The organism is Paenibacillus sp. 01T47 (genome assembly GCF_056398245.1).
The window spans coordinates 173,015-403,700 of sequence record NZ_JBFTPA010000004.1 but is presented as its reverse complement, the minus strand read 5'-3'; the positions used below and the strand labels follow the sequence as shown (position 1 = coordinate 403,700).

General features: G+C 44.8%; 180 protein-coding genes, 2 pseudogenes and 1 riboswitch (2 of these 183 cut by a window edge). Of the genes and pseudogenes, 38 read left to right on the top strand and 144 right to left on the bottom strand.

Annotated elements, in window-relative coordinates:
• The 8 genes from AC1DOV_RS11645 to AC1DOV_RS11610 all read right to left on the bottom strand — a co-directional run.
• On the bottom strand, nt 1-861 hold the 5' portion of the coding sequence (locus tag AC1DOV_RS11645) for a response regulator (protein WP_477550006.1). It extends 351 nt beyond the left edge of the window; only the first 861 of its 1,212 coding nucleotides appear in the window; the start codon lies at nt 859-861; the stop codon falls past the left edge of the window.
• 24 nt (nt 862-885) lie between these two features.
• On the bottom strand, nt 886-2,658 hold the full coding sequence (locus tag AC1DOV_RS11640; RefSeq protein WP_477511322.1) for a cache domain-containing sensor histidine kinase: 1,773 nt from the start codon (nt 2,656-2,658) through the stop codon (nt 886-888).
• A 117-nt stretch (nt 2,659-2,775) separates the two neighbouring features.
• Nucleotides 2,776-3,825, bottom strand: a complete 1,050-nt coding sequence (locus tag AC1DOV_RS11635) for an ABC transporter substrate-binding protein (protein ID WP_441881490.1) — start codon at nt 3,823-3,825, stop codon at nt 2,776-2,778.
• Between the two features lie 70 nt (nt 3,826-3,895).
• Entirely contained in the window at nt 3,896-4,924 is a 1,029-nt protein-coding gene (yjfF, locus tag AC1DOV_RS11630; protein WP_076266740.1) for a galactofuranose ABC transporter, permease protein YjfF, read from the bottom strand.
• A complete protein-coding gene (locus tag AC1DOV_RS11625) occupies nt 4,924-5,931 on the bottom strand; it encodes an ABC transporter permease (RefSeq protein ID WP_441881494.1) in 1,008 nt (335 codons plus the stop codon). Before AC1DOV_RS11625 ends, yjfF begins: the two co-directional genes overlap by 1 nt.
• Nucleotides 5,903-7,438 carry a sugar ABC transporter ATP-binding protein gene (locus AC1DOV_RS11620; RefSeq protein WP_477550005.1) on the bottom strand — a complete coding sequence of 512 codons (1,536 nt, stop codon included), beginning with the start codon at nt 7,436-7,438 and terminating at the stop codon, nt 5,903-5,905. The genes AC1DOV_RS11625 and AC1DOV_RS11620 overlap by 29 nt, the downstream gene beginning before the upstream one ends.
• Before the next feature lie 165 nt (nt 7,439-7,603).
• The gene (locus AC1DOV_RS11615; protein ID WP_477550004.1) at nt 7,604-8,656 is read right to left on the bottom strand and encodes a Gfo/Idh/MocA family protein; all 1,053 of its coding nucleotides are present in this window, start codon (nt 8,654-8,656) and stop codon (nt 7,604-7,606) included.
• Nucleotides 8,657-8,689: 33 nt separating this feature from the next.
• Nucleotides 8,690-9,577, bottom strand: a complete 888-nt coding sequence (locus AC1DOV_RS11610; protein WP_339203663.1) for a sugar phosphate isomerase/epimerase family protein — start codon at nt 9,575-9,577, stop codon at nt 8,690-8,692.
• A 126-nt stretch (nt 9,578-9,703) separates the two neighbouring features.
• Here AC1DOV_RS11610 and AC1DOV_RS11605 point away from each other — a divergent pair, with 126 nt between their 5' ends.
• Entirely contained in the window at nt 9,704-10,594 is an 891-nt protein-coding gene (locus AC1DOV_RS11605; protein WP_076266735.1) for a helix-turn-helix transcriptional regulator, read from the top strand.
• Between the two features lie 76 nt (nt 10,595-10,670).
• Nucleotides 10,671-11,588, top strand: a complete 918-nt coding sequence (locus AC1DOV_RS11600; protein WP_477550003.1) for a DUF4358 domain-containing protein — start codon at nt 10,671-10,673, stop codon at nt 11,586-11,588.
• A gap of 101 nt (nt 11,589-11,689) precedes the next feature.
• Here the strand turns inward: AC1DOV_RS11600 and AC1DOV_RS11595 are convergent, their stop codons facing one another.
• Nucleotides 11,690-13,576 carry a beta-L-arabinofuranosidase domain-containing protein gene (locus AC1DOV_RS11595; RefSeq protein ID WP_477550002.1) on the bottom strand — a complete coding sequence of 629 codons (1,887 nt, stop codon included), beginning with the start codon at nt 13,574-13,576 and terminating at the stop codon, nt 11,690-11,692.
• Between the two features lie 190 nt (nt 13,577-13,766).
• On the opposite strand from AC1DOV_RS11595, the gene AC1DOV_RS11590 reads away from it, so the two are divergent.
• Together AC1DOV_RS11590 and AC1DOV_RS11585 are read left to right on the top strand one after the other, a co-directional pair.
• Complete coding sequence (locus AC1DOV_RS11590) at nt 13,767-14,624, top strand: helix-turn-helix transcriptional regulator (RefSeq protein ID WP_477550001.1); 858 nt, start codon at nt 13,767-13,769, stop codon at nt 14,622-14,624.
• A gap of 73 nt (nt 14,625-14,697) precedes the next feature.
• Nucleotides 14,698-15,234: a GNAT family N-acetyltransferase gene (locus AC1DOV_RS11585; protein ID WP_477550000.1), complete on the top strand. Its 537-nt coding sequence runs from the start codon at nt 14,698-14,700 to the stop codon at nt 15,232-15,234.
• Between the two features lie 83 nt (nt 15,235-15,317).
• Here AC1DOV_RS11585 and AC1DOV_RS11580 read toward each other — a convergent pair whose 3' ends face one another.
• The 10 genes from AC1DOV_RS11580 to AC1DOV_RS11535 all read right to left on the bottom strand — a co-directional run bounded on the left by AC1DOV_RS11580 (nt 15,318) and on the right by AC1DOV_RS11535 (nt 27,961).
• The gene (locus tag AC1DOV_RS11580) at nt 15,318-16,490 is read right to left on the bottom strand and encodes a sugar ABC transporter permease (RefSeq protein ID WP_076267045.1); all 1,173 of its coding nucleotides are present in this window, start codon (nt 16,488-16,490) and stop codon (nt 15,318-15,320) included.
• Between the two features lie 2 nt (nt 16,491-16,492).
• On the bottom strand, nt 16,493-18,016 hold the full coding sequence (locus tag AC1DOV_RS11575) for a xylose ABC transporter ATP-binding protein (protein ID WP_477549999.1): 1,524 nt from the start codon (nt 18,014-18,016) through the stop codon (nt 16,493-16,495).
• Between the two features lie 80 nt (nt 18,017-18,096).
• Nucleotides 18,097-19,197 (bottom strand): D-xylose ABC transporter substrate-binding protein, encoded by a 1,101-nt coding sequence (gene xylF, locus AC1DOV_RS11570; protein WP_339203670.1) that lies wholly within the window; start codon nt 19,195-19,197, stop codon nt 18,097-18,099.
• Nucleotides 19,198-19,330: 133 nt separating this feature from the next.
• Nucleotides 19,331-20,878, bottom strand: coding sequence for a response regulator (locus AC1DOV_RS11565; protein WP_477549998.1), 1,548 nt, complete (start codon nt 20,876-20,878; stop codon nt 19,331-19,333).
• Entirely contained in the window at nt 20,856-22,322 is a 1,467-nt protein-coding gene (locus AC1DOV_RS11560) for a sensor histidine kinase (RefSeq protein WP_477549997.1), read from the bottom strand. Before AC1DOV_RS11560 ends, AC1DOV_RS11565 begins: the two co-directional genes overlap by 23 nt.
• Nucleotides 22,319-23,296: a substrate-binding domain-containing protein gene (locus tag AC1DOV_RS11555; RefSeq protein WP_477549996.1), complete on the bottom strand. Its 978-nt coding sequence runs from the start codon at nt 23,294-23,296 to the stop codon at nt 22,319-22,321. Before AC1DOV_RS11555 ends, AC1DOV_RS11560 begins: the two co-directional genes overlap by 4 nt.
• A 182-nt stretch (nt 23,297-23,478) precedes the next feature.
• A complete protein-coding gene (gene fucU / locus AC1DOV_RS11550) occupies nt 23,479-23,904 on the bottom strand; it encodes an L-fucose mutarotase (protein WP_477549995.1) in 426 nt (141 codons plus the stop codon).
• Nucleotides 23,905-23,943: 39 nt separating this feature from the next.
• A complete protein-coding gene (locus AC1DOV_RS11545) occupies nt 23,944-25,446 on the bottom strand; it encodes a rhamnulokinase (RefSeq protein ID WP_477549994.1) in 1,503 nt (500 codons plus the stop codon).
• Between the two features lie 49 nt (nt 25,447-25,495).
• Nucleotides 25,496-26,155, bottom strand: a complete 660-nt coding sequence (locus AC1DOV_RS11540; protein ID WP_076266723.1) for a class II aldolase/adducin family protein — start codon at nt 26,153-26,155, stop codon at nt 25,496-25,498.
• Nucleotides 26,156-26,170: 15 nt separating this feature from the next.
• Nucleotides 26,171-27,961 (bottom strand): L-fucose isomerase, encoded by a 1,791-nt coding sequence (locus tag AC1DOV_RS11535; RefSeq protein WP_477549993.1) that lies wholly within the window; start codon nt 27,959-27,961, stop codon nt 26,171-26,173.
• Nucleotides 27,962-28,087: 126 nt separating this feature from the next.
• On the opposite strand from AC1DOV_RS11535, the gene AC1DOV_RS11530 reads away from it, so the two are divergent.
• Nucleotides 28,088-29,107, top strand: a complete 1,020-nt coding sequence (locus tag AC1DOV_RS11530) for a LacI family DNA-binding transcriptional regulator (RefSeq protein WP_477549992.1) — start codon at nt 28,088-28,090, stop codon at nt 29,105-29,107.
• A gap of 45 nt (nt 29,108-29,152) precedes the next feature.
• Here the strand turns inward: AC1DOV_RS11530 and AC1DOV_RS11525 are convergent, their stop codons facing one another.
• The 7 genes from AC1DOV_RS11525 to AC1DOV_RS11495 all read right to left on the bottom strand — a co-directional run bounded on the left by AC1DOV_RS11525 (nt 29,153) and on the right by AC1DOV_RS11495 (nt 34,938).
• Nucleotides 29,153-29,674 (bottom strand): complement C1q domain-containing protein, encoded by a 522-nt coding sequence (locus tag AC1DOV_RS11525; RefSeq protein WP_477549991.1) that lies wholly within the window; start codon nt 29,672-29,674, stop codon nt 29,153-29,155.
• A 166-nt stretch (nt 29,675-29,840) separates the two neighbouring features.
• The gene (locus AC1DOV_RS11520) at nt 29,841-30,929 is read right to left on the bottom strand and encodes a tetratricopeptide repeat-containing glycosyltransferase family 2 protein (RefSeq protein ID WP_477549990.1); all 1,089 of its coding nucleotides are present in this window, start codon (nt 30,927-30,929) and stop codon (nt 29,841-29,843) included.
• A 150-nt stretch (nt 30,930-31,079) separates the two neighbouring features.
• Nucleotides 31,080-31,286, bottom strand: a complete 207-nt coding sequence (locus tag AC1DOV_RS11515) for a hypothetical protein (RefSeq protein ID WP_339203681.1) — start codon at nt 31,284-31,286, stop codon at nt 31,080-31,082.
• A 97-nt stretch (nt 31,287-31,383) separates the two neighbouring features.
• A complete protein-coding gene (locus AC1DOV_RS11510; protein ID WP_477549989.1) occupies nt 31,384-32,232 on the bottom strand; it encodes an NAD-dependent epimerase/dehydratase family protein in 849 nt (282 codons plus the stop codon).
• 15 nt (nt 32,233-32,247) lie between these two features.
• Nucleotides 32,248-33,189 (bottom strand): aldo/keto reductase family protein, encoded by a 942-nt coding sequence (locus AC1DOV_RS11505; RefSeq protein ID WP_339203683.1) that lies wholly within the window; start codon nt 33,187-33,189, stop codon nt 32,248-32,250.
• Between the two features lie 212 nt (nt 33,190-33,401).
• Nucleotides 33,402-33,959, bottom strand: coding sequence for a hypothetical protein (locus AC1DOV_RS11500; RefSeq protein WP_477549988.1), 558 nt, complete (start codon nt 33,957-33,959; stop codon nt 33,402-33,404).
• A gap of 124 nt (nt 33,960-34,083) precedes the next feature.
• Nucleotides 34,084-34,938: an AraC family transcriptional regulator gene (locus AC1DOV_RS11495; RefSeq protein WP_477549987.1), complete on the bottom strand. Its 855-nt coding sequence runs from the start codon at nt 34,936-34,938 to the stop codon at nt 34,084-34,086.
• A gap of 148 nt (nt 34,939-35,086) precedes the next feature.
• On the opposite strand from AC1DOV_RS11495, the gene melA reads away from it, so the two are divergent.
• Both melA and AC1DOV_RS11485 read left to right on the top strand, forming a co-directional pair.
• Nucleotides 35,087-36,385 carry an alpha-galactosidase gene (gene melA, locus AC1DOV_RS11490; protein ID WP_477549986.1) on the top strand — a complete coding sequence of 433 codons (1,299 nt, stop codon included), beginning with the start codon at nt 35,087-35,089 and terminating at the stop codon, nt 36,383-36,385.
• A 142-nt stretch (nt 36,386-36,527) separates the two neighbouring features.
• Nucleotides 36,528-37,301 (top strand): cupin domain-containing protein, encoded by a 774-nt coding sequence (locus AC1DOV_RS11485; protein ID WP_441881790.1) that lies wholly within the window; start codon nt 36,528-36,530, stop codon nt 37,299-37,301.
• 100 nt (nt 37,302-37,401) lie between these two features.
• On the opposite strand, the gene AC1DOV_RS11480 is transcribed toward AC1DOV_RS11485, so the two are convergent.
• From AC1DOV_RS11480 to AC1DOV_RS11450, 7 genes are all read right to left on the bottom strand, one after another.
• On the bottom strand, nt 37,402-41,904 hold the full coding sequence (locus AC1DOV_RS11480; protein WP_477549985.1) for a PA14 domain-containing protein: 4,503 nt from the start codon (nt 41,902-41,904) through the stop codon (nt 37,402-37,404).
• 78 nt (nt 41,905-41,982) lie between these two features.
• Nucleotides 41,983-46,365, bottom strand: coding sequence for a beta-L-arabinofuranosidase domain-containing protein (locus AC1DOV_RS11475; RefSeq protein ID WP_477549984.1), 4,383 nt, complete (start codon nt 46,363-46,365; stop codon nt 41,983-41,985).
• A gap of 88 nt (nt 46,366-46,453) precedes the next feature.
• Nucleotides 46,454-47,050: a TlpA family protein disulfide reductase gene (locus AC1DOV_RS11470; RefSeq protein ID WP_477512908.1), complete on the bottom strand. Its 597-nt coding sequence runs from the start codon at nt 47,048-47,050 to the stop codon at nt 46,454-46,456.
• Nucleotides 47,047-48,060 (bottom strand): S-layer homology domain-containing protein, encoded by a 1,014-nt coding sequence (locus tag AC1DOV_RS11465; protein ID WP_477549983.1) that lies wholly within the window; start codon nt 48,058-48,060, stop codon nt 47,047-47,049. Before AC1DOV_RS11465 ends, AC1DOV_RS11470 begins: the two co-directional genes overlap by 4 nt.
• Before the next feature lie 215 nt (nt 48,061-48,275).
• On the bottom strand, nt 48,276-48,548 hold the full coding sequence (locus tag AC1DOV_RS11460; RefSeq protein WP_441881577.1) for a DUF6171 family protein: 273 nt from the start codon (nt 48,546-48,548) through the stop codon (nt 48,276-48,278).
• 14 nt (nt 48,549-48,562) lie between these two features.
• Nucleotides 48,563-50,056 (bottom strand): alpha-N-arabinofuranosidase, encoded by a 1,494-nt coding sequence (locus tag AC1DOV_RS11455; protein WP_477549982.1) that lies wholly within the window; start codon nt 50,054-50,056, stop codon nt 48,563-48,565.
• A gap of 181 nt (nt 50,057-50,237) precedes the next feature.
• Nucleotides 50,238-51,026, bottom strand: coding sequence for an alpha/beta hydrolase (locus AC1DOV_RS11450; RefSeq protein WP_076266708.1), 789 nt, complete (start codon nt 51,024-51,026; stop codon nt 50,238-50,240).
• 243 nt (nt 51,027-51,269) lie between these two features.
• Between AC1DOV_RS11450 and AC1DOV_RS11445 the strand changes: the two genes are divergently transcribed.
• A complete protein-coding gene (locus AC1DOV_RS11445; protein WP_441881586.1) occupies nt 51,270-52,250 on the top strand; it encodes an aldo/keto reductase in 981 nt (326 codons plus the stop codon).
• 165 nt (nt 52,251-52,415) lie between these two features.
• A complete protein-coding gene (locus tag AC1DOV_RS11440; protein WP_076266706.1) occupies nt 52,416-52,901 on the top strand; it encodes a C40 family peptidase in 486 nt (161 codons plus the stop codon).
• A gap of 212 nt (nt 52,902-53,113) precedes the next feature.
• Here the strand turns inward: AC1DOV_RS11440 and AC1DOV_RS11435 are convergent, their stop codons facing one another.
• A complete protein-coding gene (locus AC1DOV_RS11435) occupies nt 53,114-57,679 on the bottom strand; it encodes a LamG-like jellyroll fold domain-containing protein (RefSeq protein WP_477549981.1) in 4,566 nt (1,521 codons plus the stop codon).
• Nucleotides 57,680-58,062: 383 nt separating this feature from the next.
• Nucleotides 58,063-58,704: an ATP-dependent DNA ligase gene (locus AC1DOV_RS11430; RefSeq protein WP_477549980.1), complete on the bottom strand. Its 642-nt coding sequence runs from the start codon at nt 58,702-58,704 to the stop codon at nt 58,063-58,065.
• A gap of 133 nt (nt 58,705-58,837) precedes the next feature.
• Here AC1DOV_RS11430 and AC1DOV_RS11425 point away from each other — a divergent pair, with 133 nt between their 5' ends.
• A complete protein-coding gene (locus AC1DOV_RS11425; RefSeq protein ID WP_076266703.1) occupies nt 58,838-59,047 on the top strand; it encodes an alpha/beta-type small acid-soluble spore protein in 210 nt (69 codons plus the stop codon).
• 204 nt (nt 59,048-59,251) lie between these two features.
• Complete coding sequence (gene fabV, locus AC1DOV_RS11420; RefSeq protein WP_477549979.1) at nt 59,252-60,442, top strand: enoyl-ACP reductase FabV; 1,191 nt, start codon at nt 59,252-59,254, stop codon at nt 60,440-60,442.
• Nucleotides 60,443-60,475: 33 nt separating this feature from the next.
• On the opposite strand, the pseudogene AC1DOV_RS11415 reads toward fabV, so the two are convergent.
• Both AC1DOV_RS11415 and AC1DOV_RS11410 read right to left on the bottom strand, forming a co-directional pair.
• Nucleotides 60,476-60,667: pseudogene (locus AC1DOV_RS11415) on the bottom strand (hypothetical protein); the annotation flags it as partial.
• 124 nt (nt 60,668-60,791) lie between these two features.
• Nucleotides 60,792-60,992, bottom strand: a complete 201-nt coding sequence (locus AC1DOV_RS11410) for a cold-shock protein (RefSeq protein WP_054024035.1) — start codon at nt 60,990-60,992, stop codon at nt 60,792-60,794.
• Nucleotides 60,993-61,271: 279 nt separating this feature from the next.
• Between AC1DOV_RS11410 and AC1DOV_RS11405 the strand changes: the two genes are divergently transcribed.
• Complete coding sequence (locus tag AC1DOV_RS11405) at nt 61,272-62,036, top strand: CAP domain-containing protein (protein WP_441881603.1); 765 nt, start codon at nt 61,272-61,274, stop codon at nt 62,034-62,036.
• Nucleotides 62,037-62,122: 86 nt separating this feature from the next.
• Here AC1DOV_RS11405 and hisC read toward each other — a convergent pair whose 3' ends face one another.
• The 14 genes from hisC to AC1DOV_RS11335 form a co-directional block, all read right to left on the bottom strand.
• Entirely contained in the window at nt 62,123-63,232 is a 1,110-nt protein-coding gene (gene hisC, locus AC1DOV_RS11400) for a histidinol-phosphate transaminase (protein WP_441881606.1), read from the bottom strand.
• A gap of 198 nt (nt 63,233-63,430) precedes the next feature.
• Nucleotides 63,431-65,980 (bottom strand): beta-mannosidase, encoded by a 2,550-nt coding sequence (locus tag AC1DOV_RS11395; protein WP_477549978.1) that lies wholly within the window; start codon nt 65,978-65,980, stop codon nt 63,431-63,433.
• 37 nt (nt 65,981-66,017) lie between these two features.
• Nucleotides 66,018-67,496, bottom strand: a complete 1,479-nt coding sequence (locus AC1DOV_RS11390; RefSeq protein WP_477549977.1) for a glycosyl hydrolase — start codon at nt 67,494-67,496, stop codon at nt 66,018-66,020.
• On the bottom strand, nt 67,493-68,593 hold the full coding sequence (locus tag AC1DOV_RS11385; protein WP_477527803.1) for an SGNH/GDSL hydrolase family protein: 1,101 nt from the start codon (nt 68,591-68,593) through the stop codon (nt 67,493-67,495). Before AC1DOV_RS11385 ends, AC1DOV_RS11390 begins: the two co-directional genes overlap by 4 nt.
• A 55-nt stretch (nt 68,594-68,648) precedes the next feature.
• Nucleotides 68,649-69,683, bottom strand: coding sequence for a glycosyl hydrolase (locus AC1DOV_RS11380; protein ID WP_441881618.1), 1,035 nt, complete (start codon nt 69,681-69,683; stop codon nt 68,649-68,651).
• A 61-nt stretch (nt 69,684-69,744) separates the two neighbouring features.
• Nucleotides 69,745-70,749 (bottom strand): carbohydrate ABC transporter permease, encoded by a 1,005-nt coding sequence (locus tag AC1DOV_RS11375; RefSeq protein ID WP_441881620.1) that lies wholly within the window; start codon nt 70,747-70,749, stop codon nt 69,745-69,747.
• A gap of 26 nt (nt 70,750-70,775) precedes the next feature.
• Nucleotides 70,776-71,675: a carbohydrate ABC transporter permease gene (locus AC1DOV_RS11370; protein WP_441881623.1), complete on the bottom strand. Its 900-nt coding sequence runs from the start codon at nt 71,673-71,675 to the stop codon at nt 70,776-70,778.
• A complete protein-coding gene (locus AC1DOV_RS11365) occupies nt 71,675-74,251 on the bottom strand; it encodes a DUF5696 domain-containing protein (protein WP_477549976.1) in 2,577 nt (858 codons plus the stop codon). The genes AC1DOV_RS11370 and AC1DOV_RS11365 overlap by 1 nt, the downstream gene beginning before the upstream one ends.
• 14 nt (nt 74,252-74,265) lie before the next feature.
• Nucleotides 74,266-74,886, bottom strand: a complete 621-nt coding sequence (locus tag AC1DOV_RS11360; RefSeq protein WP_339203708.1) for a Yip1 family protein — start codon at nt 74,884-74,886, stop codon at nt 74,266-74,268.
• Entirely contained in the window at nt 74,883-76,382 is a 1,500-nt protein-coding gene (locus AC1DOV_RS11355) for an NHL repeat-containing protein (RefSeq protein WP_477549975.1), read from the bottom strand. Before AC1DOV_RS11355 ends, AC1DOV_RS11360 begins: the two co-directional genes overlap by 4 nt.
• A gap of 10 nt (nt 76,383-76,392) precedes the next feature.
• Nucleotides 76,393-77,259, bottom strand: a complete 867-nt coding sequence (locus tag AC1DOV_RS11350) for a carbohydrate ABC transporter permease (protein ID WP_076266688.1) — start codon at nt 77,257-77,259, stop codon at nt 76,393-76,395.
• Between the two features lie 4 nt (nt 77,260-77,263).
• Complete coding sequence (locus tag AC1DOV_RS11345; protein ID WP_076266687.1) at nt 77,264-78,187, bottom strand: carbohydrate ABC transporter permease; 924 nt, start codon at nt 78,185-78,187, stop codon at nt 77,264-77,266.
• On the bottom strand, nt 78,187-81,090 hold the full coding sequence (locus AC1DOV_RS11340) for an extracellular solute-binding protein (RefSeq protein ID WP_477550051.1): 2,904 nt from the start codon (nt 81,088-81,090) through the stop codon (nt 78,187-78,189). The genes AC1DOV_RS11345 and AC1DOV_RS11340 overlap by 1 nt, the downstream gene beginning before the upstream one ends.
• Nucleotides 81,091-81,292: 202 nt before the next feature.
• Entirely contained in the window at nt 81,293-82,654 is a 1,362-nt protein-coding gene (locus AC1DOV_RS11335; protein ID WP_477549974.1) for an ABC transporter substrate-binding protein, read from the bottom strand.
• 517 nt (nt 82,655-83,171) lie between these two features.
• Here AC1DOV_RS11335 and AC1DOV_RS11330 point away from each other — a divergent pair.
• Entirely contained in the window at nt 83,172-84,176 is a 1,005-nt protein-coding gene (locus AC1DOV_RS11330; RefSeq protein ID WP_339203713.1) for a LacI family DNA-binding transcriptional regulator, read from the top strand.
• 138 nt (nt 84,177-84,314) lie between these two features.
• On the opposite strand, the gene AC1DOV_RS11325 is transcribed toward AC1DOV_RS11330, so the two are convergent.
• Both AC1DOV_RS11325 and AC1DOV_RS11320 read right to left on the bottom strand, forming a co-directional pair.
• Nucleotides 84,315-85,769 (bottom strand): cellulase family glycosylhydrolase, encoded by a 1,455-nt coding sequence (locus AC1DOV_RS11325; RefSeq protein ID WP_477549973.1) that lies wholly within the window; start codon nt 85,767-85,769, stop codon nt 84,315-84,317.
• Between the two features lie 144 nt (nt 85,770-85,913).
• Entirely contained in the window at nt 85,914-89,138 is a 3,225-nt protein-coding gene (locus tag AC1DOV_RS11320; protein ID WP_477549972.1) for a glycosyl hydrolase, read from the bottom strand.
• Nucleotides 89,139-89,621: 483 nt separating this feature from the next.
• Between AC1DOV_RS11320 and AC1DOV_RS11315 the strand changes: the two genes are divergently transcribed.
• Entirely contained in the window at nt 89,622-91,640 is a 2,019-nt protein-coding gene (locus AC1DOV_RS11315) for a serine hydrolase (protein ID WP_477549971.1), read from the top strand.
• A gap of 122 nt (nt 91,641-91,762) precedes the next feature.
• Here AC1DOV_RS11315 and AC1DOV_RS11310 read toward each other — a convergent pair whose 3' ends face one another.
• The 12 genes from AC1DOV_RS11310 to AC1DOV_RS11255 form a co-directional block, all read right to left on the bottom strand.
• On the bottom strand, nt 91,763-92,407 hold the full coding sequence (locus AC1DOV_RS11310; protein ID WP_477511735.1) for an HNH endonuclease: 645 nt from the start codon (nt 92,405-92,407) through the stop codon (nt 91,763-91,765).
• Between the two features lie 102 nt (nt 92,408-92,509).
• On the bottom strand, nt 92,510-93,196 hold the full coding sequence (locus AC1DOV_RS11305; RefSeq protein WP_441881654.1) for an ECF transporter S component: 687 nt from the start codon (nt 93,194-93,196) through the stop codon (nt 92,510-92,512).
• On the bottom strand, nt 93,184-94,833 hold the full coding sequence (locus tag AC1DOV_RS11300; RefSeq protein WP_441881657.1) for an ABC transporter ATP-binding protein: 1,650 nt from the start codon (nt 94,831-94,833) through the stop codon (nt 93,184-93,186). Before AC1DOV_RS11300 ends, AC1DOV_RS11305 begins: the two co-directional genes overlap by 13 nt.
• Nucleotides 94,824-95,693 (bottom strand): energy-coupling factor transporter transmembrane component T, encoded by an 870-nt coding sequence (locus tag AC1DOV_RS11295; protein ID WP_430054306.1) that lies wholly within the window; start codon nt 95,691-95,693, stop codon nt 94,824-94,826. The genes AC1DOV_RS11300 and AC1DOV_RS11295 overlap by 10 nt, the downstream gene beginning before the upstream one ends.
• Nucleotides 95,686-96,459: a DUF4430 domain-containing protein gene (locus AC1DOV_RS11290; RefSeq protein ID WP_477511732.1), complete on the bottom strand. Its 774-nt coding sequence runs from the start codon at nt 96,457-96,459 to the stop codon at nt 95,686-95,688. Before AC1DOV_RS11290 ends, AC1DOV_RS11295 begins: the two co-directional genes overlap by 8 nt.
• A 176-nt stretch (nt 96,460-96,635) precedes the next feature.
• A riboswitch (cobalamin riboswitch) is annotated at nt 96,636-96,836 on the bottom strand.
• Between the two features lie 14 nt (nt 96,837-96,850).
• Nucleotides 96,851-97,516, bottom strand: a complete 666-nt coding sequence (locus tag AC1DOV_RS11285) for an ABC transporter ATP-binding protein (RefSeq protein WP_441881663.1) — start codon at nt 97,514-97,516, stop codon at nt 96,851-96,853.
• On the bottom strand, nt 97,513-99,168 hold the full coding sequence (locus AC1DOV_RS11280; protein WP_477511731.1) for an ABC transporter permease: 1,656 nt from the start codon (nt 99,166-99,168) through the stop codon (nt 97,513-97,515). Before AC1DOV_RS11280 ends, AC1DOV_RS11285 begins: the two co-directional genes overlap by 4 nt.
• A gap of 2 nt (nt 99,169-99,170) precedes the next feature.
• Nucleotides 99,171-100,310, bottom strand: coding sequence for a Fe(3+) ABC transporter substrate-binding protein (locus tag AC1DOV_RS11275; RefSeq protein WP_441881669.1), 1,140 nt, complete (start codon nt 100,308-100,310; stop codon nt 99,171-99,173).
• A gap of 127 nt (nt 100,311-100,437) precedes the next feature.
• Nucleotides 100,438-101,853, bottom strand: coding sequence for an ATP-binding protein (locus AC1DOV_RS11270; protein WP_441881672.1), 1,416 nt, complete (start codon nt 101,851-101,853; stop codon nt 100,438-100,440).
• Entirely contained in the window at nt 101,850-102,527 is a 678-nt protein-coding gene (locus AC1DOV_RS11265) for a response regulator transcription factor (RefSeq protein WP_477511729.1), read from the bottom strand. The genes AC1DOV_RS11270 and AC1DOV_RS11265 overlap by 4 nt, the downstream gene beginning before the upstream one ends.
• 144 nt (nt 102,528-102,671) lie before the next feature.
• Entirely contained in the window at nt 102,672-104,114 is a 1,443-nt protein-coding gene (locus tag AC1DOV_RS11260; protein ID WP_441881798.1) for a DHA2 family efflux MFS transporter permease subunit, read from the bottom strand.
• A gap of 57 nt (nt 104,115-104,171) precedes the next feature.
• A complete protein-coding gene (locus AC1DOV_RS11255; RefSeq protein WP_430054319.1) occupies nt 104,172-104,756 on the bottom strand; it encodes a TetR/AcrR family transcriptional regulator in 585 nt (194 codons plus the stop codon).
• Between the two features lie 212 nt (nt 104,757-104,968).
• Here AC1DOV_RS11255 and AC1DOV_RS11250 point away from each other — a divergent pair, with 212 nt between their 5' ends.
• Nucleotides 104,969-105,958 carry an aldo/keto reductase family protein gene (locus AC1DOV_RS11250; RefSeq protein ID WP_441963682.1) on the top strand — a complete coding sequence of 330 codons (990 nt, stop codon included), beginning with the start codon at nt 104,969-104,971 and terminating at the stop codon, nt 105,956-105,958.
• A 14-nt stretch (nt 105,959-105,972) separates the two neighbouring features.
• On the opposite strand, the gene AC1DOV_RS11245 is transcribed toward AC1DOV_RS11250, so the two are convergent.
• From AC1DOV_RS11245 to AC1DOV_RS11220, 6 genes and pseudogenes are all read right to left on the bottom strand, one after another.
• Nucleotides 105,973-106,866, bottom strand: a complete 894-nt coding sequence (locus tag AC1DOV_RS11245; RefSeq protein ID WP_477549970.1) for a LysR family transcriptional regulator — start codon at nt 106,864-106,866, stop codon at nt 105,973-105,975.
• Nucleotides 106,867-107,043: 177 nt separating this feature from the next.
• Nucleotides 107,044-107,670, bottom strand: coding sequence for an FMN-dependent NADH-azoreductase (locus AC1DOV_RS11240; RefSeq protein WP_076266669.1), 627 nt, complete (start codon nt 107,668-107,670; stop codon nt 107,044-107,046).
• A 159-nt stretch (nt 107,671-107,829) separates the two neighbouring features.
• Nucleotides 107,830-108,489 (bottom strand): response regulator, encoded by a 660-nt coding sequence (locus tag AC1DOV_RS11235; protein WP_477549969.1) that lies wholly within the window; start codon nt 108,487-108,489, stop codon nt 107,830-107,832.
• Between the two features lie 9 nt (nt 108,490-108,498).
• Entirely contained in the window at nt 108,499-110,151 is a 1,653-nt protein-coding gene (locus AC1DOV_RS11230) for a GAF domain-containing sensor histidine kinase (RefSeq protein WP_477549968.1), read from the bottom strand.
• A 107-nt stretch (nt 110,152-110,258) separates the two neighbouring features.
• Nucleotides 110,259-110,588: pseudogene (locus AC1DOV_RS11225) on the bottom strand (MFS transporter); the annotation flags it as partial.
• Entirely contained in the window at nt 110,558-110,761 is a 204-nt protein-coding gene (locus tag AC1DOV_RS11220) for a hypothetical protein (RefSeq protein ID WP_477549967.1), read from the bottom strand. The pseudogene AC1DOV_RS11225 and the gene AC1DOV_RS11220, both read right to left, overlap by 31 nt.
• Nucleotides 110,762-110,937: 176 nt before the next feature.
• On the opposite strand from AC1DOV_RS11220, the gene AC1DOV_RS11215 reads away from it, so the two are divergent.
• The 4 genes from AC1DOV_RS11215 to AC1DOV_RS11200 all read left to right on the top strand — a co-directional run bounded on the left by AC1DOV_RS11215 (nt 110,938) and on the right by AC1DOV_RS11200 (nt 115,728).
• A complete protein-coding gene (locus AC1DOV_RS11215; RefSeq protein ID WP_076266664.1) occupies nt 110,938-111,879 on the top strand; it encodes a ribose-phosphate diphosphokinase in 942 nt (313 codons plus the stop codon).
• A gap of 152 nt (nt 111,880-112,031) precedes the next feature.
• Entirely contained in the window at nt 112,032-113,501 is a 1,470-nt protein-coding gene (locus tag AC1DOV_RS11210) for a spore germination protein (protein ID WP_477511723.1), read from the top strand.
• A 5-nt stretch (nt 113,502-113,506) separates the two neighbouring features.
• Nucleotides 113,507-114,607, top strand: coding sequence for a GerAB/ArcD/ProY family transporter (locus AC1DOV_RS11205; RefSeq protein ID WP_477549966.1), 1,101 nt, complete (start codon nt 113,507-113,509; stop codon nt 114,605-114,607).
• Complete coding sequence (locus tag AC1DOV_RS11200) at nt 114,604-115,728, top strand: Ger(x)C family spore germination protein (protein WP_477549965.1); 1,125 nt, start codon at nt 114,604-114,606, stop codon at nt 115,726-115,728. The genes AC1DOV_RS11205 and AC1DOV_RS11200 overlap by 4 nt, the downstream gene beginning before the upstream one ends.
• A 69-nt stretch (nt 115,729-115,797) precedes the next feature.
• Here the strand turns inward: AC1DOV_RS11200 and AC1DOV_RS11195 are convergent, their stop codons facing one another.
• From AC1DOV_RS11195 to AC1DOV_RS11185, 3 genes are all read right to left on the bottom strand, one after another.
• A complete protein-coding gene (locus AC1DOV_RS11195; protein ID WP_477549964.1) occupies nt 115,798-116,556 on the bottom strand; it encodes a DUF3891 family protein in 759 nt (252 codons plus the stop codon).
• A gap of 58 nt (nt 116,557-116,614) precedes the next feature.
• Nucleotides 116,615-116,917 carry a chorismate mutase gene (locus tag AC1DOV_RS11190; protein ID WP_477549963.1) on the bottom strand — a complete coding sequence of 101 codons (303 nt, stop codon included), beginning with the start codon at nt 116,915-116,917 and terminating at the stop codon, nt 116,615-116,617.
• 171 nt (nt 116,918-117,088) lie between these two features.
• Nucleotides 117,089-118,396, bottom strand: a complete 1,308-nt coding sequence (locus AC1DOV_RS11185) for a family 4 glycosyl hydrolase (RefSeq protein ID WP_477549962.1) — start codon at nt 118,394-118,396, stop codon at nt 117,089-117,091.
• A gap of 67 nt (nt 118,397-118,463) precedes the next feature.
• Here AC1DOV_RS11185 and AC1DOV_RS11180 point away from each other — a divergent pair, with 67 nt between their 5' ends.
• Nucleotides 118,464-119,444 (top strand): helix-turn-helix domain-containing protein, encoded by a 981-nt coding sequence (locus AC1DOV_RS11180; protein WP_441881714.1) that lies wholly within the window; start codon nt 118,464-118,466, stop codon nt 119,442-119,444.
• Here AC1DOV_RS11180 and AC1DOV_RS11175 read toward each other — a convergent pair.
• From AC1DOV_RS11175 to AC1DOV_RS11135, 9 genes are all read right to left on the bottom strand, one after another.
• Nucleotides 119,431-121,047 carry an alpha-amylase family protein gene (locus AC1DOV_RS11175; protein ID WP_477549961.1) on the bottom strand — a complete coding sequence of 539 codons (1,617 nt, stop codon included), beginning with the start codon at nt 121,045-121,047 and terminating at the stop codon, nt 119,431-119,433. The genes AC1DOV_RS11180 and AC1DOV_RS11175 overlap by 14 nt on opposite strands.
• Before the next feature lie 204 nt (nt 121,048-121,251).
• On the bottom strand, nt 121,252-122,343 hold the full coding sequence (locus AC1DOV_RS11170; protein WP_477550050.1) for an LLM class flavin-dependent oxidoreductase: 1,092 nt from the start codon (nt 122,341-122,343) through the stop codon (nt 121,252-121,254).
• Between the two features lie 199 nt (nt 122,344-122,542).
• Nucleotides 122,543-124,540, bottom strand: a complete 1,998-nt coding sequence (locus AC1DOV_RS11165) for a beta-galactosidase (RefSeq protein WP_477549960.1) — start codon at nt 124,538-124,540, stop codon at nt 122,543-122,545.
• Complete coding sequence (locus AC1DOV_RS11160) at nt 124,537-125,364, bottom strand: carbohydrate ABC transporter permease (protein ID WP_076266656.1); 828 nt, start codon at nt 125,362-125,364, stop codon at nt 124,537-124,539. Before AC1DOV_RS11160 ends, AC1DOV_RS11165 begins: the two co-directional genes overlap by 4 nt.
• Nucleotides 125,361-126,245, bottom strand: a complete 885-nt coding sequence (locus AC1DOV_RS11155) for a carbohydrate ABC transporter permease (RefSeq protein ID WP_339203747.1) — start codon at nt 126,243-126,245, stop codon at nt 125,361-125,363. The genes AC1DOV_RS11160 and AC1DOV_RS11155 overlap by 4 nt, the downstream gene beginning before the upstream one ends.
• Nucleotides 126,246-126,432: 187 nt before the next feature.
• Nucleotides 126,433-127,728, bottom strand: a complete 1,296-nt coding sequence (locus AC1DOV_RS11150) for an ABC transporter substrate-binding protein (RefSeq protein WP_477549959.1) — start codon at nt 127,726-127,728, stop codon at nt 126,433-126,435.
• 101 nt (nt 127,729-127,829) lie between these two features.
• Complete coding sequence (locus tag AC1DOV_RS11145) at nt 127,830-128,891, bottom strand: response regulator transcription factor (RefSeq protein ID WP_477549958.1); 1,062 nt, start codon at nt 128,889-128,891, stop codon at nt 127,830-127,832.
• Nucleotides 128,884-130,662 carry a sensor histidine kinase gene (locus tag AC1DOV_RS11140; RefSeq protein ID WP_477549957.1) on the bottom strand — a complete coding sequence of 593 codons (1,779 nt, stop codon included), beginning with the start codon at nt 130,660-130,662 and terminating at the stop codon, nt 128,884-128,886. The genes AC1DOV_RS11145 and AC1DOV_RS11140 overlap by 8 nt, the downstream gene beginning before the upstream one ends.
• An 89-nt stretch (nt 130,663-130,751) precedes the next feature.
• Nucleotides 130,752-132,095, bottom strand: a complete 1,344-nt coding sequence (locus AC1DOV_RS11135; protein ID WP_477549956.1) for a glycoside hydrolase family 30 protein — start codon at nt 132,093-132,095, stop codon at nt 130,752-130,754.
• Nucleotides 132,096-132,310: 215 nt separating this feature from the next.
• Here AC1DOV_RS11135 and AC1DOV_RS11130 point away from each other — a divergent pair, with 215 nt between their 5' ends.
• The gene (locus tag AC1DOV_RS11130) at nt 132,311-139,018 is read left to right on the top strand and encodes a DUF7507 domain-containing protein (protein WP_477549955.1); all 6,708 of its coding nucleotides are present in this window, start codon (nt 132,311-132,313) and stop codon (nt 139,016-139,018) included.
• Between the two features lie 23 nt (nt 139,019-139,041).
• On the top strand, nt 139,042-140,694 hold the full coding sequence (locus AC1DOV_RS11125) for a hypothetical protein (protein ID WP_477549954.1): 1,653 nt from the start codon (nt 139,042-139,044) through the stop codon (nt 140,692-140,694).
• 57 nt (nt 140,695-140,751) lie between these two features.
• Here the strand turns inward: AC1DOV_RS11125 and AC1DOV_RS11120 are convergent, their stop codons facing one another.
• Both AC1DOV_RS11120 and AC1DOV_RS11115 read right to left on the bottom strand, forming a co-directional pair.
• Nucleotides 140,752-141,567: a sugar phosphate isomerase/epimerase family protein gene (locus tag AC1DOV_RS11120; protein WP_477549953.1), complete on the bottom strand. Its 816-nt coding sequence runs from the start codon at nt 141,565-141,567 to the stop codon at nt 140,752-140,754.
• Nucleotides 141,568-141,618: 51 nt separating this feature from the next.
• The gene (locus AC1DOV_RS11115) at nt 141,619-142,428 is read right to left on the bottom strand and encodes a phytanoyl-CoA dioxygenase family protein (protein ID WP_477549952.1); all 810 of its coding nucleotides are present in this window, start codon (nt 142,426-142,428) and stop codon (nt 141,619-141,621) included.
• Nucleotides 142,429-142,562: 134 nt separating this feature from the next.
• Between AC1DOV_RS11115 and AC1DOV_RS11110 the strand changes: the two genes are divergently transcribed.
• Nucleotides 142,563-143,375 (top strand): helix-turn-helix domain-containing protein, encoded by an 813-nt coding sequence (locus tag AC1DOV_RS11110; RefSeq protein WP_477549951.1) that lies wholly within the window; start codon nt 142,563-142,565, stop codon nt 143,373-143,375.
• Between the two features lie 42 nt (nt 143,376-143,417).
• Here AC1DOV_RS11110 and AC1DOV_RS11105 read toward each other — a convergent pair whose 3' ends face one another.
• Together AC1DOV_RS11105 and AC1DOV_RS11100 are read right to left on the bottom strand one after the other, a co-directional pair.
• On the bottom strand, nt 143,418-144,356 hold the full coding sequence (locus AC1DOV_RS11105) for an aldo/keto reductase (RefSeq protein ID WP_076270879.1): 939 nt from the start codon (nt 144,354-144,356) through the stop codon (nt 143,418-143,420).
• A gap of 30 nt (nt 144,357-144,386) precedes the next feature.
• Nucleotides 144,387-145,358 (bottom strand): Gfo/Idh/MocA family protein, encoded by a 972-nt coding sequence (locus AC1DOV_RS11100; RefSeq protein WP_477550049.1) that lies wholly within the window; start codon nt 145,356-145,358, stop codon nt 144,387-144,389.
• Nucleotides 145,359-145,605: 247 nt separating this feature from the next.
• Here AC1DOV_RS11100 and AC1DOV_RS11095 point away from each other — a divergent pair, with 247 nt between their 5' ends.
• Nucleotides 145,606-146,442 (top strand): helix-turn-helix transcriptional regulator, encoded by an 837-nt coding sequence (locus AC1DOV_RS11095; protein WP_477549950.1) that lies wholly within the window; start codon nt 145,606-145,608, stop codon nt 146,440-146,442.
• A 1,088-nt stretch (nt 146,443-147,530) separates the two neighbouring features.
• Here the strand turns inward: AC1DOV_RS11095 and AC1DOV_RS11090 are convergent.
• The 6 genes from AC1DOV_RS11090 to isdC all read right to left on the bottom strand — a co-directional run bounded on the left by AC1DOV_RS11090 (nt 147,531) and on the right by isdC (nt 155,280).
• The gene (locus AC1DOV_RS11090) at nt 147,531-148,301 is read right to left on the bottom strand and encodes an ABC transporter ATP-binding protein (RefSeq protein WP_477549949.1); all 771 of its coding nucleotides are present in this window, start codon (nt 148,299-148,301) and stop codon (nt 147,531-147,533) included.
• Nucleotides 148,291-149,274 carry a FecCD family ABC transporter permease gene (locus AC1DOV_RS11085; RefSeq protein ID WP_430054374.1) on the bottom strand — a complete coding sequence of 328 codons (984 nt, stop codon included), beginning with the start codon at nt 149,272-149,274 and terminating at the stop codon, nt 148,291-148,293. The genes AC1DOV_RS11090 and AC1DOV_RS11085 overlap by 11 nt, the downstream gene beginning before the upstream one ends.
• Before the next feature lie 12 nt (nt 149,275-149,286).
• Complete coding sequence (gene isdE / locus AC1DOV_RS11080) at nt 149,287-150,234, bottom strand: heme ABC transporter substrate-binding protein IsdE (RefSeq protein ID WP_477511062.1); 948 nt, start codon at nt 150,232-150,234, stop codon at nt 149,287-149,289.
• Between the two features lie 115 nt (nt 150,235-150,349).
• Entirely contained in the window at nt 150,350-153,682 is a 3,333-nt protein-coding gene (locus tag AC1DOV_RS11075; protein ID WP_477549948.1) for an NEAT domain-containing protein, read from the bottom strand.
• Nucleotides 153,683-153,818: 136 nt separating this feature from the next.
• Nucleotides 153,819-154,244, bottom strand: coding sequence for a hypothetical protein (locus AC1DOV_RS11070; protein WP_477549947.1), 426 nt, complete (start codon nt 154,242-154,244; stop codon nt 153,819-153,821).
• Between the two features lie 13 nt (nt 154,245-154,257).
• Nucleotides 154,258-155,280, bottom strand: a complete 1,023-nt coding sequence (gene isdC, locus AC1DOV_RS11065) for a heme uptake protein IsdC (RefSeq protein ID WP_477549946.1) — start codon at nt 155,278-155,280, stop codon at nt 154,258-154,260.
• 340 nt (nt 155,281-155,620) lie between these two features.
• Here isdC and AC1DOV_RS11060 point away from each other — a divergent pair, with 340 nt between their 5' ends.
• From AC1DOV_RS11060 to isdG, 3 genes are read left to right on the top strand one after another with little or no spacing between them, the layout of a single operon-like run.
• Entirely contained in the window at nt 155,621-156,562 is a 942-nt protein-coding gene (locus AC1DOV_RS11060; RefSeq protein WP_477549945.1) for an ABC transporter substrate-binding protein, read from the top strand.
• Between the two features lie 20 nt (nt 156,563-156,582).
• Nucleotides 156,583-157,578 (top strand): FecCD family ABC transporter permease, encoded by a 996-nt coding sequence (locus AC1DOV_RS11055; protein WP_441881775.1) that lies wholly within the window; start codon nt 156,583-156,585, stop codon nt 157,576-157,578.
• Complete coding sequence (isdG, locus tag AC1DOV_RS11050; RefSeq protein WP_477549944.1) at nt 157,575-158,711, top strand: heme oxygenase; 1,137 nt, start codon at nt 157,575-157,577, stop codon at nt 158,709-158,711. Before AC1DOV_RS11055 ends, isdG begins: the two co-directional genes overlap by 4 nt.
• Nucleotides 158,712-158,830: 119 nt before the next feature.
• Here isdG and AC1DOV_RS11045 read toward each other — a convergent pair whose 3' ends face one another.
• The 3 genes from AC1DOV_RS11045 to AC1DOV_RS11035 are packed head-to-tail and all read right to left on the bottom strand — an operon-like array spanning nt 158,831 to nt 161,384.
• Nucleotides 158,831-159,841, bottom strand: a complete 1,011-nt coding sequence (locus AC1DOV_RS11045) for a Gfo/Idh/MocA family protein (RefSeq protein ID WP_477549943.1) — start codon at nt 159,839-159,841, stop codon at nt 158,831-158,833.
• Nucleotides 159,842-159,878: 37 nt separating this feature from the next.
• Nucleotides 159,879-160,718 (bottom strand): sugar phosphate isomerase/epimerase family protein, encoded by an 840-nt coding sequence (locus AC1DOV_RS11040; RefSeq protein WP_477549942.1) that lies wholly within the window; start codon nt 160,716-160,718, stop codon nt 159,879-159,881.
• A 24-nt stretch (nt 160,719-160,742) separates the two neighbouring features.
• Nucleotides 160,743-161,384 carry a carbohydrate-binding family 9-like protein gene (locus tag AC1DOV_RS11035; RefSeq protein ID WP_477549941.1) on the bottom strand — a complete coding sequence of 214 codons (642 nt, stop codon included), beginning with the start codon at nt 161,382-161,384 and terminating at the stop codon, nt 160,743-160,745.
• A 168-nt stretch (nt 161,385-161,552) separates the two neighbouring features.
• On the opposite strand from AC1DOV_RS11035, the gene AC1DOV_RS11030 reads away from it, so the two are divergent.
• From AC1DOV_RS11030 to AC1DOV_RS11020, 3 genes are all read left to right on the top strand, one after another.
• Nucleotides 161,553-162,458 (top strand): AraC family transcriptional regulator, encoded by a 906-nt coding sequence (locus tag AC1DOV_RS11030; RefSeq protein ID WP_441881784.1) that lies wholly within the window; start codon nt 161,553-161,555, stop codon nt 162,456-162,458.
• A gap of 190 nt (nt 162,459-162,648) precedes the next feature.
• On the top strand, nt 162,649-163,641 hold the full coding sequence (locus AC1DOV_RS11025; RefSeq protein WP_477549940.1) for an ABC transporter substrate-binding protein: 993 nt from the start codon (nt 162,649-162,651) through the stop codon (nt 163,639-163,641).
• Between the two features lie 121 nt (nt 163,642-163,762).
• Entirely contained in the window at nt 163,763-165,379 is a 1,617-nt protein-coding gene (locus AC1DOV_RS11020) for an ABC transporter substrate-binding protein (protein ID WP_477549939.1), read from the top strand.
• A 7-nt stretch (nt 165,380-165,386) separates the two neighbouring features.
• On the opposite strand, the gene AC1DOV_RS11015 is transcribed toward AC1DOV_RS11020, so the two are convergent.
• Nucleotides 165,387-167,102, bottom strand: coding sequence for an ABC transporter ATP-binding protein (locus AC1DOV_RS11015; protein ID WP_076270895.1), 1,716 nt, complete (start codon nt 167,100-167,102; stop codon nt 165,387-165,389).
• A gap of 253 nt (nt 167,103-167,355) precedes the next feature.
• Between AC1DOV_RS11015 and AC1DOV_RS11010 the strand changes: the two genes are divergently transcribed.
• Both AC1DOV_RS11010 and AC1DOV_RS11005 read left to right on the top strand, forming a co-directional pair.
• Nucleotides 167,356-168,438 carry a Gfo/Idh/MocA family protein gene (locus tag AC1DOV_RS11010; RefSeq protein ID WP_076270896.1) on the top strand — a complete coding sequence of 361 codons (1,083 nt, stop codon included), beginning with the start codon at nt 167,356-167,358 and terminating at the stop codon, nt 168,436-168,438.
• 158 nt (nt 168,439-168,596) lie between these two features.
• Nucleotides 168,597-169,265 (top strand): SIMPL domain-containing protein, encoded by a 669-nt coding sequence (locus AC1DOV_RS11005; protein WP_477549938.1) that lies wholly within the window; start codon nt 168,597-168,599, stop codon nt 169,263-169,265.
• 44 nt (nt 169,266-169,309) lie between these two features.
• Here AC1DOV_RS11005 and AC1DOV_RS11000 read toward each other — a convergent pair whose 3' ends face one another.
• The 4 genes from AC1DOV_RS11000 to AC1DOV_RS10985 form a co-directional block, all read right to left on the bottom strand.
• Entirely contained in the window at nt 169,310-169,486 is a 177-nt protein-coding gene (locus tag AC1DOV_RS11000) for a hypothetical protein (RefSeq protein WP_161807520.1), read from the bottom strand.
• A 196-nt stretch (nt 169,487-169,682) separates the two neighbouring features.
• The gene (locus AC1DOV_RS10995; protein WP_144376882.1) at nt 169,683-170,240 is read right to left on the bottom strand and encodes a hypothetical protein; all 558 of its coding nucleotides are present in this window, start codon (nt 170,238-170,240) and stop codon (nt 169,683-169,685) included.
• A gap of 12 nt (nt 170,241-170,252) precedes the next feature.
• Complete coding sequence (locus AC1DOV_RS10990; protein WP_076270899.1) at nt 170,253-170,999, bottom strand: GTP pyrophosphokinase; 747 nt, start codon at nt 170,997-170,999, stop codon at nt 170,253-170,255.
• A gap of 54 nt (nt 171,000-171,053) precedes the next feature.
• Nucleotides 171,054-171,470, bottom strand: coding sequence for a MarR family winged helix-turn-helix transcriptional regulator (locus tag AC1DOV_RS10985; protein ID WP_076270900.1), 417 nt, complete (start codon nt 171,468-171,470; stop codon nt 171,054-171,056).
• A gap of 106 nt (nt 171,471-171,576) precedes the next feature.
• Here AC1DOV_RS10985 and AC1DOV_RS10980 point away from each other — a divergent pair, with 106 nt between their 5' ends.
• Nucleotides 171,577-172,041 (top strand): MarR family winged helix-turn-helix transcriptional regulator, encoded by a 465-nt coding sequence (locus AC1DOV_RS10980; RefSeq protein ID WP_441885387.1) that lies wholly within the window; start codon nt 171,577-171,579, stop codon nt 172,039-172,041.
• 67 nt (nt 172,042-172,108) lie between these two features.
• On the opposite strand, the gene AC1DOV_RS10975 is transcribed toward AC1DOV_RS10980, so the two are convergent.
• From AC1DOV_RS10975 to AC1DOV_RS10955, 5 genes are all read right to left on the bottom strand, one after another.
• Nucleotides 172,109-173,731 (bottom strand): MDR family MFS transporter, encoded by a 1,623-nt coding sequence (locus AC1DOV_RS10975; protein WP_441885385.1) that lies wholly within the window; start codon nt 173,729-173,731, stop codon nt 172,109-172,111.
• 226 nt (nt 173,732-173,957) lie between these two features.
• Nucleotides 173,958-175,082, bottom strand: a complete 1,125-nt coding sequence (locus AC1DOV_RS10970) for an NADH-dependent flavin oxidoreductase (protein ID WP_477549937.1) — start codon at nt 175,080-175,082, stop codon at nt 173,958-173,960.
• Nucleotides 175,083-175,233: 151 nt separating this feature from the next.
• The gene (locus AC1DOV_RS10965; protein ID WP_477549936.1) at nt 175,234-175,890 is read right to left on the bottom strand and encodes an SDR family NAD(P)-dependent oxidoreductase; all 657 of its coding nucleotides are present in this window, start codon (nt 175,888-175,890) and stop codon (nt 175,234-175,236) included.
• 225 nt (nt 175,891-176,115) lie between these two features.
• Nucleotides 176,116-177,528: an MFS transporter gene (locus AC1DOV_RS10960; protein ID WP_477549935.1), complete on the bottom strand. Its 1,413-nt coding sequence runs from the start codon at nt 177,526-177,528 to the stop codon at nt 176,116-176,118.
• 80 nt (nt 177,529-177,608) lie between these two features.
• Nucleotides 177,609-178,061 (bottom strand): MarR family winged helix-turn-helix transcriptional regulator, encoded by a 453-nt coding sequence (locus tag AC1DOV_RS10955; protein ID WP_477549934.1) that lies wholly within the window; start codon nt 178,059-178,061, stop codon nt 177,609-177,611.
• Between the two features lie 216 nt (nt 178,062-178,277).
• Between AC1DOV_RS10955 and AC1DOV_RS10950 the strand changes: the two genes are divergently transcribed.
• Together AC1DOV_RS10950 and mprF are read left to right on the top strand one after the other, a co-directional pair.
• Nucleotides 178,278-178,496, top strand: a complete 219-nt coding sequence (locus tag AC1DOV_RS10950; RefSeq protein ID WP_477549933.1) for a hypothetical protein — start codon at nt 178,278-178,280, stop codon at nt 178,494-178,496.
• A gap of 238 nt (nt 178,497-178,734) precedes the next feature.
• A complete protein-coding gene (gene mprF / locus AC1DOV_RS10945) occupies nt 178,735-181,383 on the top strand; it encodes a bifunctional lysylphosphatidylglycerol flippase/synthetase MprF (protein ID WP_441885373.1) in 2,649 nt (882 codons plus the stop codon).
• A 52-nt stretch (nt 181,384-181,435) separates the two neighbouring features.
• Here the strand turns inward: mprF and AC1DOV_RS10940 are convergent, their stop codons facing one another.
• The 13 genes from AC1DOV_RS10940 to AC1DOV_RS10880 all read right to left on the bottom strand — a co-directional run bounded on the left by AC1DOV_RS10940 (nt 181,436) and on the right by AC1DOV_RS10880 (nt 198,076).
• Entirely contained in the window at nt 181,436-182,215 is a 780-nt protein-coding gene (locus AC1DOV_RS10940) for a squalene/phytoene synthase family protein (RefSeq protein ID WP_076270964.1), read from the bottom strand.
• Nucleotides 182,216-182,590: 375 nt separating this feature from the next.
• Nucleotides 182,591-183,187: a YdcF family protein gene (locus AC1DOV_RS10935; RefSeq protein ID WP_441885371.1), complete on the bottom strand. Its 597-nt coding sequence runs from the start codon at nt 183,185-183,187 to the stop codon at nt 182,591-182,593.
• 43 nt (nt 183,188-183,230) lie between these two features.
• On the bottom strand, nt 183,231-184,085 hold the full coding sequence (locus AC1DOV_RS10930) for a helix-turn-helix transcriptional regulator (RefSeq protein ID WP_441885369.1): 855 nt from the start codon (nt 184,083-184,085) through the stop codon (nt 183,231-183,233).
• Nucleotides 184,086-184,108: 23 nt separating this feature from the next.
• Nucleotides 184,109-184,915, bottom strand: coding sequence for a sugar phosphate isomerase/epimerase family protein (locus tag AC1DOV_RS10925; RefSeq protein WP_477549932.1), 807 nt, complete (start codon nt 184,913-184,915; stop codon nt 184,109-184,111).
• Between the two features lie 27 nt (nt 184,916-184,942).
• A complete protein-coding gene (locus AC1DOV_RS10920) occupies nt 184,943-185,680 on the bottom strand; it encodes a phytanoyl-CoA dioxygenase family protein (protein ID WP_083682577.1) in 738 nt (245 codons plus the stop codon).
• Between the two features lie 182 nt (nt 185,681-185,862).
• Nucleotides 185,863-187,707 (bottom strand): sensor histidine kinase, encoded by a 1,845-nt coding sequence (locus tag AC1DOV_RS10915; protein WP_339203793.1) that lies wholly within the window; start codon nt 187,705-187,707, stop codon nt 185,863-185,865.
• Nucleotides 187,708-187,728: 21 nt separating this feature from the next.
• Nucleotides 187,729-189,306, bottom strand: coding sequence for a response regulator (locus tag AC1DOV_RS10910; protein WP_441885363.1), 1,578 nt, complete (start codon nt 189,304-189,306; stop codon nt 187,729-187,731).
• A 32-nt stretch (nt 189,307-189,338) separates the two neighbouring features.
• Nucleotides 189,339-190,976: an extracellular solute-binding protein gene (locus AC1DOV_RS10905; RefSeq protein WP_477550048.1), complete on the bottom strand. Its 1,638-nt coding sequence runs from the start codon at nt 190,974-190,976 to the stop codon at nt 189,339-189,341.
• Between the two features lie 202 nt (nt 190,977-191,178).
• Complete coding sequence (locus AC1DOV_RS10900) at nt 191,179-192,867, bottom strand: type 2 periplasmic-binding domain-containing protein (RefSeq protein ID WP_477549931.1); 1,689 nt, start codon at nt 192,865-192,867, stop codon at nt 191,179-191,181.
• Between the two features lie 72 nt (nt 192,868-192,939).
• Complete coding sequence (locus tag AC1DOV_RS10895) at nt 192,940-193,800, bottom strand: carbohydrate ABC transporter permease (RefSeq protein WP_076270966.1); 861 nt, start codon at nt 193,798-193,800, stop codon at nt 192,940-192,942.
• A 67-nt stretch (nt 193,801-193,867) separates the two neighbouring features.
• The gene (locus AC1DOV_RS10890) at nt 193,868-194,845 is read right to left on the bottom strand and encodes an ABC transporter permease (protein ID WP_441885359.1); all 978 of its coding nucleotides are present in this window, start codon (nt 194,843-194,845) and stop codon (nt 193,868-193,870) included.
• Nucleotides 194,846-195,129: 284 nt separating this feature from the next.
• Nucleotides 195,130-196,962, bottom strand: coding sequence for a UbiD family decarboxylase (locus tag AC1DOV_RS10885; RefSeq protein ID WP_477549930.1), 1,833 nt, complete (start codon nt 196,960-196,962; stop codon nt 195,130-195,132).
• A 256-nt stretch (nt 196,963-197,218) separates the two neighbouring features.
• Nucleotides 197,219-198,076, bottom strand: coding sequence for a phytanoyl-CoA dioxygenase family protein (locus AC1DOV_RS10880; RefSeq protein ID WP_477549929.1), 858 nt, complete (start codon nt 198,074-198,076; stop codon nt 197,219-197,221).
• 180 nt (nt 198,077-198,256) lie between these two features.
• On the opposite strand from AC1DOV_RS10880, the gene AC1DOV_RS10875 reads away from it, so the two are divergent.
• The gene (locus AC1DOV_RS10875) at nt 198,257-199,150 is read left to right on the top strand and encodes an AraC family transcriptional regulator (protein ID WP_477549928.1); all 894 of its coding nucleotides are present in this window, start codon (nt 198,257-198,259) and stop codon (nt 199,148-199,150) included.
• Nucleotides 199,151-199,252: 102 nt separating this feature from the next.
• On the opposite strand, the gene AC1DOV_RS10870 is transcribed toward AC1DOV_RS10875, so the two are convergent.
• The 15 genes from AC1DOV_RS10870 to AC1DOV_RS10800 all read right to left on the bottom strand — a co-directional run bounded on the left by AC1DOV_RS10870 (nt 199,253) and on the right by AC1DOV_RS10800 (nt 220,163).
• Entirely contained in the window at nt 199,253-200,287 is a 1,035-nt protein-coding gene (locus tag AC1DOV_RS10870) for a DUF1835 domain-containing protein (protein ID WP_477550047.1), read from the bottom strand.
• A 1-nt stretch (nt 200,288) separates the two neighbouring features.
• Complete coding sequence (locus tag AC1DOV_RS10865; RefSeq protein ID WP_477549927.1) at nt 200,289-201,089, bottom strand: GNAT family N-acetyltransferase; 801 nt, start codon at nt 201,087-201,089, stop codon at nt 200,289-200,291.
• A gap of 209 nt (nt 201,090-201,298) precedes the next feature.
• Nucleotides 201,299-203,326 (bottom strand): glycoside hydrolase family 2 protein, encoded by a 2,028-nt coding sequence (locus AC1DOV_RS10860; protein WP_477549926.1) that lies wholly within the window; start codon nt 203,324-203,326, stop codon nt 201,299-201,301.
• A 31-nt stretch (nt 203,327-203,357) separates the two neighbouring features.
• Nucleotides 203,358-204,164, bottom strand: coding sequence for a glycoside hydrolase family 16 protein (locus AC1DOV_RS10855; protein ID WP_477549925.1), 807 nt, complete (start codon nt 204,162-204,164; stop codon nt 203,358-203,360).
• 80 nt (nt 204,165-204,244) lie between these two features.
• Nucleotides 204,245-205,180, bottom strand: coding sequence for a carbohydrate ABC transporter permease (locus AC1DOV_RS10850; protein ID WP_076270923.1), 936 nt, complete (start codon nt 205,178-205,180; stop codon nt 204,245-204,247).
• 13 nt (nt 205,181-205,193) lie between these two features.
• Nucleotides 205,194-206,054, bottom strand: coding sequence for a carbohydrate ABC transporter permease (locus AC1DOV_RS10845; protein WP_477549924.1), 861 nt, complete (start codon nt 206,052-206,054; stop codon nt 205,194-205,196).
• Nucleotides 206,054-208,309: a DUF5696 domain-containing protein gene (locus AC1DOV_RS10840; RefSeq protein ID WP_477549923.1), complete on the bottom strand. Its 2,256-nt coding sequence runs from the start codon at nt 208,307-208,309 to the stop codon at nt 206,054-206,056. The genes AC1DOV_RS10845 and AC1DOV_RS10840 overlap by 1 nt, the downstream gene beginning before the upstream one ends.
• Entirely contained in the window at nt 208,296-210,335 is a 2,040-nt protein-coding gene (locus AC1DOV_RS10835) for a YIP1 family protein (protein ID WP_477549922.1), read from the bottom strand. The genes AC1DOV_RS10840 and AC1DOV_RS10835 overlap by 14 nt, the downstream gene beginning before the upstream one ends.
• 11 nt (nt 210,336-210,346) lie before the next feature.
• Nucleotides 210,347-211,228, bottom strand: a complete 882-nt coding sequence (locus AC1DOV_RS10830; protein ID WP_477549921.1) for a carbohydrate ABC transporter permease — start codon at nt 211,226-211,228, stop codon at nt 210,347-210,349.
• A 3-nt stretch (nt 211,229-211,231) separates the two neighbouring features.
• Entirely contained in the window at nt 211,232-212,119 is an 888-nt protein-coding gene (locus AC1DOV_RS10825; protein ID WP_477549920.1) for a carbohydrate ABC transporter permease, read from the bottom strand.
• Nucleotides 212,116-215,088 carry an extracellular solute-binding protein gene (locus AC1DOV_RS10820; RefSeq protein WP_477549919.1) on the bottom strand — a complete coding sequence of 991 codons (2,973 nt, stop codon included), beginning with the start codon at nt 215,086-215,088 and terminating at the stop codon, nt 212,116-212,118. The genes AC1DOV_RS10825 and AC1DOV_RS10820 overlap by 4 nt, the downstream gene beginning before the upstream one ends.
• An 82-nt stretch (nt 215,089-215,170) precedes the next feature.
• On the bottom strand, nt 215,171-216,586 hold the full coding sequence (locus AC1DOV_RS10815) for an ABC transporter substrate-binding protein (protein WP_477549918.1): 1,416 nt from the start codon (nt 216,584-216,586) through the stop codon (nt 215,171-215,173).
• A 201-nt stretch (nt 216,587-216,787) separates the two neighbouring features.
• The gene (locus AC1DOV_RS10810) at nt 216,788-217,807 is read right to left on the bottom strand and encodes a LacI family DNA-binding transcriptional regulator (RefSeq protein WP_477549917.1); all 1,020 of its coding nucleotides are present in this window, start codon (nt 217,805-217,807) and stop codon (nt 216,788-216,790) included.
• Between the two features lie 224 nt (nt 217,808-218,031).
• A complete protein-coding gene (locus tag AC1DOV_RS10805; protein WP_477549916.1) occupies nt 218,032-219,288 on the bottom strand; it encodes a glucuronate isomerase in 1,257 nt (418 codons plus the stop codon).
• Between the two features lie 113 nt (nt 219,289-219,401).
• Complete coding sequence (locus AC1DOV_RS10800; protein ID WP_477549915.1) at nt 219,402-220,163, bottom strand: SDR family oxidoreductase; 762 nt, start codon at nt 220,161-220,163, stop codon at nt 219,402-219,404.
• A 169-nt stretch (nt 220,164-220,332) separates the two neighbouring features.
• Here AC1DOV_RS10800 and AC1DOV_RS10795 point away from each other — a divergent pair, with 169 nt between their 5' ends.
• A complete protein-coding gene (locus tag AC1DOV_RS10795) occupies nt 220,333-221,331 on the top strand; it encodes a LacI family DNA-binding transcriptional regulator (RefSeq protein WP_477549914.1) in 999 nt (332 codons plus the stop codon).
• 70 nt (nt 221,332-221,401) lie between these two features.
• On the opposite strand, the gene AC1DOV_RS10790 is transcribed toward AC1DOV_RS10795, so the two are convergent.
• The 4 genes from AC1DOV_RS10790 to AC1DOV_RS10775 form a co-directional block, all read right to left on the bottom strand.
• Complete coding sequence (locus AC1DOV_RS10790) at nt 221,402-222,262, bottom strand: DNA alkylation repair protein (RefSeq protein WP_477549913.1); 861 nt, start codon at nt 222,260-222,262, stop codon at nt 221,402-221,404.
• A 106-nt stretch (nt 222,263-222,368) separates the two neighbouring features.
• Nucleotides 222,369-223,049, bottom strand: a complete 681-nt coding sequence (locus tag AC1DOV_RS10785; protein ID WP_477549912.1) for a Crp/Fnr family transcriptional regulator — start codon at nt 223,047-223,049, stop codon at nt 222,369-222,371.
• A 40-nt stretch (nt 223,050-223,089) separates the two neighbouring features.
• Nucleotides 223,090-223,998 carry an alpha/beta hydrolase gene (locus tag AC1DOV_RS10780; RefSeq protein WP_477549911.1) on the bottom strand — a complete coding sequence of 303 codons (909 nt, stop codon included), beginning with the start codon at nt 223,996-223,998 and terminating at the stop codon, nt 223,090-223,092.
• 64 nt (nt 223,999-224,062) lie between these two features.
• Nucleotides 224,063-224,470, bottom strand: a complete 408-nt coding sequence (locus AC1DOV_RS10775; protein ID WP_477549910.1) for a MerR family transcriptional regulator — start codon at nt 224,468-224,470, stop codon at nt 224,063-224,065.
• A gap of 185 nt (nt 224,471-224,655) precedes the next feature.
• Between AC1DOV_RS10775 and AC1DOV_RS10770 the strand changes: the two genes are divergently transcribed.
• Nucleotides 224,656-225,624, top strand: a complete 969-nt coding sequence (locus AC1DOV_RS10770; protein ID WP_477549909.1) for an alpha/beta fold hydrolase — start codon at nt 224,656-224,658, stop codon at nt 225,622-225,624.
• Nucleotides 225,625-225,670: 46 nt separating this feature from the next.
• Here the strand turns inward: AC1DOV_RS10770 and AC1DOV_RS10765 are convergent, their stop codons facing one another.
• The 6 genes from AC1DOV_RS10765 to AC1DOV_RS10740 form a co-directional block, all read right to left on the bottom strand.
• Nucleotides 225,671-226,405 carry an ABC transporter ATP-binding protein gene (locus tag AC1DOV_RS10765; protein WP_477549908.1) on the bottom strand — a complete coding sequence of 245 codons (735 nt, stop codon included), beginning with the start codon at nt 226,403-226,405 and terminating at the stop codon, nt 225,671-225,673.
• A 26-nt stretch (nt 226,406-226,431) separates the two neighbouring features.
• On the bottom strand, nt 226,432-227,760 hold the full coding sequence (locus tag AC1DOV_RS10760) for a hypothetical protein (RefSeq protein ID WP_477549907.1): 1,329 nt from the start codon (nt 227,758-227,760) through the stop codon (nt 226,432-226,434).
• Between the two features lie 18 nt (nt 227,761-227,778).
• Nucleotides 227,779-228,552: a hypothetical protein gene (locus AC1DOV_RS10755; protein WP_477549906.1), complete on the bottom strand. Its 774-nt coding sequence runs from the start codon at nt 228,550-228,552 to the stop codon at nt 227,779-227,781.
• A 50-nt stretch (nt 228,553-228,602) separates the two neighbouring features.
• Nucleotides 228,603-228,974, bottom strand: coding sequence for a GntR family transcriptional regulator (locus AC1DOV_RS10750; protein WP_477549905.1), 372 nt, complete (start codon nt 228,972-228,974; stop codon nt 228,603-228,605).
• 139 nt (nt 228,975-229,113) lie between these two features.
• Complete coding sequence (locus tag AC1DOV_RS10745) at nt 229,114-229,788, bottom strand: DUF6320 domain-containing protein (RefSeq protein WP_477549904.1); 675 nt, start codon at nt 229,786-229,788, stop codon at nt 229,114-229,116.
• Nucleotides 229,785-230,686, bottom strand: partial view of an alcohol acetyltransferase gene (locus AC1DOV_RS10740; protein WP_477549903.1) — the 3' portion only. 370 nt of this gene lie beyond the right edge of the window; the window shows 902 of its 1,272 coding nt (coding positions 371-1,272); the start codon falls outside the window, past its right edge — the gene reads right to left on this strand; its stop codon occupies nt 229,785-229,787. The genes AC1DOV_RS10745 and AC1DOV_RS10740 overlap by 4 nt, the downstream gene beginning before the upstream one ends.

The window sequence follows — 230,686 nt, the reverse complement described above, 5'->3', positions numbered from 1 at the left end:
TGACAATGTACGGTACAGCTTCGGAAACTCTTCGATACTCTCCACTGCCTGCTGCTCAAAAATAATCGTTTTTTCAAGAAGCGCTTCCATTTTATCTTGAATTTTCTGTCCTAACTTGAGCCATTCGTTATAGCTTTCTATACAGCCCATGACGATGATTTGACCTTTCTTATCGTTAAGCACAACATGATTGCCCGCTCCATTGCCAGCAAGCAGGTCCTCTGTAATGTTTTTCAAAGCAAACTCCAGAAGGTCGCGGTCCCACACGCGCATCGCCTTGCCGGATTCCACGTTTTGAATCACTTTAAAGGCGATCATGCCGACAACATCTACCCAGCCTAGTCTTAAGAAGGCGGTCTGATTATGAATTTCCTCAGGCGCAATAATACCTTCCAGCCATTTCAACAAAAACGCATCCCGAATCGCGACGGAATTGGTTTTGAGCTGCTGATCCATCCATTCCAGCTTTTGCTCCTTGTCTCGTTTCTGCTCAAGCTCGCTTATTGCTTTGCGCACAACAGTCTCCAGCTTGCTTTTCATTACAGGCTTGAGCATATATTCAAATACATGCAGCTTTACGGCCTGCTGTGCGTAACGAAACTCATCATGTCCTGAAATAACTATGACAATGCTGCGTTCCAGCGTTTGCCGCAGCCGCTCAATGAACTCCAGCCCGTCAACAAATGGCATGCAAATATCAACAAACAAAATATCAGGCTTACGCTCTTCCGCAAGCTCAAGCGCTTGCAAGCCGTTCTCGGCTTCGCCTACCAGTTCTATGCCAAGCTCCTCCCAAGGAAGCACCTTGGCTAATCCTCTGCGAATCTTCGGCTCATCATCCGCAATAAGCAGCTTCCACATCTCCATACCCCCAGCCATTTCAAGTTATCCAACCATTAACGGTAGTTTTACCACGATTTTGGAGCCTTGTCCCCGCTCGCTCTCAATGGTAAGACCATAACCAGAGCCATATGACAGCTTGATTCGTTCATTCACATTGTACAATCCATAACCTCGATCCTCGCCGCTTTGCCGGATAGCATGAAACGATTCATTCATCTGAATCAGCCGCTCTGCTTCAAACCCAACGCCGTCATCTTCAACGACGAGAACCAGCTTATTGTCTTCTGTAAAGCCATGTATACGAATCGTGCCTTTAGCCAGCTTTTCTTTGATGCCATGATAAATCGCGTTCTCGACGAGCGGCTGCAAAATGATTTTGAGCACGCTTAGCGTCTGCAGCTCCTGCGGAATGTCGATCTCGAAGGATAACTTATCCTCATATCTGGCCATTTGAATAATCAAATAGCTCTCCACATGCTGAATCTCGTCGCTAAGCGGAATAACCTCTCGTCCTTTGCTAAGGCTGATTCGGAAGAGATGAGTTAAGGCAACAACGATATCGACGATATCATCGGCATCCCGGTCCTGAGCCATCCACTGAATCGTATCCAGCGTGTTATAGAGGAAATGGGGTTTAATTTGTGCTTGCAATATTTTCAGCTCAGCCTCACGTTTCTCCCTTTGCTCCAAATATACGAGATGAATCAAATTGTCAATTTCCTGCACCATATGGTTAAAGCTATTGCCCAGCTGTCCGATCTCATCTTTCGTTTTACTAGGAAAGCGCAGATGAAGCTCTCCTTCTTCTACCTTCTTCATTAAACTGCGCAGCTTCCCAACGGGACGAACGATCGCATTCGTAAAATACCAGGATGCCATAAAGGCAAGCAGCAGCGTGACCAGCGCAATAATAACGGTATAAAATTGAATGTCCGCAACGACCTGAAGCGACTCCTTAAGCGGAAACACGCCGACGATTCGCCAATCAAACTCTGGAAAGGTATTATAGATCATCTGGTATTCAAGCTCATTGACTTGGCGAATGACTTTGCCAGAGCGCCCCTCCATCCAATCGCCCGAAATGCGGTACACAATCGGATTGACTGGCGAATACACGACACCGCCATTCTCATCCATAATAAAAATAAAGCCGCTTTTCCCTAGCGATACCGATTCTACGATCGCCTGAATAATGTCTAATTTCATATCGATCAAAATAACGCCAAGCACTTGGCCGGTCAACGGGTCCTTTACGGCCCGCACGAACGACAGCACCTGATCGGCGCTTAAATTTTGCTCTGCTCTAATATTTCTCCCAATCGGATGGCTGAACAAATGAATATGCTCCGGCTGAAGAGCTGCCTTCTTATACCACTGCTCTTCCGTCATAAAATCTCTCGTAATCGGCTCTAAGCCGCTGCTTGCGAATTGGTTGTTGCGGCTCACAATCATTGCTCCCGCAATTTCTACATGCTTCTCTATATAGACCCTCTGAAGTTTCCTCACCTTAGAATCCAGCAGCTTCAGCTGCCCTGATTCGTTATTCGACCTTCTCATAAATTCGATGACCGACGCGTCCTGCGACAAATAATAAATAATGTTATCCATTTCTTTTATGTATACTTCAATGTGGTTTTTAACCTGATCCATCATTTGCACCGTATGTGCGTTCGTTTCCTCTTCAATAGCATTTTTGTATAAGGTGCTGCCCAGAATGCTGAGCGCAGCGATTGAAAATAAAATAATGATGACGAAATAAAATAAAAGCTTGAAACGGATACTACGATTCGCAAATAAACCGCTTAGCATAAACATTCAATCCGTCCTCATCAAATAATGATCATTTCCTTTGAAATGCGAAAAACGAAACTGCATAAGAGATTTTTCTCTTCTGCAGTCTCGTAATTTACCTATCTTCAATTGCCATAACGATTAATATTTGCGATTTGGCAGCGCATCGATTGCTTTTTGGCCGAAATAAACGTCCTCATCCGATTTAATCCATTTTTCGAGCGTAGTGCCAGCTTTGTAATCGAGAATCGCTTGCTTCAGCTGTGGTCCCAGCAATGGATTACATTCTACAGTAACATTCATTTTACCTTCTGCAATCGCTTCAAATGCTGCTTTAATGCCGTCAACGCCTATAATTTTAATATCTGTACCTGGCTTCAAGCCCGCTTCTTCAATCGCTTGAATCGCTCCTAGCGCCATATCGTCATTATGTGCGTAGACTACTTGGATGTTTTTATCCTTTTTCAAATAAGCTTCCATGACCTCTTTGCCTTTGGCGCGAGTGAAATCGCCTGTTTGGGAATAAACGATTTTGTAGCCGGCTTCGCCAGCAATCGCATCCTCGAATCCTTTTTTACGGTCATTCGCTGCGCTTGCACCTACTGTGCCTTCCAATTGAACGATGTTGACCTGAGCGCCAGCGCCAAACTCATCGATCATCCATTTCGCTGCGTTTTGACCCTCGAGAATAAAGTCGGAACCGATAAACGATACATACAAGTCCTCATTGCCTTTTGTAATGCCGCGGTCTAGCAAAAACACTGGAATATTCGCATCTTTAGCTTCCTTCAATACCGTTTCCCAGCCTGATTCTACGACTGGCGCAAGTCCAATGGCATCTACTTTTTGGGCGATAAACGTACGGATCGCTTTAATTTGGTTTTCTTGCTTTTGCTGTGCGTCAGAGAATTTCAGCTCGAAGTTCGGATCTTCGCTAAAAGTTGCTTTAACCGAATCGGTCTCAGCATCACGCCAGCCGCTTTCCGCACCGATTTGCGCGAATCCTACAACCAGCTTCTTGTTCGCTTCCGGTGGTGCTTCCGTTGCCGCATTCTCTGTTGGCTTGTTTGTTGCATTTCCGCTTGCTGGTTTGTTGCCCCCATTATTGCTGTTGTTGCCACAACCGGCGATCAAGCCTACCAGCATAATCGCAGCTAGCATCGTGACGATAAACGGTTTCTTTCTGTTCATTCTTATTTCCTCCCTATCGAACTTGTATTGGCTACACTCTCAATATACAAATGTTGCAAATGTTCTGTATTTACAAATTAACGACTTTATTTTCAAATTTCGGTTTATTTTTGGAAGCTGGCAAGGCGTTTTTTTCTTTTCTCATCACAATAATTCGTTGAAAAGCCATGAAAAGAAACAATAAAAATCCAATAGTAATCTTTGTCCACCAAGAGCTGAGCGTCCCTTGAAACATAATGATCGTTTGTATAATGCCTGTACAAAGCACGCCGAGCGTTGGCCCGATCAAATAACCAAATCCGCCAGTGAGCAAAATACCGCCAATAACGCACGACGCAATGGCATCCATTTCCATACCCATCAAATGCAGCGAATAGCCTGACAGCATATAGAGTGTAAACACGATGCCCCCAATTGCAGAAAACAAACCGCTTAAGGTGTATACAAGAATCGTCGTTCGAGCAACAGGCAACCCCATCAAAACAGCGGACTTTTCACTGCCGCCAATCGCATACACCGCCCTGCCAAAGGAGGAATACCGCCCGATCAGGAGAGCAGCGATAACAACGGCAATCGCAATGACGACACTAATCGTTATAAAATGATCGCCCCACAAATAAATTTTGTATTGGGAGAGCTTCACATAAACTGAATTGCTAATAACGATACTCTCCGTGCTGATGAGGAAGCTAATCCCTCTAGCGAGGAACATTCCCGCCAGCGTGACAATCCAAGGATGCAGCTGAAAGCGCTGAATCAAATACCCTTGCCCTGCCCCAAACAGCGTACCAATGACGAGAGCAACGATTGTTACAACAAGCGCGTTTGCCCCATGCTGGAAGAGTGACGCCGACACCATGCTGATCAGCGCAACGACCGAAGCTACGGATAAATCGATGCCGCCTTTAATAATGACGAACGCCATGCCTGTGGCCACAATGATGAGATAGGCATTGTCTATAAATAGATTCAAAAATACTTGCATGGAGAAAAAGCCCTTGTAAAGCGCAGCACCTGATCCGTACAAAATAAACAAAAGAAGCAGCGTAGCCAAAACAATAATATTGTTATGGCTAATTTTCAGAGAAATCAGCTTCATTATGCCGCCACCTTCTTTTTCACCAATTTGAATGACTGCCGGAATAAGTCGGATTGAATCAAGCAGACGATAATAACAACAACCGCTTTAACGAGCAAAATGCTGGAAGGCTCAACACCCAAAGAATATATCGTCGTCGTCAAACTTTGGATGAACAAGGCTCCAAATATCGTTCCGCCAAGGTAGAATCGTCCGCCACGCATCGAGGTTCCGCCAATTACGACAGCTAAAATAGCATCCAGCTCTATCCACAGTCCGGCATTGTTCGCATCGGCACTTGCTACGTTTGCGCTAATAATAATACCGGCAATACCTGCGCAAATGCCCGTAATCGTATAAGCGGTCATGAAAATTACTTTAGGACGTATACCCGCATAGCTGCTCGCTGTCTTATTGCCGCCAGCAGCCTCTAGAAAAAGTCCGAACGCGGTACGCGTTTTGAATAGATATACGAGTAAAAATACAGCCATCGCAATGAACAGCGGAAATGGCAGCCCTAGCAAATGCCCTTTTCCAATAAACTGATACGCCTTATCGTTAGTCGTAAGCACTTGCCCGCTCGTAATTAGTTGAGCGATTCCTCGGCCAATCGTCAGCAAAATTAAGGTAGCCACCATCGGCTGAATGCCAATCATCGCAACCAGCATCCCATTCCATAAGCCGCATAATAATCCTGCAAATACCCCCGCTAGAATGACAAGCCAAAGTGGATACCCATCGAGCATAAATACCGCGATAGCCCCCGAGATAGCGAGAACTGATCCTACGGATATATCAATTCCCTCTTTAGCAATGACTAGAGTCATGCCAATAGCAATGATGATGAGCGGCGATCCATTTTTCAAAATATCAATCAAATTGCCGAATAAATGACCGTCCTTCCATTCCATTCGAAAAAAATCAGGTATGACGATCAAATTGAAAAGAAACAATACAGCGAGTGCCAGAATCGGCCAAATGATTTTCTGCTTGCTTAAACTACGCGCCAATCCCGTCAGACCCGCCATACATTTCCGCTCCCTTCGCAATCATTTCCATAATAATGTTCTCGCGCATGTTTGCGCCGGCGACCTCGCCGATCTTGATCCGATCGCGTAAAACGATAATCCGGTTGCAGCATTGAACGATTTCCTCAAGCTCCGCCGATATGATGAGGATCGATATGCCTGTTGCCGCCAAATCAAGAATGAGCTTGCGGATTTCCATCTTGGAACCCACATCGATTCCGCGTGTCGGCTCATCCAGAATAAGCAGCTTCGGCTGCGTAGCAAGCCACCTCGCCAAAATAACCTTTTGCTGATTTCCGCCGCTTAGATTTTCAATCTTCTGCTCCGCACTTGGCGTTTTGATCTTTAGCAACTCAATGTAATGATTGGCGATTTCCTTCTGCTTGCGCAGCGGTATGAATGAGAAGAGGCCTTTACGGGCTTGCAGCGCCAAAACGATATTTTCACGAATGGTAAGCTCTCCTATAATGCCTGCTACTTTGCGATCCTCTGGCGTGAATCCAAGCCCTTTCTGAATAGCTTTCTGCGGGTACATGGAAGAAATAAGCTCGCCGTCAATGGTCAAGCTGCCTTCATCCGCTTTGTCGATGCCAAAGATGAGCTTAGCGATTTCTGTTCGGCCAGAGCCAAGAAGTCCTGCAAGACCAAGCACCTCCCCTTTCCCGATCTGAAGATCGATAGGATTAATGCTGCCTCGTTTGCCAAGCGAGCTGGCCTCCAAAAAGTTTTCGCCAGCCGTTCGCTCTACTGCTTTTTTCCCTGTTGCTTCTTCTACGCTCCATTCCCTGCCGATCATATGGGACACAAGCTCTGTTTTGGTCAGATCCTTCGTTAAGTATTCGCCGACGAGCATCCCATTGCGCAGCACCGTAATCCGGTCGGTTACTTCATATACCTGGTCTAGGAAATGAGTAACAAATACGATGCCCATGCCCTCTTGCTTCAGAATGCGCATAACTTTGAACAGCTGTTTAACCTCATTCGCATCAAGGCTTGACGTAGGCTCATCCAATATAAGAATACCGTTCGAAATATCAACAGCTCTCGCAATGGCTACCATTTGCTGAATAGCGACCGAATAATGCGATAATGTTTGCTTAACATCAATCGCAAGGTCTAGACGCTCCAGCAGCCGCTCGCTGTCGTTGTACATTTTGTCCCAGTCTATTAATCCGCGTTTTCTTGGATGACGACCAATATAAATGTTCTCAGCCACGCTAAGATTTGGGCATAAATTGACCTCTTGATATACCGTGCTTATGCCAATCCGCTGTGCTTCCAGCGGAGATTTTGGAACTATCGTCCTGCCAGCAAGCAGCACCTCTCCAGCATCCCATTTGTACACGCCGGTCGCTACTTTAATCAACGTCGATTTTCCTGCGCCGTTCTCTCCCATGAGCGCATGGATCTCGCCTTTCCTGAGACCAAAATCAACATTTGAAAGCGCCTTGACTCCAGGAAACGATTTGCTAATTCCTTTCATATGCAGCACATAATCGGTGCCCATGGTCCTTCACCTCTTTCCGTTTTCACCTCCAATTGTAGAAAAAGCGACCATCGTTCGTATTTAGAAATATAGGTCTTTTTTTAATGAATTCGGACATTTATGCAAAATAAAAGAGCGCCCCCGCAGCTGCATCAGCTAGGAGTCACTCTTTTGTTTACCTATGATTTATTTGCCTGCGGCTGCTTCCATAAAACCAGCAATTTGTACCTTTTGACCGGTTTTTGCACTCTCAAGTGAGGCCAGAACCATCGCCATACTATAAATATTGTCGCTGCAATCCGTTTCCGGCTTGCTGCCTGCCTCAAGCGAAGCGAACATATTGTCCAAACAGCCTTTATGATGCGTATTTTCCATCTCTGGAAGCTGGGATTCTACTCGTTTATAGTCACGTATGAATTTCCCGCTCTGATCGCCGCTAACCACGATCTCCGCATACGGGTTGTTATCTCCTTCCCAAATCGCTGTACCATGCTCGCCAGTTACTCTCCAAGAAGACTCCCATGTTGTGGATGCCCCCTCCGCGCACCATGATCCGCGATAATTAAATACGGAGCCGTCGGACATCTCAAAGATACAGATCGCATTGGCATTTCCTGCATACCAAGAGCCTGGAGGGTTAAACTCATGACAGTAGACAGATACAGGATCAGCACCAATAATAAATCTCGCCTGATCGAAGGTATGAATTGCCATATCCAGCAGCAATGGGCTGTCCATCGCATCGCGGAACCCGCCAAAATGCGCGCCTAAAAAAAAGTCTGCGCCGACAAAACCTGGTTTGCCGATCGTGCCATCCTCAAGCAATTGCCGAAATGCACGAATGCGCGGGTCAAATCTGCGATTTTGCATTACGGCATGTGTTCTGTCCGACGTGGCAGCAATACGTACGATTGCATTGCAATCTGCCATCGATTCTGCAAGCGGCTTTTCTCCGAAGACATGACAGCCCATCTCTAGAGCCGTCGTGCTGATTGTATAATGGCTTGCAGGAATGGTCACATCGAATACGATGGTAGCATCTGTCTCCGCGATCGCTTTTTTGATGTCGGTAAAAGTTGGACAATTAAGCCCCTTGCGTTCAGCCATCGCTTGCGCAAACTCTTCCTTAATATCAACAAGCCCGACAATTTCAGTGTCTTCCCGTTCTTTGGCGTAGTCTACCCAAGTGTTCGCCATGCCTCCGCAGCCGGCAATAACTACACGATGCTTAATCGACATTGTATTCTCTCCTTTTTTGAACTCTATTATTTTCTATACCGGATTAGGTACAAAATCGCCGCCGCGGCAGTTTTTCAAATAATTAAGCGCATGTACTTGTCCCGTCATTTCCAGCTCGTCCTTATAAACAGGATCATGCCAGCCCTCAATATCAATCGTGCCTTTATAATCGTTCTGTCTCAAAATCGTAATAATATCTTTCCAGTTGGTATCGCCAAAACCAGGTGTACGGTGCCATACAAACTGCTGTTTGCTGTGTACCCCGTGCTCCTTCACGATATCCCATGCAATTGTTGCATCTTTGCCATGCACATGGAACACCTTATTCGCCCATTTGCGCAGCTGCGGAATCGGATCGATTAAGCTGACCATTTGGTGGCAAGGCTCCCATTCCAATCCGATGTTGTCCAGCGGCACCGCATTAAACATAAGTTCCCAGGCTGCCGGGTTATGGGCAATATTCCAATCGCCTGTCGCCCAGGTTCCGCCCATATCGCAGTTTTCAAAAGCAATCCGTACACCTTTATCCGCTGCTCTGCGTGTGAGCTCCCCGAAAACTTCCTTGAATTTCGGAATGGACTCGTCAATCGGTTGATTCGTCAAGCGGCCTGTGAACCCAGATACAATATCAGCTCCAAACAGATGCGCATGATCAATCAGACGCTCCCAGCTCGCAAGCGTATCTGCGTTGTTTCCTTCTCCCGTTAGCGGGTTTCCGAAAACGCTTACAGCTGGAACCACAAAGTCATGTTCATCTGCGAGCGCTCTTACCCGTTTAGCCATCTCCACAAGATCTGTTTCACCAGTCGTTTGCCAGAAAGTTAAGTTAAACGATTCAAATCCGTGCTTTACGATTTGTGGAATGATCTGATCCGCATTCCCTCCGCCGACAAGCGTTCCAATTCTCAATTTGTTATTCATCCTTGTATATCACTCCAATATTGGCTTATAGTATTCTCAACAACTTCATTATAACTAGGAGTTTTGCATATTTCTCTATACAATCTTGCGCAATACTAGTCGAATCTTGTGTTGGAGGTGCTGTAGATGAGCTATCCGAAAGAGCTATGGGAAAATACGCGTCTAGAGCAAAAAGCGTATCCATTTCAGCTCTTCCAAAACCGTGCCTATAATGTAACGCCAAATGAATGTTTCCTTTATTTACACTGGCATGAGCATTTCGAGATTATCATCATGAGAGAAGGCAATGCTCTCTTCCATATCGACAGCCGTCCATTTGTCGTCAAGCCAGGAGAAGTGCTGCTCATCCCAGGCGGCGGGCTTCATGTCGGCTATGCACTGGGTTACGACAATATTTATTATGATTGTATCGTCTTCAACGCTTCCCTCTTCAATGATTGGGTGCATGATCCGCTGCATGCGCAGTTTGTTGCGCCTTACTTGGAGGGTAGGCTTCGTTATCCCGTAAAGCCGGCCGAGCAGGATGAGTCCTGTCTTCAGCATTACTCGCTGCTGGAAGAAGCAATTACCGAGCTGATTGCCAAACCGCCAGCCTATCAGCTTATCGTCAAATCAAAGCTGTATGCTCTATTTACGCTTCTTTCCCGCACTTTCATCGAGCGTCAGCTGGTAGGCATGCCGGCGGAACCATACTTTGTCAATCGTGACCGCTTCAAGCTGCTCATTCAGCGTATTGAATCTGATTTTCGCGAAAAAATGTCGATTGAACAGGCCGCGAAGCAAGTCAGCCTCAATCCCTATCATTTTTGCAAGCTGTTCAAAAAGCTGACAGGACGCACCTTCGTCGAATATGTCAATGTCAATCGCATGAACGAAGCCGAGCGGCTGCTGCGCGAAAGCAATGATACGATTACTGAAATTGCAGCAAAGGTAGGCTGTGAGAATCCGAACTATTTTACGAAGCTATACAAGCAGTACAAAGGGATTACCCCCTCGCAGGCACGTAAGCTGCAATAGCGGCAGATGAGCGTACAGCAACCTTTTGGCCTTTCCCTGCGTCTTACTTACAACGATGATTAAAGGAGATAATTGGATGTTTATGCTTAAAACGAAATACTTCTCCGTCATATCCATGGTTATACTCATAACGGTCATTACAGCTGCCTGCAGCAGCGCCGGCAAACCATTAAATAATGATGAGAGCAGTTCTTCAATATCAGGTGGAAATACCGCAACGGACAAGCCTACCGAGGCACCACTCCCTACTGCGACTGAGGATATAACTACTGAAGCGCCGACAGCCACCACAGCTCCAACGGATGCTGTAGAGACGGCCACACCTGCACCAACTAAACAACCAGCAAAGACTGATGAACCTGCTGCGACTGCGAAACCAACGAAGAAACCTGCAGCCTCAGCTAAACCTATGCCAACCATAAAGCCGACCAAGAAACCAGCCTCTCCAGTACCGACTGAGAAGCCAAACACTGAGACACCAACCGAGAAGCCGATCATTAAACCAACGGTTACATCGAAGCCATCCACCCTGCCGATTGCTACGCCGTCTCCTACACCGAAGCCGACGACGAAACCAGATCCAGGCAATCCATCTGGTGCGGTCACCGTTGCTGATATCGCAGCCAAAATAAAAGCCGATGCAGGGCTTGGGTCGCTTTCGGAAGTTGAGGGCGAACGAATAAAAGACAGCTATGGCATAGACCCGGAAACGATGCTGATTGACGGCATTTTCTATCAACCGATGATAATGATTCAAGCTGGAGAGTTTTCCGTCGTTCAGCTCAAGTCAGAGAAAGACTTTTCCGACATTGAAGCTCTGTTCAAGAAACGTGCGGAGGCTGTGCAAAAAGTATTCGAAACCTATGTGCAAGATCAATACGAACAAGCTTTAAACTATCAAATCCTGCGCAACGGAGATTTTGTTCTCTTCTCGATCTCGCCTGACCAGAAAAAAACAGCTGAACTTTTCAATGCGTTTTTCAAGAAAAAATAATGATGGAGAAATAAGTATAAAATATAGCCTTAATAGAAAAATGGCGGTGCAGAAACAACTCCTGCACCGCCATTTTGTTGTAAAGCTCGATCTCACTTTGCTTATCTCCGAATAACCGGCTTTCGCTCTCCAAGCAGCGGGAATTCACCGATTCGCAGCTTCGCGCTGCCATATGGCACCAGCTCCAGCTCAGTCACCGGCTGACCCTCTGTATCCGGATTAAGAGGCGGAGTTCCCGCGTTGTTGCCTTCCATCCGCCATTCTGCAACAAGCTTGCCGCTTGCTTTCAAGCGGATTGGCGCAACAGCCGCATCAAACGGCTGATAGGGAATCGCATCTTCGCTCACCATTACCTCAAAGCTGGTGTCCGCAAGAAGGCCATACTTCCATGGAGAACCCGGGTATATTTCCCAGTCATGAAACCGTTCACGCGGCCTAAGCAGCTGCCAGTTTTCCACCAGCGGCAGAGCGTAGACTAGAGGTCCACGTTCTACGCTTACTGCGTACAAATTGCGCGAAACGGTACGAACCTCCATAGGCAGCTTCAGCAGCAGCTTATCTCCGTCTTGCCATTCACGTTCAATTCGCGCGTAACCTTTTACTGGGTTTAAAACAATAGTTTCACCGTTCACAAGCAGGCTCGAATTGACGGACCATTCCGGCACACGCAGCGAAATAGCAAAAGTAGCGGAACGTTCAAGCACTAGCTCTATCGTCACTTCATCACGGAACGGATATTGTCCGCTTACTCGCACCTCAGCTGCAACGCCGTCTGCAACTGACGTCTGGACATGGCATGGAGCATACGATACCGCTGCCAAACCTCCGGCTGCATCCGTCATCCACAGATGAGAAGCAAACTTAGGCCATCCCTGATGCATATTTGATGTACAGCAGCCAAAATTAGGCTCTAAGCCAAATAGGTTGGCATCTGGCCCATTGCTCCAATTTCTAGGCGCTACATTGCAAACAATTTGATTCACCTGCTGATCATATTGATGCGCGCTCCAATCCTTGGAAATCGTAGCTGGCAGCGCGTTGAACGCCACCTTCTCCAAAATATCACCGAATCGCCCTTCGCCAAAAATCCGAGTAAGCTGCTCCATCGAATACATATACTCAACGACTGCGCAAAGCTCAACCCCTTGGCTCGGATGTGTACCCGACAGCCATTCGTCGCCGGAGAACATGCCATGCGCTTGCCCATGATGAGTCATTAAGCTGTCTATGCCGCGATGAACCGCATCACGCTGAACACTCTCACCATACAGCTCATATAAGATGCCTGGCATCTTGATACCCATCGCCACATTTACAACATGTGTTCGAAAATCCCATTGCTCTACTTTTCTCCAGAACGGGAAGTCATGGAAAATATCTGTCCAATCCAGTGTTTGACTGGCAACAATATCAGCCAGCTTGAGCAGCTCGGCATCTTCCGTCTTCTTATATAACCATAAAATACACAACAGCATTTCGGAGCCGCGCGACTTCGCCCAGCCGCGCAAAGGCTGCTCTTCGATAATCGAGCTTACATAACCGAAAAATTTGCTAAGGAATGGAACGATTCGTTCATCGCTCGTTGCCTCCTCATATTGCATCATCACCTTAAGCATAATCATGAAATGCCACCAGTCCTGCTTCTTATCCAGGTCATTATTAACCGTCGTAATATGTGCAGGCCCAAAAAAACCATTCTCCTGCTGGCTGGCGAGCGACCATTCTATCCAACGGTTCGCTTTCGCGATCAGCTTCTCATCGCCCAGTATATACGCAAGCGGCAGCAGCCCGTCCAAATAATAGGGACCGCGCTCCCAGCTTTCTCCTCCCCCTCCTATCCAACCATTGTTCGGGCCTACATCCGCCCAATGCTCCTCCAGATGACCCGTAAGTCCATCCGCTTGTATTCGAAGCTGATTATACAGCCAGCCTTCCGCCTTAATGCTGCCAAGCGGCAGCGCCCCAAATGCTTCATGTAATTGTCCCATGCTTCTGTACCACTCCTTCATGCCATGATGAATGCATACCGAATATACCATGTTGGACTTGCCCCATTGGATAGCTGATCTCAACCACTTTTTATCCAATCACAACATCTTTGTTTTATCGTATCTTTACTCAAACTGCAATCATCGCATATGATTATCCCGTAATGACCAAGCAAGGAGTGAAGCCTGAATGTTACAATTCATTTGTCCCCCCATGCCTCATTTCATTCATGGCGGCGAGGACACTTATCCTATACTTGGCAGACATGCTGATCGTTCAAACATTGGCGTATTCGATCTTATATACGTAACACGCGGTAGTTTATATATGGAGGAAGAAGGACAGAAGTTCAATATTTCGGCAGGCCATTATGCTATTTTTCGACCTGACCGTTCTCATCGAACGACTATGCCCTGCACGGAGGAAACCCATTTTTATTGGCTGCACTTTCAAACGGTCGGTGATTGGAGTGAATCTCATGAACGGCTGCCTTTCTCCATTTCACAGGAGGGGCAGCCCTTTGCTCCGATCGAGTATTTCCCTTTCCAGCTTCCAAAGCAGAAGCGTCTGCTTGTCCCTCATGCCATTGAAGAGAAAATACGCGAGCTGCTGAAACTGCAGGAGCAGCCCTCTGCCCAATCGCGGTGGACCCAGCAGCAAATTTTTCACATCCTCCTCCAGCTGCTTCAGGATCAAAATCAATCGGCGGTGGATAGTCCTTATTTGCAAATTGCCGAAGCAACCGCTCTGTTCCTCCGGCGCAGCTATCAAGACCCGCTTAGTTATAAGAAAATGGCAGAGGAGCTGCATTTTCACCCCAATTATATTGCGATTTGTATGAAAAAAACATTTGGGTGTACTCCCCTTGAGTACGTCACGCGCCACCGTATTGAGCAAGCGAAGCGGCTGCTTATCCACACGAATGAACCTATCGGCAAAATAGCTGAAGAAACAGGCTTCGGCTCCTTTCCTTATTTTGTTCGCTGCTTCACGAAACACACGAGCACGAAACCAAAAGCCTTTCGAATGCTGTATCGCTCTAAATAATCAATAAAAAACCCTTGCAACTTCCATATTTTTCTTTATACTTAATTAAATTTACAATTTGGAGGTGCATGCTATGACTGTATTTCATACCGACAGATTAATACTCAGACCATTTGAGACTGGAGATGCCGAGGAATTACAGCAGCTAATAAACGATTTTGATGTTGCAAGCACCACTCTAAATATTCCTTATCCTTATCCAGAAGGCGGAGCTGCTGCCTTTATTGCCCGTCGCGCTGAGATTGATCAAGAAGGGACAAGCTACACATTTGCTCTGATCGATAAAGGAAACCATACGTTTATGGGAAGCATCGGCATGACAATAAATAATAATCATAAAAGAGCTGAGCTTGGTTATTGGTTAGGCAAACGGTACTGGAATCAGGGGTATGTTACGGAAGGCGTCAAACGAGTTTTACAGTTTGGGTTCGAGGAGCTTGCACTTAATAAAATTGTTGCAGCTGCCATGACAAAAAATCCTGCCTCATCAAGCGTTATGAAAAAAAATGGCATGCAATACGAAGGCACTTTCCGCCAGCATTTTCTAAAGTGGGATGTGTATGAGGACATCGCTTATTACAGTCTTTTGCGCGAGGAATATTTCAAATGATAGATTAGCAGGACATCAGGGAGAAACGGTTTCCCAGCAAAACTCCCTGATGCTCAAGCTTAGCTCATTACCTGAATTCACACTTAAACCTTCTTGCGCTGCCGCGTGTAAATATCGACGTACACCGCAAGAATCAGTATGCCGCCCTTTACGATATACTGCCAGAAGGATTCAAGATTCATTAAGCTCATCCCGTTATCCAAGCTGGCCATTACGAGAGCTCCGATAATCGCGCCAACGATGGTGCCCGTGCCGCCCATCAAACTCGTTCCGCCGATTACACAAGCCGCAATGGCGTCCAGCTCATAGTTCTGACCTGCACTCATTGTTGCTGCATTTAAGCGAGCAGTCAGCACTAGTGCAGCTATGGCTGCTAGCGTATTGCAGAGAACAAACACAAGCAATATGCGGCGCTTAATATTAATGCCTGATAATCGCGCAGCCTCCGGATTGCCGCCAATCGCATATACTTGACGGCCAAAGGTCGTATTTTTTGATATAAACGTAAAAATAAGCGCCAGCACAATAACCATAACAAATGGAACAGGAATACCTTTGTAGCTGTTCATTAAATAAACGAAACCAATAACAATGGCACCAATGACGCCTAATCGCAGCACGCTGACGGCAAACGGCTCAACATCAAAGCCAAATTTAGCTCTTGCTGCTCGCTTCCGCATGACAAGGTATCCCGCAACAGCTAAAGCAGTAATGCCAAATATCCATCCGATAATATCCCCCACATAAGATTGACCAATCGCTTTCACCGATGGCGTTAGCGGAGCAATCGTAACGCTGCCGGTTGTACCAAACAAAATACCCCGAAAAATGAGCATCCCGCCGAGTGTCACAATAAACGCCGGCACTGCCCGATAAGCGATAATCCAGCCTTGAATAAAACCGATCGCCGCTCCCACACCTAAGGTAGCTAAAATAACTGGTATCGTATTCCACTCGTACCACACGTTGAGAATTGCTGCGATACCACCCGTCAAGCCGACAAGGGATCCAACCGACAAGTCAATTTGCCCTGCGACAATGACGAGCACCATTCCGATAGCCAGTATAGAAGTAACCGACATTTGTAGAAACAAGTTTGATATATTCGTCGGCGATAGAAACCGGTCATGCAGCAGCGAGAATAAAACCCAAATCGATATTAATGCCCCGATCATCGTGTATGCGCGTGCGTCAAATTTCAGCCATTGCGGCCGCTGCTTCGTTTTTGTCTGGCTTATCACCGTTTCTTGATTCATGCTCATCGTCCTTTTCCTCCCGTAGCAGCCGTCATAATCATCTCTTGCGTTGCTTCCTCTGCCTTAAACTCACCCGTTTGCTTTCCTTCTGCGATGACGATAATTCTGTGGCTCATGCCTAGCAGCTCTGGGAGTTCGGACGATATCATAATGATGGACACGCCCTGCATAAGCAATTCGTTCATAATATTATAAATTTCAAATTTGGCGCCAACATCGATGCCCCGCGTCGGTTCGTCCAAAATTAAAATTTTCGGATTCGTCATCAGCCATTTGCCGAGTACGACCTTCTGCTGATTGCCGCCGCTTAAAGTTCCTACAATCGTCTCCACTGAATTCGCTTTCACTCGTAAAGAGTTCAAGTATTGATTGCCTGCCGCAATCTCCTCATTAGGGCGAAGCACCCCGCCTGAGGATATAGCTGCAAGGCTTGCTAGACTGACATTGCTTTTAATATCCATGCCAAGAACAAGCCCATACTTTTTTCGATCCTCCGAAACGAGCGCCAGTCCAGCTTTTATAGCATGCCGCGTATGCTTAATCTTTACAGGTTTCCCGTCAATCTCAACCAATCCGTTGCTTTGACCTGGATAAGAGCCGAATAAGCTCATGACCAGCTCCGTTCGCCCCGCTCCCATCAAACCGGCAATGCCTAAAATTTCACCTTTACGCACCTCAAAGCTTAAATGATCGATCACTTTTTTGCCTTGCCGCTCTGGATTCATAACCGTATAATCCGTCACCTTGAGCATGACTTCGCCGGGTTTTGCTTCCACGCGCGGGAATCGCTCCTTGAGCTCGCGTCCAACCATCAGTGAAATGACTTTATCCTCATTCACATCAGACACGTCGTATGTGCCAACCGCCAGACCATCCCGCAGTACCGTAACGGTATCTGCAATCGCAAACACCTCGTTAAGCTTATGTGAAATGTAAATACAAGTAACGCCGCGTTTTTTAAACTCACGCAAAATATTAAGCAATATATCAACTTCCTGCTCCGTTAAAGCAGCTGTAGGTTCATCGAGAATAAGAATATTCGCCTTCTTGGACAATGCCTTTGCAATTTCGATTTGCTGCTGCTTGCCGATGCCAAGGCCGCCGATCAATTGCTCTGGATTCACATCCAGAAGGCCGACTTCCTTCAGCCACCGCTCGCTCTCCTTGAATACGCGCTCCCAGTTAATAATTCCGAATACCGCTGGTTCTTTGCCGAGAAATAAATTTTCGCCAATCGATAAATCCTTTACTAGAGCAAGCTCCTGATAAATGATTGCAATGCCCGCTTCTTCCGCGTCCTTTATTTTATCGAAGCGCTTCTCTTCACCGTTAATGAGTATTTGCCCATCGTAGGTGCCGTGCGGGTATAGACCGCTCAATACCTTCATGAGCGTCGACTTGCCTGCTCCGTTCTCACCGCACAGTGCATGCACCTCTCCTTTTTTCACCGAAAAGGTCACGTCGTTCAGCGCTTTAACGCCAGGAAATTGCTTCGTAATATTACGCATTTCTAATGCCGCCGTCATTCCTTCCTCACCTCCGTAAATGGCAAAGAGGGGAAGAGCGTCTTGGCACCCCGCTTCTTCCCCTTTACCTGGTCAAGCAGCTACTTCACGTTTTTGTAAACATCGTCCTTGGAATGGAAGCCGTCTGCAATGACGGTAGCATCCATGTTCGTTTTGTCTACAGCTACCGGATTAAGCAACACGGACGGCACATCGATTTTACCATTGTTAACTGTTTTATCAGCGCCTACATCCTCGCCTTTGGCCATCTTCACTGCAAGGTCGGCCGCTTTCTCAGCCAAATCTTTAATTGGTTTGTATACCGTCATCGTTTGTGTTCCTTCAACAATACGCTGTGCTGCCGCAAGCTCGGCATCTTGGCCAGAAACAGGAATTTTTCCATCAAGCCCTTGCGCTGCAAGCGCTTGAATAACACCGCCTGCTGTACCATCATTCGCTGCGACTACAGCATCGATTTTATTATCATTAGCAGTTAACGCATTCTCCATATTAGCCAGCGCGTTAGCTGGGTTCCAATCCTTTGTCCATTGATCGAATACGATTTGGATGTCACCGCTGTCGATGAGCGGCTGCAAAATATTAAATGCGCCTTTTTTAAATAAATGGGCGTTATTATCCGTCTCGGCACCGCCGATGTATACGAATTTCCCTTTTGGAGCCAATTTAATAATCGCCTCAGCCTGCATTTCGCCTACCTTTTCATTATCGAAGGAGATGTATAAATCCAAATCAGAGTTTTTGATTAAACGATCATAAGCAAGCACTTTAATACCGGCCGCATGAGCCTTTTCTACAATCGCTGCCGTTGCTTCTGCATTATGAGGGACGACGACCAGCACATCTACACCTTGGCTTATTAAGTTTTCTGCCTGAGAAATTTGCTTCGCGTCATCGCTGTTTGCTGCTTGCACCTCTACCTTAGCGCCAAGCGCCTCGGCTGCTGCGATGAACAAATCACGGTCGCGCTGCCAGCGTTCCTCTTGCAGCGTATCGAGTGAAAGGCCGATTACAATTTTGTCGTCGCCTGATTTTACGTTGTTCGTTTTTGTTGTTGCTTCTTTATCGGTTGACTTGGACCCCGCGTTCCCATTGTTTCCATTACCGCTAGAGCATGCCGAAATTACGATGACTAGAGCTAGTACAAGCGATACAACCCCGCCTCTTGTAAACCGTTTCCCCATTTTCTTCGCTCCCTTTTATAAAAAAATGTAAATGCTTACATTTCTAATATAACATCGCGCTGGAAGCAGAGAGCCGCCATCTTCCAGTACTCTTTTGCTATCGTCTGCATTTTTTTAAGGCGAACAGCCCTGCTTAGGCTCTTTTGCCAAGGATGGCTCTGCGGTAATCGGTCGGCGATACTCCGCATACCTTTTTGAACACCTTGCTGAAATAATTAGGATCGTTATAGCCAATCTCATAAGTAATTTCCTTTAAGCTTCGATCGGGATCAGCCATCAGCTTCTTGCCCTTCTCGATTCTGCATTCGGTTAAAAAATCGATATAATTCATGCCTTCCTGATCCTTGAACATTTTGCTCATATAAAAAGGGCTTAAGCCAAATCGCTGCGCCATCAGCTCCAGCGATATATCCTTCTCTGAATGCTCAATGATATACTGCTTCATTTGCAAAGCCGCATCGGGCTGTACTCTGCTCTGATGAGTGACGATACCTTCGATCAGCTTAGTAAGCAAGCTTTCCGTTTCTGTACGCAGCTGCTGATACTGCGTCACTTGGAACGAAAATAACGGCTTCTCCACTTCGATCCCCATCTCCTCTGCGACACGGGAAATGACCCATAAGCGCTCCAGCACCCATTGGGCAGATTGCTCCAAGGAAGCATGATGCTGATCATGGACGACGATTAGCTCCATCACCATCTTGCGTACAATATCCCACTTCCCTAATCGAATGTGATCGACGAATTGTTTTTCCGTTTGTTTATCTTGATACCCTCCCGCAAAGGGACTGCGCGATTCGATTTCACTATAAAATTGATGTTTCGCCGGCAGCGAGGCGTTGGCCGTTGCAAGCAAAGCCTCTTGATATGACAACTTCACGTTTTCTAACCCCTTATAGGAATCTCCGATTCCAACAAATAAATCTCCGCCAACTTCGCGCTGCCGCAGCAGTAAAAACTGCTGGACAAGCGAGGCTGCTTGAGCACGATAGGTTTTACCGGCATCTCGAAAAATGACAATTGGAATTTGCCGCGCAGACATCGCGCCTACCCAGCCGCTTCCAGCTTGTCTCACCCTTGCTTTAATCTGGCCATAGAGCACTTCTGACGTTGCATTGATTGGCAGCATGACGAGCATAACAAATGCCTCGCTTGTCCGCTCTCTGCCAAGCAGCCTCAGCATATCGTCGATATGGACATCATGCACATGGTCGAAGAGCAGCTGTGTCACGACATCTGATTCGACAATAGGCATCACTTTCCTCAGCGCTTCCTCCTCGTATTGCCTAATCGCAATCTCGCTTTTTTCACGCATAATCTCCTCTATGACCTTGCCAATCGTTGTTGTGATTTCACTTGCCTTGCTTGGCTTTAGCAAATAATCCTTAACCCCAAGCTTAATAGCCTGCCTTGCATAGTCAAACGTGTCATACGCAGTGACCATAATAAATTTGGCCGAAGGCAGAAAAACCGAGATTTTCTCGATTGCTTCGATGCCGTTAACGCCGGGCATTTTGATATCCATCAATATAAGATCAGGCTGCCACTCGCTTGCCGTCTCGATGGCTCTAGCCCCATTTCTTGCTTGCATAAATTGACAAGAAGGAAAACCTTTTTGCAAAATAGCCTGCAAGCCTTCCCGTTCTACTTGCTCATCGTCAACGATTAACAATTTCAGCATGCTCAGCTGCACTCCCTACGATTGGCATTTTTATCGTTACTTTCGTGCCCTCTTGCGGCGCACTTCTTATTTCAATAACGTCGTCGTCACCAACAAACAACCGCAGCCGTTTCACTACGTTGCTGAAGCCGATCCCCGTTGAATGGCCTACACCATCCGCATTTCCGCCTTCTGTCAAAATATGATTGGCCTTCTCCGCCGTCATGCCTGTGCCGTCATCCTCAATTTCAATAAGAACAAGATTATCCTTCTCATAGATGCGAAGTGAAATCGTTCCTCCATCCTCAAGCGGCTCAACTGCATGGATGACTGCATTTTCGATAATGGGCTGAAGCGTCAAGCAAGGCAGCAGCAGCTGCAGGCAGCTCTCATCCACCTCCAGTACAAATCTAAGCCGATCTGTAAAACGCGCGCTTTGAATTTCGATGTATTTCAATATGACAGACAGCTCTTCCTCAAGTGTGACTGCCCGGTCTAGCCGGCGCAAATTATAACGAAGCAAGCCTGCAACGTTGGCAATCAGATCGCTCGTTTCCTCCGAGCCGTCTAGGTATGCTTTTTTGGATAAAATATCTAAGGTGTTGAATAAGAAGTGAGGGTTAATCTGGCTTTGAAGGCTAATAAGCTGGCTTTCCTTCAGGAGCAGCTTATTCTGCTGAAGCTCGCTTTCGAGCTGTGCCTTCTGCTGAATCTCGGAGATGAGATTGTTAATATTGATCCGCATGCGATCAAAGGTTTTGGCGAGGAATGAAATTTCATCATTGGAGTGTACTGCTATAGGCTTATCGAATCTGCCGCGCGATAATTCCTTTGCAGCTATAGTCAGCTTCTGGATAGGTCTTGTAATGCTAAGTGAAAACCAATAAGTAAACAACAGCAGCATAATTGTGATCAGAGAAAGCAGCCATATGCCAAGCCGCTTCAGCTCCGCGCTTTGTTCGATAATGCCGCGGTAAAAAGCATCGTACGTCCGTACTTCCTTGTCGATGAGCGTTACTGTGGTCTCTGCTATGTATTTGTCGATGCGGGTCGCTTCCTCAAATTTTTCAGCTGATTGCTCCCCATTGCCTTGCTCCAAAAACATGACTGACAAATCCGCCGACGCTACCAAGCTATCAATCATATTGATGAAGCTCGTCAACGTAAACGTATTATCCTTATTTCGAAGGCTTATCGTTTGCTGCTTTGCCATCATTATGTTTTCCTTGCTTTGATTCAGCGTCTGCTGCTTGAGTGCTGTTGGCTTCTGCAAATAATCATTTAATGCCGTAATCGTCTGATGACTGCGATCAGTCACCTCATTCATGCGCAAATAACGCTGCAAAATATCATTGTATTGCTCCTGCGTCTTCTGATTATAGTAGGTGAGCACCATCCAAATCGTAACCATTATAAACAGCACAATTAACGACATCGTCAATATTTTACGCTGAATGCTGTTCATTTGGCATCCTCCGCCCGCATGACCCGAATATCTGTGAAGTATCCGTCAGGGTTTAGTGGAACCTGCTCGCCTGTCAGCCATTTGATCATGAGTGCGACGCTTTCCTCGCCCATCGCCTCTGGGGATTGCGCAATTAAGGCATCTATCTTTCCTTGCTGCATCAACGTAAGCGTCTCCGGTGAATCATCGAACGAATAGATAAAAAAGTTGTCCACTCGCATTCGCTTGCTGATCTCCTGAATAATCGAACCCGCATGGTTCGCCGAAACGGCGATGAACGCATCCGCATCCGGCTCCTCATTAAGCAGTTCATTTGTTGCCGCCGCTACATCCTCACGGGAATCTCCTGCAGCTACAATCTTCGTTATAATCTTCGGGTAGGCGTTCAGTACATTCAATATGCCTGTTAAGCGCGTTCTTTGGAAGTATTCCTGACGATCCGATACCATCAAAACCACCTTGCCCACAAAGCCCATATCCGACACCATCTGCCGCGCGATCATGCTCCCCGCTTCCAAATGATCCGAGCCTACATACGTTCTGCGCAAACTCTCGTTCATCGGCACATCGTTCGCTACGGTTATGACGGGGATACCTCTACTTGCCGCCTTCACCTTTGTTAAGCTTTTAAATTCGTCTGTATCAAGCCCCTGCACGATGATTCCATCTACTTTAGAAGCAATCGCAACCTCAATATTTTTCAGAAAATCATCCCGATTTGTGCCATATGTCCCCCACACCTCAAGACTTGCACCATTTTGCTCTGCTGCAGCTTTAGCGCCCCGTTCCACCTTCGCCCAAAAAGGGGTATCCAGCTCTCTCGTAATGAGGACAAGGCGGTAGCTATTGTGCTGCTCTGCCGTCAATGCCGGTTCAATCAATTGGGAGGAGAACACTTTGACCATGGAGGTCAGCGTAAAAAACAAGATGACCAAGCACACTGCAAACAAGCTAACAATTATCGATTTGCGCAACCTATTTTCCTCCTGCCGACAAAATAGGATATTTTTATGAGAGCGGTTTCATATACAAATCATAGTAGATGGCTGGCTTGCTGTCTAGCTGTAGAGATAGAAAGAGGCTGCCCTCGGTATGAACCGTGAAGGCAGCCTCCAAATATGAAGCCATAATATGATGCATAATTAGTCGGCTATTTTTAAATAACGCCCTTTTTCAAAATAAGATTGGCATAAAGCGCGCTCTCGCCTGTAGCGATTACCGCATAAGCCTGCTTCGCACGCTCGTAAAATGCAAAACGTTCGACCTGCTCAAATGGCTCCGATAGACCGGTACGCTGCTCGATAATCGAGCGGTATTGCTCCCAAATCGGTGTTTCAACCGTATCACCCGGAACCACCTGCATAAGCGCAGCAGGCTTCTCAACATATTGATCTAAAGGGAACAGCTGCAAAATAGCGTCAAGCAGCGCTGGTACATCATGCCCGTCCGCACGAATGAGCCGCTTGGCATGACTTGCCGCGGGAAAGTTCCCGTCGGCAATCACGATTTCGTCGCTATGTCCCATTTCGCTGAGTACCTTCAGCAGCTCTGGAGAAATCAATTTCGATATCCCAATCAGCATGCTAACCTCCTCCTCCCGGTATCGATTTATTCATATGAGTTATTTAACTCTAGCAACACGCTCATAAGCCTCGAACGCATGATCCCACTCATTCTGCTGCTCAGGAGCAAATTCCTCTATCGAAAACGATGCAGCTACAAGCTTCCTTGCTTCTTGAAGATTGCCGCATTCGCCCAGCGCGACGAGCTGCATGAGCATATTGCCAATCGCACTTGCTTCTACTGGTCCCGTCCAAACCGGACGGGCAATCGCATTAGCCGTTAGGCGGCAAAGCAGCCTATTCTGAATGCCGCCGCCAACCATATGCAAGCCATCAAAATGCTGCTTCGTCAATTCTTCCATTTGAGCCAGCGCCTGCCGATACCTTAATGCCAAGCTCTCCAAAATGCAGCGTGTAATTTCCCCTATAGACTGAGGAACCTTCTGGGACGTTTGTTCGCAATAAGCTTGTATGCGCCCGATCATGCCGGAAGGTGCAAAAAACATCGGATCGTCAGGATGGATAAAGCTGCGGAAAGGCTCCGCCGCTTCAGCTTGCGTCACGATTTCTGCAAATGTCCAATGGTTCCCCTGCTCCTCCCATTCCCGTTTGCACTCTTGCAATATCCAAAGTCCCATAATATTTTTGAGCAGCTGATAGGTTCCCTGAGCGCCTCCTTCATTAGAGAAATCAAGATCTTGCGCTTCTCTTGAGACGTTTGGACCTGCAAGCTCAGTCCCCAGCAGCGACCATGTTCCGCAAACTAGATAAGCGAAGCCCGATTCACTATCCGCAGGAACAGCTGCAACCGCAGATTCGGTATCATGCGTTCCAACAGCAACCGCTGTAATCGGAGGGACATCCAGCTCGGCGCAAACTTCTGCCGTTAATTGCCCAATCTTCGTACCTGGATGAATCGGATCAAGAAACAACCTATTCGGAATGCCCAGCTCATCCATTAACTCTAAATTCCATTGCTGTTCCTTTGGCTTGTATAGCTGCGTAGTCGTCGCCATCGTAAACTCGCACACCTTCACGCCTGTTAAGAAATAAGCAAGCAAATCAGGCGTAAGCAGCAGCGTTCTAGCTGCTGCAAGCTTCGGCGATGCCGCTTTCTTCATCGCATACAGCTGGTTTATCGTATTAAAGGGCATAAACTGCAAGCCGCCCTGCTCATATAATCGGTCTTTGCCAAACCGTTCGAGCAGCTCTTCTACTATTCCATCTGTTTGCGAATCACGGTAATGATATGGATTGCCAAGCAGCTCGCCATGATCATCGAGCAGCCCAAAGTCTACGCCCCATGTATCAATGCCGAACGTTTGCGGAGCATAGCCTTCTTGAAAGGCTTTGCGAATGGCAAACTTCAGCTCCTGCAGCAGGCGCAATATATCCCAATGCAAATGACCGTGTACAGCCACCGGCTGATTTGGAAAACGATGAATTTCCGTCACCTTCAGCAAGCGCTGACCGCTTGCCTTATCAAGCAGCAGCTCGCCGATTAACGCCCTGCCGCTGCTTGCGCCCAAATCAAACGCGAGCACAGTCGCAAGCTTCGTCATGCTTAAAGCCTCCTTTAACTAAAGCTGGCGCTTCACGAATGGGCATCGATCATTTCATCTTTTGCAGTAATTCGATGCGGTAAGCTTCGCTCTCCAGCGATGCGATCTCTTCGAACTCTTCTTTCGTCAGCACCTTAGGCTCGCGAATCGCCTTGGCAATCAAATAAATTTTTGTGCTTTCCTCAACGACCTCCGTACGATAGTACGCCTCGCGTAAATTGCGACCAGACGTTACTAAGCCATGGTTGCCAAGCAGTACCGAGCTTGCTTCATTTACTTTCGCTACGTATGCATCAGCGAGCTTATCCGTCGTCGGAAGCACATAGGGAACGTACACCGTCTTGCCAACGAGCGCTGCTTGATCTGGAAACATAATTGGAAGCTCCTGCTCAACTAAAGTGAATGCAATGCAATATGGCGGATGGGTATGGACGATTGCTCCAATATCCGGATTAGCACGATAGGCATATAGATGCATCAGCACCTCAGATGATGGACGAAGACCGATATCCGTTATTTCCCCAGTCTCAATATCTACCTCGACCCATTGATGCGGCTCAACCTCATCAAGAGCAAATCCGCTTGGCGAAAGATACATTTTGCCTTCAAACTTCGCGCTAATATTGCCGCCTGGCCCTACAACCAGCTTGTTCGTTACTGTTTTGCGAGCATATTTGCATAGCTCGTTGCGAATGTCCGTGCTGCTCATTGTAAAACCTCCGATTTATTTGTAGATAGGCCCAAAATTTTGACAAGCTAGGTAATCGGCATTCTCTGGATTCGCCGTACCGAACAATCCCCATGCTCTTGGGCGGAATACACGTTCTCTCGAAACATTATGCATATTAACCGGAATCCGCAGCATCGAAGCGAGCGTAATTAAATCAGCGCCGATGTGTCCATAGCTGATAGAGCCGTGATTTGCACCCCAATTATCCATTACCTCATAAACGGAACCGAAAGCCCCTTCACCCGTCAAGATTGGTGCAAACCATGTTGTCGGCCAAGTCGAATCGGTACGTTTGTCGAGTGTGTCATGGACATCCTGCGGCAATTCTACCGAAAAACCTTCTGCAATTTGTAGTACAGGGCCAATGCCCTTCACCAAATTAATGCGAGACATTGTCATCGGCATGCCCCCGCGCGTTAAGAAATCAGAGGAGTAACCACCTCCGCGGAAATATTCGACCGAAGCTGGCCGCCATGACGTAGCATCCAAACATTTTTGCGCTTCTTCCTCCGATATTTCCCAGAACGGCTTCATGACCGGTTCGCCATCCTTTGTCTGCTCTCCTGTACCGTCAAGCGTTGCTGAACCGGAGTTGATCAGATGGAGCAAACCGTTCTCAGCTGCACCCGCCAGCTTGTGTCCCGTGACTCGCTCCACAGATTCTGGGCTCCAATACGTACGGACATCGGCAAAAATTTGAGCGGTATTCGTAAGCAAATATCCGAAGAGCATAACCACGCCATTCAAGCTATCATTTTCCGTAGCTACCATATAAGGCGCCCTTATGCCGTTCCAATCGAAGGATGAATTAAGTATGGATTCCATGAAATCACCGTTTGGAAAATGATCCGTCCACTGCCGCTGCCCTTGGAATCCAGCTACGATCGCGTTATGGCCGCCAGCTTCCTCGCCGAAGCCAAGTTTGGCAAGCTCAGGGTTGCCAATCATCAGATCGCGGGCGATTTGCGTCATTTTCACAACTGTTTCCCAGTCCTCATCTTTACGCTCTCTTGACGTCTGGATATCCGCAGCATTGTTATCCGCTCCTTCGATACAGTTCTCCTTCACCCAGGTAAGCGCTTTCTCGAACTCCGCTGTATCATATATGTTCTCTTCCATACGGCGTACAAATTCAGTCATATCGATGTACTCGGTACGCATGCCAAGATATTCTTGGAAGAAAGCGTCATTTACGATTGAACCGGCGATACCCATAGATACAGAGCCCATCGACAAATACGATTTACCGCGCATATAAGCAACCGCCAGGCCTGCTTTTGCAAATCCAATCAGTTTGTCTTTAACATCAAACGGAACGGAAGTATCGCCAGAATCTTGAACATGCTCACCATAGATACCGAAAGCCGGAAGCCCTTTTTGCGCGTAACCCGATAGTACAGCTGCCAGATACACCGCGCCTGGGCGTTCTGTCCCATTAAAGCCCCATACCGCCTTCGGAATGCTTGCATCCATATCCATCGTTTCCGTGCCGTAGCACCAGCAAGGCGTTACCGTTATCGATACCCCTACGCCAGAGGTTGCAAATTTTTGCGCACATGCTGCTGCTTCAGCTACTCCGCCAATACAGCTGTCAGCGATGACACATTCGACCGGTTCGCCGTTTGGATAACGCAAATTGTCCGATAAAAGCTTAGCAGTCGCGATTGCCATGTTCATGGTTTGTTCTTCCAATGATTCGCGAACGCCTTTTCTTCTTCCGTCAATTGTTGGTCGAATACCTATCTTTGGAAACCCTGATTGAAAACGAAAGCTAGTATCTGTCATATTAAAACCTCCATTATGTTATAATAATGTTACCGATAACATTAAAATAACAACAATAAGGCTTGCTGTCAATGACTACTTTTTTGTATGATAGAATCTACGATTTATCCATAAGGGGATTACGAAATGGTAACGATATATGATGTAGCCGCTAAGGCAGGCGTCTCCGCTATGACCGTCTCCAGAGTTATCAATAACACTGGTAAAATAAGCGAAAAAACGAGAACGAAGGTAACTCGTGTTATGGAGGAGCTGGGTTATGTTCCGAATCAAACGGCGCGAAGCCTCGTACTCCAGCAAACGAAGCTGCTATTCCTGCTTATAACGGATATTATGAACCCTTTCTATACGACGCTCGCACGCGGCGCGGAAGATGCTGCCAAACGTTCGGGTTATCGTCTGCTGTTTGGGAACAGCGACGAAAATCTGGAAAAAGAAGCCGATTATGTGACGACCATCTTGACGACACGCGTTGACGGCGTTCTTGTCGCTCCCGCTGGCGATCCTTCTCTTCCTCATTTGAATTCGCTGCGCAAGCATAATGTGCCATTTGTGCTGCTTGACCGTGAGGTGCCGGGCATTGATTGCGATATCGTGCTTGGTGACAGCAGAGACGGTGCAAGAAGGCTTGTTGAGCATCTAGCTTCACAAGGGCATCGCGCCATAGCGATGGTGAACGGTTCTTCCTCCATATCCAGTGCGAGATTAAGGCTGCAAGGCTATCAAGACGGCATGAAGCTCAATGACCTTGACTATAACGAGAAATATGTATTTGAGACCAGCTTTGGTCCTTTAAACGATTTGACCGAAATGGGCCAGTGGTTCGATCAGCTATCCCCTTCTCCAACTGCTATCGTTGCGGGCAACAATGTGCTTGCGGTAGAAATTTTACGACTGTTCCGTGAACGGGGAATGAGCGTTCCTGACCATATGTCCATCGTTTGCTTTGACGATCTGGGACCTTATTCAGAAGTAGAACCATTCCTTACCGTAGCCGCTCAGCAGGCTTACCAGTTTGGCTACATGGGCATGCAAATGCTAGTTGACCGCATACAAGAGCGCGAAGCCGCGCTGCCGTGGAAAAAAATCGTTTTGCCGGCGGAACTAATTATTCGTCGATCCGTGAAGGAAATCACTTCACTCTAGCTAAGATTGTAAAAAAGTGCCTAGAGGAAACCTCCAGGCACTTTTTTAGTTTATTCTTGCTCCTTCAAAACGAGTAGCTAAACCGCTCTGGATTTGAACATTCTTATTCAAAACGGTGGCAAAAACCTGTACTCGATCACGAGCCTGCAATTGTACAAGACCACTGGCCTCAATAATGCCGCTTGTATTTGTAAAATCTTCTTGATCTGAAATTCTTGGCACGCCGTTTACTCTTATCTCCAAATCAAGCGTATAGGTTGTGACCGTAACCGTTTGAAAGAAGACACTTGCAAAAAGAGCGTAAACGCCTTTTTGTTTTGGACGGAAAGTTGAGTTTGCCGGGTTGTATTCATTGTTGAGATCCAGCTCTTCCACTTGATAAAGAACTTTAGCAGTTGTACCATCAAGAAGATTCTGATCGATTCCAGAAACAGCTCTGAACGCAGATTTGCGTCTTCTCACTGGCCTACAAATCAATTTCTTGCTGACAGGTCGCTTGCAAACAACTTCTTTGCAGATAAGTCTTTTGCTGCTCTGTTTTACCTTCCTTGCTCTTGTAACAGTCATGCTTTTCCCTCCTTCTAACCCTATTTATTTAGCTGGTTACAAAACTAGTTGTTCTAGCAATACATTATTATATGGATCGATTCGCTTAATAGAGACGGTACTTGTCTAGCAAAGATGAAACAGGCTGTTTTATTAAAAAACAAAGAGTAGAATTCATATGATCCTGCTAGCTTCCAGCCTTTCTTTTACCCAGTCGTTTCTCTAGCAATTGTTTGTTGTCTAATAGGTTTGTATCCGTGGGAGCATACGAAAGAGCAATCTCATTATGCTTATACGCATGCTCTAGTTTTCCTAACTTGCCGTAACAGGCCACTAGCTGCAAATGGGGAAACCATGTCCAAGCCATGTGATTAATGCCAAGCAGACGTTTTTCTGGTTTTTCCAGCTTCAGTGCCAATTGGTACCAGTTAATCGCTTTCTCATAATCATGGTTTTCCTGAAAATAATAAGCGATACGGCATACGTAATCAGCACGCGGGATATCATAGTTGAATGTTTTTATAAGAGAAAGCAGCTCCTGCTCTTTATTGCCAAGCTCATGATGACAATGAGCCATTCGATCACAAGCTAGCAATTGATCTTCAAAGTAGCTTGCGCGATCAGAAATAATAGCTTCATAAATCTCAATTGCCTTTTCAAAATCATCATTAGCGGTTAACTCCATTGCATAATGCAGCAATTGCCGATTGGAGAGAACGGCTCCCTTCGCAAGCATTCTTTCATAAATACGCAAATTTCGTTCCGAGTTTGTATGGACGCGCCCGTGACTCACAGCAATATCAGAGTAGATAACATGCCCCTCAACTGCCAAATATTCATGTACGGGATCATGCCACTGAAATTGCTTGGAACGCTTCACCAGCCGGTTTCTTTGAATGACAGCTGTAGGCTGTCCAATAGGATCGAATCCAACATAATAATCCATGCTGACGGAGTCCACAGTTGGATCTATCGTTTGTTTAAGCAAGCTGAGCTTCGTTATATCGTTTTCTTGAAGCCAATCGTCTGCATCCAGCCATAAAATATAATCTTGAGTAGCATGGCTGAAAGAAAAATTTCTCGCGGCCGAAAAATCGTCATTCCAATCCATATGAAAGATTCGACTTGTGTAGTTAGCTGCAATTTCCTTTGTCTTATCTGTTGATCCCGTATCTACAATTATGATCTCTTCAACTAGGTCTTTGACGGAGCTTAAGCATTTTGCCAGTACTTGCTCCTCGTTTTTTACAATCATGCATAAACTAATCGTAATCATTGCTTCACACCTCCATAACCTATTCTCTAAGCAGTATATGGAGCCATAACTTGTGATGTTTGGACAAATATACAAACAAAAAAAGGCCGGGAGCTCCTCCTTTTACGGAGAAATCCGGCCTTAATTGTTGATTGCATATGAACGTTAACTCTAGTATTGCTTTGGTGGAACCTCAGGCGGAATGTCCGGCTTGATCTCAGGTTCAACCTCCGGTTTAATTTCCGGGATCGTCTGCGGCTCAATTTCCGGAATAGGCTGGTCGGGCTTAATTACCGGCGAATCCGGGGGGATAATTTCCGGCTCCTGTCCTGGATTTGTCTCAGGAACCTCCTGCGGCTTGTTTTCATTATCTAACATGCTTCATCAGCTCCTTTCGCTTATAAGCATGTTTACCCCAAAACAGTCCTAAAATAACGTTCTTCGTATAATTTTTTTCTTGGACTCGACTTTCCTTTTATCCGTTGACGTAATCACGCCATTGATGTTTTGGCTTCCAGTTGAGCAGCCGTTTAGCCTTCTCATTGCAGAGCAATGTTTCGTGCCCCTCCAGCGGCTTGCGGAAATCATTGACCTCCGGAAAACGAGCGGCCATTAGCGCACGGCTTGGCAGCGCCATGCTGCTATCATCCGCTGCAAGATTAAGCGCCACGCTTCCGAGCCCCTCTGCTTCAATAGCGAGCTGACAAGCTTCCGCCGCATCTCTCGTATCAATGTAGCTCCATAGAATACGCTCGCGCTGCTCGGGATCACGGATAAATGACTCGAATCGCTCATACGCTTCTGGTGCAATAACATTGCCAAGGCGGAATGAAACAACCTGCATGCCTGTTCTACGGTTTATCATATCCGCTGTTTGTTCATTTACGATTTTGGACAAGCCATAGCTGTCCTCAGGAAGCTGCGGATGCTCTTCATCGATGGGAACATACTTAGGCCCGAACTTCTCTTTGGCAAATACGAGGCCATAAGAGGATTCACTCGAAGCAATAACTGCCTTGCGGATGCCAAGACCCGCTGCAGCTTCCAATATGTTGTAGGTAGACATCACATTGTTGTGAAAGGTAACCTCATTCGGATGCGAATACGCAACTGGAATGGCAGCCAAATGCACAACGGCATCCGCCCCAGCCAATACGCCGTACACTTCACCCAAATGGTTCAAATCAACGATTACGGTGCGGCATAGCGGTTCGGCTGGATGTTTCACATCCGCATTCACAACCTCGTATCCCTGCTCAACAAAATGCTTAACTACCCATTTCCCCAGCATGCCGCTGCCGCCTGTAACAACTACTTTCGGCACTTCATTCACTCCTTCTTATGCTCCTAATATTTGTTCAATCCGCTCCGTAATATCAGCGCTTAGCACGACACCCGATGCCTTCACGTTCTCTTCCACCTGTGCAGGATTGCTAGCTCCAACGAGTGCACTAGATACATTCGGCTGGCGCAAAATCCAAGCAAGCGCCAGCTGACCAACCGTTAATTCCAGCTCTGCTGCCACCACGCTCAGCTCGCGCACTTTATTGATTTTCTCTTCCGTCACACCTTTGCGCATGCCATCAAGCTTCGCTGCACGGCTGTCCGCAGGCACATCATTCACGGAACTGTATTTGCCCGTCAGCAGTCCTTGAGCGAGAGGTGAGAACACGACTTGTCCAATACCGCCGCGCTCTCCGTAAGGAATGACTTCCTTCTCGATATAACGGTTAAACATATTATAAATCGGTTGGTTAACTACGATTCGGTCGAGCAAGTAACGATCAGCAATTGCATGCGCTTCCACCATTTGCGCGGTTGTCCACTCGCTAACGCCAACGTACAGCACTTTGCCTTGGCGTACCAGATCGTCAAGCGCACGAAGCGTCTCTTCCATAGGCGTACTTGGATCATGGCGGTGGCAGTAATATAGATCCACATAATCTGCTCCAAGCCGTTTCAGGCTGGCATTGCACTGCTCCATAATATGTTTGCGGGATAGTCCCCGATCATTTGGACCATCACCCATCTGTCCAAACACTTTGGTTGCGAGCACATAGGATTCCCGTGGAAAAGCACGAAGCGCTTCTCCCATCAGCTTCTCTGCTTCCCCTCTCTCATATACATTCGCTGTATCAAAAAAATTAATGCCAAGCCCGTAGGCTGTTTGAATCGCTTTCACCGCATTTTCACGTTCTACGTAACCGCCGTATGTCAACCAGCTTCCTAGACTGATTTCACTAACCTTCAATCCACTTTTCCCTAAATGACGAAATTGCATCTCTACTCATCTCCTCATGAATTGTAAAATAGCAATCGAAATGCTGCCTTAAGCACGCTCGCATCTCTATTCTAGAGAAGTTTGTATCATTATGTAAGTAGTGAAAAAAAGGTCACTATATTATATGAGATATACATACTATACTTAAAGTAACTGCTAGTTTCTTGATTTTTATCTTAAAATAAACCCGTTGGTACGGGTGATTCGCAGTACTATTCGTCCAACCATTGCTGTACTTTGCTATCCATTTCTTTTTGCAAAATCTCTAAAATGCCGCTTTTATTATGCATTATATCCAAATACTTTTTGGGAAACATTTTTTTCAACGAAGATTGATAAAGACTGCCGTCTTTCGGTTCAGTATATTCGGTTACAACATATCCCGCTGCTTTTTTCTTCAAACGAATGACCGCAGGCATGGAATGCCCTGCTTGAATTTCTAGACCCGAAAATTTATTAAATCCGCCAAAATAGGAATGCATATACACCGTAATGATGCCCGATGATTCGCTTGTGCCATAAACCTCATGCACCTCAAACTGTTTTTCCGTTTGAGAGGAGACGGAATCATATTTTTGAATAATATAATTTGAAATTACCTCGTTCATATCATCTGATAACTGTTTTTCTTGATAAGAGGCTTGCATTTCCTCTGATTCGCTAGAGACCACTTTCCAACTGCTATCCGTTGTTCCATTATTCTCTTCCTTTTCGCAAGCACTAAGAATGCAAACCGCTGCTAGCAAAACAAACCAAATCTTTAACCTCACCAAAAATCCCTCCTCTTCATCCTCATCATCATAGACTCTTTAATGATTACTTAGGTTGCATTTATGGAGAAATTATCCACTGCATTCGAATGCCCACCTATCTATTTTCCGCTCGTTTATCGTTCTATTGCTTATTCAAGCTTTTCCGAAATTCCGTAGGCGATTGTCCGCTCCATTTGTGAAATTGCTTCGTAAAAAAGAGCGGGTCATTAAATCCAACAGATGAGGCAATCTGGGCGATCGTAAGCTCGCCTTCAAGCAGTTCCTCTGCTTTCTTCATTCGTACCTTTTGTAAATATTGCATGGGCGGCAGCCCCGTCGCATCCTTGAACAGCCTCGTTAAATGCGCGCGATGATAGCCGAGTGTTTGAGCGATTCCTTCAATAGAAAGCTGCTGTCCATATTGGAGCGATATGAGGCGAATTGCCTGATCAATTTGGCGGTAAGAACGAGATTCTGGTACGATCTCTTCGGTTATTCTCGTAGGGTTCATTCGTCCAAGCTCATGAAATATTAATCTCAGCCAACCCGAAGCCTCCATATTGCCAAGCGCTGGGGCATTCGTTTTCTCCATACCTTTGCGTATTTTCCGAAACATCCGATAAATCGTCGGTAGCGAAAATCCACGTATAACAGCGAGGTCTGGCGTAATCCCAATCGAACTAAGAGAAGCTTCCACGATATCTCCCGAGAAGGCTACCCATGTATATTTCCAAGGATTGTGCAGGCTTGCCTCGTATTTGACCAGAATATCCGGAAAAATGATGAAGGCATCCCCCGCGCTGCAAGAGTACGTCTTCCCCAGCGTTTCAAATGTGCCTTCCCCATCCAGTACAATGTGAATTAAATAATAATCATGAACAGCCGGTCCTATAAAATGGCCCGCGACCGGTTCGCCGATTCCGCTGAACAAGACCGACATTTCGCCTTTCAGGGGAGCTGTATTAATACTCATGGTTATACGATGATGCGTTTCCATCTATGCACCTCCAATAAGCTGACTTCTCTAAGCATACTAAATGATGCAACATTTCTCCATATAATGCTTCGTTCCTTCCATATTCATTTGCAGTTGTTCTCCTTATACTAAAGGAGTCAGCAATCATCCAATAGGAGGCTATTGTCTAATGTCTAAAATTACTTTTATCGGCGCAGGAAGCAGTGTTTTTGCCAAAAACATTCTTGGAGATGTCATGCAGACACCTGCATTGCAAGGTTTTGAAATCGCTTTATTTGACATTGATGCGGAGCGTCTTCTCGATTCCGAGCAAATGCTGCTTAATATTAAAAAAACAAGTGAAAGCACTTGCGAGATTAAAGCTTATACCGACCGGAAAGAAGCGCTTCGCGGTGCCAAATACATCGTAAACGCCATTCAAGTAGGCGGCTATGATCCGTGTACGATTACCGATTTTGAGATTCCAAAAAAATACGGCTTGCGCCAAACGATTGCCGATACCGTAGGCATTGGCGGCATTTTCCGTAATCTGCGCACGATTCCTGTGATGCTGGATTTCGCTAACGATATTAACGAGGTTTGTCCAGATGCGCTGTTCCTTAACTACACCAACCCAATGGCCGTGCTCACGAATGTCATGAACACCTATGGCGGCGTGAAAACGGTTGGCTTATGCCACAGTGTACAAGTTTGTGTGCCTCATTTATTTGATCATTTGGGTATGGACACAACGGGCGTTAAGTACAAGATTGCAGGCATCAACCATATGGCATGGCTGCTTGAAGCAAGCAAAGACGGAGTTGATCTGTACCCGGAAATCAAACGCCGTGCAGCAGAGAAGCAATTGGAGAAACATCATGATATGGTTCGTTACGAGCTCATGCTGAAATTCGGCTACTACATCACCGAATCTTCCGAGCACAATGCGGAATACCATCCATACTTCATCAAACGGAACTATCCAGAGCTGATCGAGCGTTTCAACATTCCTCTCGATGAGTATCCGCGCCGCTGTGTTAGTCAAATTGAAGGCTGGAAATCCATGCGCGATTCACTTATTAATGACAGCAAGCTGGAGCACTGCCGCAGCAATGAATATGCTTCGTACATTCTCGAAGCAATTGAAACGAACAATCCGTTCAAAATTGGCGGCAACGTGATGAATACTGGGCTTATTACGAATCTTCCGAAGGAAGCTTGCGTAGAAGTACCATGCCTCGTTGATGCGAATGGCGTTACACCAACCTATGTTGGCGACCTTCCGCCACAGCTTGCAGCATTAAACCGTACGAACATCAACACGCAGCTATTAACGATTGAAGCGGCAATTACTGGCAAGCGAGATCATATTTATCACGCAGCAATGCTTGATCCGCATACCTCAGCAGAATTGTCTATGGATGACATTGTATCGCTTTGTGATGAGCTCATCGAAGCGCATGGCAGCTGGCTTCCAAGCTATAAATAAACGAATAGGCAGACGAGTGCATCGTTATTCATGCACTTGTCTGCCTTGTTTTTTTCCAGTAACCTTCACCATCATATGGGCAAACACATATCCTATCCCAGTAAACATTTACCAGCTAATGGAAGAGGGGCAGGATTTACAAATGACTTCTTATATGGACTATACGTCTCCACAGACGGAATTTGCTTATGATTTGAACAATAGTACTTTTTTCAAAAAAGATCCATACAACTACATCAACTTGCTTTCAGTGAAGCAATTGAATACGTTAGGCAATTCGTCGCTTCTTGATATATACCTTAGCAAAAGCAATGTCGTTGAGCCTCATTACCATCAGAATGCCTCCGAGCTCGTATATTGCATATCAGGATCAGCAGAAATTGCGCTTATGAACCCTTTTACGAACGAGTTCCTTCATTACTTGGTACAGCCTGCTCAAGTCGTCAACATTCCGCAAGGCTGGTGGCACTATGAAATGGCGACCGTCGATAATACTCATCTGCTAGCCATCTTTGATGCGCCAATCCCAGAAGTTATTTTTGGCTCCGATATTTTAAGATTAACTCCAACCAATATCCTTGCGTATACCTACTGCTTAGATCAAGAAAAATTAGAAAATGCATTAGCACCTTTAAAAGACACCGTTATTCTGGGACCTCCGAGCAATTGCAGCTATAATCCCGTACAAGGCCAAAGCAAAAATATGCAAAAGCCTAATCAAGCTCCAATGCAGCAGCAAGCTCCAGTGCAATCGAATCAAGTATTGCAATCCAATCAAGTATTGCAGCCAAACCAAACGTTGCCGTCCAATAAAGCATATCAGCCTAATCAAGCTATTCAGTCGAACCAAGCTAAACCTAACCAAGGCTATTACAATCAAATGTATGGCCAGCAATATTATCAGCATCCATATTAATAACTTAAACCCACAGAAACCGACAAAAAAAGAGGGAACCCAAGCAGTCCGTTGCTTCGGGTCACCCTCTTCTTTATTGTAAGCAAAATCTAACGAAATGTTACCCCAGAATCCATCTTGCAAGCATCGCGATATCCACAATATCAATTTTGCCATCCGCATTTAGATCGGATTTCTTATATTGCGACCAATTCGGATCTGCGCTTGTTTTGCCATATGCAGCTGCTACGATGCCGAGGTCGCCAATTGATACCTTATTGTCGTTATTAATATCGCCTGACAATTTAGAAGCTTGGAACGTCGTCACTGCCGCACTTAGCTGAGCAATAGCTGCGCTCACTTGCGCTTCGCTTGCATTCGGGTTAACGGCAACGGCTTTCGCTGCGGCAATGGCTTCACCGAACGCTGCTTTTGCTGCTGCCGGATATTGACCAGGCTGTGTGCCGACTACCGCTCCATCATAAATGGCTTCCGCTGCGGCTATCGCCTGATTTAAGCCCGTCACATCAACAACGGTACTAATTTGCAGCGTATGGGATGTTGATTTTGCTTCAAGTTCTTCTCCCAAGCTATTAGCAACTATAAAGTCGCTAATTTGAATGGCTGTATTTCCTGTGCTCCCCGTAACAGCTGCCAAGAAGCTCAGCTTCAGCCATTCCGAATTGGCATCAATGCCTTTGCCTTGACCTGCCGCTACAATCCTCACCTTGCCTGGCTCGATAACCTTTTGCTCAAGGATGCTGAAATCCTGCTGCAAGGAGGCTGCGCCAGTCAGCGTTAATTTCGCAGCATCGAAGCTAACTGTTAAAATTTGCGCATACAGCTTTGAATATTTCTCCTCCGTTACGGCTGACAATCCAACCGTTGCATCGAAGGATTGACCCGCTTTCACCAGTGCCGCTCCGGCAATCGTAGCCGTCGCGTCTTTCACAGCAGGAGGTACAACAGAAGCTGCGAAATCAGCAACCGATTTGCTGAGTGCTGCCAACGCTGCATCTACTGCCGCTTGGTCTGCAGCTGCAAGAGCCAATACGTCTTTAGCTGTTGCGATTGAAGCAGCAAATGCATCTTTTGCAGACTGCGGATATTGACCGGGTTCTGTGCCTGCAACAGCGGAGTTAAGTTTGGCTTCAGCAGATACAACTGCCGCTTGAAGCGCTGTTTTATCCGACAATTGAACAGGACCAACCGAGAAATAATCAAAATTTGCTTGGACAGACGTTTTATCACCCGAAGATAGACCATAGAAACCGATTTTCAAATTGCTTAAATTAACGGTCATCGGGTCTGCCGCAGGTTTCCATGCACTGCCATCCCAATAGAAAGTAGAAACGACATTGCCTACCTTTTTGATTTGCAAATAGGACGTATCGTAACCTGGATGGCTGACCATGTTTGTCGCTTTAACATAAACCGCATTTTTCTCATATGCGGTTTCGAGGCTTTTGCCAGTTGTTGCTTCCGTATCCCAAACATGGCCAAGCTTGACGTAATTGTCCTCATTTTGCCAAATGAACAGGCCTGCTTGCTGGAAGTTTTTGCGTACTGGAGCTTCCACTTTTGTTGTAATGACGAAGTCGCCTGCTGGCGCATCCTTTAAAAAGATGTTCGGCAAGTTATTTGAATTTCCGAACGTGTCGCCTGGTGAAGTGTCCAAGCTTAAAAAGCCTGGTTTACGCGTCAGCGACCATTTGGAGTTGTCTGCCTTAAAGACTGACCAAGCACTGTCTAGCGACGCCTCATTAAACGGATCAACGGAAGAACCCGCTGGAATTGGATCGTTCACCGATACAAAAAATTGCTCACGTGCGCTTTGGAGAGATTTAAGAGCTGTTTGAATATGTGCAGGCATTGCAGCATCATTCTGAGCTGTTTCGCGGGCTGAATCAATGACAGCCTTAAAGGAATCAGCAGTCGATTGCTCATATTCGCCGGCTCCTGCACCCATTTTCGCGAGATTCAGCATGCCTTCTGCTCTGGCAATTTCAGCGAGCAAATCCCCTTTGGTTGCTGTGCCGATGAGCTCACGGTGCGCGGTCGCAATCCGATCAAAATCCATTTTTTCAACTTTGCGATCGTAAGACAATAGGCCGTTGATTTCATATTCCACATCTGTAATTTGTGTGTATATGGCTGCGCTCAGGCCTGATTCCTTCAGCTGCTTCAACCTGTTGATATAGGCAATATAAGTAGAAGTCAGCTGTTCCTTGCTATTCATTAATTGATAGGAAAATACGAGCGGACTCCATTCATGCCCCGGGACATGCAAGCCTAAACCGCCATATTCGCCAAGCACAGCTGCCCTTGTATCGCTGTAATTCGGAGCGCCGGGATCAGGATAGCGATGAATATCATTCAAATCGCCGACGCCCGCATCCCACCAGCCGCTTGTGCTGTTAACGAGCCTAGTCGAATCAAGGCTTTTTACATAGCTGGTAGCATCCTTCGTCATTTGCCCGCCTTGATCAAATTGTCCCCAGCCTTCATTAAACACCGTCCACACAATGATCGATGTCACGCTGCGCAATTGATCGACCATCTCTTTGTATTCTTTAAACCACTGCGTCTTCGTTGCTTGTGTAATATCTGACCCTTTATTTCCTTGACGATCCTCAAGGCTCGGCATATCCTGCCATACCAGTACGCCTAGCTTATCAGCCCAATAATACCAGCGAGCGGGCTCCACCTTAATATGCTTGCGGATCGTATTCATGCCGACGCGTTTGACCGCCTCAATATCAAATTTCAAGGCTTCGTCCGTAGGTGCCGTGTAAATGCCGTCCGGCCAAAAACCTTGATCGAGCGGCCCCATTTGGAAGACGAATTTCCCATTTACTAGCGGCCTTGTTATACCGTCTACCTTGCCGAGCGTAATCTCTCTCATGCCAAAATAGCTTGAAACCTCGTCTACCGTTTGTGCTCCATCCTTCAGATACACATTTAAATCATATAGATAAGGATCATCTGGGGACCAAAGCCGTGCATTTGGAACTGCCACAGCAATCTCAGCTCCAGCTGCTCCTGTTGCGGTTCCCACCACTTTTCCATTTTCCAAAACAACCGCTTCAATCGTTTGCCCTTCAACGCCGATAGCAGCTGCCTTCAGCTTCAAGATGCCGTTTTGAATATCTGTTGCCATGTCGAGTTTATCGATATGTGCAGCAGCTACAGGCTCAAGCCACACCGTTTGCCATATACCCGATACGGAGGTATACCAAATGCCGCCGAGTTTTTTGACCGTTTGCTTGCCAACCGCTTGGTCTGCTCCCATATCCGTCTCATCCAGAACATGCACGATAAGCTCATTGTCCCCAGGCACAAGATAATCCGTAATATCAAAGCTAAATGAGGTATAACCTCCCTTATGGCTGCCTACCGATTGTCCATTCACATACACCGTTGCCAAGTAATCAACCGCTCCAAAATTCAGCTTCACTCGCTTACCATCCCAGTTCTCAGGAACGTTAAAGGAGCGCTTATACCACATGAGATCCTCCACGCGGTTAATGCCCGAAAGCTTTGCTTCTGCTGCAAACGGAACAAGAATTTTCTCCTTCAGCACTTGACCTACAGGAACAGCTTCACCCTTCTGGGCTGCTTGGAACTCCCATTCCCCATTCAAATTCATCCATTTTTCACGCGCTAATTGTGGTCTTGGGTATTCAGGCAGTACGTTTTCTTTGTCTACATCCTCCGCCCAAGGGGACATGATCTGATATTTTGAACCATTGTAGACAGGTTTATCGAAGCTAGCTACAGCAGCTCCCGCCACCGTTTCCAGTCCGCCTTTGCCATCGTAGATTACTTTAACATTGCCTACATCCTTAGAGTACATTGGATCTTTCAGCAGTACGGTGACGACTTTATCGTCCCCATCCTTCAAAGCTGCCGACAGAATAGGCAAATCGCCCGTCACGATACGCAATTTCAGATGCTTAACAAATTCAGCAGTGATTGGCTTCAAAGATTCTTGGAATGGCAGCTCAACTTGCAAACCATCCTCGGACACGATACCTCCAAGCGCGAAACCGTCTGGCAAATAAAACGCTTCTGTTGGAACTGCCTCCTTCGCTAAGCTCTTGCTAGACCAGCGCAGGTGAACATTCGAGCCGCCCGTGTCTTCGAACAACTCCAGCTTAATGCTGTATTTCTGACCTGCAACCAAAGTGACAGGCTTTGAAGTTTGCTCTTTGTCCCAGTCCGCTATCCAGTGGTCGATCGTAAGCTTATTATCAACCCAAAGGCGGAAGCCATTATCACCAGTAATGTAAAAGGTATAGTCCTCAGAGAGCTTAGGCTGAATGAAACCCGTCCATCTGATGCCGACGCGATCTTCTTGTCCTGTAAACATTTTGATGGCCGGCTCTAAATTGGAAATATCCAAATTCGAATCGTAGCCAGCTCCTTTAAAGGTTCCAAAAGCAAAATTGGGCGGCCCTCCCGCAGTGAAATATTCAGCCATCAGCCCATGCTGCTGCGAAGCTGCCATTCCCCCTGCATCTGCTGCCGCAGCCCGGGGTGCAAAGGAGATTGCGGAAGCTACTATACTAAATATCATAGATAATGCCACAAGCGTACTCATTGTTTTTCTTATATTCAACATGAACGGAACCTCCAAAGATTCATAGTATCGATACCGAAATCTAGTGGAGGAAGTGATGCGCCTTCCCCCTTGTACCGTTTAGCCAAGAATCAACCGAGCGAGTAATGCAAGATCCTCAATATCCACTTTGCCATCATGATTCAAATCTGCTTTTTTGAACTGCTGCCAATTCGGATCGCTGCTGGATTTGCCATACGAATAAGCTACAATCGCCAAATCGCCAACTGTAATTTTATTATCATAATTCACGTCACCGTTACTTGGCTTAATGACACCGGCAAGGAAATCTTCTACTGCAGCATTCAGCTTCGTAATCGCGGCTGCAATTTCAGCTTTCGTTGCCTTCTCGTCATCAGCAACCAGCTTCGCTTTGTTGATAACCGATTGCAGCTGCTGCTTCATCGCAGGAGGATATTGTCCCGGTTCTGTTCCTGTTTCCGCTCCATCATACAAAGCTTGCGCTTGCGATAATGCCGCCAGCAGTGCAGACTTATCACCCGGAGCTGCCTGTATCTGAAGATGATGCTGAGCTTCAAGCAGAAGCAGCTCCTGCCCTTCTGCGTTTGCAAGCTTAACGCCTGTTACCGTTATAGAGGTATTTACCGTTTCATCTGCTATGCCAGCTCGGAAAGTCAACTTCAGCCAGTCTTCGTTTGGCGAAAGGGCTGCCCCCTCTCCAAAGGCTAATATCCGAATTTTGCCCGGCTCAAGCTCTTTAGGCTCAAGCACTTGCAGCCCTTCCCGTAGTGGTGCCGCACCCGAGAAGCTGAGCTTGCTTGGATCAAAGGTTACCGTAACGTCCTGTGCATAAACACTCTGATATACGCTGTCCGTAACATTTCGAACCGCTAAGGTAAGATTCAGATCATCACCGCTCGGTACGTTTGCAGCACCTGTCAGTACAGCTGTCCCTTGATCCGAAGGCTCAACAGCTTCTTTACTGACTGCTGACAATGCGATGTAGTCTAGCTCATAAAAGCCTGGATTTGGTCCAGAACCCCGCATAAACTTGATCGAGTTAACCCCTTCCTTCAGCTCAACGTTGACGCTTGAAGCCATAAATCGACCCCAATTAATCGTCCCTGCGAGCTGCAAGGACTGCTCTTCGCCTTCATTAACCATAATTTTTGCAGCAGCTGGCTGGTAATTCCCCGTATTCTGCGCGTACCAAATAAACATTTTGTACGTCCCTGCTGCTGGAACCTCAACCTGATTAAAGTTAACGTAGCTGTCGGCATAGTCGATGCCGCCAACGTAGCTTGAGCCTGATGCATGCACATTACTGCTGCGAGCCGTCGCCTTGAACAGCTGGGCGTTTTCCGCCTCGTATTTATAAGGTTGAATGCCCGTTTCCTCAGTCACCTCAGGGAAATAAGTAACCCGCAGGTTTTCAGCTCCAAACGGAACAAGCGTAATTTCCTCCGTAGGCTCTGCGGAATATACAGGACCCACCGGCGGCTCTGCGGCTGATACCCCGTTAGCTGCTTTGCCCCATGACGGGATTCTCTTCCCTTTCGCAATTAGCTTAATCGGTGTAGTCTCCTGTATGAACGGATTTTCCGGCATATCGGATACGACGACCTGAATCGAGTCTGCTGGGTTGTCGCGATCAAGCAGCAAACCATAATTCCAAGGGGACTGCGCATTGATGCTGAATTCCTTGAAGCCAGGCGCCTTCACTTGTGGCGCTGGATTAGACTGCTCTACCCAGTTCTCATCGATTTTCAGAGAGAATACGAGTGGTCCTCGTTCGATGCCAATCGAATTATTGACCCAAGTCGACGTTTTGAGCTCCATTGGCAGCGTCAATACAACGGTATCGCCTTTTGTCCATTGCCGATCAATCGTAAAATATTGCCCGGATATTACGGCCTCTTGCGGCTGCCCATTCACCGTGATAACTGCTTTGTCCGTCCATTCCGGAATACGCAGCTTCAGCGGGAAATTCACACTCTTGGACGCTTCCTCAATCGTAAACCGAATTTGATCCTCGAACGGATAGTTCGTCGTTTCCTTAACGGTTACATTCGCCCCATTGATTTTGGCTGATACACGGCTCGGTCCATAGGCAATAACGCCAAGCCCGCCATCCGAAGTACCCGCCCACATGTCCTTCACAAAATAAGGCCAGCCCATATGCATATTGAAACGACAGCAAGGATAACCCGAATAAGGCGACTGTACGGTGCCATTTCCGTAATTTTGCTTAAAGCCATGATCGGTTACGCCGCTTTGTACTTGATTCGGCAGCGAATAGTATTGATGGGTTTTAATATCCTTGCTCATAGCACCCGGAAGCGAATTAAAAGTAATTTTCTCCAGCGCATCTCCGATTGCCGGATCACCGGTAATCATGGCGGCAACCGCGTTGCTGTGTACCCGCTCCACAATGGCACAAAGCTCAACCCCTTGCGTTGAAGCTAACCCTGCGAGCATCTCTGTTCCTGAATTCATGCCGGTAATTTGATTGTGTGATTGATTCAGATGCTCTACGCCTGCTTGAAATGCAAGCTTATCTGCTTCATTGTTCGATAGTTGATAATAAATAGAGGGGGTTTTAATCGATTGATTGACGTTGACTGTATGCTGCGAGTAAAAGTTATCAGGATTAATCTTAGCGGCTGTTAAAAAATGGTCGTTCGTAAAAATGTCAGTCTCATCACCGCCTTGCTTATGCAGCTTCTCAGCGAGCTGCAGCAGAAACTCATCTCCTGTACGGTTGTACAGCCAGAGCACGACATTCATATTGTCGCCGCTGCGGATTTGTCCCCAATCCTTAAGCGGACGCTGGTCTAGATTGTTCAGCTGGTAATGAAAATAATTCGTAAGAAAGGAGATCACTCGCTTATCATTTGTCGCCTCGTAATAATCCTTGAGCACATAAATAGCAACCATGCGCGGCCACCAATCATTGTCGCTGGCAGGACCGAAGAAGCCGTCATCACGCTGGCTATTCAACATCCAATTGACCCATTTTTGCGATTTTGCAATCAGCTCCGGATCGTCAAGCGTATAAGCGAGCGCGACCAATCCCTTCACATAATAGATAGGGCGTTCCCAGTTCGATTCTGGCGCTGTTCCACCCAGCCACTCCGAATTTGTGCTGAGCTCTCCGTATAAATCTTCTGCGTAGCCGGTTGCACCATCCTTCATTAGCTCTAATTGCTTAAGCAGCCAACCATCAGCTTTGACCGATCCAAGCGGAAGCGGCACAAACGGTGTTTGTACAAGCGGATCTTTATTTTTGACCAGCTCTTGGAACGACTCCGCCGGTACGGCATAGTCTGTTGCAATAAAATTGTCAAATAGCGGCTCAGACTCATCCGCCCATACCCCAATGCCGCCTGAGGTAAACTTTTGTTCACTGTCATCGGTGTATTCCAGAATGGAATTGTGCATATCGTCCACATATATTTTGATGCCATTCCCATAGGTTACAACCTTCAATTGATAAAACTTGTTCGCAGTGACCGTATCCAGCGCCTTAACGACTTTAAGATCGGTCCACTTATCCGTTAGCCGGCGAAGAACCAAGTTTCCATCATTTCGCAGTCCTGCAAAATAACCTTGGGGCACCTTTCCCTCACCGCTTAGCTTAGTTCGAAACAAAAGTCCTGCCGTACCCGCAGCTAGCGGCAGCTTAATATCGGTCTCCACTGTAAAATCGGTGAACACCGTATCTTTTACGAGTAAAGCCTGATTTGCGCCAGCGTTTACGGTTATCCCACCCGATTGCAATTTCCACTCGCCTTGAGCAGCATGCCAACTCGGCAATGTGAGCCCATCCACTGGGGCATCAAATGAATCCGTAAATGCGAGCTCCCCCTTATCATTTGAAAGTTTGAGATTGTCATAGGTCGGCTGGGATTGGTAAAGCCTTACGCCGACCTGACCTTTCGTATAGGTCGTATCCGATTGTTCCAATACCAGCTTATCATCGACATAAAACTTAATTTGCGATCCGGCAACGCTAACTTTAAAGTGATAAACTACATTAGGATTAATCGCTATCGAAGTCCGCTTCAACTCAGTCCATTTGTTGTCCATACGGCCTAGAAATACGCTGCCCGTTCCTTGCGCGGAAATGCCTGCGTAATAACCTTTCACATTGTCCGCCCCTGGCGCTGCGCTAACCGTTCGGAAAAGCAATCCCGCATCACCACTTCGACTGGCAAGGCTTATATCTGCCTCAATGGTGCCATCTTGTATTTCGGTTTGCTTAACCAAAGCTTTAGATCCCGATCCGCTTTCTCCGGTCATTTTGCCATTTGCCGTTGACCAAATTCCATCGATGACCGTCCAATTTTCATTAATGATGGAACGATTGAAATGATCCTCGAAAAAAACCGGCTCTGCTCCAGTCGCAGCTTCTACATGAACTGCTGGAAAAAAAATGCTTACATACATTGAAAAAATGAGCGGTAAAACAATCATTGATTTCAGCCTGGCACTGAACCGCATCCAGCTTCACTCCTCAATCATAGTTCTTGCAATCGCAAGCTCATGCTAAGCTTGCGTTTCAATTCAGCTGCTAGCAGATGATGCAAGCTCACCTCCCCTCCGTTAACATTTCCAGCTTGCTCTCAAACTCCATCGGATCTATCAAATGAAACGTATCCAGTACCGTGCCGTCCGTATCGATAATAAATGTTGTTGGCAGCGCATGCAGCTCGTATAAGTAAGAGGCACGTTTATTGGCATCCAGTAAATTCGTAAACCGCCATTCATTTTCCTCGATGAACGTTTCAATTGCGCTTGCTTGTTTTTCTTCTGATGATAGATTCACGCCATAGAAATCGACCTTATCTTCGTATTTCTCATGCAGCTTCTTTAAGGTGGGAGCTTCAACACTGCATGCCTCGCACCAGCTCGCCCAAAACTGCAATACAATCGGTTTATCTTCTGCACCCGCTACGGTGTGGGTTGTTCCGTTCAGATCCTTGAGCGTAAAGGCAGGCGCCTTCACTCCTGAAGTCGCTTTGCGGTGCAAAGCAGCTTCCTGATTCACGCTTAATACGCTCTCCAGCGCGGATGCATCCAGCTTATCGCCTGCATTGCCGCTCGTTTGATCCGAATTTAATATGAAAAACAAACCCAATACCGTAGCTGACAAAAAAACGGAAATCACTAGAATCGTTTTTTTCATTGCTTTGAGTCAATCAAAGCAAGCAAGAGAGTAACGGCTTCAGCCCGAGTCGCATTAGCGCTTGGTTCAAACTTATTTTCGCCTCTGCCTTTGATGATGCCCGCTTCAGCAGCCATCGCTACAGAAGGCTCCGCCCAAGCTGGAATTTGGCTCCGATCTGCAAACGACGATTTTTTCGCCTGATCAACCTTCCATTCGAGCGCTCTAACGACCATTACCGCAATCTCCGCACGATTAATTGGCTTGCTAGGGCGGAATGTATTGTCCTCGTACCCTGTTATAATGCCAGCTTTTACTGCAGTTCCAACGAAAGCGGAAGCCCAGCTTGGTATGCTGCCTGCATCTTTAAACGATATATCTGCTGCAAGATCAGCCTTCAAATCTAGTGCTCGGACGAGCATCGCTGCAAATTCCGCTCGGGTAACCTGTGCATTTGGTTTGAAGGTTCCGTCCGTATAACCATTAACAAAACCTAGCTGAACAGCCCGCTCAATGGATGCGATTGCCCAGTGTCCCGTAATATCTTTGAATGACGCCGCTGAATTTCCAAGGTTAGCGGTAAGCTTCACATTAGGCTTCAGATTACTGGAATCGAGGGTGCTTTTTACAAGCTTCGCATCCGTGAGCTTTACCTCGGTATCTCCATTTCCTATTGGCTCGAATAGAAAGCTGGATAATACGCTTTTACCATTCTCGCCTGCTTTGTTCCCTATCTTCGTCGCAGCAAACACAATTTGATTGCCTTCGACGATCGGCGATATCGAGAATCCTGCAATGCTGCTGCTGGCACTTTTAAAACGAAGCTTCTTTGCATCAAATGACAGCTTTACCTCATAAGCGTACATATCGGTTAGCTTATCCGCAGTAACGACGATTTTAATATCTTTATCCGATTTCTCCTGGGTAAGTGCGAACACCGGCGTATCCGCTGCAAACGCAAAGCTTGGGAGTGCCATAGCAAGCAATAAAACGATCAAACCAGCCGACATAAAACGCTTACATTTCTTCAATGAAATCGTCCCTTTCATCTACATAGAATAGTAATGAGAGATGTGCATAACCATTTAGCAATCCAATCGATAGTTTTATTGTACAAAGATGAATTTGGAATGTATTTGCAATATCAGGTTAAAAGTTATGAATTTCCGCCGTTCCTTTTTAAAAATAAATAGAGCTGCTCTCTATATAGACAGAGAGCAGCTCTAAGATCCTTATTCATATATTTTCATGCATATTTCGACCAGCGGCTATCCCCAGGATTCGGACAAGCACGTTCTTTATATTTGGCGGCAATACGTACGAAACACCCGCATACGATACATGTCGTACCATATTGAAACTTCGGGCAGTTTCTACATTGCTTTAAGCGCTGCTCGTACACATCATCCGGCACACTAATTTCGGACTGGAACATCGGCGCCGCCAAAATCCGATCGATCTGCTCATCAGTGACAAGGTAATCATCACGACAGCCTTTGCACGCATTTTTGCTGCTCATTGCTGGTGGTATCCCTATTCCGAGATCAGCTCTAGCACCGTTACCGACATTGGCGAGAGCTTCGCGCTAATTTTTGATCCATTAACAGTGAAAGCTTGAAATGCGGTTGGCGCAACAGCTTCCGGATTTTCAAACGTGTTGTGCGCGTCCTTAGCGGAAGCTGAAAGCTCTGTACCCGAAACCTTAAGCCCTGCACCTGCTAGGCCGCGAAGATCAATCTCCACATCCGCTCCGGACTGATTGTCCAAATTACACAAACTTACATGGATGCGGCCACTCGCGTCCTTTGAAGCAGATACGGATACTTGCGGAATCTTCTGGTCATTGTGCGCATAATCCTGACTGTCAATTGACGTGGTAAGAAGCGTTGCATCCTGATGCACCTTATACATATCAAAAACGTGATACGTTGGCGTCAGCACCATTTTCTCTCCCTCAGTCAAAATGACCGATTGCAGCACATTGATCACCTGAGCAATGTTAGCCATTTGTACCCGGTCACAATGATCGTGGAAGATATGAAGCGTAATTCCAGCAACCAACGCATCACGAATCGTGTTTTGCTGATACAGGAACCCTGGATTTGTACCCGGCTCCACATCGTACCACGTACCCCATTCATCAACCATAAGGCCAACTCGCTTCTTCGGATCATAACGATCCATAATAGCCGAATGACGTGTAATCAGCTCGTCCATATAAAATGTTTTCTTTAATGTACCGTACCATTCATCCTCGGAGAAGCCTGTTGCTGGACCTTTTTGTGTCCAAAACTCACCCGGAATGGTGTAATAATGCAGCGATATCGCGTCCATCATCCCATGCGCTTCCCGCATGACAACGTCCATCCAGCGGTAATCATCTACGTTTGGACCGCAAGCGATCTTATGAATTTTGTTATCGCCATAATTGCGCACATAGGTTTGATATCTACGATACAGATCCGCATAATATTCAGGACGCATGTTGCCGCCGCAGCCCCAGTTCTCGTTGCCGACGCCAAAATATTTCACGTTCCACGGCTTTTCCCTGCCGTTTTCTGAACGCAATTCTGCCATTGGCGATACGCCGTCAAATGTCATGTACTCTACCCACTCCGACATTTCCTGAACGGTGCCGCTGCCCACGTTTCCTGAGATGTAAGGCTCGCATTCCAGCATTTCACACAGCATCAAAAACTCATGCGTGCCAAAATGATTGTTCTCAACAACACCGCCCCAGTGGGTGTTGATCATCCGCTTTCGCGACTCGCGCGGTCCAATGCCATCCTTCCAATGATATTCGTCCGCGAAGCAGCCGCCCGGCCAACGAAGAACTGGAATTTTCAGCTGCTTAAGCGCTGCGACTACATCATTGCGAATCCCGTTTGTGTTCGGAATAGGAGAATCCTCGCCTACCCATATCCCTTCATAAATACAACGTCCCAAATGCTCAGAGAAATGTCCATAAATATTGCGATTAATCGTACCTGCAGCCAAATCAGCGTTAATGGTTATACGGTTTGCCAAATAAATCGACCTCGCTTCAATATAATAGAATAAATAGACTTTGATAAATAGTTGGATTAATACATTTATTCATCCATATACTCATACATTAATCCTAACCAAATCATAATGGTAGCGGATACATTTTGCAACCCTTCGAATAAAAAAAAGCTACCAGCCTCTCGGCATGATAGCTTCCTTCTTATTCGTTTTGTTTTGGCAGCCATTCTAAGAACTGCTGGATATGCGTGTCCCAATAGCTCCATTCATGATTGCCTGGGCCTTCAACATAAGTTAAAGGATAATTCGCCTGCTCGCTCGCATTACGGAAGGCGATATTATCATTGTATAGAAAATCCTCCGTACCACAGCATTGATAGAGCAGAGGCTTAGCCGCCGAATCCAGCTTGGCACTCCCCGCTACAAGATGCAGTAAATCATCATCCGTGCCTTTAATTTCTTTATCACCATATATGAGATGGAACAGACGCTTCAGATCAGTCATTTCGCTCCGTTTCACCATATCCGCCATATCCAGTGCACCGGATAAGCTGCCAGCTGCGGCAAAACGATCCGGATGCCTTAATGCCCATTTGAAAGCTCCATAACCGCCCATAGATAAGCCAGCGACAAAATTATCTTCACGGGCATCAGATAGAGGGAAGAAAGAACGAGCAACGGCCGGAAGCTCTTCGGTTAGAAACGTCCAATATTTATTGCCATAGGCCATATCCGTATAAAAGCTTTGATGCACATTCGGCATGACAACCGCAAAACCTTGCTCGGCTACATAACGTTCGATAGAAGTTCTGCGCATCCAAATCGTATCATCATCAGACAAGCCATGCAGTAAATATAACGTTTTATGAAGCTTCTGACTGCTGCGATTATTCATACCAATTTGCGATGTCGTCTGCTGCGGCAAAATAACGGTCATCGATGTACTGAGGCCCAGTGCCTCAGAAAAAAAGTTGCAAGTAATGAGTGCCAAACGATATTCCTCCTATTAATAGATATGCTTTTTTTATCAACTTGCTCTAATGATCTGTAATACTAGTAATGTAGCATCTATATGAAGCGCTTGCAATCTATCATATGAAACGGTGATGCTTCCATGTCCTATACGCCCTAAGGTTAGTTAGTGAACTTTTTTTCAGTGCTTATATGTACAGAAATAGAAAGGTATAATAGAAATCGTCACAGAGTGAATATAAATTTTGGAGGTTGATTACGAATGAAAATGATGCCAATAGAGCGTCGTGGAATATCCGACAGCCGTCTCGTGTTAGGCTGTATGGGGTTTGGCGGAAGCTGGGATCTTGCAGACCCGATTACACCTGATCATATCAAGCAAGCAGAGGAAGCGATAGAAGCCGCGCTATCAATCGGCATTACGATGTATGATCATGCGGACATTTACACAAGAGGCAAAGCAGAATCCGTATTCGGTCAAATTCTTAAAAAGCAGCCCAAGCTTCGTGAGCAGCTCGTTATTCAATCTAAAGTAGGCATTCAGCTATCCGATGGCATTTTACCTGGACGCTTCAATTTCTCGCAAGAGCATATCTTATCGTCTGTCGATGGCATATTGGAGAGGCTTGGCACAGAATACTTAGATGTTTTGCTGCTTCATCGCCCTGATCCGCTTATGGAGCCGGATGAAATTGCAGAAGCTTTTACGAAGCTGAAATTATCCGGCAAGGTTCGCAACTTTGGCGTATCCAATATGAGCCCGGGACAAATTCGTTTCCTGCAGCGCTCGCTGCCTGATCCTATTGTCGTAAATCAGCTGGAAATGAGTCTACTCCGTCATGATTTCATCGATCAAGGTGTGCATGTCAATCAAAAGGCAGGTTTAAAAGACAACTTTGCTGAAGGTCTTATGGAATTGATGCAAATGGAAAATATACAAATTCAAGCATGGGGGCCTCTGGCACAGGGGAAATTTTCTGGAAGAGTATCCGAGAACGCAACGGAGTCAGAATTGAAAACAGCTGCTCTCGTACAACAAATAGCTGAAGAAAATGAAACGACACCGGAAGCCATCGTACTAGCTTGGTTAATGAAGCATCCCGCTCGCATTCAGCCTGTAATCGGCACTGTTAATCCTAAGCGGATAGCAGCCTGCAAGGATGCGGTGAAGCAATCGGAACTTATGACGAGAGAGCAATGGTACACGCTTCTAGTAAGCGCAAGAGGCATAAATATGCCTTAATTCGCGGGAATACGCGGATTATTAATATTTTTTCATTTAATTCTCATAATCGCTCATAATCCTTATAATACCTGCCCTTTTGTTCTCATGAGTGAAAATAGCCCTTTTGCGGATGTGTTATAGTCATAATACATAAAACGAAACGCGGAGGGACAACCTGACAGCATGAGAAAATTACACCTACTGAAATCGATTGCCAAAGCAGGCATTTGCAGCGCTATCGTCATATCGGCATTCACAATCGGAACTTTTGCTCCAAAGGCACATGCAGCTACACCTGAAACACTTAATCTTGTTTCTACAGGAAAAGAATTTATCGGCACTCCATATAAATTCGGTGCACCGGCAGGCGTTACATACGCATTTGACTGTTCATCTTTTACTCAATTTTTGTTCAAAGGACTTGATGTTTCTCTTCCACGCACATCTGTAGCACAAGCTACGGTTGGCGAGAAGGTTCCTAAGGGTTCACTCAGCATGGGCGATCTTGTCTTCTTTAAAACGAATGGCAAGACGATCAGCCATGTCGCTATTTATGCAGGCAACAACAAAATTATCCACAGCGCTACAAGCACTGGTGTTACCGTGTCGGACATGACCTCCAGCTACTGGTCCAAGAGTTATGTTACAGCAAGACGCGTCACAAATTAATTTTATAATATAGTACTTGGCTGTTATCGCCCTTTGCGATAGCAGCTTTTTTTCTGTTTATCGTGAATCAATCGCTAGCTTCTATAACATTCTTAACCATATAGAAGGCATATGAAACAATAAGATTATATTCTTTCTATTATGGATGAAATGAATAAAAAAATAGACATGCAGTACCTTCATTAGGTCTGCATGTCTATTTCATTATTTTTTTAACGGCTGCCGAGTGCAAATTCAGCCGCTATTTGCTCTGCCGTCAGCGCTTTACTATAAATTTTCAACTCATCTACTGCGCCTTTAAACGGAGTATCCCAATAGTTTACCCCCACGCCAAATACACCGCTATTATTAGTAAACACATTTGGGAAGCCGGAGCCTGTAAACTTTTCTTTTCCATTAATATACACCTTGGCTGTGCCATTATTAACGGTAAACGCAATATGCGTCCATTGTCCGATGTTGATTTCCAGCCCTGTACTCGCATCATACCAAGCAGTGCCAGACCAAAGCATCGTGTTGCTGTTGACTGGGCCTCTTGGCACGAAGCTGATCCAGCTTTCATTCGTTCTTGATCCAAAAAATGCTGTCGCAAAGTTGGTCGCCTCCGCAGGATTAAGCCACATGGATACCGAATAAACATTGCCTTCTATTATACCGTCTGGCAGACGAATGCCTGAAGCGCCGTCTAATACAGCCGCCGACCCCAAAATGCCTGTTCCAAACGTAATGCTGCCTCCCGTATTATCTACTCTATTGCCTGTAATCGTACCCGCAGATACACGCCCTAATGAATCCATTAGATTCGATTCAAAAGCATAATAAGCATTTTCACCATCCGTCACATGTACAATATAGGTCGCTGTTCTATGTCCGGCATCATCAGCTGTTGCAGTGATTGTAGTTGTTCCTAGTGCAACCGCTGTTACTTGCCCCGTATCTGCATTCACAGCAGCGATGTTGGAATCGGCTGAAGACCAAGTAATCGACTTATTAGCTGCATTCACTGGTAAAACATTGACTTCAGGCAAATAAGCTGTGCCAATGGATAACGACTTCTCCGCAGCACCAAGCTGAATTTGTGCAACTAGAACAGAGGCATCAGGCTCGCCAAAAGCCAACCACCCTATTTTCTCTGCATTTAAAGCCAAATCGTAAATACGAACCTCATCGATGAGACCTTTATAAGGTGTGTCCCAATAGTTGACCCCTAGTGCAAACAGACCGTGCTTGTCTGTGAACACGTTTGGCATTCCTGTACCGGAATATTTCTTAATGCCGTTGATGAATATTTGTGTCTCGCCGTTTTTCACTGTAAATGCAATATGTGTCCACTCATTCAGCTTGATTTGAATACCTGTAGATGCATCATACCAAGCTTCACCTGACCAGAGCATCGTATTATTTTTCGCAAAATCATGCCCTCTTGGCATAAAGCTGATCCAGCTTTGCGGCGTTTGTGCACCGAAGAAAGCTGGAGCAATGTTTGCTGCCTCGGAAGGGTTCAGCCACATCGATACTGTATATTCATTTGTTGAAATTAAGCCTTCCGGCAAAAGAACACCTGACGCGCCGTTAAAGCTAGCTGCCTTTCCTTTACCCGTCGTTCCATCTACAAACGAAATTTCTCCGCCTGTACGATCAATTCGGTCGCCCGTGATCGTTCCTGCCGCCATGATGCCCGTCATCTCTTCAAGATTATTCTCAAAATTGTACTGAGCAACTAATCCATCGGCTAGCGGACTTACATTATGCTGTTGAACTATAAGTGTGAACGTTTTGGATGCGGTTGCGCTGCCTAACGTTATCGTTGCTGTTAATTGCACCGCTGCATCACCGGAACCTGCGCTAGGCCTTGTTACAGCTCCACTTGCCGTTACGACTGATTCATTAGATGACTCCCATGTAATCGGCCAATGGTTTGCAGCTTTCACGGGAAGGCTGACATCATTATATATGCGGCTTGTATCGCCTAGCGTTAACCTATTAACTGCATTCGCAGCGAGTTCTTGATCAGTTAACGCTTCCAATTGACTTCCCCAAACAGCAGCGCCTTTGCCTGACAAAGCGCTAAAAGCCATGACGTATGCGTTCGAAGTAGGGTCCCATTGGCGAACGAATACTCCTTTGTATGTCGTCTGAACAGAAACGTCATTTACAAGCTCATCAACTTTCAGGTTCGCATAATAGTCGCCATCTAGTTCCCAAGTTCCGGTCACAGCCCCTGCAATTTTGCCGTCCTGTTCCAGCTTAATGTAAACAGAAGGTTTAATCTCCTTCGTAATCTCTTTGCCGTGGTTAATATAATGATAAGCGCCAACGACATCGCTTTCGGAAATTTTGCCAATCGTCTCACCTGTGTAACGATGCGGAGCGACCACTGGCCAGCCATCTTCGTTCATAAACATCTGATGCACACGAACCTCATGGCCTTCCCCGCGGTAAGGGAACCGACTGTGAAAAATGTTGAACAGCTTACCATTTGATTCATCGTAGTAAGTCGAGTTATGACCTGCTGATACATAACCATAGGTAGGAAAGTTCGCTTGTCCGTTTAAGTTGCTGAAAATAAAATTACCAAAGCTCTTCACGCCATATGGTTCAATTGCCGCATCTTTAAAGAATGAACCCTCTGGACCGTGAGCCTGAATCATATCCTGACCTTCATAATCCACATAAGGTCCATCCGGCTTTAAGGAGCGAGATATTCTCATATTGTAGCCGCCAACCGAATCTAATCCTCCAAATGTCACAAACAAATAATAGTAGCCGCTATTCGGATGATATTGGATGTAAGGCGCTTCAATACGACTGTGATTTTGACCCATCAAGCGTTTGCCATAACCTTGATTTTCTAATGGAAAACCGGTTTCGGCATTCATCTCTAAAATAAAAATTCCGCCTGAGTATGAGCCATAAACCATCCATAATCGGCCATCCTTATCAAAAAACGTATCGGGATCAACAACATTCGGATGTTTTGTACCGTCATAAGCAGTACCCTCAGCGCCTATTCCTTTGCCTGATTTCAGGAAGATGCCTTTATTCACATATGGCCCTTCGATATTATCCGCAACTGCAACCCCGAGTGCTGAGAGCGGTTGATCTCCTTTGCATGCATTGTAATACATGTAAAACTTGCCATCTGCAAGTTGAATGACATCAGCAGCCCATAGCGTATCCGTTTCTGCCCAGCCGAGCGCCTCAGCCAATTCCTTTTTCACATTGCTTTCAGCACTCTTGAACAGTTTATTCGTTTCCGTCACGCCTGAATCAATTAACGACCAGCTCATGAGATCATTCGATTTGGCAGCCGCCAAATGCGAGCCGAATACGTAATACGTTTCGTCAACTTTAATAACGGATGGATCGTGAACCGATACATTTTCAAAAGTCGGCGTCGGCGTCGGCATCGGTGTCGAAGTAGGAGTAGGAGTTGTTGATGGTGCAGGTGTTTCATTTCCACCACTATTACCACCAGAAGCAGGAAATGTCGCTGCCTCTCGCTCAAGCTTAGCCTCATTCTCACTATTGCTTGTCACTTTGCCTTTGCCTGTAACTTTGAGCTTACCCTCAAACAGAATGATAATCTCTTTAATTTCCGCGGCCTCATTCACATGCAAGGCTGCTTTTTGCTCCACTATCATTTTACTTATGATACCTTTCAGCAATTTAATAGCAGGTAAAGATAATGCAGAAATCTCAACCTTATCGAAGTTTCCATCGAGCTCAATGGTTGCATCCGCTGCTATATCCTTGTCAATCAATACATTTATGAAGCCATCACCAGTTAAACCGGCAGCCTCTTCAAGCTTAACGCCTGAAATGGTGAATACTTGACCAACGGTTGTTGTTCCTTGGATTACCATTCGCAGCTTGCCATTCTTTTTATCAACAAAAATTTGCGCGATATCCGAATCCTTTATTTTAATGCTGTTTTGGCCTCCTCCAAATACCTTCACTACTCCTTTTACTTTGACATTGTCGAGTATGACATCCCCTTCGGCGATGCCTTCGGTTAAATATAGATCTCCTTCAATAATTGTATTTTTTAACGTAATATTCGCTGTATTAATGATTATGTTTTTGCTAGAAACATCCGTATATGTGCCCGCTTGATTCAATATCTCTCCAGAAATATTGTTTATTAGCCGAAGCGCCTCAGCTCTTGTAATCTTGTTAGTTGGTTTAAATGTTTGATCTTTATATCCTGTTGCGTACCCTTCCATAACGAGCGCATTCACGGCTTCCTTACTCCATGAAGGCAATGAGCCTAGATCCGTAAGAGCGCTTTCATTTTTAGCCGCACTACTCAATCGAAATACTCTAACTAAGATAACGGCAGCCTCTTGACGAGAAATGGAATCGCCCGGACGGATCGTTCCGTCGCTGTAACCGGAAATATATCCTGCCGCAACCGCCTTTTTCATTTCACTGTAAAAAGAACTCGATGCAGATACATCAGAGAAAACAATCTCTTCCTCATCAACAAAACGAAACACCCGATTCATCAGAGTCATAAATTCCACTCGACTAATCGCTTGATCTGGTTTAAATTTCCCATCTCCATAACCCTGAATAAGCTGTTTCTCGTACCAGGCTGTAAAATCCTTTTCCGCCCAGTGACCTTTCACATCGGATTTGATTTTGCTTTGGTTTGCACGATCCAAGGTACTCTGAACGGGTTCTGTATTACCTTCAGCGGCCATAATTAATGGTGCAGGTACAAGTAATAAACAAACAAGAACCAATGCAATCCGTTTGCTAAAATATTTGAGCATCGCATAACTCCCCTTTCGATTGAAAATCATGTTTCATTCATCATGATGGCATCATCAGTAAATCGAACGATACGCTCCCATTCACCTCACATTCCTTATTCCTGCATTACTTTTGACCAACGAATAATAATTAAACTAATCGATTACTATTTTTGTTAACGTTTACATTGTAACGACAAACGCTGTAAATCGTCAATAGAAAATATATAAATGATGTAAGTTAGTTTCACTCCCACACCCCTCTAGTACGGCAGTATTCCATTCCTTCGTTTTAGAAATAAACGCAAAAAATGCCATCAGCTTTTGCCGACAGCATTCATCTCACGCAATATAAAATCATTTACGCATATTCGTTGTTATTAATAAAAATATTAATAATACCTTTACTCAGCAATTGAGGTTTTTTTCTGATCTGAAGCCATCGATAACGATTTATAATTATCATTTATCACCTTTAGCCAGCTCTCCTGACGACCCTCAGCGTAGGTGCTATCCTTGCGCTTGCAGACAATGCCCTCCAAATCCGATCTTCTTACAAGATCAAAAATAGCTGCACCCTCTCGCTCCACGTACAGCATCTTTTTGAAATAGGCATTATCCTCCAAAATATATTCCAGCAGCCGCTTTCGCTCAAGCAGCGGTTTTTGCCTTAAATCAAGCCCGTTGTAATAAAGAATATCAAATACAAAAAACTGGACCGGCTTCGTCCTTTTGGCTTCACGGATACTCGGTTCCTTCTTCAGCCTGTAACGTTCCTGCAGCGACTCGAACTCAATCGCTCCTGTAAACGGGTTTACATAGGTTACCTCGCCATCTAACAGAACATCCGCAGGCTCCCTCAGCGGAACATTATGTAATTCGGGATACTGCCGCGTAACTTCATTGAAATGCCGAGTATATAAAGCAGCCTTGCTTCCCATAAAGGAGAGCTGCAGGCGGTGTCCATCCAATAGGGGTTCAAATATAAAATCATCATCATCAAAAGGTTTTTCATATTCCGTTAATAACATGGGTTCCACAAACATTACGGCGCCCCCTTTCCGTTTAACCATTTTAGCATGATTTCACTTCAAAAATAGGAGGTAAATTTAGGTGAATGATATGAATAAACTCTCACTCGTATCCACATAATAGGTTCAAGAAGGAGGCTGAGAAAAGATGGCAAATCGTACGAATCAACTTCTTATACCGCAAGCCCGTGCAGCTCTAGAGCAGCTTAAATATGAAGTGGCCCAAGAGCTTGGCATTCAACTTCCGCAAGACGGATATTATGGCAACATGACCACTCGCGATATGGGCTCTATCGGCGGATTAATTACACGCCGGCTCGTTCAAATGGCTGAACAGCAGCTGTCAGGACGTCGTTAATTTCTACATAAATAAGCGCCAAGAATGCAGAGATGCTTTCTTGGCGCTTATTTATTTGAGAAAAAATAAGAAATTGTGCAAATAAATGCTTTTGTCACGAATGGAGAACTTCCCTTCTTCAATAAAAATAGGTAAAATGGGAGAGAGTTGTCCCGTTACATAACGCATACAAACAAATTCCATTATGGAAAGGAATATTCTAATATGATTATTCAACCAAAAACACGTGGCTTTATTTGTACGACAGCACATCCTGAGGGCTGCGCACAACAAGTACAACGTCAAATCGATTACGTAAACGCTCAACCAAGCATTGAAGGCCCGCGCAACGTGCTCGTCATTGGAGCTTCAACAGGTTATGGTCTTGCTTCACGTATCGTTTCTTCTTTCGCTGCTGGCGCTAATACAATTGGCGTTTATTTTGACAAAGCTGCTGAAGGCGCACGCACAGCATCCGCTGGCTGGTACAATTCCGCTGCTTTCGAGGAAGCTGCTGCAGCTGCTGGACGCAAATCTTTCAGCATCGTTGGAGATGCTTTCTCTGATGAAATTAAAGCAAAAACAATCGACTTGATCCGTACGGAACTAGGTCAAATTGATCTTGTTGTCTACAGCGTTGCTTCCCCGCGCCGTACGCATCCAAAAACAGGCGAAACGTTCTCTTCCGTTATCAAGCCGCTTGGCGGCACGTATTCGAACAAAACCGTTAACTTCCATAACGGCGATGTAACGCAAGTTACAATCGAGCCGGCAACAGAAGACGAGCTTCGTCAAACAATTGCTGTTATGGGCGGCGAGGACTGGCAGATGTGGATTGACGCGCTTGAGAAAGCTGGAGCACTTGCTGAAGGCGCAACTACAGTTGCTTACTCTTACATTGGACCTGAAATTACACATGCAGTTTATCGTGAAGGTACAATTGGCGCTGCTAAAAATGATCTGGAAGCTACGGCTCACCGCCTTAATGAACAGCTCAGCACAAATGGCGGTCGCGCATTCGTTTCCGTTAACAAAGCGCTCGTAACGCAATCAAGCTCCGCGATTCCAGTTGTGCCACTTTATATTTCCGCCCTTTATAAAGTGATGAAAGAAAAAGGCATTCATGAGGGCTGCATTGAGCAAATGTATCGTTTATTCTCAGAACGTCTATACGGTAAAGGTGAAACGCTGGTTGATGAAAAAGGCCTTATCCGCGTTGATGATTGGGAGATGAGACCAGAAATCCAAGCTGAGGTTGCCGATGTTTGGGCTAAGCTCTCTACAGAAAATGTTTATGATCTTTCTGATCTTGAAGGTTATCGTCGTGAATTTTTCCAGCTTTTCGGTTTCGAGACAGATGGCATCGATTATGAAGCAGACGTTAATCCAGAAGTAAACATTCCAAATCTTCGCTAATATTTCCACTGTAAAACCAATTCGAGCGTTTATTCACTCGAGTTGGTTTTTTTGTGTTTGCTGGTGCAAATACATTACTGGTATGGCCACTGCTATAAGGATCATACCCATAAAAGCGGGTGCGGCATGACCAAATGATACATAGATTTGACCTCCAATGATTGGCCCAATCATTCTGGCTAAGGCTTGAATAGATTGGCTGCCTCCTTGGATTCTCCCTTCGTCTACATACCTCTACCTTACCAAAAACAAAAACAGAGTGGTAGTCCTGCTCCCACTCCGAAAATTTATAACTTGATTAATGTATAAAAAAACCCCTTAACCGAAGTTAAGGGGTTTTGATTTAATACTATAGTTTTACAACGTTTTCTGCTTGTGGTCCACGGTTGCCTTGAGTTACGTTGAACTCAACGCGTTGACCTTCGTCAAGTGATTTGAAACCGTCGCCTTGGATTGCGGAGAAATGTACGAATACGTCATTGCCGCCTTCTACTTCGATAAAACCGAAGCCTTTCTCTGCGTTAAACCATTTTACTGTACCTTGTTCCATAATTGATTACCTCCAAAAGTATATTAACATGTTTTTTCCAGAAAAACTAAAAATCACACATTGAAAAAGATATCATCATACAAATGACAACCTTTTCAATGAGTGAATTCAAGGTTAAATTTGTTGTTTGTATTGATAATATACCATAGGCATTTGTAATAAGCAAGTCTTCATTTTAAAAAAGATCAAATCCCTTTTTTCTCCGGGATAACAACCGCTTGGTCAGGAAATTATATATCGGGTAGCAAGCACACTATTCTAACGTTGAGGAGTATGTACATGCGGAAATTTTTCATTTTAGCTTTACTTATTTTAGCTGTAGGCTGTTCGTCAAATCCAAGGATGTCAACCAATAAGCACTCTGCTCTTGGCTACACATCAACCAAAACACCTATTATTACGTCAACGCCACACACAACCCAGGCCTCTTCAATCTCTACACCGATGATGAAGAATCCTACTGTTTCAATGAAGGGCTCACAGTATAACAACATTCCAGATTGGCTGTTGGGCGATGGAGCAAATGGACTCGTTAATAAGTACCCTTATCCATTTCCGTCTCAATACCCTGGTCAAAACCCAGCTCAACAACCAACGACACAGAATCCAACAACTCAAAACCCGACCACTCAGAATCCAACGACTCAAAATCCAGCGGAGAAAGCTCCTTCTTCCTCTGGACAATATGAACAACAGGTGCTCCAACTGGTCAATTCTGAACGATCAAAATCAGGGTTGCCTGCACTCAGCATGGATGGCTCTTTATCCAAAATGGCTTTGGTCAAAGCACAGGATATGATTAACAACAACTACTTTGATCATAATTCACCAACTTATGGTTCTCCCTTCGACATGATGAAACAATTCAATATTACGTACAGTTCTGCTGGTGAAAATATTGCTAAAGGCCAGCCTACTCCTGATCAAGTAATGAAGGATTGGATGAACAGCCCTGGGCACCGCGCAAATATTTTGAAATCCAGTTTCACTAAAATTGGAGTAGGGTATTACCAAGGTGCATGGGTTCAAGAATTTACTGGTTAATCGCATCGATCAAAAAAAGAGCAGCCGACGAATTTCCACTCGTTGGCTGCTCTTACTAAAATCGCAGCATAATTATTTACTAAAGATTAAACCGAACCAAGTATTTCGCTTAATGCGGCAATAAACTGATCATTTTCTTCGGGCATACCTATTGAGATACGCACATGGAGCGGCAAGCCCCACGTTTTTCCGTGGCGAACGATAATCCCTTTAGCCATTAAACGCATGTAGATGGACTCCGATTCTGGCCCAAGCTCAGCAAGTACAAAGTTAGTCATACTTTGCGTATATTTGATTCCAAGCTGGTCAAATGAAGCGTACATGCGCTCACGTTCCTTGGCAACCAGTGCTTGCGAACTTAAAACATGCTCTTCATCACCGATCGCTGCAGCTGCAGCTGTCTGGGCAAGTGCATTAACATTAAACGGCTCCTTCACTTGAAGAATGCTCTGAATAATTTGCTGAGGAGCAGCCCCATAACCTACTCGAATACCTGCAAGACCGTAAATTTTCGAAAAGGTTTTTAGCACGATGAGCGGGTAGCCTGCTCTTACAAATGCCATTCCATCCGAATACAGCTCCTCCGAAACGTAGTGGCTGTAAGCTGTATCGAGCATAACCATGATACGTTTTGGGATTGAATCGAGTATATATTTCAAATCTTTTTGAGCTACATAAGTACCTGTTGGATTATTTGGAGAACATAGATATATAATTTTGGTACGATCAGTCACTGCAGCAACAATAGCTTCTGCATCATATTGAAAAGCATCATTGAGCGGGACAACGATTGTTTTAGCTCCCATCAGCTGAGCACCAAACTCATATTCACTAAATGTAGGTCCCGGCACAATAATTTCATCACCCGCATCCAAAAAAGCTTCTGCTACAAGCGTGATGAGCTCATCTCCGCCGTTAGTAACAATGACTTGATCTGCATGGAGGTCGTAATAATCGGCAATGGTTTTCTTCAATAATTGAGACTGGTTGTCAGGATAACGATGAAGATCAGTCAAGGCGGTTTGGATGGCTTCAATCGCTTTTGGAGAAGGTCCTAATGGATTTTCATTTGAGGCCAGCTTAATTACATGCTGCAGGCCATATTCGCTCTGAACCTCCCAAATCGGTTTACCTGGCGAGTAGGGCTTCATCACTTCCAAAGCCTTTCGTGGTTTAACTTCAATTTTCTCGTTCATACATTTCACCCTTACTAAACAAAGTCAAAACCTTTAATACGATAATACATTAATCCTTTCTCGCAGTAAAGAGTTAATGCGAGATAAGATTGTCGAAATAATGACTATATTCCCGCTCCAGCAGTATCGTATTGAACATTAAGAAAAGGAGGCACCCCTTATAGGCGCCTCCTTTTTATCTGTTTTTTTCACTTCGTTTTATTTGTCCTCAGCCAAAAAATCGATCATTGAACGAGCTTGTACCTTGCCCGCTGTAGCTGGCTTACTTGCTGCTTCTCCACTTTCGCGCAAGCGGAACTCTACGATTTTAGCTACACCTGGTACTAAATCAAAGAAATTGTCCGTGAACATGCCCTCGTGCTCTGCGGTAATCCATACCTGCTTAGCAAGCACATCCGTTTCCAGCGCGAACGACGTACCGTTGCTGCCTTCAACCTCTGAAATTCGAATAACCGCTGAAGCAAGCTTCTGTTCTTTCGCTTTCACGAAATAATGTTCCTTGCTGTCTATCAGCTTACCGCCTTGGGTCAGCTCTGCATACAATACAACACGGTTTGCTTTGCAGCCTGTCAGCCATTCCAGCTCGTTTATCGAGCTTACAATTGCTGCACTATTTCCTGCTATGGACACTTGAGTCGTTTCCTGCTTAATTAACACGCCTGCAAAATCGTATAGCGATAATTTGAGCTCGCCTTTCAACGATTCCAGCAAATCCGTTACCGCATGAATATGGATGACGCCGTCATCTGTCTTGTCAAAGGACAGCATTGTATCGGCGAAGCTTCTTTTCGCATAATACTGCATAGCTTTCCATTTCCCGTAATAATCCATGCCTGCCCAAGAAGCTACTGGCCAGCAATCATTCATTTGCCAGTATAACGTTCCCATGCAATATGGCATGTTGCGACGATGCGCCTCAATCGCCATCTTCATCGCTTCTGCTTGCAGCACCTGACTCATATAGAGGAAAGCAGGGAAGTCCTTAGGCTCGCTCATATAAATATCCATGTATTCTTTAATGAGACGGTTGCCGTCGCCATTCTTCTGATGCGCGCGCATTACCTTAGAATCCAGAGCCAAATCCTGCTCCGTTGCGAATTTCATCACCGTATCATACTCAGGGAATGACTGGAAGCCGTATTCACTCATAAAACGGCCGATTTTCAGGTTGTAGTTCTCAAATGGCTCAACTGCGTGCCATACTCCCCAGTAATGAACATCTCCCTCTGTAGATAGCGGATGCGCATGCTGGTTAATGTCCCCCGACAGCGATATAAGCGGTGAGGATGGCCAATATTGTGTTCCTGGCGCATAGGCTTCAACCGCATCAGGTAAAATGTCATGGAAAACCGCCTCGTAGTCCGCCCAAATGACAGCGCGCTGCTCCGATGTATATTCTTTTTTCCAGCCCCAGCCGCCCTTCTCATCAAATTGCGCCCAAGCTGAATCAATCTCGTTATTGCCGCACCACAATACGATGGAAGGATGATTGCGCAGCCGCTTCACATTCTCTTCTGCTTCCAAGCGAACATTTTCTAGAAAGGCCTCATCGCCAGGATACATGCTGCATGCGAACATAAAGTCCTGCCACACCAAGATGCCGTACTCATCACAAAGCTCATAGAACACCGACTGCTCATATATACCGCCGCCCCATACACGAAGCATGTTCATATTCGATTCCGCAGCAGAAACAATTTCATGTCTATATCGCTCATCTGTTACTTCTGTAATGAAGCTGTCATTAGGGATATGGTTTGCACCTTTCGCAAACACAGGAACGCCGTTAAGCTCAAAATAAAACGAGGCTCCTACCTCATCCTTGTCTCGCACCAATTGAATGGAGCGAAGACCAGTACGAACGGACTTTGCAGCTATCAACTCTCCATCCTTGCAAAGCTCTGCTGTAAATGTATATAAATGAGCATCGCCAAGTCCTCTGCTCCACCAAAGCTTTGGATTCTCGATATCAACAGGCAGTTGAATCACATTGATCCCTTGCTTTAAGTGCGCAGCCTGCTCCCAAGTTTGTCCCCCAGCACTTAACTTCACCAAGCCGTTCCATTCATGCTCCGACTCAATTTCCACATCTACCGTTAAGCTAGCTTTCGAAGCATTTACCTGATCCTGCTTCACATATACATCCGTAATTTTACTGTCGGACCAGCCCTCTAGTCTAGCTTCACGCCAAATACCGCTCGTAACGAATCGTGGACCCCAGTCCCAGCCATAATGATAAGGCGCTTTTCTTGCAAAAATACTTATCTTCTGAGCACCCAGTCCGCCAAGCTCTGATTGATCATTACTAGCTGGTAGATTATAGCCAAGCTTCTCGATCTTCGGCAAATCCTCTTGCACAGGGGAGCGGAATTTAATCAACAATACATTATCTTTGGCATTCACCATAGACGCTACATTTGCTTTCCATGTTCTGAACATATTGTCTGCTGACAATACATGATGGCCATTTACATAAACGTCTGCATACGTATCTAACCCATCGAATACGAGTTCAATAGTTGAAGCATTAAACAATTGATCATTTACGTCGAAATGAGTCTCGTATTCCCAATCTATTTTGTCAATCCATTGCAAATCATGTTCATTTGTTTTATAGAAAGGATCTTTGATGATGCCATTGCGCAGCAAATCCGTATGAACGCAGCCAGGCACGATGGCTTCCATCCATTCTTGCTCCTGACAAGCTTTGAATTTCCAATTACTTAGCACTAGTTGTGTTTCTCTCATTTTGTCCTCCTAAGAATATGTGTCTTCCTATCGCTTGTCATTTTTCTTTATCTACAGCTTTTTTCATGCTAAACAAGTCTGGAAGTTCATCCAGTGTCGTCACATTTGAATGATTGTAGATTTTTTTCAAAATCTCTTGGCTGTTATGTTTTCCATCGTTTAAATAATCGCCTTCCCAGGTGACAAACCAGCTCCAATTCGCACCATACGCTTTCATTAAGTCCGGATCAGGAATGGAACCATTTTCGGTCATTGCAACAAGTTTTTTATTGCTTACTAGAGCGACGAGATTATCAAAATAATTAATGGCGGGAGAATGATCTCCAGGGGCTGGATAACTATCTACACTAACGATATCCACTACGTCATCTCCTGGATACCATTCGGGCTGGACCGAATTCCAGATCCATATGAGATTGTTTAATTCATGCTTATTGACCAGTCGATCGTATACTATTCGGTAAAGCTGCTTTGCCGGTTCAGGACCCTTTGCTCCCCACCAGAACCACCCGCCTTCCGCTTCATGAAGCGGTCTAAATAACACGGGCACATGGGCATCCTTTAATCTTTGAAGCTGCACGGCAATCGTATCGATATCAGCTAGCAGCAGCTTGTACTCCTCCGATTCAGTGTCACTCAAAGCTTTCTCCAAATCAAAGGTTACCGAATCAGCATAAAACCCCCGCCACCATTCTTTTCCCGGCTCGTCAATTATGCCGGTGGGAGCGTTCCAATGCCATAAGAAGGTTGTAATGCCGCCTTGCTTATGCCAGCCAATTGCTTTTTCCACTTCATACGAGATAGCTCCGTGCTCTGCTCTTGTTTTGGAATAATCGATTAAATCAAACCCGACCATCGCTGGTTCTTTACCGGTAATCTTCTCAATCCAAGAAACATTATCCAGTCCGGTTTGACCCGACAACATCGACTCGCCATAGTTTTCCACCAAATAATTCATTAGTTTTTTGGCTTCTGCAGAAGCATTCCCATTCACTAATTCACCAGAAACCTGATGTTTCGTTTCAGGCTGCGTCTTTTGCAGCTTAATATAGTCGATATCGTAATAACCCCAGCCTCGAGTCAGGCTAATCGTATTCGTGCCCTCTTGTAAAAGCAGCTTCCCTGCCTTGAGCTCCGTAAATTGATCATTTGGCTGTAAAACCAAATCGCCGTGGGGCTCATTATTCAATGAAATGCCAGCTACTTTATTGCCATTTGGCGCCCGGTAGCTGACCCAAACATTGTATAATATTGCCTTTGGAGCAACAACCTCAAACGATAACTGGTCCTGCTCATCCGTAAAATCAGTAACGAAGCCTGAGCCAGAGAAGCCCTCCGCTTCTTTGGAAACCATAGTACCTTGAAGCAGCCCGGACTCCGCTTCGTATTTCAAAAATGGTTCTACCTTGTTTGAGCTTGGCAGAACAGCCAATATAACGACTAAAGCGGCGCCTAGAAGCGCTAAGCTGACAGCCAACGCACTAATGACAACTCGCCTGCTCCTAAGGGCGGTCACCTGATAATCCCCACTTTCGCGAGACGGAAATTAGTGCCTGTGCATTCTGGTCGATTGCCATGAATGACTTCAAGCTCGAAGCGGTGACGGCCGCTCACCCAATCATCTCCGAAACAGCTTAAGCGATACCACCCATCATCCTGGACCCATGATGGCCTCTCCCGCTCCATCACTTGCCACTCCCCATCATCTATTCGGTATCGAAACTCAGCTGAGCTTCTCCCGAAGTCAAAGCCAAGAACGAGTCCTCTTCCCTCGAAGGAGAAGGACAACTCTGCTCCAATGGCCGATGTCTCGAGCACTTGATCGATCCACTCCAGGTGAGGCCATCTCCTTATGGCCCAAGAACCTCTCGTATGAATGTGATGAAAAGATAAGTCGAATACATCATCCCAGCATTGTGTATCCAGCGGCTTTGGTATCAAGTATGAAACCTGATCAGCCTCCACCGCGTGATCCGCGTACGGTAATTCCTTCTGGAGATAAGCAATTACGCTTTGCCCATAGCTCAAGCTTCCTCTGCTTGTCGGATGAAGACCATCTGGCAGCCATTCTTCAAAGCGCAGCTTGCCTTTCTTGACTTCCTCAAAAGCATACAAACCCATCCATACCGAGCTAAGATCATAATGCTCTGCTATCCGCTCAAATTCATTAATCGTATCCGGTACCAAGCCCTGTGTAATAGCGCTGTACATATTTTGCGAATACGTGTATACGATGACGATATCGCGCTGGCCATCAGCGAGCAATTGCCTTATTAATCCTTCGCGCGAGCGATTGCGCTTCAAGGTTGGCTCGCCTTCATCATTAACTGCATATTCAATAAAAACCAAATCGCAATTCGTATCGATTAAATCGCGTTTGGCGCGGAAAGCAGCTAAATCGCTGCCCGTTGCTCCAATCGCTGCATTTTCAACCGCGATACGCAGTTCCGGGTATTGCTCCGTGAACCAGGCAATGACTGCCTCCGGCCAGTTATGGCGCGGCCTTGCATCGGTAATCGAGCCTCCAATAAAGCCAACCGTCAAGCGTCCTTCTTGGATTCCGCGCCGCGTTCGATGCAGATTGCTTCGGTGATTCCAAATCGACAAAGTCATAAATGGCGTGCTCCTTGCACAAGTATTAGTCCTTGCGATGAATGGCATCCACCCGCTATTCTCGCAGCTGATAATTTTTCAAATCAGGCAGCTCATCCTTCGTTAACGAGAAAGGGTGATTATAAAATTTGATAAGCTGTTCCCTATCTGTAAACTTCTCGGCATATACACGGTGTCCATCCACAGTATTGTAGACAAAATTGCCATACCACGTGCAATTCCATGCCCAGAGTGCACGATCCTGCAGCATAAGATCTGGATCAGGAATCGGTCCATTTTCAGACAAAGCAATAATTTTGTTCATGCTTGTGTAAGCGAGTGCCTTCTCGAAACGATCAAGCTGCGACTCGTAATTTTGCTCAGGAGGATAAATATCTTCTCCAATAATATCGACGTACTCATCGCCCGGATACCAATCCGCATGCTGTCCATTCCATACCCAAATCAAATGGTTCAACTTATGCACGTTCGTCATTCGGTCATACATCAGCTTCCACAATTGAACGCAGGGCTCAGCCCCTTTGCTGCCCCACCAGAACCAGCCTCCCGAAGCCTCGTGCAGTGGTCTCCATAATACAGGCACCCCTGCATCCTGCAGCCGTTTCAGCTCGGAGGAAATCGCATCAATATCTCTGATCAGCAGCTTATAATCCTCTGACTCTTGATCACTCAACGCCTTCTGCACATCAAACGTCGTTGCTTTTGTATAGAAGCCGCTGCCCCACGTTCGGTCAGGGGCCAAATCAATTAAATCCTTAGGCGCATTCCAATGCCAGCAAAAAGTTACGATGCCGCCGCTTTGCCACCAATCAATCGCAATATCCGTATCGGAGCATGTGGCCCCGCGCTCTGTGCGCGAGGGTGAATAATTCATGAAATCAAAGCCATAAACAGCTGGGTATTTCCCAGTCACTTCATGCAATATTTCAAGCTCAGGTGTTGATACTACACCGATTTGCTGACCGGTCAATATGCGAGTTCCATAAATGTCGCATAAATAGGTCATCAGCCTTTTCGCCTGATCGTCTGCATTCGGGTTTATGAGCTTAGGTTCCACTATGAAACGGGATTGCTGCTTCACATTCAACATTTATGGTTTCTCTCCTTCTTTGACATTTCTTTTTGTATATCCTTACTTAACCTACTGCCTGCTACCCGATAATACCGCTCCGCTCCACACTTTCAACGAAATAACGCTGAACGACTAAGTACAAAATGATTAGCGGTATGATAGCAAGCAAAATACCCGTATCAATAATCATTGCCACATGGTTCGGATCAGCCTTAACGTTACCGCCTCCGGCCGCTACCCCCAGCAAACCTGGAAGCAACGCATTGGCTTGAGCTGACAATGTCGAAATCTTAATCGGCATAAGTGCGGATTCACTCATGAACAGCGAAGTGAAAAAGGTATCGTTATACTGCCAAACAAAGCAGAACAGCACAACAGTAATGATTGGCGGAATGGCGTTCGGCAGCATGATTTTCAAAAATGTTTTCACTCCGCCAGCACCATCAATCAATGCTGCTTCCTCTATCTCTTTAGGCATTCCTTTAAAAAACTGGCGGAAAATATAAATGAACAGGCCCGCTTTTAATCCGATTGCCGTCGCAGACGTTATAATAGAAGGCCAATACGTATTGAGCAGATTAACGCCTTCCTTACCCGTCACGAGATGAATGACTCCGAGTATGTCAAAGCTTCTAAAATGAAGATACATCGGAACCATCAACGTGCTTGTCGGAACTAGAATCGTTAATATGACCAGAGCGAACAGCACATTGCTGCCTGGGAAGTTAAAACGGGCGAAGCCGTACCCAGCAAGCGCGCAGGAAGCTGTCGTTAGTAGCGTAGTCACAATAACAAAGACAAGCGTATTCCCTAGGAGAGGAAAGTAGTGTAAAATATCCATCGCCATTTTGATGTTGTCGAGCGTAAAGTGGACAGGCACCATATAAATCGTCGGATTGTAAATATCGACTTTGTCTTTGAAAGCAACAGAAAACTTCATAAGCAGCGGATAAATGATGATGTACGAGATGCCAATAACAAGCGCGTAACGAAAAATGGCGTACAACGTATCGATCGTCTTATTTTTCATTTTCTGCAGCCGATATTTATTGTCCTCGTTGCGAACAGCCTGTGAAGCCTCCATATGCAGCTTCCTCCTTTGTTAATCACTCAGTTGTAATGTACTTTTCTCGATAGCAGCACTCCGATAATGACCAAAACAACGCTTATAATCAACGTGTAAACCCAAGACATCGCTGCGCTTAGCCCAAAGTTTTGCGTGGTGAATGCCGTCGAGAAAATCATATCCGTAACTGCGCTGCCCGAGAATGAATCAATAATCGTATAGATGACATTGGTCAAAATGAGCGGGCTAACTAATGGAAATGTGATTTTCCAGAACGATTCATAGGCTGTAGCGCCTTCCATCTTAGCCACCTCATACATGGCACCTGGAACGGACTGCAAAGCAGCTAGAAAAATAAGAATTTGCACGCCAGAGCTTGTAATAATCTCATAGATTCTAGTAATCGCCTGAACGATGTAGTCTACGAACGATAGCGGCAATCCTATTTCACTAAGTATCATGACCATTGACATAATATTATAGGTGGAAGAAGCTTCACCCATTTCACTTACGACCGATGAATCGCCTACTAGATTAATAAGCCCCGCTGTTTCTGCAGCTGAAATCGCATTGGAAGCGAGTATGACAGGCAGGAAAAATATCGCTCTCGCGAGTATTCTGCCACGAAACTTCTGATTAAGCAGCGTAGCAGAGAAAAGGCTGAAAAATAATATCATCGGTACATTCAAAACCATTTCAGAAACGGATTGGGTCAAAATCCGATTGAAGGTAGCATCCACGAACAACGCTTCTTTAAAATTCGCCCAGCCAACCGATTCCAAAATAAACCCAGTCGGTTCCACCGTTAGCTTGCTGAAGCTGAATTTAATGGATTGGATAAGCGGGGTCGCAAACATAAATATGAAGCCCAGCAGCCATGGGAAAATAAATGCTACGCCAAGAAGTGAGCGCTTGTGGCGCAAAGCTAACTTATATCCATTCATTAACGCTCACCTCCTACCCAATAGTTTTGAGCTTCAACTTTGTTTCCGTTAATGCTGACTTGCTTATCTGTGTAATTGACAATAATTGATTTCCCATTGCTGTATTGCATCTCTACGACACCGTCTTGATGGCGAATATGCTTCACCATTTGAGCGTTTCTCACACCGGAGAGCACATCGTTTGCTTCCTTATACATCGACAGCGCTTGATCATACCAGTCTTTGTAATGGGTAGAGAACAGCTTGTCAAAATGAGTGAATTTCAGTTTAGACGATGGTTCATAGCTCCATGAAAAATGCGGCGCTGAGCCAAGCTCTACCGAACGAAGCAGCTGCTGCTGAATATCCTGCTCATCCTCTAAGTTAATCGCACCGCCGGCATAATCGACATATCCATGAATAACCATTTGATAAAATGGAACTTCCTCATCCGTTAGCACGAAGCCGCTGGATGACGTTGGCACATTTATAAGATGATCTGCGAATGGCCATACATAAGCATTTCCGCCCGTAAGCATCGTTTGATCGACGCGCTCATCCACCTTGCTCAGCTCATCCTCAACGATTTTTTTAGCCGTTTCGCGTTGAATGACTCTGCTCGTACGGAAGTCCGAGCTCAGCACGCTGCCAAGGTCCCGCAGCGATATTCCCCTCATGCCAAGCGAATCATACTTCTTCATAAACGTATCAACGAAGTAGGGAAGCTTTGCCGGTGACAACAAATAATACGAGCCTAACAGCATATCCATTCGATTAAGCGCTCGGTTATAAGGATAAAGCTCTGCTTCCTCCCGTGTAACGAACCGCGATGCATCAGAGGATGGAACAAAACCTCCATCATCATGATAAATTTGCTGAAAGGCTACATCTGGGAACAACATCCCGCCGGATTGCTCCAGCTGATTCGCTAGCTTAATAAAGCTGGACTTGCTTCCGAGCTCGCTGTCCACTTTCAGCTTTACTGGTGTCTGATGATTGACGCCGTTGCCGAACCAGCCCGTGTAACGAATGAGCAATCGATTAATCCCATCCGACTTCAGTTGTCCAGCCATTTGTGAGGCTTGCTCAAAGGATGTCATGGCAACGACGGAGCTGTACGGTACACCAAGGAATGATTTCCGCTTGTCGACCGTTCCTAGAATATCCAAATAAAATGGAAGCTTTTCATCATCTTTTAATGGCTGAAGCTTGTTTTCAGCTACAAGCCTGTCACGATAAAGCTCCGCCATTCCTGAATAGCTCGCCTTATCTCCTGAGAGAAAGCTGTACCGAATTTGAATGTCGCCTTTATAAATCTCTTCACTCAACAGCTGGATTTCTTGAATCTTTGAACCAGTGTAAAGCTCAAGCTCATCCTCTCCACGCAATGAGTAGCTGCTGTGAATATAATTGTAGGAATTTTTTTTACCGCTGATATCAGCAGCGATGCTGGCAACAGCATCACCTTCTTCAATCACCGCAAACCACGCTGCGCTTCCTGCCTTCATCCCAAATACCGGCATTCTAGCACTCTCGCTTACTTGACCGCGGCGGTAGCTGTTATCGTTCGGATCAAGGCCATATACTCTTTGTACGTATTGCTCTTCCTTTACCTTGCCGTTGTTTAGATGGATCAAGCTTCCGGTTCCATCCGGCACGAACATATATCCTTCGTTTTCCTTATCTGCAGCGCCAAAGAAATTAAGCATCTCGATGCTGCGAATTTGATAGCCTCCGCTTTCTTTGACCTGATTGACTGGAACGGATGCAACCAGTGAACCGCCATCAATGCGGTATTCCAAAGGAATAACGAAGTTTGGTTTGCTCGATTCGCCGCCGCCTGCAACGCCATTTTCCTCATTGTCGAAAGCGAGATCCTCATCGGAATAACCAGCCTTGACGAATGCCGCCGTCATTTTGCTCAATACAAGCGGCTTGGAAACCTGCGCATCTAGTCTCTCTAATACTTCCTTATTGTCCGCTTTCGGATAATAGCGCAATCCCACATACTTGGCCGTCGGTGCATCCAGCTTGGAGAGCACCTTCTCTTCCAATCGCACTTTGCTTATATACCTTGGCAAGGCATCCACGCCGATTGACGTATCGCCAATCGTATAGGTGATACGAATGCCGTTCTCAATGCTTTCAGCTGTAAACTGCTTATTTGCGATACTTTCCGTGAAGTTGGTGAATGTATCCAGCGTACCGATTGAATCCCGGAACAGTACCGTCAACTGAGAAGACAATATTTCCTTCTCGAAGCCCGATGCGATAGCATCCTCACTCCGATTGGGCGGATTGCTGTACCAGATTTGGCCTTGCCGTTTATCCCTCACAGCGACCTCTGTCGTTTCGGCGCTGTAGTATAACGATAATTCGGAATTGTCCGCTACAAGCTGCATGCCTGGCACACCTTTTGAAGAATCAGGCATTGCCTTAATTGCGGCTCCAGCTTCCAGCTCAGTTGTCATTTTCATATAAGCGGCTGCTTTAACGGCTTTAGCTCCACGACTGGTGAATAGCAATACGGAGCAGACCAAGATACAAATTGCTGCGGTACAGGCCAGCACCGCAACCAGCTTTTTACGATTTTTCACGGGTGCGGCCTCCTTTACGTACGGAAAATGATTTCACGATAAATATTGATAATAAAATCGATAATTTGCTGCATCATACTCAGCACGAGCGTCCCAAGAAATACGATAATGCCCATTACGATTACCGTCAGCAGCATCGTAATAATCGTTTTAAACGCCGAATATTGATGAACCGTCATCGTACCGACAAATAGAAGCGCTAGAAACCAAATGGTGGATATAGACATAACTAAATAATAAAAAGCCGTTTCTTCCTGTACCATAAACCGGCTCGCAATGGTCATGGGCACATAAAGAATGACCATAGGAACAAGCGCATAACCCGTCGCCATAACAATTTCTTTGAATTTACCTTCGCCATCCATTAAGGTTGTAATCGCCCAATTGGATATACACCAAAGAAAGAAAGGAAATACAATCGTAACGAGCTGAGTCAGGCTGTTCAAATGACGTGGATCATTATAGTTCACCAGAAAACCTGCAAACTGATTTTGTAAAATAACAGAAACGATGACAAGCAGCAAAATAGCTAATGCGACCTTTACTTTTCCTTTGCCGTCATACTTCATATCCCAGAAGCCGTCAAAAGGATGAACGATTAAATGCAGCGGAAACTTAATGAAATCCTGTTTCATAGCGATCTGCCCTCCTTAGCGGTTTGCGATGCAAAGTCTGACATCGTAAGCTTCCTCTTTTTCATACGAGAGCTTACCAGCTTGAACGCAAGCCATGCAGCTGCTAGGACGATCAGCATTGTTAGAAAGGTTCCTGAATGTTCCTTCATTACTTCCCTGCGGTACCTTTTGTAAGCTACGGAATAACTATCGCGGTCCATGCCCAGCTTGAAATACTCGAGCGCTTCCCCGTTCTTCCGCTCCATCAGCAATGATTTGCCAATGCCTATATACGCAATATCGTAGTTGCTGTTTAACCGAAGCACTTCTTGCCAAATCGGTACCGCCAGCTTATCCTCACCGGTGTAATGCAGCTTCACCGCCTCGTTTACGCTGGCACCAAACTTCGTTGGCTCAAATACGACAATATTGCTTTTCCCACGATCAAGCACCAGTTGTTTTTCACCCAAATGCTCGACGGCGACCGGTATTTTAAACGTACCGATCTGATTTCCCTTACCGCCATACACATAGAGCAAATCGCCTTCATCATTGTAGGTAAATACTTTGCCTTGATTTCCGTCAAGCACGCTGTACATTCCGTTTTCGAGCACCTTCACATCAATCAGCTTGGAAGGACCAACAGCGCGCCTGAACAAAATATCCCCTAACACATCGAAGTAACCGAAGCGCTTCAGCACATCCTCACCTGATGGATTAAGTCTTTTTACTGGTTCCTTAGAGTCAGGATCGATGTTCGTTGCATAGACAAATCCTTTGGCATCGATATCGATATTCGAAAACTCGGTTGGTATAAACAGCACCATTTGCGCTTTCTGTGCTTTGGTTGAAAGCAAGCGCCATATGACTTCCGTATAGTCCCGCTGCACTTTGTTTGTCCCTACATATCCGATAAACTGGCCTTTCTCATCAAACTGCATGATGCCTTCGTAGATGCCTTGCGCTACGACATAAACCCGTTTGGCTTTATCTACCGTTACCTTTAACGGAATAAATTTAAAATCACTTGCCAAAACATCAGATTTGGGCTGCTCGATTATTCGAAGCATTTCACCGTCGCTCGATAACACGACAACTCGCCCGTTGTCCGTATCCGCAACATAAAGCTGCTCCTCCTCATCAACGAATAGTCCCGACGGATTTTTAAAACCGATCTTTTCTCCGTCCTTCTCGTATTCGTTAATGATGTTTTTCACTTTCCACTGATCATCTAAAATAACGATTCGGCCATTGCCGCTGTCCACAATGTATATGAGCCCGCTTGCAGACACGACCATATCCTTTGGCTCTAAAAAGTCACCGATGCCAATATCAGCTCCGGATATGGAGCGTTTGGGTACATAAGCCGCCGGTGCTGGAACTGCTTCTTCCCAATAGTTATAGTTGTAGCTCTCATATGGCGTCGACGCTGCAGCCGCCGGTGCAGGCGCTGCGGTAATAAACAATAGGGAAGCCGCCGCGATGACGAGAAACCATTTTTTCGCTGACAAGTGCATTCCCCCCCTTTTAATCTTTCATTCCTGAAGTCGCCATCGTTTCAATAATTCGGCTTTGCGAGAAAACGAACAGCGTAATCGGAACGCTCATCAGAATGAGTGCTACTGCTGCCGCCGCTCCTGCGCGAGCAATACCGCCTGCCACAACTTGATTCGCTGCAAAATGCAGCGATTTAAGCTGTTCGCTGTAAATGAAGCCATTCCCATCGCTGCCCCAAAGAATTTGGAAAAGCAAAATAATTAGCGTCAGCCATGCCGGTTTTACATTGGGCATTACGATGGTCCAGAAAATACGATATTCGCTTGCTCCATCAATTTTCGCCGCCTCTAACAGCACATCAGGAATCTGCTCCATAAATTGCTTCATTAAATAGAGACCAAGCGAATAAGCAAAAGCAGGAATGATGACTGCCCAATACGTATCGATCAAGCCTAACCATGACATGATCATATAGTTTGGAATAGCTGTTACGGCTGGCGTAAACATCAAGGATAAAACGACAATGCTGAACATGAAGCTTTTACCTGGAAACTTATGCTTGGCTAGCGGATAAGCAGCTGCCGACGCTAACAGTACATGCCCAATGATTCCCATGCCGGTAATGAAAACCGTGTTGAAAATATACCTTGAAAAAGGAACCCATGAATTGCCTAACAATGCAAATAAATCGATAAAGTTGTTCATGGTCGGGTTTCGAACAAATAATGTCGGAGGAAACATAAATATTTCATCCAACGGTTTAAAGGCATTATTGATCGCATAGATTAGCGGCACGATCATGAACGCACCAAACGCCGTAAGCAAAACAAAAAGCGAGAAGCTGCCCCAGAACGATCGATTTACCCGTTTCCTCGGGATTCGAAAGGAGAAGTTCATGAACTTATTCACCTACCCTGCGAAGAAGTTTTTGAACGATGAGATTCGATCCCACCATAATCATGAATAACACAGAAGCAATGGCAGAAGCGTAACCCATCTCAAAACGGGTAGTACCGAAATCGATTAAGTGAGTAACTATCGTCTCAGCTGCATAGTTGACGCTTGGGAACCCTGCGAGGGCGATTGAAACATCAGCCACTGCAAATGCCGTCGTAATCTGAATGACTGCCCCGAACATCAGCTGCGGCCGCATCGAAGGCAATGTAATGTACCAAAGCTCCTGCCATCGATTCTTCACGCCATCGACTGCGCCAGCCTCATATAATGTCCGGTCAACGGTTTGCAAACCTGCAATAAAAGCAAGGAAACCCGTTCCAAGACTAAGCCAAAGCTGAACAAGAATGATGATCGGCAAAATGTATTCCTCTTTTTTCAACCATTGAAGCGGCTCCAAGATGATGCCCAGCTTCAATAAAAAACCGTTGGCAATACCATAACGATCGCCGGAGAAAATCATCAGCCATATAAAATACACGTTTCCGGATATCGATGGCGCATAAAATACGAGAGTCATTATCGCTCTCAGCTTTGGAGACAGCTCATTAATAATCCATGCAAAAACAAAACATGCGATATAACTAATCGGTCCCGTTATTACAGCGAACAACAGCGTGTTCTTTACGGCAATGAGGAAAACATCATCATCTAGAAATAAGCGCGTATAGTTCTGCCAGCCGACAAACTTTGGAAACTCCAGCATATTGAAGTACGTAAAGCTAAGCACCACCGACACCAAAACCGGCAGTACTGTAAACACGGCGAACAAAACCATGTAAGGCGCCAGCAATATGTAGGAGTGTTTGTTTGCTTTCACTTCCCGCAGCTTCAGGTTCCACCAATTTTGCACGCTTGACCCTCCCTCCATTATTGCGGCAACCCGAACTCTTTTCGTTTCGTCGTAATTTCATCCTGCATATATTGGACATAGTCCATAATCGATTCGCGCGCCTGCACTTGACCAACAACCGTCTTATAGAAGGCATTAAACAAATGCCGGCCTGTGAAATATCCGCCTGGCACTTCCGGCACCCCTTGTACCCATTCAAATTGCGCCTTCAAGTTTTCGTAATCGGCAACCGGCCATGGCAAGCTGTCGAGTGCCTTAATATTGGCAGTTGGATAACGGGCTGCTGCGCCCATCAAACCTTCCATTTCACGACCAAACACCGTTTGTGTCGCTTCGCTGGTCCACCATTTCATGAACTCCCATGATGCTTCCTTGTCCTTCGCCTTCTTCATCATTACGACAGCGCTGCCTCCGCTTGGCACCTCACGATTAATGGAGCCATCCTTCTGGATGGTTCCCGGAACAGGAGCGAAGCCCCACATGCCGCGAATTTCTGGCGCAAATACAGAAAGCTGGTTATAGGTTGTATAATCTGCAATGCCGATTGGCATCTGCCCCGTACGGAAGCGATTGGAGAAATCATATTCCCGTTCTAATTTATAGTCGGTATAAAACTCCGTCCATTGCTTAAATGTTTCAATGCCGATGCGTGAATCCAGATCGGATTCTTTGCCATCATTGCGGTATAGCTGTCCGCCATTCTGAAATAATAGTGCCGCATACATCGAGTTTGGCGGTATGTTTTGCCCTTGAACAGCAGCTTGTGCCACAACTGGCAAACCGAATTGCATATGATTTTTACTTAGAACGGCTAGTAAATTAGAAACTTCATCCCAAGTTTGCGGAATTTCCAGATCCAGCTGATCAAGCACATCCTTACGGTAAAAGAGCATGTTGAACGTTTGTGTTTCCGGCAACGCATAAACCCCGCCATCATAGCTGTATGGAACAACTGCGCTTGGACGGAAACGTTCCCTCACCTCTTCGAAATCAGCAAACTGTGTCAAATCAGTTGAAGCGTTGCGCATCGCAAAGTTAACAGGCAAATCATTTTCAATCTGCATGGCGATGTCGGGACCTTGGCCCGCCAGCGTTGCAGGCAGCAGTGTTCCCATGTTTACCAGCTTCAAGTTGACATTAATGCCGGTAACGGATGTAAAGGTTTCGTCAATCATCGCCTTCATCGTGTTGGCTTGATCCCGTCCGCTTCCGATCCATACGGTAATCGACCTTTGGTCGGCGTCCTCAGAAATATTTCCGATCTGATTGTAATCCGTAAAGAAAGAAGAAATAAAAGTTGCAGATTGATGCTTAAGATTCGCAGCGAAACCCATCCCTTTTTTAGGGAATTTCTTATCTGGTGAAGCGACATACAGCGCATCGATCTCAAGCGGCTGCTGCCTTGCTTGCTGAACCCAAGTTCCTAGTCCGCCCGTGTTTGTCTTGTAGGCTCCAAGCCTTCTTGGAATGGTATCCGGCTTCTCAACCATCTCATCCAATTGCAGTGACATCGTCTTTAGAAGAGCCTCTTGGTCACTGGATTGTCCTGATAATTTGACGAGCTGCGCGGCAATGGTTTTAAGACGTTCACTTTCTTCTTCAAAAACGTTAAGTATGTTGGGAACTTTTTTCTCAATCTGATAATCACGGTATTCATCAGGCTTCGTTCCCGTAATCATCAATATTTTGCGATACATTTCATTCAAATTATAAAGACTGCTTTCAACCTCTCGAATGAGCGGGGCAAACTCGCCTAAACTTACCTCAAGCCTGAGTGTATGCTTTCCTTTTTCCAAGCGGTATAAATAAGGAGACTTTCCACCCATCACATCAAGCCGATAGGAGCTCTTATAACGAAACGCAACCTTTTCCATTTCCTTAAAAGGAACTTCACCGTCAATGGTTAATGTACGAGTTGAATAAATGCCTCTAACGAAGTTTTGCTGCGTTTTAAAGGCAATTTGGTAAAGCCCCGTTTCAGGGACATCAATTTCCCATTCCATCCATTGACCAGGAAGACGCCAATTCAAGCCGCCAATCGTATTAATTTTTATTTTTGAAGAGCTGTAAGGATATACTGCAGCACTTGAACGCTCGCTTAGCGGATACAAGGTAGGTGAAGACTTTGCTGTGGAAGCCTCGCCTTCAATCGTAATCAATTGGCCGCTCGTCGCCTTCATACCATCTGCTTCATACTGCTTAAGCAACTGTTCATAGGGTAGTGGAGCAGGCTGTTGAAATAGTTTCAATTGTTTAACGACCATCGGTTCCCGTGTAGATTCAAGCGTAATCGTATGTTTGCCCTCCGAAAAATAAAATAAGAAAGGTTCATTCTCGTAACCATCGGAATCTTGAAATGTTTTCTCGCTCCATCTCGGCTTCTCCACTTGCTTTGGTCTGAGATCATTGCCTTGATTGTCCTGAACAACTTGAGCTGCTTGATTATCCCAAACACGGTCAAACTGCAGGAAAGCAGCTTCTCTGAACGGACGTTTTCCGTCAATGAATAAATCCCGTTCAATCGCTGAGCTTTTTCCTTCAATGGGATAATAGAGCAAAGAAAGATTATAAAGACCCGCATCAGTCACATCAAATGACCATTCCACTTTGCCCGATTCGCCTGTTAACAAGGAAGATCCGTCCATGCCCTCGTAGTTGTTAAGCTTCTCGAACTCAGCACCCTCTATATGGCTGTAATTGATTGCTTCTAATACGATTTCCCGCTCTGGACGGGCAGCCGCCTCATATTGCGAGACATAATCATGATATTTTTGTTCATTATAAGCCGAGATCTTCGTCGATCCGGATTGAACGGACTCCTCCGTCAGCGCATTATCCGAACTGCCGACTGCATGCGCCTTAGGCACTGACGGAAGCACCATTAAAACTGCCAAAACAAAAGGGACTAGCTTCCTTGCCATATTGGTTAGCCGCAAATTGCTTATCACCAGAGGTCCTCCTTACATGCATAAACGGTTTCTCCGTCCATAGGCGGGGAAGCTCACGTTTGATGGTGAAATATAAGCCCATATATCTTCTAGCATTTATTTTCCTCGTTCTCATACAATCGGGGGAAGTCATGAAAGACGTCCCCCGACCTATACATTAAACCGCTGCCTTCAATTACTTAGAAAGCTTGGCTATGGACGCTTCTGCTTCCGGCTTATACTTCTCTGCAGTCGCAGTCACTGATTGATTATTTACGATAATATCTGTAACGAACTTTCCAGTCGGGAATTCAGGATAAGCATCATCTAGCAAGATTTGGCCTGTGTTCGTAATATGATCACGCTGCATAGCTACATCTTCCTCGTGATTGTAGAGACCTTCCAGCCACTCTTGGCTAGGGAACTCTTCCGTTTGAGTAATATCAAATGTTTCTTCGTAAATTTGGTAAACCAATTGCGCGTCTTTTACGCCTTTTGGAATAAATTTAGCCGCTTGTGCTGGGTTCGCATAAGTAACCTCAGGACTTCCTTGAGGGCCGTTCGGAATAGGCACTACGCCGATATCGAACGTTAAATCACCAATGTTCCATACCGGTGCTTGGAACATCGCTACATCGCCGTCTTTGAACGTGTTGAACTCTTCATAATTCATTCTGTCGCCTGTTTTAATTTTCATAACGTTCTCAACGTTGTATAAACGGTTCATAAACTCTGCCGCTTCAATCGTTTTTGGATCGGTTAAGCCTTGAACGCCTGTTCCTTCGTCAACGATTTTGCCGCCGTTTGCAGCCGTAAAGTTGCGGAAAATATCAATGGACCAGCCAGAGAAGCCATAAACGTCAATTTTTCCGTCATTGTCTGTATCCTTCGTTGCTAGCTTTGCAATTTCCAAAAACTTGTCCCAGTTCCATTGGCCGCCTGTGTAAAGCTCTTGAAGATCCGGAAGGCCAAGCTTTTTGAACAAATCGCGATTGTAGTGCATGGCTGTACCGCCTGAGCCTGGATTGTCAAATGCATATTCGCCGCCAGCTATAGCAGGCGCTTTGGCCATCAAGTTTGCATCGTTGTTGATGTTATTAGCTGAAGTTGTAAACTCGCTGATCGGAAGCAGCTGGCCTTTCAATACAGCCGGCAATGCTGCTTTATATTCCATTTGAACGATGTCTGCGAAAGGCTCACCTGTCAGGACAGTAGCCGTAAACTTCGGCATGTATTCTTCAAAAGGAACGTTTATGAATTCGATTTTCACATTATATTTTTTTTCAACTTCTTCAATTTTAGCGAGACGCTCTTTCTCGGAAGCCGTTGCACCTGCTGGTGTCAAATCCCACCATGCAGCTACTTTAATAACGCGTCCACCCATATCGACAGGTTCTGGTGTTGCTGTGGATTCCTCAGGTGCTGCAGTCGGATCAGTGACAGCGCTTTCTTTTGGAGCGTTATTCGTTCCTTTATTTCCGCCGTTCCCGCCGCTGCAAGCTGTAAGTATGAGCATGAAACATAACACCAAAATGGACAAACCTTGTATTTTTCTCATGACCGAACCTCCCATTTTTACATTCATCAGTTGGTATAAAGTAAAAATCCCCATTTAAAAGCGCTTTCATTCCTAAACTTTGAAAAACCCAACAGCTAACCTCACCGCCTTTTCGTTATTTGATTTCCGTAATTTGTTATTTCTTTTTGCATAACGAATATAACACCAAAAACAAAACTGGTCAATTGTTTTTTATTTGTTATCCAAACGCGCTAATATTTTTAAAAAAATAAGTTAAATTCCGTTTTATCGCTTGTATACCCTTGAAAAAACAGCTATATTTATCTACATAACAAAATAACAAAAAGACAATAATAAAGCATTGAGGTGAATGAACTTCCTAAATAAAACTCTAAATAAAATAATAATGTTTAATGTTTTTTAGCAATAAAAAAACAAGTTTAATTGTTAGTAACAATACGGTAAAATAATGACTAGCATTTCTTCACATATAATAATGGACTTCTTTACATATAGATGGCTTGGCAAACTAACTAATTAAGGTAGGATGAAATTTATGCGCCGGAAGGTAACGATTCAATCAATTGCCGATTACACAGGGTTGTCAAAATTCGCAGTCTCACGAGGGTTATCCGGGAAATCGGGGGTTAGTCCACAAACAAGAGAAGTGATATTAAGAGCTGCAGGACAGCTTGGTTATTTTAAGGACGCGCAGACGCCTCCTGTTTCAAGCGAACTGATGGATACAGAATCACGAAGCTGGTCCGGAACCATTCTAGTGCTTTTCCCAAATGTTCGTTATCAAAATACTGATTCCTTATATTGGGGTCCAATATTTAACGGCATATCTACAAGGCTGAACCAAAAGGGCATTAACATCCTTACATTAACTGAGCCTACTAACGACTCCATGTTCTCACTTTTAAACCCTGAAGCTATTATGGGCATTATTACTGTAGGCTCTATTTCTACCTCTGTGTTGCTTGATATTAAACGGCTCGGCATTCCTGTCGTAATGGTCGATCATTACGATCCAAACTTTCACTGCGACTCGATTTTTACAGACAACTTGTCCAGCATGAGAGAAATAATGAATGCCGTCATTACAAAAGGCTACAAAAACTATCAATTTTTAGGGAATATTAGAGATGCGCAAAGCTTCTATGAACGATTCCTTGGTTTCCGTTCAGCTCTCGAGGACAATGATATTGAACTAAAGCAAATTCCTTCCCTAATGGGACCGGAAATTGAAAACTTTCACGATACATTCAAAGCTGCTATTGAGGAGCATGGTTTACCTGAAGTATTTGTTTGCGCCAATGATATATTTGCCTCTTTTGCGTTAGATACATTAAAAAATATCGGCATGTATATTCCAGAAACGCTCGTTTTCACCGGCTTCGACAATACCCATCCTCAGATTCCTTTTTTGGCTACTGTTAATGTAGATAAGGAGCTGCTCGGCAAACGTGCTGTTGATCAGATGCTTTGGAGAATACTCAACGCAACAACGAGCTACGAGAGGACCCTTATCCAAGCTGAGATTATTTTCAGAAATTAAACATAAAAAGAGGATGACCATCGCGGTCATCCTCTTTTCGCAGTAGTGCTTCGTTTAAAAATCCGTTCGAAATGACGATGCGGGAAGCCCTGCTTTATTATACAAATTAATCGTCGGTGAATCGCTCCAGCCATTTCGTTATTGCAGCACAACACTGTCTACATAAACCGAAGTTGATCCGCTTGAGTTAGTAGGTGAAATGAACTGAACGCCTACTTCACGCACATCACCCAAATTGGCTACTCCAGATAAGCTCATTGAAATCGTAGATGCCCCCGATGAATTGATGTTTACCGTTCCTGAGTCATACCAAGTGTAAGCGGAGCCCGTCTTAATAAACAGCTTCGCCTGCAGGCCGCTGCCAAAGCTTCCCCATGCAGCATGCTTTACTTTAACAGAAACAGAAGATTTTCCGCTGAAATTATTAGCACCCGCATATTGCAAATAAAATTGACCGCCGCCTAACGTAATGTCTGCTTTGAGCGAGCTGCTGCCGCTTGCCGCCCATTCCGTTACAGACCAAGGTCCGCCAGCAACGTTTGATGCCGTCCAGCCTTGTGCATTTCCGCCTTCAAAATCGTACAACGTAGAGCTGCTGCTGCTATTAAACACAGAAGCTTTTGTAGAAGTAGCCCAAATGCCATTTGTTCCGTTAATGACAAGATTGCCCCATGAAGTAAGCGTCTGCCAATCACTTGTCGTCATATCCAGCCACGAATTGGCCGAATCATTTCCTGTCCATGACCATGCCATATAACCAATGCCTTTCGCCTGACTTTGGTTCATCACCTCTTGTGCATTAACTTGACTTCCCAAGTTATTATTGCCGTTGTTGTAGTTATAGCCAAACTCGCCAACCATAACAGCCAACCCTAAATTTTTAATCGCTTGCAGCTCCGTGCCAATCCGAGAAGAATCATTCCATGAGCCGTACATATGAATGGAGAACATGACATTATGATCCGGATCATGAGTGAGGAGCGCGTTGCCGTATGCTTTGATTGGTGAAGAATTTTGTCCCCAGCCTGAGGCGTCAACAATAATCGTATTATGAATTCCAGCATTTCGAATGGTTGAAATAGCCGTCTTGTACGCATCGCGCCAAGCGGTATCCGCAAGATTCCCATCGCCCCATTCATTAGCGATATTAACGAGCACATACTTTTCATTGTTCGTCAAAATCGTTTTAACCGCGCTGCTGGCAAAATAACTAGCCATATTATTTAAAGCAGTTGCGCTGTTAGAGCCTGTTGCATCATGCAGTTCAACAATGGCAACCATGCCGAGCTGTTTGCAACGATCGATAATTTGCTGCAACCGCGATGCCGAACCGCTTGTCGTCCAGACGATTCTAACAGCGTTCACTTTTTTCGAGCTAATCGTGCTCAGAGCATCATACGCCTGCGTATCAAACCATGCGTGAGCGTTATTGACTCCTCGAATGACAAAGTTATTTCCGTTTGCATCCTTCAAATTGTTGCCGCTTACATAAAAACCGTTAGCCGCATGGGTTTGTTCAGTTGCAATAAAAGGCACAACCAAAGCTAGCATAAGCACAAGCATAAACGTCATTTTCAATCTCCTGATCATCATAATAACTAAATCCCTCCAACTGTTTTTTTGTTTTGCAGTCTCGGTTCTTAGTGTTTGATCTGGCTGCCTGTTACTTTAAAGAGGCTGACATATTTATGAGAGCCTATCACCCCCTTTCATCATCTGCTGCTTTCTTCGTTTTCCTTAATCGAGAAACCGCATCAAATTCGAAACCATTTCAGCCGCTTGCTCACGGTTCACAACTGACTTTGCTAAAATGGAATCATTACTTTTAAATGCTGGACTTCCAATAAGCTTGGCGACGCGTTCCAACACTACTGCCGCATCCTGTTTAGTCATGGCTTCGCGCGGACCAAAACTTCCGTTTTCTTTTCCTTTAATAAGCCCGAGCTGTTGAGCTGTTGAAACAGCCTTGGTATACCAGCCATCAATCGGAACGTCGTTAAATGTGTTGCTGGCGGTATCGTCATTCAAATCAAACGCTTGAATAATGATTTGAACAAACTCCGCTCTTGTCACAAGGTCAAGAGGCTTAAATAAACCATTGCCTTTTCCCTGTACGATGCCTCTTGCAGCCAAATAATCGATCGCGTCCTGTCTTGCTGAGGATGAGCCTTTATCCTTGAATGAAACATCTACTGCCGCAGCTGCATATTGACTGAAATGAGTGGGATGAAAAATAACTTTTTTTGTTGTTGCATCGTAATAGCTGTTTTTTACAACCTCAAGCTCACCGTTTTCTTTGATGTGGTATGTCACGATCGTGTTTGGATTTGCGCCTGAGGCTAGTGAATAATCCAAAGCAACTTTTACAGATGCTGCTCTGAATGTAGTTATTCTCTTTCCGTCAATGTCAAGATTCAAATCATAAACCTGCGCGCCACCAAGCTTAGCTTTGGCAAGATCGCTCATTTGGGATGGATCGACAATAGAGAATGTGAACGTAATCGTTGCAGATGTTCCGCTTAAATGGCTTGATATTTCGGATAGTGAAATTGTAATCGCAGCATAACCGATATTCACTTCTATCCGCTCAAGACCTTTGTCTATAGCCTTAGCTATTTGCTCAGCTGGAATATTGACCTTTACCTCCTTAGCTCCTGCTGCTGGAGTCCCGATAACAAGGATTGTACCCTTTTGAGCTTTGGCGACAGCTGCCTCAAACTCCGCGCTATTAAGCTGAATCGTTTGTTTGCCGCTCGATCCCGCTGCAGGCGGCTGGCTTGTGTCTGGATTAGACGGCGTAACGATGGGCTCAGACAAAGTGGTTACTTCAATCTGAGGACCGCCAACGCTCCAAACTCCATCTCGTGTAGCCGCTTCTACTTTAAACGTATATTTTGTACCAGCTGCTAGTCCGCTCACCTCATAGCTGCTGCTGGAGCCATTCACCGCAGCCAGTTGAATACCGTCTTTATAGATCAAATAATTTATGATTTCCTGCTCGCTTGATGCACCGCTCCATGACAAGGTGGCGCTCGTTTGATTGACATTTGCTGCTTGTAACTCAGCATTGATCCACTCTGGCGCTTTCAAGCCATAGGTTGACAAGTTGCTCGGCAGCTCATCGAGCGTAATGACATATTCATGGTTGAAGACATGAGTAAGATGCTCGGCCGTATTATAAATACCGTTTCTAATAAAATCACCCGTCCATGTGCTGAACCAGCTCCAGTCTGCACCATATAAAGGCAGCAAATCAGGATCTGGAATCGTTCCGGTCTCCGGAAGCGAAACAAGCTTGCGATCCTTGACGACCTCTACTAGACGATCATATTTATTAATATTTGGGCTATAATCGCCTGCTTGGTTGTAAATGTCGGTGCTAATAATATCAACCACATCATCTCCTGGATACCAGTCGGATGACACGGAGTTCCACACCCAAATCAAATTGTTCAATTGATGCTCGTTTGTTAACCGCTCATACATCAATCGATATAGCTGCTTGGCGGACTCTGGTCCTTTGGCGCCCCACCAGAACCAGCCTCCCTCTGCCTCATGCAGCGGTCTCCATAGAACAGGAATATTCGCATCCTGAAGCCTCTTCAACTGAATGGCAATCACATCGATGTCACTGAGCAGCAGCTTATACTCCTCTGAATCCGGATGACTAAGCGCATACTCAACATCAAACGTTGTGGAGTCGGTGTAGAAGGCTCTCCACCATTCTTTGCCCGGCACATCGATTAAACCGTTTGGCGAATTCCAATGCCAGCAAAGGGATACGATCCCGCCTCTTTCCGCCCACTGCATCATTTTTTCTGTTTCCTCTGACTTCGTTCCATGAGCTACCCGAGTAGGTGAATAGTCGATAAGGTCGAAGGAAACCATCGCTGGATGCTTACCGGTTTTTTCATAAATCCACTCCGCATCAGATAATTCCTGCTGGCCGGAAATGATGTTTTTGCCGTAGTTATCAACTAAATAATTCATGAGCGCACGCGCTTCCCTTGTTGCATTTGGGTTGATTAACGACTTTGGAACCTGATGCTCTTTATTCTCGATAGGCATTGGAGTGAGCTTTATATAATCAATGTCATACCAACTCCAATTGGCATCAAAGGTTATCGTGTTGTTTCCTGCATTCAAAAAAACCTTACCTGCCGATATTTCAACAAATCCAGCTGATTCATTAAGATCAACTTCAAACCCTGAAGCCCCGGCTTCATTTTTATTAACGGTTATTAGCGTTTTTTTGAAGCCGTAAGAAGCTCTGTAACCAAAATCCAGCGTATAAAAGCCTTCAGCAGGAGCCGATACATTTAACTCAACAGATCCTCCAGGAATAAAAACATAACCGTCGCCGGAATAGCCGTTTCCAGTTGAGCGTATTTCTGCTCCACCCGCCAAAATCCCCGCTTCCGCTTCATATTGGCTAGTATCTGGCACAATAACGGTATCCGCGGATTCAAGCGAAATGTATTCGATGCCATAATAACCCCAGCCTCTTTCAAAGCGAATCGTATTGTCACCTTGCTTGAGCATTATTTTCCCCGCGGAAGCTTCTGATGAAACAGAGCCTGCTTCCGCAATCGCAGGCAGCTCAATCTCACCGTTGCTCTGACCGTTTACGAGCAGCGACGTTACCTTCCGTCCATAAGGCGAGAAATAACCAATGTTCAGCTTATATAAGCCAGTTACTGCTGCTTGAACATGAAAGGTGGCAGCTCCCGAATCACCAGTGAAAAATGAAATGTAACCGTTTCCAACATATTGAATGTCACCACCTGCAGTTGTAGTTAAAAATTGTGCAGCGCCCTCTACTTCTGCACTTGCTGCTTCATATTTAAAATCAGATGCAGTCGCGTTTACATAAGGGTAGAGAGGAATGGCCCCCATAACAAACGTTAGGATCAAAGCATAAAACAAAACCTTCCGTGTTCCCCATCGATAATTAAAATCCATTTCATTCGTCACCTCTAATTCATAATGATGAAGCTATGCTTTTGGGACGTGCCGCCTTGCGATAGTATAATCAGCCCCGCCGGAAAACGCTTTCAAAAATGAATCACCTCCTTTCTACATTTAGTAGACGTAAGTAGCTAAGTTACATGAACAGGAGCATCTTGCTGCATGGGTAAATTTACAAGCAGCGTTTCGTTATTGAGAAGATAACATAAATAACATTATTTTTGCAATACAAATAATAAATAACTTTATAATAACAATTTATATTTTTGTTATTGTCGAATTTAGCCGTATAAATGCTGCACTTTGTCTCATTTGCTAGCTCAAACGAATAACAATTTTCATAAACCTTGCAAACAAAACCTACCCTTTCGACTAAAGTCTAGGTAACAATTAGACCAATGACTGATTTGATGAAATGGCGATTCCATTAAAGTTAAGAGGAAATAAATTACATATTACTTGAAAGGATGGAAATCAATGATGTTGATGTTTCAACAAAGAAGGAAAAGTAGAAAAGCTTGGGCACCCGCCCTGCTCGCAGCGACGATCGCCTTTTCTGCCATCTCATTTCCTGCAAAGAGCGTTGAGGCAGCAGGTGCAACTGGCCCCAAGGATGCTAAGGAAGTTGAGGCGTTTGTCGATGAGTTCTTTAAACGTCCAGAGGTTGCGAGCTCGCTAGCTGGAAGTGCAGTGGTAGTGGTGGGCAATGATAAAGTACTGCTGAACAAAGGTTATGGTTATGCCGATGTGGAGAGCAAGAAACCTGTTGATCCTGATAAAACCATGTTCAGAATAGCTTCCATATCCAAAGTATTTACAGCAACAGCCGTCATGCAGCTCGTAGAAGAAGGCAAAATAGACTTGGATCAGGATGTGAGCCCCTATTTGAAAGGTGTGACGATTCCCAATAAGACCGGCAGCAAACTAACGATGCGACATTTATTGACTCACACAACAGGTTTCGACAAAACAGATGTGTTGACTGCTCCAGATGCGACCCGCAAAGACTATCCTCTCGAACAATATATTAAAGAGAATTTACCTACCATCGTGCGCAAGCCGGGAGCGGCTTATCGCTATGATAATTTAGCTTTCAATTATCAAGGATTAATCGTGCAAAATGTGACAGGCAAGCCATTCGAACAAGTCATTAATGAACAAATATTCCATCCGCTGCAAATGACAAACAGTGATTTCCGGATGACGGATAAAGTGCTGGAAAACCTTGCTACCGGCTATAACCAATTAAAGGAGCCTTGGCCGCAATACCAGCTCACGCCTACAATAGCGCCAGACGGGGGCATGTTCGCAACAGGCACGGATATGAGCAAATTTATGCTCGCTCAATTAAATGGCGGCAAGCTTGGCGAAAATCGTATTTTACAGGAAAATACAGTTAAGGAGATGCAGCGGGTACAGGTTGGCATTCATTCAGAAATTCCGAACATGGCTTTAGGTTTTGAGATGTTTTTCCAAGAACATTTCAATGGCGAGACTGTCATTGGAAAGGGCGGAGATTTGGAGGGCTATCATTCGTGGATGTGGCTGCTGCCTGAACAAAAGGTAGGCGGATTTGTTGTAACGAACAGCGATGCCAGCGATATACGTGAGCAGCTGTTCGCCGCGTTTATGGATCATTATTACCCTAAAACTGAGAAAGAGCGGCCAGCCATTGCACTAACCAAGGCACAATTAGCACGCTTTGAAGGCAGCTACCAGTATTTGCGCGCCCCGCTCGTTTATTACAAAGTAAAGGCGGAAGATGGTTATTTATCCGTTGCCGGACCCAATAGCACCAGGAAACTAAAACCCGTTGGCGAGCTGCTGTTCCAAGATGAAGATGGAAAACTTGGCGCATTTAAAAGAGATGAAGCTGGCAATATCTCATACTTTTATTATTTACTTATTGATGCTTGGTGTGAACGTATAACCCCATCACCTAACTATTCTGATGTACCGCGCAATCATCCGTATGCCGATGACATTTATACTTTACGTGATTTGGGCGGGGTTTTAAATCAAACGTCTACCCTTTTCGAACCAGAAGGAAACACGACTCGTGCACAATTCGCAGCTCAGATTGTACGACTAGCTGGTATTACCAAATCACACCAATCCTCTAAATTCACGGATCTAAAGGCTCATCCATATGAATCAGAAATTCAAACACTGCTAGAGATTCACGTATTAAGTGGTACTTCAGCCCAGAGGTTTGAACCAGACCGAACGATCACAAGGGAAGAAGCTGCTGTCATTATCTATCGATTATCACGTTTTCTTGGTTTCCCTCCCATTCCAGCGAAACTGAGCGGCAAGACTTCAGCTTGGGCCGAAGAAGCGGTTCAATTCATTGTTGGAGCTCGCTTATATGGACCAGAAATAAAAACGACAGATAAAGGTACTGATTTCCGTTCGAGAGATCCGCTGCTCAATAAGGAAGCTGCTGTGATTTTAAACCGTTTCGCTAAATTATTTGCGTCAAGTGCAGGCATCTAATACAAAAAAAGACTGCGTAGTCGCCCTTCATCAAGGCGGACTATGCAGTCTTTTTTTGTATAAACGTTAGTTGTAACGAAAGCAGTACAACATACGGATCACTCAATCATTCATTAATGCTTCTAAGGAATAAGCTCATCACCGTTCATAAACGTTTGCAAGTCTTGATCCGCCTTCGATTGGTTGCAAGCATTGCAAGCACAGACACAATTAACCGGCGTTGTATGCCCGCCCTTAGCGCGCGGCAGCATATGATCGATCGTATCACCCTGCTCCCCGCAAAAATAACAAATGTGATGGTCACGCTCCAAGATGTAGCGCCGGAATTCCTTATTGCTGAACAATCGGCGTATCGTATAGCGATTGACGATAACCGCAGCATGCTCCTTTACCAGCGTTATCGCAAGCTCTGGCTCAATTTCTTGATACCATCGCCGTCCTTTATCCGTCTTGCCTCTCATCCAAATCGTACCTTGACGCGTAGGTTTTAGTGCTGCCGGATCATTCTGCAGCGTTATGGATGTCATCGGTGGAACCGGGAATGGTTTGCTGGGATGAGCTTTTCTTCGTATTGCTTTATAATCATTAAGTTGAACATCAGGCAATGGAGCTAAAGCCGCTTTCGCCTGCCTGCAAGCTCGGCATGCACCGCGCCTTGCACCAGCGCCGGCTCGTTTGCCCGTTCGCCGCAGAAACTCAGAGAGCGGTTTCGTTTCCTTGCAAATGGCGCATGGTTTGGTAGCAAGAGGTTCTGTATCATCCATCATTTTTTCCGGAGCATATGATTAGCTACGCAGCCGAATTCGTCCCCTCGTGTTTTTATACTATTGTAGCATTAATATAGGTTCGAGGGGAAAATAGCACATAACCTATGATTCCAATAAACCGTATTTCCTCTTGAAGCGCTGCAAAATGGCAATCCAGCTGCTCCCAAACACGGCGAGGAAAAAAACATTGGACAGCGCATGCGCAAGATCAAAATAAAAGCTTTGAATGTAGGCAACAAAAATCAAATTCCAGCTCAGCGCGTCCGGCAATCCGATGATAAACCAAATATTCATAATCCAGCCAAACAAGAAGCCCCATCCAAAACCAAATACGAGCAAGCCGGTCTTTGTTTTGATGAGCCAAGTATTTCGCAGCCACCCCGCGCTAGCCCCGATCATCCCCCAGCAAAACATTTGCCATGGCGTCCACGGGCCCTGACCTAGAAAGATATTCGATACGACTGCAGCTATTGCGCCGATAATGAAGCCCGATTCAGCTCCAAACACAATCGCAGCAATAATGATCACGAAGGATGTGGGCTGAACGCTCGGCAGCGGCGCAAACGGTACGCGGCTAATGGCCGCAATGGCCGCCAGCACAGCAAGGATAACAATCTCGCGCGCTTCGATCTTCCGTCTCTCAAACCTTGCAAAAAAAGGAATCATCGTGACAAATAGCAGCACGATACTTAGCATTAAATAATGATCATCGGAAATGGCAGAGGATAAGGCCATAGCTGCGATGAACAGTCCAATGCTGGCAATGAACCAGAGCTTTATTTTGCCCACGTTGCAATCACATCCTCTGTCGTCAGCGCTTCTGGCAGCCATTCACGCACCGTTCGATTGATGGCTGTTGTGTAAAAATAATTAGTACCAAAAAATTGCGCCGGCTCCGACTCAGCAGATATTGCTCCATCAAACAGCATCGCGCAGCGCGTTGCATGCTCGGCAGCAAATTCAATATCATGTGTGACCATGACTATGGTTTTGCCTGCATGGCATAACTGCTGCAGCAGCTCCGCTGTTCGCTGCTTGGCTATGGGATCAAGCCCCTTTGTCGGCTCATCCAAGCATAGAACATCCGGCTCACCAAGCAGCACTAAGGCTAACGCCGCTCTCTGCTGCTCTCCTCCGCTCAAATCATAAGGATGCTTCGGCAAAATAGAGGAAATCTGCAGGGAATCGACAACCTGAGCTATTTTCCGATCCCGATCATCGAGTTTGGCGTAATCCGCCATTCGCTGAAGCTCCTCTTCAACTGTATCGTAGCTAAAATAAAGCAGTGGATTTTGCGCCAAATAACCAACTTTAATCGATTTATCCCGCTTCAGCTTGCCTCGCTGCGGCTTTAATAATCCGGCCATCATTTGCAGCATCGTTGTTTTTCCAGCCCCGTTGCCGCCAAGCACCGCCAAAAACTCATACTTGTACACGTTAAGCGACAGCTTCTTCAACACCTCTGCACTCGCTTTTTCGTATTTAAACGTTATTTCATCACAAGCAAGCAGCCATTCCTTTTTTTCGAGCTCGCTGCTTTCGTTGATTACTGAATGATTTGCGCCTATTGTATGTACGCCGAAAACATTGGAGAGCCACTTCTTCCCTTCACGCACGGTAAGCGGAATTTGATTTGCTTCTGGTAGGCTGCCAGCCTTCTGGGCAGATAGAAACAGCTTCGTAACGGAAGGCAGGTATGGCATTTCTTTCTGCGCTGCATCAACACCAACGAGCCGGCATAGCTCTCTCGGCGGCGCGTCGTATTTCACTTTGCCTTCCTCCAGCAGAATGATTCGATCTGCAAGTGGAATAACATCCTCCAGCCGATGCTCGCTTATAATAACCGTCATCGACATTTCCTGATTCAGCCGATAAATAAACTGCAGAAAATCTCGCGCCGCTACCGGATCAAGCTGAGAGGTGGGCTCATCTAATAGAAGCAGCTTTGGCTGCAGCAGCAATACTGAAGCAAGATTGATCAGCTGCTTCTGTCCCCCCGATATTTCATGAACGGATTTGTTAATCAGCTCATCCAGCCCAAAGAAATGGCTCATTTCGGCTAGTCGTTTACGCATAACCGCTTGCCCATAGCCGACATTTTCCATGGAAAAAGCCAGCTCATGCCATACCTGATCCATCACAATTTGATTTTCAGGGTTTTGAAACACCATGCCGATCTGTTCAGCCGCCTCGACCGCAGGCAGTTCCTCTAGCAATACACGATTATACTTAATGGTGCCTGAGCGTTTCCCCGTAGGCTGCGTTTCTTTTTTCAAGTGCCGAAGCAGCGTCGTTTTGCCGCAGCCGGATGCCCCACAAAGGACGACAAAATCGCCTGGCTTGATATTTAAAGTAATGTTATCGAGTGCTGCAACCGTTGATTCCGGATAATGGAACGTCAATTGATCAACCTGAATTACTTCCATGACCTTCTCTCCATTTCTTCAAGTACGACTGGTGTTAACAGAAAGGCGCAATAGCAAGCGTATGCAATGCCTTCCCCCCTATGAAACTGCATTGTTTCCAGACGCGGGTAAATAGTAAGCACACCAAAACCTTGCATCCAGCCCCAAATGCATACTAGTGCCATTGCTCCAAGAAACAATAGAACATACCAATCTCTACGATCCATACGATAGATGACATAAGAGCTTCGTTTAGCTGCGCCATACCCTCTAGCTTTCATAGAATCAGCGGTCTGAAGCGCCTCCTCCAAGGACCAGGTCAACAGCACACGAACGAGCAGCATGCCATCCTTGCTCCGTTTTTTCAAGCTGCCTTCGAGAATCGAAACCCCTTTTATTCGTTGAACCGTAGTAATTTGATCCAGTCTCCGCAAGAAAAGCGGTACGAACCGAATCGACATCGAGGTTAGCAGTGCAGTTCGCGGAGCGACTCGTGAAAATAAATACATCCATTTCTCCGTCGTAACAATCTGCTGAAACGATACAAAGGCTAGTAAAATGCACAATAAAGAGAGCATCATCGTCACACCATATAAAATAGCTTCCAACGTGATCGGCTGATCCATAAAATAAAATAAAATATGCCGCCCGCGATGAGAAAACAGCGGGTTAAGAACAGCAACTAAACCGCCCATTAGAACATAATAAGGAAGCAGCTTAAGCAGCCGCTTCCCTTCGCCATGAATGACAATAATTACCGTAATCGCAGCAAGTGACGTCAATAAGAAAACAGGATGAAATAAGAGCATGCCGAATGTAATGACTCCTGCATAATAACTGAAGCTCGTAACCGGATGTACCGAACCGAACGCACTATTCATCGAATTTTGCTCCTATATCCTCGCCAAGATCAGTCGTGTACAACCATTCAATAACATCACCTTCATTAACCTTGTAAACCCCGGCGCCCTTGTTAGGAAACTCACCGTTTACTCGGTACATCCAGCCGCTCTTCGCACCCAGATCGAATTCGTAAATATTATCGATGCCTTCGATATAAGCACCGCCTTTAACACCTCTGTATTCCATTTGTATTTTGTTTTTTCTCGTAATTTTCTTCAATACATCTAGAACGGTATCGTCCTTCTTGAACTCTACGGCTGTTGGTGCAAGCACCGTTCCCGTATCTTTGTCCGCGACAATTGAAATCGTAACCGTCTGCATAGGATTCGGCGTTGCAACAGGCGTGACGGGCTTCGCAGTAGCCGCACTGTCTGTTTTGGTTGGTTTCGCAGAAGTAGTAGGCTTCGTTTTTGGATCATCCAGTTTTGGCTCATTTGTCTGCTTCGGCTTCGGGGAAGGCGTTGCTTGCTTACCGCCAGCGTTGTCGGTTGCCTTCGCGTTATCTTGATCTTTATCTTCGCTAGGCAACTGCGTTGCCTCTGCCGTTTCTGATGCTGAAGTACTCGTTGGCTGCTCATCAGCGGCTTTCTCCGCTTCTTTTCCCACTTGTCCTTCGTTGCTGGTTTGCACTTGATTGGTATTGGAATTAACGCTTTGTGCCGGACTGGCACAGCCAGCTAATAAACCAATAAACAGCCATAGGATGATTAAGCTTGGTAACCATTTCTTGTAGATCTTTGCCATCGTCTCTTTTCTGCTCCTTTTTGTCTCATTCACACAAACCTTAACAATAAAAAAAAGACCCCCTTCTATTAGGGGATCTGCATGCCGAATGTAAGAATAGCAACCGTATATAACTAAAATATATGATGCGTCCTGCAAAACGATTACGCCTCCACATTCTTTACCCCCGAAGAATGAGAAACAAAATAAAAAAGGCAGGTTTCCTGGCTTGTGCGTCAACGCGATTCTCACACCTTCCCATCCTTGAATCGGACAGTGGCATTTGCAGAGAATCACTCTTCACATACAGTGGCGGGACCGCGCCGGCATTGAACCGGACTTCCCTATTAAGCAAACAAAAGCATGCTTTTGTTTGCACCTTCTCTATTCAATTATGCGATTATTTAATCAATCATATCGGGATTGCTGGGGTTTGTCTATATGGGATTTGAATGATTCGATCGCAAATAGCAGCTGCATCCTCTTGATCATGGGTGACGAACATACACGTAATTTGGGCTTTGTGAAGCAATCGCTTCAGCTCCTCCCGAATGCTTTGCTTTAAGTGTGAATCCAAACTGCTAAATGGCTCATCCATCAACAGCATCAAGGGAGACGGGGCAAGCGCACGAGCAAAAGCAACACGCTGCTGCTGACCGCCGCTAAGCTCATGCGGATAACGCTTGACGAAATCATTTAACTGTATCAGCTCCAGCATTTCATCCAGCCGTTTGAATCTGTCTTTTCTTGATAATCGATGTAAACCAAATAATATATTTTGACCGACAGTCAGATGAGGAAACAACGCATAATCCTGAAACACCATGCCTATGCCGCGCTGCTCAGGCTGAATAAACTGCTGATCATCTACTAAAACCCTGCCGCCAGCGGCAATACGTCCCGAGGCAGGAATCTCAAGCCCGGCAATAATCCGCAACAGCGTGCTTTTCCCGCAACCGCTTTGACCAAGCACTCCAACAACTTCACCCTTCTGCATTTGCATCGTAAAGTTTTCCAATACACTCTTTTTCCCATTATCATAGCTAAAAGAAACGTTAGTCAGCTCAAAAAAGTTCATCTGGATTTCTTCTCTCCCAACCGATGATAAACAAAAACAGTTGCCATTCCCACCGTGATTATGAATAAAGACGGTACCGAAGCTTGATGAATTTGCTCATCGCTTGCATATTGATAGGCTTTTGTCGCTAGCGTCTCAAAATTAAACGGGCGCAGCAGCAGCGTCAGCGGCAGCTCCTTCATAATTTCCATAAAGGTAAGCAGGAAGCCTGCTAATATGGATCCTTTTATTAAAGGCAAGTCAACTTTGAAGAAGGTAGCAGTCATACCGATGCCGAGCGTTCTGGAAGCTTCAGAATAACGATTGCCTATTTTATCAAATCCCGCTTCCACCGCATTAAATCCTACACCAAGGAAGCGGATTACATAGGCGAAAATAAGCATTACGAGCGACATGCTGAGCACGAGCTTGCTCGATCCAAAACCTAACCATGAATAGACGCCGCTTAATTGATGGTCTAGGGAAATAAACAAAGCAAGCACGCCAATGGACAAAACAGCACCCGGGATAGAGTAGCCCATTAAAATTAGCTTTGTTGCTGCAAGCGACAAAAGCGATCGATTCAGGCTCCGGCTTACATTGGCGACAATAACTGCAAGCAGCATCAACACGGTAATCGCAACAATGGAAACCAAAAGCGTGTTTGAGACGAGCTGCGCAAATTTGCTGTTCAATACATCTTGATATGTCCATGTCGCCCAAACGAGGAGCTGAACTACTGGAATAGCGAACGAAAGGGCAAATATAACCGTGCTCACAAAAATAGCAGCAGCTGTCCCTAAATAGGATAACTTCCTTCGTTTAAGCGGATTAAGCTTGCTTGTCGCGGAATGATACATTTTTCGCCTGCGAAGCAGTCTCTCCATAATAAACAATCCAATAATAGCGCTCATTAGGAGCGCAGATAATCTCAGGGCAGAATCAACGTCATACATACCAAACCATGTTTTGAAAATCGTTGCAGTAAACGAAGCAATGCCAAAATGTTTTGTTACTCCAAAATCATTCAGTACCTCAAATGCGACGAGGCTGGCTCCGCCGATAATTGCAGCCTGCGACAAAGGCAATACGATTCGGAAAAAGATATGAAGCTGCCCTTTGCCGAGCAATCTTGCGTTTTCTATGAAAGCTGCGCTTTGCTTCTCCATAAAGGTTTTGGTCATCAAATAAATGTAAGGAAATAAAAACATTGAAAATATGAAAATAGCGCCTTTCATGGACAATATATCAAAATAAGCTTGGTTAGGGGTTACGCCGAGCGTATTTCGCATAAAAACTTGTATGCTGCCCGTATAGCTCAGCATAGAACCGTAAGTATAAGCTGCAATATATGGTGGAATAGCCAGTGGCAGCAAAAATGCAAAGTGAAAGAACTTCCGCATCGGGAAATCATAGGCTGCAACAAGCCATGCAAGCGACACGCCGATGATAACGGAGAAAAACACCGATCCTACTACAAGATATAAAGATTGAACGACAGATTCAAACAGCATATACTCTTTGATTTGCTGCCAGTTTTCATTCGGTTTGTCAAACAAACCGAAAAAAATATAAAGAGACGGAATAAGGGCCATGATGGCCCCTATTACGCTCAATATAACCCAGCCGTTCAATATTCTCTTTAAATTTCGCAAAGAGATGGAAGCCATCATTTTTATTTCCAACCTGCCTTAGCCAGAAGCTCGACTGCTTTTTTGTTATGATCGCCCAGCTTGGAGAAATCCAGCTTCTGTGTTTTAAAGTCACCCCAGCCCTTTAACAACTCAGGCTTTTCTGCAGCAGCATTTACAGGAAATTCGAAGCTTCCTTGCGTTAACAGCGTTTGCCCATCTTTGCCTGTCATGAATTCGATCAGTTTAACAGCGTTATCTTTATTCTTAGCATGCTTAGTAAGGCCTACACCGCTGATGTTAAGATGTGTGCCTGTCGTTTCTTGGTTCGGGAAGAATACGCCAATTTTCTCTGCAACCTTAACTTCTTCCGTATCCTTCGAATTCAACATCTGCCCAACGTAATAAGTGTTCATAATCGCAACATCACCTAGACCAGCAACGACCGCTTTCGCTTGGTCGCGATCTCCGCCTTCAGGATCACGAGCAAAGTTTGCTACAATCCCCTTCGCCCATTCTTCAGCCTTTTGCTCTCCATTTAGTTCGATGAATGAAGCAAGCAGCGACTGATTATAAAGGCTGGCAGACGAGCGCGCCAATACTTTCCCTTTCCATGCGGCATTTGCAAGATCTTCATAGGTGGACAGCTGCTCCGGCTTCACACGATCTTTGGCATAGACGATAACGCGTGCACGGGTTGCAATGCCAACCCAATTGTTTTCGTTATCCCGCAGCTCTGCGGGTACATTACTATCAACCGTTGTGGATTGAATCGGTTGAAGCACTTCATTTTGCTTCGCATAATTTAGAACGCCGCCATCTACTGTAATGAACAGATCTGCTTCTGAGCTTTCTCCTTCTCGCTTCAAACGTTCAACGAGCTCTTCTGCTGTACCTTTAATTTCATTGACTTTAATGCCTGTTTCTTTCGTAAAGGCATCAAACAACTGGCTGTCAACATCATAGTGTCTTGCTGTAAACACGTTTACGACTTGCTCTTTGTTGTTATTCTTACTCGTATCATTACTTCCACCAGCTGCTTCAGTCGTTACTGGGCTCGCCTCTGGCGATGGCGAAGAAGCATTCGTCTTATCGTTTCCTGCATTATTCGCTCCACAACCTGCTAATACGAGCACTGTTAGCATCGTTAACAATACGACACTTACGATATAATTCTTTTTCATCTTTGTCATACCTCTCGTTCCCACTTTTAATTTGATAATGAAAATCATTACCACCAATTCAACAGTTCCTATTGTAACCTACTAAAATGAGAAAATGCTGTGAAAATAAAAAAAAGCTACCCGACATTCATTTTCGGGTAACTCGTTTAAAAACAGCTGAAACGGTGGTACCTTGATGAAGTTTACTTTCAATGAGCAAACTACCGTCATATCGTTGCACCAAACGGTTCGCAATCGCCAGCCCGAGTCCATGACCGCCGCTTGTGCCGCTCCTCGAACGGTCTGCGCGGTAAAAACGATTCATAACGAGCGGTAAGTCCTGATCAGATATGCCAACGCCAAAATCTGTGACTTGAATGACAGCATCCGTTTCTCCTAGCAAGCAGCAAAGCTCTATTCTTCGGCTTTCTCCCGAATAGTTGACTGCATTATCAAGTAAGATGAGCATAATTTGCTCCAAATGCTGCTCAGACACAAATAGATCTACGTCTGACAAATGACTCAAATCAGCATGAAAAGTGAACTCCGGATGAAGCACCTCTATATTTCTAATAAGCTGTTCCATGTTCTGCTTCGAATGGCTGCTCATCTCATTCCCGTAAGCGGGCTCTTTCTCCGCACGAGACAATGCGAGCAGCTCCTGTACAAGTCCTTTCAGCCGAGCTATTTCCTGCGACGAAGCTTGCAAAGACTCTTCCAGAACTGCAGGGTCATCCTTTCCCCAGCGCTGCAGCAGTGCGAGATGCCCTTCAATGATGGCAATTGGTGTTCTTAGCTCATGAGAAGCATCCTCTACAAATTGTTTCTGTTGCCCGAACGAGCGCTCAAGCTGATCCATCATTTCATTAAACAGCTTCATGAGCGTTGCAATTTCATCATTTTTATTTTCGTTTAGCTGAACCCTTTCTTGTAAGCCTTTCTGCTTTACGCCGGTCATGGCAACATTCATCGCTTGAAGCGGCTTAAGCAGCTGACGCGCCAGCAATCCTCCGCCGATGCCGCTTATAACAATGGCACCGACACAGCAAATTAACATAATTCGAAAAAAAGCTGAACTAAGCTTCTCAAAATCCTCGATGTTTTTCACAATTTCGATTGTTCCGTTAAACGAGAAGATCGTTAAAGGGCTCCGCATAAGCAGCAGGTTTTGGTCAAGGAACCACGACCCTTTGGCAGCTAAACTCGAAGATGGATAAGCATCTAACCACTGCTCTGTTAGATTATCAGAGACAATCATAATCGGTGCTCCATCTTCATCAAGCACGCGTATTAGCTGATTTTTACCATTTACTTTTTCAAGAAAGCTTCGTATTGAATTCAACTCCGATTGCTCGAAAGTGAACTCCTTTTCCAATAAATAGTTCAATATTTCCCGCATGTCTTCCTGTGTGTTCGTCTCTGCTTGTTTATTCATCCACTTCTCTACAAACATATATTGAACGGCATTGTATGCAGCAAATAAAAGAAATAACAGCAGCGCCGACCATAATGTCAGCTTCCACTTGATCGGTATTCGTGAGAAACTTACGCGCAAATTATTCATTTTTTCATCACATACCCAATACCGCGCAGCGTTTGAATGCAGCTCGTTCCTCCGGGGACATCAATCTTATTGCGCAAATATCTCACATATACATCAACAACATTCGTATCGACAGCCGCATCGTAACCCCATACGGTATCAAGCAGCGTTTCCCGTGAGAAGACACGGTTCGGATTTTGCATGAAAGCAAGCAGCAATCCGTATTCCCGCTTAGTCAACTCTATGATTTGTTCGCCTCTGCTAACGATTCTAGCGTCTAAATCTACAGTTAACTCACCAGAAGACAAAATAGAACGATGATCAGATGCAATCATATCCTGTCGCCTAAATACAACGCGTAGACGTGCAAGCAGCTCTTCAATCGCAAACGGTTTCGGGATATAATCGTCCGCCCCGCTGTCAAGGCCAGATACTCGGTCTGTAACGCTGTCCCTCGCTGTCAGCATAAGAATAGGTGTTGCTTTTGATTCCCGAATACGCCTGCAAACCTCAAGTCCGTCCATGCCAGGCAGCATTAGATCCAATAAAATAACATCCCATTCTTCTCGCAAGGCGCGCTCTAGACCACTATTGCCATCATAAGAAACAACTGTCTCAAACGACTCATGACGCAGTTCAAGCTCAATAAAACGCGCTAAATTTCTTTCATCCTCAATAAGTAAAATCTTTTTCATGGATTGACCCGCCTTTAGTATTGCAAATGCTTGTCTACAGCATATTTTCAATCATTGTAATTGATAATTGTTCTCACAGTCAATCGTTCTATCAAAAAAGAGACAGTCCATGTTCCCATAGACTGTCTCTAGTATTCAAATCTATTAATGCTGTTTGCTCACATGAACCCGTTTAATGAAGAAAGCAACGATCAAACCGATAATGGCAACAATCATAGCGAAAATAAATGCGTTCTGAATTCCTGCTGTCAACGCAAGCGGAGCATTGGCCGGATCTGTAGGATCAGCCACATCCTTCATAAAGCCGGTCATTCCTGCGGTCATAATACTTACTGCAACTGCGGTACCGATAGCGCCAGCGACCTGCTGCAGTGTATTCATAATCGCCGTACCATCCGGGTACAGCTCGCGTGGCAGCTGGTTGAGCCCGTTTGTTTGTGCAGGCATCCATACCATCGAAATACCGATCATCAAGCATGAATGAAGAACAATAATTAATGTAATCGTTGATGCTGTCGTTATGCCTGAGAAGAACCATAGCGCAGCGGCAACGATGACAAGACCTGGAATAACGAGCCACTTAGGACCAAACTTATCGAACAGGCTGCCCATAATGGGAGACATAATTCCGTTAATAAGTCCCCCTGGCAGCATAATGAGGCCAGCTGTCAGTGCACTAAGACCAAGTCCACTGATCAAATACATAGGCAGAACGAGCATAGAAGATAAAATAACCATCATACAAATAAATACCATTAACGTTCCTACAACAAACATCGGATGCTTAAACGCCCGTAAGTTCATCATCGGCTGCTTCATCGTCAATTGACGAACAGCGAAAATCGCAAGGGACAATATACCAACGATCATGGTCGCAATCACTTTTGTACTGCCCCAGCCGCCTTCACCTTCACCCGCGCTGCTAAAGGCAAACACAATACCGCCGAACCCTAGCGTTGAGAATACGAGAGAAAAAATATCAATTTTCGGTTTTGTTATGGTAGATACATTTTGCATATACATAATCCCGAATAATAGTGCAATGACTAGGAACGGAAGCGACAACCAGAAAATCCAGTGCCAGCTTAAGTTTTCAATCAAGAGTCCTGCAATCGTCGGGCCTACAGCAGGCGCAACCATAATAACAAGCCCAATTACACCCATTGCCGCTCCCCGCTTCTCAGCCGGGAAAATAATAAGAATTGTGTTAAACATAAGCGGCAGCAAAAGCGCCGTTCCAACTGCTTGGATAACACGCGCAGCCATAAGAACTTCAAAGCTTGGTGCGAGCGCCGCTACCAATGTTCCTAGTACGGAGAAACTAAGTGCTGCTATGAATAGCTGCCTTGTCGAGAACCATTGAAGCAGCAGCCCCGATACAGGAACCAATATGCCCAGCGTCAGCAAGTATCCCGTTGTCAACCACTGTACCGTTGGCGCCGTGATATCAAAGACGCGAATTAAATCGCTTAGTGCTACATTTAATGCCGTTTCACTAAACATTCCGATAAAGCCGCTTAATAATAATGAAATCATAATGGGGATTACTTTATATTTTTGCCCCGTATTTTGTTGCGATTCTGTCATTGTTGCTTGCAAGCCTTCCACTCTCCTATTATCTATCTAGCATTTATTCATGACTTCTCATAGAGAAGGACATTTATTAATGATATACGGCAAACATTTCGCTGCGGATAACAACGGCTGCTTGTCCCGATTCGTCAGCGTTAGAATAAGCGCACCTTCCAATAAGGAAACGGTGACGACGCCAACCTCAACTGCTCTAGTCTCTTCCATTCCAAGCTGAACCAGCCTCTCGGAAATCACGTTCTGCCATGCTGCAAATACACCTTGTCCAGCTGCTCTCAGCTTCTCGCTAATCGATGAGGTTTCGACTGCCATCCAGAAGCTAAACGGCATATAACCCTTATAATCAAACTTCTCTGCATCATCGGCCATATCAAATACAAAAGCCTGAACGGCTTCAGCAGGGTCCTCATAATCAGCAAATTTCTTTCTCCATTTCTCAATAACAAGCTCCTTCGTGCAGTTAATGCATTCCAGCGCAAGCTCTTCCTTGCCGTTTGGGAAATAATAATAAAGAGATCCCTTCGGACAATCACTTTCTTTAATAATTTGGCTTAATCCCGTCGCATGATAGCCCTGCGTAAAAAAAAGCCTAGCTGCCGTATCAAGTATGGCATGCCTTGTATTATGTTTTTCCGACATTGATTCACTCCTCGATTATAACGATCGGTCTATATAATAAAAACATTGATCCGCTTATCAAGTCAACCTTTTTTTATATCCAGTAACAATAGAACCATTCGTCCTTCGATCCTATTAATACATAAATCAACTTAATAATTCGTTTATTATATATTTTTAATATTAAATATAGGTTGCTATAATCAGATTTACATTGAAAGGAGGAATGAAACATGAATTATAGGAAACTAGGTAAAAGCGGCTTATTAGTAAGCGAAGTGGCTCTCGGAAACTGGATAACCCACGGTGCACAAGTGGATGACAACACCGCACAAGCATGCGTAAATGCTGCACTAAACGCTGGAATTTCAACTTTCGATACAGCTGATGCTTATTCGGAGACGAGGGCGGAATCGGTCTTAGGTCATTGTTTAAAGGGAATACGTCGTGAAAGTATTGAATTGTGCACGAAGGTTTTTCATCCAACAGGGAACGGGCATAACGATAGAGGGTTATCACGCAAGCATATTATGGAATCCTGCCATGCTTCACTTCGCAGATTACAGACGGACTATATTGATATTTATTACGCTCACCGATTTGATACGACCGTATCGCTTGAAGAGACATTTGTGGCGTTTTCCGATTTGGTTCGACAAGGAAAAGTTTTGTATATCGGCGTAAGTGAGTGGACAGCAGATCAGATAACGCAAGGATCGGCTTTGGCAAGGGAGCTGAAAGTTCCTTTTGTTGCGAGTCAACCCCAATATTCTATGCTTTGGCGGGTTATTGAAGCCGAGGTTATTCCCGCTTGCGAGCGTGAAGGAATTGGTCAGATTGTCTGGTCACCACTTGCGCAAGGTATTCTTTCCGGTAAGTATGCTCCTGACAAGCCTATACCAGAAGGCTCGCGCGCTTCTACGGCCGCTGGTTCGCCGTTTTTCAAACGTTTGGCAGGACAATGGTTGAATAAAGAAGTCCTTCAGGCAATAGAACAACTAGGGCCGATTGCACAAAAATGCAGCTTAACGCTGCCACAGCTCGCGGTAGCGTGGGTTTTGCAAAACCCGCAGGTGTCCTCCGTTATCATTGGCGCCTCGAAGCCGGAGCAGGTATTGGAAAACGTAAAAGCGGCAGGAGTTAGTCTAGATGCTGAGATTATAATGCAAATAAATAACGTATTAAAAGACGTTGCTCAATTTGATGCTAGTAAAACAGGTTAGAGCGTTCTCACAAGTCAGCTAGTCTGGCTAGCGGCTGTTTCCTCCACTGCTTTTAGAAAATGAGTCAGAACCGTTTCACTCTTCTCTGTTTTCCAGGCTGCATAAAGAGGAACACGCGGTGTATCCTCATCAAATGATCGAAATACGACATCACTGCGTTGAAATACGGAAACCGAAGAGGGAACAATTGAGATGCCTATGCCTGCAGCTGCCAGATTTACAATCGTGTACATTTGAACAGCTTCCTGCACGATGCGGGGCTGAAATCCATGCTGCCTGCAAAAATCTACAATCAGGTCATGAAATGAAGCCCCCATATGATGTGGTGACAAGATAAAAGGTTCTTCCCTCAAAGAATGCAGTGAAACGGTTGGTTGATCGGCTAACGGATGTGTTTTGGGCAATACAGCAACAAGTGATTCGTTCGTGAACAGTCTGGTTGTGATATGTTTTGAAGGGTCCAGCAACCGATGAAATCCAACATCAATTTCCCCATCATGCAGCGCTTTCAGTTGCTCAGCAGATGTCATTTCAGATAATGTAACCTGTACATCTGGGAAACGTTCTCGATATTTCTTTATAACATTGACCATCATACCGCCTGCTGCTGAATCCACAAACCCGATGGATAAATTGCCTATTTTCCCTTCACTTGCAAGTTGTGTCATCTTTATCGATCGTTCCAAATGAGCAACTATGTTTCTCGATTCCTCCAAAAATATCGCACCGGCTGTCGTAAGTCGAACCTGTCTCTTGGTTCGTTCCAGAAGTTTCACACCAAGCTCATCCTCAAGAACTTGAATTTGTTGGCTTAGTGGAGGCTGAGTCATATTCAGTTTTTGGGCAGCACGGTTAAAATGCAGCTCTTCTGCTACTGCGATAAAATAACGCAGCTTTTTCAAGTCCATAGACATCATACCTCTTCCTATTTTAGCTCTGATTTATCAACTTTTCGTCCATGCTTTCCTATCGCCATCGTACCCGATCACGTATCACACCGCAAATTTTTATTAACGGTTTGAATTTATCCACATACAAAAAGGCAGCCGAAATTATTCGGCTGCCTTCGCATTTAAACGGTTGATTTAGAAACGAGCAGCTGATGCTGCTGCTTCCTCAAGACCTTTTGCTACAATAGCTTCTGCTTGGTCAGGAAGTTGGTTGTGACCTTCAATGATGATGCTCTCTAGGTTAGTCACACCATAGAAGCCCATTACTGTGCGGATAAAGTTATGTGCCATTTCAACCGAAGCTGCAGGGCCTTCGGAATAAATGCCGCCGCGAGCAGTAAGCAATACGACTTTTTTATCAGTGATCAGACCAACTGGGCCTTCAGCTGTATATTTGAACGTTTTGCCAGCTTGTGAAAGGTAGTCGATATAAGTGTGCAATACTGCAGGAACAGTGAAGTTCCAAAGCGGGAATGCAAATACCACTTTATCCGCTGCAAGAAATTGATTCATATATTTGTCCGAAACAGCTACAGCTGCTTGCTCTTCAGGTGTAAGGTCATAACCGCGAGCTGCTTTGAAGTTACCGTTAATCATATCAGCGTTCATGTAAGGCAAGTTTTCATTGAACAAATCAAGCTCAACCACTGTGTCTTCTGGATGGCTAGCTTTAAAGCTGTCTAGAAAAGATTGATATAGCTTAACGCTGACTGCCTGTTCGATTCCGCGATCGTTTGCTTTAATAAATAATACTGTACTCATTGTATATTTCCCTCCAAGATGTTTGTTTACTTTTTGTAAGTACCTTAATTGTATATAGTTTTAGAGCAACAATCATCGGTAAATAGACCGAAAAATCGACATAAAAAAACCGCCAAAGGCGGAGAGCTAGTCTTACGACTATAGTCTTACGTTAGCGTGTTATTCAGGTTCTCGCATTAACTGCACCGCGTATAACGCAGCTTGCGTTCGGTCCGTTAAATCCAATTTGCTTAAAATGCTGCTCACATGCGTTTTGACTGTTTTCTCCGCTACAGTGAGCGAGTGCGCAATATCTTTGTTGCTCATTCCTTTGGTAAGCAATTGCAGCACCTCAAGCTCTCTCGGAGTTAATAGTTCACTTAACTCACGAATAGGCAGCCCTTTCACCGAACTAATCTGCGGCGATACTTGAGCGAGTAACGCACTCGCTATATCCGGATGCAGCTGAATATTTCCTTTATAGGCGCTGCGAATCGCTTCTGCAAGCTGATCAGGTTCTACATCCTTCAGCATATACCCAGCAGCTCCGGATTGTAGAGCAGGCACGATATGACTGCGATCCGAGAAGCTGGTGAGCACAAGCACTTTAATATCCGGATTTTGCCTAGCGATTAAATTGCTCGCCTCGATCCCGTCCATAACCGGCATGTTCAGATCCATCAGTATGATATCAGGCTTAAGTTCAGCAGCTTTTTCTACCGCCTCCTTGCCGTTATTCGCTTCACCCACCAGCTCAAAATCAGGCTGCATGCTTAGAAAAAAAGAAATTCCCTTCAACACAATTTGATGATCATCAACGAGCAATATTTTTATCGTCAAAACAGTTCCTCATTCCTCTTCCCACATTTCCATTTCCGTTGCAATCGGTATAACAGCTGTAACCATTGTAGGTTGCCCTTTTCCGCCCGTTATCGTTAGCTCTCCGCCAAGCGTTTCTGCACGTTCCCGCATCGTTAGCATTCCCATGGTCAGTTTTCCTTTACGCTTCTCTTGCGAAAACCCGCGGCCTCGATCCAAAATTTCCAAGCAGGCGCGAGACTCTGTTTTGATGAGCCGCACATAAACGGTATTCGTATCTGCATGTTTCCTTACATTATTAAGCGCCTCTTGCCCGATTCTCCAAAGGGCTTCTTCAATCGCACGCGGAAGCTCACGAACGCCCTCCACCTTTTCATACACGGTTAAATCCATGCTCTTGCCATATTGCTTAAGCGCAGTAATTAGCCCATGCTCAAGACCTGCCGGCCGCAGCTGCCATATCAGCGTTCTCATTTCCTTCAGCGCTTCCTGTGACAGCTGTCTTATTTCTTGTAATGATCGTTCCACGACAGGTTCTTTGCCTGCCAGCACCGTCTCGGCTCCCTTCGCTAGAAAGGATAAAGAGAAAACCTTTTGAATAACCGAATCATGCAAATCTCTAGCCATTCGATTTCGCTCTTCCATGCGCGCGAGCTCGCGCCGCTGCTCATATACCCGCAAATTTTCTACGCTTAACGTGAAATGATCCCCAAGCGAATACATGAAGTCCTCTAAGTAATCATCAAACTGCTTGCCTAACTGACTGCTTACAAACAGAACGCCAATCGGGCGGCTGCGAATGCGAAGCGGTATTGCGACTGCTGATGAGAACGGTGGTATCCCTATGGATGATAAGGAAGAGCAGGAATTGCTGTCGCATTCGGACTGTTTGACAAGACGATTCTCATGAAACGCTTTGCTAACCATCCCGCCTTGATCGATGGCAAGCGAAAGCCACTCTTTTCGGACGTGATTGTCTGTATAATGTGCGCGAAGCGATAATTGCTCTTGTTCATACATAAATAACGATACATGCTGCCAGTTGAACGTATCGCCTATATGGCTCACCGCTTGCAGCGGAAGATGATTTATATCTTGTATGGCGTTTATTTTCTGAATAACATCACCAAGCTTCGCATAATGAATCGCGTGCTGCTCCTGCACCTGATACAGGCGGATTCGCTTAATTGCCGTTCCGATCTGATAAGCGACGGCTTGCAGAAGTGCAAGCTCCTCCTCAGTAAAACGATCCTTGCCAGCTTCAGCAACATTTAACAACCCGAATTGATCCGTTCCTGCTCTTAGCGGAACCGTCGCATGATGAGTAACACCTTCATTATCACCAAGCTTGTTCGTGATGGCATATGTAATTCTTGAGCATTCTATAATATTTACCGCTTGATCCAGCTTGTTTTGCTTAAAGCTTTCAATGCACCAGCAAACCTCGCCGCACATGACCGCCTGATTGTTTGCCGCTAAACCTTGAGGCAAATTATGTGTAGCCGTGCAAAGATTTTCACTTTTATTGTCAATCATAAATATCCAGCCCGTAGTAAAACCTGTAACCTGAAGCAGCTTGGCAAGCACATCATTCAGCATTTGATCCATGTCGTTTGTGCTGTTAAGTGTCTCTGCTATCTCCTTCAATGCGACCAGCTCATAAGCTCTTTTTTCTCTGGACATGCTTCCACTTCCTTCTAAGCACACATTATACACCTTCCTGAACAGCAAAAAAAAGAGCCGATCCAAAGCAGCTTGTACTGCTTAAGCTGGATGGCAGGCTCTTTGGATTAGCTCTTTCGAAACGGCTTTTTGATCAAAAGAACATAACAGGCTACAGCACCCAGCTCTGCAATGGCTATCCAAATCCCCATAGGGAGCGCATTTGCGCTGCCTCCAAGACCTACGAGCGGTGAAATCATGCCCCCAAATGTAAAGGATAATAACCCGAGCAATGCAGATGCGCTGCCTGCAGCATAGCCATGCTTTTGCATCGCTAAGGAGAAGCCGGTCGTCGAAATAATACCAACGCTTGCTACAACAAAAAACAATGGCACAAGAATCGCAGCGAGCGGCGCGTCAATTAATATCATGATAAGCAATATTCCGCCAGCTGATGCCTAACAAGGGACGAGCTTGTAACGAAATCATCCGTTAGCTGCGGCAGCGCCGGCAAATACATGTCAAGGGACAACGGCCCAAACGCGGAGAGCGATCCAAGCAAGAGGATCAGCCAAAGCCGTTTAATGCCAGTGGATTGATTTTGAGTTTGGATTTTTTTCTGAGCAAGCAAGTAAGGCATCTCCTTCTGTGGTACTTTTTCCTCGATCCACTTTATCACCTTTCATTATTTGTTCCAATAGAAAAGTCGTTTCATCAAATATTTGTCCTCTTTTGTTTTGTTTGTTATGATTGAGCTAATAATGTCGTTTAACGTAGCATCTTGTAGCTACCATTTAGGAGGATCACATGCAAAAGATTAAAATTTTCTCCGGCACTTCGAACCAGAAGTTGGCTGAGGAGTTATGTAAAGAACTTGAGCTCCCGCTAGGCAATGTTGCAATATCAAGGCATCAAAGCGGTGAGATTCATGTTTCATACGGAGAACCTATTCGTACTTGTGACGTATTCATCGTCCAATCACTTTCCCATCCCGTTAATGAGCATTTAATCGAAACACTCGTCATGATAGACGCTGCCAAACGAGCATCAGCGAAAACCATTAATATCGTTATGCCATACTATGGTTATGCACGTCAGGAAAGAAAATCGGCACCGCGGGAGCCCATCTCCGCTAAGATGGTAGCCGATGTATTGACTACTGTTGGAGCAAACCGAATCATTACCGTCGATTTGCATGCTGATCCGATTCAAGGCTTCTTCGATATTCCAGTCGATCATTTAACGGCGCTTGATTTGATCATTGATTATTTGCGAAGCAAAAACATCAAAAATCCTGTTGTCGTATCGCCAGATGCGGGCCGTGCTACAACAGCCGAGAAACTTGCCGGCTTGCTTGACTGTCCATTTGCGATCATGATCAAAAATCGTCCCGCTCATAATCAGTCTGAAATCACGCATATCATCGGTGATGTTGAAGACATGACACCAATTATTATTGAAGACTTAATTGATACAGGCAGCACAATTGTAAACGTCGTAGAGGCGCTTAAGAAAAAAGGTGCGCATGATTCCTACATATGCGCAACACATGGACTGTTCTCAGCCAATGCGCTTGAGAAGCTGGATCATCCGAACATCCGTGAGGTCGTTATTACAGATACGATCAGTATCGGTCAAGAGCATTCGAGTAAATTTGTCGTACTGCCGATGTCCCCGCTCCTTGCAACCGCCATTAAAATCATTACCGAAGGCGGCTCGATTGCAACGTTGTTTAAATCAGGCTCATAGGCCGTCAGTAAAGCAAAATAACATATAACATCAATTATACCCCCTTGCTCTTTCGCAAGGGGGTATTTATTTTGCATGCGTATAGCTATGGTAAACCGTGGCAAAATAGGTGTATCAATCAAGACGGCAGCGAGGATGGGAGGACGCAAACAATGGATCAAACAGAACCTATCAGCTCAGACCTGAAAGTAAATATAGAACGTATAAAAGAGATTTTTTCGGATACAAGCGATTTAGTCATAAGGAATCTAACGATCAAGCAAACAACTGAGCAAGCAGCGCTCATCTACATCGATGGGCTGACAGATGGAGCAGCAATTAATAGTGACGTCCTTCGTCCCTTGCAGCTAGATTCGAGCGGGGGAAAACCCGGTGATGAGTTAATGATGACCATTGGACAAATCGTACCCGAAACGGATTGGTACCAAATTGAGATCGCAATACTGCACGGTAAATCCATATTATTCGTGAGCGGCAGAGAGACAGCCTATGTGCTTGGCACAAGCGGCTGGCCGCAGCGGGCAATCGAAGATCCACAAATGGAAGCCTCCTTAAAAGGCGCCCATCAAGGCTTTGTCGAAACCAGCGGCCAAAATATCGCTATGATCAGACGTTATATCCCGAATCGCGAATTAAAAATGAAACGGCTGATTGTCGGCCGGCGCGGCCAGACCTCCGTAACGATTATTTACCTGGAGGATGTAATGAATCCTCAATTGTTAAACGATCTTAAGGATCGCATTCAAAAGATTGACGTAGATGTCATTTTAAACACGGGAGAGCTGGCAGAGCTGATCGAGGATAATCCCTACTCACTCTTCCCGCAATTCGTTCTTACTGAGCGGCCAGATTCTGCAGCATCGCAAATTTTGCAAGGAAGATGTGTCGTTGTCGTTGATCGCTCGCCAAGCGTACTCGTTGCTCCAGTCAGCTTCTACTCTTATTTCCAAAGTATCGACGATTATAGTACTCGTTGGTCCATTGCAACCTTTTTGAGGCTGCTGCGAATGTTTGCATTTATTACAGCTACATTTTTGCCTGCCTTTTATATCGCAGTTGTTTCCTTCCATATCGAGATCATTCCAATGAAGCTGCTGCTCACCCTAGGTGAATCACGTGGACAAGTACCGTTTCCACCTTTTGTGGAGGCCATTATAATGGAAATCACATTGGAAATGCTCCGTGAAGCTGGCGTCCGGCTGCCTGCCCCCGTTGGCCAAACTGTTGGCATCGTTGGAGGTATTGTGATTGGACAAGCTGTCGTTCAAGCTGGCTTAATAAGCAATGTTATGGTTATCGTTGTAGCATTTACAGCCATTTCTTCATTTATTTTGCCAAACTACGATATGGTTGCAGCCGTTCGTTTAATCCGTTTCATGCTCATGATTTTATCTTCACTGTTTGGGTTTGTTGGGATCATTATTGGTTTGATGACGATGATCGCTCATTTATTAACGCTTAAATCGCTAGGCATGCCATATGGAAGCCCACTGGCTCCGCTCCGCTTCTCAGATTTGAAGGACACCCTAATTCGAGCACCATTATGGCTGATGGAAAAGAGACCAAAAAACGCGCTCCCGCTTCAAGAAAAACGTCAAACAAACACTCGGAAGGAGGATTGAGCATATTGACGAACACCGAAGGTAATACGATAACTTCGATGCAATTTATTTTTATTATTTCCGGTATTCAGATTAGTGTTGCCGTCCTTTCCTTGCCGAGGAAATTAGCAGAAATAGCAGGAACGGATGGCTGGATTTCCATTCTAATTGGTTATGTCATCAGTCTTCTATGCGGGTATATCATTATTATGGTGATGAGACATTGTTCTGATCAAACATTAATTGATGCGCTGCCTGCAATGATGGGGAAATGGCTTGCCAAAGGATTTACCCTATTGTTGGCCTTTTTTTTCCTTACCCTTATGTATGACGGTCTTGTGCGCACCATCCTGATTATTAAAATTTGGCTCCTGCCAAACACACAGTCCTACATACTCATGATTCTGCTGTTAATACCCGCTTATAAAATCGCTATAAACGGTCCTCGCATCTTAGGACGATACGCTGAGCTAGTAGCTGTCATATCATGCTGGTTGCCCTTTGTTTATCTATTTACACTGAAATATGCTCATTGGCTCAATTTACTGCCTATATTAAAAGTAGGTTGGCTGCCCGTCTTGTCGGCGGTGAAAGCAACGATTTATCCGAACCTGGGGCTGGCTGCCGTTTTTATATTTTATCCTTATTTAGTTAAGAAGGATAAAGCTGCTTCTTCACTTTTTATATCCAATACAATTACCCTTTCTGTACATCTATTTATTACAATCATATGCTTCATTTACTTCAGTCCCCATGAAATCACACTTTATAATGATCCAATCATCAGTATTCTCAAAACAATTGAATTTCGCTTTATTGAACGGATTGAGGTGCCTTTCATCGCGTTTTATTTGTTCGTCTTCTCACTCGTTTGGATTCCGTCTATGTATATCGTCTCTTTTTGCATAAGCAAGGTTTTCGGGCTAAGCAGCCATCGTATCCCATTACGTATTTTGTGCATTATTCTTGCGATAGCTACTTTTATTCACATCCCCTCATTCAAGCAAAGCGATCAAATTGAATTATGGCTTACTTGGTTTGGTTTTGGGATGGAATATATACTCCCTAGTCTACTGCTGATATACATGGTCATTTACAAACGAATACACCGGAGGGCTGATCTATGAAGCTGCGCCTCTTTTTTGTATGTTGCTTGTTCATTACGATTTGCCTTACTGCATCCGCCTGCGGGGATCAGCTGTATTTAGAAAATGCGGCAACACCGCTTGCTCTTGGCATGGACCTAGATAAAAATGAGAAATTTCATTTTTATTCTTCCGCTCCTGTTTTCAGCAAAAACATAAAGAAAAAGAGTCAAGAAACGTCAGGAAGCGCGAATTCGCTTCGGCAATCCAAAGCGATTCAAGACTCGCAATCAAGCGGCTCCATCCAAGGTCGAAATTACCAAGTGATTCTCCTTGGCAGACAATTTCTGAGTTACGAGGATTGGTTTCCAATGCTTGATGTGTTGTTTCGTGATGCAAGAAACACAGTAACCGACAGAGTTATTGCTGTTGATGGCTCTTTAGATGAGGTATTTTCACTAAATCCTCCTGATCAGCCGCTGCTTCCTATTCTGCTCAGAGGCATGGTGGACACCAAATCGATAAAATCGGAAACGTATGCGACGACCGCCCAAGAATTTCACAGGCAGTTTTATGATAAAGGCTTAACGCCTTACATTGCAGAAGTGAAGATCGTCAATAATCAGGTTAGGCTGAAAGGTTCCGCTTTGCTGAATCCGAAAGGCAAATATGAGCTTTCATTGGGCCCCCAAGAAACGATCCTGCTAAGCATTTTGCAGAAACAAGCGGCACCAGGCTTCAGCTTGTCCTATCCCATTCCCGGTGAGCCTGTTAACGGGCCATTCGAAACGAATATTTTGAGCCTAACTGGCGCCAAAGTAAAAACAAAAATCAAAACTACCTATGAAAACAATAAATTCAAGTTTGATATCCACGTGAAGACAAGGGTCGGTCTCTCCGAGCATCTATTCCCTTTCAATGTAGAGAAGGATGATAAAAAGCTGGAAAAACAGGTTGCCGTTCTCATGCAGGAGCAATTTACGAGCATTATCGAGAAACTGCAAAAACATAAAATCGATCCCATAGGGCTTGGAGTGTATGCAAGAGCAAAGGAATACGAGAAATTTTGCAAGGTAGAGGATCATTGGGGTGAAGTATTTGCGAATGCAGAAGTGCGTGTAAAGGTAGATTTAGAAATCACTTCAATGGGGCCTGTTAAGTAAGTATCGAGGGATTAAAAAAGAAGGATACCGGCAAGTATGCGGTATCCTTCTTTCTAGCGATGACTATTCCTATAGCGCTTGCTGAAAACGAATCTTATGCTCAAGCAGCTCTGCACGCTGATAAGCTTCTGCGATCCCATAAACAGCTATGTCCGCCTTGCTTACTTCTTTATAAGATAATGAAGTCTCCACCTCATGTTCGAAAGGAAATGGATTCAATTGGATAGTCGTTTCATCCTTCCAATCCGCTATCAATGAGGTTTGTCCCGTACGATCGAACCAATAGGGAAACCCATTAGCAAACCATTCATATTGATTTCGAGGCGTTCCCGGCTGCTCCATACATACAAACAGCGACAGCTCATCACAAAGCAGCAGCGCTTTCGCATGAAGCTGAAGCAAACTAACATCCAGCTGCAGTCGCTCGATGATCGCGCTTTGTCTTGCAAATTCACGTTCTACAAACGTAATCGTATCCTCATTTCTGAACCGTTCAGCAAGCGTCGTATACAAAATACTGCCAAGCAAAGCGGCATATTCGCTCGTTTTCTGAACATGATCCAAACCTTTAGAATAGAAGAAAAAGCGAATGTTGCCTGGAAAATCGCGGAACGAAAACGGCATATTTGCTGCATCATTCCAAAGCGGGATACGGTCCAAATCAATCCAGCTGCTGTCATGCTCATATGCAGCGTAAGCTAATTCATCTTTTCGTTTCTCACTATGGAATAACTGGCTCTGCCAGGCAGAAACAAGATCTCCGGATATTCTCGCATGATCATGTTGTGCAATCAATATGAATGCGTCTTCCTTCTCATATAAAATCATCGTTTCCATCCCTTTCTTCGTCACACAGTAGTTGATTACTATTGTATTTCTATATCAGCTAATCACGATTGTTCAGCGCGTAAACCTGCTCAATTTCCTTATGCCGCGAAATAACAACATCCATTAAGCATCTATAAATAGAAGCTGCTTTCTCTGGATTTAAATCATGGCTGCTCGCAAGTTTCTTTATTTTATCAAATTGTTTGGCTTCACGGCTCAGGTCTTGTGCAGCGAGATGATTTGCTGCTTTGTACATACCCACTTCTTCCGTTAATTGAAACCGCCTTGCAAGCAAGGAAATGATGTCGTGATCGATTTGATCGATCGCTTGTCTTAATTCATCTAGTCTAGAAACTTCCATGCGTCTCTCCCTTAAATCTTTTTCCTATAATTGTACCATCTCCATCACCCAGCGGCTATGTGCATTCGCATTTATCGGATGTAAGTTCCAGAACAATAAAAAGAAGAGCCGCCTTCTTTCTAAGAAGCAGCTCTCCTTTGAACATTTCTATCGTTTTATTTCGCGAAGACATTACGAATGAAACTGTGGCAGTAAATCAGCATGGCTTTCGAGCATCTGCTCCAAAGCTCGATATGCAGCCTCTTTATTTTCAATAGCCGGATCAGCGTCTATCGCTTTCTTCGCAATAGAGACATTGCCCGTCACTGCTGCTTCAACGACAAGCTCATGAACATCCGAAATAACACGGCACAATTGAAGCAGCGGCTCTGGGAAAGCTGGAACCTCTACCGGATGAATCATGCCGCCTGATACGGTTACTGGTATTTCTACGATTCGATCCGAAGGAAAACCCGGTATTGCGCCATCATTCTTAACGTTCAAAATATCAATCTGAAGGTCGCTGCCTGTATATAACGCGTGAGCAAGCGCTACTGGATGCTCCCAGCTGCCATGGTCAAATAAACGATCATAATGCATTTTGCCTGCACCAATCTGCTTCAGCTCTTCCAAGCGTCTGCTGCGTTCTTCGAGCGATCCATGATATGGAGGTGCTGTCGTATAATGAATGTCCTCTTGATAAGGAAGATATTCCGCATGATGATCGACGTGGCCAGCCGCGACTGCCCCATACTCGCGCAGCCATCGCTTAGTGATACGAAGCTCGCGCTGCGTCTCTTCATCTTGATCAGACCAGTTCTCCTCTTCAATATATTGGATAAGCTTAGGCAGAAGGTCCTCACCCGTGCGGCTATCTTTTATTTCCATCACCCATGCAAAGTGATTAAGTCCAGCAGTTACGATAGATACCTCAGAGGCCGATTTGCCGAGCAGCTTTGGCAAAAATGTGTAGCCCTCAACACCCCGATACGCAATATTGCAAAATCCAGCTATGCGAATCGATGAATAACGTGCTGCTGCCGTTACGACACGAGGCATTGGATTCGTTACATCCAGAATCCACGCCTGCGGACACAACTCCTCCATATCACGGCAAATATCCATGATCAGCGTAATGGACCGGAAAGCATTCATCAAGCCCCCCATACCTCCACATTCCCTTGCTTGATCGGCCATCCCTAATGCATGTAATATATCAAAATCGATTTGCCAACGGCGTGCACCTTGAACCGAGGCGGATACGATAACAAAGTCCGCACCTAATAGCGCTTCTCGTCTGTTTACCGTTGCAGTCACAAGCATGTCTACCTGTAGCTGCCTTGCTATTTCTCTTGCAGCTGCTGCCATCCCTTCAGCGGCATCCAGATTTGGATCAACAAGGACAAGCTCACAGCCTGCAAGCCTCTCTTTTACGATAATATCTTCGAGTACTGTTGGCGCAAATACGAAGCTTCCTCCGCCTATCAATACGATTTTCACGATAGTCTCATTCCTCTCGGTTGTCTTTGGATTGCTATTGTTGAGCGGTAAGAGAGATAATAAAGGTATGAATAATTCCGTTTACAAAGGAGCTATGATGAGCAATCTTAATCCTGCCCTCAACCAATCATTTCCTAATTATAAAGAACAGCTTATCCTATACGGCATGCGTACGTTCGAAGCCGGCCAAGGCCCTGTATGCGATTTACATCTGCATCATCGGATGCTGGAGATCAATATTGTCCTAACAGGCGATCAAATCGCTCGTATTGGAAACGAGAGCTTCACGCAGCATGAAGGTGATATTATTCTCATTCCTCCCATGAAGCTGCATGACTTTATTGTTCCCGATCAGCAGACGATGCACGGTTTTGTCCTTCATTTGCAAAATGTGGACAGCAAGCTGCTCTACGCCTTTCGAGCTTGCGGAGAGTATTTATTTGCGAGAGATCATCCGCTCAATGAACGTCTTAATCCGCTGCTAAAAGCACTTATTTCCTGCTTGCAGCAGAATCCTTCTGCTCACCGCGTCTTTATGCTTTGTAATGAAATGCTGGTGCATTTGGAGGAGTTCGTGCAGAGCGAAGCCTTACTCTCCATCAATGAACCAAATGAGCAGCCGCTTGCTGATCGGATCGCGAGGGAAATTGAGGCGCTCATCAGCACCTTCAATGAGCTCGGTACAGATTCCTCAACGAGCAACTGGCTTGAAACCATCGCAGCCAAGACAGGCATTAGCCGCAGACATGCCGGCCGTTTGTTTCAACAAGCGTACGGCATGTCGCCTCGTCAATATTTATCGATCATTAGACAGCAGGAGGCGATGCATATGCTTGTCATGCGAAACATACCTCTTGAAGAAATCGCATTCCGAATCGGATTCGAGAATGTGCAAAGCTTTATTAGGCAGTTCGCCAAATGGACAGGATTAACCCCTGGCGCCTATCGGAGACAGCATAAATCAACGATAAGCTATTTAACGCCGCTTGAGGTGGAGCCTCATGCTGGTCATTTATCCAGCTCCGTTCCCTCTGCTACCTCAGAATAACTTCAGGACGCTCATTCAATTGTACGCCGCGTTCAGCATACCAATTGAAATGCCGCTCCTCTCCGGCTATCTGCCAACGGGACGGACAGCGATCATCAAGCCAGTCCAGCGGTTCAGCCGGCGGCAGCGGTTTAGACGCTCGTTCGAACGCTTTGCGAATCGCTGCTTCCTGTTCCGCGCCAACCGCCTTTGGATCTGCGGAAATGAACAGCGGTGTTCCGCTTTCGGACAATAGCTCCAGCCACTGCTTGTTCAAATGCCAAGGGATATCGGCGGTCAAGCCAACACAATCCGCATCAGCCGCAAAGAAAGTGTCATGCTGCGGCATGCGGAAAGCAAGCGTGTTGACACCCATTTTACGTGTACGCTCCCACTCCTTACCGCTAGTATCGTCACCGGTCCGCTGAATTTCAACCAAGCCCGCTGCTAAGTGCCCTACTGTATTACAGCCAATAATTAAACTGTCCGCTGAAGCTTCTGCAATCTTCTTATACAAAGCGACAATAATTTCCGCCGTCGTCTTCGTGCGATCAGCAAAAGCTAAACCATGATTACTCATTGATGCGCCCATTTCAAAGCCCCATTTGGCAAAAATATCGAAAGTGGAAAAATCATGCTTAATCAGTTCATAACCCCAATCATGCAGCTTGCGAATTTCATTGCCTACATAGTCAAGCACATCAGGAACGCTTGGGTCCAAATAGATGCTGCCCACATTGTGGCCACCATATCTTCTCCAATGATTTGGCACACTGTTTGCGACTAATAGCGGTCTGCACCATATGCCGGGACGAACCCCGATTCCTTTCATATCGCTGGCCAGCTTCTGCATATCAGAAAACTGATAATTGGGTTCCCAAGGCCCACCATTGCAGCTGCCCCCGCCGCTGCAGAGCTGCCAACCGTCATCAATGACCATAAACGGACGGTTATCGACCGAAGAAGACCAATCTGACACGCGCTCTGAATCTGCGATTATCTCAGCTGTCGAGCTATTCCCATAGGCATAATACCAGTTGTTTCCCCCATACACAGGCTGTGAAGGCAGAATCGGCTGCTTGCACATCATTCTGCAAAAAGCCGTTGCCGCACCGAATGCCGATTCGCCTTCCGCACCTTCTCTCGTTACAATAACCGCAGCCTCGAGCGTTCGATCACCAAGCAGCACTCCCGCTTCACCGCAGCGAATATCAAGCGTCAGGCTAATTCCGCCTGCATCCGCTTGCCAATAAGAAAAGGAGCTTGTACCGGTCTCTACGCCATAACCATGCGTGCGTCCCCCTTTTGACAACAGGAAATACCAAGGCATTTCACGCTCAGCAACTAACCCCCGCCATTCCAAATCACCGTAACCTCGTTCCCATTGGTCACCCAGAACACGAATGCCCCCGCTGTCCAGTTCTCGCTGCCATCTCAGATGAAGCCGCCTAACTGGCGTCTGGCCTGCACTTAATCGAACGGCCATACGATTAGCCATCGTTTCAAATGAAATGACGGTTTCGCCTGCATACCATTCTCGTGAACGGAATGACGCGCGAACCCATCCCTCTTCCCACTCCATTTCAACATTGTCCGGATTGGTTAATAGATCTAAAAACTCCATCGTGAGCGCCTCCCGTATTTGAACATCGTTCTATAAAACCGAGTATAGTATTCGCTGCCAGCAATTTGAATAACGAAATGAGTCGTACCACGAATAAATAATGAACCAAATGGGACATCCAATAACATTAAAAAAAGACTGCCACCGCCACTTCATGGCATTGAACAGTCTTCATATTCACTATTAATCTGACTTAGCAATCTTTTATTTGCTTAGTTCTCTACGCACAATTGGCGCAACCTTCGTCGCCAGTAGCTCAATGGAAGCCGCTACCTTCGAGAACGGAATGCCGCCGATATCAAACTGAGCCATGTAGCGCTGATGACCAAAGAGCTCATGCTGCGCTAATATTTTCTCAACAAGAAGATCCGGGCTGCCTACAGCCAGCGCATTGATTGGACTTGCCAATTGTTCGAATTGCTCGCGTGCCATCGACTCGCCCCTCTGCTTGCCTCCCATGAACTGGCTTACATAATGAGCATAATAAGGATAATATTCATCCTTCGCTTGCTCAGTCGAGTTGGCAATATAACCATGGCTTGTGATCGCTACTTTTAGCTCTTCTTGTTTATAGCCTGCGCGAACACCAGCAGCACGATATACGTCTACAAGCGGTTTAAATCGAGCTGGATCTCCGCCAAGGATGGCAAGGGCCATTCCTAGGCCATGACTTCCTGCGAGCTCCGCACTCTGAGGTGTACCGCCGACACCGACCCATACAGGCAGCTTCGCCTGATCTGGACGAGGTGCAATCTCAGCATTCAGCAGCGGCGTTCTATATTTTCCATTCCAAGTGATATGCTCGGTTTCATTTAATGCAAGCAGCAGATTAAGCTTCTCCTGAAAGAGCTCCTTATAGCTCTCAAGCTCATACCCAAACAATGGAAATGATTCTATATACGCTCCTCGTCCCGCAATAATTTCCGCGCGTCCATCCGAGAGCAAATCAAGTGTGGCGAAATCCTCGAATACTCGAACTGGATCTGAGGTTCCAAGCACCGTCGTTGCGCTAGTTAACCGAATCCGCTTCGTCGCTTGCGCGATTGCAGTAAGCAGAACAGGTGGAGATGTAACAGCGAAGTCCAAGCGATGATGCTCACCCACTCCAAATACATCAATGCCCGCCTCATCTGCAATCTTGGCAGCTGCGACGATTTCCTTCAAACGCTCTCTCGCATTCGGCGATACTCTACTGATAGGATCAGTACTTATATCACCTAATGTGTAAATGCCAAACTCGAACACATCTGCTCGTTCCTTTGAAGGCTGAGCAACTTGTTGTTTTTTCTCGTTGATGTCAAACACCGCTTTCCTATATTTATATCCAAGGCAAGAGTACATATTTTGTTCGCCGACCTAGTTACTTTACGTAAGTAATGATACATAAGTTATTAAGTCGCGTCAAGATCAAGAGCATGAAGCCCGCCTAAATCTCTTACAAAGTACAAAAGAACCTTCAAAATCACAGTAAAAGTGATCGGAAGGTTCCTACTATTTAGGCTGATATGATGAGAAAGCCCCATGGTGCGAGCTCCAGCTGTTGTCCACTTGTAACTTTACTACCATTCAACAGCTCAGTACCGTCCTGATGCTTGTAGTCAAATGTAACGGCATCATTTGAGTAGTTGAAATAATATCGTATATGCTTTCCGCTAGTATTCAAGCCCGATTTCACGATGATTGGAAAAACAAGCTCTTGCTCTGCGCCCCAAAGACCTGCATTCTGCAAAGCCCCGCATAGCACACGTCTTACAACAGCAGGGCTAGGCAAGCATCCTATATAGGTAGCCGTTCCTTTTCCAAAGTTATTTCTTGTAATCGCTGCATATTCACCCCACTGCGCATGATCATAATAAGCCAGCACTTCAGCGGTTGTTGGCGTGATAAGCTCCATCCACGCTTCAACCTCTTTCGTCTCGTTACTCTGATCGATCAGTGCCCCTTTTAACCCGACATGATTTGGCGTTACGAACATGCTATAGGATATGCCGCAAGCTGCTTGTATGATACCGGGCTGCTGTGAAGTACGTACCTTAACGACCTCGTCGGCGAATCCGCTTTTGAACGTATAAACCACATGTCCCCCGCTTCGTACGAATTCATTTAATCGCTCCAAAGTCTCTGAAGGGGCAGCGTAAAGCGCTGGTACGACAATCATATTGTATTTATCCAAATGGGTGCAGGTTGGCTGAATAAAATCGACCTCGACGTTAAGCTTGTACAATTCGTCATAAAGTGCGCGAACAACATCATTGTAGGTTTTTCCATCTGGAAGCTTAAACCATTCCATTGCAGATAAAGCCTCGTTGCTGACCATTACAGCCACTTGATTGTTTTTGCGGAGGCTGGCAAGCTCCTCGCTCAGCCTAGCAAAATCCGCACCGATCGTTTTGGCTTCGTTATAAACAGGATTAGGCTGAAAATCATGACTGAGCAGCCCCTTCCAATACGTTTCGAACGAATTGTGAATCGAATGCCAGTGCCAATACGCAACCATGTTCGCACCGGAAGCAAGGTGGCTAAACGCCTGCAAGCGCAATTGCCCGGGATACGGCGTCCAATGCGGGAAGGCTTGTGCCTGCGTTTCGAGCACTAAGTAATTATCGTTTTTGAGCGATCGTGTCATGTCCCCGCCAAACGAGATTTCGATGCCGGTTAAATCATCCTGCGAAGGATGATAAATATCGACGCCTGCAATATCAAAAGGCTCCGAAGCAGCGAAGTGATCAACGGAAGGCTGAACACCAAATGAGTAGCCTCTCCATTCAAAATCAAAGTTTTGAGTTACAAATTGTCCCGGCTGCTTATATTCGTTCACGAGAGAGACCTGCCATGCCAAAAACTCATTTACTAGCTTCCGCTGGAATTTCGCGAACTCCGCGCCTAAGCTACCATTGATTGTGCCGACAACGGAAGGGAACTCCTCCCAGCTGTTGATGCGATTGCTCCAATAATCAAGCCCAAACAGCTGATTAACGATGTCAAGCGTTTCATAAGTATCCCTCATATATTTGACGAACTGCAGCTGAACATTTGGCCCCGCCGTGTCATAATGTTTCGTTTCATTATCCGTCTGATAGCCAATCACGGCTGGATGTTTACTTACACGGCTAATGAGCTTGCGGATGATTCGCTCTGAATAGAAACGATAAGCAGCATTTGTAATATCCATAATTTGGCGAGCGCCGTATTTACCTGGTCCGCGAGGGGTTACGGCAAGTACATCCGGATGTTCCTTGACCATCCAAGCAGGCACAGCATAGGTTGGTGTGCCAACAATGACGGCGATACCGGCTTTATGCATCGCATCCAGCACTCTGTCTACGGAAGTGAAGTCGAATACACCGTTTTGCGGCTCATGTGTGCTCCATGTCGATTCCGCGATACGAACCACGTTAATGCCTGCTTCCTTCATCATCCGAATATCCTCATCTAATCGCTCATAAGGCATATATTCGTCATAATAAGCGACGCCATATAACAGCTTATTCATCCTTTAACAGCCCCCTCGGCAATCCCATGCATAATAAACTTTTGGAAGAACGAGTAAATAATAATGACTGGAATCGCGGTCAGTACGAGCGCCGCCAAAATAAGCGACCATTCTTTGTTATACTCACCAAAGAGCGTGTTTGTCGATAAGATAAGCGTGTAATTGCTTACGTCCGTCAGCATGAGCAGCGGCAGCAGGAAATCATTCCAGATCCAGAGGAAATCTAAAATCGCTATCGTCACCGTAATCGGCACAAGCAGCGGGAAAATAATTTTAAAGAACGTTTGATATTCATTGCAGCCATCAATTTGCGCCGCCTCCTCCAGCTCCTTAGGTATAGACTTCACGAAGCCATGATACAGAAAGATCGCCATATTGACGCCGAGTCCAATATATATGATTGCAAGCCCATACGTACTGCCTTGAACAGACAAGGCTTTGGCCATTCTAGTCAATGGAATCATAATCGAATGAAACGGCACAAGCATGGAAGCGATAAACAGGAAAAAAATCAAATTGCTTATCTTTCCGCTCGTACGTGACAGCTTATAGCCAGCAAGCGAAGCACAAAAGACGATGCCGCCGATGCCAAGCACCGAAATAATGATCGAGTTGAGTGTGCTGCCCAGCAGATTGATTTGATGAAAAGCATTTACATAATTATCGAATTGAATCTTCGATGGCAGCGAGACGAACGACTTGAACATCTCACCTTGTGTCTTAAATGAGTTAATAACCGCCAAGTAAATCGGAAAAAAAGAGATTGCAGCCCCGATCGACAGGAAAATGGTAATAAGGAGGGAGGTTGATTTATTCTGTCTCATGCTTCCACCTCTCTTTTTTTCATGACACGAATTTGGATAAATGTGAAGATGAGAATAATCACGAATAGAATGACCGATTTTGCGCTGGCATAACCATATCGGAAGTTGTTTGAGAAGGCTTCCTCGTAAATGTTCATCGTAATAACCTGCGTGCTTCGTCCTGGTCCTCCGCCTGTCAAGCCATATACAACCTCGAACACTTTAAACGCGCCGTTTAGCGTAAGGAAGAAACAGATTGTAATCGCATGTGAAATCATCGGCAGCGTCACATTGCGAAACGTTTGGAAAGCGGTAGCTCCATCGATAACAGCTGCTTCCTTCAAGCTTTGAGGCACACCTTGCAGTCCAGCCAAATAAATGATCATCATATAGCCGACGCCGTTCCAGAGGGAAACGGTCAGAATCGAGAAGAAGCTTACTTTTGGATCACCGATCCAAGCTTGGTCCAGAAACGTAAGCGCTGTCTTTTCTGCCAGCTGAGGAAGCACCTGCGCGAATACAAATGTCCACATAAATGCGCTGATAATCGTGCTTATCATGTTGGGCATGAAGAAAATGGTACGGAAGAAACCTTTGCTTTTGCGGCGTGATTCAATAAATACAGCCAGCAGCAGCGCAAATACATTTTGCAGCACAACCATGAACAGCACATACTTCAAGGTGAACAATAACGAACCGACAAAATCGGGATCGTCTCTGAGCGCTTCAATAAAGTTGCCCATTCCAATAAAGTCATAGTCACGATTCAAGCCATTCCAATCCGTGAAGCTGTAAAACATTCCGCCGAGCGTTGGAATCAGCAGGAAGATCGCGTACAAAATAAAAGCGGGCGCGACAAACGTAAATAACGAGATGTATTTTTTGTAGCTCTTGATCGGCACAGTATCCGCCCCTCTCCTATGTGTCTTTACTGAGCAAAGATGTCTTCGGCGTCCTTTAGACGCTGAGTAGCTTTGACGGTGAAATATAAGATAAGTATGAGAAAAAGATATACTTTCTTATTTTTTAAAATCGGGATGAAGCGAAGCAGAATCTCCTTGTCTCCCCTTCATCCCGAGCATGTGTGGTTTATTTATTTACCTTGTTGTACGATTTCCAAGCTTTATCGAGTGCTTTGAGTACATCATCCTGCGATAATTGACCGGCATAATACGCTTGCAGCCCTTTGCCCACTTCATCCTTCACGGATTGAGGAATAGCTGGGTCTTGATAAGATTTGCCTTCTTTCACATAAGCTGTTGCATCATTTACCCATGGATAGCTCTCATACGTATGCACGGTGGAGATTGGGTTGAATTTAAGCGCTTGGAAGAAAGCATTTGAAGCCGTGTCATCCAGAATATAGTTGATGAAATCCAGCGCGACTTCCTTGTTCTTTGTGCTCTTAGAAACAGCTAGAGAAGTCGAAGCGCTAAGGTTAATAAGTGTCGCATCTGGATTGTCATTGATTGGCAGCGGTGCTACACCAAAATCAAGATCCGGATTGGATTTAAGAATCGTTTCTGCATACCACGGCCCTTGCAGCCACATTGCGCCTTTGCCTGCCGCAAACGCTGCTGCGCCATCATCGCCGCCCACTTCTGTCGCTTTTTCCGTTCCGTTCGCATTGATAAGATCAAAGATGTCGAACATTGCTTTTAGCTCTGTGAAGGAGCCTTCATCCTTATTCATCCGTTCGATGAAGTCAGCGTCCTCCGTATTGATAAGTGCGCCTGCAGCAAGCGGCAGCACGAGCTGTGGAATCCAAGCTTCCTTATATGAAAGCACAAAAGGCGTTACCTTATTCGCTTTAAGCTTCTCGACAACCGCTTTCATTTCTGTCAACGTTTTTGGAGGCGTAATGCCGAGATCCGTAAAGATCTTTTTGTTGTACAAGTAGCCCCATGACAATGTTTCCAGCGGAACGGCTACGACTTTACCATCTGTCGTTGTAACCGAAGGTTTAACGCTCTCCAGCAGCTTGCCGACAAAAGGCTGATCGGATAAATCCTCTAAGTAACCTGCTTTGTAGTAAGAAGGAATTTCGTTAATGGCATGAAGCGCGAAAATATCAGGTGCATCATTGGATGCAAGGCGCGTCTTCAAAATTTGCGCCGCATTATCGGCTGTCGGCATTTCGAGCTGTACCGACACGTCGATGTTTTTCTCTGCTTTTTCTTTCGCTACGAAGTCAGCAATATATTTATCGTAATGCTCTTTAAAACGAGGCTGAGCAATGAACATTTTCAGCTTTACGCTCTTAGCTTCACCGCCGCCGCTTGCTGCCCCATCTGTGCTGCCAGCATTATTTGTATTGCTGCCGCAGCCAGCTAACAGTGTTGTCGCGAGCATCGTAACGAGTAAGCCTTTAACTATTTTTTTCATCTCATTTGACCTCCCAGAAGCTTGTTTTGTTTACGCTTTCATTGTATCTAAAAAATGAAAGCGTTTAATTGGACAGAATTAGACTCTTTCGTTGGACATTTTTAAACCTCGCTGCTCTTCCTCATCTCACCTGGCGCGATGCCAAAATGCTTCTTGAACACACGATAAAAATAGGTGATATCCTCGTAGCCCGCCATTTCCGCAATCGCTTTAATGGGAATGCTCTCATCCATCAGCCACTCTTTCGCCTTCACCATGCGCAGGTGCAGCATATAATCCGTGACATTGCGTCCATATTCCTGCTTGAACACTTTGCTCAAATATTCCTTGCTCACAAAAAAAGCTCTAGCGAGCTGCTCCAGCGTAACCGGCTCCGTATAATGTTTCTCCATATACAGCCTGACTTCATCCAGATTCAATTTGTTTTTGAACTTCCGCTGCTGAATAAGCTGCTCTAGTGTAGTCACATAATGATGGGTAAGAAAAGCAGCTGTATTCTCGCCTGACTGGGTGATCTCATGCCCATACGGCGCATGCAGCGAGTCGCTGTCTTGTGAATTAGCATTCATTAATTCCTTAAGCAGCAGTAGCAGCTCTTGTACGACCTGCTCCAGCATGACCGCTTTCGTAATACCGCTCTGTTCAAGCTCCTTCATCATTTGATCTAGTGTTGTCTTAACGCCATCTGTATTCAGCTCATTGAAACGCAGCTTTAAAAGCTTCTTATACGATGCCAATGTATACGAAATATCAAGATCAAGTGATAATGTTCCACGCTCCATTTGAGCAGCTTCAAGCCCGCTTTTGCAATTTTGCAGCGCCGTATTAAGCTCTTTCGGATCAACTGGCTTAAGCAGATAATCCATCGCCTTGAAGCGAAGCGCATGTTTGGCATATTGAAAATCATCATACCCACTGACGACAATTGTCTTGATTGCTGGAAATTGATCATTAAGCTGCTGCAGCAGCGCAGCGCCATCTGTTCCGGGCATCCGCATGTCAGTAATGACAATATGAGGCTGCAAAACCTCCATCATTCGAAGCGCTTCCGTACCGTCCTCTGCTTCTCCTACAATTTCCATGCCGAGGCACTCCCATTCTCCGAACGCTTTTATGATGTCTCTTGCCCAGCTCTCATCATCCACAATGAATACTTTAAGCATGCTGATCTCCCCCTGCTATTGGAATAGAGACGGTGACCGTCGTTCCCGCTCCTAACTCGCTTTCAATCGTAATCCCATAGTCTGGGCCAAAATGCATTTGTATGCGGGACGCTACATTTTGAATGCCGATACGATTGCCGTGCGTCCAAACCTGTCCGCTATGTTGGTGAAGCCGCTTTTGCAGGTCGGCAAGCTTATCCTCGCGTATGCCGACGCCATTGTCACGGATTCGAATTCGAACTTTATCATGCTCACGCACAACGCTCACGCTAAGCTCCCAATGACCTGATTTATTTTCTAGTCCATGGAAAAAAGCATTTTCAACAATCGGCTGAAGCGTCAGCTTCGGAATGGGAGAAAGCATCATAGACTCGTCCATTTCCGTGTGATAGGTAAGCTTGGAGTAAAAACGCTGCTTCTGGATAAGCATATAATTGTTTAGATGATCGATTTCTGCTTTTAAGTAGGCGAGATCGTTCGGATCGCGAATGACATATCGAAACATATCGCTAAGCGATCGAATGATTTCGTAGCTCTCCGCAGGTTTTTTCGTAAAGAGCATACTGCCGATCATTTGAAGTGTATTTTGCAAAAAATGCGGATTGATTTGCGCTTGGAGCGCTTTAAGCTCGGCGGTTTTTTTCTCCAGATTGATGCTGTATTCCGTTTTAATATGCTCTCTAATGCGGTATGACATGTTGTAAAGCTTCGTTTCAAGCAAGCCGATCTCATCTACGCGGTTGCTTTGAGGCAGCTCCGTTTCCTTGATGATGCCAAGGCCCTGCATCGATCTTGCGAGCGTAACAATTGGCGTAGCCGTCCGCCAAGCTAACAAAATAGCAATCACAATCGACAGCACGATAGAAATTGCGCCTACGATAAGGCCAAATCGCATCGTCGATTGCGCGCTCTTATTAATAAAGCTGGTCGGGATAATCGTAATCAGCCTCAAGCCTACGGGATCAATCGTGTTATAGAAGACGTACGCCTTCGACATGCGGAAATAACCTTGATCCGCTGTTGTTTCCTTGATCCGCAGCATAATGTTATCCGAGGGGCGCTCTCCGAAACGTTGATAAAGCACATTTCCATCTTCGCTCGCGATCAGAACCTGATGATCCTTGCCGCGGCCTATCAAATCAAGCGTCTGATCAAGCATCGACCAGCGAATTTTAAGCGAGATACCGCCTAGCTTCTCCCGATTCTCAAAACGGTTAATGCTCCGAATCAATTGAAAGTGACCTTCATCCCCATTATTGGATTGAATAAGAAAATCTTTATTTTCCTCAAATAGCTGCTTATAAGGAGAAGGGATAGCAGGCGAAGTTTCCAAATCATATTGATTTCCGCTTATGGTAAACAATTTTCGCGGCTCTTTCAAAAACAGCTCGACGCCGATGACATGATTTCCTGCGGAATAAAACAAATTGCTCAGTGTATCCATAATATTTTTTTGAGCGGCAAATTGGTTAATGAGCAGTGAACCCTCTGTGCTTGCCAAATAATCACTAAGATGAGGGCTGATGAGTACGGAATATACGAGATTGTTCAATTGCGAGAACTGCTCGCCCAAGTAGACGCCAGTCCACTTCATATTGGATAAATTCGTTCCGATTACTTCCGCTTCCATCGACTTTCGGTTGTTTTCGGCTGCTAAGGCAGTAACCGCTATAATCGGAATGACGGATAAAAAAATCATCGTAAAAATCAATTTATTCCGAATACTACGACGGAAGGGTTCTGTCAGTAAACGGATTAGCTTGGCCAACATTTGCTCTCTCGCCTCCCGCTTCTCTTCTAGCTATTGTGTGCAAAAAACTAACGCCCCATCGATTGCTGGCGTTAGTTTATATGCTTTCATCATCCACATGGAATGACAATTGTATGAAAGGATTCGGGTTCCAGCTCAAGCAGCTGGTGTTTGGAGCCGATGGACAAACGCAGCTCCCTTTTTTCATTGAATGGATTCGTTAAGACGATGATGCGTGTGCCGTCCGGCTTCTCGAAAGCAATTGCATTGCCTGACCATGGACCTTTCAGCCCTATTCTTCGATCATCAGGCGAAGTGAAGTGGGCAAAATGCTTCATCACATAATACTCGGGATTACGAATGGCAAGCTGCTTTTCCTTGTCTACGGTCAGCATCGCATTTTGCTCCCAGCCCCATGTGCTGCGGCCTTTTGGTTCCAGCACCATGTTCCAGTAAATATAAGCGTTCACGCCATTCGTAAAATAATGATGATAGAGATTAAACACATATCTTGCATAGAACCAACTGTTTTCACCGTCACCGCATTCATTTTCCGTTTGCATATAACGAAGCTCAGGATAGCTTTGAACGGTACGCTGCAAAGCATGCTTGCCTGCCCATTGATAGCCTACGCCCTTCACATATTTATAAGCTTCAGGGTCGCTTAGCACCGTATTGGCATACGCATCAAAATCAGTTGCCTTCTTCTTCAGCCATTCATCCCATGCCTCCGGCGCATTAATTGTGCCCAGCCATATTTCTGTATCGAGTCCGTGCCTCTCGAAGGCAGGTCCCAAATAATCACGTATAAATTCACGAAGCTGCTCGCCCGTCCATACGTAGGAAGGAAACTTCTGATCCGCAACCACCTCATTTTGAACATGAACCTGGTGAATCGTAATGCCTTCTGCCTTGTATGCCTCAACAAATTTTACGAAATAGAGCGCATACGCTTCTAAAATTTCTTTCTCCCAGCGCAGTGTGCCGTAATTGTACGCCTTCGGAAATTTCATCCAGGTCGGAGGGCTCCACGGAGAGGCAAACAGTTTCAATTCAGGATTGAGTTTTAGCGCTTCCTTAATATAAGGAATCAAATGTTGTTGATCACGGGCAATGGAGAAATGCTCCATACTTAAGTCTCCGTCTGTTTCGTTTAAGCTATACCATTCCAGTGCATAATCGCTAGCGCCAATCGGAAGCCTGCAAATACTGAATTTATGCTCGCCTTCGGGATGAAAGAGCGCATGCATCACTTGACTGCGTTCTTCCTCCGGCAGATGCTGCAGAGCAGCATAACCAAGCTCGTTAAAGCAGCCTCCAAACCCTTCTAACCGTTGAAAGCTCTCACCTGAGAATGTCAGATTAGTGTTTCCATTACCGGCTTCCTCTATCGTTTTATTGAACCATCGCTTGGTTTCCGTGCTTGCAAACCATTGTATCTGTTTCTCTCTCATCACCGCAAACCTCACTTTTTGAAAGCGTTTTTATCATTATATCTTGTAAATGAAAGCGTTTAATTGGACGAAATTAGACTCTATTCTTGGACGATATTAAACCAACGCAACAAAGCGCAAAAACTATATTTTAAGAAGACAAACAAAATAGTGGCTAAAGTCTCATAAACTAAGCAATACATTCATATTTACAAGAAAATTAGCTTTTGAAGGGGGTGAATACGATACCTCTGGTCGTCCGATCAACATTAAACGCAACCGGCGCCATTACATTTACGGGGAATACGCTGGGTCTCAGCCGCTCAGAAGTAGCTGGAACCCCTGGTACTTCCGATAGTATAGGCGCTTTCAGCACAACGAATACAGCAGCTCGGTACGGCACGTACCCGCTTGGAACGACGAGCAACTATTTGGAAAATAGTTCTGCCGCCGCTCTCGTTCTCCCCACTGGAAGCACTGTTCTTTATGCAGAGCTTATTTGGGGCGGCACTTATGTCAATGGAACCGTTAATCTAACCGCAGCCATTAACAATCCCGTTACGTTCATTGCACCGCTCGGAACCTCAAGCATCACTCCTGATGCAGCAACAAGCAATACGTTCGATTTGGGAGGAGGCGCACTTGGCTATACTCGTTCAGCCAATGTCACCTCGCTTGTGCTGGCGGCAGGTGCGGGTACCTATATAACAGGCGGCGTAGTCGGAACGATTGTTATTCCCGGCGATTCAACTGCTAACCATGCTGGCTGGACCCTCGCCGTCATTTATCAGAACCCTTCACTTCCGTTTCGCAACATGTCGCTGCGGGTTGGGGCTATTTTGGTTCAAAGCACTTCGGCAGCGGTCAATACGACAATAACCGGATTTGCCACGCCGATCTCAGGAGCCTTAGGCGGCAGGGCGTTGTTTAGCGCTCAGGAAGGTGATGCAAACCGAACAGGTGATCAGGCGTTGTTCGGCCCGACGACAGCTAGCTTAGTAGCTCTATCTGGCACGAACAATTTCGCTAACAATTTTTTCGCTTCACAAATTAACAATGATTCCGGTGCATTAAACACAACCGGAACTTTCGGGGACCGCAATCAAATAAATGGCACACCCGGCACGAACATCATTGGCGGTCGACAGGGCTGGGATATTACGAATGTTGATATTTCCGCTAGGCTGACGAACAACCAGAGCTCAGCCGTTTTGTCGCTTACAACCTCCGGGGATGCTTATGTATTAAACGCAAATGCCATCCAAGTCAATATTAATGCGCCCGTTATCAATGTAACGCTAAGCGAGAATGCAACAGGGCCTACCATCGGCGACATCATCACCTTTACGGTCACGGTCAGCAACTCAGGGACAGCAAACGCAGCCAGTATCGTCTTAACCGATACATTGCCTGCTGGCGTTACGTTCGTACCAGGCAGCGTCGTTGTAGGCGGCGTCTCGAAACCGACATTCGACATAAGAACCGGAGCTCCGCTAGGCTCATTAAACCTGGCAACCTCCATCACCGTTACCTATCAAGCTACTGTAACCTCCTTGCCAAGCACCGCTCAGCTTTCAAGCACCGCCAATGCGGCCTTTACGTTTCAAAGCATAGCAGGCGGTCCCATTATTACAGGCGTTATTCCATCCAATACTGTCACTATCCCTGTTTATGCCCCTAATTTATCTATTGTAAAAAGTGCGAACACACAGAACGCAACGGTTGGTAATCAAGTAGTCTACACACTGCTCGTTGCGAATACCGGCAGTTCAGCAGCCATTGTCAACCTGACGGACAATATACCTGCGGGAACATCTTTTATACCGAATAGCTTCCGTGTCAATGGAGTCGTTGTAGCAGGTGCGAATCCATCAGCGGGAGTAGCCATAGGAACAATTGCAGCTGGGGGATCGTCAACGATCACGTTTCAAGTGCAAGTAAATGTTTTGCCATCTCCACCTCAGCTTGTGAATCAGGCATCAGCCACCTATACGTATCAAATACCTGATGGAAGAATCTTTCCCGGCTCATTAGCTTCAAATACGGTTACAGTTCCTGTAAGACTTCCAAATGTTGTGGTCACGAAGAGCGCTAACTTAACCGACATCGCTGTAGGTGAAACATTAACCTATTCCTTAGTCGTCACGAACAGCGGCATCGAATCCGTCACCAATGTCACATTGGGAGACACCATTCCTGTTGGAGCGGAATTCACCTCTGGAAGCGTAATTGTAGCTGGCGTATCCAAACCAACAGCAAATCCAGCGAGCGGCATCAGTTTAGGAACCATTGCGCCAAGCAACTCTGTCACCGTTACTTTTGCAATTCGCGCGACTGCTATTCCAAGCTCAGGTACATTGGTTAATCAGGCTTCCGTATCCTACAGCTCTGGCGTTTTCACAGGTCTCTCACTGTCTGGCAGCGTGACAACGCCTGTATATCAACCCATCATCAGCATTACAAAAAACGGTACGCCTACGAACGCTACTGTTGGAGGTACAATAACCTATTCATTCAGCGTAAAAAACAGTGGAAATATTGCTGCCCAAGTGACCTTAACGGATAATATCCCAACCGGCTCATCCTTTGTGCCAAACAGTGTCATCGTTAATGGAACAGCACTTCCCGGCAGCAGTCCCGTTACAGGCATTTCACTTGGCGCTTTGCCAGCTTCCGGCGTATCCAGCGTTTCATTTCAGATCTTGTTAAGCTCGCTTCCGTCGCCGCCAACTTTAGTCAATCAAGCCTCAGGCTTATATACCTATCAGTTGCCTAGTGGCAGAAACTTAAGTGGAAGCAGCAGCTCCAATACGATCACGCTCACTGCCCAAGCACCAAATGTCACAATTAACAAAGCTGTCAACGCCACCGCAGCTGCTGTAGGTGACATTTTGACGTTTACCATTATCGCTGTGAATAACAGTGTCGTACCCGTTACAAATGTCAACATCTCCGACACGTTGACCAGCAGCGCAGCTTTCATTGCTGGAAGCGCAACAATTAACGGGGTCGCAACAACTGCAAACCCGAATGTCGGCATTTCTATCGGTACCATTAATCCATCTGCCAGCGTTACTATCGTATTTCAGGCACAGGTAACATCGCTGCCCGATCCCGCTGTCATATCTAATCGCGCGGCCATCAGCTATACATCAGGTTCATTTACAGGATCATCGTTATCCGAAACGATTCAAATTCCGGTGTACCAGCCCATCATTTCTATAGTTAAGTTTGCAAGCACTCAAAATGCAACGATAGGCGACACTTATACTTATACATTAAGAGTCCAAAACAGCGGTAATATTGGCGCTACAGTAAACGTAACGGATAATATCCCAGCCGGCGCTGTTTTCGATATAAACAGCGTGCTCATAAATTCCGTACCCTTTCCCGGATTAAATCCTGTAACCGGGATACCCATCGGAAATGTACTGCCTGGGAGCATGACAGAAATCAGCTTTGTCGTGACGGTTGCAACACTGCCTTCACCTCAATTTCTCGTCAACCAAGCAAGTGCACCCTACAATTACTCACTGCCGGACGGCCGTCAATTAAATGGTGCATCGGCTTCTAATATCGTATCAATACCTGTGTCACTGCCAAACGTAACTTTAGTGAAATCTGCAGCACCAACTTCCGTCGTTGTAGGCGATACCTTTACCTATACCTCCATTGTAACCAACAACGGTATTGCTCCTGTAAACCATGTCGTAGTTAACGATCCTTTAGCCGATAATATTGCCTTTATTAGCAATAGCGTGTTCATTAACGGCACTCCCCGGGCGGATTCATCTCCATCCACCGGTATCCCAATCGGTACCCTCGCCCCTGGCGGTTCGGCTACCGTAACTTTTGAGGTGAGAGTAACGATGGCAGTCCCAACGCAAATAACGAATCAATCAACTGTTAGTTTTACATCAGGTGCATTCTCAGCTTCATCCTCGTCTAATACGACAACAACTCCTGTAACACAGCCGCAAATTTCTTTGCAATTAAGCGCGAATACAAGCAATGCTACGCTTGGAGACACCGTTACTTATACTGTACTTGTAAGCAATACTGGGAATCTTGAGGGAATACTCACGTTAACTGATGCACTTCCGACTGGAACAACGTTTGCGCCAAACAGCGTCGTCGTTGGCGGAGTTCCTCATCCTGGAGAATCGCCTGTAACCGGCATTAGTGTGGGAAGCGTTTTGCCTGGTGTGCCGATAACCGTTACCTATTCGACAGTAATTACAATACTTCCAAACCCGCAGGTACTTGTGAATCAAGCCATAGGAGCTTATACATTTACACCGCCAGATGGCAGGCTTCTGAATGGCTCCACACAATCAAACGTATTATCTGTTCCCGTTTCTGCTCCTAACGTTGCGGTCGTCAAAAGCACAACGACGGTCGATGCCGCGCTTGGAGACATCATTACTTATTCAGTAGCCGTAACAAACAGCGGCATTGAATCGATCAATAATGTTGTACTTACGGATCCTGTGCCGGACGGAGCAACATTCGTTGCTGGCAGCTTGACGATAAATGGCAATCCTGCACCTGGTGTGCCTGCATCGGGAATTGCCCTTGGATTAATTCCTTCTTCCAATACGGTAACCGTGTCGTTCAAGTTGAGCGTTACTTCTATTCCAGTCTCCGGTCAAATCGGAAACCAAGCAAATATTACCTTTACATCCGGTGTATTCTCGGGCATGACGATGTCCAACGTCGTTAATACCCCTGTCTATCAGCCCGTAATCTCACTCGTTAAAAGTGCAAATTCTATTAACGCCACACTTGGGGACACCGTTAGCTATCGAATCGACGTCAGCAATACAGGAAATTATGCTGGGAATGTAACATTGACTGACAATATCCCGCTCGGTGCAATCTTCGAGCCCAACAGTGTCCTAGTGGGAGGGCAGCCTCAGCCAGGTGCTGACCCTGTAACAGGCATCAACATTGGTGCTGTTGCTCCTAATGCAACAGTGTCCGTTACCTTCTCTGTCATCATTGATTCCCTGCCGAATCCGCAGCAGCTATCAAACCAAGCTCTTGCGAACTTTGCATTTGTTCTGCCAAGCGGCCGCCCGCTTAGCGGCAGCGCAAGCTCCAACACCGTCCTAATTTCTGTATCTGCACCTAATGTCAGTGTTGTCAAAAGCACAACTTCAACAGCCGTAGCAATTGGCGATATCGTCACCTATTCTATAAACATTCTCAATAGCGGCATCGCAGCGGTAAATAATATTATTTTTACAGACCCATTGCCGGTCGGAAGTGCTTTAGTTTCAGGCAGCGTATTGGTAGACGGAGTTCCAAGACCAACGGCCAACCCCGCAACCGGTGTAGCTATAGGGACGATCGTGCAAGGCAATACCGTTGTAGTATCCTTCAACGTATCCGTCATTTCTTTACCTGCTTCTGGACAGCTTAGCAATCGTTCATCTGTCAGCTTTACATCAGGTGTATTCTCGGGCGTCACTTTCTCGAACACAGTGATCATTCCTGTCTATCAGCCGATACTAACGGGAACCAAAAGTGGAAACACCAGCAATGCGACGATTGGCGACACCGTTGTCTACACGATTGCAATTCAAAATACCGGCAATTATCCCGGTGACGTTACCTTAACGGATACGATTCCAGCTGGCACAAGTCTTGTCCAGAACAGCGTCATCGTTAATGGCCAGCTCGTGCCAGGTGCAGATCCGGCAGCAGGCATATCGCTTGGCAGTATCACAACTACGGCAAGTGTCACTTTTTCGGTAGTCATCAATGCGCTTCCGCAAAATCAGCAGCTTGTGAACCAAGCGTCCGCTACCTACAGCTTCTTGCTGCCTGATGGCCGCACCTTAGGCGGCTCATTTAGTACAAACGCATTGTCTATTCCTGTATCTGCACCTAATGTTGCCGTTGTGAAGAGCACCACTGTTACCGATGCGGTCGTAGGCGACACGATAACCTATCGAATTGCAGTTACGAACAACGGCATTGAGAATATTAATAATGTGCTGGTGGTCGATCCCTTGTCCCCTGGATCATCCTTTCAGGCTGGAAGCGTCTTAATTGATGGCGTTCCTAGACCAGCAGCTAACCCGTCCCTTGGCATCTTAGTCGGGTTGATCGCGCCTAGCGTTACCGTGTTAGTTGATTTCAGCGTACTAATAACGTCACTTTCAGATTCCGGCACGCTCAGCAATAGAGCTACCGTAAGCTTTACTTCGGGTGCTTTTTCAGGAAATACATTTTCCAATACGCTCGTTACACCGATTTATCAGCCTATTCTTGCACTTGGCAAATCTGCCGATACCGCCAATGCGACTGTCGGAGACACAGTAACTTATTCACTAACCATCACGAATACGGGCAATATTGCCGTGCAGGCTTCCGTATTTGATACGATTCCAATTGGCGCCGCCTTTGTACCAAATAGTGTGTTAATCAATGGTGTTCCGCAGCCTGGCGCTAATCCGGCGACTGGTGTTCCCGTTGGCACCGTTTCGCCTGGCGCATCCATTAGCATCCTGATTTCACTGCAGGTAACGGTAGATGCACTTCCTTCACCGCAGCTGCTCGTGAACCAAGCAACAGCTAACTTCTCCTACGTACCGCCGGATGGCCGTGTGCTGACCGGAACTATTTTATCGAATGTATTGTCCATTCCTGTGTCTTCTCCAAATGTGTCTGTCGTGAAGAGCGCATCATCCATTGATGCTGTTGTAGGCGATACCATTACCTATACCATAACGGTGTCCAACAATGGCATTGAATCCGTCAATAACGTCATACTCATCGACCCTACCCCAGCAGGAACAACGTTTACGACGGGCAGTGTCACTGTAGATGGTTCACCGCGGCCAACAGCTAATCCTAATAATGGCATTACCATTGGCACCATTGCTGCTGGAGGCAGCTCAACCGTTACATTCAATGTGCTGGTTGTTACACTATGAGCCCGCTTCCTGGCGGTAATCCAATGGTTCAAAATCAATCGCTTGTTCAGTTTGCCTCAGGAAGCGCAGAGCTGGTGACCTACTCCAACACGGTCAATACCGCTTTAATAGGGACTCGTATCGTACTCGAGAAAAAAGCCTATGAAAGCGAGGTTACTCTTGGCAGTACGATAACCTACAATATCACGGCAACGAACACGGGAAACACAGCCGGCAGCGTCACACTTACCGACAAGCTGCCGGAAGGAACTTCATTTGTCGCGAACAGCGTAATATTGAACGGAACACCCATGCCTGGCGCTAACCCAAGCAACGGTATTGCAATTGGAAATATGATGCCGCAAACGCAAGCTCAAATCATATTTCAACTCATTGTCGTTTCCATTCCAAGCAGCCTTCAGCTAGTTAACCAAGCGCAGGCAGATGCCGAATTTCGAACAGCAGAAGGGCGAATTGTCACGAGTATTACCAACTCTAACACGCTCGTTACACCTGTTAATGCGGTATCGCTATCTGCTCGACTTAGCGCAAGCACCGAACAAACCTTCGTCTCAGAGCATGTAACCTATGAACTTACGATTGTTAATGACGGCAACCTTAGTCTCCGAGAGGCAGTCGCTTCCTTCAATCTGCCTCTCGGCATCCTTTTTGTGCCCGGCAGCGTGACAATCAATGCTGTTATTTCACCAAGCGCTGATCCGAATGCAGGTATCCCGCTCGGCACTATTAGACCACAATCAACCATCGTTATCACCTATCGCGCGCAAACGACGGAGAATGCAGCCTCTATATCTATCAGCAAAGCGATCGTTCGTTATCAAGTTTCCGGCACGCCGGATTATACGCATTCAAATGAGGTCGCCGTTATCCTTATTCAGCCTGAGATCAGCGTTAATAAGCAAGTAGATCAGCTTGTTGCTGTCCCAGGTGATGTCTTGCATTACTCGATCTACATTGAGAATGCCAGTAATGTTGCCGTTGATGCCGTGATGGATGACGTTTTGCCTGCTGGTGCAGTCTTTATACCAAATAGCCTGAAGTTGAATAATCATTCGTTGCCAGGCGTGTTTATTGAAGATGGCATTAATCTCGGTACGCTGATCGGGCAATCACAAAACATGATAACCTTTGATGCCCAAATCCCTTTACAACTTGCCACTGTTGCACCATTAACGAACACTGCATCGGTTGTCTACACTTTTCGGCTCTCAGACGGAAGAGTAGTTAGCAATTCCGCGATCTCAAATGCTGCAATAACAGAAGTGACTGCTCCTATCATTCAGCTTACCGCAAAGATCACTCCTCCTATTGTGGAGTATGGCGATACAATAACCATCGTTTCAACGCTTATGAATAATGGAAACTTGCCAGCTTTCGTTTCATTTACAAGCGAGTTTCCATTTGGCGTGGATTTATTGCCAAAAACGTTCCGTGTAGATGGAGCTCGACTAAGCCCCATTGATTATGACGGCAATCAAACATGGCAGCTTGGGAATGTACTACCCGGAGCAACACTTGAAATCATTTATTCTGCTATCGTTACTGACGCAATCGTTTCTGACGAAATTATAGGTTATGTCAAAGCAAAATTCTCCTATGAGGTAAGCGGGCAAAGCAACACTGGCGAGGCTCTATCCAATTCATTAGTCGTTGCTGTGATTGGGGATGACGAGTGAAACAAAGAAACAAATAAACCCCGATTTGAACCATAATGGTTCAAATCGGGGTTTCAATTATTGGATCTCCTTTTGCCAAAGCTGCCTCACAAGTTGCTTCAAATAAAGGGACTGCGACCAGCGGTCACTAATCTCCGTTTGCCGAGAACCAGCCTCATCTGACGTAATCGCATACGATGGAGGACCCAGCTCAACGACGATAGGGAATGAATCATTCTCTTTTCTTTGTCCATTAAGCCAGTGTCTCATTGCGCTGCCCCACCATCTGGAGAAATGGGGGACCATCGAATGATTGCCTGCTTCCCCCGGATCGATCTGTATTTGCTCGCCATTTGATATACGGGTATGAATACTGTGCGTGTTTGGCAGCAAGCTTTGCAGCATCTGCTCCGCCTCATCCGAAATCGTATGAAGCTCACCAGCTACGACATAATGTGAATAGTCAATCGTAAGCCTCAGTTCCGGCAGCGACTGCAAATATTGCCGTGTTCGGATGAGATCCTGTGTAATCGTACCTCGGTGCGTCTCTACATAAACCGGGATGCCCGCCTGCCTCGACAGTGCATCAATTCCAGATAGCAGTTCAATGGCGGAATCGCCAATGAGGAAAGGCGTCATCACCTGTGCGTTGATATAGCCGATGTTTTCGAATGCTGCTGCTTTTTCCAAAAACTGAGACATCTCGTTTAGTGAAGAAGGATATGCATTTACACTAAATGACATGTTGTATTTATGGAGCAGCTCCTTCCATAAACTGCTTTCCTCAGGTGCCGGCACAAAGGCGTTAATGCCGTCGAAACCATTCTCTGCTATTAGCTTGAATTTCCCTTCCATATCTTGCGCATGCCCCGCTGTTCCTTGCAATCCACTCATACCCCACCAGGACATCTCAACTAACAATTTATTTTCTGTTTTCATCATTAATTAATGCGGATAGGCCATATCAAATTCAACTCCGCATGGTCCTCCGTCCGGATTAATTTCCAAATCAACGGCAGTGCCATCCTGTCTAAACAAAGGGCGATAATGATCGCTAATATGAGTTGCTGATGCATTCGCATAATGGCAGATGAAGGCTCTGCGGAATTGATCCTTTGTTTTGTTTCTATATGATCCATGAATCAAGTTCCCATTGAAAAATAGCACGTCGCCTTTATCCATAATTACCGGCATCGCCTTGTGATCCTTAGGCGGCTTAACGAAATGGGAAGTGAACGATTCCGTTGAATCCGCAATTTCAGGACAGCTAATTTCATGCTCGCTCGTCTTCGGAACGACAAGCAAGCTGCCGTTCTCCTCATTTGCCGCATCGATCGCCGTCCAAGCTGCGATACAATTGCCTGGCTCCACCTGCAAATAAAAATTGTCTTGATGCAGCGCTTGACCGCGTGAGCCTGGCGGCTTGTAATAAAACATGCTTTGGGCTGCTAGCGCTTCTTCGCCATAAAGATCGGCTAATACGTCCATGACCGGCTTATGGAGCAAATATTTTTTGGACGTCTCATTAAAGCGATGCGGATGCATGACCCGCGGATAACGCTTTAACGGATCATCTGTCTCTCCTGTCAGATCTGGCTCAAAATAACCCGGCACTGCTTTATGACTCATTTCCTCGAAAGTATCCTCTATCGTGCGAATGTCTTCCTTAGAGAAAAGACCTTTTATCACAATGTAGCCCTCAGTACGAAATTGATTAACCTGCTCTTCTGTTAGTGCAATCAATGCTTCTGTCATCGCATAACGCTCCTTCACTGAATTAATCATTGTTCTTGACATAATCATAGTGGTTTCGCTATTTTTAAGGAAGAATGATTACTGCTGAAAACTACTTGTATTATGCTATTTTGAAAATGAAGGAGGAGTTTGGCATGCTTCCAAATCATAGAAAAGAAGCTGAAACAGAAGCACATGGCGGTGTGTTTCTAAGTGGTCTATTTGATGAATCCGACTCCTATCGTTATCGCAGGCCAAACGGAATAAGTGATTGGCTTATCTTTTATACCTTAGAGGGTGAAGGATATTTACGCACACCCGCTGGAGAGAGGCGCTGCCGCAAGGGACAAATCGGGCTGCTGCGCGCTGGCATTCCTCACGAGTATGGCACGATTGCGGGAAGCAGCTGGCACTTTTATTGGGCACATTTTCAGAAACTACCTGAAATCGACTATTTGCCAAAGGATGAAAGCATCGTCATCACGATTCCAGACGGCAATATGAGAAGTAGAGTACAACTCACCTTCGATCATATATTGAGTGATTCGAGAGAGCGGGCAAGCTTCTGGCAAATGTTATGCGAGAATGCACTGCGCCAAGTGATATTGCTCACAGCACAGCAGCTAGATAAACGACTGGATCCTCGCATCGAGCTTGCCCTGCAGTATTTATCACAGCATATGGAGCAGCCGATACGCATTGAAGTGTTGGCTCGGTCGGTTGGTTTATCTCTCTCGCGGCTATCCCATCTATTCAAGCAGGAGACTGGAACGAGCGTGGTCGAGCATCTGAATCATCTGCGGCTTCAGCAAGCGGCTCTTCTCATGGAGCATATGGGCCGTTCGGCAACCGAAGCTGCGCTTGATGTCGGCTTTAACAATTACAATCATTTTGCTGCATTGTTTCGCAAAAGTTATGGCGTAAGCCCACGAACATACAAAAAGGACAAAGTCGCTCATAACGAGTAGCTTTGTCCTTAGGGTTTCATCTATTTAATTAGGAAGTGATGATTAAACCTTTTGTACGGCTAAATCAAGCCAATCCATCTCTTCCTTGGTGAGCGTAATAAGCGACCCTGCATCACAGGAATGAAGCTCTTCCGCTGATTGCGCGCCAATCAAGGCACAGGTCGGAAACGGTTGGTTTAGCACGTACGCTAGCGCGATCTGGATAGCAGTAACGTTTTTCTCAGCTGCCAGCTGCTTTGCACGTGCCAGACGCTCCCAATTCTCATCGCTATAGAACACACGTACAAGATCCTCATTATCTCTCACTTCGGGAGTAAATCTACCTGTGAAAAATCCTCTTGCCTGCGATGACCACGAAAGCAGCGGGAATTGCTCTTCCTCATGCCATGCGCAGGTTTCCTCATCAGCAGAGACGCAGCCATGCCAGAACGGTTCATTAGCTTTCGCAAGGCTAAGGTTCGGACTGCTGAATGAAAAACCGACAAGTCCATTTGCAGCTGCGTATTCATTCGCTTCCTTAATACGCTGCCATGTCCAGTTTGATACGCCAATCGCTCGAACAGTTCCCGCTTTCACATGCTCATTAAGAATATCGATAACCTCTGCTGCTGGTACTGCCGGATCATCCCGATGCAGTGCATAAAGGTCGATATAGTCGGTTTGAAGACGCTTCAAGCTAATCTCCAAATCATGAGCAATGGCCTCTTTGCTCACACGCGAACCCGTATGATCATGATGTGCGCCCTTGGTCAAAATAACCAATTGCTCCCGATTGCCGCGTTCCTGCATGTAGCGGCCAATCACTTCCTCGCTTTCCCCGCCGCAATAAATATGGGCTGTGTCAATTGAATTGCCTCCAATTGCTAGAAAAGCGTCCAGATTAGTTGCTGCTTTCTCGTAGGAATCATTATAGAAATAATCCGACCCCTTCATTAAGCGAGATACCTGCTTGGGTGAACCTTCAATTTGAATATATTCCATCGTTGTTTTACCTCCTTAATTATGGGTTCGTTATATTTTAATTCGTGTATGCTCTTGAGCAGAAAGCAGGCAAGCATCGATTACTTTCATGTTGTTAACCCCATCAGCGCTGCCGAACTGAAGCTCTGATACACCGTTAATGGCATTTGCCATATGATCGGCCTGCAAAGTGTAGGCGTTTACATGCGGCACCTCAACTTCACGGCGCTCTCCTTTTGCATCGACGAAGAAATTGCCGCTGCCCGGCGCGCCAGTCACAAATGCGGAAGGCACTTCGATAATACCCTCTGTACCTAGCACCTCAAGCGGGTTGCGGAATGCTGCCCACATGCCGCAATCAAACGTCAGTGAAACCGCACCTTCAAACTCGATTAATCCAGAGGCCATCATATCGACATGATCATGCTCTGGTGAGAACAAAGCCTGAACGGTGACGGCTTCAGGTTCTTTGCCAAGCAGCAAGCGAGCAGCATTAATTGGATAACAGCCTACATCGTAAATCGAGCCGCCTCCCCACTCCTTGCGGTATCTCACGTTTTCTTTATGTCCTGCATTGTTGAAGGTGAACGCGCTGCGAATGCCGCGAATGTCGCCAATTTCCCCGTCTGCGATCACTTTCTTGATCATGTCGTATCGAGGGTGATAGCGGTACATAAAAGCTTCGGACAATAACACGCCTGCTTTCGCAGCAGCTTCAGACATTTCAGCTGCTTCTTGTGCAGTCAAAGCAAGCGGCTTCTCGCACAAAATATGTTTCCCTGCTTCAGCAGCCCGGATCGTCCACTCTCTATGCAAATGATTTGGGAGTGGAATGTATATAACGTCAATAGAAGCATCCGCAAGCAATTCTTCATAACTGCCGTAAGCAGTCGGGATATTCAGCTCTTCTGCCGTCTTCTTTGCCTTGTCCACGTCACGGCTAGCAATAGCCGCTACCTCATTTAATTCCGAAAGATGAAGGCCAGGTATTACTGCGCCTTTGGCAATTCCAGCGCAGCCCATGATGCCCCATTTTAGTTTCTTCGTCGTCACTCCATCGTCACCTCAACCATTATTTTATTATTATATTGCGATTACAAGCTGAAACTAGCTACACCATCAGTTCAGAGCGCTGCACCTAAATCGTGAGGTACAAATTAGTATCAAACGATTTCATTGTGCTTGCCTCTAGTTTAAAGTAGATAACCAAAAAATAAAATGATATTATTTTGTTATAAGTTAAAACAATATTGTCATTGAGGTGAGCAACATGCAAAGACAAATACATCTGCTTACGCTGCCAAATAATCCTTTTTTCTGTTTACCTGAATCCGTCGGGAATTACTGGAATGAGCCTGACCATTACACGCTTCGTATGGCGGAAGCGCTCAATAACTTTAATATTCATTACGTCGTTTCTGGAAAAGGTTATGTGGAATGGGATGGTGAGGTGCACACCCTCGAGGCTGGTGAAGCTGTTCTGTATTTCCCCTTGCAAAGACAGCATTACTACAGCAGCAAGGATGATCCGTGGGATATAAGATGGGTTCATTTTTATGGGAGTGGGCTTCAGGACTATATGATCGAACGAGGTTTTCACAAAAGCCAGCTCTGGACAATCCGTCAGCCAACCGCTTGGGAACAGGTGCATGAGGATTTGCTGGTCGAGGCAGAAAAGTCTCGCATGCTGCATCCGACCAAGCTTTCTGCTCTCATGTATGCCATACTCGCCGTGTTCATCGAGCAAGCTGTGCCGATATCCGGCAGCAAAGCTAGTACGTCCGGCAACCGCATCTTAAAGCTGCTCCCTTTAATGCAGCAGGAAGCGGCTGAGCCGTTCATACTCGAGCAATGGGCTGAAAAAGCAGGAGTTAGCCCCTACTATTTTTGCAAATTGTTCCGAAATGTGATGGAGATGACACCGATGGACTTTATTACACGCTGCCGGCTTCAAATGGCGAAGCAATGGCTTCTGGAGCGCAAGGATGTTAATATCGGACAAATTGCTAGTGATGCCGGCTATCCTAGCGTCAGCTACTTCAACAAAAGATTTATGGCTCATGAGGGGATGACGCCTACGGTATATCGTCAGCTATACGGGGTGTAATACGAATGTTACTTTTTGCTCTGTAAGAACACATATGCGCTTAATGCACTCTTTTGTGAGTAACCCGGCTGCACTCGAGCTCTGTAAGAACCTATTGGTTCTTACAGACATTATGAATGTTACTTTTTGCTCTGTAAGAACACATATGCGCTTAATGCACTCTTTTGTGAGTAACCACCCTTCACTTGGGCTCTGTAAGAACCTATTGGTTCTTACAGACATTATGAATGTTACTTTTTGCTCTGTAAGAACATATATGCGCTTAATGCTCTCTTTCGCGAGCAACCACCCTGCTCTCGAGCTCTGTAAGAACCTATTGGTTCTTACAGACACTTATGAATGTTACTTTTTGCTATGTAAGAACACATATGCGCTTAATGCTCTCTTTCGCGGGTAACCCAGCTGCACTCTAGCTCTGTAAGAACCTATTGGTTCTTACAGACACTTATGAATGTTACTTTTTGCTCTGTAAGAACATATATGCGCTTAATGCTCTCTTTCGCGGGCAACCACCCTTCACTTGGGCTCTGTAAGAACCTATTGGTTCTTACAGACACTTATAATTGTTACTTTTTGCTCTGTAAGAACACATATGCGCTTAATGCACTCTTTTGTGAGTAACCCGGCTGCACCCATGCTCTGTAAGAACCTATTGGTTCTTACAGACATTATGAATGTTACTTTTTGCTCTGTAAGAACACATATGCGCTTAATGCTCTCTTTTGTGAGTAACCACCCTTCACTCGAGCTCTGTAAGAAACTATTGGTTCTTACAGACACTTATGAATGTTACTTTTTGCTCTGTAAGAACACATATGCGCTTAATGCTCTCTTTTGTGAGTAACCCGGCTGCTCTCGAGCTCTGTAAGAACCTATTGGTTCTTACAGACACTTATGAATGTTACTTTTTGCTCTGTAAGAACACATATGCACTTAATGCTCTCTTTCGCGGGCAACCACCCTTCACTTGGGCTCTGTAAGAACCTATTGGTTCTTACAGACACTTATGAATGTTACTTTTTGCTCTGTAAGAACACATATGCGCTTAATGCTCTCTTTCATGAAAATAAGAAGTACTATACACACGCTTAAATTCCTAATGGAACCATATACAGTCCGGTATCTCCATCATTTTTCATCACAACATCAACGCCATACGTTTGCTTAATCGTTTCCGCTGTCACGACTGTCTCAGGCGCACCTTCTCCTACGATGCATCCTAATTTCATTACAATAATATGGTCGCTGTATCGAATGGCCTGATTCATATCATGCAGAACCATTACTATCGTAATTCCATGCTTGCGGTTCAGCGTCTTTACTAACTCTAATATTTCGATTTGATGATAGATATCCAAATACGTCGTTGGCTCATCCAAAAATAACAGCGAGGTTTGCTGTGCCAGCGCCATTGCGATCCAAGCTCTCTGTCGTTCGCCGCCAGATAAATGAGCTAGACTTTGCTTTCGCTTGTTCAGCAGATTCGTGCAGTTGAGCGCCCAATTCACGGCTTCATCATCTAATTCGCTCTCTTGTCCCCACCGCCCCCGATGCGGCAATCTGCCGAAGCGAACCAATTTCTCTACAGTCAAATCTGCAGGTGCTTCCTGCTGCTGATGCACCACGGCCAGCTTCTTGCCAAGCTCCTTCGGCTTAAATTGCGCGAGCTTCTTCCCATTCAGCAGCACCTCACCTTCGCTTGGCCGAAGATTTTTCGCCATTACACCAAGCAGAGTTGACTTGCCGCAGCCATTTGGACCGATGATCGTCGTAATCCGACCTTCCGCAATACGGCTGGTTATTCCGTTCAAATGGAAAGTTTTTTTGTCATATGAAAATCTTATTTCATTAATGTCCATGGACGCGTTCGCTCCTTCGCAGCAAAAAGATGAGAAAAGGACCGCCGATAACTGTCATGACAATCGAAGCTGGAATTTCTGTCGGGGCTAAAAGAGTACGGCCAAGCGTATCCGCAGTCAAAATGAGCCATGCTCCGCCAATCGCAGAGAAAGGCAGCAGAACTTTATGGTCTGAGCCAATGAGCAGCCTCGCGATATGTGGGACGAGCAAGCCGACAAACACGATTAACCCGCCAATAGCTGTTGCAACAGAAGCCAAAAGCACGGCAACAACCGAAACGAGCAGCCTTACTTTCATAACAGACAAACCAAGATTTTGAGCGGTTCGATCTTGCAAAACAAGCGTATTGCACCATGAGCCAAGCAGCATCGAGAGTAACAAGCCTACACCGCCATACAGCGCCAACATATGTACATCATCCCAGGTTTTCATTGTAAAAATAGAGGAAATCGCTTGATTCACGCTAGTTACCGCATAGCTGCCGCGATAATTAAAAGACTGCCCCAAACCTGTAAATGTAGCATTAACTGCAACACCGACCAGAATAAGCCGAAGCGGACTGAGTCCAGAGCGCCACGAAAGCGAATAGACCAATAGACAAGCTATTGCTCCTCCAACAAATGAAAACAGCGGCATCCAAAAAAACAATGTCGGGAATATTGTTACGAGCAGCAAAGAAACCAAGCCTGCTCCTGATGAAATGCCGATAACACCTGCGTCCGCCAGCGGATTGCGCATTACGGCTTGCAGCAGTACACCAGACACGGCTAGCGCAGCCCCTGTCAGTAAAGCAACGATTATACGCGGTAGCCGCAGGTCGCGAACAACCTCCACCTGTTCACTTGGCGAGCCAAGCAACCCTTTCATGAGTTCAACAAATCCTACGCTGATGCTTCCAGTTGTCATGGAGTATACGATGGTTGCCAAAAGGAGCAGCGTAATTGCGATGAAGCTGAATATTGTTTTTGGCATGAAAAAACATCCTTATTTATAATCCTGATAAAGCATTGGAGCGAGCGCGGTTAGTGCTTTGACAACAGCCAAATTGCCCGTCGTGCCAAATAAAGTTTCTTCCAGATCATATACACGCCTCGTCTTTACCGCTTCAAAATGCTTCCAGATATCATTTTTTTTGAATTCTTCATCGAACATTTTCACTACCTCAGCCGGCATGCCATGCGCTGCTCGCAAAATGACATCCGGATTCGCCTTCTGCAAATATTCCGTATTGGAAGCCAAAAATTCAACCTGCTCGCCCTGCACGATATTTAATCCCCCAAGCAAACGAACAAGATCTCCAATGTAAGAGTGCTCCGTCGCAACCAAATAACTGCCGGGCACACCAAGCAGGATCAGCACAGTCGGTTTTTCTCTTCCTTCTGTATTCCGAGTGATGGCAGCCAGCATTTCCTGCTGTTCATTTACGATTGCAGCAGCCTGAGTTTCCCGCCCATACCGTTCTCCGAGCGCTGTAATTTCAGCTTGCATGCTAGAGATACTCGTTAAATTCAGAAAATCAGCCTTTAACCCTGCACTCTCAAATACAGGCTCCAGCTCATATTGCAGCGTCGAGACAGACAGCACCTCCGTCGGCTTCAGGGATTTAACCATTTCCATATCAGGACTCATTGGATTTCCGACTTTAGTAATATTGGTGTAACGCTCCGGTAGCGTTTTCACACTTTTCGGTATACCAACTAAATCAAGCTCAAGCGCATCCATAATTTGTGTAATCGCTACGGTTGTTGACACGATGCGTTGGCTAGACTCCTCGGATACAGAGCCCGAAGCCGCTACTTTTGCCAAAGAGTTTGTAGACGGCGCAGCAGTTGGCGCTGCTGTCGAGCCGCTTCCCGCTCCAATCGTTCCGCAGCCTGCCATCATCGCAGCAAGTAACAGCAGAGATAACCCCTTCATAAATCGATAGCGCATTTCATTCTTACCTCCTTAAAAAAACAGCACAGAGGACACCCGCTAATCAGGGTCCTCCTATGCCATCTGTTTAAATCACCCGCTTCAAACTTTGTCCTTCCTTTCTTTCTGCTGCTTATGCCGTTTTAGCCTCTTCTTGTTCTGCTGCTTTCGTTTCCAAATAATCGACAGCACGCAAAACGAGAGTAATCGCCTCAGCTCTTGTTGCGGACTTCGTTGCTCCAAACTGATTTTGATCCAGTCCCTTAATTAATCCGTACTTCACTGCCGTAGCAATGTAAGCCTTAGCGTAGGAAGGAATTTCCGCTACATCCGCAAAATTAAGCGAATCCGCTGCTTCCAGCGGCAAATGAAGTGCTCTTACGATCATGACTGCAATTTCCGTACGGTTTACATTTTGCGTTGGACGGAATGTCTGATCCTCATAGCCATTAATAATGCCTGCTGCTACCGCTTGTTCGATAAAGGACTGTGCCCAAGTAGGAATGTTTTTCATATCTGCAAAAGCTGTTGAAGCGTTCTTGCCTTCCAGCTTCAGAGCTCTGCCGAGAATAACCGTCCACTCCGCACGATTGACCGTTGCATTCGGTTTAAAGCTTCCATCCGGATAACCCTGAACGATGTTTAGCTTCAATGCGCGATTAATGGCTTCTTTCGCCCAGTTGTTTGCTAAATCTTTAAATGCAGCCGTTGCATCTTTGCCAGCCAGCTTATCTTTTTCCTCTTGTTCCTTTTTCTTTTTCTTTTTCTCAATTTCTTCTGGCGTCTCTCTCGGCACCACAGAGCCAAATGAATCAGAGTCCCAGCTTGCTACTGGAGTTATTGCCCCAAGCTGAATTTGAATACTGTATTCATGATGGTACTTCACTTCTGGCCAATCTATTTTCACCCAGCCATCCAGCTTAGCCGGTAGATCGGCTACTGTAAATTGTACTCGTCTTGTGTTAGCGGAAGCATCGGATTCGATCGTTGCTGGCGTAGAACCGCCAATCGTAAATCCGGTAATTTCCTTGCTTTGCTTTAAATTGACTTGCACATGCTTCACACCATTTTGCACGAGCAAACGAGCAGGATGTGCTACATATTCATCCATCACCGATGTTTGTGTAGTGCCTTGTTTTAAAAACTGAATATCAATCAAATACTTGCCGTCCGCAAGTGCACCCGGTTCTGTCGGTTTGACCGGATCAACAACGACAATTTTTGTCGCTTGGAAAGCACGAAGCGCTTGATCCAGCGTGCCTTCTGCATCAATGAGCTGTTGCTTTGTAGACAATATGCTGTTTGCGACAGCGTTCGCTGCTGTAATTGCACTAAGCAGTGTATCTTTCGCTGATTGCGGATATTGCCCAACACCTGTACCTGCGGCTGCTCCATTATGAGCCGCCTTCGCTGCCGCAATAGCTGCCTTCAATACTGCTGGATCACCATTGTCAAACAACAGACGAATGTTATGAGTCGCATCATAAGGTTTGCCTGTACGCGGGTCAATTACGTTTGGCATAATGATACGAACTTGCCCTGGTACAATTGCCGTTAAATCATCCACTTTAAATTTGATAACCCTCGTATTTTCTGTCTTGTTTTCACTAACAACGCTCACATCTGTGAGTATGCTGTTCTGAGCCACTTTAAACTCTGTAACGATGCTGCTGTCCTTTATTGCAAAAGACACAAAAGTCTCGCCGATATAGTTCGTAACAGAAGCCGGCTTGAGGAAGTAACTGTCCATGCTCGATAACGCTGCATTTGTTGCATGCAGGGCTGCGAAAGAAATATTGCGAATCTGGCTTCCTTTGAAAACTTGAACAGATTTCTCTAAAATCTTTGCCGCATTAGCAATTTCTGGACGTGTAGAATTGAGTTTCTTCCCTGTTTGTTCAGCTAATTGAATAGCAGAAAGCAATGATTCTTTTGCCGCCTCCTCATATTGCCCAGCAGCCGTTCCAACAACAGCCGAATCATGTAGTTGACGCGCTGTAGTGATCGAAGCATTTAAGGCATTAAGATGATTGGCATTATAGCTGAATAGTACTGTTCGCTTCTCTGTACCAATTGTGTACTCTAGTTTTGATAAGCCTTGATAAATAGAATCGTCTGCCTTTTGATGTCTTGCGGAAAACTGATAGGCCTGTATCAGTCCTTCATAGCCCTTTTGAATAAGCGTTTTATAACCTGTCAGCGTACTAGAGGAAATCTCGCCGTTTGCGCTTTGTCCATATAACGTTAATTCAGGTGCAATTTCCATCGGATCTGCAAAAACAACGTGAGCATACGCTTGAAAATAAGGCGCTGCCGATTGAGTAAACATACTTACTTCTGTTTTGAAATCTTTATTGTGTTTGGATATTTCTCCTGTTTCAGGGTCCAGCACAAGCAGCGGTAATATCTCCTTCTTGTACTGCTGCTTTTTCAAATCCTCCACATTGGCAGTCAACACATTTAAAGCATTATTGACAGCTGTTTGAGATGCTTGCGGATCAGCAGCAACAGTCTGAGCGTCCGCAATCCATTGCCCAAGCCTTACACTTGCTCCTACCGAATACTCACCATCCGTTAATACAGCATGAGCGGCTGAAGCTCCATTTGCTGTCCCTATATTTTTCACCGTTGTCGCAAAAGCTGAAATCTCTTCTAACGCACGTACTAAATTCGCTTTATTCACGACAAGCCGAGCAGCCTCATACTTCTTTTTTCCCTCTTGCAGAACAAGGTAAGCAGCCTTGATCAGCTCTTGATTGGAACCGCCAGCGCTATCGGCAATGCTTCTTGCCTGAGTGATCGTATTTTGAAAAGTAGCCTTGGAGCCTAGCAAATAGAAGCCATCGCCAGTTCCCTCCGTCGTTGTATTCAGCAGCTCATTCGAAGTTGTAAATAAAGCTTCAAGCTGCTCTAATGTTACAGCACCCGTCTCGCCTCCGCCCCCATTGCCGCCTCCATCAACGGGTAGACCTGAGATATCCAGCTGAAGCTGAACATTATACCAATTGTCATAATTTACTGAAGGAATGACGATATGAATCAAAATTTCTTGTTTCTCTTGCATGTTCTCAATATCATAGCTAACAACGACGTGATCCGGATCTAAGCCGTCCCCTGCTGGCTGAGCAGCAACGACTTGATACCCTTCTATGCCGTTGATTGTGTTCCCATTGATTACTGCTTTGTCTTTACCTGGTAACTTAGCAGAAAAATGATGAAAGGAAGTATACTGCGTAACCTCATGCTGAAACTTTGCACTGCCATTAGTAATAATCAATTTGCCTGTGCTTGGATTTAGATAATCGTTAATGATTGATCGTTCATTGCTCCCATTCTTCACATAAAGAAAAGGAACACTATACTCCCCATTTGGCGTTACTCCCGCCGCTGCACTCACAGGAAAGGCCGACAGCAACAATACGAGCGCCATGAGCAGCGCCGTCAATCGGCGATATTTCATTTGCATTTCAAAAAACACTCCTTCGTCATTTAACTGCTATCGCTTATGTACCCTTGCATTTTGAACAGGAGAGCGGTCCATGCCATCGTATCGCTCTCCTGTTCTTTTAGCACATTATTCTAATCAGTGAATTCACTGCTTCTTAAACGCTCCAATCGAATTGGATCGTATGAACCGTATTGTAGCCTGGATTTCCTGGTGATGCTGGTACAATAACATGAATTTTTGCCAATTGGTTCGGCGCGAAATCAGCCACTTCAAATGTAAATTCAACGTTGCCGCCAGTATAATTAGCAGCTGCATAGCTGTATGTTCCAGTAGCAGGGTCTTCCACTTGCAAGTATTGAATATAGCTTGAGCCTGAGAATGTCACCGTTGTTGTTGTCCCATTGCTAGCAACAACTGCATCGCCTACTTTATAGACGTTAGCATAAGAATTTGCTGTATCTGTTGCATTGCGAACAACGTAGCCTACGCCTGTGCTTGCGAATACAGACGGAACAGCCAAAGCTAGAGCCATAACAAGCATCATCATTACAAAACTAGTTTTTTTCATCGATTTGATCATTTATCAACACTCCTTATTTTTTAGCGAATTTGGTTTTGCGCAATAAGATAAAGGCTACTCCGACAACAATAATGATTAGGGAAATAACAAGCGGTGACAACACTCGCTTAGAAGAAGTCGAATCTGACAACTGCTGCGCAGCTTCACCTGATGCAGGTGTAACCATATCAGCCCCGATAAGCTGAACATCGACCTTCGGCTCTTCGTGAACAGCTGTCTCCGCAGAGTCCACTGCTAGGGTATCCTCTGCAGAGGTAGACTCTTGTGAAGATGGGGTTAAAGTCTCCTTAGGCAATGATTGCCCTTCAGCTTCAACCGCTATCGGACTAACGGTTGGAGCAGGCGAAGCTTCGACCTGTATCTCTTTCTTAGAATCTTCTTTTTTAGAATTGACCGTTTCAGAGCTCGGCTTATCTACCTCAACCTTTGGTTTTTCAATCACCTTATTTGTGGTTTGAGGAGCTGTTGTACCTGTCTTTACATCGGTCTCTTTTTTTGGTTCTTTCGTGGTTGCTGCTGGTTTCTTTTCTTCTTTGACAGGGGCCTCCGCTTTGCTGATCTGCTTCAGACTGCTAGAATCGAAAACTAGACGAATCGTGTAGCTGTGATCGTAATCAATATCCTCTACCGTTACGTGGATCTTGGACTCTAACGGCGTAGTTAGATCAGCAATTCCGAACTTAACAATTCTCGTATTGTCAGCTTCGTTGCTAGATACAATAGCCGTATCTATGTACCCGCCGTCACTCGGAACTTTATATTCCGTTACCCATGAGCTATGGTTTATTTGCAGTTGTACCTGCAAAGCTCCTTTGGTCACAATCAGCTTGGCTGGTTTTTCCCAATAGTCATTTGCCATCGATACCGATTCATCTTCGGCTTTCTTGACAACATAGTCTATCGAGTACGTACCATCAGCCAGTTCAGCCGCATGTGCTTCAGGTGCAAACGGAACAACGAGTAAAGTAATCATGATGAAGAAAGCCAGCACTCCAAACTTGCGAATAATTCTCTTCTCCTCCTTTACTCCTGACATCCAAGCTCGCAGCAGATTATCCGAATGGCTCTCTCTCGCATCATGAATATGATAATCATTATCAATAAAAAGTTATTTTGATTATGATAATCATTATCATTAGACAATTAAAAAAAAAGCAACCTGCTGCAGAATGTATCCCCATTTCAGGAAACGCCATTCTCAGGAATGAAACTATCATGCAAGCCCACATTTTGTCAACACAAAAAAAGAAAATTAGTTATTTTCTATATAATTCCTTTTTAGGTATTGACGTCCTCTGTTTTTAAGCATTATACTCTCGAAGAGATCATTGAGACTGATTATCAATACCATTTAGATTGGAGGTACTGCAATTGTTATGAGAACTTGTCTCCCCCTATTTGCTGTGCTTCTGTTACTCGTTTTTACAGGATGCAGTAACGACAAAGGCAACTCTTCAGAAATGAGCGATGGAAGTCTGATAGTAAAAGACTTTGCAGGACGCCAAATTGCCTTTAAGGAACCTCCCGCCAAAATTGTTGCACTGGGCAGCGGCGAAGCTGATATTGTGGCAGCTTTAGGAGGAAATCTAGTCGGCCGACCTACAACATCCGCTCAGCCCGTTAATCGGGCAGTCCTCGAAGCTGAACAAATCGGAAATGCTCACGAGGTTGATTTGGAAAAAATAGCATTGCTTCGCCCTGATGTCGTGCTTGGCAATTATCCATTGAATGAGAAGGATATTCCCGTTCTTCAAGGAATCGGTGTACAGCTCCTGTTGACGGGTGCCAACTCCATCGACGACATTAAACGCCAGATTGAGCTGATAGGCCAACTTCTTCGCAAAGAAGAGCAGGCACAAGCAATTATCGCCAACATTGTTGATAAGATTGCTGTTTATAAACCTACCGATGAAGCCAACAAGCCGCGAGCGCTGCTTGTATATGGAGCACCAGGTACATTCATGGCAGCACTCCCTAATTCCTTGAGCGGCAACATTCTCGAAACCGCTGGCGGAGTAAATATCGCTTCGGATTATCCGAGGCTGCAGAGCTTCCCGCAATACGCGCAGCTAAACGCAGAACGTGTTGTTGAAGCAGACCCCGACATCATTTTTTTCATGACGCATGGCAATCCCGAGGAAATCAAGAACAGCTTCATTCGTGAAATGGAGACTAATTCTGCATGGAGCAGCATATCCGCCGTCAAGCAGCAGCGTATTGAAGTGCTGCCGCAGGACCTGTTCGGTACTAACCCTGGAACTCGTGTAATCGAAGCACTTGAGCTTATGGACCGCTTGCTGAAAGAAGTGCCTAACTGAAAGGATGCTAAATAAGGATTATGAATAAAGAAACACGTACAAAAAGACGTAAGCTGGCCTTCATCATCTCACCCATATTTCTGCTTTTAAGCGTTCTTATCGGGTTAATATCTGGATCAATCACGATTCCACTGCACGAGATATGGAGCATTCTTATCACAGGCGATTCATCAGCTCACTCCGTGATATTGCTTGATCTTAGGCTCCCTAGAGTATTAATTGGTTTATTGACAGGCGCATGCCTTGCTGCATCCGGAGCAATTCTGCAAAGTGTCATGCGCAATCCACTTGCCGATCCCGGTATTATTGGCGTTTCGGCAGGTGGCGGTCTCGCTGCTGTCATCACGATGGTGATGCTGCCGCAATTCAGCTTTTTATTGCCAGCTGCTGCTTTTGTTGGCGCCCTCTCTGCAAGTCTAATTATTTATTTTCTTTCATGGGATAAAGGTGCTTCGCCTATTAAGATTGTATTAGCCGGTGTTGCAGTAAACGCGCTCGTGGGGGCCGTTATGAATGGCGTGATGGTCGTTTACAGCGACCGGGTTCAAGCTGTGCTTCCTTGGCTTTCCGGCGGATTAAATGGACGAAGCTGGCATCATTTCAGCTTTATGCTGCCTTACGCGCTCGTCGGCCTACTTCTTACGATACCAGCGATCAAATCAGCCAATCTGCTGCTGCTCAGCGACGATTCTGCTCGCTTGCTGGGACAAAAAGTGGAGTTGCAGCGGCTTCTGCTTATTCTCTTATCTGCTCTGCTTGCAGGAATTGCAGTAAGCGCCGCAGGTCTTGTTGGCTTCGTTGGGCTGGTTGTGCCCCATATGGTCCGCCTTCTAATTGGCGACGATTACCGTTATTTGCTGCCAGTATCGATAATAACCGGTGCTGCTCTAGTCGTCATTGCCGATGCTGCGGCTCGTTCTTTATTTGACCCTGTTGAGCTGCCGGTTGGCATATTATTAGCTTGCATCGGCGCACCGTTCTTTTTGTATTTGCTGAGGAGGAGTAACTGGCGATGAAGGCGATTCAAACCCATTCGTTAACGCTTGAAGCAGGCATGTTCAAGTTGTCAGATGTTAATATGGAAATCCCTAAAGGTAAAATAACTGCGATAGTCGGGCCAAACGGCTCAGGCAAATCAACGATGCTTAGATTAATCTCGGGTCTGCTGACTCCAGATAGCGGCAGCATTCTCATTAATGAGAAGAGTACGAGCGATTATAAAAGATCCGAATATGCCAAAAGTCTTTCCATGCTGACGCAAGCCAAAAATATGCTTCCTTCGCTGACCGTTCGCGAGCTGGTCGCTTATGGGCGTGCTCCCTACCAAAAAAGCTTCCGTCAGCGGCTAACTACGGAGGATGAACGTATCATTGATTGGGCATTGCGGGCAATGCGCATTCGACGGCACGAAGACCGAATGTTTCACACCCTCTCCGGAGGCGAGCAGCAGAAGGCGCGAATCGCCATGGCTTTAGCGCAGCAGACCGAAATTCTTTTGTTAGATGAGCCAACTACCTATCTGGACATGTGTCATCAGCTCGAGGTGCTGGAGACACTCGCCAAAATAAATCGGGAATATGGAACGACGATCGTTATGGTTCTGCACGATCTGCAGCAGGCAGCCTCTTATTGCCATTATATGATTGCCATGAAAGAAGGGGAGCTTGCTGACGCTGGAGAACCACGAACCATCATTACGCCTCGTTTCATGCGCTCCGTATTTGATTTGGATGCGAGAATCAGCTTTGCTGAACGTTATCCCATTATCATTCCTATACCCAAAACCGATGAGGAGGAAGAAACGATGATCATTGTGACGAATGTATCGCAAATTACGAAGGGTGAAGGAGAAAAGCTTGTTGAACGTTTTGATCGGGTAGGCAAAGTCGAGGAAATGGAAGGGTTTCTTGGGCTTGAGGTGCTTCTCACGCAAAACCTAAAGGACTATGACGAGGTTTCCATCGTTACAAGGTGGCAATCCAGAGATGACTTTAACAACTGGACAAAAAGCGAGGCGTTCCGTGAATCTCATTCCCACCGGAAAACGCCGGAATACATTCTATCTAACAAAATTATGTTTCAGGAAGTCAAAGTCAAGCGTACTCCGCTCCCTGCAGCGGAACGCAGCGATGAACGGCTTGCCCAATAAATTCCTTCTTAACAAACAAGCAAGACAGCCATTCCTCCTCTAAACGAGGCGGCGGCTGTCTTGCTTTTGTCTGTTCATTTTAACGAGCCTATCCGGTTGCTAAGTGAATGCTAGGCCTTTTACAAGGATACTAGCGTCCCGCCTTCATTTGCAGAGCGCAGCTCTGCTTCGATTATTTCAAGCGTGCCTACCGCGCTCTCAGGTGCGCAGATTGAAACTGGCTGACCCGCATGAATGGATTCAATAAAATATTTGATTTCACGATAATAACCCATATCCTCAGACAATTCAGCGATAAAGCCCGGCGCATCATTTGGGTTAACTTTCACTTGCCCATCTTCAAAAATGAGATTTCCGCCTTCAAAATTAACGCGATACGTCATGGCGAAGCCAAAGTCGCCTTCCAGCGTCCAATCTGCCTGAGCATTCAGCACCTTGCCATCTGGATAAATATAATGAGTAGACACGACATCATAGCCGCTGCCTGGAATGACATTGCGTGCAATCGTTGATACCTTCTCAGGCTTGCCGAATAACCAGTGAACCATGTCTGCATCATGAATGTGCATGTCCAGTAAACAGCCTCCGCTTTTGCTGCCATCCAGAAACCAACCCTTTGGCGCGGCAGAGCCTCTGAAGAAATAACCGCCCGTAACAGCTCCATAACGGCCATCCTCTACGCAAGCCTTCAAGTATTCATAAGCTGGCCAGAAGCGCAGGCATTGGCCGATCATCAACGTTTTTCCTGTGCGCTCTGCTGCATGTGCCATGCGCCAGCCATCCTCTGAGCTTCCTGCCACAGGTTTCTCGCATAATACATGCAACCCTCTCTCAAGCATCGAGCAGGTTAAATCAGCATGCAGATTAGTAGGCAGCGTAATATCAACGATATCTAGTTCCTCGTTCTCTAGCATTGCAGCAATATTATCGTACAAACGGTAAGGCGCAAGATCATAGACGTCCTGCTCTGTCGCGATGTTGCCTGACGCTTTTCCTTCCTTCAACTCTTCGATCAGCAAATCGCAAATCGCTACGAGCTGCACAGGAGCTCCTTCCTTAGCAAGACGGACATAATTGTCAAAGTGCATCCGACCCATAAATCCAAAACCGATTAAACCAACCTTTAACATATTAAAAACCTCCTAATAGTTTTTGAGTAGATGAATTCTAACGTCCTAATATGGCATCCATCGCTTTTGAAGTGTTGAAAATGATTTGTTCGGAATGATGATTGTATGGCGGAATCATTTCTCCAGTTACATAATTGTCATAACCAATCGCATGAAGCGCCTGCATGACAGCTGGGTAATCAACATCACCTGCTAACAGATCAACAAAGCCATGCAATCCTCCTGCTTGACGGCGGTAATCCTTGAAGTGCACCTTCTTGATGCGATGACCCAAAATACGAATCCATTGCTCAGGATAACCATTATGCAGCGCATTGCCGACATCGAAATACGAGCCTACAAAACTCGAGTTATGCGCATCAATGAAGGAACGCATCTCAATCGGCGATAATAAGAACTTGTTCCAAACGTTCTCAATGCCAATCGAGACACCCGCGCTCTCAGCAAACGGAACAAGCTTCCCGATCGCTTCCAGCGCCCGGTCATATGCATATTCGTAGTCAGCTACTTCACTGCCTGGTATAAAGTCAACGCCTACAGCGCCTGGAATGACCAAAATGGTATCGACGCCGAGAGCCGCAGCAAGCTCCAGCTGTTTCTTGCACACATCGATTGCTTTCTCGCGTGTAGCCGCGTTTTCACTCGTCATTGGATAGGACCAGTACAAGCCTGTTGCTAAACCTGCAATTTCCAGTTCATTTTGCTGCAGTTCGTTTTTGATTTCTTGAATCTCTTTGTCGGAAGCTGCTAGGCTAAGCTCGCCCGTCTCGTTCAATGACAGCTCGATTCCGTCAAAACCTGCTTTTTTTGCTGTACGAATGTTTTCTGCAATGGTTGAATCACCTTTGAAAGACCAAATATTAATCCCTTTTTTCATGTTAAACCCTCCTACATTTATGTTTTAAATAAATAACAGCCTGCCAAATTTACGGGGAAGATGAAAGTTTATCGCTTTGGTAGCCTGCCAAGCCTGGAATTCACGGTTGCCGTGTTTATCCTCATCAATTCGGTAAAAATTCACTCTCCAGCTTAATCCTTGCTCGAGAGGCTTCTTGAAATTCTCAACCGGAATATGCACAAAATAAATCCGTTCAGCATCGCTTCTCGTTTCAACAGTCGTCTGAATACCCTCAAACCTCCATGCTAAGTCCGTCGCAGTGATCTCGGCTTCACCATCATTCGCAATCAGAGCATCAAAAACAACATTGTTCGGACTAACTTCTAGCTCTAGATAACGATGCCCAGTTCCATCCTCATCGATAAACAGCTCAACGACATCCTGCTCATAAAGCGGCTCATCGCGTATGGTAAAATCAGATACAACATGTGAATCCTTGCATAAATAACGAATATGCAAATAGTTCTGGCTCCAGCATGCTCTTACTTCCGTACGCTCCTTAGGCTGCATGGCAGTGACCGTATCAACCAGTTCAATCGCATCGAAGCTATCCCAATGGATAGCGCCAAAACCGGCGTCTTCGATGCTGATCGGCACTTGCCTGCAAAGATAGGTTTTACTCTCTTGAAACGCAGGAACCTCCATTTGTTCAAACTCCTTTTTAGATAATTACGTTATATTGAATTTGCTGCAACAACATGTGATAATACGTTTATAATAAACGATTATTCTTGAAATTTATTTAGCTAGAATAGCGATTTTTTGGACAATTCCGTTCTCTTTTTTATTTTCTTAATGAAAGGAGCCTACCGCTTGGAAAAGACTGAATCTCCCTTTCTACGCATTCGTTCAACTCCATTTCGCGAGTGGTCGCCCAGCGTCCATTATGCGCAGTTCCAGCGCTTGCCAACGGGTGCTCTGCCAAGACGTAGATTGTATGATTACGAGCTCCTGTACGTGTACCATGGCGAAGCAGCGACGACCATGCATGGGCAGCGCTATAAGATTGAAGCTGGTCAGCTTATCTTTTTGCCCTCTGGCGTTTATCACCAAAATGAAGTCGTTTCCAGCCCAAACGCTCGATTTTTAGGCATTCATTTTGATTTTTTTGACGAGCTCGATATTCAGACAGAGGCTGACATGGTTGTGAACGAAGCTGCTGTTTTGCCGCATAAATTCATTTATGAGCCTTATGTGGAAGGGTTGGCTCCCTTATCTGACCATCCAGTCTATAAGCCGCCTCTCGTATGTGTACAATTAATGGAGCAGCTTGTTCATGAATTCACAATGCGTCCTATTGGGTATGAGCTGGTTTGCAAAGGTCTAATGCTACATATATTGGCCCATTTGCTGCGATTGCCCTCATCTCGATCCGCTGGACAAACCTCTCTTCATGGCGGCAGGATTGCCGAGTTAATGGAGGAAATAGAGGCATCACCTGCTGCAAATTGGACAAACACAACGATCGCCGCAAAGCTGAATTTGAGCATCGACCATACCGCGAAGCTGTTTAAGCAAATCGCCGGTATGCCTCCTAGCGAATATGTTCAATCGATACGTCACCGTGAAGCTAGAAGGCTTCTTCGGGAATCCGAGCTTTCAATCGAAAACGTCGGCAGCATCGTCGGCTATTCCGATATTCACTACTTCAGCCGGATATTCCGCCGTCATGAAGGAATATCTCCGCGAGAATATCGGAAATTGTCCAAAATATTATAAAAAAAGAGCTCTATCTAATGAAAGCCGAATACCTACAGTGGTGTTCGGCTTTTAACTTTTCATCATGTTTGGACAAACTAAAAAACACTTCTTTCTTTTGTCCATTGAGTACAGCTCGTATATCTATTACGATAATGTATATCGATAATGATTATCATTATCTTATAACATCTATTGGGGGAGAATTAAAATGTATCAAGGAACAAAATCAGCCGCACTTTTGGCTACATTCGCACTAATGGGAACCCTATTGCTAGCCTGTGGCAGCAATTCAGCAAATTCGGGCAATACAGCGAGTCCAGCTGCTGAAGCAACAAAAGCACCTGCAGCAACGGAACAAGCAGCCGATACTACCCGCTCCTTCACCGACTGGTCGAAGCATGAGGTAGAAGTGCCTGTTACTCCACAGCGTGTTATCTTTCACGGTGAAACTACCGGTGATTTGCTTGCGCTAGGCGTTAAGCCGATCGGCGTCATACAGGATATGATTAAAGGCACGGTATTTGAGCAGCAGCTAACTGGTGTCGAGGACGTAGGTTTTCCGCTAAGCGTCGAGAAATCATTAACACTGCAGCCTGATCTTATTATTTTCTCGAATTCGGACGAGCAGCAGTATGAGGTTATTTCAAAGGTTGCTCCAACGGTAACGTTCAACTCCTTCGCCACGCTGGAGGACAGAATGCGTACGCTAGGGGATTTGTTAAATAAGAAGCAAGAAGCTGAGGATTGGCTTGCAGAGCACGCGGTCAAAACCGCAGATATGTGGAAACAAATTCACGATAGCGGGATTAAAGAAAGTGAAACGGCAGCCGTATTTACAATGTATCCTGGCAACCGCCTCTTTATTATGGCTGGTACTGGGCTGCCGCAATTCTTATACGAGAACGGCGGTTTAAAGCCAACACCAATCATCCAGGATCTTATTGATAAAGAACAAGGTTTTGCAGAAATATCTTCTGAGCTGCTGCCAGAGTATGCGGCTGACCGCATCTTCATTCTGAATCCGGTCGCTCCTGAGGCGCAGCAATCAACGAACGAGCTTATGAAAAGCGATTTATGGCTCAAGCTCCCTGCCGTAAAAAATGGACAAGTGTACAATTTTGATTTGCTCAAAGCTTCCAGCGACGCACTTTCTAGAGAATGGTTGTTAGAAGAGCTGCCAAAAGCACTTATTAAAAAATAAATGCTGCTTAACGTCTGTTGAAATAGAAGAAGCTCTTCAACTACGGTTGATAAGCTTCTTCTATTTGTTTATAATGAAATTAATTGATAACGATTCTCAATACTGAAATGAGGCTACAGCCATGTCTAACTTAACGCATCAGACTTTACCTCTGCGCTCCTTAAGCTTCCATTTTGTAGATATGAAGCTGTACAGCCATACAGAGGGCGAAGTATTAGCGGAAAATGTGACTTCCTGCTATACGATGCTTATATCGAGGAGCGGCAGAGGCAGACTGTTTATGGGTAATGAAAGTTCCCTTTTCTCGTCATACAGTTCTTTCCTTCTATCCCCGAACACCGCATATCAATTTGAAAATATAGGCGACGGCAAATTGGAATATTACCTCATCTCTTTCCAGATCCTTCATTTGCTGAACCAAGGTCCTGTGCTTTATACGGAGCAGCTATTTCCGAACCGTCAAGAGCTGCGCGTTTATCCGCTCGCACAATGGATGGATTTGCTGAGCCAGCTTTATACCGGAATTACGGACTGCGATAACATTGAAGCGCATCGTCAGCAAACGCATTTTCAGAAGCTTATCGGATTTGTTCTTGAACATAACCTGCAATTCGACTCGATGAGCAGCTCCACGCAAACGGTTGAACAAACAATTCAATATATGCAAAATCATTTTCAGAACCGAATAACGGTCAAGCAGCTCGTTGATATGGCCAACGTACCTGCTTGGCAGTTCACTTCAATATTCAAGGAGCTGACTGGCAAGAAACCACTTGATTATTTGAATGAGCTTCGTATCAGTCGGTCCAAGGATTGGCTGATCCATACCGACAATACTTTGCGCGATATCGCAGATCGTGTCGGCTTTACCGATGAGTATTATTTCAGCCGCCGCTTCCGTCTTATAACCGGCTTTTCTCCAAGGCAATATGCCCTATCGATGCGCCAAAATATACTCGTTAAGGATTGGGATGGTCACGAGGTCAGCATTCCCGCTCAGCCAAATCGCATTTTTTATTGTGGTGAAAGTATCGGTGATATGAATACGCTTGGCATTCAGCTAGTAGGAAGCCATATGATCAGCAAAGGCGAGCCTTTTCATTCGGAACAGGCTTCTGCTCTAGCGCCTGACTTAATTATATTCGACCATTCTGATGAAAGCTTGTACTCACAAATGTCAGAGCTTGCCCCTACGCTTACCTATAATTCACGTGGGTCACTTGATGAGAGACTGCTCATGCTTGGAGAGTGGCTGGGCAAAAAAAAAGAAGCCCAGCAATGGCTTCTTCATTATAATAGCAGTACGTTATTGATGTGGCAGCAGCTTCAGGCGCGCATTCGGCCGAACGAAACAGCTTCTGTCTTTATCTATCATCGTGGAGAACGTTTATTTGTCATGGGCAATATTGGTTTATCCTCTATACTGTACCATCCAGATGGTTTCCGGCCTACAGGGAAAGTTCAAGACATTCTGAAGTCTGGCAGACCCTATAAGGAAATTACAGAAAAAACGATCCAACAATACGCAGGCGACCGCGTATTCATGATGCTGCCCGAAAATGAGGAGTCCAAAGCAGCCATGGAGAAATTAGTGAACAGCCCAATCTGGAGAAACCTTCCTGCTGTCAAAAATGGCTTCAGTTACGTGCTCGATGAGCGCGACTGGAATCAGGAGGATGCTTCAGCAAGGGATAAGCTGCTATTGCTTCTCCCCGAGCTGCTGAACCAAACCTCATAATTCCCCCTTATGCGCCGAATTGAGCCTGGTGAAGCCTGCTGTAAGCACCACGCGCGTCGAGCAATTCATCATGATTGCCTTGCTCGGCAATCCCTTGCTCGGCTACAACTACGATGCGGTCAGCATTTTTGATCGTAGCAAGACGATGAGCGATAACAAGCGTCGTTCTGCCGCGGGACAGCTCAGCAAGCGCTAGCTGAATCGCCGCTTCCGTCTCGGTATCCAGCGCGGATGTCGCCTCATCCAAAATAAGGATCGGCGGGTTCTTCAGAAACATTCGTGCAATGGAGAGCCTCTGCTTCTGTCCTCCCGACAGCTTAACCCCTCTCTCGCCGATCATTGTATTCAATCCCTCAGGCTGCGACAAGATGAGCTCCTCCAGCTGCGCTTGACGAGCGGCTTGCATAATCTCTTCCTCCGACGCTCCGAGCTTGCCGTAAGCAATATTTTCTCGAATCGATCCATCAAAGAGGAACACATCCTGCTGCACAATCCCAATGTTGGAGCGCAGTGATTCAAGCGTCATATCCCGCAAATCAATGTTGTCAATCGTAATTGAGCCTTCTTCGACATCGTAGAAACGCGGAAGCAAGCTGCATAACGTTGTTTTCCCCGCTCCCGATGGACCTACTAGAGCTACCGTCTCACCTGCGCGGATCGATAGGCTGAGACCTTGCAGCACCTTGTCTTTATTCTCATAACCAAATGTCACTTTATTAAACCGAATATCACCCTTGAGATGGCTTACTACTTGTGCATTCGGCGCATCGGCAATATCAGGTTCCGTTTCAAGCAATTCCAAATAACGTTTGAATCCGGCTATTCCTTTTGGATACGTCTCAATGACAGAGTTAATCTGTTTAATCGGACCTAAGAATACGTTCGAGAGCATAACAAATGCGATAAACTCACCATAGCTCATATCGCCTTGAATAACGAACCAAGTTCCGCATACGAGTACAAACAAAGAAATGAGCTTCATTAGAATAAAGCTGATTGACGAGTTCCATGCCATCACGCGATATGCAATGAGCTTCGTCAAACGGAAACGACCGTTATTTTCAGCAAAACGTGCCATTTCATGTTTTTCGTTCGCAAACGCTTGAACGACACGAATGCCGCTCACGTTATTTTCAACGCGTGCATTGTAGTCAGCGATATCAGAAAACATCCGATTAAAGGCTGCTGACATTTTACGGCTGAAGTACAGCGACAAATAAATCATCAACGGTATAATAATAAAGGTCATTAACGCAAGCTGATAGTTAATGCTCAACATAATACCGAACGCACCAGTCAGCGTCATTAAAGCAATGAACAAATCCTCCGGCCCATGATGGGCGATCTCTCCAATATCCATCAAGTCATTTGTCATCCGGGATACCAGATGTCCTGTCTTGTTATTGTCGAAGAAACGGAAGCTCAGCTTCTGTACACGATCAAACAGCTGCTTGCGCATATCGGACTCGATGTTGATTCCGAGCTTATGTCCCCAATAGGTAACGACATAATGCAGTGCAGAGCTGAACACATAAATGACTAATAGTCCGATACAAGCATACAAAATCCATTTCCAGTTGCCGCTCGGCAAAAGATCATCCACAACCCGGTTGACGGCAAGTGGAAAAGCAAGCTCAAGCAATGCAGCCAAAATGGCACATGAAAAATCTAAAATAAATAGCTTCTTGTAGGGCTTGTAATAAGCAAAAAAACGACGCAGCATATCCAGCTTCCTTCCTAATCTATTTTTATCACACAATCAATGATAACCATTATCATTTGTGGCTAATCTATCGTAGAACAAAAGGGTAAGGGGAGGCAATGGACAAATGTGATCATTTTTTTGTACAAAATGAAGCAGGCATCATCCAGACAGATGTCATGATTTTGTAGATGTCATGTCCTTTTCTCACCATTTCATGCCTAATACAGCTGTGCTAAAGTAGAATCACTACAATGAAATGAGGGATATTGAAATGACTAGAACGATCCGAATCGGAATTATTGGAAGCGGCGGTATTGCAAGAGCGCATGCTTCAGCTTATAAAAAAATGCCTCTTCACGTGGAGATCGTGGCAGTGGCAGACAGCATAGCAGGAAAAGCACAAGCTTTTATTGATCAAGAGGAACTTGTTAACGCCGTTGCTTTTGATGATCATAAGAAATTATTAGAGCTTGACCTAGACGGCGTCAGCATTTGCACACCAAACTTTGCACATTCTGAAACTTCAATAAACGCTTTGAATGCAGGCAAGCACGTGCTCGTAGAGAAGCCGATGTCTGTCACACTCCAGCAGTCCATCGATATGGTCGAAGCCGCTGAACGCAGTGGAAAAATATTGACGGTAGGCTTCCAGCCGAGATACGATCCCAATATGTCGTTGATTCAAGAAATTGTTCAATCGGGAAAACTTGGTAACGTTTACTTTGTTGAAACAGGCGGCGGCAGACGGCGCGGTATGCCTGGCGGCACTTTTATTTCCAAAGAGCTTGCAGGTGCTGGCGCAATGGCTGATATCGGCTGCTATTCGCTTGATATGGCGCTTAATGCGCTCGGCTATCCTAAGCCGCTTACTGTATCGGCTTATACATCAAATCATTTTGGAACAAACCCGAAATACCATCGTGAAGCGGCAAACTTTGAAGTTGAGGATTTTGGCGTGGCGATGATCCGTCTTGAGGGCGATATCGTTCTCAATTACAAAATCAGCTGGGCTATGCACATGGATTCATTAGGTGCAACAATGTTCCTTGGAACTGACGGCGGCCTTAAAGTCACTCCAGCAGGCACAGGCCCTTGGAGCGGTGTTTGGGATGGAAGCGTAGGCAGCATGACGCTTTATCACGATGTCGTTGATCAGCATATCCATTCGACTATTCCTGTCATCCAACATGGGCTAAACTTGTTTGATGAGAAAGTAAGAGACTTTGTTGCAGCGATTGCAGAAAATCGTCCAGCTCCTATTCCTGGAGCAGAAATTTTGTACAACCAAGCGATTATCGACGGTGTGCTCCGTTCAGCTGCAAGCAAGCGTGAAGTTACAATAGAGCTTCCTTAAGCTCATCACAAAAAATGGCGGTGCAAGATTACTCTTGCCCGCCATTTTTGTATTCTTTTCTAAGCTTTCATCCGCAAGCAGAAAATAAGAAGCAATCATTTCGGCGGGTATCCTTCCATACATTAATATATAACCTGTAAGACGGAAAGGAGCCTGCAATGTACGGCAATCAAATCTACTATACCGCTATTCCCATTCCCTGCAAAAGCGTGTCCACGATTGAAGTTTTGGGCGAAGGGATCGTTACGGCTGCTCCAGATACAGCCTTGGTCATCCTTGGTGCTGTTACCGAAGGCAAGGAGCTGCAAGCGATACAAGCTGAAAATGCACAAATTACAGCAGATATCATACAATCCCTTCTCGAGCTAAGCATCCCGCGCGAACATATCCAAACGAATGATTATCGAATCGAAATGATGTATGATTTCCCGGACGGGAAGCAAGTCTTTCAAGGCTACAAAGTAACTCATCTCCTGCAAATCACCATCGATCAAATTGCACTTACTGGAACAGTAGTAGATACCGCCGTTTCTCACGGTGCCAATACAGTCACTTCCATTCAATTCTCGGTTTCCGATAGAAAACAGTTGGAAAATGAGGCCTTGTCGCTTGCTGTCCAGAACGCCCGTCTGAAAGCTGCTGCTATCGCAAACGCATTAGGAACGTCCATTTCTGGAGTTCCCAGCAAAGTTCAGGAAATCTCCAGCTCATCTGAACCCTTCCCTATCCAAAGAACCTTCCAATCCGATGTTATGGTCACACCAATCGAGCCTGGACAACAGAAGATTTTCGCGGCTGTTCGAGTATGGTTCGCGCAAATCACATAAAAAAAGAAGCCGCTCCATCCCGGAGCGGCTTCAACCCATTCTAATTATACAGATGAAATAATGCCGCGGTTACTATTTTTTGCGAAGTTGATAATGGACTCATATTGCGTTTTAGCAATGCGACGGTCAGACATGGGAAGCTGAGGATTTTTGACTATCTCGGCTAGTTTCTTAAGCTCATGCATTTCCTCAGTTGTCACTTTGACCGTTATTTTCCCCACACGCTCCACCCTCCTTCGATATTTTTGTGAAAAATCGATTAGTCAAGCAAAAACGCCTTCGGCGTCCTTTAGACGCTGAAGTAGCTTTGACGGTGAAATATAAGATAAGTATGAGAAAATGATATACTTTCTTATATTTAAGCAAAAGGTTTATCAGCTATGGTCATTATACGCAAAACTTAAGTAAACTTGCATGTTATTTCGGTGGCGTTTGCGGATTTGAATCATCTATTTCTTCAGGAAACAAATCAGCAAACTCTTTGTTCTGCTTGCTCTTCAGGTAAGATAAGCCTGCGTAGCCTGCCAGCAATGAACTGCTCACGACTGCAAAGTTGTCCGATGTATTTGCCATAGCCAGCGCTGTTTTTGCTAATATGCCCGTTCCGATTGCGATCAGCAAATCGCCGAGAAAGCCGAGATCAAAAAAAATCTTTTTTTTCGCATTGCTGTGATCTCTGAAGCCGATGACAAAAATAACAAAGTAATAACAGCGCTGAATCCACTTTACTAACCAATTTGAAGAAAGGGATAATCCTTCTTCATCATATTCTATGACGAGTTTCGGCATTTCGATAATCCCATTTTTCACAAAATGTCCGATGAGGCCGCCTACTAAGCTCATGGAGATTGATAAGCCAAACACCTGAATAAAGGCTTGAAAGCTTGAAATAACCATCGCCGCATGACCACCTTTCAACAACACTCGTTTGGCAGCACTTTTTGGCACTACTCTCACTTTATGTTGCTGATGCATGGTTCACGACTATTATTTTTTGGTTCCATCCTCAAAAAGCTCTAACAGCATGTTTGGAATGGAGCCGCTTTGATTGTTCATGATCAGCCGAAGCATCTCATCGCCCAGATCATCCTCACGCTCTTCTTTAATGGCTGCGATCTCATTATGCAGTCGCTCCATCTTCTGATCCAGCGCGGATGCGGAATCTGCTGCTTCTTTTAGTTCATTCAGTAAGCGAGGAGGTATCGCCTGTTTATATTTATAATAGATTTTGTGCTCCAGGCTCGCCCAGAAATCCATCGCTATCGTTCGAATTTGAACTTCTACACACACATTTTCCACTCGATCCGATATGAACACCGGCACCTCAATGAGCAAATGCAAGCTTTGGTAGCCGTTTGGCTTCGGATTTTTTATATAGTCTTTAACCTCCAATAAGGTCAAATCGCTCTGATTGCTTAACATATCGCTAATCCGGTAAATATCAGAAATAAAAGAGCAAGTTATTCGCAGGCCTGCTATATCTTTAATGTGATTCCGAATGCCGTTAAAAGAAAGCTCGCTTTGCTTTCGATAAAGCTTTTCGACAATGCTCTTGGGCGACTTTAGGCGAGAGCTTGTATGCTCAATCGGATTGTATTCATGCAGTAAATGAAATTCTTCCTTTAATATTTCGACTTTTGTCTCAAGCTCTTGAATCGCAAATTTGTACATCATTAGAAAACGAGTGATTTGCTGCTTCATGTCTTTCATTTTTTGCATTTGATCCATAACCATACTTCCGTATTCCCCTTCCAATTCTTGCTGCTGAAATGTTTCGATTAGATCCCGCTAATCATCAAGCGATGTAAATATTCGTCTCAAATGCTCCAAATCCTCTTGCGAGATCCTCTCACTCATATATCGGATAATAGCATCATCATTTTCATTAAAAGCCTTCACAAATTGTTTGCCCTCATCTGTAATTTCCAAATAAACGACTCGTCTATCATCCTCGCTGCGATTTCTGCGAATAAGCCCTCTTTCCACGAGCTTGTCCCCGATGAGCGTAACCCCGCCTGCAGTAACCAAAAGCAATTCAGCTAGATCCGTCGACTTCATGGGACTTTGTTTATCTAAATGTTGAAGCATTCTTGTTTGATTAATGGAGAAGCTGCAATCTATTCCTTTATACCATTCGGTTTTTAATTTTTTGTAAACAACCTTTAATTGCGGAAACAGTTCTTTCCATTCCTCATAGTTGTTCATGTTCCACCTCATTTCTGTTGTTTTGTTGACTTCCTGTCATCATAATAACTATAATTACTTAGGTAACCTAATTACTTTATAAAATAAGTTCACCGAGGTGAATCCAATGTCCGCAGATAAATATGAGAATGTAACAGACTTAATCGATGTTTTCCAAAAGTTCGCTAAAGCCGACTGGCGGAAAAAAACGATGTGGGGCGGTCTTAAAGCGAGCGAAGTTCGTATGCTCGTTTGTGTGAAAAAAAGCAATGATAAAGGTTCAACAGGGACGACGGTTACAGAAATCAGTAAATTGCTGCAAGTCACCTCTCCAACCGTTACACAGATGCTTAATAGCTTAATTGCATCTGGCCATGTGGTTCGTACATCCGATAACACAGATCGAAGAATTACCGAAATAACGTTAACGGACACTGGCGAAGAAATTGCTCAAAAAGCAATAGACCGTTTTATCTCCATGTTCAAAGGCATGATCGATCATTTAGGCAAGGAGCAAAGCGATCAGCTTGTCGTCATGTTAAACCAAGTATTCGACTATTTGGACTCAGCCAAAACGAATGAAGACTTTTAATAAACAAAGGGATTTCGCTTCCTGCAAGCTGCAGGAAGCGAAATCCCTCCTATAGGAGCCGCTCTTATTAATTATTAAGAGCAGGCTCTTTTTTCAACTTTTCAGATGGCTCTACGCTAACTGCTTCTTTCTTGTCAGAAGAGCGAAGCGGAATTTCTTTCAAGAAGAACACGAGTACAAATGCGACGATCAGCAAGGACATACCGAACAAGAATACAACCGTCAAGGAATCGCTCAGTACCGAGCGAACCATCTCAATGATGTGTGTAAACAAAGGCTGAATTTGTTCCGGCAGCGTCGCATGAAGCTCTTTAAGCTTCGGTTGATCGAGCAGCATTTGCGGGTTAAGGAAACTAGACAGTTTCTCAGCTGTAGCCGCATCTACTTGACTTAAATCAGGTCCTTGACCTGCTGCGACAGCATCCTTCAGCTTACTGGTCAAAGTGGAGTTCATAACCGTACCCATAACTGCAATACCAATCGTACCGCCCAGGTTACGGAACAACGTAGCTGTAGCTGTAGCCACACCAAGCTGTGAAGGCTCTACTGCATTTTGAACGGTTAGTGTAAATACTGGCATCGAAATACCAAGTCCAATACCAAATACGATCATCGCAGCAACCGCAACGCCAACGTTAGTCATGAATGCCATCATAAGCATTCCCGCGACCATGAATGGCATACCGATGAGGGCGAATCGTTTGTATTTCCCTGATTTGGAAATCCAACGACCAGACATTGCACTTAGGAAGATCATGGCGATCGACATCGGCATATTTACAAAGCCCGAGTTCGTTGGTGAAATACCAAGCACACCCTGTACGAAGAATGGCAGGTACATCATTGCGCCCATCATGCCGGCATTCATAAGGAAACCGACGGAGTTGGAGATCGTTACAATGCTGTTTTTAAACATCGACAAAGGCAATACAGGGCTTTTGGCTTGACGTTCTACAAGAATCAATAGAACTAACAACACTGCTGCAGAGGCGAACATGCCAATAATTTGTGGCGAGCCCCAGTCATATTTTGTACCTGCCCATGAGAAGCCGAGCAGCAATGCAATAAGCATCAGTGAAAGCAATAATGAACCCCAATAGTCAATGGATTCCGTTGTTTTACGCGCTGTTTTTGGAAACATGGACCAAATCATACCAAATGCAATAATGCCAAGCGGTAGGAAAATCCAGAAAATCCACTTCCAAGCGATATGATCGACCATAAAGCCGCCTAATGTTGGTCCAATTACACTTGAGAAGCCGAATATGGCCATCATTAATCCAGTCCATTTCGCCCTTTCCCTAGGAGCGAACAAATCACCAACCGCCGTCACGGTTGCTGACATAAGAATACCGCCGCCTATACCTTGAATACCACGATAAGTGATGAGCTGGAATACCGTAGTTGATGTACCGCATAAGAAGGCTCCGATTATAAATAACACGATACCGACTAACAAAAACGGCTTCCTTCCGTAAATATCCGAAAGCTTTCCTACAAGTACAGTAGCAATCGTTGATGTGAGCATATAGATGGTAATAACCCATGTGTAATACTCGATGCCACCCAAGATGGCAATAATGCGCGGCATAGCCGTGCTTACGATTGTCTGATTGATAGCTGCGAAAAACATAGCTGCCATCAGTGCAATCATGATTGTTAACTTTTTCTTCTGACTCAATTGCTCCATATGCTCTGCACTCCTAAACATTTTTATTTATTATGGCCTATTGGCCGCCAAACTACTTCGCGAAATAGTTAGGTTGCCTACCTATTAGACAATGATACAATAACTTTAGTACTAAAACAACTGCCAATTCATTGTCGTGCTGGATACACTAAAAAAAGATTAAATCGATTAAAGACGCAAAAAAAACAGGTCAAGAAATGCTTGACCTGTTTTCCTGTCATCTATATTAATCGCCTAGCGGGAACCAGCCTGGCGTATGAACAATTGCTTGCCAGAGCGGGGTAGGAATGACCAACCGATCTTGATCATCCTTGCTGAGCGTTGTTTTTATTTCCGATTCGCGGCCTTCTTGCACTTTCTCGACCCAATCCGGTTCAACAATAATTTCACGGCCAATCGCTACAAGTGGAATGCCGATATCCAATGCCTTTACAGCATCTTCTGGGGTATGAATGGAGCCCACGCCAATAATCGGTATGGAGTGACCTACACGATCTTTTATCCATTGCATACGCGTTTTCGTTTCTTCAGCACCTCGTTTAGGCAATGACCAGAAATCCATTATCGATACATGAAGATAATCAAGTTCTTTATTGGTAAGCTCATCTAGAAGCCTAAATGTATCCGACATGGTAATACCAGGCGTAGTCGCCTCCTCAGGGGAGAAGCGGTAACCGACTAGAAAAGGTTTTTCCGCATAGGCAGCAACAACTCGCTTCACTTCATCAACGACGGCTAATGGGAAACGCAATCTGTTCTCTATATTGCCTCCCCAACGGTCATCACGTACATTGGAATGCGGAGAGAAAAATTGTTGGACAAGATAACCGTTTGCGCCATGAATTTCAACACCGTCGAACCCTGCCTCAATCGCTCTTCTAGTCGTTTCTCCAAAGTCGCGAATAATCGATTCAATTTCCTCATCTAATAATGCTCTAGGTGTAACCCCAGCGTTCTGCTCCGAAGCTACAGCGCTCGCACTTACCACATCACCATTTGGCACGAGGTTAATTGGACATTCTCTTCCGCCATGAAAAATTTGAAGCACCGCTTTAGCGCCCTTTTCTTTAATCGTTGCTGCCAAGCGCTGTAGACTCGGAATCATGTCATCGCTGTCGCTTGCAAATTCGCCGTGAAATCCTTTTCCGTTTGGTGAAACGTAAACACAAGCTGTAATGACTAGGCCCACTCCACCCGATCTGCGGCTATAATAGCTCAGCTCCGTCTCCGATACCGTTCCGTCTTCGTTTGCTGAGAAATTCGTCATTGGTGCCATAACAATCCGGTTTTTTAATTCAATACCGTTTTTAAAGGTCATTTGTTCAAACAATGGCATATAAGTTGATTTCATTTATTTCATCTCTCCCGTTATCCTCTGTTTATCTAACTAACTGTAACTTTTTTGTATACTGTAATATTATTTCATACAGTTAGAAATGTCAAGCAGCAAAAAAAGCATCCCAAACCATAAAGATTAGGCATGCTTTTTCTACTCTTCCCCATTAGTCTTGCTTATATAAATACTCGACTTCACTTCTATTGATGTATAAATTCCAAAATTGATCCGCAATTTCATCTGGATCATAGAAGCTTTCTTTGGCAACAAAACCAGCAATCGTTACGGTACCAACATAAATGCCATGCGGTTGTAGTTCTTGTGAAAGTGAGAAAGCAAGAGAGCGAATGCCCGCTTTACCAATCGACAATGACGACAATTCAGCAGCTGGTGCCAGCGCCAATCCGCCGCCAGTAAACAATATTGCCCCTTTCTTATGCTCAATCATATTAGGAATGACTTGATTCGCGCTCGTTAACGCTCCAACAACATTTACTTTAAACTCCTCGAGCAGTTGCGTTTCAGTTAAATGTGTGGGTGTAGCCTTGGATATGACAGCCGCATTATAAACCAGAACATCAGGGGAACCATATAGCTGCTTAATTTGTTCAAATGCAGAAGTTAATGATGATGAATCGGCTGCATCAGCCTTAATGCTGTAGGCTTCAATCTTGACTTCATTAAGCTCCTTCACATAGGTTTCCAGAGCATCCGTGTTCCTCGCTGCAAGTACAACGCGAAATCCTTCGTTACCGAATTTCCTTGCAACACCCGCACTTACACCTGGTCCAGCCCCGACAATTACGACTAAAGGTTTGCTCATCTCGCTCTCTCCTTCTAGTTAAATCATATAATTTCCAGTTTATTACACTTGTAGGTAGAGTCAAATTTTATCATTTTTCGCATCATTCATCTAATTCAAATATTTTATATCCTTATTATGAAATCGCTCTGTTTCAAAACAAACAGCCCCCCATAATCAACTACATTGCAGCATTCACTGCATGTAATTGAATATAGAGAGCCTCGTTTATTTTACGATTGGCTTCTAAGCGGTTGTTGAAGATGATTTGGACTTCTCAAGCTTTGTCTGCAAAGCTGCTTTATCACGCGATGGTCTGAATAACAAATAATACAAGCCAACAATGATTGCAGCCAAGATTGCTAAGGAAAAGAAAATATTGCTATATAGGTATGCCCCGTTATGAATGGCAAATGGGTTAAAATGGACCGCTGTTTGCTTCAAATCCAGCATTTTTCCGATAATACTTGTTGTCATTGCTCCCGAGATAAAGTTAAGCAAGGACATGAGTCCCATTCCTACTCCTATTTGCTCCTTGGCAAGCGTTCTTGATATCGTGTTGGACATCGCAATTTGCATAAAGGTTTGACCTATATTTCCGAATATTAACAAAAACACGATTAGATATGGTGATAATCCAACAAACACTGATAACAAAATGAAACAAGTAAAGCTTAATGAAATCGCAAGGTATACTAAAAATGAGTTGCCTTTCTCATCTGCAAGCCTGCCCCCGCGTCGCCCCATCAATGCAGAGGTAATAGCTGCGGGAAACATGACAAAGCCGATAATGGCAGGGGACAACTGATTAAGTCCCGCCAAAAACTGTGGGGTTACAAAAGGCATGCTAAAGCTTAACGATGTAGCTAGAAAGGTCATGATTAAGCCAAACGTATATTTCTTATTGCTGAACAGCTTGGGCTGGATAAACGGCTCAGACGCTGTTCGAATGCGAACAATAAATAAAACGAGTGTTACAGCACCGCCTAGAGCAATAAACCAACTTCCAACTGAAATGGACATCAGTAATAATGCGACGGAGCCTCCAAGCAGAATGCCGCCCAAATAGTCAATTTTTTGAGCTTTTCCTCTGTCGTTGTCCAAATATTTTCTAAAGAACGGAAGTGCAATCAGCGGAATCACTGAGATTAAAAATAAAAATCTCCAGTTAATGAAGCTTGTAACGATTCCGGCAACAATGGGCGCGAGTGCGGTTCCAAGAGCAAGACCCGCCGCAACCGTACCTAACGCCCTGCCACGCTTCTCAGGAGAAAAATAGCGTACAGGGACAATCATCGCTGTAGCTGGGATAACAGCAGCCCCGCTTGCTTGCAGCACCCTCCCAAGCACGATCATCCAATATTCAGAAGCGAGCAAACCTACGATCGATCCAAGTGCAAAGATAATTAATCCGAAGGTCAATAGATCCTTTAACCGATATTTGTCTGCGAGCTTACCGTATGTAACGGAGCCTACTGCAAAAACGATCATGTAACCCGTAATCAGCCAGCTCACCTGTGAGGCAGTAATGCCGAATTCCTTGCTGATGACAGGCATAACAACATTAAACATTGAAGCATTCATAATAGAGAAGACTAATGTAAAAGCTAATATAGGCAGCAGCTTCTCGCCTATTTTTTGTTTATCTGTAACTTCCATATCCCGTTACGTCCTTTCCTGTTTTAGACTACATTTAGTTTGAATTCAAACTATATGTCCGAATATAACAATCGTATCGCTTACTCATACGCTTTAATAATTTTTCTGAGTAAAACATGTAGATGTGCCGCTTCTTCCTTGGTTAGCAAATGGTCCGATTTCTCTTTCGCTTGTGCAACAGCATTTGAAGCTTTCAAGGACATTTCTACCCCTTGCTCGGTTAAATAAATTCTTTTCATTCTTGCATCCGAGTCATGCGCACGCCTTACAACCCAGCCTCTCTTCACCATCCCGTTGATTAAGCTGGTTACACTCGATTTGTCTATAAATAGCAGCTTCTCCAAGTCGGCGTTCATCACGCCTGGTTTCATAGCGAGCAAATGAAGAGACTGTGATTGCTGAGGAGTGAGGCCGAGCGGTCGAAGCGAAGTTTCAATTTCACGCCGAATATTCGTAAATGCCAGCTTTATAAGCAATGTACTGCTGTCCTCTTGCTCCCAAGGAAAACGAGAAATGTGATTGTCTTCTCCCATTCAGAGCACCGCCTAAACTAGTTTGAATTCAAACTAATAATAAGGATGTAAGATTGCTTTGTCAACGAAAATTAACTGGACTGCGCTCGTTAATCTCCTTTTTCTAGTCTATAACTTCAATTCTCTTGTTTCATTTCATATAAAAGAGGTTATAAACAATAGAATTAACTGCATATAATCAAATAGCTTGTTTCACATTACAAGGAGGATTCAATCATGGACTATATTATTAACAAAACATTTAAAAACGTGGATGTATACTTTGACGGCTCTCATTATATTGGCTGCTCATTTATAGACTGCACGATTCATATAACATCACTGCGTTTTAATTATGATCGCTGCACGTTCTCTGGTTCAAAATTCAAGCTCAGCCCTAAAATGCTTATGCTGAAAAACGTTTATTCATTATTGCCTTCATCTATAACTAGATAAACGAATGTACAAGCCTAAACCTTATGTCCAGCTTCAGGGAAACTAAAGTTTAAAAACTTTAAAGCCTCTGAGCGCTGGGCATTTTCTTTTCCCCTAAAAAAGATGTTCAACGTCGTTCACATTTCGGTTTAATTTCCTAATTGAGGAAACATTAATGAGTAAGCAGGCTATACTTTATGTGTCCCACATGGCAAAATAATGAATAGTAAGGGACAAACCATACATAAGGGGAATATTAATGAAATGGATTCGCGAAATAGCTTACAAGCTGCATCTAATTAAGCTTGTATCCATCCTATACCGTGCAAGAGTACTGCGTTTTCTACTGCCAGTTGCTATTATCGCCTTTGTTTACTTCGAAGGAAAAAAACAGTTCCGTGAGATCCACTGGGGAAGAATGATCCATGAGTTTCATCACATGCACCCCTTTACGATTTTTCTTCTGCTCAGTTTCTCCATGCTCGCTGTCTCTGTCATGAGTACTTATGACTTGTTGATTCGCAAGCATTTTCATTTAAAGATTGGGATTTGGGATACGATTCGTTATGGATGGATTGCAAACACCTCAAACAATTTGATTGGTTTTGCGGGTCTTACAGGAGCAGGGCTGCGATCAATTTTATATCGAAATCGAGAGGTTCCCATCGGGAGTATTGCTGCTTCTGTTGCCTTTCTTTCGACGATAACTTTTACAGGTCTATCGCTGCTAGCATGGCTGTGTATTATCGGCATTTTCCCTGTTCAAGCATTGCTGAATGCTCATCCATGGCTTACCTATGCGATGTGGGCAATCGCACTGTATTTACCGCTATTCGTGCTGCTTCAAAGAACCTCGCTTTTCTCCAAATGGATTAATCGGAATCGAGGACAATTGACTTGGCGCATTATGACCGCTTCCGTTGGTTCTTCCTTTTTGGAATGGTTTTTTGCTGGTATGACCTTCTGGCTTATTGGAGCAACATTTATTCCTGAACTTACATTTACAAACGCGCTTGGAATTTATACGTTAGCAGCAATAGCCGGCATTATAAGCATGGCGCCTGGCGGTATCGGTGGTTTTGATTTAACGGCTATATTAGGCTTACAGCTGCTCGGCTTTCCACCTGATAAATGCGCGGTCATCCTTGTTCTGTTTAGAATTCTGTATTATTTTGTGCCATGGTTAATCGGCCTTATGATGGCAGCATTCGAGTTTCCTATGAACCGGAAACGATCGGAGCAGTCTGATAGCGGCATCATGGATCGAGCATTAAATATTTGGCAAAGCGTTTGGCGCTGGCCGGGACAATTTGCGTTTATCGGCGAGGTTGGGGCATGGTCACTCGGTAAGCTTGTATTTGCGAGTGGGGTCATATTGCTGCTGTCCGCAGCGACACCCGCTTTACTTTACAGGATACATTTTACGGAAGAATTGGTTTCGTTTCAGATTATGAGGCTGTCTCATCAATTAAGCATCATCATCGGCATTATGCTTATCATGCTGTCTCGCGGTATTTCACTTCGAGTGAAGCGAGCCTATTACTGGACACTTTTCCTGCTTTGTGCTGGTTCCTTCTTCGCACTTGCCAAAGCGTTTGATTACGAGGAAGCTATATTTCTACTCATTGTCGCGTTGCTGTTATGGATTTCAAGACATCGATTTTATCGATTGGCTATACCCGTAGGGATTTATAATGTGCTAGGCTGGGGGCTTATTACACTCTTAATCACCTATGGTTATTACCTCATCGCATCCCATTCGTATCCGGCATTTCTCAAACATCTGCCAAGAAAGGCTCACACCACATGGCTGATAGATCCAAGCCAGCATACGATAGCTGCGATATTTGGTCTCTTGGTTGCTTGGCTCTTCCTATCCTTGCTTTATATGTTTCGTCCTAAGCCGCTCGCCGTTTTAGAAACAGCCAAGGATGAGCAGTTGAAATTAAAAGCTTTTCTTGAAAAGGAACAAGGAAATTTATTGACGCATATGCTCTTTACCGGTGACAAGAGCTTCTTCTGGGCGATGAAGGATCAAGTGTTAATACCCTATGCGAAAATTCGAAATAAGCTTGTTGTGCTCGGTGATCCTTTAGGTCCCAAAAGCATGATTAGCGAAGCGATTCAACAGTTTCAGCAATTTGCCGATCAGTTTGCGGTAGAGGTTGTATTTTATCAAACGACACCTGACTATTTACCGTTTTATCACGAAAACGGCTATCGCTTTTTTAAACTGGGTGAGGAAGCATTGGTTCATCTGGACAATTTCACGCTTGTCGGAAAACAAAATGCCAGTCTTCGGGCGGTTAAAAACCGCTTTGAACGTGAGAATTTTCAATTTGAAATCGTACATCCGCCTCATGATAAGCAGTTGTTAAAGAAACTGTCGTTCATCTCTGACCAATGGCTGGACGGAAAACACGAGAAGGGTTATTCTCTCGGATGGTTTGATGAAGATTATTTGCAGCTCGCGCCCATTGCGCTATTAAAAAATTCAGATGATCAAATTATTGCTTTCGCTTCTTTGACGCCTGCCTATGATGGTACGACCTTATCTGTAGATTTAATGCGCTATTTAAAATCCACCCCAAATGGAACGATGGATCAATTGTTCATTTGCCTTATGGAGTGGGCAAAAACAGAAGGATATGCGCAATTTAATTTAGGGATGGCCCCACTTTCGAGTGTAGGCCAGAGCCAAAACGCAATAAAAGAAGAGAAGCTGGCACGCATTCTGTTCGAGTATGGCGGAAGCTGGTATGGCTTTGTTGGACTCCGGCGATACAAAGACAAGTTCTCACCACATTGGGAGCCTCGCTATTTGGCGTATCCTTCGACAGTATCATTACCGCTCTTGCTAGTCGAGCTGGTACGGTTAATCTCACGGCACCCGAATAAAAACAAATAAAAGCAAAGCCCATGGAATCCCATGGGCTTTGCTTTTATTTATAGAACAAGCTCTAATTAATGCTGCCTACAAGCTTCATAACGGCGTCTCGCGTTAATTTGTTACCGCCAACTGCAATGAGATTAATGGTTGCATGTGCCAGCGTAAGCGGAATTTTGCAAAACTCTAGCGCAGGACCGCCTTTTAAATCAGATATATACGAATCCGCCAACTTCAGGTTGCGGCGCGTGTACTTAATCATTTCTTTCTGTCCCCAGCCTTCAGGGAAAAAGTCTACGCCACGTTCAAGATCCTCTGTGCGATTACGCAGAATATTTACGGCTTGTAAGCCTCTTCCGAAAGCAACTGCTTTGATTCGGTCTGATTTCGTGCCATCGTGCCAGAACCATATGTCAGACAACATTTCCCCTACCATACCGGCAACACTATAAGTATAATTATCCAGATCCTCTTCCGTTCGGATATCCCAGCCTTCATGAACCCAATCAGCCATCTGCTTGGCCATTGTCGCTGTATGGTTATAAACGACATTCGTAACCGTCGGAGGACATAAAAGCGCCCATTCATGAATTCTCATCGTAACTTCCGGCAGTGTTTCTGCATAAGGAGAAAGGAGTTTTTGCGATTCATTAATCACATCATCGGAACTAAACGCATCATGAATGCCAAGCAATAATTCTGCTTTCACCTCATCTGCTAGCGTCTCATGATCCTCAATTTCATCAATTGCTCTCATACACAAATAAGCGGATGCAACTGCATCCTTTAAACCTGACTTCAACCTGCTGATGGGAATATAAAAAGTACGACTTGTTTGCTTTAACATGATCATCGCATCATTCAAAATAAAAACTCCTTCATTATGGCAGCTTTACTTTTAACTTGTTTTAATCGTTAATATTATAATACCATACATGGATTTAGATGTGCACCGCAACTGTGATTTCCTGCGTTTATCCTTCTTGATTTAGGAAGAACCTGTAACCGTATCCTTAATATCGGAGGCTTTTGGCATAATTATTCAGTTAGGATGACACATTTCCCTCTCCTTTCATTTAAACGCAGCCTTACTTCCTGAAACGATACCCTTAATAAAATACAAAATCCCGAATGTTAAACTCATCCAATTGAGTGTTTAACTTTCGGGCTGCAAAAAAGATGAGCTGTGATACAGCAGTTTATTTATCATAAGTGGCTTCTTTTATTCTTACTTTAAAAATAATATTTTCAGCTGATAACCTGTTAAGAAGAACGTTTCTCTTAAAAGAAAAGGAAGCTTAGTACCCAAACTCTTGTAGGCTGACGTCTGAGTTGGTGAAGAGTAAGCATCCATCCCTAAGTGTCTAGTCATAAGAAGAGCACGCTTCATATGCAAAGGATCGCTGACGATGGTAAAGGTATTGATTTGTTGTTGTTGTGCTATCGCATGGGCATTAGCTAAATTTTGTTCCGTGATTTTTGAATGCTCTTCAAGAACAATATCCTCACCTGGAACCTTATACTGCATAACATATCGTTTTGACACTTCCGCTTCAGACAAGGAATCTCCCTTACCTGTGCCTCCAGTAACGATTATTTTCTTTATGTATCCATTGTTATAGAGCCAAATGGCATGATTCAATCTGTTCTTTAGAACTGTCGACGGTTTATCGTCCCAGACTGCTGCCCCAAGCACAATTGCGGCATCTGTGTAAATGAGCTCATTCACCTTAGCAAACGAAATAATGCTCCATACTGCATAGAGAATATATACAAAACATAAAAGCACAGCAATTGCTGTGCCTTGTATAAGTCTCCTTCTCACTGCTGTACCCTCCTAACATGGCATATAGGTTTATACGTCACATTTATGGCCGAATATATTTTTTCCGAAACTCTCGAGGTGATTTCTCATACTTTTTTTTAAACGCTCGTTCAAAGTTAGGCAATGTATTAAAGCCCGCGGCATAACATACTTCCGTTATCGGTAAGATTGAACTGCTGAGCAATGCAGAGGCGAACTGAAGCCTTTTTCCTTGTAGATGCTCTTGAAATGATGTACCTGTATGCTTTTTGAAGCATTCGCTAAAATAATTGGCTGATATTCCTGCATATCTCGCTATTTCATCTAATGAAAGCGGCTCTCGAAAATGATGTTGAATATAGATGATCGACTTTCTAATGGAAGAAGGGATTGCGCTAATGGCTACATAGTCGTCAAGCAAGCGCTGATGCCCGTTATTTCTATAGAGATGGATGAGTATTCTCTCAAAACTTCCCTGCACCAGCATGCTGCTGCCTAGCTGCCACATCTGTGATTCATTCCAAATCCGAGTAAATTCCATTTCAATTTCACTAGCACTTTCGTCACGAAAAGTATGCAAATGAAGTGATACCTGTTCAAATAACATTTCTGTCAGCTCTGGGCGGATAAATGATTCATCAAAAATAAGATTAAACAAATGAATCGTTTGTCCTTCATCTGGGATGATCTCATGGAAATCTGCCGTTGTCAGCAGAAAAGTCATTCCTTTCTCTAAAGGAAAAGGCTCTCCGTTTATAACATGAGTTCCGGTACCAGACACTACAAAGCCCATTTCAAAAAAATCATGCCAATGGGCAGTAATTTTGTTATCAATCACATGTTTGAATATCTTATAGGGGGATGACAAGGTCAAAAAGTTTTTACCAAGCAATCTCTCAGGTGTTAATTCATACTTCATGACGATTTCCCCCTATCAGACTTTTATTGGTCAAACCATTCGGCATATTTGGCAGCCATATAATCGGTCATCCATTGATTTACTTCTATTAAATCAACAATAGGCTTATTGGTAAAGGGCACCGTCGGCATATAATTCGGTGGACCGAACTCTGCTGTAAATGTTGTCCAAGTTCTTTCCTCCGCAGCTTGCTTCATAAATATCCGCTGCCACCAGCCTGTAAATAAAGCAAGCTCCGATGCGTATTCAGGTGCGCCAGGATGTGGCACTTGAGGTCCCTGCGGAAATCCGACACGGCCATGAACATGTATGCTGCGATCAATAGCAAGAGCAAGCTCATCCGCATGATTATCCAGATTTGACTCACATACGTTCACCCAATGGCTGAAGTCTGCAGTGATGCGCAAGTCAGGAAAACGCTTCAGCAATCTTGCAGTTGTCCATGGTGTAAACATCGCTCGGCTGCGATGGGTTTCATGCCCGACCTGCAGGCCAGACCTTGCTTCAATTGTAAGTGCTCCTTCAAAAAAAAGATCCTGCTCCGCTTCTGACATGCTGTCTCTAGCGCTTTGCGAGTTAATAAACAGCGGATTAAAATCCGTTGCTCGCATGACTTGTTTCTCGAAGCTATCGAGATGGTCATCATGTGTACTTACCTGCGCGATGAAGGCCAGCTTATTTGTTTCCAATGCCGCTTTAAAGGACTTTTCTTCAGAGGCAGGCGGCAGCGGCGCTTCTATTCCAAAGTAACCTGCTTCTGCTGCATATGTCAAAAGCTCCGCATAGCTTCCCTGCATTCCCCACAACGCTTTTATTCGTCTCAATTCCAATACCTGTACCCCCTTTTGTTAAGCCTATTATACATTGACAAAAGGATTGCCGGCTAAATCTTTTCCACGCGCTAGCCAGATTTTATGACCACGGTTCTTTTCAGTATAGACTTGCGCATCCGTTGAGAAATAACGCATCGTATAACCACAGCGGCGGAATTCACTTTTGTTAGGAGCTGCACCATGTATGATGCGAGAATCATGGACAGAGCACTCGCCTGGCTCAAGCTCGAAATAAACGGCCTTTGACTCATCCTTATTGCGAATTTCCGTATCAAAAATGTTGTCATTGCCATCTACCTGCTCGTACTCCGAGAAACCATTGTTATGCGTTCCCGGAATGACGCGCATACAACCATTTTCCTTAGAGCTGCGGTCAATAGCCAGCCATACGGTCACAATGTTATCAAATCGGCTAAGTCGTCCGTTCCAATATGCGGAGTCTTCATGCCATGGCGTTTGCTTGCCAATAAGCGGCTCTTTGCAGATGAAATGACTGGACCACAAGCCAATGTTAGGACCAATTAAAGGCTCTACCAGATCAAGCACTTCATCGCTTAATAGAAACTTAAGTAGCCGCTCATCACGGAAATGCGGGGTATCGAGCTCGCTGTTCAGCTTCCGGCCTACAAGCTCCCACTGCTCCTCAAAAATATTAGTCAGCTCCGTCATCTTATCTGCGCTAAACAACTGTTTCTTATGCAGCGCGTAACCATTTTCCTTATAAAATTGTACTTCTTGCTCCGTCAATGTAGATATCGACATCAATATCGCCTCCAATAAAAGTGGTGTACTGCTATGAAATGATCATAACGGAGCAGGAGCAAACTTACTTCTTATCCCATCGGCAAAAGTATGCATATCTTCTGATCCAACTGCTCGCTTATCCAGAAAATAAATTTAATATGCAAAAAGCCGCTTCCTAATGGACGCGGCTTATTCGTTGTTTATCCTGCAATATTTGGAATGCATTCTTGAATAATAAGATTCCTTTTCCTCGCTGGAATCCTTATATGGACAGTTGTTCCAATACCTATACGACTGAATATGGAAACCCCATATTCAGAACCATAGTGAAGCTTGATTCTCTGATCGATATTTCGAATCCCATATCCAATGTTTCCTTTATCTAGCCCGCTGAATATTTCATCAATTCGCTCCTGCGGCATTCCGAACCCGTCGTCGATTATCTTATAATGCACTGTGTTTTCTTCCATATAGGTAACAATCCGAATATGAATGCGATCTCCGCTCCATGCGTGCTTAAGCGTATTTTCAATGAAAGGCTGCAAAATAAGCTTTACCGTCTCAAAAGGCCATATATTCTCATCAATCTCGAATAATACTTCCAGACGTTTCCCGTACTTAACCTTCTGTATGCTTACATATGCGTTGGCCTGCTCCATCTCCGCTGCGATTGGAATCATCGTACGGCCTGAATTCAGCGTAAGTCTATAAAACTTCGCAAGCTCCAACACCATTTTTTGCAGTTTTTCATTTTCCCCGAATTTTGCCAGCTGGTTGATCGATGAAAGGGTATTGTATAGAAAGTGCGGATTGATCTGAAGCTGCAGCATTTCCAGCTCAGCCTCTTTTTTCTGAAGCTGCGTCAAATATACCTTATTAATTAATGCCTCTACATCCTCGCCCATTCCGTTTAGCGCCGTTGCAATTTGAGAGAATTCATCCTTCCCTCTGTAGGCAATTCGCTTATGCAAATCCCCCTCGCGGAAAGCATTCAACACCGATACAAATTTCAAAATTCGTTTGGAGAAATAACGTGAAATAAAGACACCCGCAAACGTTAACAAAACAAAGCTCAGTACGCAGATGAAAATAATAAATGCCCGTACCTTCGCAGCTTCCTGCTCGATAATGGTAAGTGGAACTTGCGCCACTAATGTCCAATTCTGATTGAGCAATTTTTCTTCTATTCTTAAGTACTCTTGCTTATCGCTATTTTCATTTGTCGATACATTTTTGTTTATTTTCGAAACTGGTTTGGTTGAGCCTTCCGGAAGCTGCCCAGAGGAGAAAATAACGTATCCCGTAGAATCCACGACTGACAGCATGCTGCCGTCGCCAAGCTTCGAGAAGTCAACGCTATTAAACAGCTCCTTCATCTGAACGCTAAACCGCATAATAGCCAGCTCTTCAACTTCCAATGGATTATCGGTGTCGACGATACGTCGTATCATTGAAATACGATGATCTCGTACATCCTCTTCAACCTGCTTCCACTCCATAGTCACGCCGTATTCTTCTTTTGGAATGGATGTGTACCATAACTTATCCTGAATGCGGCTCATATGATAAATATCATAGGTTTGCTCTTTGGATTCATCGTTATCGGCAGCATTGTCTTTCTTCCATCTATTCTCATAAATTTGGTTCACCGTTTTATTATGAAAGTAGACCGACAACCTTAAATTCATCCCAATAGATTTCGAGGCGCTTTCTAGCTTTGGGCTAATGATCTGATTCATTCGATTTAAATTGGCAATGCCTATTTCATCAACTCGAATGCTCTGAACCAGATTATAATCATCATAAAGCGTAGACGATATTCGGACGATATCATCTAGTTTATACTTCACGTTGTCGCGCATTTGCTCCATCGTTCCTTCAATATTCATACGCGTCTGCTTACGCATGGAAGAGTCATACATCGAATGTGACACATAGAAATTGACAACGACCAAAATAACGATAAAAATCATATAGGACAGCATAAGCTTGTATCCGATCGGCATATATCCGAGTCTCTTTCTATTCTCCCGGACTATTTTCATCTAAAGCTCCCCCATTAATGATCAATTCTCTCTCTTCCGATATTCCATAGGTGTCATGCCAAACTTCTCCTTAAATTGTCGGCTGAAATAGGGAAGATAACGATAACCAACCTGATCGGCAACTTCATAAATTTTTATCCCGGGTTGATTGAGCAGTTCACATGCTTTCTCCATACGCAGATGCACGAGCAGTTCATTGAAGGTATGACCTGACTTTTCTTTTATTAAAAACCCCATATAGCTAGGCGAGAAAGAAAACTGCAGCGCCATATCTTTAAGGGTAATATTTTCACTCATCCTCTCCTTAATTGACTTCGTGACGCTGCGTATAAACTTGCTGTCTTTCATGACGTTTTTCTTCTGCAGGCGTTCAGAAATTTCATATAAGAGCTTTACAAGCCATGAACGTATATCGTTAATCGTTTCGAATTGCATTAAAACTTCGAGATGGTGAATATCAATACCTAGCAGTTCAAATAAATCCTCATTCATTTCGCTTAAATATTGATCCAGCTTCCATATAATATAGCTGGTCATATGATGAACAGTAAATCTGGAGCGAAGACTAGAAGCCGATGCAAACAAGTTCTCGAATTCGTCGTAAATCCGAACAAGCTCATATCCTTCCATAGCCTTTAATAGTGCTTTCATTCGTGTATCCAGAATCCGAGCGTCCAGCATGCCTGGTTCCGCTCTGACCTCTTCATATTTGATGATATCCCCTTTTCCAAGAAACATCTTGCCTTCAACAGCTTCTATCGCTTGTCGGTAGGATACTTGCAGCTTTTCTATCGAATGAACTGCTTCACCGAGGCCGGTTGTTATCGATACCGTTAGATGCTGCGAAAGCGCATTGCATAACGTTTTGACGGTTTGACCAATAGCTTTGTCTTCCAGCAATATAGCAATGCGTTGAGATGACAGCTTGCAGTATGGCAGCATGCCTATCTTTTGAATCGTTTCATGTACAATTTGAAGAGAGTTGCGCGACCATTCTCTCTGTGAAGATGCGTTCTCGGTTTGTCTCAACGACTGATTATCCAGTTCCATAATCGCAACACGGATAGGCCAGTTCAATTGATCGAAGCCATAGTGTAAAATCAGCTTGGACATGGAAACGCCCTCCGTTGTTTCCAATCCTTCCAACACATGAATCAAAAAGTCGCTTTTGGCAATCGGAATCATTTGTTGATAGGCTTCTTCCACTTCACGCTGCTTGTTCTCCTCATCAAGATCCTGCTTCACCTTTAACAAAGACGACACCAATTCATTGTCATCCATTGGCTTTAGTACATAATTGTAAGCCTTTAAAGATAACGCCTGCTGTACGTAGCTGAACTCCTGATAGCCGCTAACGAATATAATACGCATATTAGGCTTGCGTTCGAGTGCAATTCGGGCAAGCTCAAGTCCTGACATATAAGGCATATTAACATCGCTGACTAATATATCGATGGGCTGCTCATCTATGATTTCGCATGCTGATAATGCATTATTTACGCTGCCCTTCACTTCCATTCCAAGCTCAGACCATGGAATAAACCGTTTCATTCCTTCCAGATCGAGTTCTTCGTCATCGACTAACAATACCTTATACATAAGAGCAGCTCCTTCAAGTTAACAAATTTACGTTACTCTTGATTTAATACTTTTAAGTTTTCTTGCCACTTCGACGTAATAAAATCTAAATAATCTTGAAAACCTGATTCCATCGAATCCTTATGCGCTAAATCCAAAATCTCTAATACCTCTTCATCCGTTTGCCCGTACATCGCATATGAGCGCGCGCTTAACCATATTTCTTTCACCCGGGCAAAGATTCTGCCTTCGTCAGAATTTGGTGTCGGTTGCAAATTGATAAACGGTGTTGCATCCCCCTGAGATTCCCAAGTTACCTTTTGCTGCCAATATGTAGACCAGTTTCGCTTGTCCTCAGGCAATGTTTTTTCATAATCGCTTTTAGTTTGATCGAGATATACGGTGTTGCCAACCCAAATCAACTCGCCAGAGATTGCTTGTATTTCACTCAGCCCATCCGGGTCTGATGTGTATTTGCTCGTAAATTTTGGCGTTATTCCATCTTCTTTGAAGCCATCCCAGTACCCGTTTGGCCCCGGCGGGCCCCACATCTGAACAGCAGAACCTTCCGGCCCTGTCATCCAATCCAGCATAGCGAATATCGCTTCTGGATTTTTTGCGCTTGTCGTTATCGTAGAGACATTCCAGCCAAGCACATTGTATGTGCCAGGATAAATCTTATTCGGATCCAATCCTTCCTTATAAATAGGATCGATAAAGATATAACCATCCTCCTGATTTTTCCTTACAAGCTCTGCATTAGCCAACATCACTTGACGCATAGGGTCCGCACTGGCATAAACCGCCACTTTACCGCTCATAAGCTTCTCACTTACCTGATCATCCGTTTGTGTCCAAGCATCCGAGGTAATCAACCCTTCACGCACAAGCTTTGCTACAAATAATGCCGACTCGCGAAATCCTTCATCTTTATAGATCGATGTCATCTTATCTCCACTCGTTACAGCGTAGTAGCGAGTAAAGCTATAATTATTTTCCTTGAAGGCGGAAAATAATTGATCAATTCCTTGCCCCTCACTGGCAATTCCTGTTTCAAAAGGTACGACGTCAGGATAGTTGGCTTTTACTTTATTGAGGAAATCATAAAGCTCATTTGTCGTAGATAGCTTAGGAGAACCTAATTCCCGATATATTCGTTTATTAACGACATAACCTGCGTTGCCGTACGGTTTATTAGTGTAATAATTTGGAAAATAATAAATATGTCCATCTGGTGCTCGAAGCAAATCTAAAATTTTAGTGCCTGCCCATTTTTTTAAATTTGGATATTTATCTATATAGTTATCGAGCGGTACGAGTAGGCCCGCTTCACGCAAACGTTCCAGATCATAACCGCGATCACCCCAAATGATATCCGGCAGCTGCTTGCTGGCAATCATCTTTCGAAGCTTCTGCTTTCCGTTTCCTTCTACGTCGATTCCTTTGATGTGAATATTAAGATTATCCTTAATCCACTTCGAAGAGGGATCTGCGCCCCACTGCGGCATCGAATAATAACTGTAGTGACCATAAAAAGAAATATCAAGCCTTTCTTTGCCTAGTTCATAGAGCTGATCGGGAGGTAGATTTATTTGTATATCTTCCGTTGTTCCCTCATCAGTTGTTGGAACTGGTTTACTGTCTACTCCACTGCAGGCGACAAGCATACTAACAATGAAATAGACCAACATGAACCGCAGGAACCTCTCTTTCTTCGCGTACACTGACCAAGCACCCCTTATATGAGCAGCATTTTTTGAAAAATCTCCCTTTAATAATATCAAAATAAATGCAAGCTATATATATAAAAGTTAAGTATAACCAAAAATACAGAGATATCCCAAGTGATCCAAATGGATCCCTTGGGATGATCTCTTTCACTATTAAACCTTATTATTCTCCAAGAATAGTTCTGTTAGCATGCCATCTTTCAGTACGCCATTCTAGAAGCTCTTTGTATTTATACGAATTAGCTTTCTTATCAGCTGCATCTAGAATACGATCAACATCTGCATCACTCTTAGCTGTAGTTGATTCTGCTAGAGTCTCAAGAGTAAGATCGACAATTTGTTGTCTGGTATCACCGTATGGAGAATCCGGCTCAATATTAATGTTGGTAAGCGCTGTTGTATCATTAGATGACGGCCAAGTAATATCTCTCTGCCAACGTGCTGCCCAGTTTTGTTTTTCTAATGGCAGTGAATTAACATATTTCAATTTTGCTGGGTCGATATACGATACGTTTCCTACGATGTGAACAACATCGTTTGCAGCTTGAATTGCTGTTACTTCCTCTTCATTGTAGTTTTCAGTGAAGATTGGTTGTTCATTTTCGTCGAAACCTTTCCAGTTGCCGCCCTCAGGTCCGAAGAATGAGATTGTCATGCCTTCAGGTCCTGTCATCCAATCAAGAGCTGCGAAGATTTTTTCTGGATCTTTTGCATGTTTAGTAATCGTCACAACGTTCCAACCAAGTGCATCGTAACCACCTGCAAAGATTTTGTTCTTATCAAGTCCAGCTTTGCGAACAGGCCAAATCATGAAATATCCAGCATTTGGGTCTGCCTTTCTAAGCTCAGAATCTCCGCGTGAAGCAAACGTAGTAACGCCTGATCCTGCATAAACAGCTACTTTACCAGTTACGATTTTTTCCGCAACGACATCTCTTGTTTGTGTCCACCAATCTTGTGCGATTAGCTTCTCACGGTACAATTTTGCAAGGTATTTTTGAGACTCACGGAAAGAAGGATCTGTAAAGAATGAAACGAGCTTATCGTCCTTGATTACGCCTTGTACATCGCTGCTCAATGATTTGTAGAGGTTGTTTTCACCAAATCCTGCGTAAACAACGCCTTGTCCTTGAATTTCAGAACCACGATCCAGTTCCAATGGAATCATATCAGTGTATTTCTCTTTTACTAATTTTAGGTATGCGTACAAATCATCAAATGTTTCAAGTGCTGGCGATCCAAGCTCAGCATACACTTTTTTGTTCACTACATAACCAGCTGTACTAGTTGGTTTCTCTGTGTACCAGTTAGGGAATTTGTACAGCTTGCCATCCGCGGAACGAAGAAGTTCCATGGACTTAGGATTAAGATATTTCTTCAAATTCGGATACTTATCAAGATAAGGATCAAGCGCTACGAGCTGATCATTTGCAATAAGTCTTTCAATATCCGGATTGTAACGATCACCATAAATAACATCTGGCATTTGACTAGAGTCAGCCATAAAGGTCTGCATCAGCTGTGCAGAGTTCCCTTTTGCGTGAATCGGTTTGATCGTTACTTGTTTATTTTCTTTCAGGTATTTCCAAAAAGGGTTTGCATCCATGGTGTCAGGAAAATCTTGCCAGCTGTAGTGCGTATAAGCTGAGAATTCAATCGGGCTAGAACCAAATACCCATGGTTGATCTGCTGGAGCGTCTGTAGCCTCACTCCCTTTATTTGTGTTCGTTGCTGAATCTGTTGCTGCTGGTTTTGGATCATTGCCCCCCGAATTGCTGCATCCTGCAAGTACAGTTACCAGTAGAAACACCGCAGAGACTACCATTAACAGCGGCTTTTTCATTTTCTTCATGCTGATTTTACCCCTCTCATGATTAATATATATGTCCAAAGCGACATTCGCCTTAAACCGCTGGTCAACAAGCTATTCTTTTAGAGATCCAACCATAACACCCTTCATAAAAAATCTTTGAAGAAAAGGATATACAGCGATAATGGGAAGAGACACAATCATAATCATTGCACTAATAAGAGATTTGGAGGTAAGGGCTTTCGATGCCATTTTCTCACTAGCAATGCTGTCATTTCCGATCGCATCCGTTAGAACATTAGAGTTCAATACTTTCCGCAATATCGTTTGAATAGGCAGCAAATCTTGATTAGAAACATAGATCGATGGCGCAAACCAATCATTCCAATGGGCAATGGCCGTAAACAAACCAAGTGTGGCGATTACTGGCATAGACAGCGGGAGCGCCATTTTGAAAAATATTCCCCAGTTGCTGCAGCCGTCAATTTGAGCCGACTCTTCTAATCCCACGGGCAAGCTTTTGAAGAAGGTTCGGAAAACGATCATGTTCCATACACTGATTAGACCGGGAATAATGTAAACAAGGAAACTGTTCATCAAACCGAGTGATTTAATCAATAGAAAAGTTGGAATCAACCCGCCGCCGAAGTACATCGTAAAGATGAAATAAAAGGAATAATAGCCACGACCCATTAAATAGTTTTTGGACATGCCATACGCGAGCAATGCAGTCAAAAATGTTGCTGATATGGTTCCAATGATCGTTCGGCTAAAGGAAATGTAAAATGCATTTAAAATTTTGTCATCTTGAAAAACAATTTCATAATTTGCAAATGTAAACATCCTTGGCCAAAATGTAATGCCGCCTTTGGCTGTATCTGTTCCTTCATTTAACGATACAACGAGTGTATTCCAGAACGGATACAATGCGGAGAAAGCTAACAAAATGAGGAATACATATATGCATACAACCATAGCTCGGTCGTTATAGCTCAAACGCTTGAAAGTCAATTGATTTCGCCCCCAGTTATGAAGTAATGTTCTACCATAAGCCGTTGCCGGACCTACGGGCTAGGTAGTTAGCTGCCGTCAAGAGCAATACGCTTATCACTGCTCTAAATAAACCAACTGCAACACCGTAAGAAAATTTCCCATTCTGCAGGCCGACCCGATATACATAAGTATCAATAACATCCGACACCGGTCTTAGAATTGGATTCTGGGCAAGGATCAATATATCTTCAAAACCAGCACTCAATAAATTCCCCATTGCTAAAATCATAAAGATGATAATAACCGGCATAATCGTTGGTATCGTTATGAGATAAATTTGCTTAAACTTGCTGGCTCCATCAATATCTGCCGCTTCATACAAATGCGGATCTACACCTGCGATTGCAGCAAGGTAAATAATCGAGCCAAAGCCGATTTCCTTCCATACCGTGGTCGAAACCAGTATGCCCCAGAAGTATTCCTTTAGGGACAGGAAGTTGACCGGTTCATCTATCGCTCCAACACCTTCAAGCAGCATATTGACACTGCCGTTTTCAGTTGAAAGCAACGCCATAACCATGCCGCCTACAATAACCCATGACATGAAGTACGGTAGATATGTAATCGTTTGTACGACTCTCTTAAACACCATATGCCTGACTTCATTAAGCATTAGCGCCAATATAATCGGTGCTGGAAAACCTATTAATAGCTTTAAAAGGCTGATCACAAGTGTATTTCTCATGACCGTAGCGATATCAGGTGCAGTAAGGAACGCTTCAAAATGTTTAAAGCCCACCCAAGGGTTATCGAATATTCTCGATCCCGTAAAAAGGTTGTAATCCATAAACGCCGTCAATACACCATACATAGGTATATAGGCAAATACGAATATCAGCAAAATACCCGGCCACACCATCAATTGCACATCCATTTGCTTCATCAGGCGGTTGAAAAAGGTTTTTTTTCTCGGGCTGTTCTCCGGCGGAGTCGCTGTGTACTTTACCTTCGTTGTTGCTTGCGACATGCTCATCCTCCCATAATAAATTGATATAATTTTTGCAAATTAGCACTGAAGCGTCCTGCATCTTCAGCAGCAAATGCCGTTCATTAGGCTCATTTACATTCTAACTCTGTCAAAATGTTGAAACTATATAATAAAAACCCGATTTTTTATACTTTCACAGGCTTTTATGATAAATTCGATCATTTTATTGATTTTTGCAAACAAAATAGGTGAGGATGGTTTCAAAAATGGCCTTAAAATGACAAAAAAAACACGCCTTAAAAGGCGTGTCGTGTATTGTAAAGCTATATGTTCAATCCACCCAAGCTGGCACCTTTAACAAATAATCGCTCGATGCTCTTCAGTACCGAAGGATCTGGAATTAATGGCGGTGCTTGATGCGGTTTAATACGAGCGTCAATAATCAAATTGTCACAAGCCCAATGCTTGTTCTCATAATGACTATTCACGCCATACATATCGTGTGATGGATTGCTGCGCGTAAAGGTAACCCATAGGAAGTTTTTAATCGTCTCGCTAATGAAATGACTATCATCACCCACTATAATCATAGGGCATGAAGAAAGAGCTCCCTTTTCTTGTATAGCATCACATAACGATTTCATTTCCTGCTTAGCACTATCATAACTCATAAATGTAGAGCCTTGGATGACTAAAACTCCCGGCATGACCATACGCGCATGTTCAAATCCGCGTATTTCTTTCAAAACATCGGGTACTTCTGTACATAAATCTCTTTTTTTGTCCCCATATGCTGCGACGACTACTTTACTGCCGCTGTTTAATCCCGTACCCGAATAATCGAGTGTATCAATCGTCGTATTTGTATGGAAATGAATGTCTCGGCTAAGATCGATACGTTCTAGTATATACGTTAAAAAATCCACTTCATCATGTGAATCCAGCGGCCTTTGATCTTCAGCTGTAATAAAAAGGTATTTGGCCAAACTCAGTTGTCCCGTACCCAAAATCCGATTAGCAATGGTGAGCAGCTCTGCCGGCTGTTTCACTTGCTGATACGGGGTGTACCGTTCGCTGCCTATTGCAAAAAGCAGAGGATGAACACCCGCTGCATCTACAGCATGCACTTCCTTTACACCAGGAATTTCTTGTCTAATCGCATCACCTGTCAGCTCATGAATGAGCTCTCCAAACGCAGTATCCTCCTGCGGCGGGCGGCCAACAACGGTAAATGGCCAAATCGCTCCCGGCTTCGCGTACACTTTATGAACTTTCATGACAGGGAAAGGATGAGTAAGACTGTAATACCCCAAATGATCACCAAATGGTCCCTCAGGTTTCGTCTCGCCTTGATGAATTTCTCCCGTTATAACAAAATCAGCATCGTTGCTAATACAGAACCCATCCAAATAACTGTAGCGGAAACGGTGCCCTGACAGCATTCCGGCAACAGTCATCTCAGTCAGCCCTTCCGGCAGCGGCATAACAGCTGCCAGCGTATGTGCTGGAGGGCCACCTACAAAACAGCTTACTTTTAAAGGGATCCCCTTTTTATTCGTTTTATCTTGATGCACGCCGATGCCGCGATGAATCTGATAATGAACACCAATTTCTTTGTTCATTTCATAATCATTGCCGCTCAGCTGTACACGATACATACCCAAATTTGAATTCATAATTCCTGGCTTGTCTGGATCTTCCGTGTAGACTTGAGGCAGGGTTACAAATGCACCGCCATCCATTGGCCAGCTTTGAATAAGCGGCAAATCCGAAATTTGTATTTCCTGCGCAGTTACTGGCAGACTGCCCGACTTCTTAACCGGAAGAGCTTTCCAAGCGGCCAAACCGGTTCTGACATGCTTAAACGGATATTTTAATGCCTTCATGGGATCATTGCGCAGCTCCATCACACTTTGCACCGATTCCCAAGTGTTGCGGAATATGAATTTGCTGCGCTCTACCGTTCCGAACAAATTAGAAACTGCCCGAAATTTAGAGCCTTTTACATTTTCGAATAGCAGTGCTGGACCACCAGCCTCATAAACTTTCATATGGATAGCAGCCATCTCAAGGTAAGGGTCAACTTCTTCTTTTATACGAACCAAATGTCCGTTTTTCTCTAAGTCAATGACACATTCTTCTAAATTGCGATACATTTGAAATTCTCCAATCTCAGCCTGATAGGGTGATCAAAACTCACGCTCTTTTATTAAAATTAATTCATATTGTTGCCTATTGTCAAACGCGAACAAAAACCAAGTGTCATATGCAGCCAAGTATTAGCAAAAAACAAAAATACGCCATAAATGGCGTATTTTTATCATCTTATTAACGAAGTTTATAGTATTGATTATATACTTACTCTACTACAAAAGTATAGGCAGGCATCCTTTAACAGGCGCCTCTCTTGCCTTACAATTCGTTTTTTGCAGTATACAATACAGGCCAAGCTTCGCCCTCGTATATTTCTCCCTCTCTGCCGTTCATCATCTGTGCATTAAAATGATTATTGCCCTTAGCGTCGTATTTATATTTGGTTTCACCCGTCATGAGATGAACCGCCATCGAGCGGCGTGCTTGATCACTCGTATTAGGCCCGCTTCCATGGATGGTCAATGCATGATGAAAGCTTACTTGTCCGGCTTTCATAATAACAGGTACTGTTGAAAACTTTTCGTTTTCCGGGATGTCCATTGCTTGCTGCTGCTTCTCCAAATTTTGCTCGAAGAAATCATTTACATTCAACAAGCCCCACTGGTGGCTGCGCGGCACCATCTGCATACAGCCATTCGATAGATCCACATCCGTAAATGCAACCCAAGCCGTAATGAGCGTCGGACCCGCGCAGCATTGCCAGTAAGCGTAATCTTGATGCCAGCCTACATTTGCTGTTTCCTTGCCTGTACCTCTTCCTGGTTTATACAGCAGTTGATCATGAAACAACCTTATCGTATCCGTCTCCATCAGAGCAGCAGCAATTCCTCCGATCGTAGCGTTTACTGCTACGTTACGAAGTGTCAGATCTGACCAATGCGAATTATCTGTTTTCCTCAGAGCCCGCGGATTATCCTGTCCTTCCAGCCAATTGCATACCGGCGCTTTTCCAGTCTCGTATTCGCCGCGATATAGACGATCCTGATGCACAACAATTTCCGCTAGCTCATCCTCAGAGAAAATAATAGGCGAAATCCAGTAACCATTTTCAGCAAAAAATGTGACATCTTCTTGTGCAGGGAGACAATCTTTACGGAGTTGACCATTCATAGACATATTAAGCACCTCATGCATTCATATTTTAAACATATGATCATTATAAACCGGTTAAATTACGTTGTATTTTTTAATCCCATGCATAGATTTAAAGTTTTTGATCATTATTGCTTGTTGAGATTTTGTGCTGAAAAGGTATAATCGAAGGTAATTGTTTTGAAGAGGAGAAGGGATACGCGAATGAGTGAAAATAAATCATTGAAGAACGAGGTGCCCAAACAACATCTTGTTATTGAAAACGATGGTGAGTTTCGAATCGAATTGCCCTTCGATTCTGATGCGAGCCATATTTATTATCTCGGTGTGAATCATTATGAAAACTGGAGCACATCGATTCATTATCATGATCATTTCGAATTGTGCTACGTGGATGAAGGGTACAGTCAATACAAAATCGATAAAACGGTTTATGAAATTGAGAAAGGCCAGCTCCTGCTTACTAAGCCTGAAGAAATCCATTTCGGGTTAGCAGGGAAACATAAGCCTTTCAAGCTCTATTACATCGGGTTTAGGCTGGAGAGGCTCCACCATTTGTATCCTGAATTTTATCGCATTGGGCTTCAACGAATCGCTCATGATCAAGATAGCCGAGTAAAAGCACTTTTCGAGCATATAATTACCGAAATTAAAAATAAAGCTTATTTAAGCTTGCCCATGGTGGAGGGGTTATTTCAACAGCTGCTTGTGACGACGCTCCGTCATTTTCTTGATCCAGCATTAGCAGCAGAGGCCCCTCCAAGGCCGCTTAACGACGCGATTACTGAAGTAATGAATCAGCTGCATCGTGAGGTTCGCTATAACTATGATCCCGAGCAGCTAGCAAAGTCTATCCATATTAGCCGTTCGCATCTCGCAAGGGAATTCAAAAATGCCGTTGGCATTCCCCTCGGAGAATATGTTCGTCACTTATGCTTGGATAAAGCGAAGTCCGAGCTACGTAGCACGTCGAAAGCGATCTCGCAAATCGCAGAAGAGCTGCAATTCTCATCCATTCATACGTTTAGCATATTTTTCAAACGATTTACAGGGCAAACGCCAACTCTCTATCGCCAATCTACAAAATCTAATCTATAAATAAATACATGACTTTTGCTCTGATACACAGCCCAAAGAAGCCTTCCCGTCGACATGACGGGAAAGCTCCATCTGGATAAATAAAAGGGAAAGCATGCGAGCTTATTTCAGCCTTACACTATAAAACCTCATTGCACGAGGCACTCCCTTGATTTCTAATTTGCCTGCGTAAATAAGCTCGCGCAGTCTATATTCGAAATAGCTGTCTCCAATACATTGCTCATAATAGCCCAATGCTTGGCCAACTACTCTGGCCGCCTTTATAAATTCATCTTTTGGTTTATGCTGCAGCAGCGACTCTACCGTTTCAAACAAATAATCATCCAAGTAATCTTCATCTACATGTTGAATTTTACTTTGATTCCAAATACGCAGCACCTCATCATGCTCTGCAAGCGCTAGCCATTCCTTCACCAGTTGCTGCCTTATGTCGCCAGTTGTCTGCCCATTTTCCTCTGCTTCACCTATAACAGCCTTTAACTTATCTACCGGAACCTCTCCTAATTGCAAATAGTTAATGAATGTTTCGGGTGTATTATACCTTCTGCTGCATGCCTCTTCTGCATTAAACACGTAAATACCATTTAAATGGTGTCTGAGCAAATAAAGCGCATAACGCAAACCAGTCTGTTCATGAGCATTGTTACCACACCATATGACAATTAAAGCTTGCTCTGGAATTTGTGCTAATAAGCTTTGGTGAGAGAAGGCTTCCTCTTCCATATCAAAATATGATTCGTCATAACCAACATTAATATGATTTCTAAACCACTCCTTCCTCTTAAGCCATCCCTCTTCCGTATGCAGCTGCCATATTGGGCCTATAGAGAAGCTTTCATTAAGAGTAATGACCTTATTGGAATCCGCTAACCCAAGCTGTTTAATAGCCAGTTTCAAACTGCCTGCAACAGAGTCTCCAAACACAATATGAATTTTCGTGACAGCCGAATCCAGCTCTCTCTTATTATTGTTTTGGGAATTCAGCAATGAATCGTAAAGTTCTTTCAAATTATTAAAAAGATCTTCTCGAGCCTCTAAATTCTGCTCCGCTATCTCAATTTGAAGCATAACTAGCTTTAGAGCCTGTCTCACATCATCTGTAGAAAGCTCCTCGACCGCCTTGCGTATTTCCAACATTTTATTCAAAAGCTATCTCCTTCCTTTCCTCTTTACTTGGCGATACACATGGATAAGAATAAGCCAGAAGATCAAAGCCCCTTTTCTTCAGAATAGGTAGACTCATCGGACTAGCATCTACCGTCAGCAAGCGGAATCCATTTTCCCAAGCTGCCTGTGCTCGTACAGCAAGTAAAGAAGTATACAACCCTTTATTTCTGTATTCAGATAAGGTTGAACCACCCCATAAGCTTCCAAAGGAAGTTCCATCATGCAAATACATCCAAGCCGCACTGACTGCTTTTCCTTCTTCGTAAGCTGCATAGATGAACAGGCTATCTGGATCATTTTTCAGATTTCGTATTAATTCCTTTCCAAGCTCGCGATGTGATTCTCCCCATATTTCTTCTTCCAGTGAGACGATGTCATTGATTCCTGCTTCGTCTGTGATTCGTATGATAGAGGAAGGAATTTCACAGGATAACATAAAATCTCCTTCTGTTAGCTGCATAACCAGCAATCCCTCGGGATCTCCAATCGTAAATCCATGCTCAAGAAGTTTATCCTTTAAATTAGCGGGCTGGTCGTAGTCATATAGCTTCCACTCAAACCGCTGATCCAATTGCTCAAAGTAAGATAGCTGCTCATTAATCGCATGTTGAACCGTTTCATTTGTTAATGCTGAGTAGGTTACATATCCTTCCCCGCCTGTAAGGGAAACCTGCCTAATCATTCCACCTTCTTCTTCACGACGAAAGCCCGCAATAGTCTGATCGATCCGTTGTTCCTTATTAAATAATGCTATTAGTTGTTCTTTATTCATCGAATGCCTCCGTCGTCCATTTGTTCTTATAGTCTTACTTAGGTACGTGTCTGCTGGTAAAAAAGATTCATGTCCGTCTTGCTCAGTATGCCATACTAACAGACCAATCAGCAAAACAAAACGAGCCTATAGAATGATTACTATGGCTCGTTTTATGAGATTTGGGCTGAAAGGATAACGCCCTATATTAGAAAAAATGCTTCTTATATTTATTGCGATTCACGCTTTGGTTGATGAATAAACCCACCCTCGAATGCAGTGTACCTAGCATAATCCTGACTCAGCGCTTCTCCAACCGGCTTCATCGTCATTCTATCCATATGATAGATCCCGAACGTATCAATCCAATTGTTATGGTTCACGTACCAGTCATACATAATCCAGAAATCGATGCCAACGAGAAAACCATCACTTCTCAGCAGAGCCTCTCCATCTTCAGATATGACCGCTCGTTCCATCAGCGCCTGCAGCGTTTCTTTATAGGTTTTCAGCTGCTCTGCCGCCATCGTATCCTGATCAGAGGACCAGTGCCCAAACTCGGTATTCCATATCGGCTTGTCCGGCCAAAGCTCATGCGCTTTTTGCAGAAAATCTTTTGTGCCTTCATAATACGTACTGCCATGGAATATGCCAAAATACATCGTCCAGCCCGCCACATCCAGCGGCTCCATGGAAGGATCATGCGCACCTGGCTGGTCTGCTGCCGCACTTTGGGTCGTGAGACGTCCATCCGCATAATTTTGTTTCAGGTCCTTCACTAAACGTTTGTTGTAAACCGTTCGCAGCTCTACCTCAACGGATTCATTTTGCGTGCTCCACATCAGAACGGAAGGAGAGTTGTATTGGGAGAAAATCATCTCCCTCCACATTTGATCGGATAGCCGCTTTTGCTCCTGTGCCTCAAAATGCTCACGAGTGAATTGCCAAAGCGGAATTTCACTGACAGTTGCAAGTCCGAGCCGATCCGTCAATAACGACGTGTATACATGGTTCGGGTAATGTGCCGTTCTAACAAAATTAACATGCATGGACTGCCTCATTTGAACCAAATCATCTCGAATTTGCTTCCAAGTCGCAGACCTCCCTGTATCCGGCCATTCCTCATGGCGAGCAACGCCGGCAAGAAATGCTGGACGTTCGTTCAACAACAGCTTTGTACCTTCCGTCGTAACTGTACGTACGCCAAACTGCGACGCATAACGATCCAACTGGGCAGTACGGTCCCCATATACAACTGCAAATTCCGCTACATACAGCTCTGGCTGCCAAAATGCCCATAATCGAGGCTCTTGAATATGGACAATCGCTTCCATCACCCTCGTCTCATAAGGAGCTAGTGCTTCCGTCCAATTTAAATCGCCCGTCCATCTTGTTTGCTTGCCTTTAATATCCGCTGCGAGAGGTGAATTTAAGAATGCATCGGCTTCATGATCCGCATCAAAAATTTGCCCGCTAACGCTCACCTCTACAGCATCAGCTCCACGGTTTTCCAGAACGACACTAAACTTCACACGCCCCTCAATATCAAGCGGTACGATGTTTACTCTTGGTATATGGCATTTGGTAGTTCCGCTAATGTATAGGTCATGGATTACACCGGTGTAGTTAAAAAAATCAGTTCCTGGTGTCGCCGGTATGATATCCGCTCGGCTTCCCCAAGGCGGATTATCGATTCGAAGCGCAATTGTGTTCGCTTCACCAATCTTCACAAAAGGCGTCAAATCAAGTGCAAAAGGGGTAAAGCCTCCTTCATGATAGCCAACCCACTGCCCATTGACCCAAACGTCAGCTACATAGCTGATCGCGAGCGCATGTAGTGTGACTGCTTTATTTGCCCATGCTGCATCGAGACAGAACGTCCGACGATACCATACGCCGTCTTGATACGTTTCACTGGAATTGGCTTCCTCTTTCCCGCGAATTTCATTTTCCGGAAAGGGCAGCTGACGCTGCGCCCAAGCAGAATCATCAAAGTCGACTTCAGTACGGCCGCCAGCTTCAAGAAGGGCGTGCTCGAACCACCGATCATTGCGCTCAGACAATGAGAAATCATGATCCGCAGCAAATCTTTCCTTCTTCCATATCCCCTTCAAGTCAAGCTTCAAACGCTGCTGTGCATCAAATGACGGTACAGGAATGCCATTTTGAAACGGGACTGCCACTCCGCTTACCTCGCGCAGTTCCATTGTCGTTTGAATCATGTTCATCTTTTCTTGCTGCACCAAACGAAGATCCATCGGTTTCTCCTCCAATTCACATCTATCATTCCTATTTCGCTGTATCGTTTGCCGTCTCATAATTTCCGTCTGCCGGCTGATACACCCGAACGTACTCAAGCTCAAATGTTTGCGGGAAAACCGTCGTCTCATCTGGATAACCCGGCCAATTGCCGCCAACGGCCAAATTCAGCTGCAAGAAAAACGCACGATCGAAAGGTGCAGGGAATGGCTCATTATCCGTAGCCTCATCCTTGCGCGTAAACCATGTCGTCGTCTGATAAAACTCCTTATCGTCGACGTACCACTTCATCCCGCTTGGCGTCCATTCCAGAGCAAAGTCATGAAACGCTTCTGCGAACGTTCCATCTTCCAGACTTACCTTCCCCCCTCGATAAATGTGAGGATTGCCCATATGCAAAGTACCATGCACCTGCTCAGGCTCGTGTCCAAGATACTCCATAATGTCAATCTCGCCGCTGCTTGGCCAGCCGCCGTATTTCTCCATGTCCGTCGGCATCATCCATATGGCAGGCCACATTCCTTTGCCAAGCGGCATCTTAGCCCGGAACTCGAATCGGCCGTACGTCCAGTCCGCATGGCCCTCCGTAATTAATTTCGCAGACGTATACGGCTTGCCCCCATGCTCCTGCTTCAACGCTTTGATGACTAGCTTGCCATCTTCAATATAAGAGTTGGCCGCATCCTCTGTATAAAACTGATCTTCATTATTCCCGAAGCCTGATCCTCCGGTTACATGCTTCCACTTGGTCCGATCGATTTCTTTACCATCAAACTCATCGTTCCATACGAGCTTCCACCCATTTTTCTGCTGCGGAACTTCTTTTTTATTACCCATACTGCACCCCATTATAAATAAGATAATTGCTATAAAAACACTCGAAATCTTGAAAAGTCTCTTCACCCAAGCTCCTCCTCTTACTCACCGGTAATACCAGCCCGATCAACGCCTTCTACAAACCAGCGCTGAAGCACAAAGTAGAGAATGAGCAGCGGTGCAATCGTCAGCAGCGTTCCAGCCAGCTTAATCGCTTCATTCAACTGACTGCCAGGAGTGCCCGGCGGGTACACCTTATTGTAGCTGTCCGTAAATTTTTGCAGCTCCAGCGGCAATATGGTCAGCTCGTTTCCGAAATAAAGACCCGCTAAATACGTTTCATTCCAGTACCATACAAATGAGAAAAGAAAGACGATAATGATTGCAGGAAGCGCCATAGGAACGGCAACACGGTAAAAGATTTTCAAGCTGCCCGCTCCATCAATTTCCGCAGCCTCCTCCAGCACATCCGGTATGCTTCTAAAAAACTGATAAAAAATGAGAATAAACAATGCGCTTTTTAGTCCTTGCCCGAGAATGGCCGGATATATAAACGTCTCCAGCGAGCCGAGCAGCCCGTATTGCTTAAACAAAAGGTACGTTGGCATCATCGTAATTTGCGGCGGGATAACAAAGGTTACGAGCATAAGCACGAACAATATCTTTTTAAAAGGAAACTCAAATCTAGCAAAGCCATAGCCGATAACGCCCGCCGATATCGTTTGCAGCAAGGCTGGAAGGCCTGCCACCCCAATCGTTTGCAAAAGTGTTTTTTCATAATCGAGCACGTTCAGCGCCTTCGAATAGTTCTCGACATACAGCGTTGACGGAATCCACTTGATCATGGAGTTGACCAAATCATCCAAGCTCATGAAGCTGTTCACCAGCATAAATAACATCGGATACAAATAGACAAAGCCGATCGCGATCAGAAGGAGATATACTACAGCCTTGAACACAAATCCGTCGTTTTCTCCCATTCCGAACAACAGCTTACGGACTTTGCTCGCAGCGACTAACGTCTGTCTTTTCCACATGCAGCTCTCCTCCTTATCGTTTCTTCATTCTGAGCAGTCCAGTCCATATCGCAAGCACGATCATGATAATGATGAAATAAATCCATGCAATCGCGGTAGCGTAACCGAATCCGGTAATGGTGCTGAACATATTGTTTTTGATAAGAATAATAATTTCATTAAGCGCGAACGTCGATACGTAAACGATCGTATAGATTACATTTACGATCACGAGCGGCATAAGCACTGGCAGCGTCACTTTCCAGAAGGACTCCCATGCCGACGCGCCATCGATGCGAGCTGCTTCATACATGGATCGGTCTACCTTTTGCAGCCCTGCTAGGAAAATAAGAATCTGAACGCCGGAGAACCAGAGAACCATAATGATTTGCTTAAACAAATACAGAATAGGCTCCGCAATAATCGGGCTCAAGCTGTTCTCAATCATCGTGAACATGCCGTATTGCTCTATATTCGGAATGGAGGACGCACCCTGGCTAAGCAGCTCGTTAATGACCGGCCCGCTCGTTATAATGACTGGCAGGAAAAATATCGTCCGAAACATGCCGCGAAATTTGATCTTCTGATTGATTAATAGCGCAATGATCAATGAAAAAACGATAATGATCGGTACGTTCAGCATCATTTCCATAACATAATTCAATATTTTCTCTAAAAACACAGGGTCGGAGAAAAATGCATAATTGAAATTTTCAAAGCCGATATACTTTGTTTTCACGCCGACAGGTGTAATTTTCACTTGATGGAAGCTAAGAAATAAGGAGTATAGCATCGGATATAAAGTGAAAACAAAAAATCCTACGATCCATGGCGACACAAACGCCAGACCGATAATCGCCTTTCTACGTTTGTTGGTCATTATGATTTTGGCCATCAGCGGTTCACCTCGATTACTTGAAAGCCTTTTGGCGGAACGCTAACGCCTTCCCATAGATAGTCGCGATTCGTGTAATTCACGAGCACTTCGACTCCGTTGTCATAAGAAACCTTAACAATGCCATCGCTTAGACGCTCATGGTTCTGCATCTTCGCACCTATTGTCGGCTTCAGCGCTTCATCTAAAATGCGATAAGTCTCCGTCATCGAATCACGCCAATCCTTATATGCAGACGTGTAAACATCATTCGAATTAGTATGCTTCAGTTTATACGATGTCTCATGCGTCAAATAATAGGATGGATAAGAACCTGTCTCGATCATGCGCAGCAGGCTTGCCTGCGGATTAGCGAAGAAGTTGCTATAAGGGGCAAAATAATCCTTATAGCCCTTCAGCACCATTTGTACAAATGGCACCGTTTCACTGATATAAATATATTGCGATGACTCCATCGGCACGTCTAGCACTTGATCGGCATAAGGAAGCATATAATCATTTGGCGCATACATGAGGAAGGATGGAATGGCATCCGACAAGCCTTGCATAGCAGCTTTATATGATTCTGCTGTTTGGCTGCGGCTTGAACGGCTTTTGCCCGCCATCTCGGAGAATAACACAGAGCCCGTCTTATCTACAGCAATTCCGCTTACGTTCTGGCTCATATATTGCTTTGTATTTTGTTTAACCAGCATGCTCGTTGCTTCGGCAGATAAGTAATAGATGGTCCCGTATACTTCCTCATAGGTTGGTATCGTCAATATTGACTTATCGATTTTTTTGGCGGCATCCGTCTGCGCAGAGAATCGTTTGGATGCTTCATTGCCTGTCGTAAAGTCGCTGTACAAATGAAGCGGATTTCCGCTTTCCCGAAGCGATGCTGCGAGTCGCTCGAAATCCTTCTTCGAGCCAAGCGCTGACTCATATTTCACGGGCGATGGATTCGTTCCTGAATACCCGCCTTCATTCCAGCCCTTATAAACTACATTCACATTTCCGATGCCATTTTTCTTCATATCTCCGAGCATCTCTTCCAGCTGCGATACAGTCGTCATCGGAATGAGGCGCTTGGCGAACATGCCATTTTCGGTTTCAGCACCAAGAACATCCATTTGCAGAGGAATGGCAGTGTCTGCTTTCCCTTCATCTCTCACAAGAATCGATTTCTCCTCCAAGTACGATTGATACGTCTTGGCCATGCCAACATAACTTGCGTCCTTGCCGCTCAAGAACGTATAGCGAATTTGAATATCCTCTGGATTGCGAGCCTTCTCATAGACGATGACACCGCCAAGTGACCGGCTCGTTGGCTGGAGATATGATTCCCTAGATAGAAATTGTGCCGTCGTCCAGTTGTATGGCGTATTGACTCCATTCGGATACGCAACGATTTTGGCATTATATTGACCATTCTCTACGATGCCGAATAGTCCGTTGCCGCCTTCAGCGTGAACCATTCCGAATACGGGATATTGCACGGTGAGCGGCGGATTTGTGAAAATATCACGGTTAACCGTTTCGATGCCTTCGTTCGTGCCATAAATCTTCGCTTCATACGGGATTTTGAATTTCCCCTTATTATCTGCGAGCCGGATTAATGCACCTGATCCATCCGGAATGAACATATAACCATCTACTTCACCGGCCTTGGTCGCTCCAAGGAACGGATAAACATATACGGACCCAAGTTTTGTTTTATTTCCCTCAAGAATGCTCTGCTGTGGAATCCGAACCACCAATTGATCCTTCTCCAGCGATACATGGAGCTCCATTCCAAGCTTCAGATCGTTTAAACGAATAATCGCTTTAAATCCTTTTTCAAGCGACTCGAGTGTTATCGATTTATTCGCTTGAGAGACAAGATCCGTTCGCGTTGCATTCGGCTTGCTCTCCTCGAAATAATCAAGAGACAATCCCGATGCCATAAAATTTTTCCACGATTCATTGGATTCCGTGTCGATGATTTCGGAAGACCACATGTAGCCTGAGCGCTTATCCTTCACTTGAATGGACAAGCTTTGTTCTTTGAGATACAGCTCAAGATGTTCATTCTCCGCCACCTTGCGATAATCGGAGGATAACTTTGACCCTGCCTCTTCATGATCAGGAAACTCGGACTGCAGCTCCGAATTTGGAATCGCACCCGTCTCCCTGCTAGAGCGGCCGTTACCAAAAAACAGGGCATATACGATGGCAATGGCTGCTGCTATGATGACGGCGGTTACGACAGGCTTAATCCATTTAGAGTTCCGCACGTATCATCAGCTCCCGTATGACAGAATAAACAAAATCAAACACTTGATCGAGCAGCACATACACAATAAATGCAACTAAGCTCAGAATCAGCATGCCAAATAAGGTGATCAAAATATTGCGAATCGTCTCGCGGACCGTGTAGTCATGGACTTCCTTCACCATAATAAACAGGAGAACCGCACACCACACGACGATGATGTTGCTTGAGAAGGTGTACAGGAACGCGTCATTGTTCGTCAGTACATTCGAGACGATGACGATGATAGGGCTGAACAACAAGTACGGTGCCATAGCATAAATGGTACCTTTGTACACTTCTGAAAATTTGCCCTCGCCTTCATTGATTGTACTCACCAAGTAATTCGCGATAATCCACAGCGCAATCGGCGCAAATACTTTGGCAATCTCCTTCATCAAAATCAAGCTGGAAGGCTCCACGTTGTTGAATATAAAGCCGGTGTAATAAAGTGCAAACACATATTCGGCAAAGAAAAGCACATACAAGAACGTCGCGGACCAAAGGGAAACCTTCCGTTCCTCCTTGATGCCATAAAAGCCTTCAAACGGGTTTTTAATAAATCGGGAAACAAACATAACATGCCGAATAAACGCTGCCGAGAAAACTTGCTCTTTCAACCGAATAACGGAATGAAATACCCCTGTTTTCCGCTGCAGCCAGCGCACCAATATCCGCAGCACGAACAAAATAATTCCGACATACAGCACATAAATCAAGTTGTTTTGCAGCCAGCGATTGCGAATTTCCCAGAAGGCATTGGAATACCCTTCCTTATCGTTCGCAATAACATACTCCTCGATCGCTTCCGCATATAATTGCTGCTTGTAGTAGGCATCTGCCAGACCTTTATGCGCGAGGTCGAACAAGTTGTTTTTGTTCAGCACCTGACTCCACGGCTCACGGCTCTTGACGTAGTGCCCTTCCTTATAAAGCTCAAGCGCATGATGAACCATACTCGTAAACTCGGTTGGCTTAAAGATTTGAATATTATTTCTTTCCTTGTCGACGACATAAATATTTTCGCCTGCATCTACTGCAATGCCAGCCGCATTAATGAACATGCCGATCCGCGACTTCCCATCATCGGGTGCACCGAACGAGAACAGCAAATTGCCCTCAGTGTCATATTCGAAAATAATGCCGGTTTGGCTAATCGTATATATGTTGCCGCTCTTCGAAATAAATAGATCCGTATACAGCGGATGAAAAGTCATATCCGCAGGCAATAAATTGAAGCCGGAAATATTAAATCGTTTGACAGATCTTCCCTCGTCGCCTTGGGTAATCGTATAAATTAACCCCTTCTGATCAATGTCGATGCTTGTCGCAGAAGGCGGTACATTTTTGAATAACTTCGCTCGCTGTGCATCGGTAAACAAAAATCGCTCCAGCATAATACGAAAGCTCGCTTTGGATTCATTGCTGCCAAAATAGCCAAGAAAATCGCCATTTGAGCTCATCTGCACGACGCCGTTAGTCGATCCCTCGCTTATGATATATACGTTTCCGCGCTTATCGACCGTCACCTTCATCGGCTTAAAGGGATTGTTCTTGCCAAAGAGCGGCGATTCCGGCCTCGCAAAGATTTGCTTTACCGCATGGTCAGCGCCAAATTTAACGACTTGATTCAGTCCGCTGTCCGCTGCGTACACATCACCTTGATGGTCAACGAATACACCAACCGGCGTCTGCAAAACCTCTTCACCGATGACCCGAATGAATTGCCCCTCGTCATCGAGGACGACGATACGATGATTGTTCGTATCTGCAACATAGATGCGGTTGCGCGCATCGATATAAATATCGGAAGGGCCGGAAAACTCAAGATCTCCCACCTTCTCAATTGAACCTGCGGGATGATAAGCATCCTGCGTTCGTACAAATTGCCTGTTATGGTCTTCCGTATAGGTCTTGTAAGGCGCTTCAGCGAGCACCATGGATGAGGAATCAAGCCATAGGAAGACGGCGAGAACAAGCAACAAAACCTTGCCGTTAATGTTCTTCATCGGAGTCTCCTCTATTTCAGTCCTGAATGCGCCATTGTGTTCATCACTTTGCTTTGCAGCAGTATAAAAATGACGAGGTTCGGAACGAACATAAGCAGCGATGCAGCTGCCGACATGCCTTGACCCGCGATGGTGTTGCCGGACCCCGACGCAACCGAGCTCATGAAGAACGATAATGTCTTCAAGCTTTCATCGTTGACATAATAATTTGAAGTCTCGACATTGTTCCATACCGCCTGAAAAGCAAGAATGGCGACTGTAGCAAGCGCCGGTATAATGACAGGTACGATGACCTTCCTGAATACTGTAAATTCACTCGCTCCGTCGATAATGGCCGCTTCCTTCAGCTCCTCGGGCACTTGATCAATAAATTGCTTCAGCAGGAACAGCCCAATCGGCATGGCCAGCAGCGGCAAAATATGAGCAAAATAAGTGTCCAGCATACCGGTCTGATCTACGACCAAGTAACGCGGAATTTGTACCGCGATTGGCACGAACATGAGGGCAAGCGTGTTCACCTCAAACAACACCTTGCGCAGCTTAAATTTCATCTTGGCCATTGCATAGGCAGCCAATGCGCTAATAAATACCGAAAAGAACATGACTGAGATCGTTACGAGCAAGCTGTTGAATATAAACCGGCTGAACGGAATACCCGATGTCGACGTCGTAAAAAACAGATCTCTAAAGTTATCAAATGTCGGCTTCTGTACGAGAAAGCGCGGCGGGAATGCAAACAGCTCATCAATCGGCTTGAATGCATGCGAGATGATAAATATGATCGGCAGCATCATAAAAAACGCCAATGGAATAAGAATGGCATAAAATTTCAGCTGACTTTTGTGAAACTTGGTCGGATTGACTTTTGTACCTTGATAAGACAAAACTTGCACCCCCTACTCTTTCTCACCGAATAATTTCCACGAAAGCTTAGACAGCATATAAACCCCGATTAGCAGCACAACAGAAATCGCGCTCGCATACCCCATCTCATAGCGAATGAGGCCATAATCAGCAATATGGTTGACGATCAACTGCCCTGAGTTTTGCGGAGTTGGGTTGCCGCCTGATAACTGAACACCAATCTCACCGGCTTGGAACGTTGTTACAACCGCCATGACCGCGCCAAACAGCATCTGCGGCCTCATCGAAGGAATCGTAATATAAATAATTTCTTGAAAACGATTCTGGATTCCATCGATATAACCCGCTTCGTATATCGTTTGATCAATGTTCAGAACACCTGCAAGCATGGCAAGGAAACCAACTCCCATGCTGCTCCATAATGACACGACAATCATGATCGTCATCAAATATTCCGGTGACTGCAGCCACTGTATCGGAGCGTTGATCAGCCCTAAATTAAGCAGCAGGGAGTTAATATATCCCGCTTGGTCACCGCTGAATATAATCGTCCAGACAACTGACATCGCTACTCCCATTGTCATGGAAGGAGAATAAATAATAAGGGCAAGAATGGTGCGCGGCTTGCTCGGAACTTGCGCCAGCATCCAAGCAAGCAGAAATGAAATGACATAGCCGCACGGTCCTACGATCAATGCAAACTTTATCGTGTTGGGCAGAACATTTTGCATAAAGATTTCATCGTGCGTAAGCAGATCGATATAGTTTTTGAAGCCGATCCACTCCGGCGTCTCTACCGTATTAAAATAAGTAAGGGAGAGGCCTGCCGCTACCACTACCGGGATAATAATAAACGTGCCGAACATCAAAAGATAAGGCGTCAGAAATAGGTAAGCCTCATTAAATCTGCGTGTCTTCATTTTCGCTCAACCCACTTGTCTATCGATGATATGGTCGGAACCGGATACGGCCTGATCATTTTGCCATTCGCATAATAGCCGAACTCTTCCATCTTCCGCATAATTTCACGATTAGTCCGTACTACAGCATCATCAATGGCCGTTCGCGGATTATCCCCGTTAAAGACAACCCTGTTCCAAACATTGCTAATTTCCCGCTCGACCATATAAGCGCCTGGCACGCGAGAAGGTTCTCTCACCCATTTGAACTGCTCGGAAATAACCTCTTTGTCTTCCTCCGGCCATGGTACCTGCTCGAGCGCTTCCAGATTGGCCGTGTTCCACATAAAGGTCATGCCATAGGTAGTCTGCATGAGATTGGCAAATTCGACCTGAACCGGTGTTGACAACCACCAATCGAGGAACTTCCAAGATTCCTCTGCATAGTCGGTGCCTTTAAAAATCATTCCCGTCTGTCCGCCTGTCGGCGCCCATCTTGCTACCGTTCCATCCGGCTTCTCCACGCCCGGATGCAGCGCGATCTTCCACGTGTTGGCGATTTCCGGTGCAGCCGCCTTCAATTGAATGTACGTATTGAAATCAGATATCCCTACCGGCATCGTGCCGTAACGGAAATGGTGATAGAAATTCGGTACGTCCTGCGGCAAGTTGTAGATAGTAAACAAGTCGGTCATAAACTTCATGCCCTCAAGCGCTTGCTCACTGTCGATTGCGGTGTTCATCCCGCTCTCATCAAACAATTCTCCGTCGAATTGATAAATAAACGGCGTCGTTGCATTAAAGGGCTTGAAGCCCTTGTACTGGGCAAGCGGCTCATAGAAGTTCATGCCAAGCCGCTGCAGCTCAGGCAGCATCTCAACCACGTCCTGCCACGTATCCGGCGGCGACAGCTTCAGCGAATCCAAAATATCCTGACGGTAAAACAGCACCCAAAAATTTTGCGTTTCCGGCAATGCATATACGCCTTCCTCGAACGAAAATGGAATAATGGCACCTTTGGAGAACCGCTTGATGCTCTCCTCGTAACCAGCGAATTGCCGCAAATCCATAGCCGCATTCCGAATGGCCAGTTCATAGGGTATCCAGTTGCTCACTCCAAGAGCAACATCCGGCTGACGATTGGATGCGTTAGCCAGAACAAGCTTATTCTCGTCCGGCATAATGGACAGCTTAACGGCAATGCCCGATTCCGGCGTAAACTGCTCATCGATCATCTTCTGCATGAGCTCAACGAAAGGTCTTGGGCGATTGACCCAAACCTCCAGCTCACCATTTATTTTGTTTGAGCTTGAATAGGATTGTTTCGTAAAGGATAAGAAAAAGCGTTTAACCGTTTCCCCTGATTTCTTGAAAAAACCTGCATTTGGAGATGGCAGCTTGCCATCCTGAGAAACATAAATCCGGTCAAGTGCAAGCGGCGACTCCGAAATGCTCTGCAAAAGCGTACCTAGCAATTGAGAAGCTGACGCCGACCCTTCAGAAAACAGATTTAAGCGATTGGGCAATTCGTTGGGGTCTTTCGCAAGGGATCGCAATTGCTTCGATGCCAGCTTCAAATTGACAATTTCGCCGATTTCCTTCACCTTCGGGTTAAGCAGACTAATCTCTTCAAAGCGTTGATCAAGATCATCCGCCCAGGCAGAGAGCTGTTTATCTAGTTCTGGCATGTATTCAAGTAGATTCCAATCTCTATACAAATCTAGTTTATTTCCTGTCAGCTTCTTGATTTCCAGCGTCATGCGGCTGATCTCTCTCATTTTGGCGAAGATATCCTCTGCTAGAGGACGCATATGAGATAGATTCACTGTCATGCTAAGCGTATGCTTGCCCTTAGTCATATAAAATTGATAAGGCTTATCCTCACTGCCAAGCGTCTCATTCCGCCATTTTTTCGTATAATGAAAAGCATAATTGTCCACCTCGCGGAAAGGAACTACGCCATCGAGCTCAATTCGGCGAAACACGGGCAAATCATATTGAGTATTTTGCAAGTATTTCAAAGCAATTTGATAGTACCCATCCTGGGGAACCTCCAGCTCCCACGTCAGCGATTGACCGCCTTCTTCATAGGAACCCGCATCGATCATATTGAGCAACAGCTTTTTCGTTTCGTAGGGCGTCACCTTGCTGTCGCGTGACGAGGCTGCTCTGATGGAGGAATCGTTTTTATACAGCATTTGCTCCGCTTCGGTTATGAGCAGTGTGTCGATGCGCTCAGCACCCATTTCTTCTGCCGGGAAGCTCTTTAAATAGTTTTCATATGTTTGTATTTGGGCAGGGGCTTCTACTCTCACATCGCCAAGCAGCAACTCTCCCCTGGTATTGACTAACGTAACGGTGTTCAAGCCTTCTTTTAATTGAAACTTTAAAGGCTCCATATGAAAATAACTAGAATCCATGGCATATACCGTCTGCCATAACTTCACTTTCTGGGAACGCGGCAGCAGCTCGTTGCCATAACGATCCCACTTTTCTGCAAGAGGTTTGTTCTCCCACCTGCTAGGAAACAAAATATGACGGCTTTCATAGAACTGGTATTGTCCATTAATTTGCAAATAACCCTCTGTGGGCAAAATGCTGTCATCCAGCATGTAATAGTCAAAAGCTAGCTGATATAACCCCGTTTTTTCAACATGAATGTCGAACGTGATCTTTGCGTCTTTATTCCAACGAAGTGTCTCCTGACCGTAATTGAAGCTATCTTGCAGAGAGACTAGTAATGCTGCGTTTTCCACATTTTTGGCAGGTGAAACGATGATGTTTGCGTTTGGAATGATAGGAACCTCAGACCACTCTTTTAGCTTTTCTGAATAGGTCTTCTCTAGCAGATTAAGCGCATCCGCTGAGCCTTCTGCCTTGGGCGCTGCCGCTTGCTCCGATTCAGCTTGTACTAACGATCCCGGGAGTCCGCTAGCAAGAAGAGCTGCAATCATCAAGCATATCAGTAAGATTTGATAAGTTTTTTTCATGGTCTCTTCCCTGCCTATGCTTCATTAATGCCGCAGATGCGAAAGATCATATAGCTTCTTCCGCATCTACGGTCAATCTGTATTATTGACTTAATCTTTGCAGCGCTTGACCTACGAACTCATTTGCTTTGTCTTCCATTTCTTTCGCTTTATCAGCAGGCTTCAATTCACCGTTTGCAAACTTCTCATATATTTTTTGTTCATCGGATGCCCAAGCACTGAATTCTCTCCAGCCCGGAAGAACCTTGTTATAATCTGGAACTGCATCGCCGAGCAATCCAATGGCTGCTTTCGCACCGTCTAGTTTCAGCTCGCCCGTCAGCTTCTCCCATACCTCAGGGAAATCAGCAACTGGGAATTTATCGATGTTGATGTTCAATTCCTTGTTCAGCTCAAGACGCTTCAGCCAGCCATCCTTGCTCCATGACATAAATTTCATCAGCTCATAAGCAGCTTCTGGATGTTTGGTTGTAGAGGATACACCGATGTAGTCAAGAACTACAGGCATCTTTTGTCCCGCATTTCCAGCTGGGTATGGATAGAAATCTACGACGCCAGCTCCCGACTTTTCCATTTCCGGCGGCAAGGAATTCATATTCCAAGAACCGTCAATTCCGAGTGCGACATGCCCTTTCTGCAGCGGCCAAGCTCCTTCTTCGCCGAATACTTTTGTTTTTTCTTCGCCAGTCATTTTTTCTTCCACTTTCAACCTGCGAAGCTCAAGCTGTTGGTTGTAGCCATCGATCCACTGCTGATTCGTGAAATGGAATTTCTCACCGTCAAATGTGTTGTAGCCTAGCGCACTATCATTCGCCATTGGCCAGTGTTCATTGAAAGATAGATTGCCCCAAGGGCCTGAAATCCCATAAATATGTTCCGAAGGCTTGGATACCTTCTTGGCGATGTCGATCATCTCTGTAATGGTCCAATTATATCCAGGAAGCGGAATGTTGTTTTTCTCAAGCAGCGTTTTATTCACATAGACACCCATAATAAACTGGAAAGTAGGCGATGCTAGGCGCTTGCCGCCATAAACCGCTTGCTTCGCAATATTCGGATAAATAGCTTGCGTTTCCTCATCTTGATCCCAATATGGTGACAGATCGAGCAGCCATTCGTTCTCTACGCCTACAGGTACACTTTCTACCCAGAACACGTCAGGCAATTTGCTCGCGCTGGCTGCTGCAGTCAACGCATCTGTCCAAGGCCAGTTAATCGTTTCGTCTTTCTCTACTGTAATATTCGGGTATTTTGCCATGAAGGCTTTCATCAATTCGCCTTCCATCTTCGGGTCTTCCCAGCTTGCAAACTTTAATGTAATTTTCTCTGTTTGCCACGATGGCGTTTCTTCTGCCTTGGTATTGTCCTCTGCCGGCTTATTCGTAGCAGTAGAAGTAGATCCTTCATTTGTTTTGTTGTTCCCGCCCGAACAGGCAGCTAATACGGTGACGAATAACGACAATACCAGTAATAATGAAAATATTTTCTTACTGTTCATTTCACTATCCCCTTTTTTTCAAATGATATATGGATACACTTGCATGTACCTAAGGTTAGGCGCTACTTTTTGAAAACGATTTCATAAATGGTTGCTGTCGCATACGAGAACATGGAAGTCGTGTCTCTAGTATGCAAAGCGGCTATATTTTAAAATGGTATCGATTTCATTTTGTGAAAAAGAGATATTCATAATCTGAAATTATGATTGCACTCTTTTATAATTAGAAGAAGCACGAATGCACAGCTGAGAATCAACAACAACAATACGCTCATCGTCCTCCGCCATCTCACCCTTAATTTTCTTGATAAGCATTTCCGCAGCAGCATAGCCCATTTCAATCTTCAATTGATTAACCGTGCTAAGCTGAGGTACCAAATATCTCGAAACTCTTTCATTGTCTACGCCAAAAACAGCTAGATCCTGAGGGATTCTTACATTCGCTTCTCTGCACGCGGCATAAATGCCTAATGCCATCTCATCATTGGCAGAAAAAACAGCTGTGAACTTCTGCCCTGCATCCCAAAGGCGCTTTAAAGCTGAGTATCCGCCTTTTTTGTTGAAATCGCCATTTTCCACAAGCTCTGGCCGGAAAGGAATGCCGTGTTTTTCTAATCCTTTGATATAGCCTTCCAGACGATCCAAGCTATCGATAGCATCATTATAGCCGCTTATGAATGCTATATCTTTGTGCCCCTGCTCGATGAGATGCTCAACCACGTGTATGGCAACCTCTGTCGTATTCGTTTGGACGTTATAAATTCTGGAATCCAGAATGCTGCGTCCAATAGATCCTATAACATATCCTCTGTCGAGCAGCTCCATAACCGTCTCTTTCGGCAGTAACGACTCAATTAGGATCATGCCGTCAACCGTTCTGTTCGTTAACATTTGAAGATATCCGAGCTCAATTTCTCTGCTGTTTTGGGTATCGCAGATAATGACTTTAAATTTCTCCAAATGCGCCTTGTTCTGAATTCCTTTTACTAAATTAGAGTAATAGGCAACCATAATATCAGGCACAATTATTCCAATAGTAAACGTTTTTTGCTGGCGTAGATTTTTGGCTGCAGCATTGGGAACGTAGTTCATCTGCTCAATAACCATGAGAACCTTTTCCCTCGTTTTGTTCTTAACGAGCGGGTTATTGTTTAACACGCGCGAGACAGTAGTCGGTGATACCTTTGCCGCTTTAGCTACATCAACGATATTAACATCCATAAGATTCGACCTTTGCTATAAATTTTGTCAGATATAAACAAATAAAGCGCTATCAAGTTGATATTTAATAATATAGCAAAAAATGAAATCGATTTCAATAGTTATTTTGAGCAATATTTCCAGTGTTTCCATATCCGCCATTGCCATAAGAAAAGGTGATCCACACCGCATTTTACGGATAGAATCACCTTTAACTTTTTTAACGGATAAACTTAAATGATTTACTACCTGCCTAGAAAACGCCAGAAGTTTTGATTCAGCATATCATCCAGATCCCGCTTGATCTCCTCTTCCGTCACCGTCCATCCACTATGATGCAGCTTCTCGTATTTCGCTGCAAGAACATTGCCAATGATTTTTCTGGAATGCTCCCATTTGTAAATCAATTGCTCAAACACACGGCAATCGGAGTGCTGAGGAATCATCGAAGTGCCTAGAAGCTCTATGCGGAAACGTGTCATTTCCTCAACCATCGATTCAATATGCAGAAACCACCAGCAGCCAAATATCATCAGATTCCGGAACTTACGGGCAAGTACCGTTAATTCATGTTGATTTTCTCTTGCCAGCATCGTGATGAGAAACTTCTGCTCGGGGTAACGGCGGCATAAGGCTTCCACTGCGGATACATCAGACAACATGCTCATATCGCCTGCTAATCTGAGTGATGGGTTCACCCGTCTGCGTACGCCAATCATTAACGCAAACGGAATACTTTTTGCTTGGCATACAGGAATCATAACCTCATCAATCATCTTGCTTCGATGATCATCGGCTGGATATTCAAAATCACCAGGCATCGACACAGCAAGATAAAGCGCATCCATCCGAGTAATCCATTCCGAGAGAAAACGTCTTGTTTCTGCCTTTGTCCGCTCAGACCATTCCGCTTGTACATCATAACCGAGATTTTGCAGCTCTTTCACCGCATGATCCCAATCATTAAGAAGCGCATCAACTCGCAGCGCCGCGTAGAAACGGGCATCCGTTTTTCCTTTGCCTGACAGCCAAACGGGACGTTCAACCGGATCAAACGGATCGTTCGTCATGACGATTTTCTCAATTCCAGCGATTTGCATGACCGTATCTACCTGCTGTTCTACCGTACGCTTCGCAAGTGCTTGCCGGTAATCGTCCAGATTGCGTGAGGATACATCGAATCCAAGACGTTTAAGAATCGTAATAAATCCGCTTGCAGCTTCGCTTACAGGAGAATGATCAATGAACAGCTGCTCCCATATCCAGTCCGCCTGCTCACGCTTTGTCATCGACCAGAATTGGCTGTACTCCTCCTCTGACCATCTGAACGACTCTGAAATTAAGTAATGATAAGTTAACAGCTCATCGATGCCCCATAATAGCAGTTCCCCAAATTCAGGAGCATATAGATGCGTATGCATATCCGTAACAGGCGTGCTCATAGCTAAACGATCAACCGTCGCTTTAATATCTGCTAGGCTTGCAATGGTTTGAGTACTCATTTTCTTTTCCCCTCTCTTATTGGCTTCAACAGTTTCCTCCAAAGCTTTATGCGCCTTATGTGTTCAAATACAATCGTTGTTGTCCGTTCCCTTTAGTTGTAAACGCGGTCTTGTCATATCGTCATCGCACCAAATCCGCCATCCACGCGGAGGAATGAGCCGGTAACAAATGAAGAGGCTTTGGATGAAGCCAAATAAACAACCGCGCCCTTCAGCTCATCCGGGTTTCCGAAACGATTCATTGGCGTATGCTGCATAATCGACTCTACTCTTTCGGGTGAAAGTATTTTTTTGTTCTGCTCCGCCGGGAAAAAACCTGGAATAATAGCGTTAACTCTTACGCGGTCTGGCGCAAATTCGCGTGCTAAAAATTGCGTGATGCTGTTAACTCCTGCCTTCGATGCTGAGTAAGTAAACACGCGAGAGAGCGGTGGTGATGAGGAAACAGAAGAGATATTGATAATGGAGCCGCCGCCGCCCTGTTCAATCATTTGTTTACCGAACACTTGGCAAGCCAGCACGACACTCTTTAAATTGACATCCATAATTCGATCCCATTCATCCATCTCCAAATCAAAGAAAGGTGTGGGGCTGTTTGTTCCTGAAGCATTTACAAGGGTATCAATACGTCCTCCCCATTGCAGAATATCGTTCAGTACCGCTTCTAGTTCATCTTTTTTTGTTGCATCTGCTTGCAAAGAGATCGCCGTTCCGCCGCTGCTATTTATTTGATCGCATACTAATTTTGCTTTCTCCATATCGCGGCCAACGATGGCTACTTTTGATCCCGCTTCAGCCAGTGCAGAAGCCATGGCACTGCCAAGAACACCATTTCCACCGATTACAACGGATACGGTATCTGTTAAATTAAACATGAGAAAACCACCTTATAATCAAAATAACAACGTTGTTATTTTTCATAATATCGCAATAAGCCCATACTGTCTACACCAATTATACCGCTTTCATTTGCATAATAATTGGACTATGATAGGATGTATGACTTATGATAATAGTCGTTAAAGTTCCTTTCGGAGGGAAGCTATGGTAACCATCAAAGATATCGCAGAGCGTGCAGGCGTCAGCTTTTCTACAGTATCCAAGGCACTTAGAGACAGCCCGCTCGTACAAAATAAAACGAAACAGCATATCCTTTCCATCGCCAAAGACATGGGTTATCAACCTAATATTGCTGCTCGAAGTCTCGTCTCGAGAAAAAGCGGAGCGATTGGCATCGTATGGCCATCAATAGAACGCGCAGCCCTATCATCCCTTCTTACACGGCTTAATGAGGAGCTCGAGAATTACGGCTATATCACATTGCTGTCTATTAGCAACATCGAATCCGCGATCGAAACGTTTCGCCGCTATCAAGTGGATGCCATACTCGCCTTTGGAGACAGGGATAATAAACCTAATCCAATCGACTCCAGCGCCATGCATATCCCAATTCTCACCTATGGTGCCGCTGACTATACGCCCTACTCCGCAGTTGATGTTAACCGTGGTCAAGCCATTCGTCTAGCGGTTCGTCACTTGGCAAATTTAGGACATAAAGAAATAGCGTACATCGGGGAACCGAAGTCGCATGACCCGCTGCAAGCTGTAAAAATCGAAGCCTTTCAAGAAGAGATTAGACATCATGGGCTGAGTTTAACGGATGATTCCATTCTCCAAATGAACGGTTTAGAATTTCACGATGGATATATTGCTGCACGAATGATGATGAATCGTCCTCTTCGACCAACAGCTGTCATAAGCGGCGGTATCGATCTAACTCGCGGTATCCTTCGCGCCGTCAATGAACTCGGCCTCTCCGTCCCTCATGATGTTTCTGTCGTTAGTTACGACAATCTTCCGCAGATGGAGAACCTTGAGGTTCCAATGACCGTCGTAGGTGTTGCCCTCTCCTCCATCGCAGCGGCAATAGCCAAAACTATTCTTGAACTTATCGATGCTCCAAACATGATTAAGACCGTCCACTTGGAGCCCGAACTTGTCATCCGCTCATCTACTTCTAAACGGTTTTCAAATGCTGAATAGGGCTGTCCCATAAAGTAGATAACACTACTTGAGGATAGCCCTGTTGTTTGAATATGTATAAATTTTTTCCTCATTCCTGGACTTGTTGAAACACCGGCAAGCTTCTTAACGCTTTTGCCACAATTCTTTTCGTTTCCTTCGCCTTTGAGCGCTCCAGCCAATCATTACAAATAGCTCTTACCCACTCAGGTTTAGTTTTGCTAGCGTCATTCATCCAGTTGCCTACTGAATCCTGAACATATTTGGCTTCATCGCTGTTCACAGCTTCTAATAGAGAAAGAGCCATAGCAGGATTTTCTTTCAGCTCAGCAATATGTTTGGCCCATACGCCTCGCGGTCGAGTGGATTCAATGGCAAATCTCCTAATATTCGCATCATGATCACGCACCCAATCTTCGAGTAAATGAAGTGCTCCCACTAAATTATTGGAGATGGATTCCCTTAGAGCCATCCAAGCAATCTCGCGAACGCCAAAATGGTGATCTGCCGCAAAAGGACGAATCGATGCAAGCTTCTCTACTAAACTTAAACGTTGATCCACTCCGATAATAAAAGCAGCCCAGCAGCGAACACTGTCTGAAGGGTGAGCAGCTACTATGTCGTAAAGTTTAGACTGCTCTTCTTCTGCTAGTCGAGCGATTAAACTAAGCCATTCCTTTGCGATAGCAGGTATGATTTTCATAATTTTTTTCTCGTTCAAATGTTTCAGCCTATCCAGAATGGGATCGGATTCTTGATCCAAACTAAGCTCGTTTAGTACATTTTGCAGCAGTACAATATGATCGACAACGAGCCATTCCGTCAAATTGACCGTCTCCAGTTTCCCCATATGAATCAGTTCTATCACTTCATTTGGAATATCGCTCAACTTTCTTGCACCTTTGCGGTATAAAATGGAGTCCGAAATGACCATCGCTTTCTCATTATTCATAACACGGTTCCCTCGCTTATACGACATTTAAAATTGGAAGTACGCCAATCATACTTCTTATTTATAAGCGAAGATGTAATCTAGTTTACAACCCTTTCTACATAACCTAGCTTAGCAACAACATTTTTTTATGGATGTAGATGGTTTTAAAACCTGTCTTAATGTGTTTTTGTTCCGATAGCTCTTGTAAGGCTACTGTTACCGCTTCTCTTGTCGCTCCAACCAGATTTGCAATTTCTTGATGTGAAAGAGGAAAATCAATTTTGCAATACTCATCCCTATCCATGCTCGTAAGTCCAAATTGCTCAGAAAGCTTCATGAGAACATGCAAAATTTTATCATGAAGACCTCCTAGTGCTAAATTTTGTGTTAAACGACTCATCGCACTAATTCGATCACTTAATACCTGTAATAAGTTCATCATGAAGCGTGGCCGCTGCATTAAAAAATTTTCAAACCTATCTTTACTCATCAAACAAATATGGCTTTCTTCAATCGTTTCAATATAGTGATCCCGTGTACCAAATGAAATGATATTCATCTCGCCAAATACATTTCCTTCACCCAATATATCCGAAGTAAATTGCTTGCCTTCCACACTAAGCTTATATAAACGAACCTTTCCCTTTTTCACAAAATAAAGCCCTTCTGAAAAAGATTCCGGTGTTTGAATAAATGTCTTTTTCGGGATAACGGTAATAGAGGTCATTTCATCCATCTCTATCAAGTCTTCTATTGTGAGTGAATGAAGCAAATTGAATTGCGATAAATATTGAATGTTATCCATTTCTCCTCCAGTTCGTTAATCGAGATGAAAAAATAAAGATTTAAGGCAGCTTCTTTTTCACAAAATGACCAATATGGTCGATAGCCTGCTGCGCTTCCGGAAGCATGTAGGCGAGAAAATGAAATACACTCCACATCTGATCCCATACTTCCAGCGTAACAGCGACACCTGCTGCTCTTGCTTGATCCGTAAACCGTGTAGAATCACTTAACAGAACTTCATGATCGCCTACTTGGATAAACAAATCTGGCAGTCCGCTCAAATTCATTCTAAGGGGGGATAAGAGCGGGATAGCATCCGTACTGCTGCCTAAATACAAGTTCAATATCCTGCGATTTCCCTCCAAGCTCCCTGTAGGATCAAGCTCCAATCGAGTCGTATAGGATTCACCATCCAAATGAACTAGATCCGTATGGGGGGAGATGAGAAAAGCACCTGCTGGAAGCGTCTCTCCTTGATCTCGAAGTGAAAGCAAGGTCATAAGCGCAAGGCTTCCGCCTACCGAATCTCCGCCAAATAGGATATTAGCAGCGGAATAACCGTTCTCAAGCAACCAACGATAGGCAGTGAGGCAATCCTCGTTTGCAGCTGGATACGAATGCTCCGGTGCAAGTCTATATTCAATGACAAGCACTTTCACCCCACTGGATTTCGCTATTCTTGCCGTCAAATCACGATAGAATGCACAAGTGCCTGCTATAAAACCACCGCCATGGAAGTAAAGAATGACCTTGTTCACATCTACAGTTAGATTAGCTGGAGTAATCCATTCACCATATAGGTTTCCGATTACTACCTCTTGGACAATAATATCTGTATTCATTTGCATTGCAGCTGCGGTATTGTTCATTTCATTTCGTATATTCTCCACAGGCATTTCGCTAAAATTGCTCGATTGTTTTAAAAATTGTTTAATCGCTGTAAGCTGTTCGATACTCGATTTTTCCATGTAATACTCCTCCTACAGGCTTAATAACGTAAGTTTACAGCCTGTAGCATAGTACAACGTCAAGCTAAGATTCCATGTGAAGGATGTGAAGTGTTTGCTGAGTTTCCGGGTGCTTTTCTTCTTCTTGCAGATTTGTTTTTAAGCTTGCGAGCATTGCTAATGTTTGTTCTTGCCGTTCCATATCTGAACGGATTTTATCCACTTTTTTATCGATCACAGTCAAAAAATCAGCGAGACTAATTTGACTGCTGCTAGACTTTGTTAATGCTTTTTTGATTTCTTTTAACGTAAATCCACAAGCCTTAGCATTTTTTATAAACGTAAGATGACTTAATACTTCCTCAGAGTACATCCGATAACCTGATTCAGAACGCATCGGCGCCGGTATTAGACCATGATTCTCATAGTATCTTAACGTTTCGATATTCACATTCGCCATTTTTGCAATTTGCCCTCGCAAATAACCGGTCATTTCAATCCCCCTCTTATGTTGGTTGAAAGATTATTCTGAAGAGACACACAGGCTGATCATAGGTCTTAACGTTTAATTAGAAAATAGCATTGTAGTTATGCCAAAACGAAAAGGCTATAATATACTAATTGTGGTACGAAAAAGTAAACAACTGAACAAATTTCAAAGTCGATAAAGGATCAGCCATGAACAAAAAAACTCGTAAACAAAAATTAAAAGTCATAATGAAAATCGTAGTGTCCGTTGTCATTCTTTTATTAATAGGAGGAATGTGGCAATACAATATGATGAATAAAGAATCACAAATGTTTTTGCCGCAAGGAAAACGATATACAATAAACTCGCATGACATGCACGTATACAGTGTTGGAACTGCTGGTAGCCGAACCATTGTTTTTGTTGCTGGGTCTGGTACGCCTAATGCTTTTACTGATTTTTACTACTTACAAAACGAACTGCAACAATATGCGAGAACCGTAAGTTTTGACCATGCTGGTTTTGGTTGGAGCGAGCAAACATATATCCCTAGAACGATTGATACATTAGTTGATGAACTGCATGAACTGCTTAATAAATCAAATGAAACCGCGCCCTACGTTTTAATTGGACACTCGCTCGCATCCTTAGAGGTGCTTCGTTTTGCACAACGATACCCTGATAAAGTAGAACAAATCATTTTATTAGATGGCGGCAGCCCTGAATATTATGCAAATGCTGGGGAGTTGCAGCCCTATTTGATAAATCGCTTTATGGCAGGTCTGCGTGTAACTGGAATAGCTAGAGCTTTAGGAAATATAGGCGTTTTACTTCCATTTACCGCTGAGAACATACGTAATCAACGGCTCCCTATCGCATGGAAAGCCACTGACTTAGCCATGTATTATAATCATATTGGAGAATCCAATAATTTGAGTTTCATTAAAAATATGAATGAGAATGCTCGTGCTGTATTAGATGGCGGTTACTTAAAAGACACCCCGCTGCTTATTTTATCTTCAGATAGCGGAGGCGAATGGGCGAAAGTGCAGCGACAGCTTTTACAATGGTCTAGCCTTAGTAAGCAAGAAACTATTTCTGATTCTGAGCATTACATTCATTGGTCCAATAGAGAAGAAGTATTGCAAAAAATAGTGAACACAATTAATAATAATTAAAGCTAATTTTTAAAAATATGGCATTCATACTAGAAACCTTCTTTAACTATTTCTCGGGAAATGAATCATCCAAAGCTTCCTTATATTTATTCTCTTTATAGCCAATAACCTCAGACATGACATCACTTATACTTTTGCCTTGTTCTCTCATCTCGTCTATATAAAAGTCCGCTTTAATTCTGCCCTTATGAACAATAATGGCACGGTCGATAACATGCTCAATTTCTTCTATTAAATGCGTCGTGAGCAGGATCGTCTCATCGCCTTTTAAATTGGAAACCATCAGCTTTAAAAAATCCTTTCTAGTGAACATATCTTTGCCCTGAAAAGGTTCGTCCATCAGCATATATTTTGCGTCCTTAGCAAACCCCGCACAAATTTCAAGCTTCAGCTTTTGCCCTTTGGAGAATGTTTTGATTTTTTGCTGCGGTTCAAGCTCATAAAAGCTGATTAGCTTGTCAAAATGTTTTCTATTGAATCTAGGGAAAAAACCAGCTAAAAACTCTGCATACTGAACGGGTGTCAGATCAGGAAGGAAGCTGCCTTCCTCCGTAATCAACGCAATGTTGTCATATTGCTCCGTTACTGGTCTGCCTTCTACTGTTATGGTACCGTTCTGAATTTCTACGATTCCCATAATCGCCTTCAGCAATGTTGTTTTTCCGCTGCCGTTACCGCCAAGAATACCAACGATTTCACCTTTGTTTATCGTTAAGCTATCCACGTATAAGTACTCACTGCTTCCAGGATAGCGCTTTTCCACATATTTCAGCTCGATCATCCATGTCCCTCCTGCCTGCCATCCTTTTATTCAATAGTGAGGTTATCGTAATACCTATACTCTGATTGGCTGTATCCAAACCCGCCTGGCAGCGGCGATAGATTCATCGCTCTAATATTATCGTCATTCAGATCAGTCATAAGCTCGCCTTTGTAGAGCAATGTAGAGGCTTGATACACATAAATCATAAATCGTTTAGGAAGCACAATATCATATTGAAGCTGACTTTCATCTTTAGGCTTGCTTCTCATTGTTTTGACGACATATAACTTATCGTTATGATAGCTCATCGCGAGCATACCGCTGAAATTGTCCTCTTCTCCGTCCGCAAAGCTTTCTTTTATCGTTTCGTTTAATTTCATTTCACTCGATAAATGAAAACTAAACATTGTTTTATTATTATTATTATTGGCAACAGCATCCTCTGCTGAAGATGACCGGCTAAAACTCACATTTAGCATGTTCTGATCGTGATCGCTAAATGCTTCATAGTTTTCATAATAGGTATCCCCGCTCGGATTATTGAATGAGCTCGCTCGATCCCGTCCTGCCAAGTAAAAATGAGGAACTATTGTCTCACCTAATTGCTTCCCGCTGATACTGTCATATGCACGAATAATAAGCTGGTTATCTTCAACTGCAATTAATGCCAAGCTGCTGCCAACGGCTTCTAATCCCAGAATTTCAATGTTTGAATTCGGATTATCTTTGTTTTTATCCAGGCTGAAGGTTGCCACGGTACGCGGCTTCAGGCCTGTGTCTCCGGTTATGCCTCGATAACCCCAATTATCTGAAAACTTTAACTCATAGATTCCGTTCTCTCCTGTGTAATGCGTTGTCGTTGGCAATGTAAAATATACGTTATCGCCAATTTTGGCAAGTCCATATTCGAGAGCATTCGTATAAGTGACGCTATTATCCTTCTGATCCGCTCTATTATAATGAACAGGCGGGTTAACCGTTGCCGTACCGATAGGAATGGGAATCGTGTTCCTTCGATCACGAGCAACGATTTCAAAAAGCGGTCCAGTATTCGAAATATCATATTCAATGCCATTCATTATTTTAGCATTTCCCGGAATAAATCGTTTTGGGGTTTGCTGCTGCATCTGCTCAAATAACACGGTACTCGTTTTCACTTGACCTTTCTCAATACGGAAGCTAGTGCGATGGCTCCCATCCTTCAGCTCTCCACTTATGACTGCATCCTCAATTGCTTGACGTGAACCCTGCAAATCTTTTAAATAAAATGTCCCTTGATCCTTCTTCGCGTAGATACTGCCGGACATTATCCCTATGACAGCTATCGCTGCAATTAGAGCAACAAGAACTGCATGGTTTTTCAGCTTTTTCATAGCGATCCCATCCCTTTCTTAAGCGATAGCTGCTTTTTTTATTAGCTTGATGCTGTGCCATATGAAAAATCCACTTAAAATAAGCATAATTGAACTGCTAATATACAAATGACTTGGTGCTGCATAAGAATAGGTTTCACTCATTCGATAGCTCAGTACTTTAATTCCCACTATAACCGCGGATCCAATAGCGACTAAACCCCAGTACCTTTTGCTTCGTTCGCATAAAGCCCCGTAATATAGAGCTGTTGTAATCATAAATAAAATACTTGCTGATGATATGATTCTGCTTAGGTTTAATGGCATGATGATTCGAAAAAAATCAGAACGGATAACCGCTAAAAAAAGTCCATTTGTCATCGAAAAGCGGCCTTCACCATAGCTCGTAAACTTCGCCGATACCACATCGTATCCAAGCTTTATACTAATTAGCTGCGACCCGAGCAGCATGAGCAAGCAAATGAAAAAAACAACGATTTTGCTAAAATAAATCGATTCACGCCTTACAGGCAGTGATAAAAACATGTATATACTTTTACTGCCCCAATAACCTGCATAAATCGTCTTTAAGAAAAATCCGCATGCTGCTGCTATGCATAGGAGGAATACGATGATGCAGCCTGAAGAGGCATAAATATGTTCATAGCGCTCGTGAACGGTATATTCACCATAGTCTTTGACAAACATGTGGAGCAGATAAAGAGGGATAACGATTACAGCTGTGCAAAGCAGCATAATCGCTTTCAACCAGGTTGAAAATTCATATTGCAGCAGTCGATAAAAGGTTCTCATAATACCACCTCAATTGTATTATAGTAGTAGTACAGATACGCCAAAAAAAACTATTCCCAACGCTCGCTAATGAGGGAAATGACTTGTTGGAACGACAAATGAATCTCCTTAGCGGAGCCAATAAACGCTTTCACTAACTCATCCGTCAGCTCAGCTTCAATTTGCTTTAAGATCGCCTCATCTACATAAATGACACTGCCGAGCGTACTGCTCGTGCGAACATAACCTTCATCCTCCATAAGCTTAAAAGCCTTTTGCACTGTATTCGGATTAATGTTCAGTTGTGCAGCTATTTCTCGCCTAGACGGCAGCTTATCCCCCAATTCAACTTTCCCCAGCAGTATTTGCCTCTTCACATACAATGCGGCCTGCACGTATACGGGCTCCTTGTTGTTTAGCTTTAATTCATAAAAATTTAGCACGTACACATCACCTGCCTTATCTCTTGGTTGTATTATTGCACTAGTACAATTTAGTTGTCAATATGTAACAAAAAAAGGAGCATGATTTTGTGACCTGCTCCTCCTCTTCATTGATATGAAATAAACCTTTCTAAACCTTTTAAAAATGAAACCGTTTCTTTATTTCTGCTTTAAATTGCCGATCCGAAAAAATAATCATGCCGATGATCGTGAGCAATGAGTACACAATCGCTGCCACACTTGGCCAAATGACATCCGCTAATTGAAAAATAAATAAAATCGCAGGACATAGGCTGATGAAAAACATCGCTAATAAATAACCGATATCATTATGCCATAACGATTTTTTTATAATGGCGAGCAGAGTCATCATAAAAGTTGCTGCCATACCAAACAGCGGAATAGCATAGGTGGTTGACCACTTCATAAACCCAACAAAAATATCGATTACGAGTAAAAAAAGCGCTAATATCGCGTAATGAAACAATATCTTTTTGCCGATATGCGCCTTTGACAAAATCGTATCTTTTACGATCACCCATGCATAGATTAACCCGGTCGTCACAATCGCAGACCACAATTTAGGATTGAGCTGCAACGTTAATAAATTAATCGTAATCGAGAGTACTATAACCGATATCGTTAAAAACAAAAACAGCTTCGTACGTGTAAATACGGCTGTTTCTTGATGTAATTTTGCATAGGAGGGGTACTCTGACGCACTATTCCCGCGATTCCCAAGAGGCCTCGAGCATAACGGACAATAGTCGTGCTGATCGTCAACGCTCACATTGCATCGATTGCATAACCTCATCCATTCCTCCCCCAATCATTTGAATATACTCTCACGTCAAGCCCAGCCTGAGCCGCTAAATAAGAGAAAAAATATTGCAGTATATCGGCTTCTACAATACTTCTCGTAAACGTAATCGTCAGCTTATCATTAACCGTACAGACGCCGCAGCTTACTGGGCTTTTATTTGATGGATAGACTACAGCCTCAATAACGTCGATATAGTTATACATTTGCTGCGGCAAAATGATGTTGCCAACATTGGATAACGTCATCGTTCTTCTGCTTTCTCCTAGTGTGCGAAAACCAAAATCAACAAACCAGCTTTTGAGAAACAGCGGAATAAAAAGAGTAGCTTTGTTGCGTTCGAGCGCTACATTGTTATAAATAATATTTTGCAAATTTTCTTTTCCAGTTTTCTGCTTTAACATTTCATTTACTCGAATAATGAGCTCATCAAATGAAGCGTCCTCGGTTACTTTTATTCCGATATTTACAACGCCAAAAAAATTGCGAAGCGTTCGCGACGGGAAGGCTTTGCGTAAATTGGCTGGAATAGATATGACCACCGGGGCATTTTGCTCACTAAATTTAATCCTTGTTTGATAAATCGAGTAAATGAGCAATGTCGTTAAATACGCTGTTATCGTACAGCCCTTTTGCTTGGCAAGTGCATTCAATGCAGAAGCACTAACAACGCCGTGCACCACATTGTTTCCGAAGTGCTCAAAGCGTGTACCTTTAACATGATAAGATTTGCTCGTTATCACTCGTTCAACATAACAATCCTGGTAATACCTGCGAAAGCTGTCCTCCATATCAAGCACATCCACTCCAGTATCCGCGAGCAAAATTTTTCCTTCAGAATCGATGTTTTCCCCCAAATATATGAGGTAATAGTATAAAAGTGATTTTAAAA

Coding starts and splice junctions, on each gene's coding strand:
- AC1DOV_RS11085 (WP_430054374.1), bottom strand. CDS start 149,274: ATGCCAAAAACAATATTCAGCTTCATCGCAATTACGCTGCTCCTTTTG.
- AC1DOV_RS11095 (WP_477549950.1), top strand. CDS start 145,606: ATGCAAAGACAAATACATCTGCTTACGCTGCCAAATAATCCTTTTTTC.
- AC1DOV_RS11575 (WP_477549999.1), bottom strand. CDS start 18,016: ATGACGGCGGCATTAGAAATGCGTAATATTACGAAGCAATTTCCTGGC.
- AC1DOV_RS10805 (WP_477549916.1), bottom strand. CDS start 219,288: ATGAGTACTCAAACCATTGCAAGCCTAGCAGATATTAAAGCGACGGTT.
- AC1DOV_RS11520 (WP_477549990.1), bottom strand. CDS start 30,929: ATGATTACGATTAGTTTATGCATGATTGTAAAAAACGAGGAGCAAGTA.
- AC1DOV_RS11535 (WP_477549993.1), bottom strand. CDS start 27,961: ATGACAGATACTAGCTTTCGTTTTCAATCAGGGTTTCCAAAGATAGGT.
- AC1DOV_RS11525 (WP_477549991.1), bottom strand. CDS start 29,674: ATGACTGTTACAAGAGCAAGGAAGGTAAAACAGAGCAGCAAAAGACTT.
- AC1DOV_RS11315 (WP_477549971.1), top strand. CDS start 89,622: ATGATGTTGATGTTTCAACAAAGAAGGAAAAGTAGAAAAGCTTGGGCA.
- AC1DOV_RS10855 (WP_477549925.1), bottom strand. CDS start 204,164: ATGGGTAATAAAAAAGAAGTTCCGCAGCAGAAAAATGGGTGGAAGCTC.
- AC1DOV_RS10860 (WP_477549926.1), bottom strand. CDS start 203,326: ATGGATCTTCGTTTGGTGCAGCAAGAAAAGATGAACATGATTCAAACG.
- AC1DOV_RS11120 (WP_477549953.1), bottom strand. CDS start 141,567: ATGAGTGGATTGCAAGGAACAGCGGGGCATGCGCAAGATATGGAAGGG.
- AC1DOV_RS11480 (WP_477549985.1), bottom strand. CDS start 41,904: ATGTTGAATATAAGAAAAACAATGAGTACGCTTGTGGCATTATCTATG.
- AC1DOV_RS11240 (WP_076266669.1), bottom strand. CDS start 107,670: ATGAGTACAGTATTATTTATTAAAGCAAACGATCGCGGAATCGAACAG.
- AC1DOV_RS11635 (WP_441881490.1), bottom strand. CDS start 3,825: ATGAACAGAAAGAAACCGTTTATCGTCACGATGCTAGCTGCGATTATG.
- AC1DOV_RS11045 (WP_477549943.1), bottom strand. CDS start 159,841: ATGTTAAAGGTTGGTTTAATCGGTTTTGGATTTATGGGTCGGATGCAC.
- AC1DOV_RS11585 (WP_477550000.1), top strand. CDS start 14,698: ATGACTGTATTTCATACCGACAGATTAATACTCAGACCATTTGAGACT.
- AC1DOV_RS11560 (WP_477549997.1), bottom strand. CDS start 22,322: ATGAACAGCATTCAGCGTAAAATATTGACGATGTCGTTAATTGTGCTG.
- isdE (WP_477511062.1), bottom strand. CDS start 150,234: ATGCGCTATCGATTTATGAAGGGGTTATCTCTGCTGTTACTTGCTGCG.
- AC1DOV_RS10785 (WP_477549912.1), bottom strand. CDS start 223,049: ATGGATAACATTCAATATTTATCGCAATTCAATTTGCTTCATTCACTC.
- AC1DOV_RS11160 (WP_076266656.1), bottom strand. CDS start 125,364: ATGAGACAGAATAAATCAACCTCCCTCCTTATTACCATTTTCCTGTCG.
- AC1DOV_RS10880 (WP_477549929.1), bottom strand. CDS start 198,076: ATGTCTATGAATGGTCAACTCCGTAAAGATTGTCTCCCTGCACAAGAA.
- AC1DOV_RS11265 (WP_477511729.1), bottom strand. CDS start 102,527: ATGAAAAAGATTTTACTTATTGAGGATGAAAGAAATTTAGCGCGTTTT.
- AC1DOV_RS11375 (WP_441881620.1), bottom strand. CDS start 70,749: ATGGAGGCTTCACAGGCTGTTCGCAACGAGGACAATAAATATCGGCTG.
- AC1DOV_RS10820 (WP_477549919.1), bottom strand. CDS start 215,088: ATGAAAAAAACTTATCAAATCTTACTGATATGCTTGATGATTGCAGCT.
- AC1DOV_RS10775 (WP_477549910.1), bottom strand. CDS start 224,470: ATGACCGGTTATTTGCGAGGGCAAATTGCAAAAATGGCGAATGTGAAT.
- AC1DOV_RS10910 (WP_441885363.1), bottom strand. CDS start 189,306: ATGTATAAGGTATTGTTAGTCGATGACGAAGAACTCGATCTGGAAGGA.
- AC1DOV_RS10940 (WP_076270964.1), bottom strand. CDS start 182,215: ATGATCATGTTAAAGCAAACAAGTCGTACTTTTTATATTCCCATCAGC.
- AC1DOV_RS10995 (WP_144376882.1), bottom strand. CDS start 170,240: ATGCATCAGCAACATAAAGTGAGAGTAGTGCCAAAAAGTGCTGCCAAA.
- AC1DOV_RS11310 (WP_477511735.1), bottom strand. CDS start 92,407: ATGATGGATGATACAGAACCTCTTGCTACCAAACCATGCGCCATTTGC.
- AC1DOV_RS11110 (WP_477549951.1), top strand. CDS start 142,563: ATGCTTCCAAATCATAGAAAAGAAGCTGAAACAGAAGCACATGGCGGT.
- AC1DOV_RS11360 (WP_339203708.1), bottom strand. CDS start 74,886: ATGAAACAGGATTTCATTAAGTTTCCGCTGCATTTAATCGTTCATCCT.
- AC1DOV_RS11370 (WP_441881623.1), bottom strand. CDS start 71,675: ATGAATGGATATAAGTTAGCTTTGCGCCACAAGCGCTCACTTCTTGGC.
- AC1DOV_RS10930 (WP_441885369.1), bottom strand. CDS start 184,085: ATGAAGTATGAATTAACACCTGAGAGATTGCTTGGTAAAAACTTTTTG.
- AC1DOV_RS10875 (WP_477549928.1), top strand. CDS start 198,257: ATGAGTGAAAATAAATCATTGAAGAACGAGGTGCCCAAACAACATCTT.
- AC1DOV_RS11625 (WP_441881494.1), bottom strand. CDS start 5,931: ATGGCGGGTCTGACGGGATTGGCGCGTAGTTTAAGCAAGCAGAAAATC.
- AC1DOV_RS11590 (WP_477550001.1), top strand. CDS start 13,767: ATGTTACAATTCATTTGTCCCCCCATGCCTCATTTCATTCATGGCGGC.
- AC1DOV_RS10770 (WP_477549909.1), top strand. CDS start 224,656: ATGAACAAAAAAACTCGTAAACAAAAATTAAAAGTCATAATGAAAATC.
- AC1DOV_RS11285 (WP_441881663.1), bottom strand. CDS start 97,516: ATGAACTTTTTTGAGCTGACTAACGTTTCTTTTAGCTATGATAATGGG.
- hisC (WP_441881606.1), bottom strand. CDS start 63,232: ATGAACGAGAAAATTGAAGTTAAACCACGAAAGGCTTTGGAAGTGATG.
- AC1DOV_RS10755 (WP_477549906.1), bottom strand. CDS start 228,552: ATGAGAACCTTTTATCGACTGCTGCAATATGAATTTTCAACCTGGTTG.
- AC1DOV_RS11495 (WP_477549987.1), bottom strand. CDS start 34,938: ATGGAAACGCATCATCGTATAACCATGAGTATTAATACAGCTCCCCTG.
- AC1DOV_RS11325 (WP_477549973.1), bottom strand. CDS start 85,769: ATGATGATCAGGAGATTGAAAATGACGTTTATGCTTGTGCTTATGCTA.
- AC1DOV_RS11115 (WP_477549952.1), bottom strand. CDS start 142,428: ATGACAGAAGCATTGATTGCACTAACAGAAGAGCAGGTTAATCAATTT.
- fabV (WP_477549979.1), top strand. CDS start 59,252: ATGATTATTCAACCAAAAACACGTGGCTTTATTTGTACGACAGCACAT.
- AC1DOV_RS10885 (WP_477549930.1), bottom strand. CDS start 196,962: ATGTATCGCAATTTAGAAGAATGTGTCATTGACTTAGAGAAAAACGGA.
- AC1DOV_RS11610 (WP_339203663.1), bottom strand. CDS start 9,577: ATGAATAACAAATTGAGAATTGGAACGCTTGTCGGCGGAGGGAATGCG.
- AC1DOV_RS11180 (WP_441881714.1), top strand. CDS start 118,464: ATGAATAATTCCGTTTACAAAGGAGCTATGATGAGCAATCTTAATCCT.
- AC1DOV_RS10870 (WP_477550047.1), bottom strand. CDS start 200,287: ATGTTGGAAATACGCAAGGCGGTCGAGGAGCTTTCTACAGATGATGTG.
- AC1DOV_RS11260 (WP_441881798.1), bottom strand. CDS start 104,114: ATGACAGAATCGCAACAAAATACGGGGCAAAAATATAAAGTAATCCCC.
- AC1DOV_RS11040 (WP_477549942.1), bottom strand. CDS start 160,718: ATGAAAAAAGGGATTAATATTTGGTCTTTCAAAGGTGATTCAACCATT.
- AC1DOV_RS10745 (WP_477549904.1), bottom strand. CDS start 229,788: ATGAGGTTATGCAATCGATGCAATGTGAGCGTTGACGATCAGCACGAC.
- AC1DOV_RS10795 (WP_477549914.1), top strand. CDS start 220,333: ATGGTAACCATCAAAGATATCGCAGAGCGTGCAGGCGTCAGCTTTTCT.
- AC1DOV_RS11395 (WP_477549978.1), bottom strand. CDS start 65,980: ATGAGAGAAACACAACTAGTGCTAAGTAATTGGAAATTCAAAGCTTGT.
- AC1DOV_RS10980 (WP_441885387.1), top strand. CDS start 171,577: ATGTCCGCAGATAAATATGAGAATGTAACAGACTTAATCGATGTTTTC.
- AC1DOV_RS11135 (WP_477549956.1), bottom strand. CDS start 132,095: ATGAGAGAGAAACAGATACAATGGTTTGCAAGCACGGAAACCAAGCGA.
- AC1DOV_RS11140 (WP_477549957.1), bottom strand. CDS start 130,662: ATGTTGGCCAAGCTAATCCGTTTACTGACAGAACCCTTCCGTCGTAGT.
- AC1DOV_RS11255 (WP_430054319.1), bottom strand. CDS start 104,756: ATGTCGGAAAAACATAATACAAGGCATGCCATACTTGATACGGCAGCT.
- AC1DOV_RS10950 (WP_477549933.1), top strand. CDS start 178,278: ATGGACTATATTATTAACAAAACATTTAAAAACGTGGATGTATACTTT.
- AC1DOV_RS11025 (WP_477549940.1), top strand. CDS start 162,649: ATGTATCAAGGAACAAAATCAGCCGCACTTTTGGCTACATTCGCACTA.
- AC1DOV_RS11595 (WP_477550002.1), bottom strand. CDS start 13,576: ATGGGACAATTACATGAAGCATTTGGGGCGCTGCCGCTTGGCAGCATT.
- AC1DOV_RS10800 (WP_477549915.1), bottom strand. CDS start 220,163: ATGTTTAATTTAACAGATACCGTATCCGTTGTAATCGGTGGAAATGGT.
- AC1DOV_RS10920 (WP_083682577.1), bottom strand. CDS start 185,680: ATGTCGATATCTACATTGACGGAGCAAGAAGTACAATTTTATAAGGAA.
- AC1DOV_RS10845 (WP_477549924.1), bottom strand. CDS start 206,054: ATGGCCAAAATCATAATGACCAACAAACGTAGAAAGGCGATTATCGGT.
- AC1DOV_RS10850 (WP_076270923.1), bottom strand. CDS start 205,180: ATGTGGAAAAGACAGACGTTAGTCGCTGCGAGCAAAGTCCGTAAGCTG.
- AC1DOV_RS11005 (WP_477549938.1), top strand. CDS start 168,597: ATGTACGGCAATCAAATCTACTATACCGCTATTCCCATTCCCTGCAAA.
- AC1DOV_RS11060 (WP_477549945.1), top strand. CDS start 155,621: ATGAGAACTTGTCTCCCCCTATTTGCTGTGCTTCTGTTACTCGTTTTT.
- AC1DOV_RS11190 (WP_477549963.1), bottom strand. CDS start 116,917: ATGGAAGTTTCTAGACTAGATGAATTAAGACAAGCGATCGATCAAATC.
- AC1DOV_RS11605 (WP_076266735.1), top strand. CDS start 9,704: ATGAGCTATCCGAAAGAGCTATGGGAAAATACGCGTCTAGAGCAAAAA.
- AC1DOV_RS10865 (WP_477549927.1), bottom strand. CDS start 201,089: ATGAATAAAGAACAACTAATAGCATTATTTAATAAGGAACAACGGATC.
- AC1DOV_RS11230 (WP_477549968.1), bottom strand. CDS start 110,151: ATGTCCAGAGAAAAAAGAGCTTATGAGCTGGTCGCATTGAAGGAGATA.
- AC1DOV_RS11440 (WP_076266706.1), top strand. CDS start 52,416: ATGAGAAAATTACACCTACTGAAATCGATTGCCAAAGCAGGCATTTGC.
- AC1DOV_RS11515 (WP_339203681.1), bottom strand. CDS start 31,286: ATGTTAGATAATGAAAACAAGCCGCAGGAGGTTCCTGAGACAAATCCA.
- AC1DOV_RS10900 (WP_477549931.1), bottom strand. CDS start 192,867: ATGAAGAAAATGAAAAAGCCGCTGTTAATGGTAGTCTCTGCGGTGTTT.
- AC1DOV_RS11615 (WP_477550004.1), bottom strand. CDS start 8,656: ATGTCGATTAAGCATCGTGTAGTTATTGCCGGCTGCGGAGGCATGGCG.
- AC1DOV_RS11150 (WP_477549959.1), bottom strand. CDS start 127,728: ATGAAAAAAATAGTTAAAGGCTTACTCGTTACGATGCTCGCGACAACA.
- mprF (WP_441885373.1), top strand. CDS start 178,735: ATGAAATGGATTCGCGAAATAGCTTACAAGCTGCATCTAATTAAGCTT.
- AC1DOV_RS10960 (WP_477549935.1), bottom strand. CDS start 177,528: ATGGAAGTTACAGATAAACAAAAAATAGGCGAGAAGCTGCTGCCTATA.
- AC1DOV_RS11295 (WP_430054306.1), bottom strand. CDS start 95,693: ATGAATAGTGCGTTCGGTTCGGTACATCCGGTTACGAGCTTCAGTTAT.
- AC1DOV_RS10895 (WP_076270966.1), bottom strand. CDS start 193,800: ATGGTTGTATGCATATATGTATTCCTCATTTTGTTAGCTTTCTCCGCA.
- AC1DOV_RS11125 (WP_477549954.1), top strand. CDS start 139,042: ATGGTTCAAAATCAATCGCTTGTTCAGTTTGCCTCAGGAAGCGCAGAG.
- AC1DOV_RS11100 (WP_477550049.1), bottom strand. CDS start 145,358: ATGGGCTGCGCTGGAATTGCCAAAGGCGCAGTAATACCTGGCCTTCAT.
- AC1DOV_RS11075 (WP_477549948.1), bottom strand. CDS start 153,682: ATGCAAATGAAATATCGCCGATTGACGGCGCTGCTCATGGCGCTCGTA.
- AC1DOV_RS11620 (WP_477550005.1), bottom strand. CDS start 7,438: ATGGGCACCGATTATGTGCTGCATATGAAAGGAATTAGCAAATCGTTT.
- AC1DOV_RS11200 (WP_477549965.1), top strand. CDS start 114,604: ATGAAGCTGCGCCTCTTTTTTGTATGTTGCTTGTTCATTACGATTTGC.
- AC1DOV_RS11280 (WP_477511731.1), bottom strand. CDS start 99,168: ATGATGGCTTCCATCTCTTTGCGAAATTTAAAGAGAATATTGAACGGC.
- AC1DOV_RS10985 (WP_076270900.1), bottom strand. CDS start 171,470: ATGAACAACTATGAGGAATGGAAAGAACTGTTTCCGCAATTAAAGGTT.
- AC1DOV_RS10835 (WP_477549922.1), bottom strand. CDS start 210,335: ATGAAGAACATTAACGGCAAGGTTTTGTTGCTTGTTCTCGCCGTCTTC.
- AC1DOV_RS10890 (WP_441885359.1), bottom strand. CDS start 194,845: ATGTCGCAAGCAACAACGAAGGTAAAGTACACAGCGACTCCGCCGGAG.
- AC1DOV_RS11010 (WP_076270896.1), top strand. CDS start 167,356: ATGACTAGAACGATCCGAATCGGAATTATTGGAAGCGGCGGTATTGCA.
- isdC (WP_477549946.1), bottom strand. CDS start 155,280: ATGTCAGGAGTAAAGGAGGAGAAGAGAATTATTCGCAAGTTTGGAGTG.
- AC1DOV_RS11600 (WP_477550003.1), top strand. CDS start 10,671: ATGTTTATGCTTAAAACGAAATACTTCTCCGTCATATCCATGGTTATA.
- AC1DOV_RS11475 (WP_477549984.1), bottom strand. CDS start 46,365: ATGCGGTTCAGTGCCAGGCTGAAATCAATGATTGTTTTACCGCTCATT.
- AC1DOV_RS11385 (WP_477527803.1), bottom strand. CDS start 68,593: ATGACTTTGTCGATTTGGAATCACCGAAGCAATCTGCATCGAACGCGG.
- AC1DOV_RS11435 (WP_477549981.1), bottom strand. CDS start 57,679: ATGCTCAAATATTTTAGCAAACGGATTGCATTGGTTCTTGTTTGTTTA.
- AC1DOV_RS11270 (WP_441881672.1), bottom strand. CDS start 101,853: ATGAATAATTTGCGCGTAAGTTTCTCACGAATACCGATCAAGTGGAAG.
- AC1DOV_RS11015 (WP_076270895.1), bottom strand. CDS start 167,102: ATGCTGCGTCGTTTTTTTGCTTATTACAAGCCCTACAAGAAGCTATTT.
- AC1DOV_RS11530 (WP_477549992.1), top strand. CDS start 28,088: ATGGTAACGATATATGATGTAGCCGCTAAGGCAGGCGTCTCCGCTATG.
- AC1DOV_RS11350 (WP_076266688.1), bottom strand. CDS start 77,259: ATGAACTTCTCCTTTCGAATCCCGAGGAAACGGGTAAATCGATCGTTC.
- AC1DOV_RS11175 (WP_477549961.1), bottom strand. CDS start 121,047: ATGGAGTTTTTAGATCTATTAACCAATCCGGACAATGTTGAAATGGAG.
- melA (WP_477549986.1), top strand. CDS start 35,087: ATGTCTAAAATTACTTTTATCGGCGCAGGAAGCAGTGTTTTTGCCAAA.
- AC1DOV_RS10915 (WP_339203793.1), bottom strand. CDS start 187,707: ATGAAAATAGTCCGGGAGAATAGAAAGAGACTCGGATATATGCCGATC.
- AC1DOV_RS11320 (WP_477549972.1), bottom strand. CDS start 89,138: ATGGATTTTAATTATCGATGGGGAACACGGAAGGTTTTGTTTTATGCT.
- AC1DOV_RS10825 (WP_477549920.1), bottom strand. CDS start 212,119: ATGAAGACACGCAGATTTAATGAGGCTTACCTATTTCTGACGCCTTAT.
- AC1DOV_RS11565 (WP_477549998.1), bottom strand. CDS start 20,878: ATGCTGAAATTGTTAATCGTTGACGATGAGCAAGTAGAACGGGAAGGC.
- AC1DOV_RS11545 (WP_477549994.1), bottom strand. CDS start 25,446: ATGACGAAGCTTGCGACTGTGCTCGCGTTTGATTTGGGCGCAAGCAGC.
- AC1DOV_RS10760 (WP_477549907.1), bottom strand. CDS start 227,760: ATGAAAAAGCTGAAAAACCATGCAGTTCTTGTTGCTCTAATTGCAGCG.
- AC1DOV_RS11035 (WP_477549941.1), bottom strand. CDS start 161,384: ATGGAGGTTCCTGCGTTTCAAGAGAGTAAAACCTATCTTTGCAGGCAA.
- AC1DOV_RS11335 (WP_477549974.1), bottom strand. CDS start 82,654: ATGAGAAAAATACAAGGTTTGTCCATTTTGGTGTTATGTTTCATGCTC.
- AC1DOV_RS11405 (WP_441881603.1), top strand. CDS start 61,272: ATGCGGAAATTTTTCATTTTAGCTTTACTTATTTTAGCTGTAGGCTGT.
- AC1DOV_RS11345 (WP_076266687.1), bottom strand. CDS start 78,187: ATGGAGGGAGGGTCAAGCGTGCAAAATTGGTGGAACCTGAAGCTGCGG.
- AC1DOV_RS11070 (WP_477549947.1), bottom strand. CDS start 154,244: ATGATCAAATCGATGAAAAAAACTAGTTTTGTAATGATGATGCTTGTT.
- AC1DOV_RS10965 (WP_477549936.1), bottom strand. CDS start 175,890: ATGAGCAAACCTTTAGTCGTAATTGTCGGGGCTGGACCAGGTGTAAGT.
- AC1DOV_RS11195 (WP_477549964.1), bottom strand. CDS start 116,556: ATGATTTTATATGAGAAGGAAGACGCATTCATATTGATTGCACAACAT.
- AC1DOV_RS10905 (WP_477550048.1), bottom strand. CDS start 190,976: ATGTTGGTCTATTTCATTGTTAGTATGCTTGTCGCCTGCAGTGGAGTA.
- AC1DOV_RS11090 (WP_477549949.1), bottom strand. CDS start 148,301: ATGGACATTAATGAAATAAGATTTTCATATGACAAAAAAACTTTCCAT.
- AC1DOV_RS11340 (WP_477550051.1), bottom strand. CDS start 81,090: ATGGCAAGGAAGCTAGTCCCTTTTGTTTTGGCAGTTTTAATGGTGCTT.
- AC1DOV_RS11165 (WP_477549960.1), bottom strand. CDS start 124,540: ATGAATAAGCTGTTATATGGCGTCGCTTATTATGACGAATATATGCCT.
- AC1DOV_RS11355 (WP_477549975.1), bottom strand. CDS start 76,382: ATGCACTTGTCAGCGAAAAAATGGTTTCTCGTCATCGCGGCGGCTTCC.
- AC1DOV_RS11330 (WP_339203713.1), top strand. CDS start 83,172: ATGCGCCGGAAGGTAACGATTCAATCAATTGCCGATTACACAGGGTTG.
- AC1DOV_RS11145 (WP_477549958.1), bottom strand. CDS start 128,891: ATGCTTAAAGTATTCATTGTGGATGATGAGAGCTGGGCAAGAGACATC.
- AC1DOV_RS11300 (WP_441881657.1), bottom strand. CDS start 94,833: ATGGAAGTAATTCAGGTTGATCAATTGACGTTCCATTATCCGGAATCA.
- AC1DOV_RS11640 (WP_477511322.1), bottom strand. CDS start 2,658: ATGTTTATGCTAAGCGGTTTATTTGCGAATCGTAGTATCCGTTTCAAG.
- AC1DOV_RS10975 (WP_441885385.1), bottom strand. CDS start 173,731: ATGGAGCAATTGAGTCAGAAGAAAAAGTTAACAATCATGATTGCACTG.
- yjfF (WP_076266740.1), bottom strand. CDS start 4,924: ATGAAGCTGATTTCTCTGAAAATTAGCCATAACAATATTATTGTTTTG.
- AC1DOV_RS11290 (WP_477511732.1), bottom strand. CDS start 96,459: ATGGCAAAGATCTACAAGAAATGGTTACCAAGCTTAATCATCCTATGG.
- AC1DOV_RS11460 (WP_441881577.1), bottom strand. CDS start 48,548: ATGAGCAGCAAAAATGCGTGCAAAGGCTGTCGTGATGATTACCTTGTC.
- AC1DOV_RS11485 (WP_441881790.1), top strand. CDS start 36,528: ATGACTTCTTATATGGACTATACGTCTCCACAGACGGAATTTGCTTAT.
- AC1DOV_RS11275 (WP_441881669.1), bottom strand. CDS start 100,310: ATGAAAAAGAATTATATCGTAAGTGTCGTATTGTTAACGATGCTAACA.
- AC1DOV_RS11445 (WP_441881586.1), top strand. CDS start 51,270: ATGAAAATGATGCCAATAGAGCGTCGTGGAATATCCGACAGCCGTCTC.
- AC1DOV_RS10815 (WP_477549918.1), bottom strand. CDS start 216,586: ATGAACAGTAAGAAAATATTTTCATTATTACTGGTATTGTCGTTATTC.
- AC1DOV_RS11215 (WP_076266664.1), top strand. CDS start 110,938: ATGCAAAAGATTAAAATTTTCTCCGGCACTTCGAACCAGAAGTTGGCT.
- AC1DOV_RS11425 (WP_076266703.1), top strand. CDS start 58,838: ATGGCAAATCGTACGAATCAACTTCTTATACCGCAAGCCCGTGCAGCT.
- AC1DOV_RS11430 (WP_477549980.1), bottom strand. CDS start 58,704: ATGTTTGTGGAACCCATGTTATTAACGGAATATGAAAAACCTTTTGAT.
- AC1DOV_RS11410 (WP_054024035.1), bottom strand. CDS start 60,992: ATGGAACAAGGTACAGTAAAATGGTTTAACGCAGAGAAAGGCTTCGGT.
- AC1DOV_RS10780 (WP_477549911.1), bottom strand. CDS start 223,998: ATGGAAAAATCGAGTATCGAACAGCTTACAGCGATTAAACAATTTTTA.
- AC1DOV_RS11055 (WP_441881775.1), top strand. CDS start 156,583: ATGAATAAAGAAACACGTACAAAAAGACGTAAGCTGGCCTTCATCATC.
- AC1DOV_RS11210 (WP_477511723.1), top strand. CDS start 112,032: ATGGATCAAACAGAACCTATCAGCTCAGACCTGAAAGTAAATATAGAA.
- AC1DOV_RS11540 (WP_076266723.1), bottom strand. CDS start 26,155: ATGAGCAGCACGGACATTCGCAACGAGCTATGCAAATATGCTCGCAAA.
- AC1DOV_RS10765 (WP_477549908.1), bottom strand. CDS start 226,405: ATGATCGAGCTGAAATATGTGGAAAAGCGCTATCCTGGAAGCAGTGAG.
- isdG (WP_477549944.1), top strand. CDS start 157,575: ATGAAGGCGATTCAAACCCATTCGTTAACGCTTGAAGCAGGCATGTTC.
- AC1DOV_RS10990 (WP_076270899.1), bottom strand. CDS start 170,999: ATGGTTATGGATCAAATGCAAAAAATGAAAGACATGAAGCAGCAAATC.
- AC1DOV_RS10970 (WP_477549937.1), bottom strand. CDS start 175,082: ATGAAATCAACTTATATGCCATTGTTTGAACAAATGACCTTTAAAAAC.
- AC1DOV_RS11505 (WP_339203683.1), bottom strand. CDS start 33,189: ATGCAATTTCGTCATTTAGGGAAAAGTGGATTGAAGGTTAGTGAAATC.
- AC1DOV_RS11250 (WP_441963682.1), top strand. CDS start 104,969: ATGAATTATAGGAAACTAGGTAAAAGCGGCTTATTAGTAAGCGAAGTG.
- AC1DOV_RS11580 (WP_076267045.1), bottom strand. CDS start 16,490: ATGAATCAAGAAACGGTGATAAGCCAGACAAAAACGAAGCAGCGGCCG.
- AC1DOV_RS11470 (WP_477512908.1), bottom strand. CDS start 47,050: ATGAAAAAAACGATTCTAGTGATTTCCGTTTTTTTGTCAGCTACGGTA.
- AC1DOV_RS11245 (WP_477549970.1), bottom strand. CDS start 106,866: ATGGACTTGAAAAAGCTGCGTTATTTTATCGCAGTAGCAGAAGAGCTG.
- AC1DOV_RS11105 (WP_076270879.1), bottom strand. CDS start 144,356: ATGGAATATATTCAAATTGAAGGTTCACCCAAGCAGGTATCTCGCTTA.
- AC1DOV_RS10955 (WP_477549934.1), bottom strand. CDS start 178,061: ATGGGAGAAGACAATCACATTTCTCGTTTTCCTTGGGAGCAAGAGGAC.
- fucU (WP_477549995.1), bottom strand. CDS start 23,904: ATGCTGATTGGGATATCGAAATTGATTTCTCCAGAGCTGCTGAAGGTA.
- AC1DOV_RS10790 (WP_477549913.1), bottom strand. CDS start 222,262: ATGAATAATGAGAAAGCGATGGTCATTTCGGACTCCATTTTATACCGC.
- AC1DOV_RS11020 (WP_477549939.1), top strand. CDS start 163,763: ATGTCTAACTTAACGCATCAGACTTTACCTCTGCGCTCCTTAAGCTTC.
- AC1DOV_RS10810 (WP_477549917.1), bottom strand. CDS start 217,807: ATGGATGTTAATATCGTTGATGTAGCTAAAGCGGCAAAGGTATCACCG.
- xylF (WP_339203670.1), bottom strand. CDS start 19,197: ATGGGGAAACGGTTTACAAGAGGCGGGGTTGTATCGCTTGTACTAGCT.
- AC1DOV_RS11380 (WP_441881618.1), bottom strand. CDS start 69,683: ATGTTGAATGTGAAGCAGCAATCCCGTTTCATAGTGGAACCTAAGCTC.